Below are 226,593 nucleotides of genomic sequence, written 5' to 3' on the forward strand. Positions count from 1 at the left end.
ATGGCGCACTCCCACTCGAGCTCGCCGCCACCGCCATCGAGCGCGCGCACCGTGACGCGGCCGGGGTGACGTCGGCCGAGCCCGCGCAACGGCGCAGGCGCCCACTCCCGCCACCGCGCGGCGTCGGAGGCGAGGGAGAGCACGTCGCCGGGCTCGGCTGAGAAGCGTTCGACGACGGTGAAGGAGTGAACGGCCACTGCGCCAGCTCACCACAGAGCCAGCTCACCACAGCCCCAACTCACCACAAAGCCAGCTCACCACAGCGCCAACTCACCACAAAGCGGAAGGCCGTCCCCGCTTGCGCGGAAACGGCCTTGAGAACTCGTAGTCCTTGGGTGGAGCTAAGGGGAATCGAACCCCTGACCTTCTCGATGCGAACGAGACGCGCTACCAACTGCGCTATAGCCCCTCGCCGCCCTCGCGGGCGACGATGTCCCCCTCGCGGGTGACGGTGCCGCCCTCCCGAGCAGCGTGGAACACCTTACCAGGATGGTCGGCCCCCCGACCAAACGGGGCCGTCGATCACCCCACCGCGCGCCGCAGCGGTGCGTGCTGCCGACGCCGGTGATCGTGGTGCCCGGGGTCGGAGTCCAGGTGATCGTCGAACGTATCGAGGACGTCGAACGCCGGGTCCTCGTCGTCGATCTCCAGCACGACCGCACCGGGACGCCGCAGGCGGGGCGGCACGACGGACAGCTCGTCGTCCTCGCGGGACTCCACACCGAGCCGGGCGCGACGCATCCTCTCGATGCGGCGCCGGCGCAGGCTCTCCTCGAGCTTGACCTGGCGGCGCAGGTAGGTCAGGTAGGCGGCGAGCAGCAGGACGGAGCCTCCGGCGAACCACCAAACGGCGGGCACGGTGAGCAGCGCGGCGATCACGGTGACGACGGACAACGCCACGAGGATGAGCGCGGTGCGCTGGCGCGCGTGGGCCCGCTGCTCGGCGGCCTCGCGGTCCGCCATCGGGTCGTAGGCCCCGCGCCCGCGACGCCGCTCGGCGAAGCTCAGATCGGCGTCGGTGAGCTCGACCTCGGGCTCGGCCGGGCGTCGGCGCCCACGATGGGTGAGCACGGCCTCCTCGTCGATGCCCGCGGCGTCCTCGGCGTGATCGGTCCGAGCCGCGGTCCGCTCCCCCGCCGTGCCCTCGACGAGCTCGCCGTCGACGACCACCGGTCGCCGGGTCTCGTCGTCCGCCTCCGCGCCCGACACGTCCGAGTCCGCGGCCGCCGCGCCCACGCCATTCGAACCCACGCCGTTCGAGCGGAGGTCGCCGACCCGGGCGCCCACGGCCGAGGCGGACCGCTCGTCCACCCCTGCGACCGCCCTGGCCGGGTCGTGCTCGTCGACAACGGGGACAGCCGGGATCTCGGAGGTGACCTCCTCGGCGGCCGGGTCCCCTGCCACCGCGGCGCGCCGCTCCTCCATCGCCCGGCGGACGGCCTCGCCCCGGCGGCCGGCGGCCTCACGGCGCAGGGTCTGCTCGAGCAGGTGCTCCCACGTCTCGGTGTCGAGCAACTCGGCGTCCGTCGCGCCCGCCCCGGAGGGTAGACCGAAGAGGGAGTCCTCGTCCTCGGCCTGGACCGGGTCGGCGGCGGCACGGCCACGACTCGGTACCAGACGGCCGGAACCGCCGGAGTAGAGCGTGCGCGTCTGGGCCAGTGCGTCACCGGTGCGGCGGATGGGATTCCGCGACCGGATGAGCATCGGCGCGAGGACGAACAGCCAGACCACCACCAGCAGGATGATCAGCAGCGAGCTCGACATCGATCAGGCCTCCTCGAGCGTCTACCCCGACACGGGACGTCGTGGTGAGGTCCCAACCGTATCGGGGCCCGAGCCCCGTCCAGTGACGGCGCGCCGCAGGTCACGATGCTCAGGACATACTCAGACGCGCGGTCACACGCGTCGCGCCAGACCCGCCTCCACGAGAGCCGCGACGGCGCCCCGCCCGTGCTCCTCGCGGGTCCTCGCCACGAGGAGGTGATCGCGCCACGCACCGTCGACGTGGAGGTAGCGTCGGAGCAGTCCCTCCTCGCGGAAACCGCACCGGTCCAGCACCACGCGGCTGGCGGTGTTCTCCGGCCGGACGGTGGCATCGACCCGGTGTAGCGCTCCCGGGCCCAATGCGTGGTCGACCCCCAGCGCCAGGGCGGCGGTGGCCACCCCGCCACCGAGGAAGGGTCGCCCCACCCAGTAGCCGATCCAGCCGGAGTGCAGCGCGCCGCGGACGATCCCGCCCACGGTGAGCTGCCCGCAGAAGCGGCCGTCCAACTCGATGGCGGCGGGCAGGCTCGCGCCGGCGCGGGCGTAACGCTTGAGCTGGGCGTGGATGGGGGGCCAGGCGCGCGCGGAGTTGTTCTCGTGCCAGCGCCCCTCGACGGTGGGCTCCCACGGTTCGAGGTGGTCCCGCTCGAACAACCGCAGCGCCGCCCAGTCCCGGGCGTCGCGACGGCGGACCGGGCGGAGGGTCACGACCCCTGCGCGCACCCGCACCGGCCCGGCCTCGATCGGCCACCCGGGGCGGGTCACCGTGTCGGCGGCGAACGCGCTCCACGGTCCGCTCACGTCGCCGGCCCGGTCACCCGCGCTGGGCGAGGAACATCACGTCGACCTCGTCACCCGTACGCACCGCGGTGACGCCGGGGTCTATCACGACGAGGCAGTTCGCCTCCGCCAGCGAGGCCAGCAGGTGGGTGGACGACCCCTGGGCGCCGCCGAGGGCGCGGACGAGGTATTCGCCGGTGTCGGTGTCGCGCATCAGTTGTCCGCGCAGGTAGCCGCGCCGACCCTCGACCGACGAGATCGGCGCGACGGTCCGTGCGCGGACGGTGCGGCGCATGGGCTGGCGCTTGCCGAGGGCGATCCGGATGAGTGGGCGGACCATGATCTCGAAGACCACCAGGGCGCTCACCGGGTTGGACGGCAGGAGGAAGGTGGGGACCTCGTCGCGTCCGAGCCGCCCGAACCCCTGGACCGACCCGGGATGCATCGCCACCCGGTTGACCTCGATCTGGCCGAGCTCGGCCATGACCTGGCGGATGCGGGTGGTCGCCTCACCGCCGGCGGCGCCGGAGACCACGACGAGCTCGCTGCGCACGAGTTGACCCTCGAGGACCTCGCGCAGGCGGGACGGTTCGGTACTGGCGATGCCCACGCGGTGGACGTCGGCGCCGGCGTCCCGGCCGGCCGCGGTGAGGGCGTAGGAGTTGACGTCGTAGACCTGTCCGGTGCCGGGCCGGCCGTCGACGTCGACGAGTTCGTCGCCGACGGAGATGACCGCCATCCGCGGCTTGGGGTGCACCAATACCTTCGCGCGCCCGACCGAGGCGAGCAGGCCGACCTGCGCCGGTCCGATGATGCTGCCCGCGCGCACCGCCACGTCCCCGGGCTGCACGTCGTCGCCGACCCGTCGGACGTAGTCCCCGGTGCGGACGGCGCGGGAGGGGGTGATGTGACGCCCGTCGGCGGTGGCCCATCCGATCGGCAGGACCGCGTCCGCGAGCGTGGGCAGCGGCGCGCCGGTGTCCACCCGGACGGTCTGGCCGGGCTGGAGGCGGGTCGGCTGGCGGGATCCGGCGGTGATCTGACCGACCACGGGCAGTGTCGCCGGTCCGGCCGGACCGTCCCCGCCCTGGGCGGTGGACCCGCCGGCGCGCACGTCGACGCTGCGCACCGCGTACCCGTCGATGGCGGCCTGGTCGAACGCCGGCAGCGGCCGTTCCGCCACGACCTCCTCGGCGCACAACAAGCCTTGCGCCTCGGAGATCGCCACACGGACCGGGCGCGGGGCGACCGCGGCCGCCGTCACCAGCGCCAGCTGTTCCTCGACGGAGCGCACCCAGTGTCCCCTTCCCGTACCAGTCACCGCCCGCCGAGCGGGCCCGCCTCACCTACGGTGCTCGTCAGGAACCCAGTCGGTCCGAGAGCCACTCGCGGAGATCGTCCGCGTACGCCGGGTTGTCCAGCGCGAAGTCCACGCAGGCCTTGATGTAGCCGCCCGGGTTGCCCAGGTCGTGCCGCGTACCGTCGTGGACCACCACGTGCACGGGGTGTCCCTCGCCGATGAGCAGGTCGATCGCGTCGGTGAGCTGGAGCTCGCCTCCGGCACCCGGCTCGATCCGGCGCAGCGCGTCGAAGATGGCCCGGTCGAGCACGTACCGCCCGGCCGCGGCGAGGTTGGACGGAGCGTCCTCGGCGGCGGGCTTCTCGACCATGCCGAGCACCTTCTTCACCGACGGGTCATCGGTGTCCTCGACCCGGAACACGCCGTAGGACGACACGTCCTCCGGATCCACCTCGAACGCGCACAGCACGCTGCCGCCGCGCGCCGCGCGGACCGCCGACATCCGGCCGAGGATCCCGAACGGCAGGACGAGGTCGTCCGGCAGCAGCACGGCCACCGCCTGCTCCTCGTCGCCGAGCACCGACTCCACCTGTGCGACCGCGTGACCGAGCCCCAGCGGCTCGTCCTGGCGCACGTCCACGACCTCGATGAGCCCGGGGGCGCGCTGGACCTTGTGCAGCAGGACGTCCTTGCCGCGGTCGGACAGCGTGTCCTCGAGGACCTGGTCCTCGGAGAAGTGCGCCATCACGCCGACCTTGCGCTCGGAGGTGACGATCGCGAGCCGCCCGGCGCCGGCCTCGGTCGCCTCCTCGGCGATGAGCTCGATGCCCGGGGTGTCCACGACCGGAAGCAGTTCCTTGGGCACCGTCTTGGTGGCGGGCAGGAACCTGGTCCCCAGGCCGGCCGCCGGCACGACGGCGGTCCGGAACTGCGGGTCGACAGAGGTACTGGACGTCATGGCGACCACCTTAGACCTCGCACCCGCCCGCTCGGGGTGGCGCCACGCGCGGCAGACTGGGGTCATGCAGTCCGACCGGCCCGATCGCACCGACGAGACCGTCGCGCTCCCGGTCGCCAAGACGCGGTTGCGCCGCGAGGTCCTCGATCGTCGGGCCGCGGTACCGGCGCCGGTGCGCGCCGAGCGCGACCGGAGGATCCTCGGGCGCCTGGGGGGCGTCGTCACCGCCGGGATGGTGGTCTGCGCGTACGTCCCCGACGACGACGAGGCCGGCGGACGGGGTCTGGCCGAGGAAATCACCCGGTGCGGTGCGCGGGTGTTCCTGCCTGTCTCGCCGGTGGTCGGCCCGTTGGAATGGGCGGCGTACGCGGGGCCGGCGGACCTGGTGCCGGGACGTTTCGGTATCCCCGTCCCGTCGGCACCGCCCGCCGGGCCGGAGTTCATCTCGGGTGCCGATCTCGTCCTCGTCCCCGCCGTCGCCGTGGACCGGTCCGGGAACCGGCTCGGCCGGGGCGGTGGCTACTACGACCGGTCCCTCGCGTTGACCGGCCCGCACACGAGGATGCTCGCGCTGCTGGACGCCGAGAACGTCGTCGACCACGTCCCCGCAGAGCCTCACGACCGGCCGGTCGACGGCGTCATCACCCCGGAGGCGGTTCTCGACTTCGGAACTTGGCACTCGCCAGAGTAGAGTGCCAAATCGTTGTCCGATACTCCTCGGGAGGCCAGATGCCCACCTACTCCTACCGGTGCCGCGACTGCGAGGTCGCCTTCGACATCCAGCAGTCCTTCGACGAGGACTCGCTGACGGTCTGCCCCCGGTGCGACGGCACCCTGCGCAAGCTCTTCAACACGGTCGGCGTCGTCTTCAAGGGCTCCGGCTTCTACCGCACCGACAGCCGGGCCTCCGGCGACAGCGGCTCGGCCGGCAAGGGATCGGGCGGCAGTTCGTCCGGCAGCAGCTCCTCGGGCTCCGGCTCGTCGGACAGCGGCTCCTCGACGTCCGGCTCCTCGGGATCCGGCTCTTCGGGATCCGGCTCGGCCTCCGGCTCCGGCGCATCCACCGGTTCGGGCTCCTCCTCGGGGTCGTCGACCTCGTCGTCGTCGTAACCGGCACCGTCGTCACCGGCACCGTCGTCACCGTCACCGCCGTCGTCACCGGCCGCGTCACCGCCGCCCCCGGCCGGGGTACCGCCCGCCGGCTTTCCCCGCGCGGTTATCCACACCCCCGGCCGTCTCCACAAGCGCCGCACCTCCGCGCGCCCGGGGCGGCATGGCCGACCCACCGCGCCGCTACGGTCTGATCGACACGGCACCGGCCCGCCCGGCGCCCACCGATCCGGCGCTCGAGTCGAGCGCACCGACCGACGGGGGACCCCATGCGCCGCACCATCGCCTCGGTGACCACACCCGGGCGGTGGCGGCGGCGCCGCGCGGTTCGGATCGGGCTCGCGGCCGCGCTCGTCGTGGCCGCCCCGTTCGTGGACCGATCCGGCGCCCCGGACCCGGCGGACCCCACCGCCCCGGCCGCCGCCGCGGGACCCGGCGACGATCCCGCGCGCGGACCGGTCCGGGTGGTGCCCGTCCCGCTCGCCGACCCGACCGTGGCCGATCTGCTCCGGCCCGGCGACCTGGTCGATCTCGTCGGCACCACCGAACTCGCCCCGGGGCAGACACCCGCGCTCGTCGCCCACGCCGCCCGGGTACGGGACGCCCCCGTGGGACGGTCGGGCGCGCGATCCCTCCTCGTCGAGGTCCCCGCGGCCGACGCCGCCCGCCTCGCCGCGACGGCCGCCGGGACCCCGCTGGCCGTCGTGGTCCACGGTTGAGATGCCCTGAAACGGCACGGCCGGCTGGTATCGTCACCGGATCCGGTAAGAAGACCCGTCCAGGAAAGGGGCGCCACGAATGCTCAAGGGCTTCAAGGAATTCATCATGCAGGGCAACGTGATCGATCTGGCGGTCGCCGTCGTGATCGGCACCGCGTTCGCCTCCATCGTCGACGCGTTCACCAGCGCGATCATCAACCCGCTGATCGCGCTGCTCGGTGGGGACCGCGAGATCGGGTTCGCCGTCCAGCTCCTGGACGGCAATCCCGAGACGGTCATGGACTTCGGGATGCTCATCACCGCGATCATCAACTTCCTGCTGATCGCGGCCATCATCTACTTCGTCCTGGTCGGGCCGATGAACAAGATGAAGGAGGCCGCCGCCAAGCGCAAGGGCATCGAGGCCCCCGCCTCGGACAACGACCTCCTCGTGGAGATCCGCGACCTGCTCGCCGGCCGCCCGCTCACGCACCCGTCCGAGCCGGACAGCCCGTCGAGCAACGCCTGATCAACCCCGGTCCACGTCCCACGTCCCGTCGGCGCCGTCATGGCCGACGGGGCGTCGGCGTCTGCCGGCAGTGGCGCTGCATCGCCGTGGAGTCAGCCGTGATGCGGCGGACGCTGATCGCGCCACCAGTCGTCGTCGATCCGACTGTCCGCGGTGCGCGCCTCATCAGAGGTCGTCTCGGGCAGGATCTCCCCGAACACCTCGTCGAGGCGCGCCCGGTCCACCGGCCGCGGATCCGTCACAGTTCGTCGAAGGCGGACAACTGCGCCACCACGTACGAGACCAGCGGACACAGGGTCGCCATCCCGTCGCGGATGGCCGCGCGGCTCGGCGCGAGGTTGGCGACCACCGTGCTGCCGGACACCCCCACCAGGCCGCGCGAGACGATCGAGTCGACCGCGCCGGCCGTGAGACCCGACGACCGGATGGCCTCGGCGATGCCGGGCAGGCGCTGGTCGAGGATCTCCTCGGTGACCTCGGGCGTGATGTCCCGGGGACCGACCCCGGTGCCCCCCACCGTCACGACGAAGTCGAATCCACCGACCACCGCCGTCTCGAGGGCCTTGCGGACCTCCACCTCGTCGGCCGCCACGCCCACGACACCACCGACGAGGAACCCCTCCTCCTCGAGGAGCTCCGTGACCAGCGGACCGATGGAGTCCTCCCGCTCGTTCAGGCGGTCGGTCACCACCACGACCATGGCGCGGCCGGCGATCTGCGGCTCGACCGGCTCGACGGCCGCGGGGTCGAAGTCCATACCGGTGGGGAGCTTGCGGCCCCCGGGCAGAGCCCGCGGGTCAAATCTGGTGCTCATCTGGCCTCTCCCAGCATCACGTCTACGGTGTTCGGCGAATCGCCCTCACGAGAAGCATAGGTGACGGTCACAGTGTCCCCCGGCGCCTGGGACCGGATGGCCGCGACGAGCGCGTCGCCGCCCTCGATGAGCCGATCCCCCACCCCGGTGATGACCGCGCCCTGCTCGATCCCCGCGCGCTCGGCGGGCCCACCCGGCTCGACGGCACGCACCAGCGCGCCGTCGCCCTCCGGCGAGTCGCTGACCGAGACCCCGAGCACCGCGCGGGTCGCGTACTGCTGCTTGATCAGCTGGTCAGCGATCCGCCTGGCCTGGTCCACCGGGATGGCGAAGCCCAGGCCGATCGATCCCGAATTGCCCGATCCCAACGACGCGATGGCCGAGTTGATACCGACCAGTTCGCCGTTCATGTTGACCAGCGCGCCGCCCGAGTTGCCCGGGTTCACGGCGGCGTCGGTCTGGATGGCGTCGATCACCGTGCTCTGGTCCGACTGGGCGCCGCCGGCCCGCACCGGGCGGTTCAGCGCGGAGACGATGCCGGTCGTGACGGTGCCCGACAACCCCAGTGGCGACCCCACCGCGGCCACGGCCTGTCCCTCGGTCAACGTCGCCGAGGTGCCCAGGGCGATGGGGGTGAGCGGGCGGGAGGTCTCCGCCTTGATGACCGCGATGTCGGTGGCCGGGTCCGTGCCGACGACGCTCGCGGGAGCCTTGGAGCCGTCGTCGAAACGCACCTGGATCTGGCCCCCGGCCTGAGCCGCGCCGATGACGTGGCTGTTGGTGATGATGAGGCCGTCGGCGGTCAACACCACCCCGGACCCCTCGCCGCGGCCCGTCTGGGAACGCACGTCGATCGACACGACGCTCGGCAGCACCTTGTCCGCCACCGCCTCGACGGTGCCGTCGGGCGCCGTCCCCTCCGGTTGGGTCGCGCTGATGGGCGAGGACAACCCCACCGCGGACCCACCGGCGACCGTCGCACCGATCCACCCACCGAGCCCACCGGAGACGAGCATGGCGGCCACGATGCCGGCCGCGAGCAGGCCCCGGCCCGACTTCCGTTGCCCCAGCTCCGTTCCGGGATCGACACCCGGCCCGACACCGGGGTGGGGCGGCGGGCCCGAGGGGGGCATGGCGTCGGAGGGGGGTATGGCGTCCGTGGGTCGCCACGGTCCGGCCTGCCCCTGCCCCTGTGCGGGGTGCTGTGCGGGGTGCTGAGCGGGGAAGGCCGTGGTGGGCCGATCGGTTCCACCCCACCCCTGGGCCATGCCGTAGGGATTCTCGGCGGCGTAGGGGTTCTGGCCGGAGGGTCCGTGTGCGGGTCCTTCGAGACCTGCACCCGATCTGCCGGCCCACTCGTCCGGGGACCCGGGTTCGCCCCTGCCCCGGCCGTTCTCGTTCTCGTTCTCCATGAGTCCCATGGTTCCCGATGGCGCTGTGTGCCCGCTGAGACGGTGCGCGCCACCCCGGGACTCACCCGGGCGGCTGCTCGCTCCCGGGGATGGTCACCCGCACCAGTGCGCCGCCGCCCTCGGCGTCGCTGATCTCGACGGTTCCGCCGTGTCGGGTCGTGACCTGTCGGACGATGGCCAGCCCCAGACCCGACCCCGGCATCGCGCGCGCCTCGTGCGAGCGGTGGAAGCGTTCGAAGACCAGCTCGCGGTCCTGTTCGGGGATGCCGGGCCCCTGGTCGGCGACAGTCAGTTCCATCACCGCGTCGGAGATGGGCCGCATCCGCACCGTCACCGTCCCGCCGGTGGGACTCCACTTGGCCGCGTTGTCGCACACGTTCAGTACCGCACGCTCGATCCCGGCCGAGTCGCCGAAGGAGTACCAGGGCATCAACTCGACGTCGAAGTCCACGTCGTGCCGGCGACGCCGGACCCGCTCGAGGGCCCGTTCGACCGCGTCGGAGACGGCCACCGGCTCCAGCTCGACCTCCCCGGAGTCCTCGCGGGCGAGCTCGACCAGATCCCCGACGAGCTGACTGAGTTCCGAGATCTGGCCCACGACGTCTGCCTCGAGTTCGTTCCGGTCGGCGTCGGGGATCGTCCGCGCGCCGGGGCGACTGGCCGCGATGAGCAACTCGACGTTCGTCCGCAGACTCGTCAGTGGCGTCTTGAGTTCGTGCCCGGCGTCCGCGACGAGCCGCGCCTGTCTCTCCCGGCTCTCCCCCAGCGCGACGAGCATCTGGTTGAAACTGCTCGTCAGGCGGGCGATCTCGTCGTCACCGGCCACGGGGATCGGCCGCAGATCATCGGTGCGGGCGATGCGTTCCACGGCTCTGGTCAGCCGGGCCACCGGCGCCAACCCGGTGCGGCCGACGGCCGTCCCGGCCACCGCGGCCAGGGCGATGCCCGCTGCCCCGACGAGCGTGAGCACGATCGCCAGACGGTTCAACGCAGCACGGGTGGGGCTGAGGTCCTGGGCCAGGATGAGGGTCGAGCCGTCTCGGACCCCGACCGCGTAGATCTGCTTGCCCCCGGAGGTACGCAGGCTCGACTCGGCCTCGCCGCGCACGACCGCGATCTCCGGGCCACCGATCTGGAAGGGCTCCCCGGTCGCGGTGCGCACCCCGGAGGGAGCGACGATCTGCGCGTCCAGGTTCGGGTTGAACGCCCGCAGGGCGATCAGCGTGCTGCGCGACTGCAGGGCGAACTCGGAGGCGAGTTGGCTGTTGACCAGCTGGTCGGCCTGCTGCTGCAGGCGGTTGTTGACATCGCTGTACATCGACCCCGACACGACGAAGTACGCCGCGACGGCCATGAGGGCCACCGCGACACCCACCGAGCTCGCCGCCAGCAGCGTCACCCGCTGGTGCAGGGAGATCGGTGCGGACCCCGTCCGCATCGTGCGGGCGGGCACTACGGCGTCTCGCGCAGCACGTAACCCACACCGCGCACGGTGTGGATCAACCGGCTCTCACCCTCCCCTTCCGTCTTACGCCGTAGGTAGCCGATGTAGACCTCGAGAGCGTTACCCGAGGTCGGGAAGTCGTAGCCCCACACCTCCTCGAGGATGTGGCTCCGGGTGAGGACCCGGCGTGGGTGGTGCATGAGGAGCTCGAGCAGGGAGAACTCGGTGCGGGTCAGCTGGATCCGGCGCTCGCCGCGGGTGACCTCGCGGGTCGCGATATCCATCCGCAGGTCCTCGAACTCCAGCACCTCGTCGACCTCCTCGGCGTCCGTGCCGCGACGACGCAGCAGAGCCCGCAGGCGGGCGAGGAGTTCCTCCAACGCGAAGGGTTTGGGCAGGTAGTCGTCGGCCCCCGCGTCCAGACCAGCGACCCGCTCGGAGACGGCGTCCCTCGCGGTGAGCATGAGCACCGGCAGGTCGTCCCCCCTGCTGCGCAGGATCCGGCACACCTCGAGCCCGTCCCGACGGGGCATCATCACGTCGAGGATGACCGCGTCGGGCCGGTTGGTGTCGACCCTCTCGATCGCCTCGATGCCATCGCCGGCGAGCTCCACGTCGTAGCCGTTGAAAGTCAGGGAGCGCCGGAGCGATTCGCGCACGGCCTGGTCGTCGTCGACAACGAGAATCTTCATGACGGGATTCTCGCCCACCCGACTGAAGCGCGGCTGAGGATCCGCCCCGGACGGCCGCCGCCACGCGCGCCACAGACGCCGACGAGCCCGACGGGTCCGTGTGGACCCGCCGGGCTCGTGACCGGGCGTGTGCGTGCGGCGCCCGCGGCGCCGCCGTGCTCAGCTGCGCCCCGGGGGCGGCAGCCGACGCGGCTCAGCGGTCGAGGTTGACCAGGCCGAGCTGAGCGGCCTTGACCAGACGACGCGGCAGCGCCACGGGGCGGCCGTCGATCTTGGTCTCCTGGAGGGCGACGTTGTCGGCCTTCCACTGGGACCGGCGGGAGTGGGTGTTGGCACGCGAGAGGCGGCGCTTCGGAACTGCCATGATTATCGTCCTCGGGGTCTAGGAGGGTGGTCGGGGCGCGGACGCCCCGCTGCTCACTTGCGGCGGGTGCGGTTGCCGTAGCGACGCTGGAACTTCTCGACGCGGCCGGCGGTGTCCATGACGCGCTGCGCGCCGGTCCAGAACGGGTGCGACTCGCTGGTCACGTCCACGACGATGAGCGGGTACGTCTGACCGTCCTCCCACTCGACCGTGCGGCTGCTGGTCGCGGTGGAACGGGTGAGGAACTTGGTGCCCGTGCCCGAGTCCTGGAAGACCACCGGGTGGTAGTCGGGGTGAATGTCGTTCTTCATACTGGATCCCTCTAGCTCGGTAGAAGTCTGTGGGTCTGGCGCTCGCTCCTGCAAGAGCGCGCAACTGCCAGTGGCCGAACCGGGGATCCCGGTGTCAGCACACGCATCGGTAGATCGTACCCGTAGGATGGCCGGGCACCCAATTCGTGCGGCGCGGACCTCCGGCCGCCGGAGCCGGTCCGGCCGCCTTTATGCCCACTGACGTGCCGATTACCGTTTCACGCGGTCGGGCCGTAAACTAGACCATCGCTGTTGTCTGCACGTTTGCTATCGCCTCTCACGGTGCTCGCGACGTGGCGGTAAGCCCCTCGTACGGCCCAGGCCGACCGAGGGTGTCCCCTCCGCCGCGCGCCACCGCAGGACGGGGCGGAAGGAGAACCACGCCATGTCGGCGCATTGCCAGGTAACGGGACGGAAGCCGGGTTTCGGCAAGTCCGTCTCGCACTCACACCGCAGGACCAACCGTCGCTGGAACCCGAACATCCAGCGCCGTAGCTACTTCGTGCCCTCCGAGGGTCGTCGCGTCACGCTGACGGTCTCGACCAAGGGCATCAAGACCATCGACCGCGATGGCATCGAGGCCGTCGTGGCCCGCATCCGCGCCCGTGGGGAGAAGATCTGAGATGGCCCGTAACGACATCCGCCCCATCATCAAGCTGAAGTCCACGGCCGGTACCGGGTTCACGTACGTGACCCGCAAGAACCGTCGCAACAATCCGGACCGCATCGTCCTCAAGAAGTTCGACCCGGTCGTCCGTAAGCACGTCGAATTCCGAGAGGAGCGCTGACTCGTGGCCAAGAAGTCCAAGATCGCGCGCAACGAGCAGCGCAAGGCCAAGGTCGCCCGGTTCGCCGAGCGTCGCGCCGAGCTCAAGGCAATCATCAAGAACCCCGAGAGCACGGACGAGGCACGTATGGATGCCCAGACCGCTCTCAACAAGATGCCGCGTGACGCCTCGCCCGTGCGGGTGCGTAACCGCGACGTCGCCGACGGTCGCCCCCGCGGCTACCTCCGCAAGTTCGGCCTCTCCCGCGTCCGCATGCGCGAGATGGCCCACCGTGGCGAGCTGCCCGGTGTCACGAAGTCGAGTTGGTGAGTAGGTAACCATGGCTAAAGCCCGTAGCACCCCGTCCAAGAAGATCCGCGCCCAGGAGGGCCGTCGACCCAAGAAGAACCCGTTGAAGGTGGCGGGTATCGAGACGGTCGACTACAAGGACGTCAACACCCTCCGTACGTTCATCTCCGATCGCGGCAAGATCCGTTCGCGTCGGGTCACCGGCCTCACGCCGCAGCAGCAGCGTCAGGTCGCCGTCGCGGTCAAGAACGCCCGCGAGATGGCCCTGCTGCCGTTCACCAGCCGCTGAGTCACCACTCGGCGCGGGTGAACCGGACCGCCCGTCCCGCCTGCGGCCTCTAGCCGCCGACTCAGGCAACAGCAACCCGATCGGGGTCGTGCCTCCTCACGCAGGAGTGCGCGACCCCGATCGGCGTTACCGCGTCTACCTCTCCCCCTCCCCTCCCCGACACCAGGAGTCCACCCGTGGCCGGCGTTCTCAACGGCTTCGCCGTCATCGTCGCGCTGGTCGCACTGGGCTGGATACTCGCCCGCACCCTGGTCCTCGGCACGGACGCGCACCTGGTGCTCAACCGGCTCGTCTTCTACGTCGCCACCCCGGCACTGCTGTTCGACTCCCTCGCCCGCACCACCCTCGACCAGGTCTTCACCGGCGTGTTCGTGGTGTCCGCGGTGTCGGCGATCATCGTCGCGGTCCTGTACGTGGCGATCGCCCGGCTGTGGCTCAAGCGCCCGGCGGCGGACCTCGTGGTGGGTGCCCTGTCCGCCGGCTACGTCAACTCCGCCAACCTCGGCATCCCCATCGCGCTGTACGTCCTCGGGGACCTCGGGTTCGTCATGCCGCTGCTGCTCTTCCAGGTGGTGGTCCTCCAACCGGTCGCCATCGCCGTGCTGGAGCGGGCCGCGCGGGCCGAGGGGTCGGACGGCGGCGGGGACGGGGGCGCTCTCGGCGCGTTGTTGCAGTCGGTCCGCACCCCGATCGTCCTCGCTGCGCTCGCGGGCGTCGTCGTCGCGGCCCTGCCCTGGACACCGCCCGAGAATCTCCTCGAGCCCGTGCACCTGGTCGGCCAGATCTCCGTCCCCGGCGCCCTGCTGGTGTTCGGCATGTCGCTCTACGGAGTCAAGGTGCTCGAGGCCGGCGCCTCGCCCCGCCGGGAGATCTTCCTCGCGAGCGCACTCAAGCTCGTCGCCCACCCCGTGCTCGCGTACGCCATCGGCGCCGGGCTGATGGGCATGCAGGGTCACGAGCTTCTCACGGTGGTGGTCGCCGCCGCGTTGCCCACCGCGCAGAACGTCCTCGTGGTCGCGACCCGGTACGGACACGGGACACTGCTGGCCCGGGACTCCGCCGTCCTCACGACCCTCGGCGCGCTGCCGGTCCTCTTGCTGGTCTCGGCGCTACTGGCCTGACCCGGCGGCGATCACGCCGGTGAACACGATCGCGTTGTTGACGCCGTGGAGCACGATGCCGGGCACGATTGACCGGTACCACTCGGCCATCGCGCACAGTGAGATCCCCACCACCAGCAGGTACGGCAACGCCGGGGGCAGCAGGTGCACGGCGGCGAACACCGCTCCCGCGAGCGTGATTCCCGCGACGGCCCGCAGCCGCGCCCGCAGGGCCGGTAGCACGATGCCGCGGAACACGACCTCTTCCGCCACCGGGATGAGCACGGCGACGGTCAGCAGCCCGAGGGCGGCGAACACCGGCCCGCCGGCCGCCAGGTCCGCGATCGCCGCATCGGCCTCATCCCCCGTCGACTCGGCGCCCGCCCCCAGGGGGATGAGCACGATCATCGAGGCGGTGACGCCGGCCGCCATCACCGCGGGGATCTGCCACGCCAGGTGCCAGGGTGAGCGGTCCGGTGGCCGGAGGCCGACGTCCGCCCACCCGAGACCGCGCCGGCGCAGGAGGTGGATCCGCACCGCGAGCAGCGCGGCCACGGCGGTGCCGGCGAGGACGACCAGGGCGAGGAGCGCGGTGTCGGGGCGGCCGGCCCCGAGGGTCCGTGCCGTGACCAGGCCGAGGAGGACGACGACGACGAGGGAGGCCCCGTACGCGAGGACCCACGCCAACGCCGACAGCGCCGCCCGGCCCCGGACCGGTGTGGTCCAAAGGCCGGGCGGCGCCGGCGGCGGCGGGGTCACCTGAGGTGCTCGGCCACCCGGAACGGCGCGTCGGTGGCCGCCTCGATCTGCTCGAGGGTCACCCCGTCGACGATCTCGATGAGGGTCAGCCCGTCGGCGTCCCGGTCGAACACGCCCAGCTCGGTGATGATCCGGTCGACGCAGCCCAGGCCGGTCAGCGGCAGGGAGATCTCGGAGACGATCTTGGAGGAACCGTCCTTGGCGACCTGGTCCATGACCACGACGATCCGGCGGGCGCCCACCACGAGGTCCATGGCCCCGCCCATGCCCTTGACCATCGCGCCGGGGACCATCCAGTTGGCGATGTCACCGGCCGGGTTAACCTCCATCGCGCCGAGGATCGCCACGTCGATCTTGCCCGAGCGGATCATGCCGAAGCTCATCGCCGAGTCGAAGATCGCCGACCCCGGCAGGGTCGTGACGGTCTCCTTGCCGGCGTTGATGAGGTCCGGGTCGACGTCGTCGGGGTGCGGGTACGGCCCGATGCCCAGCAGCCCGTTCTCGGACTGCAGAGTCACGTTGACGCCCTCGGGGACGTAGTTCGGCACCAGGGTCGGCAGGCCGATCCCGAGGTTGACGTACTGGCCGTCCTCCAGTTCCAGGGCCGCGCGGGCGGCCATGGCCTTGCGGTCGCGTCCGATCCTGCTCATCAGCGCTGTCCTTCCGAGGGCGGGTTGGTGGTGATCTTCTCGATCCACTTGGTTTGGGCGACCTGCTCCGGGGTCAGTTCCACCAGGCGGTGGACGAAGATGCCCGGGAGGTGGATGTCGTCGGGGGCGAGCTCTCCGACCTCGACGATCTTCTCGGCCTCGACGATGCACACCCGACCGGCCATCGCCGCGAGCGGTGAGAAGTTGCGGGCCGTGAGGTTGAACCGGAGATTGCCGTTGCGGTCGGCCACGGCGGCGCGCACCAGCGAGTAGTCGGCCTCGATGGCCTGCTCGAGCACGTAGGTCTCGCCGCGGATCTCGCGGGTCTCCTTGGGCGGGGAGGCCACCGCGATCCCGCCGGCCGAGTCGTACTTCCACGGCATGCCGCCGTCGGCGACGAACGTGCCGACGCCGGTGCGGGTGAAGAACGCCCCGATGCCGGACCCGCCCGCACGCATCCGCTCGGCGAGCGTGCCCTGCGGGGTGAGCTCCACCTCGAGCTCACCGGACAGGTACTGGCGGGCGAACTCCTTGTTCTCCCCGACGTAGGAGGAGACGATGCGCCGGAGCTTGCCGCTCTCCAGCAGGATGCCGAGGCCCTTGCCGTCGACGCCGGCGTTGTTGGAGAACACCTCGAAGTCCCCGACGTCGCGGGCGGCGAGGGCCTCGATGACGATCTGCGGGATCCCGCTCAGGCCGAACCCGCCGGCGGCGATGGACGCCCCGTCGGGGATGTCCGCGACGGCCTCCGCCGCGGTCATGATCTTGCTGGACATACACGCACTCCTTGGGTGTGGGGGCGGTCAGGCGATGCCGAGGATCTCGATCGCGCTCTTGCGCATGTCGACCTTGCGGACCTTGCCGGTGACGGTCATGGGGAACTCGTCGACCACGTGGACGTACTTCGGGATCTTGTGGCGGGCGAGCTTGCCGGTGGCGAACTCGCGGACCTCCTCGGCCGTGAGATCGTCGCGTCCCGGCTTGAGCCGGACCCAGGCCATGAGCTCCTCGCCGTACTTGGGGTCGGGCACGCCGATCACCTGGGCGTCGAGGATGTCCGGGTGGGTGTAGAGGAACTCCTCGACCTCCCGCGGGTAGATGTTCTCGCCACCGCGGATGACCATGTCCTTGATGCGGCCGGTGATGCGGACGTAACCGGCGTCGTCCATCTCCCCGATGTCGCCGGTGTGCATCCAGCCCTCGGGGTCGATCGCCTCGGCGGTCTTGTCCGGCTGGTCCCAGTAGCCCAGCATGACGCTGTAGCCCTTCGTGCAGAACTCGCCGGCCTCGCCGCGCGGCAGGGTGGCACCGGTCGACGGGTCGACGATCTTAATCTCGAGGTGCGGCCCGACCCGGCCGACCGTGGACACGCGCCGGTCCAGCGAATCGTCCCGACGGGTCTGGGTGGACACCGGCGAGGTCTCCGTCATGCCGTAGCAGATGGAGACCTCCTCCATGTTCATCCTGTCGATCACCTGACGCATGGTGGATTCGGGGCACGGCGAGCCGGCCATGATCCCGGTGCGCAGCGTGGACAGGTCGTAGGAGTCGAAATCCTCCAGCGCGAGCTCGGCGATGAACATCGTGGGCACGCCGTAGAGACTCGTGCACTTCTCCTGCTCCACCGCGCGCAGCGAGGCCGCGGGGTCGAACGCGGGCGCCGGGATGACCATTGCCGATCCGTGGCTGGTGCACGCGAGGTTGCCCATCACCATGCCGAAGCAGTGGTAGAAGGGCACCGGGATGCACACCCGGTCGACCTCCGTGTAGTTGACGAGCTCGCCGACGAAGTACCCGTTGTTGAGGATGTTCGAGTGCGAGAGCGTGGCGCCCTTGGGGAAGCCCGTGGTGCCGGAGGTGTACTGGATGTTGATCGGGTCGCCCGGCTGCAGTGCGGCGCGGATCGACGCCAGTTCCTCGGCGTGGGTGGGGCCCGAGACCAGCGACTCCCACTCCTCGTCGCCGAAGAGCACGACCAGTTCGAGGTCGGGGCAGTTCGGCTGGACCTGCGCGAGCATCCCGGTGTAGTCGGAATCCTTGAACTGGGGGGCGGCGACGACGGCCTTGATCCCCGCCTGCTTGAGCACGTACTCCAGCTCGTGGACCCGGTAGGACGGGTTGATGTTGACCAGCACCGCGCCGATCTCGGCGGTGGCGTACTGGACCATCACCCACTCCCACCGGTTGGGCGACCAGATCCCCACCCGGTCGCCCGCACGGATGCCGAGGCGGTGCAGTCCGGAGGCGAGGCGGCGGACGTCGGCGAGGAACTCGGCGTAGGTCCACCGCCGGTCGGCCTGCACGTCGACGAGCGCGTCGCGGTCGCCGAACCTCTCGACGGTCGCCGCGAGGTTCTCGGGGATCGTCTGGGTGAGCAGGGGGACGTCGGTCTCCCCGCGCGTGTGGGACCCGGCGGGGTCGAGGGGTGTGGAATCGAGATCGGTGGTGGTCATCTCGGTACTCCTTGGGGGTGGGGCCGGACGGCCCGCGACAGGGGGGCGCGACACGGGGATTGCGGTATCAGGTGGCGGCGGCCGCGGCGCGACGCATCGTCGCCTCGGCCTGACGGAAGACGGGACCGTCGACCATGCGACCGTCCAGCCGGAACACGCCCTGGTTGTGTTCCGCGGCGGCGAGGACCTTCCGGGCCCAGGCCACCTCGTCGTCGTCGGGGGCGTAGGCCTCGCGGACCACCGCCACCTGGGACGGGTGGATACACGCGGTGGCCACGAACCCCAGCGCGACGGCGTCGAGCGCCTCGGCGCGCTGACCGGAGGAGTCGACGATGTCCAGGTGCACGGAGTCGACCGCCCACCGACCGAACGCGGCCGCGGCGAGCGCGACCCGCGCACGGGCGTGACGGGGCACGTCGCGGTACTCCCCCGCCTCGCGGGGGCCACCGGCCTCGGCGGAGGAGAACCGGCTGGTCGATCCGCCCATCGCGGCCAGGAGGTCCTCGGCGCCCCACATCATCCCGGCGCACCCGGGCGCGGCGGCGATCTCCTCCGCGCGGACGACCCCGAGCGGGGTCTCGACCAACGCCAGCACCGCGGCGCCGGTCGACGAGTGCAGATCCGTGACCTGCGCGGCGGACTCGGTCTTGGCCAGCATCACGCAGCGGTACTCCGTGTCGGCCAGGGCCTCGAGGTCGGCCACGTGGTCATCGGTGCCGGTCGGGTTGACCCGCACGATCGTCCTGTCCGGATCGAGTGTCGAGGCCCGCAGCGCGTCACGGGCCGCGGGGCGGTCCGCCGGTGCGACGGCGTCCTCGAGGTCGACGATCACGACGTCCGCGCGGTCGGCGGCCTTGCCGTAGCGCTCCGGCCGGTCGGCCGGGCAGAACAGCAGTGCCGGGCCGGGCGGGATCCAGGCGGGTGCGGGGGTCATGCCGTGGCCTCCCCGCCCGGGCCCGACTCCGTCGGCCGCTTGCGGACGAGCGTCTTGCGGACCGCCTTGGCCACGATGTCGCCGTGCTGGTTGCGGCCGATGTGCTCGAGGGTCACGATGCCCTCGCCCGGCCGCGACTTCGACTCGCGCTTGTCGGTGCACACGGTCTCCGCGTACAGCGTGTCACCGTGCAGGACCGGCTTGGGGAAGCTGACCTCGGAGAAGCCGAGGTTCGCCACGATCGTGCCCTGGGTGAGCTGGGCGACCGACAGTCCCACGAGCGTCGACAGCGTGTGCATCGAGTTCATGAGTCGCTCGCCGCCGAAGCCCGGCTGCTCGGCCGACCACGCCGCGTCCAGGTGCAGGGCCTGCGTGTTCATCGTCAGCGTGGTGAACAGGACGTTGTCCGTCTCGGTCATCGTGCGCCCGGGGCGGTGGAGGTAGGCGGTCCCCACCTCGTACTCCTCGAACCACAGGCCACGCTGGACGACCTCTCTGCGCTGCTCGGACATCGTCACAGCCTGATCACTCATAATCCGAGACCACGTGCGATGAGCATGAGCTGCACCTCGGTGGTGCCCTCGCCGATCTCGAGGATCTTGGAGTCGCGGTAGTGCCGCGCAACCGGGTACTCGTTCATGAAGCCGTAGCCACCGTGGATCTGGGTGGCGTCGCGGGCGTTGTCCATGGCCGCCTCGGAGGCGATCATCTTGGCGATGGCGGCCTCCTTCTTGAACTCCTTGCCGGCCAGCATGAGGCGCGCGGCCTCGTAGTAGGCGCAACGCGCCATGTGGGCGCGGGCCTCCATGCGGGCGATCTTGAACGCGATGGCCTGGAACTCGCCGATCTTTCGGCCCATGGACTCGCGCTCACGGGCGTACTTCACGGACTCGTCGACGCACCCCTGCGCGGCACCGGTGGCCACGGCGGCGATCGCGATGCGTCCCTCGTCGAGGATCGACAGGAAGTTCGCGTAGCCGCGCCCCTCCTCGCCGAGGAGGTTCTCCGCCGGCACGCGGGCGTCGGCGAAGGTCAGCGGGTGGGTGTCGGAGGAATTCCATCCGACCTTGTCGTACGCCGGCTCCGCCGTGAACCCGGGGGTGTCGGCGGGGACGATGATCGTCGAGATGGCCTTCTTGCCGTTCTCACGGACACCGGTCACCGCGGTCACGGTGACCAGCGAGGTGATGTCGGTGCCGGAGTTGGTGATGAACTGCTTGTTGCCGTTGACCACCCACTCGTCGCCGTCACGCTTCGCGGTGGTCTTGGTGGCGCCGGCGTCCGAGCCCGCACCGGGCTCGGTCAGGCCGAAGCCGGCGAGCGTGCGGCCGGCGGCCAGGTCCGGGAGCCACTTGGCGCGCTGCTCGTCGTTGCCGAAGTGGTAGATGGGCATGGCGCCCAGGCCCACGCCGGCCTCGAGGGTCATGGCGGTCGACTGGTCGACGCGGCCGAGCTCCTCCAGGGCGAGCGACAGCGCGAAGTAGTCGCCGCCCATCCCGCCGAACTCCTCGGGGAACGGCAGACCGAACAGGCCCATGTCGCCCATCTGGGCGACGACCTCGTAGGGGAAGGTGTGGTTGCGATCGTGCTCGGCCGAGGCCGGGGCGACCACCTTGTCGGCGAAGTCCGCGACCGTCGACTTGAGGTCGGCGTAGTGCTCTTCCAACTCAGGCATTGCCTTCTCCTTCGGATTCCTCGGTGGAGGGGTGGGGCTCGACGGTCGCGAGCAGGTGGTCGGCGGGCACCTGCTCGCCGGTGGTGACGTGCACGCGGACCACACCGTCGATCGGCGCGGGCAGTGCGTGTTCCATCTTCATGGCCTCGACGGCCAGGATGTTCTGTCCGGCGGTGACCTCGTCGCCGTCGGCGACGAAGCACGCGATCACCGAACCGGGCATGGGGCTGACGATCTGGCCGTCCGACATCCCGGCGTCGTGGATCCGGGAGTCGATGAGCGGGAGCATCCGCAGGTCCCAGGTCCCGCCGTCGCCGGCCACCCAGAAGGTGTCGGCGGCCTTGGGGTCCGCCGAGCGCACGACGGTCCAGCGCTGCTGGGTGCCGTCGACGGTCAGCCGGAGGGAGGCGCCGTCCCGGGCGACCCGCGCACGATGTCGGGAGGAGACCTCGGGCGCCTCGGTGGATCCGATCGTGGCGTCGGTGATGGTCACCTCGGCGTCGTCGGGGGTCCCCCGCAGTCCCACGGTGACCGCGTCGGACCCGGCGCCGGCGTCCAGGCGGGTCCACACCTCGGCGCGCCCGCCGATCCGCCACCCGTTGGGAACGTCCCACGGGCCCCGGCGTTGCGCGGGCACCCGGGCCCAGCGCTCCTCGGTGCGGTGCATGGCCACGGCGATCAGTCCGCCCTCGGGGGCGGGCGTCGCGGTGTAGTCGTCGACGGACCGGTCGAGCAGGCCCGTGTCCAGCTCGCCGGAGACGACCTCCGGCCGCGAGAGCAGGAACCGGCAGAAGTCGACGTTCGTGCGCAGACCCAGCACGTGGGTGCCGGCGAGCGCGGCGTCGAGCCGGGCCAGTGCCTCGGCGCGGTCGGCGCCGTGCGCGATGACCTTGCCGAGCATCGGGTCGTAGTCGCTGCCGACGACCGTGCCCACACGGAGGCCGGAGTCCACGCGGATGCCGTCGCCGGAGGGCTCCTTTAGCCCGACCACGGTGCCGCCGGTGGGCAGGAAGCCCTTGGCCGGGTCCTCGGCGTAGACGCGGGCCTCGATCGCGTGGCCGGTGAGGGTGATGTCCTCCTGGCGCAGGGTGAGCTCCTGGCCCGCGGCGATGCGGACCTGCCAGTCGACCAGGTCGACGCCGGTGACCATCTCGGTGACCGGGTGCTCGACCTGCAGGCGGGTGTTCATCTCCATGAAGAAGAACTCGTCCGGGGCGTGCGCGGAGACGATGAACTCCACCGTTCCGGCGCCCACATAGCCCACCGAGCGGGCCGCGTCGCAGGCCGCCTGACCGATGCGCTGGCGGGTGACCTCGTCGAGCAGTGCGCTGGGCGCCTCCTCGATGACCTTCTGGTGACGGCGCTGCAGTGAGCACTCCCGCTCACCCAGGTGGATGACGTTGCCGTGGGTGTCGGCCAGGACCTGTACCTCGATGTGCCGCGGGGTGTCGACGAACCGCTCGAGGAACAGGGTGTCGTCGCCGAAGGCGCCTGCCGACTCCCGTCGCGAGGACTCCAGTGCCGCCGGCAGATCGGCGGGATCGGTGACGCGGCGCATGCCCTTACCGCCACCACCGGCGGAGGGCTTGACGAGGACCGGGTAGCCGACCTCGGCGGCACCGGCGATCAGTTCGTCGTCGGTCAGTCCCGGACGCGAGATCCCGGGCACGGTGGGGACGTCACGTGCGGACACCGCCGCCTTGGCGGTGATCTTGTCGCCCATGGTCTCGATCGCCGAGGCCGGCGGTCCGACGAAGATCAGGCCGGCCTCGTCGAGTGCCCGCGCGAACCGCGGGTTCTCGGACAGGAAACCGTAACCCGGGTGCACGGCCTGCGCGCCGGTCTGGCGGCAAGCATCGATCACCTTGTCGATGTCGAGGTACGACTGCGAGGCCTGGGCCGGGCCGAGACGGACGGCGGCGTCGGCCATGCGCACGTGCAGCGCGTCGGCGTCCGCGTCCGAGTAGACGGCGACCGAGCGGATACCCGCTGCCCGCAGCGAACGGATCACGCGGCACGCGATCTCCCCGCGGTTGGCCACCAGGACGGTGTGGAGTTTCTGTGACAGTTGTTCTGACATGGAGCTGCTCACATCCTGAAGACGCCGTTGTTGACCGGCTCGAGGGGGGCGTTGGCCGCGGCCGCCAGGGCCAGACCGAGGACAGTGCGGGTGTCTGCGGGATCGATGATCCCGTCGTCCCACAGGCGGGCCGTGGAGTAGTACGCGGTGGACTGCTCCTCGAACTGCTCACGGATCGGCGCGGTGAACTCGGCCTGCTGCTCGTCGGTCCACTCCCCGCCCGACTTGGTGACCTGCGCGGCACGGACCGAGGCGAGGGTGTCGGCCGCCTGGGGCCCGCCCATCACGGCGATCTTGGCATTGGGCCACATCCACAGGAACCGCGGGGAGTACGCACGGCCACACATGGAGTAGTTGCCGGCGCCGAACGAGCCGCCCACGACGACGGTGAACTTGGGGACCCGGGCGCACGCGACGGCGGTGACCATCTTGGCGCCGTTCTTGGCGATGCCGCCCGCCTCGTACTGCCGGCCCACCATGAAGCCGGTGATGTTCTGCAGGAAGACCAGCGGGATCTTGCGGCGGTCGCACAGTTCGATGAAGTGCGCGCCCTTGAGCGCGGACTCGGAGAAGATGACGCCGTTGTTGCCGATGATGCCCACCGGGTGCCCGTGGATATGGGCGAACGCGGTCACCATCGAGGAGCCGTAGTTCTCCTTGAACTCGGTGTACTCGCCGCCGTCGACGATCGTGCCGATGATGTCACGCACGTCGTAGGGCTGGCGCGAGTCGACCGGGACGAGGTCGTACAGGTCGGCCTGCGGGCGGACGGGCTCGCGGGGCTCGAGCACCTCCCAATCCGGCTCGGGCGCCGGCGGGCAGGTCGCCACGATCCGGCGGACCTTCATCAGCGCGTCATAGTCGTCGTCGGCCAGGTGGTCCACCACACCGGAGGTCTTGGCGTGCAGGTCGCCGCCACCGAGCTCCTCGGCCGTGACCTCCTCGCCCGTCGCGGCCTTCACCAGCGGCGGGCCGGCGAGGAAGATCGTGCCCTGGTTCCGGACGATCACGGCCTCGTCGCTCATCGCGGGGACGTACGCGCCACCGGCGGTGCACGAGCCCATGACCGCGGCGATCTGCGGGATGCCCTTGGCGGACATGTTCGCCTGGTTGTAGAAGATCCGGCCGAAGTGGTCGCGGTCCGGGAAGACCTCGTCCTGCTGCAGCAGCATCGCGCCGCCGGAGTCCACGAGGTAGATGCACGGCAGGTGGTTGGCCAGCGCCACCTCCTGACCGCGCAGGTGCTTCTTCACCGTCATCGGGTAGTAGGTGCCGCCGGAGACGGTCGCGTCGTTGGCGATGATCAGGCACTCGCGGCCCGACACCCGGCCGATCCCGGCGACGACGCCGGCGGCGGGGGCCTTGCCCCCGTACATCTCCTCCGCGGCGAGCGGCGAGAGTTCGAGGAATGGGCTGCCCGGGTCGAGCAGCACGTCCACGCGCTGGCGGGCGAGCAGCTTGCCGCGCTCGAGGTGGCGCGCACGGGCCTTCTCACCGCCGCCCAGCGCGGCCCGCTCGAGGCGCTCGCGGAGGTCGGCGAGAAGTTCCTCGTGGGCCTGGCGATTGGTGGTCGCGGAAGTCATCGGTGCCGCTCCCTTTCAGTTAAGTCGGATTAACTGAAATCGACGATAGTGCTGCGCCTCACAAATGTCCAGAGCGGATCCGGGATCACCCACCCGGACCCGGACCCGGACCCGCGCTCCCACGCTCAGCGGACCCGACGAGGCGCACGGGCCGGCGACCCGACGGGGGATTGCAAGTCCCGGGCGTCGCGCAGCCGATCTGGCCGAGAAACCCGCGCGGGGACGCCGCCATTCCCGCCATCCGTGCAGGTAGGCAGCTTAGGCTGGCCTGAATTGGCACAGGCTCAACTTGCTTGCAAGCCGGGGGGATCCGGTGTTGACTCTGGGGCACACCACCACGCGACAGCCCTACGAGGAGCGATCACCATGGCCACTCTCACCGGAATCAGCGCCTGCACCGTCACCGCGTGCTCGTTCAACAGCGAGGAGAGCTGCAACGCGGGCGCCATCACCGTCGCCGGAACCCCGGATCACGCCGAGTGCGGCACCTTCATCTCGCTGGACGTCCGCGGCGGACTGCCCACCGCCAGCGCACATGTGGGCGCCTGCCAACGGGTGGAGTGCACCCACAACAAGGACCTGCTCTGCTCGGCGGACTCCGTCGAGATCGGCTCCGGCGCCGATACCGCCGACTGCCTCACCTACAGCCCGGCCTGATCGGCCCGGTCCGCGCCATCGCGGGAGTCTAGCTGGCGCGGGCCACGTACTGACCCATCTCACGGACGACGTCATTGACGCACTCCGCGCGGGTCAGGAACGGCAGGTGGATGACATCGGCGTGGGTACCGAGCGCCGTCAGCAGATGCAGGCCGTCGGGATCGACGCCCAGGACATACGGCGGCTGCGCCGGGTCGGCGGACCCGGCCAGCATGGCCAGGTCAGAGCCGAAGCGCGCCCGGATCTCGTCCGCGAGGCCGGGCGCCGCGCATGCCAGGGGGTCAGACGGGACCGCGTCCAGGCAGCCCGCGTGGACGGTGCCCTCGTGCCCCAGTCGGCGGATGTCGAGGTCGCCGAGCTCGATCTCGATCTCGACCACCCAGCCCTCACCCTGCCGGGCCGCACGCGCCACGCCGAAGCCGTACAGGCTCGCGACGTGGACCTTGGCCTCGACGATCGGGGCGAACTCGTCGATCATGACGACCACCTCGACCGACTCTCCCGGGGCGACCATCAGCGCGGACCAGGGGGCCGGGGTCCCGGTGACGATGATCGCCCCCTCCCCGACCCAGCGATGGCCGGCGGAGACCATGACGTCCGAACGGTTCTTGGTTCCGCGTACGGCGACAGTTGCGATGCCGGCGCCGTCGAGCAGGCGGCGCGCGCCGGTGGCGATCGGATCCGACACGACCGGGTGCGCTGCCATCGATTGCCTCCAGAGATCGGCCCCGCCCGCCGATGCGTTAGGTGACCCTCGCCTTACTTAGGTACCCCTAAAGTGCCCGACGGTGCGGAGCCTGTCAAGAGGGCCACCGATTTTCGCACCCCCTCGCCCTACAGTGGGGGGGGTGACCGACGCCACAACCGATGCCACAACCGACGCCGCAGCCCCTTTCCGGCCCCATCCCGACACGGCGCGGGTCCACGCCTTCCGTGACGACGCGCTCGGGTACGACGACGCCACCGCCGTCGCGGCGCGGGTCCGCGGCGGCGAGGTGTCGCCGGTCGAGCTCGTCGAGGCCGCCATCGAACGATGCGCGCAGGTCGACCCGGCGCTCGGCGCCCTGGTCTTCACCGACTTCGACAGGGCCCGCGAGCACGCGCGCCGGACCGCGGACTCGCATCTGTCCTCGCCTTTCGCCGGCGTGCCGTCGGCCTTCAAGGACGCGGTGCAGGTCGAGGGCGCCCCGATGCGGCTCGGCTCGCCCGCCGTCCCCGACTCCCCCGCGTTGCACGACGGCGAGTACGCGCGGGCGTTCCGCGCCACCGGCCTGATCCCGTTGGGCATCACCGCCATGCCCCCGTTCGGCTGGACCGCCGCAACCGAACGGCAGGGTGGCCTGGTGACCCGCAACCCGTGGAACACCGGCCGCACCAGTGGCGGTTCCTCGGGTGGTTCCGCGGCCCTCGTGGCCGCGGGGGCGTTGCCGATCGCGCACGCCAACGACGGCGGGGGGTCGATCCGGATCCCCGCGGCGGTCACCGGGCTGGTCGGGTTCAAGCCGAGCCGGGGTAGGCACACCGACGAGAAGTTCTCCCGGGGCATGCCGATCCCCATCGTGTCGCAGTCGGTGGTCTCCCGGTCCGTCCGGGACACCGCCACGTTCCTCACCGCGTTCGAGGCGAGCCACCTCCCGGTCGGCGTCCCCCCGGTGGGCCCCGTCGCCCCCGTCCCGGCACGGCGCCTGCGCATCGGGCTCGTGGAGCAGAGCCCGGCGGGCGGTGCGACCGATGCCGCGACCCTGGCGGTCCTCCGCGAGACCGCCGCGCGGCTGGCCGAACTAGGCCACGAGGTGGTGCCGACCGAGGCTCCCGTCCCGACGGGGTTCCGGGACGATTTCATCGCCTACTGGGGGCTGCTCGCGCTGAGCACCTCATCATCCGGGCGCAGGCTCTTCGACCCCGCCTTCGACCCCGCCGAGCTCGACCCCTTCACGGTCGGGCTCGCTCGGATGGCCCGACGGAACATCGCCTCGCTTCCCCTGCACCTACTGCGGTTGGCGAGGACCCGGCGGCAGTTCGACGCCCGGTTCGGCGACATCGACGTGTACATCAACCCGGTGGTCGCCCACGAGACCCCGGAAGTCGGGTACCTGGACGCGGACCTGCCGTTCGAGACCCACCTCGAGCGGGTCTCCAACTGGGTCACCTTCACCCCGCTGCAGAACATCGCGGGGTCCCCGGCCGTCTCGCTACCCACCGGACACGCGCCGGACGGGATGCCCGTCGGCGTGCACTTCTCCGCCCGCAGGGGGCAGGACCGGCTCCTGCTGGAGCTGGCCTCGGAGTACGAGGCCGCCCATCCGTTCGCCCGGATCTGGGAGTGAGGCTCACTCCCCCAGCAACTGGGTGACGCGCGGCCCGACCCGCTGACGCAGGATCACCTCGGTGCGGGTGCGCAGGACGCCGGGCGTGGAGATGATGGCGCTGAACACCTCCTCGAGGTGGGCGTGGTCCCGCGCGACGACCCGGCAGACGACGTCGAACTCGCCGGCGATGCTCACCACCTCGAGCACCTCACGCACCTGTGCCAGCCCCGCACACGTCTCGTCGAGCCTGGCCTGCGCCACCTGGATGTGCACGAGCGCGCCCAGCGGGTACCCGAGGGCGGCGGGGTCGAGCCTCGGCGCCCACGAGGCGAGCACACCGCGCGCCTCCAACTTGTCGAGCCGGGCCTGGGCGGTGCCCCTGGCCACCCCGAGTCGCCGCGAGAACTCGCGGACCCCGACGCGCGGGTCGGACAGGACGATGTCGAGGAGCCGCCGGTCAGTGTCGTCCAGGTTGGGTGAAGGGTCCATGTGTCCACGGTAGACGACGACGAGGTGGGCAGCTGGTCCAGTTGTGACGCGCACACGGGGCCCCGAATGTGCAGAATGTTCTCTCGCCGACTGGCCGCGTGACGTGCCTCACAGTTCGTCCTAGCCTGGGGGGACATCGTTCGTATCGCGAAGGCCAGGTGTTGATCATGACCTCTCTCCTCCACCCCACGGACGGCGCGCATGACGACCTGCCGCGGACCGGGCAATCGGACGCCGGATCGTTCTCCCTCTCCGATCGCTACACGCGCGAGAGCGGCACGGTCTTCCTCTCCGGGATCCAGGCACTGGTCCGGACGGTCCGCGACCGGGCACGGCTCGACCGCAGGCAGAATCTGCTCACCGCGAGCCTGGTCAGCGGCTACGAGGGATCGCCGCTCGCGGGCTACGACCTCGAACTGGCCAGGCGTCACGAGTTCCTCGAGCCGTTCGACGTCGTGCACCGCCCCGCCCTCAACGAGGAGGCGGGCGCCACGGCGGTGATGGGGTCCCAGCTCGCCCGGCGCACGGGCACCCTGCGCTCCACCGCCAACACCGGCGGCGCCGCCCTCCAGGGGGTCGTGGGGTACTGGTACGGCAAGGCGCCCGGCCTGGACCGTGCCACCGACGCGTTGCGGCACGCCAACCTGATCGGTACCGATCCCACCGGCGGCGCGGTGGTGCTGGTCGGCGACGATCCCGGCGCCAAGTCCTCCACCGTGCCGTGCGCGTCCGAGTTGGCGCTCGCGGACCTGTACATGCCGACGCTCTACCCTGCGGACCCGCAGGACGTCCTCGACTTCGGCGTCCACGCGGCGATCCTGTCCCGGGTCTCCGGTCTTTGGTCCGCGATGAAGATCTCGGCGCACGTCGCGGACGCCTCGGCGACCGCCCTCGTCGATCCCGACCGGATCCTGCCCGTGTACGGCGACCTCGGGACGAGCCCGCACGTGCCGTCCGGTCGGCTCCTGGGGGCCAGCCTCATGGAGCTCGAGCAGAACCAGCTCACCATCCGCCTCCCCCGTGCGCTGGAGTACGCCCGCCTCAACCGTCTCAACCGGATCGTGCAGTCGACCCCGGACGACCGGATCGGCGTTGTCGCGGCCGGCAAGACCTACCTGGACGTCCGCGAGTCGCTGCGCCGCCTCGGGATCGGCGACGACGAGCTTGGCCGCCGCGGGATCCGCATCCTCAAGCTGGGCATGATCTACCCCCTGGAGCGCACGATCCTCGACGAGTTCATGTCCGGTCTCGACGAGGTGATCGTGGTGGAGGAGAAGCGAGACTTCATCGAGACCATGATCCGGGACATCCAGTTCCGCAAGCCCGGGGTGGCGAACGTGGTCGGCAAGGCGCACGAGGACGGGTCCACCCTGTTCAGCCGGTTCGGCGAGCTCGACGTCGATTCCGTCACCCGCGGCCTGGCGCAGCGTCTCGGCCCGGTCCACGGAATCGAATCGGCTCGGGCCTGGCTCGACGGCCCGGGACGCGGACGTTCCCGGATCGCGCTGCCGCTCGCCACGAGCCGCACCCCGTACTTCTGCTCGGGGTGCCCCCACAACAGCTCGACCAAGGTCGCCGACGGCACGCTCGTCGGCGGGGGCATCGGCTGTCACGCGATGGTGCTCATGATGGACGAGGAACAGGTCGGCCACGTCACCGGAGTCACCCAGATGGGCGGCGAGGGGATCCAGTGGACCGGGATGGCGCCGTTCCTCACCGAGCGGCACATGGTGCAGAACGTCGGCGACGGCACCTTCATGCACTCGGCCTCCCTGGCACTCCGGGCCGCCGTGGCCTCCGGCGACAACATCACCTACAAGCTCCTCTTCAACGGGACGGTGGCGATGACCGGCGGTCAGGACCCGGTCGGCGAGATGACCCTGCCCGAGATCCTCCGGCTCCTGCAGGCCGAGAAGGTCGCGAGGATCGTCGTCACCACCGACGACGTCAGGGCGACCCGGTCCCGGGGCCTGCCGAGGGGAGTGGAGGTCCGCGACCGGGTGGACACCCTCGAGGTGCAGCGGGAACTCGCGGCCGTCCCGGGGGTCACGGTTCTCGTGCACGACCAGTACTGCGCGGCCGAGAAGCGCCGCCACCGCAAGCGTGGCACCTATCCCACGCCGGACGAGCGGGTGGTGATCAACGAGCGAATCTGCGAGGGATGCGGGGACTGCGGCCGGAAGTCCAACTGCCTGTCGGTCCATCCGGTGGAGACCGATTTCGGTCGGAAGACGCAGATCGACCAGTCCACCTGCAACTTCGACTTCTCGTGCCTGGAGGGCGACTGCCCCGCGTTCGTCACCGTCGCCCCCGGTGAGAAGTCCCGGCGGGTGACGTCCGCGCCTGCCCTGGCGGCCGACGCGATCCCGGAACCGGCCCGCGCCGGGGTCGCGCCCGACCGCGGTTTCTCCCTGCGGCTGACCGGGATCGGCGGGACCGGCATCGTCACCGTCTCGGCGATCCTCGCCACCGCGGCCGTCCTCGACGGCCACTCGGCGCGCACCCTGGACATGACCGGGCTCGCCCAGAAGGGCGGCGCGGTGGTCTCCGACGTCCGCGTGACCCGCACGCCGACCGAACAGCCCCCGAAGATCGGGGCCGGCGACTGCGACCTCTACCTGTGCTGTGACGGCCTGGTCGGCGCGGACAGCACCCACCTGAAGGTGGCCGCTCCCGATCGCACCACGGCGGTGGTCTCCACCACTCAGATACCCACCGGGAAGATGGTGATCGACACCTCCGAGCACTACCCGACCACCTCGGACATCCAGGCGATCATCGACCCGACCACCTCGCGCGGGCTGTACCTCGACCCGGGGGCGCTCACCGAGCAGATCTTCGGGTCCACCCAGACCGCCAACATGCTCATGGTCGGGGCGGCGTACCAGAGCGGGGCCCTGCCGATCTCGGCGCAGTCGATCGAGCGGGCGATCGAGCTCAACGGGGTGGCCGTCGACGCGAACCTGCAGGCCTTCCGTCGCGGCCGGCAGGCGGTCGCCGAGCCGAACGCCCTGGCGGCGTTGGCGGCCGGGTTGCACCGCCCGGCCGGAACGGCCACGGCGGGCCGGCACGTGCCCTCCCCCGCGGCGGAGCGACTGCTGACCCACCTCGACGCCGACGCCTCCGACGAGCTCCGCGACGTGGTCGCGCTCCGGGTCGACGAACTGATCGGCTACCAGGACGAGGCGTACGCGGCCGACTACGTCCGGCGCGTGGAGGAGGTCCGCGCCGCCGGGTCCCTCGAGGACGGCGACCCGGCTGGGCCGACCTCCGAGCAGCTCAGCCTCGCCGTGGCCCGCAACCTGTTCAAGGTGATGGCCTACAAGGACGAGTACGAGGTCGCCCGCCTGGCCGTGGATCCACAGTTCGCGGCGCAGCTCGACGAGGACTGGGGCGAAGGGGCGGTGGCCAGACTGAAGTTGCATCCCCCGGTGCTGCGCGCGATGGGAATGAAGAAGAAGATCTCGATCGGCCCGCGGGCCATGCCGGCGATGAAAGGGTTGGCCCGGATGAAGCGACTGCGCGGCACGCGGATGGACCTCTTCGGCTACGCGGAGGTCCGCCGCGTCGAGCGTGAGCTGCTGGCCGGGTACCGGGATCTCGTCGCCGACTTGGCCTCGGAGTTGCGGCGCGCGGGCCCGGTGGGCAAGGACGCCACCTGGCGGGCGACCGCGGTGGCGCTCGCGGAGCTGCCGGACATGGTCCGCGGCTACGAGCACGTCAAGCTCGCGAACGTCGAGCGCTACCGGGAGGAGATGGCCCGCCTCCGGTCCGCCCTCACCTGATCGGCACACACCCGGGCAGGCGCTCAGGACCGCAGCGCCGCCGAGGCCATCGCCGTGAGCACGCGCCGAAGGTCGGCCTCGGCCATGGCCGGCAGCCGGGGGCTCGAGTTGAGGAGCCCGAACACCGCGTGGACGTGGGCCCGCGCCTCGATCGACGAGAGCTCGGGACGCACCCGCACCAGGGCGTCCACCCACAACTGCGCGTACTCCCGCTGCAGGGTGCGCACCTCGTGCCGGGGAGCGGCCGGCAGGGAACCGAGGTCACGGAACTGCACGCTGATGAGATCGGGCTCCGTGGCGACGAAGTCCACGTGCACCCCGAGCAGGGCATCGAGCACGTCCGCCGGCTCGCCGGCCCGCTCGACCGCCGCCCGCCCGCCGTCTCGCAGGCGCCGGGAGATGTCGAGCAGCATCTCGGCCAGTACGTCCTCCTTGGAGGTGAAGTACCGGTACATTCCCGGCCCGGAGATCCCGACCTCGGCACCGATGTCGTCCAGCCGCACGGCGTGGAATCCGCGCCGGGCCATGAGGCGGGCGGCGGCCACGAGGATCTCGTCGCGGCGCCGGGCCTTGGCCCGGGCGCGCGGGGTCAGCGGGGCCGCGGCGTCCTGCCGCTCGCCCACGCCGCTGCCCCCGGCCCCGGTCTCCGTCATCTCAGTGCCATCTCGGAAGCGCCGTCTCAGTGGAAGAAGTGCCGGGCGCCGGTGAAGTACATGGTGATCCCCGCCTTCTCCGCGGCCTCGATCACCTCGGCGTCCCGCACGGACCCGCCGGGCTGGACCACGGCGCGCACGCCGGCCTCGGCGAGCACCTCGAGACCGTCCGCGAAGGGGAAGAACGCGTCCGACGCGGCGACCGACCCGGTGACCCGCTCCCCCGCGCGCTGCACGGCGAGCCGGGCGGAGTCGACGCGGTTGACCTGGCCCATGCCCACGCCCACGGTGGTCCCGGACTGCGCGAGCAGGATGGCGTTGGACTTGACCGCGCGGCACGCGCGCCACGCGAACAGCAGGTCGCGCAGGGTCTGCTCGTCGGCGTCGTCGCCGCACGCCTTGGTCCAGCCGGCGACCACGTCGCCGTCCGCGTCGAGCGAGTCACGTTGCTGGACCAGCACGCCGCCGGAGATCTGCTTGCGCTCGAACTCGCCCTCGGCGGGCGCCTGCGCGGAGAGGATGCGGATGTTCTTCTTGCGCTGCAGGATCTCCACGGCACCGTCCGCGTAGGACGGGGCGATGATCACCTCGGTGAAGATCTCGGCGACCTGCTCCGCCATCTCCACCGTGACCTCGCGGTTCGCGGCGATCACGCCACCGAACGCACTGACCGGGTCGCACTCGTGCGCGGCGCGGTGGGCGGCCGCGATGTCGGCGTCGATCGCGATGCCGCACGGGTTGGCGTGCTTGATGATCGCGACGCACGGCTCGGCGTGGTCGAAAGCGGAGCGCCACGCGGCGTCGCCGTCGACGTAGTTGTTGTAGCTCATCTCCTTGCCGTGCACCTGGGTGGCCTGGGCGAGGCCGGGCGCGGCGGCCGCGTCGGTGTAGAGAGCGGCGCTCTGGTGCGGGTTCTCGCCGTAGCGCAGGGTGGCGGCGAGGTCGAGGCTCTGCCCCTGCCAGACCGGGAACTCGCCGGAGCCGCCCGCTGCCCCGTCGCCCGCGCCGTCCGCGGTCTGTGCGGTCATCCACGTGGCCACGGCGACGTCGTAGGCGCCGGTGTGGCGGAACGCGGCGGCGGCCAGGCTGCGGCGCTTCTCGAGGGTGAAGCCACCGGCCGCAACGGCCTCGAGCGCCTCGCCGTATCCGGCGGGGTCGACGAGCACAGCCACCGACGGGTGGTTCTTCGCGGCCGCGCGGACCATCGACGGTCCGCCGATGTCGATCTGCTCGACGCAGGCGTCGTAATCGGCGCCGGAGGCGACGGTGTCGGTGAAGGGATAGAGGTTGACGACGACGAGCTCGAACGGTTGCACACCGAGGTCGGCGATCTGCTCGAGGTGCTCGGGCTTGCGGGTGTCGGCGAGGATGCCGGCGTGAACCCGCGGGTGCAGGGTCTTGACGCGGCCTTCGAGGCATTCCGGGAACCCGGTCAGCGCGTCGACGGGCGTCACGGCGACCCCGGCGTCGGCGATACGCTGCGCGGTCGAGCCGGTGGAGACGATCTCGACCCCGGCGTCGGCGAGCCCCCGGGCGAGCTCGGTGAGCCCGGTCTTGTCGTAGACGCTGATGAGTGCGCGGCGGACGGGCCTGCGGGAATCGGTCACGTTAGGTGCACCTTTCGACCTTCGATGTGGAGTCGGCCACGGGCGGCGGCCGCGAGGACGTCGACGAGCATCTCGCGCTCGACGACCTTGATGCGTTCATGGAGGGTGGCCTCGGTGTCGTCCGGGTGGACGTCGACGGCACGCTGGGCGATCACGGGTCCGGTGTCGACGCCGGCGTCGACCAGGTGGACGGTGCTGCCGGTGACGGTCACCCCGTAGGCGAGCGCGTCGCGCACCGCATGGGCGCCGGGGAACGACGGCAGCAACGCCGGGTGGGTGTTGAGCACGCGACCATCGAACCGTCCGAGGAACACGGCGCCGAGGATGCGCATGAAGCCCGCCGAGACCACCCAGTCGGGATCGAACCCGCTCACCACGTCGGCGAGGGCGCGGTCCCAGTCGGCGCGGTCGGCGTGGTCGCCGGGCCGGACGACGGCCGTCGGGAGGTCGGCGCGGCCGGCCCTGGCGACGGCCTCGCAGTCGCGGTCGGAGACCAGCGCGACGATGCGGTACGGGCAGCCGGGGGCGTCGGCGGCGTCGAGCACGCTCTGCGCGAGGGTCCCGGAACCGGACGCCATCACCACGACGCGGCGGGCACCGGCAGGGTCGGCATCAGGGGAGCCGGCGCTGGGTGGAGAGGCGCTGGGTGGAGAGGCGCTGGGGGTCTCGCTACCGACCACGTCCGGCTCTCCTACCCGTCGATCCTCAGACCCACCGGGAGCGCGGGCCACGGCTGGGAGTCTAGTCGGCCGCCCCTCTGCCCTCGGCAGGCAGACCGGTCGGATCGTCGGAGTCGGACTGTGCATCGCCGGGTTCGGCATCGTCGGCGACCGTGTCCCCACGCCGGGTGTCCTCGGGCTCGCCCTCGTCGAGCCGGACCTCCTCGAACTGATCCTCGGCGGGCTGACCCTCCGCGGGCTGCTCCTCCGCCGGCCGTGGGTCCTCGACCACCGCCGGTGATGGCGGACCCCCGGCAACCGTCGCGTCCTCGTCGGCAGCCGGGTCGAGGTCTGGCTGCGCGTCCACCTCGGCTTCCGCGGCGGTGTCGGAAGCGGCGACCTCGTCGTCGACCCCGGCGCTGTCGACCCCGGCGTCCTCGACACCAGCGTCCTCGACACCTGACGTGCTGGCCTCGCCGACCTCGCCCACCCCGCTCCCGGTCGCGTCCTCGACCGGATACTCCGCCGGGTTCTCGACCGGGTCCTCGACCACCCGGGCGGTCCCGGCGCGGCGACGACGCCGCTCGAGTTCGCTCTCGGCCCGCTCGCGGCGCCGAGTCAGGCCCGCCAACGACAAGGCGATCGTCGCCGACCCGATGATGCCGAACAGCACCAGGGCCATCGACGCCGCGATGAGCGAGCCCGTCCCGACCATGCCGAGCATCCCCAGCCGGCCGCCCGCGATGACCGGGCTCACCGCGACCACCAGAGCCACGATCCCGGCGGCCAACCAGGTCGCCTTGACGGCGTCCCCCGTCGTGCGGAACCAGTGCGCGACCGACCTCGCGAGCCCGGCCGCCACGAACACCGTCACGAGCAACAGGCCCTGCACGACCCAGTGCGGGTTCGTGGTGGGCAGGACGGCCGCCAACGGCACCTCCGGCATCGGCCCCCGGGACACCGCGAACACGCTGTAGGAGGCCTCGCCCAGGTGCGCCTCCCCGCCCACCATGAGCGCGGCCCCCGTCATCACCACGTTGGGCAGGTACGCCACCGAGATGCCCGCGAGCGCGGCCGCGCCCACGACGCCCTTGCCGATCTCCAGGACCGACCCCACCGGCTCCCACGCCATCACCAGGCCGACCAGCACCAGCAGTGTCGCGACGGCCCACGTCGCGGCGACGAACGCGGCGCCCAGGTGGATCCCCCCGCGCACCCACAGCGGCAGTATCTCGCGCAGGTCGCGACGGAAGTACAGCCACACCCCCAGCCCCGAACCCACGATCCCCACACCCGCGGTCCACAGCAACGCCGTCGGCAGGGCCGACTCGCGCACCGCGAAATCCGAGGCGGCCGACCCGACCAGCAGCGTCGCCAGCCCGGTCAGCAACAGCCCCGCCAGCGTCACACCGGCCATCGCCGCACCCGCCTCGCGCGGGCCCGGCTGCTCGACGTCCGCCAGCACCGCACGGGTCTGCCGGGCCAGGACCGCCACATAGATCAGCGCGGGCAACAACGGGAGGAACCCCAGCTCGACCCGGTCCACGGTCAACGGCACCCGGTTGACCACCAGCCACTCCACCGCGACCACCGCGAACAGCGAGTCGAACCCGTCGGCGGCGAACAGCAGCACCGCCAGGGTGAGCGCCGCCAGCACCAGTACGGAGACGATGACGGGCAGCGCCGCGGCGGCCGCCGTCCACAACAACGAGCGGGCACCCGCGGGCGACCGTCTCGCAGCGGGCCGGATGACGCGTGGGGGACTCACTCTGACAACCGTAGATACCCACCGGCGCGGGGCACCCCCGGCACGCCGCGACCCCCGCCATCCGGGGATGACGGGGGTCGCTGGGTAGTGCGCACTCGCGGTCGCCGGGAGGGCCACCGCGGGTGGATCACATGGCGTCGAGAAGATCCTTGGCCAGCTGCGCGGTCTCGGACGGCGTCTTGCCGACCTTGACGCCCGCGGCCTCGAGGGCCTCCTTCTTGGCCTGCGCGGTGCCCGCGGAGCCGGAGACGATGGCGCCGGCGTGGCCCATCGTCTTGCCCTCGGGGGCGGTGAAGCCGGCCACGTAGCCGACGACCGGCTTGGTGACGTTGGCCTTGATGTAATCGGCCGCGCGCTCCTCGGCGTCGCCGCCGATCTCGCCGATCATGACGATGACCTTGGTCTCCGGGTCGTTCTCGAAGGCCTCGATGCAGTCGATGTGCGTGGTGCCGACGATCGGGTCGCCACCGATGCCGATGGCGGTCGAGAAACCGTAGTCGGCCAGCTCGTACATCATCTGGTAGGTCAGGGTGCCCGACTTGGACACCAGACCGACCGGCCCCTTGCCCGCGATGTTGGCCGGGGTGATACCGACCAGCGACTCGCCCGGCGTGATGATGCCCGGGCAGTTGGGGCCGATGATGCGGGTCTTGCCGCCCTTGGCGACGTTGTAGTTCCACGCGGTGGCGGTGTCCAGCACCGGGGCACCCTCGGTGATGACCACGGCGAGCCCGATCTCCGCGTCCACGGCCTCGATGATCGCGTCCTTGGTGAACGGCGGCGGGACGAACAGAATCGTCGTGTCGGCGCCGGTGGCCTCCATGGCCTCCTTCACGGAACCGAACACGGGCAGCTCGACGTCGTTACCGTCGGCGTCCTTGTGGGACACCGTCGTGCCGGCCTTGCGGGCGTTGACGCCGCCGACGATCTGGGTACCGGCCGCGAGCATGCGGGCGGTGTGCTTGCTGCCCTCGCCGCCGGTGATGCCCTGGACGATGACCTTGTTGTCCTTGTTGAGGAAAATCGACATGTGTGTAAGGTCCTTTAGCTTCTTACTTGGCGGCCAGCTCGGCGGCCTTGTCGGCGCCGGAGTCCATGTTGTCGGCCAGGGTCACGAGCGGGTGGTTCGCCTCGGCGAGGATCTTGCGACCCTCCTCGACGTTGTTGCCGTCGAGCCGGACCACGAGGGGCTTGTTGGCCTCGTCGCCCAGGATCTCGAGGGCCTTGACGATGCCGTTCGCGACCGCGTCACACGCGGTGATGCCGCCGAAGACGTTGACGAACACGCTCTTGACCTGCTCGTCATTGAGGATGACGTCGAGACCGTTGGCCATGACCTCGGCAGAGGCACCGCCGCCGATGTCGAGGAAGTTGGCGGGCTTGACGCCGCCGTGGTTCTCGCCCGCGTAGGCGACGACGTCGAGGGTCGACATGACCAGACCGGCGCCGTTGCCGATGATGCCGACCTGTCCGTCCAGCTTGACGTAGTTGAGGTCGTTCTCCGCGGCCTTCTGCTCGAGCGGATCCGTGGTGCCCGCGTCGGCGAAGTCGGCGAAGGTCTCCTTGTGACGGAACTCGGCGTTCTCGTCCAGGGTGACCTTGCCGTCGAGGGCGAGGATCTCGTCATTCGGCGTACGGACGAGCGGGTTCACCTCGACCAGCGTGGCGTCCTCCTTGATGAAGACGTCGTACAGCTTGGCGATGGTCACCGCAGCGGCGTCCAGCACCTCCTCCGGCAGGTGGCCGGCCTTCGCGATCTCGCGGGCCTTGGCCTCGTCGACACCGACCGTGGGGTCGATGTTGATCCGGGCGAGGCGGTCCGGGGACTCCTCGGCGACCTGCTCGATCTCGACGCCGCCCTCGACCGAGCACATGGCCAGGTAGTTGCGGTTCGACCGATCGACCAGGAAGGAGATGTAGTACTCCTCCGCGATGTCGCTGGCCTCGGCGACCAGCAGGTTCTTGACGATGTGGCCCTTGATGTCCAGGCCCAGGATGTCCTCGGCCCGGGCGCGGGCCTCCTTGGCATCCTCCGCCAGCTTCACGCCGCCGGCCTTGCCACGGCCTCCGACCTTGACCTGCGCCTTGACGACGACAGGCTTGCCGATCTCGGCCGCAACCTTCTCGGCCTCTTCCGCGGTGTCCGCGACGCGCCCCGGGGTGGTGGGCACGTCATGCTTCGCGAAAAGAGCCTTTGCCTGGTATTCAAAGAGATCCATCAGCTCACCATCTTGACGTGGGTAGATTCGCCCGGCCCTGTTGAAAGCCGAGTCCTGCCTCATCCTAGGCGCGTGGTGTGTCCCCCGTCGCACACTGGGGGTAGATGTGTGTAGTGGATCACACCGGACGGCAGTCCGAACCGTCACACCCCACACATGGGCACCCCGGAGCCCCTCGGGCACCACGAGTCACACCGGTGTGACGCACCCCTCCCTCACGCGCCGCCGACAACCTTGCGGCACCGTTGCCGATCCGTTACGTTGGACGACGTTCATCACGAAAAGATCACGGCGCGAACGCAGAGGGGAAACGACACGGTGCAGAAGTCGCAATTCGAGGAAGCCGCGACTCCCGTCGTCATCCCCCCTGCCGGTGCGCACCGGGTCGGCCGTCACCGGATGCCCGCGCCGCCGCACGCACTGCGCGGTCGCGCAGCCGTCCTGGCCGTCGCGGCCGGCGCCGCGGTGACCGCGGCTTCGGCCGGCTCCGCCATGAGCGACACGAGCACCCACTCGGCCGAGGCCGGGGACATCGCCCTGCTCGCCAACGGGGAGCCCGCCCCCGCCACCTCCGCGCCCGGTGCACCGTCGACCTCGGCGCCGGCGACGCCCTCGGCCCCGGCGCCGGTCGTCGTGCCGGCCGCTGCCGACGGCTCGTCCACCGATGACATCAGCTCGACGATGCTGTACGCGGGCACCGAGATCAACGCCCAGCGCGAGATCGCCGAGGAGCAGGCGCGACGGCCGAAGGTCGTCATCCCCGCGATCGGCGCGTTCACCTCCCCCTATGCGATGCGGTGGGGCGTGATGCACTCGGGCATCGACATCGCCAACGTCAACGGCACGCCCATCCTGGCTGCCACGGACGGCGTCGTGGTCGACGCGGGCCCCGCCCAGGGCTACGGCAACTGGGTTCGGATCATGTCCGACGACGGCACCATGACGGTCTACGGCCACATGGAGACCGTCGACGTCCAGAAGGGCCAGCGCGTCTACGCCGGTCAGAAGATCGCCGGTATGGGCAACCTCGGTTTCTCGACCGGCACCCACCTGCACTTCGAGGTGCTCGTCAACGACGGCCAGCAGCACGTCGATCCCGTCATCTGGCTGGCCGAGCACGGTCTCGACGTGCTCGCGGGTAGCGTCGCCTCCGCCTTCGGTAGCTGACAGTTCGACCTGTTCCGGCCGGGCCCACTCGATAGTTCGAGAGGCCCGGCCCCGGCGGCGCCATGACGCCTCTGCTCTAGAGCTTCTGCATGGGGACGCCCCCGATGAGCATCAGCCGGACCTTGCCCGACGCACCGAAGTCGATCGTCGCAGTGGCCCGCGGCCCACTGCCGTCGCAGGACAGCACCTTGCCGAGTCCGTACTTGTCATGGGTGACCCGGTCCCCCGGCGCCAGCTCGAGGGCGGGGGCGGACGCCTTCGCGCGGGGGATCCCGGACGACCGTCCACTCGCGGACCCGGCTCCACCTGAGCCGTACCCGCCCGAACCGTAGCCGCCCGAGCCGCCTCCGAAGCGGCGGCGCGGGACATACGAGTCGTCATCCCCGACACCGCCACCACCGGCCGGCTCCTCGCGCTGCCATTCGATCGCCTCGGTGGGGATCTCCTCCAGGAACCGCGACCCGGGATTGGTCATGGGTTGCCCCCAGGACGAGCGCATCATCGCGCGGGTCAGATACAGGCGCTTGCGGGCGCGCGTGATCCCCACGTAGGCGAGCCTGCGCTCCTCGGACAGCTCCGCCGGGTCCCCCAGCGCCCGCATGTGCGGGAAGAGTCCGTCCTCCATGCCGATGAGGAACACCACCGGGAACTCCAGCCCCTTGGCGGTGTGCAGGGTCATCAGAGTGACCTGTCCCTGATCCTCGTCCGGGATCTGGTCGGCGTCGGCGACCAACGAGACCCGCTCGAGGAACGCCGCCAGCGACCCGGGCTCCGCCAGACCCTCGTCCAACTGGGCATCCGTCTGGTCGGGCACCGCACCCGCGGCGTCCCCGGCGTCCTCGATCCCGAAGCCCTGTTCCCGCGCGGAGCGCTGCAGTGCGGCCTCCGAGGAGAACTCCCGGCCCACGCCGACGAGCTCGTTGAGGTTGTCCAGCCGGGCGGCGTCCTGCGGATCGTTGGACGCCTCCAGCTCGGCGCGGTAGCCGGTGCTCTCCAGCACGGCCTCCACCAGGGCCCCGACATCGGGCGCCGAGTCCTCCCCGGCGGCGTGGCCGCTGCCGTCCAGCCGCCCCCGCAGGTCGTCGAGCATCTGCACGAACCCGGTGACCGCCTTGACCGACCTCGTCGGCAGCAGCGACACTTTCCCCTCGGCCGCGTCCCGCAGCGCGCGGCCGAACCCGATCCCCCGCTGCTCGGCGTGGACCACTACGCACGCCTCGGCGCGGTCCCCGATCCCTCGTCGGGGGGTGTTGAGGATGCGCCGGATCGCCACCGCGTCGTCCGGGTTATTCAGCACCTTGAGGTAGGCGACGATGTCGCGCACCTCCTTGCGCTCGTAGAACCGGGTGCCGCCCACGACCTTGTAGGGCAGGCCCAGGCGGACGAACACGTCCTCGATCACGCGGGAGGAGTTGTTGGTCCGGTAGAACACGGCCACGTCGGAGTAGGAGGCCTCGCCCGAGTCGACCAGCCTGTCGATCTCCCCGGCGATGAACCTCGCCTCGTCGTGCTCGTTGTCCGCCACGTAGCCGACCAGCAGCTCGCCGGCGCCCTCGGAGGTCCACAGGTTCTTCTCCCGGCGGCCCGGGTTGCGCGAGATCACGGCGTTGGCGGCCGTGAGGATGGTCTGCGTGGAACGGTAGTTCTGCTCCAACAGGATGGAACGGGCATCGGGGTAGTCGTGCTCGAAGTCCTCGATGTTCCTGATCGTGGCCCCGCGGAACGCGTAGATCGACTGGTCGGCGTCACCGACAACGCAGAGTTCGGCCGGGGGGACGCCCACCTCGTCGTCGTCGTCGTTCCCGGCCGCCCCGCCGACGAGCGTGCGCACCAGGACGTACTGGGCGTGGTTGGTGTCCTGGTACTCGTCGACCATGACGTGGCGGAACCGCCGCCGGTAGTACGCCGAGACCTCGGGGTGGGCACGCAGCAGCGCGACCGTCTCCCCGATCAGATCGTCGAAATCGAAGGCGTTGGCCGCCTGCAACCTCGACTGGTACTCCGTGTAGACGGCCGCGACGGTCTGCCCGGTGCGGTCGGAGTCCTCCATCGCCCGGTCCATCGCCTCGGACGGCTCGCGCAACTCGTTCTTGTGGTTGGAGATGGCCGTGGCCAGCATCCGGGGGGTGAACTTCTTGACCTCGAGCTGCTGCTCCTTGGCGATCATCCCCAGCAGCCGCCGGGAGTCGTCCGAGTCGTAGATCGTGAAGTTCGAGTTCCGCGTCCCGAGCAGCGCGGACTGGGCGCGGAGGATCCGCACACAGATCGAGTGGAACGTCGCCACCCACATCCGCTCGGCGTGCGGGCCGACCAGTGTGGCGACCCTCTCGCGCATCTCGGCGGCGGCCTTGTTGGTGAACGTGATGGCCAGGATCTGCCCCGGGTGCGCGCCACCCTCGGCCAGCAGGTAAGCGATCCGCCGCGTGAGCACGCTGGTCTTGCCCGAGCCCGCGCCGGCCACGATCAACAACGGGCCGCCGCGGTGTGTGACCGCGGCGGCCTGCTGTGGGTTGAGCCCGTCCAGGAGGGGCGAGTGGGGCGTGGTCGGTCGGGCGGAAGCGTGTGCGGTGTCGGTCATCGTGGGTCCAATCTACCCACTCGGTCCGACACCCCGGGCTCAGCGTTGACCGGCCCCCGTGAACTCCTTCACCTGGGACGCCGTGGCGGTCAGGCCGGGGTCGTTGTCCAGGTAGTGGCGCGTCTCACGGACGATGAGGCCGGAGAGGACCAGGAGGCCGATGAGGTTGGGGATGGCCATGAGGCCGTTCATGACGTCGGCGAAGTTCCACACCACCTCGAGCTCGGTGACCGCCCCCACGAACACCACGCAGGTGAACACCATGCGGTACGGGATGACGCCGCGCGCGCCCACGAGCCGTTCCATGCAGCGCTCGCCGTAGTACGACCAACCGAGGATGGTGGAGAAGGCGAAGAACGCGATGGACACCGCGACCAGCTTGTCGCCCTCGGGGATCGCGGAGCCGAAGGCGTCTGCGGTCATCGTCCCGGCGCTGTCGCTGCCCTCCTGCCACACACCCGTGGTCACCAGCACCAGACCGGTGAACGTCACGACGATGATGGTGTCGATGAACGTCTGGGTCATCGACACCAGGCCCTGCCGGGTGGGGTGGGTGGTCTTGGCCGCCGCCGCCGCGATGGCGGCGGATCCCATACCGGACTCGTTGGAGAAGATGCCGCGGGCGACACCCATCTGGATGGCGTAGAGGATCGCCGAGCCGACGAAGCCGCCGACCGCCGAGGTGCCGGTGAAGGCATCCGAGAAGATCTGACCGAACGCCGACGGGATCTGGCCGGCGTTGACCACGAGCACGACGGTCCCGCCGACGAGGTAGAGCACGATCATCAGCGGCACGAACCCGGCGGTGACGCGGCCGATCGCCTTGATTCCGCCGAGGAGGACCGCGCCGGTGAGGACGAACATCACGATGCCGGTGGTGACGGGCGGGACGCCGAACGAGTTGTCCAGCTGGGTGGCCACCGCGTTGCCCTGGGTCATGTTGCCGATGCCGAAGCTGGCCAGGACGGCGAACACCGCGAACACGATGGACAGGACGAGGCCGATCCTGCCGCCGGTGCGCCCGAAGAGTTCCGCGAACCCCCGGTGCAGGTAGTACTGCGGGCCGCCGGACTGCTCGCCGCGGGCGTCGGTGACGCGGAAGCGCACACCGAGGAACGCCTCGGAGTACTTGGACGCCATGCCGACGAGCGCGGTGATCCACATCCAGAAGAGGGCACCCGGTCCGCCCAGCGCGATGGCCGTGGCGACACCGACGATGTTGCCCACACCGACGGTCGCGGCCAGGGCGGTGGTCAACGCCTGGTACTGCGAGATGTCACCCTCGCCGCCGTCGTCCTTCCGTTTCAGCAGCCCCAGCCTGAGGGCGGGGACCAACTTGCGGAACTGCAGCATCCGCAGCCGGATCGTCAGGAACAGGCCAGTGCCCAGCAGCAGCGGGATGAGGACGAACGGTCCCCAGATCACCGATCCGATGTCGGCGAGAAACGTGTTGATATCTTCCACGGGCGGAAACATTAGACGGTCATTCGTCCGGTTCGGGGCGCAGTGGGATAATTCGGTCATGAGCATCGATCCCGCCGGCACCGACGACCCGCTGTCAGAGTCCGAAATCCAGGAACTGCGATTGGAGATCGACCGCCTGGACGCCGAGATCCTCGATGCGATCGTCCGCCGCAGCGAGATCTCCAAGCGAATCGGCCGCACCCGCATGAAGTCGGGCGGCACGAAGCTCGTCCACACCCGGGAGCTCAAGGTGTACGAGCGGTTCTCCTCGCTCGGCGAGGAAGGGCAGACCCTCGCCGGCATGCTGCTGCGTCTCGGCCGGGGCCGCCTGGGCTACTAGCTGTACTGACAACCAGGGCCCCGGCTACTCTTCCGGCCCGACCCTGCCCGCCGTGGACGCGAAGCCCAGCCAGGTGTGGTGATTGTTCGCCCAGCACCATCCCACCTTGGGCGCGCCCTTGTTCTGCTTGCCGTCGCGGCCCGTCCCGCCACTGATCCACAGTGCGGGCGTCCGCGAGTCCAGCCCGCCGCCCTTCTTGGGTTTGCGTGAGCCGATGCACATGAAGCACTTCCCGGGCTCCAGTAGGTCGGGGCGCTGAAGCAGCCAGCTGATCCCCTCGGAAACGGTGAGCGGGGTACGACCCCGGACGCCCATCTCGGTGTGGGCGTCGGTGGGCGTCCAGTCCAGCATGTCGTCGTCGCGTGTCACGTCCCCCACCAGGTATAACGGGGCGTCCGGGACGTGGACGTCGTCGGTGGGCACGAACTCGGCCAGGTCGGTCATGTCGACGACGACGAAGCCCGCCTTACCGTGGCGGCGCATGAGGGTGGCCAGTCGCGCGGTGGGCACCAGGGACGGGTGGACGGCCAGCACGGACCCGCCACCGCCTTCGCTGTCGCCGGGTCCGGCAGGCAGTGCGCGGGCGTGGGCCCGCAGTTGATCGGCCGTGATTCCGGCGAGCTCGGGCACCCCGAGCTCGACGAGGCGCTCGACCTGGCGGGCGATGGGGGCTTCGGGCGGAACTCCGGGGGTCACATCGCTGGAACGGCCCGCGGCCCGCGCTTATTCCCGGTTAGCCTCGAAGCCATGACCGACATCAGCACGACGAAGCAGTGGGCAGCGGTGGAGAACCTGGTTCCGTCGATCGGCGAGGTGTCGCTGCGGGACTTGTTCGACGTCGACCCGGAGCGCGGCCGCCGGATGTCGGTCACCGCGGGCGATCTGCACGTGGACCTGTCCAAACATCTGGTCACCGACGAGATCCTGTCCGCCCTGCTCGAACTCGCCCACGCCGCCCGGCTGCCGGCGCAGCGGGCCGCGATGTTCCGGGGCGACCGCATCAACACGACCGAGGATCGCGCGGTTCTCCACACTGCGCTCCGTCTTCCGCCCGATGCCGAACTCGTCGTCGACGACCGGAACGTGGTGGCCGACGTCCACGCGGTACTCACACGCATGGCCGACTTCTCCGACCGCGTCCGCTCCGGCGAGTGGACCGGACACACGGGCGAGCGGATCGACACGGTGCTCAACATCGGCATCGGGGGCTCCGACCTTGGCCCGGTGATGGTCGACAGCGCCCTGCGGCAGTTCCGGACGGCCGGCATCAGCGCCAGGTACGTCTCCAACGTCGACCCCGCCGACCTCTCGGCCACCCTCGCGGAGATCAACCCGGCAACGACCCTGGTGGTGGTGGCGTCCAAGACGTTCACCACCCAGGAGACCATGGCCAACGCGCACGCGGCGCGCCGCCACTTCGTGGAGGCCCTCGGCTCCGAGGACGCGATCGCCTCGCACTTCGTCGCCGTCTCCACCGCCGCCGAGAAGGTCGCCGACTTCGGTATCGCGGCGGCCAACATGTTCGAGTTCTGGGACTGGGTCGGTGGACGATATTCCGTCTCCTCCGCCATCGGGCTGTCGGTGATGATCACGGTGGGGCCACCGGCGTTCATCGAACTGCTCGAGGGCTTCCACACGATGGACGAGCACTTCGCCACCGAGGCGCCCGAGCACAACGCACCGGTCCTCATGGCGCTGCTGGGGATCTGGTACACGTGCTTCCTCGGGTCGCAGTCCAAGGCCGTGATCCCCTACGCCCAGGACCTCCGACGGTTCCCGGCCTACCTGCAGCAGCTGACCATGGAGTCGCTCGGCAAGTCGGTCCGGCTTGACGGCTCCGATGTCACCTACCCCACCGGCGAGGTCTACTGGGGCGAGCCCGGCACCAACGGCCAGCACGCGTTCTTCCAGCTCCTCCACCAGGGCACCCAGCTGGTTCCCGTCGATTTCATCGGGATCGCCCGCCCGGGCACGGACCTGGACGCCCACCCCACCGACGGGTCGGACGCGGTGTCCATGCACGACCTGCTCATGGCCAACCTGTTCGCGCAGTCGCGGGTCCTGGCGTTCGGCAAGACCGAAGAGGAGGTCCTCGCCGACGGCGTCGACCCGACCCTCGCACCGCACAAGGTCATGCCCGGGAACCGGCCGTCCACCACGATCCTCGCGCCGTCCCTCTCGCCGGGCGTCCTCGGCCAGCTCATCGCCCTGTACGAGCACATCGTGTTCACCCAGGCCGCGATCCTCGGCATCAACGCGTTCGACCAGTGGGGCGTCGAGCTGGGCAAGGCCCAGGCCGGCGAGTTGCTGGGCGCCCTCACCGCCGACACCCACCCGGGCCCCACCTTCGATTCCTCCACGGACTCCCTGGTCGAGATCTACCGCGAGGCACGCGGCCGGCGCTGACGCCCGCACCGGCGCCGTCTCCCGCGCCGGCTCGTGCGCCCGGCCCGCTCAGCGGGGTGCGCCGTCCCCCTCGCGCGGGGCGCGCCACCGTGCGATTCTTGAGCATGGCCACGATCTACTGCACCGCGACGAGCCTCGACGGGTACATCGCCGACGACGACGAAAGCCTCTCCTGGCTGTTCGCCACTCCCGGAGGCGCCGCGCCGGGGTCGACTGCCGGGGCCGATGACGAGTCGGTGCCCGAGCTCCACTTCGACCGGTTCTTCGCCGGCGTCGGCTCGATCGTCTGCGGTGCGAACACCTTCGAGTGGGTCCGCCGGGATCTCACCAAGGACGGCCAGCCGTTCGTCTGGCCGTACTCCCAGCCCACCTGGGTCGTCACCCACCGGGACCTCGACCCCGTCGACGGCGTGGAATACTTCGCCGGCGGTATCGCCGACCTGCACCCCCGCCTCGTCGAGGCCGCGGAGCGGCGGGACGTCTGGGTGGTCGGCGGCGGCGACCTCGCCGGGCAGTTCGCCGACCTCGGTCTGCTCGACCGGGTGTGGATCCACCAGTGCGCGGTGGTCCTCGGCTCCGGCCGCCCCCTGCTCCCCCGTCGGCTCCGCCTCCACCGTCGTCAACTCGACACCGACGGGCAGTTCACCGCCATGCTCTTCGACGTCGTCAGCCCGGAACCGCGCGATTCGGCCTAGCTGCTCGACCCCCGGCGCGTCTCCTGTGCTCCTCCGGTGCTCCCCCGGTGCGTCGGGGGAAAACCCTTGCCTAGTCGAATGTGTGTGCGTATCATAGAACACAGATTCGACACCGGGTAGGCGGCGCACGGTCAGGGGGTGGGGCACATGGGCGGTAACGCAGACCGTTCGTCCGGCGGCTCGTTCCCGTCCGGTGGTTCGTCGTCGCCGGGCGGCAGTGCGGCCGGCGCCTCCTCGTCTTCCGCCTCGCCCTCTTCACTGTCGGGGTTGCGGGCGGCGGCGCGGGAGGGGTGGATGGGCGAGAATCGTGCGGCGGCGCGCCGGTTCGTGGCCTGCTACGAGCTGTTTGTCGAATGCCAACGCCGGGAGGAGTCCGGGGCGGGCGGCGGTGAGTGTCGGCCCGGTCATGCCGTGCTCGATCCGATCGATGTCGCGGCGGGGTACGTGGTGTCGGCGATGGCGATCTCGACGGGCCGGGCCGAACGGATGATCACCTTCGCCCTCGATCTGCACCTGCGGTATCCGGCGATCCTGTCCGCGATGGCGCAGGGGCGGCTGGATCTGCAGGCCGCGAAGATACTGGCCTCGCAGATGGCCACCGTCCACGTCGATGTGCTCGAGGCGGTGCAGCGGCAGGTCGTCGAGGAGTACCTCGCCGCGATCGAGGGCGGGGTGCGCATGGGTGAGAAAGCCATCCGCGGCAACGTCGATGCGATCATCTCCCGCTACGACGCCAACGGCATCCGCCTGCGCCGTCAGGAAGCGGCCCGCACCCGCGGGGTGCGACTGCACAAGGGCGTCGACGGCATGTCCAGCGTCTCGGCGATCCTGGCCACCGAGGAAGCCGCCGTCCTAGCCGAGGCCCTCGACCAACGCGTGAAAGACCACAAGTACGCCGACGCCCAAGCCGCCGCCAACACCCAAGCCGACACCGCCAACCCCGACACCGGCACCGGCGGCTCTGGCGAGGTCGAGGACTACTCGATCGCCGAGCGTCGCGCCGACGCCCTGATGTCCCTGGTGTGCGGCGACGCCGCCCCGGCCGGCACCCCTGCCCGCCCCGGCCGGCCGGGCGCGCCGGGTGCCGGGGTGGCGTTGCGGCCGAAGGTCACCGTCATCGCCACCGGCAACCACGCCCGCGACGCCGGCGGCGCCCGAGTGGAGTTCACCCGCACCGGCCAGGCCGCCCTGCAGGCCCTGCTGGACATGCTCGCCACCAGCGACGGAGCCACCTTCGAACCCATCGACCCGCGCATCGGCGCCGCCGATGACGCCCGCGCCGCCCTGAAATACCGGCCCGGTGCCCAGTTGGCCCGCCGGATCCGGCTACGGGACGGCACCTGCCGCCACCCCGGCTGCGCGATCCCGGCCGAGGCCTGTGATCTGGATCATGTGGTGCCGTTCGATCACGCCGACCCCCAGCGGGGCGGGCACACCATCGAGGCCAACCTCGCGGCGATGTGCCGGCGTCATCACCGGTTCAAGACCTTCTCCGACTGGATCTACGAACTGCAGCCCGACGGCACCCTGCTGGTGCGCACCTCGGACGGTTCGACCATGCTCACCCGACCCTCCGGCCCGCTGGCCGAGTACCGGCGTGAACAGGCGCGCGCCGAGACCGAGGCGTGGACCCGGCAGCCACGCCGCAGCCCCGGGCCCACCGGTGAGGAGCAGGCCGACGCGGAGCCGACGTTCTGGTCGCGCCGCGCCGCGCGCCACCGCACCGAACGCCGCAACGCCGAACGCCGCAAGGCCGAACGCGCCCGCACCTTTGACCCCGCCCCGCCCGCTCCTGGGACCGGCACGGCCGCCGGGAACGGCACAGGCACGGACGCCGCCGGCGCTACCGCCAGCGCCACCACCAGCGCCACGACCGGCGCGGCCACCGACACCACGCCCGAGAAAGCCACCCCCGCCAGCGCCACCCCCGAGAGCGCCAGCCGCTGGTGGGCCCGCAACAAACCCCACCACAGCGACATCGAAAAAGGCATCCGCGCCCTACTCCACGAACGCCTCGACGAACTCATCGACCCGCCACCCTTCTGACACCACGAGGGCCGCGCCGGGCATGACCGGCGCGGCCCTCGTCGGGGCCCGGGTGGGGCCACCAGTGGGTCAGACGAAGCGGCGGCTGACCTTCTCGGGCAGGAGCGTCAGCAGCGGGCCGATCGCCTTCCACGGCTTGGCGGGAACCAGCGCGCGGGTGGGCTCGGCGTCGATCGTCTTGACCAGCGCGTCGACGCCCTCATCGAACTCGGTCATCAACGCGGTCTTCACCGACCGGTTGATGTCCGTGCGGATATACCCCGGGAGAATGTCCGTCACCTTGATCCGGCTACCGGCACTGTCGAGCTCGGCGTACAGGCCCTGCGCCAGGGCCGAGACGAACGCCTTGGTCGCGCCGTAGGTGTTCTGCGCCTTCGGCATGCCGCGCAACGAGCTCACGGACGAGATGAACACCAGGTGCCCCTCACCTCGAGTGAAGAGCCGCTCCATCGCCGCCTCTGCCTGGTTCAGCGTGCCCACCACGTTCACCATCGCGGTCTCCCGGTTGGCGTGCGCCTTCCCCGTGCCGATCGAGGCGCCCTTGCCCAACCCGGCGTTGAGTACGAACCGGTCGATGCCGCCGAGCTCGGCGTCCAGCTCGCCGAACACCCGCTCCACGGCGTCGCCGTCAGCCACGTCGAGCTCGCGAACCGCCACCGTGATCGAGGGATTCGCCGCCAGCAGTTCGGCACGGAGCTCCTCCAGGCGGTCCAGGCGCCGCGCGCACAGCGCGAGATTCTTCCCCTGCGCGGCCCAGCGGCGGGCCATTCCCTCCCCAAGGCCAGAGCTGGCACCGGTGATCAGAATCGTCTTGCGGTCGGTCACGAGTTCTCCTCCGTTGGCGATGCGCCCAGTGTGGCACGACGCGGCTGGCAGGACGGGCAACGGTAGGCGATGCGATCCAGCGAGTCGCTCGGCTCGTCCGGGTCCGCGCGCCCGCCGAGGCGGAACGTCTCCACCTCGGTCCCGCACCGGCGGCACGCCTTGCCGTCGCGGCCGTACACCCACAGCTCGCGACCGCGCCGGGTGTCGCCGGTGGTCACCCGGACGGTGCGGTCGGCGTTGGCCACCAGCATCCGCCGCGCCAGCGTGACCATCGCACGAAGGTCCGGCACGACCTCGACGGGATCCCGCGGGTCCACCCCGCGTAGGAAACACAGTTCCGCCCGGTAGACGGTCCCTATCCCGGCCAGATTGCGCTGGTCGAGCAACGCCTCGCCGATCGTACGGGCGGGCCGCTCGCCGATCCGCCGCACGACCTCGTCAGTGCTCGTCACCGGGTCCCAGTCCGCGCCGAGGAGATCGGGCCCGAGGTGGCTGACGGCGCGGTCGGCCTCCGCGGGGGTCAGTGCGCGGAGCAGTCCGAGTTCCGTGCCCACCACCTCGACGTCGCCGGCACGCAGGAGCAGCCGGACGGTGTGTGCGGGGAACCGCCACCGGTCCCCCGCACGCAGGACGTGGATGCGGCCCTCCATTTTGAGGTGGATGTGGAGGGTGACGGGGTCACGGCCCTCATCGTCGGGGCCGACGACGACGAAGAGGTGCTTCCCCCGGGACCGGGCCGTCACCACCGACCTGCCCGTGAGATCGACGGCGGCGAACCTCGGCACACGGAGCTCGCTCCTGTCCAGGGTGCGGCCGGCGAGGGCCTCGCGGACCCGCGCCGCAGCCCGGTGCACCGAATCACCCTCGGGCACGGTTCACCACCCCAGTTCGCGGCAACCGACGACCCCGGCGGTCTCGATCTGCACCGTCACGTGCTCGATCCCGTGCTCCTCCAGGAGGACGCGCCGAGCCTCGCCGAGCACCTCTGAGTGATCTGCGACCGGGTCGACCACCAGGTGCACGGTACCCACGTCCATTCCCGAGGTCAGTGTCCACAGGTGCAGGTCATGGACCTCCTCGACGTCACGCAGGGCTCCGAGCTGGGCCTCCACCTCCACCGGATCGACGCCGACGGGTGCGTGCTGGGCGAGAACCGCGACCACCTGCCGTCCGAGCACCACCGCGCGGACCACGATGAACACGGCGATCGCCACCGCGACCACCAGGTCCCACACCGTCGACCCGGTCGCCCGCATGAGCAGCGCCGCCACGATCACCCCGACGGACCCTGCCGCATCGGCGAGCACCTCGAGGTACGCGCCACGCACTGCCAGACTCTCGTCGGACCCGCTGCGCAGCAACAGCAGCGAGATGACGTTGATGACGAGTCCCAGCGCGCCGACGACGAGCATCGTCCCGGTGGCGACGGAGGCGTCGGAGCCGAGCCGACCGACGGCCTCGATCAGGACGTACACGCCCATGCCGAGCATGATGAGCACCGCCAGGCCGGAGGCGAAGATCTCCACGCGGTAGTGGCCGAACGTCCGGCGGCCTGATGCGTCGGGCCGGGTGGCGACCACCGTGGCCAGGAGGGCCGCGCCGAGTGCCACCACGTCCGCGCCCATGTGGCCGGCGTCGGAGAGGAGGGCGAGGGAGCCGGAGACCAGGCCGGCGACCAGTTCGACCCCGAAGAACGCCGCCGTCAGGGCGAACGCACCCCCGAGGCGCGCCCGGTATCGCCCACCGGCGTGGCCGGAGGGACGACCATGGGAATGGCCCGCACCCATTCGACAACACCCCTTCCGACACATGCACTAATGCGCATACTCTAACTATTCGCCGTGGCCGACTCAAGATGTGGATGTTCAGCGGCGGATCCGCAGCCCCTTGGGAGTGATGCCGAAACCGGCGGCTTCGAACGCCGCGGCATGGGGCGAGGTGTGGACGGGCTCGCCCCCGAGCGTGGTGACGGTGAGCGCGCCGACCGCGCCGGACTTCACGGTTCCGGCGAGCGCCGTCGCAGCGGCCGGGACGGCACCGGCGCGGTTGTCGAGGACCAGGACGGTTCGCCCGCCACGTTCGACGAACAGCACACACACGCCGTCGACCAGCACCACCAGAGCTCCCGCCTTGCGGCCGGGGCGGTGTCCGGACCCGTTCCCCGTCCCCTCGCCGCCCATGTCCCCGTCGCTGCGGGCGCGTGCGGCGGGCCAGGGCAGGGCCGCCCCGTAGGGGTTGGCGGGGTCGGTCGCGGCGAGGACCCGAACGGCGGGCTCGTCCGCACCGGATGGCCAGTGGGCGTCGTCGGCGGTGTCGTCGAAGGTCCGCAGCCGATCGATGGTGTTGCCGGCGGCGAACTGGGCGGCACCGAGGCCGTCGACGAAATACCCGCGCCGACAGCGGCCCGAGTCCTCCATCTGCGCCAGTACCTTGTACACGGCCGCGAACCCGCCGGGGATCTCCTCGGCCTCCACCGCGCCCCGCGTGACCACACCATGACGCAGTAGCAGAGTCTCGGCCCAGGCGTGGGCCCGCAGCGTCGCGTCGGTGACCGGCTCCGGCACCAGCGACCAGCGGCCGGCGAGCAGGGGCGGCGTCCTCGTACCCGCGGCGACGGCGCCGTTCAGTTGGGCCATGGTCGTCCTGCCCAGCCGGGCACGGCGCGGTCGGGCGGAGGACCTGGGCGAACGATGCGCGGTCCCCGACCCCGAGGATCCGCCGCCGGCCAGCACTGCGCGCAGCGGCGCGAAGGTGTCATTGGTGACCGCTCCGTCCCACACCAGATCCCACAGTGCGTCGCGGACCGCGGCCTCGGTGATGGTGAGCACGGGGTCGGTGGGCACGGGGTCTGTAGGCGCGGTGTCGGTGGGCACGGTGTCGGCCGCGTCTTTCACCTTGGCGACGATGTCGCGGAAGAACAGGGCGCCGCCGCGCAGGGAATCGACGACGGCGAGGTGGACCGGCCCCTCCGGCTGCGGTCGATCGAGGGGCAGGGTCGCACCGGCCGAATCCGCCGGGTGCAGGGAGACCCAGCCGTCGCGTGAGCCCGCCCGACCGCGCCCGCTCCAGATGACCTCTCCCCCGGCCAGGAGTTCGTCGAGCATCGTCGGCGAGTAGTCCCGCACCCGGGGCTCCAGGATCAGCGGTTCGAGAGCGGAGGCGGGCAGCGCGAGGCCGTCGAGTTGCTCGATCACGGCGAGAACCCCGTCCACGCCTGACTCGGCGCCTGACTCGGCGCCGGCCGCTGTGCCCGCACCTGCTCCGCTGCCGAGGCTCTGCCAGCCGGGCAGGAAGCGACCCAGCGCGGAGTGCGAGACCGGCTCGATCTGCGAGCGCAGTGCGGCCAGCGAGCGGCGGCGGATGTGCCGCAGGACCTCGGCGTCGCACCACTCGGGGCCCGTCGCGCCCGGACGGAACTCACCGGCCAACAGCACCCCGGAGGAGGTGAGCCGATCGAGAACGCCGCGGGCGACGGCCACCCCGAGCCCGAAACGCTCGGCGACCGCGTCGACGGTGAACGGGCCGTGGGTGCGCGCATAGCGCCGGATGAGCTCACCGAGCGGGTCGGGGACATCGCCGAGGAACGCCGACGGCACCCCGGGCGGCGGCGGGACACCCAGTCCATCGCGGAGCCTGGACACGTCTTCGACGCCGGCCCACCACGTCCGGCCGGAATGCTCGACGGTGACCACGCGCCACGCATCGGCCAGGGAGGCGAGCCAGGCGGGAGCGGCGTCGGGGTCGGTGGACCGGGCCGCGACCTCCTCGGCCGTGAGCGGGCCCAGCAGGCGCAGGAGATCGACCACGGCCTCGGCGTCGCGGGCGGCGCGATCGGGCTCGAGGTGCTGCAGCCGCCGTTCGATCGAGTCCAGGACCTCGATGTCGAGCAGCTCGCGCAACTCGACGCGACCGAGGAGCTGCCCGAGCAGCGACGGGTCGATCGCGAGCGCCGCCGCCCGCTTCTCCGCCAACGGCGAGTCGCCCTCGTAGAGGAACGCCCCGACGTAGTCGAACAGCAGCGACTGCGCGAACGGCGAGGCACTGGGTGTGTCCACCTCGACGATCCGCACAGTGCGCGACTCGATCTCGGTCAGGATCCGCTCGAGCGCCGGGACGTCGTAGACGTCCTGCAGACACTCGCGCACCGCCTCGAGGATCATCGGGAAGTCCGGGTAGCGGCGCGCGACGTCGAGCAGCTGCGCCGACTTCTGCCGCTGCTGCCACAATGGCGCCCGCCGGCCGGGGTCGAGCCGGGGGAACAGCAGGGCGCGCGCCGAACACTCACGGAAGCGGGAGGCGAACAGTGCGGACCCGCCCACGTGCCGGGTGACCAGGTCCACCGCCTCCTCGGCCCCGATGGCGAACGTCTCGGCTCCCGGGCGTGCGCCCACCTCGCCGTCGTCGCCCATGTCCGGTACCCGGAGGATGATGCCGTCGTCGGACACCACCGGCACCGCGTCGAATCCGTGCGCGGCGGCGAGCCGGGCGCGCACGGCCTCCGCCCACGGCCAGTGCACCCGCGCCCCGAACGGCGAGTGGAGAACCACCCGCCAGTCGCCGACCTCGTCGCGGAAACGCTCCACGACGAGCGTGGTGTCGCTGGGTACATGACCGGTGGCCTCGCGCTGTTCGGACAGGAAGCGCCGGAGATTGGTGGCGGAGTTGGCATCGAGGCCGGCGGCGTCCAGCCGGGCGGTGGCCTCCGCGTCCGTGCCGCCCGCGACCTCCCGCAGGAAGCCGCCCAGCGCGCGGCCGAGCTCGGCGGGCCGACCCTGGTCGTCACCGAGCCAGAACGGCAGCCGACCGGTGCCGCCGGGCGCGGGGGTGACCAGCACCCGGTCATGGGTGATCTCCTCGACGCGCCAGCTCGAGGCCCCGAGCGCGAACACGTCACCGACGCGGGACTCGTAGACCATCTCCTCGTCCAGCTCCCCGACACGGGTGGCCTTCTCCCCCACCATGAACACGCCGAACAGTCCGCGGTCCGGGATCGTGCCGCCCGAGGTGACGGCCAGCCGCTGGGCGCCGGGGCGGCCGGTGAGCGTCCCCGCGTCGCGGTCCCAGACCAACCGTGGCCGCAATTCCGCGAAGTCCGCCGACGGGTACTTACCGGCGAGCATGTCGAGCGTGGCCTCGAACGCCGACCGCGGCAGCCCCTGGTACGGGGCCGTGCGCCGGACGGCCGAGAACCACTCCTCCACGTCGATCGGCTCCAGCGCACACGCCGCCACCGTCTGCTGGGCCAGGACGTCGAGAGGGTTGGCGACAACCGACAACTCCTCGATCGCACCGGCGAGCATCCGCTCCACGGTCACCGCGCTGTGGACCAGGTCCGCACGGTGCTTGGGGAACACCACCGCCCGGGAGACCTCACCGACCTGGTGACCGGCACGGCCGACGCGCTGCAGCCCCGACGCCACCGACGGCGGTGACTCGACCTGCACCACCAGGTCCACCGACCCCATGTCGATGCCCAACTCGAGGGACGAGGTGGCCACCACCGCCCGGAGCCGGCCCGACTTCAACGCGTCCTCGATGAGCGCCCGGCGCTCCTTGGACACCGACCCGTGGTGCGCCATCGCCAACTCCGGCGGTGCGCCCCGCGTGACCTCCGAGGGCACCATCACCTGCGCTGGCGGTCGGGCCGGGGGCTCGGGCAGGGACCCGGGGTCGGTGTCCTCGGCGTAGATCTCGTTGAGGCGGGCGGTGAGCCGTTCGGCCAGGCGACGGGAGTTGACGAAGACGATCGTCGAGCGGTGCGCGGTGACCAGGTCCACCACCTGCCGCTCGACGTGCGGCCAGATCGACCCCTGCCCCGGCGTGCCCGGTGGCGCGGAGACATCCGGGGCGGCCGAGGACAGGTCGGTCATGTCCTCCACCGGGACCCGGACGGACAGCTCGAAGCTCTTGTCCGACCGCGGTGCCACCACGGTGACCGGGCGCTCACCCGCCAGGAAGCGGGCCACCTCGGAGTGCGGCCGGACCGTCGCCGACAACCCCACCCGCTGCGCGGGCGCGTCGAGCAGCTCGTCCAGACGCTCGAGGCTCAGCGCGAGGTGCGCGCCGCGCTTGCTGCCGGCGACCGCGTGGATCTCGTCGATGATGACCGTGTCCACGTCCGTCAGGGTCTCGCGGGCGGCCGAGGTCAGCAGCAGGAACAATGACTCGGGCGTGGTGACCAGGATGTGCGGTGGCCTGGCCCGCTGGCGGCGTCGCTCGTCCGGCGGGGTGTCACCGGTCCGGATCCCCACGGTCACCTCCGGCGTCTCCGTGCCCAGCGCCGCGGCCTCCCGGGCGATCCCCGCGAGTGGCGCCCGGAGATTGCGCTCGACGTCCACGGCCAGCGCCTTGAGGGGGGAGATGTAGAGGACACGGGTGCCGTGGCCGGACGCGCGGGCACTCCCGGCGGCACTGCCCGGGTCGGGTTCGGCCGGCCCCAGGAGCAGTCCGTCGAGCGCGGCGAGGAACGCCGACAGCGTCTTGCCCGAGCCCGTCGGCGCGACGACCAGGGTGTGGGCGCCGCCCGCGAGGGCCGCCCACGCGCCGGACTGCGCGGCGGTGGGCGCGCCGAACGCACCACGGAACCAGGAGGCGGTGGCCGGGTGGAACCGGTCCAGGGCGACGGACATGAACACATGATGTCGTACGGCTACGACACACGCCGTGACACGGACGTGGCTCCGTAGAGTGTGCCCATGCGCGATCTCGACGACCACGACCTGGCTTCCCACCTCGCCACCGGCATCGGGGACATCGTCCGGGGCACCCGCGCGGGCGGCCTGCTGCACGGACGTTCGCTCGCGCGTGTGGCGAACGACGTCGCCGAGGACTGGACCGGCGAGGTACTCGCCGTGCACCGACCGGACGACGGGATCCTCTCGGAGGGGGTCGCCGACGATCGCAGCCGCCTCGCCAAGTCACGGGTGTGGATCATCGACGTGATCGACGGCACCAAGGAGTTCTCCACCGGCCGGTCGGACTGGTCGGTGCACGTCGCGCTCGTCGTCGACGGCCGGCCCACCGTCGCCGCGGTCGGGCTCCCGGACGCGGGCCGGGTGTTCCGGTCGGACCAGGTCGACTACGTCGACGGCCCGAGTTCGGGGGCCATGGTGATCAGTCGCAACAACCCGCCCGCCGGGATCCACGAGGTCGCCGACGAGCTCGGGTTGCACGTGCGGCCGATGGGGTCGGCCGGCGCCAAGATGCTCTCCGTCCTACTCGGCGACGCCGACGTCTACCTCCACGCCGGCGGGCAGAACGAGTGGGACCAGGCGGCGCCCGTCGGCGTGGCGCTCGCCGCCGGGCTGCACGCCTCCCGGATCGACGGGTCGCCCCTCGAGTTCAACAAGTCCGACACCTACTCCCCGGACATCCTCGTGTGCCGCCCCGACCTCACGGAGAAGGTGCTCGCCGTCACGGCGGGGCACCCGGTCTGGACGGCGTGACCGGCCCGCCTGAGTAGACTTGAGCCCCATGACCGTCCCCACCCCGTACGAGGACCTGCTCCGGTTGGTCTCGGAGCAGGGCACCCCCAAGGCGGACCGCACCGGCACGGGCACACGCAGCCTGTTCGGCCACCAGCTGCGCTACGACCTGGCGCAGGGGTTTCCGCTGATCACCACCAAGCGCGTGCACTTCAAGTCAGTGGCCTACGAGCTGCTGTGGTTCCTGCGCGGCGACTCGAACATCGGGTGGCTGCGCGAGAACGGTGTGACGATCTGGGACGAGTGGGCGGACTCCGACGGCGAGCTGGGGCCCGTCTACGGGGTGCAGTGGCGCTCGTGGCCGACCCCCGACGGCGCTCACATCGACCAGATCGCCGCGGCGGTGGAGTTGCTGAGGACCGACCCGGACTCGCGGCGCAACATCGTCTCCGCGTGGAATGTCAGCGAGTTGTCGGCGATGGCCCTGCCGCCCTGCCACCTGCTGTTCCAGTTCTACGTGGCCGACGGCAAGCTCAGCTGTCAGCTGTACCAGCGCAGCGCCGACCTCTTCCTGGGCGTGCCGTTCAACATCGCCTCCTATTCCTTGCTCACCCACATGGTGGCGCAGCAGGTGGGGCTCGAGGTGGGCGAGTTCATCTGGACCGGCGGCGACTGCCACATCTACGACAACCACGTCGAGCAGGTCCGCACACAGCTCTCGCGGGAGCCGTACCCCTACCCCGAGCTGCGACTGAACCGCGCCCCGTCGATCTTCGACTACACCTTCGAGGACTTCGAGGTCAGCGGCTACGAGCACCACCCGGGCATCAAGGCCCCGGTCGCGGTCTGATCCGGCGGACGACTGCGGTGACCGTGCGGATGGTGTGGGCGCAGGCCCGCGGCGGGGTGATCGGTGACGGCCGAGACATGCCGTGGCACATCCCCGAGGACCTCGCGTTCTTCAAGCAGGCCACCGTCGGGCGTCCCGTGGTGATGGGCCGCGCGACGTGGGAGTCGATCCCGGAGCGGTTCCGCCCCCTGCCCGGCCGTCGCAACGTCGTGTGCACGCGGGACGCCGACTGGTCGGCCGACGGCGCCGAACGCGCCGGGTCCGTGGAGCGCGCCCTGGAACTCGCGGGCCCGGAGGCCGCGGTGATGGGCGGCGGCCAGATCTACGCCGCGGCGCTGTCCGCCGCCGACGAGTGCCTGGTCACCGAGATCGACGCCGACGCGCCGGGCACCGTGCTGGCGCCCGAACTGGACGATGCCTGGGAACTGGTCGAGGTCGGTGACTGGATCACCGATCCCCGGAGTCGGGTGGAGGGGTACGACGACGAGGTGCGGCACCGGCACACCGTGTGGCGTCGCCGGAGAATCTCCTAGAACCACTTCCAGGTCTTGGGGATCTTCTCCCCCGCGGCGAGGATCTTGATCTTCGCGCCCGCCATGAACCCGTTGATCTCGATGTCCAGGTGGGGACCGCCGTGGACGTCGTAGCGCCCCTCGTCGATCTTCAGCTCGCTCATGGTCCGGTTGCCGGTGATCGACACCGAGACCCCGGGCGGGAGAAGGATCTTGGCGTTGGCGCCCCACAGATCCAGTTGGAGGTGGGTGCGCGGGCGGTCGACGACGGCCTCTCGGGCGTCGAGGTAGATCTCACCCAGCCACGACGTCAGTCGGTAGTCGTCCGGCAGCATCCAGCGGCCCTCGCGCTTGAGGGTGTCGAAGACGGAGGTCCTCTTCTGGCTCTCGTCCACGGTGATCGCGCTGCCGGGACGGGTGGCCGGCGGCGCGGAATGCACCGGGCCGACCGGCGCCGGTCGGGCGTGCTGTGCCGGGCCGGGCCGGTCGGCGGGGAGACCGCTCAGCGCCACCTCGAGTTCGGCGGGGCAGGTCGCGGCCCAGATCTTGGCCGCGCGGTCCGAGAACTCGGCGAGCGACAACTCACCTCGCCCCACCATCGCCTCGAGGCGCCGCTGGGCAAGGGTCCGTGGGTCGTTGTCCTGCTCCGGGTTCATGCCCCCAGGTTACTCAGCGCGTGAGGTCCTTCATCATCGAGCGCATGTCGGTGGTCAGTTCGTCGGCGAGGTCCTGCAGGCCACCGGAGATGACCTGCGAGAGGAGATCCGGGTTCTGGGCCTCGATCACGCAGCCGCCGCCGGACTCGCGGATCACCACATTGCACGGGATCATCAGGGCGACGTCCTTGCTCACGTCGAACGCTTTACCCGCGAACCCGGGATTGCAGGCGCCGAGGATGAGGACACGCTCGATGTCCTTGTCGATCTTGTTCTTCAGGGTGGCCGTGAGGTCGATCTCGTGGAGGATCCCGAACCCGCGGTCGGCGAGCGCGGCCCGGGTCGCCTCCACCGCCTCGTCGAACTCCATCTCGGTGAACGTGCCGATTCCGATGTCCATGTCGACTACCTCCGGTGTTGTCGGTTCTGGTGTTGTCGGTTCTGGTCTCCGGTGTCGTCACCCAGCCTGCCACGGGGCCGGCCGGTGGTCAGGCGAGCGAGAGGAACAGCTTCTCGAGCTCGGGCAGGTCGACCCCGTCCGCGCCGGGTTCGCCGTCGCGGGTGATGCACTCCTGGATGTTCTCGCTGATGATCTTGAACCCCGCACGGTCCAGTGCCTTGGACACCGCCGCGAGTTGGGTGACGATCTCCTTGCACGAGCGTTCCTGCTCGACCATGTCGATCACCGCGTTGAGCTGGCCGCGCGCGCGGCGCAGCCGGTTGAGGACCTGCTGCCTGGGCTCGGACACGGCTTTTGGGGACACGGTTTTTACGGACACAGCTTTGTCGGACACTGCTTTGTCGGACACAGCCCGCTCGGTTGCTGACATCGTCGCCCCTCTCGTGGGTCACTGATGGTCTCGGATGGTGAAGGCGGACTGACGCGAGACCCCCGTGGGTCCACCGGATGTCTCCAGTGTACCCGCGGGGGTATATTTTCGCGAGTGCCGGTTTCTGCCGGCCCAGCTGACGGTCAGTCGTCGTGGACGATAATGCCGCGGACCATGCCCTCGCCGCCGCGCTCCATGATCTCGTAGCCCTCGTTCACCTGGTCGAGGGTGAACCGGTGGGTGATGAGCTCGTCCAGCTTGAGCTGCTTCTCGTCCCACAGGCGCAGGATGTTGGGGATGTCGTGGAAGGCGTTGGCGGAGCCGAAGAGCGAGCCCTTGATGACCTTCTCGTACTGCGAGACGAACAGGCCGGGCAGGGAGATCGACTGGTTGTCGAGGCCGCCCATCGAGGTGAGCACGACGACGCCGCGCTTGCCGACCATGTCGGTCGCGTCGGCGGTGACCTTCGCGTCGGCCACGCCGATGGTGATGATGGCCTTCTCCGCCATCGTGCCCCAGGTCAGGCCCGGCAGCTCGGCCTTGGCCTCGTCGACGTCCGTGTAGACGTGGGTGGCGCCGAACTCCTTGGCCTTGGCCAGCTTCGACTCGTCGGTGTCGATGGCGAGGATGAACCGGGCGCCCGCGCGCTTGGCACCCTGGATGGCGTTGATGCCGATGCCACCGATGCCGAAGACGACGACGGTGTCGCCGGCCCGGACGTCGGCGGAGTAGACGGCGGAACCCCAGCCGGTGGTGACTCCGCAGCCCACCAGGGCCGCGACCTCAAAGGGGATCCAGTCCTGGACCTTGACCACCGAGTTCATGTTGGCCACGGTGTACTGCGAGAACGTACCCAGGGTGCACATGGCACCGGCGGTCTCGCCGTTGTCCAGCTTGAACGGGTAGCGGCCGTCGGCCATCTCACCGATGGTGCCGTTGAGGCCGCCGTCGCAGAGGTTGGTCATCCCGCGCGCGCAGGCCGAACACTTGCCACAGGCGGGGATGAACGACCCCACCACGTGGTCGCCGGGCTGGACGTGGGTGACGCCGTCACCGACCGCCTCGACGACGCCCGCACCCTCGTGGCCACCGACGATCGGCAGGCGACCCGGCAGGTCACCGCTGGTGATGTGCAGGTCCGAGTGGCAGAGGCCGGCGACCTTCCACTTGACGAGCACCTCGCCGAAGTTGGGTCCGTCGAGCTCGGCCTCGACGATCTCGAACGGCTTGCCGAGCTCTCGGGCGATCGCGGCCTTGGTCTTCATTGAACTCCCTCCGGGCGCGACGGGGCGAAGCCCGCCACTGGAACGTGTTCTAGCAACGTTAGCCCCATGGGTGAAACCTGTGGGGTGGTTACCCGAACGCGTTCTGGTGGGACCTCGCCGCCGCCGTCGTCCCGTCAGGAGAGTGGGCCGGCCCGCCGATCAGGGCTGCGCGTCGCCCTGCTGCGCCTGCGCGTCCTCGACGGCCTTGCGGACCTCGTCCATGTCGAGCCCCTTGATCTGCTCGACCAGGTCGTCCAGAGCCTGCTCCGGGATGGCACCCGAGTGGCGGAACACCGCGATGCCCTCGCGGAACGCCATGAGCGTCGGGATGGACTGGATCTGCAGCATCGCTCCGAGCTGCTGCTCGGCGTCGGTATCCACCTTGGCGAAGGTCAGCTCGGGGTTCTTGCCCGAGACCTTCTCGTAGACCGGACCGAACGCCTTGCACGGGCCACACCACTCGGCCCAGAAGTCCACCAGGACGATGTCGTTCTCGGTGACGGTCTTCTCGAACTCGGCGGTCGTGATGTCGACGGTGCTCATACGAATGCCCTCCTAGCGCGGACGGGGCGGCTCTCGTCCCGTCTCGTTACGCCGCCAGCCTACGGACAGCCCGCGCCGGCGACGACCTCCCGCGACGATCCATACCTCCGGGGGTATGGATGCCGCGCGTAGTCAGTGACAACATCGCCGGAGGCAGGTTATTCCCCGCTCCCCCCTGGCCTCACGCCTCCCGGGACGTCTCCCGGCGGGGCGGAGAGTCGAGGACCTCGGCGAGGAACTTCTCGAGCTGGTCGAGGAAGACCGCGTTGTCGTCGCCCGCGACCATGTGCCCGGCGTCGGGCACCTCCATCGTGTACGCGTGCGGGAGCAGCCCCCGCAGGTGCCGCACCGACTCGTCACTGACGATGTCCGACGCCGAGCCCCGGATGAGCAGGGTCGGTTGCGTGATGTGCGGGACGAGCTCCTCGAAGAAGGCGTTGCCGAGTTCCGCGTTGTCGGCCGAGGCGCCACCGGCGAAGCGGGGGTCCCAGTGCCAGTGCCACCGTCCGTCCTCGCGCAGCCGGAGGTTCTTGCGCAGGCCCTCGGGATTAGGCGGTCGCTTGCGCTGCGGCTGGTAGGCGGCGATCGCGTCGGCGGCCTCCTCGAGACTGGCGAACCCGTCGAACCCGGAGCGCATGAACTCCCCGACCCGCTCGACCCCCTTGGCTTCGAGCTTCGGGGTGACGTCCACCAGGACGAGCGCACGGGCGACGTCCTTGCCGGTGCCCAGCGAGAGCATCGCGGTCATCCCGCCGAGGGACGCGCCGACGATCACCGGGCGTCGGGAGGGGAACCGCTCGGCGACGATCGCCTCGAGGTCCGCGGCCAGCCGGTGGATGTCGTAGTCACCCTCCGGATCCCAGTCGCTGTCCCCGTGACCGCGGGCGTCCATCGCGGTGACCCTGTACCCCTCCCCCGACAGCCGGCGGGCGGCGCGGCTCCACGCGTGGCGGGTCTGGGCACCCCCGTGCAGCATGAGGATCTCCTCGACCGGGTCGAGCGAGTCGCCCGCCGGATCCACCGGATCCCACACCTCGCCGACCAGCGTGACACCGCCGTCGCGTTCCACCGTGAACTGCCGCGGTTCGCAGATCGTCTCGGTACTCGACATGTACGGGCCTCCCGGGATGGCGCCCACCCCATCGGTGGAACGTGTTCTCGTGCCGTTCTACCACGCCCGCTCGGCGATCACCCGCGTAGCGAGGTCCTCGGCCACCGCCAGGACCGTGTAGTAGGGGCCGCACCGCGGCAGCGAGGGCAGCGCCGACGCATCGGCCACCCGCAGCCCCTGCACCCCCAGGACACGTCCGGAGTCGTCGAGCACCTCCCCGACCCGCGCGGTGCCGGACAGGTGCTGCGAGGTCGAGACCGTGACGTCCCCGTCCAGGCCCATCCGCTCCGTCACCATCGCGGCGGCCCCGGCGAGGACGGCCGCGTCGTGCGGGTCCTCGGACAGGTGCACGGTCCCGTCGTCGCCGATCCGTCCACGACCGACCGGGTTCATCAGTGCCACCCCGATCCGGTGCGGCGCCGGCTCGAGGCCCGGGATGACGTGGTGCAGGGGGACGGCGTAGGGGCGGATCTCGACCTCGGCCTCCGCGGCAAGCTGCAGCCGGACGACATGGGAGAGCAGGGGCGGCAGCCCCGCCGGTGCGGCCGGGCCGCCACCCGGGTACCGGTCCCGCTCCGACAGGACGTCCGCGGGCAGGTCCAGCAGCAGCTCCGGATGCTCCTGCACCCCGCGGCCGACCGGGTGTCCGGTGGACGGTCCGATCCCGGACCCCATCAGCAGGGCGGCCGTCCCGATCGCCCCCGCACACAGCACCACCTGTCGGGCACCGATCTCCTCGTCGTCGTCGAGCACCACGCCGTCACACCGTCCGGCGACGCGCCCGCCCTCCCACCGGAGCGACCGAACCTGCGCCCCGGTGCGCACCCGGGCCCCCGCGCCGGACGGGTCCCAGGCGTCGAACGCGGTCACGCGCCGCGGGCCCCGGCGCGCCTGGCCGATCGCGGACACGCGGCCGGGGAACGCGGCGGCCACCCGCGCGGCGACCGACCCCATCGGCGCCAGGCCGGGTCGGAGGCGCTCGGCGGCGCGGGCCAGTCCCGCCGCGTACCGCCGCGGCCAGTCCGGACCCCACTCCGCGAGGTCCGCCGGTCGCGCCGGGGCGCAGTAGCCCCCGTTGACCGCTCCGGACCCGCCGAGGGTGCGGCCGCGGGGCAGGTCGAGAGTCGCCTCGCCGAGAGTGGCGCGATGGCGGGCGACGACCTGCGACCCTGGTCCCACGTCGAGCAGGCCCGCGCGCGGCGAGGCGCTCGCGGTGCCGGACTCAAGCAGGAGGACGTCGGCACCGGCCTCGGCGAGGCGGCGGGCCATCACGCAGCCGGCCGGGCCCGCACCGACCACCACCACGTCGGCCCGCGCGCCGCCGCTCACCGCGTGACGTCCGGTCGCAGTGCGTCGAGCGAGCGCGCGGCCCACGCCGACCGCCACACGCCGACACCGTAGGCCAGGTCGTCGAGGCGATGGAGCAGGACGTGCCCGAGGGGCTCGTCGATCGGCAGCCGTCCGGGTTCCCGGGCGGTCCACCAGTGCCAGAGGCCCTCGGCCACCGCCGCGGTGAGGAGACGGTGGCGCAGCCCGCGTGCCACCTGGGAACGGGACATGGCGGTGGCGGCGAGCGCGGCCGCCGTGACCGGCCAATACGGGCGAAGTAGTGCCTGCGGGAGCTGACGGACCGACGCCCCGGCGCCCCGGGCGACCAACCCGGCGGCCGCGCGACCGTCCCCGGTGAGGCCGCGGGTCCGCCACCACGACCTCCCGATCGCACCGGCCGCGAGCAGCGACCCCACCGGCGTGGCGCTCCACACCCCGATCGCCACGGCGAGGGACCACGGTGCGGCCACCGCGGGCGCCACGGCGGCCCCGTGGCGGTCGGCGAGCGGCGCCGCTCCACGCCCGTAGAACGCGCGCCGCGCCACCACCGCGCCGAGCGAGGTGCGATGCCGGTGGGCCACGCGGGCGGCCGGCTCGTAGCGGAGATGGATTCCCGCGGCATCGGTGCGCCAGCACAGGTCCACGTCCTCGGCGACGTGCATGCGTTCGTCGAACGGGCCGATTCCCCCGCCCTCGGGAGGGGGCGGCAACCGGTCGGGTCGTACCGCGAGCGCCGCGCTGGGGACGTACGCCACCCGTGTGCGGGGTCGGACCCTCGCCGGCTCGGGGCCCATGTCCAACGCGGAGCGGGCCGTCTCGTACCCGCGTACCCAGAACCGCCCCGGTTCGGCGGCCACGATGCGGGGCGCGACCGCGGCGACCCGGGGGTCGTCGAGGCGGGCGAGCAGGACGTCGAGCCACCCGGGCAGCGGGATCACATCGGCGTCGAGGTAGACCACCACCTGCGCCCCGGCCCCGACGGCCGCGGCGGTGCCCGCGTTGCGGGCGGCGGCGGGTCCCCTCGACTCATCGTGGCGCAGGACCGTGGTGGCGGCCGGGGTGACGGAGGTGGTCAGGGAGGCGGAGGTGGTCAGAGAGTCGGAGGTGGTCAGGGGCGGCGTGGAGCCGTCGTCGACGACGACGAGGTGCAGTCCGCGGGCGAGTTCCGGCTCGAGCGCCTTCGAGAGCGCGGCGACCCCGGCGGCGTCGTCACGGACGGGGACCACCACCGCGACGGCCGCCAGCGGACGGGTGCCCGTCGCGGTGCCGGCGGGGTGGGCCATCCCCCGGTCGGTGAGGGCACGCGCGAGGGCCGCACCCGCGGGAGTGTCGGTGGCGACCGTCTCGCCGCCGTCCAGGAGAGCCGACACGGCCGGCGACGGCGTGATCAGGGTGACCGGGTCGCCACCCAGCACCCGCACGACGTCGCCACGGCGCAACACCCGGGTGCGACGATCGAGCAGAACGTGGGGGACCTCGCTCATCGCAGCATCCCGTCCTCCCCCGGCCGCCAGCGTCCGAGGCGGCCGCGGGCGTCGGCGAGCAGCGCCTCCCACAGGCGCCGGCCCTCGTCGGCGGAGGCGGTGGTGGGGTCGCCCAGCACCCCGTTCGGGCTCACCGCCGCGACGCCACCCTCGCGGAGGGCGGGCAGGATCCGCGGCAACGGTTCGACACAGCCGGGCGCGGCGAGGTCGACCCGGACGAGGTCGGGGTGCAGATGCAGCAGGAGCGAGGTCTCGGCGTGACCGGCGTGGGTGTCCGTGGGGTCCTCGCTGGTGCGGCAGGGCAGCCAGGCGGCGTCGCGGCCCTCGTAGCGGAGCCGGGGTACCGCGAGGCGCAGTGCGTCGATGTTGCCTCCGTGCCCGTTGACCACGACGAGCCGGTCCGCCCAGGCGCTCACCGACCGGCCGAGCTCGATGATCGTCCCGGCGAGGGCCTCGGTGCCGATCGACACGGTCCAGTCAAACGCCTGGTGCTCCCCGCTCGCACCGTAGGCGAGGCCGGGGAGCACACGGACGTCACCGGGGGCGAGGGCGCGGGCGGTCGCGGTGGCCAGGAGGGTGTCCGTCTCCGGCGGCAGGTGCGGGCCGTGTTGCTCGGTCGCCCCGAGAGGCAGCACCGCGACCACTCCCGCACCGGCCCGGCCGGTCGCGCCGATCGCGCCCGTCACGTCGGGTCAGACCTTGATCGCGCCCATGTCGACGGTGAAGGTCGAGGCGGTGATGGTCCGCGAGGCGTCCGAGGCGAGGAACATCACCGAGTCCGAGATGTCGTCGGTGGTGGCCATGCCCATCCCCAGGATCGGCGTGAAGTGCGGCAGGAACTGCGGCATGGTGTTGAACACCTCGAGCGCGTCGGGGTCCTCCGCGCCCATCGGCGTCTGGACACCGTAGGGGTGGATCGTGTTGACCCGGATACCGTGCTCGCCGAGCTCCTTCGCCGCGGTCTGGGCCAGGCCCACCACGCCGTACTTGGACGCCGAGTAGGGCGACTGCACCGGCATGGCCTTGAGACCGGCCACCGAGCTCACCAGGATGATCGACCCGCCGTTACCGGCGGAGAGCATGTGCGGGATCGCCGCACGCAGCGTCTTCCAGTACCCCGTGAGGTTGATGTCGAGGGTGTCCTGCCACTGCTGCTCGTCGAGCTCCCAGACCTTGCCCCAGTTGCAGATGCCCGCGTTGGCGATCACCACGTCCAGGCGGCCACCGAAGCGCTCCACGCCGCGGGCCACGAGGGCCTGCTGGAACGCCAGGTCGCGGACGTCACCGACCTCGGCGAGGATCTCCCCTCCCTCGGCCTCCACGCGCTCGATGGTGGTGGCCAGGTCGTCCTCGGTGGCGGCCCGGTACTTCACGTACTCGGACGGCGAGTCACACAGGTCCAGGCCGATGATCCTGGCGCCCTCGCGCGCGAAGCGGATCGCGTGCTTGCGGCCCTGGCCGCGGGCCACACCGGTGATGTAGACGACCTTGCCGTCGAAATCTCCCATTACAGGGGGGGTCCTTCTCTTCCGTGGTGGTGGGTCAGACGCCGAGACGGCGCATGAAGTCGTCGGGGATGACGTAGTCGTCGCGGTTCAGCTCGGAGATCGAGGACTTGCTCAGCCCGATGAGGCTCGAGTCGAGTCCGGAACGCATGATGTCGAGGACGTTCTCCACTCCCGCCTGGCCGTTGGCCCCGAGCCCCCACAGGTACGCGCGACCGATCATCACGGCCCGGGCACCGAGCGCGAGTGCCTTGGCCACGTCCGAACCGCGACGGATGCCGCCGTCGAGCAGGACCTCTACCTGATCGCCCACCTCGTCGGCGATCGGCGCGAGGCACCGGATGGACGCCGGGGTGGCGTCGAGGTTGTTGCCGCCGTGGTTGGAGACGGAGATCGCGGTGACCCCGGCGTCGACGGCCCGCTTGGCGTCGTCGACCCGGGTGATGCCCTTGAGCATGACCGGTCCGTCGTAGTTCTCCACGACCCAGGCGATGTCCTCCCACGTGGCCGGCGGGGTGCCCATCCACTCGCCGTAGGCACCGAAGAACGTCGGGCCCATCTCGCCCTTGCCCACCAGGTTGGGGGTCGTCAGATCGGGGAACCGCTTGTTGACCACCACGTCGCGGGCCCATTCGGCGGCCCAGCGGGGACGCACGGCGATCTGCGGGGCGAGGGTGATCATGGCCCTGGCGTCGAGCTTCTCCGGGATGGCCGGGCTGCCCCAGTCACGGCCCATCGAGAACGACCAGTCGGTGGTGAGGATGACGCCCGCCGCCCCGGCGGCCTTGGCGCGCTCCAGCCGCTCCAGCACCTTCTCCTTGCCGCCGAGCCAGTACACCTGGAAGAAGGTCTGCGGGTTGGCCGCGATGACCTCCTCGATCGGCTTGGACGCGAACGAGCTCAGTCCCATCGCCGTGCCGCGGGCGGCCGCGGCGCGGGCCACGTCCACCTCGCCGTCCGGCGTGACGGCCTGGACGCCGGTCGGCGAGATCATCACCGGCAGGCTGATGGGCTGGCCCATCACCGTGGTGGCCATCTCGCGGTCCTGCTTGGCGCCGATCACGTGGGGCTTGGGCTCGAGCTCGGTGAAGGCGTCCATGTTGTCGCGGATGGTCACCCCCGCTTCGCTTCCGCCGACGAGCGCCATGTACACGCTCTTGGGCAGCTTCTTCTTCGCGCGGCGCTGGGCCTCCGCGACCGACTCGAACCACGGGTTCTGGCGCCAGGGGTTGGCCTCGGCGATCTTCGACAGGCGGGACACGGTGGTGGCTGCTCCTTCTAGGGGGTTCGTCCGGGCTAGCGGGGTTGGTCCGGGCCAGCGGGGTTCGTCCGGGCGGGCCGGCTCAGATCGGGGACTCGTCGCACAGGCTGGTGGGCCGGCGCGGTGGTGTCGTGACGAGGGTCAGCGGCACCGGGCCGGTGGGCTGCTTACGCGCCGCGAGTCCCATGGGCCGGGTGTGGTCCTGCGACGGGTCGGGGATGCTGCGCTCAGCCGCGAGCAGTCCCTCTCCGTACCCCTGGACGCACTCGGGGTCCGGGCCGTCCATCGGCAGCCCGGTGAAGAACTTGGCCGCCATGCAGCCACCCCGGCAACTGTCATAGAAGTCGCAGGACGCACACGCCCCGGCCGACTGCGGCTCGCGCAGCTCACGGAACAACTCCGAGGTCTGCCACACCGTCTCGAAGCCGCCGTCGGCGACGACGTTGCCGGCGAGGAACTCCTCGTGGATGGCGAACGGACAGGCGTAGACGTCGCCGATCGGGTCGATCAGGCACACCACACGGCCGGCACCGCACAGGTTGAGCCCGGGAAGCGAGCCCTGGCCTTCACCGAACGCCGACAGGTGGAAGAAGCTGTCACCCGTGAGCACGTCGGAGCCGTTCGCGACCAGCCAGTCGTACAGGTCCCTCTGCTGCTCGGGCAGCGGGTGCAGGTCGTCCCACACGTCGGCGCCGCGGCCCGACGGGCGCAGGCGGGTGATGCGCAGGGTCGCGTCGTACTTGTCGGCCAGCGCCTTGAACTCGTCCAGCTGGGTGACGTTCTCGCGCGTCACCACCACCGAGATCTTGGCGTCGGTGAAGCCGGCGTCCTTGAGGTTCTGCAGCGCACGGCAGGCCATGTCGAAGGACCCCGGGCCGCGGACCGCGTCGTTGACCTCCGCGGTCGCACCGTCGATGGAGATCTGGACGTCCACGTAGTCGCTCGCGGCCAGGCGCCTGGCGACCTTCTCGTCGATACGGACACCGTTGGTGGAGAACTTCACGCCCACCTGGTGGCTGGTGGCGTAGTCGACCAGCTCCCAGAAATCGGAGCGGACCGTCGGCTCGCCTCCGCCGATGTTGACGTAGAAGACCTGCATCTTCTGCAGCTCGTCGATGATCGCCTTGCACTGCTCGGTGCTGAGCTCGCGCGGGTCACGGCGACCGGAGGAGCTCAGGCAGTGCACGCAGGCGAGGTTGCAGGCGTAGGTGAGTTCCCAGGTCAGGCAGATCGGCGCGTCGAGCCCGCGCTCGAACTGGTCGACGAGGCGGCCGACGGGCGCCGGAGCAGTGGTGGTCGCGGTGGACGCCGTTGCGGGACGGTCGAGCATGCTGGTCATGAGGTCTCCTCGATCATGCGCGAGGCGGCGAGCTGGCCGAGCGCGTGCAGGTACAGCCGCGCTGTCGCCGGATCATCGATCGACACCCCGGCGGCGGCACAGGCGGCGCGCGCAGTGGGGTGGTCGGCGAGGGTGCGGACCACCTCGACGATGGTCGGCGACTTGAGGAAGCTGAGCTTGCGGGTGTGGAAGTGGTAGAGCAGTGCCCCGAACGGCTCGGGCCGGAGCGCCACCCCGGGGTGCAGGCGCCAGCCGGCGTCGAGGTCGAATTCCGCCGGGGCGGCTGACTGCTCGGCGTCGGCCGGCGCTGCTGCGGAGGTCATCTCAGTAGACCCCACACATGCCGTCGATGGAGACCTCCTCGATGAGGGCCTCCTCCAGCACGACCTCGGTGTTCTGCGTGTTCTCCATGACGTGTCCTCTCGTCTGGCACTCCGGCGACATCCCACCGGTTTCCGGTGAGATCTGCATCATATTGGCACTTAGTGCCAGTGGCAAGGGTCACTCATCTAGGCTCTCGTGTCATGGGAATGCCGGAACTGCCCGGAACCGGGACACGGCCCCCGGGACGTCGGCCGTCGACCACGCGCGCCTCCATCGTCGACGTGGCCCTCGACCTGTTCGCCCGGCAGGGCTACGACGCGACCAGCGTCGACCAGATCGCCGAGGCCGCGCACATCTCCCGCCGCACGCTGTTCCGCTATTTCCCCGGCAAGGCCGCCATCGCCTGGGGCGAGTTCGACGAGCAGATCGACCTCATGCTGGAGTACCTCGCCGACGTGCCCGAGCAGACGCCACTGCGCGACGCCCTCGCCGACGCACTCATCGCGTTCAACACGTTCCCCCGCGAGCAGACGGAGGCGCACCGACTACGGATGCGCCTCCTGCTCGGCGTGGACGAACTGCAGGCGCACTCGACCCTCGTGTACGCCGACTGGCGCCGGGCCGTGGCCGGGTTCGTGGCCGCCAGGCTCGGCCAGGCGGTGGACGATCTCGTGCCCGCCGCGACCGCGCACGCCGCGCTGGGGATCGGGCTGTCGGCCTACCGCCTGTGGGTGGCCGAGCCCGGAGCCGACCAGGATCGCCTCCACGAGCTCCTGCGTCACGGGACACAGATCCTCGCCCGAGAGGACGCGTTCGAGCCCGGTGGGCGACCGCGCTGAACTTACCGGCGGGTAACCTCGTCGTCGTGACCGACTCCGACACCTCCCCCACCCACCACGCCGACACCTCCACCTACCGGCTGTGGAAGACCGCCACCCGGCTCCCGTTCGGCTCCCGCCTGTTCAGCGCGGCGGTGAGCCTCAAGGCCCCGTACTTCCGCACGGCGTACCCGCACGTCGTCGAACTCCGACCGGGCCGCTGCGTCGTCCGCGGACCCGGCTGGTGGGGCAACCGCAACCACATCGGAACCTTCCACGTGATCGCGGCGTGCAACCTCGCCGAGATGGCCATGGGCATGCTCGCCGAGGCCACGGTTCCCACCACCCACCGATGGATCCCCGTCGGGATGAACGTGCGCTACCCCGCCAAGTCGACTGGCGACATGACCGTCACCGCCGAATGGACGGAGCTGCCGGACTTCTCGGCCTTCACCAGCGGTCAGGACGTCGAGGTGCCACTTCGGTTCGTCGACGACGCCGGGGTCGAACCCATCACCGGCTCGATCACCATCCGCGTCTCGCCCAGGAAGAAGCGCTGACAACGACGCCGGTTCTGATTTTCCGTTGCGGAAACGGAGAATAGCTCCTACTGTTTCCGTCATGGAAAACACCGGCTCCCCCCCCGCGTCACGACTCGCACGACGCCGGCCCGTACGACCCCGCCGCCGCGCTCGCGGACGTCGACGCGGCCCGCCGGTCGGTGGCGGACAGGCTCATCACCCCATGGTGGTACCACCCTGCCCTCGGCGTGATCCTCGCGGCGATCATGCTGGTGGCCGCGCTCGACCTCCACAACCTCGTACGACTTCCGGTGGCGCTCGCCGGCGCCGTGGGCATCGGACTGCTGATCGGCGCGTACCAACGCACGACCGGCCTGTGGGTGGACATGCGCAACCTCGGCCCCACGTCGCGCAGATGGTGGCTGGCCTACGCGGTGGTCGTCGCGGTGGCCACCGGCGCCTCGCTCATCCCCACCGCCACCGACCGCGCGCTACCCGCCTGGCTGGCCGTCCTGCTGGCCGCCGTGGCCGTGATCGCGACGATCGTCCTGGGCCGCTGGGTCGACGACGCCATGCGCGCGGAAATCCGTTCCGGCGCCGCCGCGATCCCTTCTCGCCGATGAGGGCCGGACGTCCCGCAGCGCGGTTCGACGAGATCATCCACGCCCCACACCGCCTGCGCATCTGCGCCCTGCTCTCCCCCGTGGAGTCGATGGAGTTCGGTACCGTCCGCGACGAACTCGGGGTGGCGGACTCGGTACTGTCCAAGCAGTTCAAGGTCCTCGCGGACGCCGGATACGCCACCACATCCAAGGCCGCCGGCGCCACCGGGCGCGCCCGGACCTGGCTGGCCCTCACCCGGGCCGGCCGCAACGCGTTCGGCGGGCACGTCGAGGCGCTGCGCGACCTGGCCGCCGCTGCGGAGGGCGAACCGCTCGCCCCGAGCGAATCAGTCGCGGGTGCGGGCGTCGAAGGCCTTGATCGCGATCGGGGCGATCACCACCGTCAGGCCGACGATCCACAACAGTGACGCCAGCACCGGGTGCTGCAGCGGGAGGGCGGCGTCCGGACCGACGGCCGGGGCGTTGCCCCAGAGTTCCCGCATCGCCTGCACCACCGAGGAGAGCGGGTTCCACTCCGCGATCGCCCGCAACCACACGGGCATCGACTCCGGCGGGGCGAAGGTGTTGGCGACGAACGTGATGGGGAACGTCGTGGTGAACATGACGCCGTTCACCGCCTCGATCGTCTTGAGCCTCGAACCCACCACGATGCCGATCCAGATCATGACGAAGCCGAAGCCCAGCAGGATGAGGTATCCGAGCAGCGCGTCGATGATCCCGCTGCGGATCCGCCACCCCACGATCAGGCCGGTCAACGACATGACCACCACGCCGATCGAGGAGTGGATGAGACTGGACGCGCTGCGCGCGATGAGGATCGACGACCGCCTGATGGGCAGCGTCCGGAAGCGGTCGATGATCCCCTTGTTGAGGTCGTTGCACAGTCCGGAGGCCACGACGAACGACGAGAACGCCATGGTCTGCGCCATGATCCCCGGCAGCAGCCACTCGCGGTAGTTCCCGCTCCCCGCCACGGCGATCGCACCGCCGAAGACGAACGCGAACAGCAGGACGAACATCACCGGCTGGATGGTGACGTCGGCGAGGTTCTCCGGCTGGCGCCGGATGTGGAAGAGGTTGCGGCGCACCAACGCGGAGATCTGCCGGCCGAACGAGGGCCCGTCGGGACGGACCGGCACGGAGAAGCGTTCCCGCTCCGGGGACGTGGTGGCGGGGTCGGCGACAGTGCTCATACCCGGGACTCCTGATCGGTCGTGTCGGTCTGCGGGTCCTCCGCCTTGCGGCCCGTGAGGGAGAGGAAGACGTCGTCGAGACTCGGCCGTTGCAGGCCGATGTCGTCGAGTTCGATACCCGCCTCGGTGAAGTCCGCCGCGATCGCGGCCAGGGCCGAGACCCCCTCCGACGGCGCGGTGAGACGGCGCGCGTCCCGGTCGACGTGCAGATCCTCGATGCGCCCCGCCAGGACGCGGGCGGCCTCGTCCACGTCGTCCGGGCGGGACACCGTGACCACCAGGCTCGCCGCGCCCGAACGATCCTTGAGTTGCAGCGGCGTCCCGTCGGCGATGACGCTGCCGTGGTCGATGACGATGACCCGGTCGGCCAGCTGGTCGGCCTCGTCGAGGTACTGGGTGGTCAGCAGCAACGTCGTGCCGTCCCGCACCAGACCCCGCAGGACGTCCCACAGTTCGTTGCGCGACCGCGGGTCGAGCCCCGTGGTCGGCTCGTCCAGGAACAACACGGGCGGGGCGGCGACGAGGCTCGCCGCGAGGTCGAGCCGACGCCGCATTCCGCCGGAGTAGCTCTTCGCGACCCTGGTGGCGGCGTCGGTCAGGGAGAACTTCTCGAGCAGTTCGTCCGCGCGCGCCTTGACCGCCCTCTTGGGCAGTCCGTAGAGGTCGCCGATGAGGCGGAGGTTCTCGCGTCCGGTGAGCAACTCGTCCACCGTGGCCGACTGCGCCGTCAGGCCCATGGCCTTGCGGACCTGCGCCGGCTCACGCAGCACATCGTGCCCGGCGACCCGGGCGGTTCCCGAGGTCGGCGGGCTCAGCGTGGTCATCATCCGGATGGTGGTCGTCTTGCCGGAGCCGTTGGGGCCGAGCAGCCCGAGGACGGTTCCGGTGGGGACCGCGAACGAGATGTCGTCCACGGCGGTGAAATCACCGAAGCGCTTCACGAGGTGCTCTGCTTCTATCGCCGGCGCGGAGGAGGATCGGGTGCTCACCTAGAAAGGGTGTCCCCCGCCCGCGTCCCAGTCAACACTCACCGGTCGCTTTGCGGACAGTTCCTGTCAGCAATGGGCTCCGGCGGCCCCGGAGCGGATGCCGACGGACGCCCACCGACCTACCGTGGGGAGTATGCCGCGCATCACAGTGACCTCCGTCCACGTCGACGACCAGACCCGCGCACTGGCCTTCTACACCGAGGTCCTGGGCTTCGTGATCAAGCACGATCTCCCGGCCGGGGACTTCCGCTGGCTGACGGTGGTGGACCCGGGCGACCCGGGTGGCACGCAGCTGCTGCTCGAGCCCGACCAGCACCCCGCGGCACGCGCGTACGCCACCGCCCTGCACGCCGACGGCATCCCGGCCGCGCAGTTCGAGGTGGACGACATCCACCGGGTGCACGACGAACTGAAGGAGCGGGGTGCCCGGATCGTGCAGCCCCCCACCGAGATGGGCCCGGTGTGGGCACTGGTCCTCGACGACACCTGCGGCAACCTGATCCAGCTGGTCACCGCCCCCGAGATGTGAGAGTCGTTCCCGTATGGGCCCGCCGGGGGCGCCCGGCGTATCGTGGGGAGGTTGCCAGCGCGATCGTCGCCGCCTCACGACCAAAGGATGACCGGTACCCATGAGCCCCATGTCGACCATCCCACCGACCATCGCCCGTTCGTGGCTGCTGCTGCCCGCGGACAAATCCGAGCGCTTCGACGCCGCCGTCAACTCGGAGATGGACGTGGTGGTCCTCGACGTGGAGGACGGGTGTCGGCAGTCCGAGAAGGAACGGGCCCGGCGCGAGGTCCGTCAGTGGCTCGAGGCCGGGAACCACGCGTGGATCCGCATCAACGACGTCCGGTCCCCCGAGTGGGAGAAGGACCTCATGGCGCTCGGGCACTGCCCCGGACTGGACGGCGTGATGCTGGCCAAGACCGAGAACGCCGAGCACGTCTCCCTCACGGCCGCTCGTCTGGCCGAGAACACCCCGATCGTCGCGCTGGTGGAGTCGGCCGACGGTCTCGCCCAGGCCGCCGAGATCGCCAAGTCCGAGCAGGTGGTGCGGCTGGCGTTCGGCGTCGGCGACTTCCGTCGCGACACGGGAATCGGGTCGTCGCAGATCGCCCTGGCGTACACGCGCTCGCAGTTCGTGGTGGCCAGCCGGATCGCGCGCGTGGCCCCGCCCATCGACGGGCCGACCATCTCCAACGACACGCAGGTCCTCAAGGACGCCGCCGAGCACGCCGTCGAGATGGGCATGACCGGCAAGCTGTGCCTCCGCGTGGACCAGGCGCCCTACATCAACGAGGTCCTCTCCCCCTCCGCGGCCGACGTCTCGTGGGCCGAGTCCGTGATCGATGAGCTCGGTCCCGGCGGCGAACGTGCCCGCGACGGCGCCGACCTGCCGCGGTTGGCCCGGGCCCAGAAGATCGCGCGCCTCGCGCAGGCGTACGCCGGGGCTCGCTGACGCGACCTCGCGCGCGAACAGGGCCCCGGCTGCGTTGTGCAGCCGGGGCCCTGTCGTCGTTCGCGACTGCGGGTTGTCGTTCGCAAGTCCGCGTGCCCGGGGTGTGTGGCCGGGGCGTGTTGCCGGGTCAGTGCACCCGCTGGAGCCGGACGTTGGCGAACTCGGTCAGTCCCCAGCGGCCGAGCTCGCGGCCGTAGCCCGAACGCTTGACGCCGCCGAACGGCAGTCCGGGCATGGTCGTGCCGTGTTCGTTGACGTAGGCCATCCCCACCTCGAGCCGCTCGGCCACCTCGGAGGCGCGGTCGACGTCAGTCCCCCACACGGAGCCGGACAGGCCGAACGGGGTGTCGTTGGCGATCCGCACGGCCTCGTCGACGGAGTCGTAGCCGTAGACCATGGCGACGGGACCGAAGATCTCCTCCCGGTAGGCGTCCATCTCTGGGGTGATGTCGGTGAGGACGGCGGGCTGCATGAAGGCGCCGGGCCGGTCGATCGCCGCGCCGCCCGTGACGAGCGTCGCGCCCTGCTCTGCGGCGCGCTGGACCTGCTCGACCACGCCGTCGCGCGCGTCCTCGGAGGACAGCGGGCCCAGCTCGGTGCCCTCGTCGGCGGCGGGCCCGACGGCCAGTTCCTCGTAGAGGTTCTTCAGTCGCCCGACGAAGTCGTCCTTCATCTGCGCGGGGACGAAGATCCGCTTGGGCGAGTTGCACGCCTGCCCGCAGTTCGACAGCCGCGCCCGGCCCACGGTCTCGACCAGTTCGTCGAGGTCGTCGGCGTCCAGGACGACGAGCGGGTCCGAGCCGCCGAGCTCCAGGACGCTGGGCTTGAGGTTCTTCGCGGCGACGGTGGCCACCGCGGCGCCGGCGCCCTCGCTGCCGGTCAGGGAGACGCCCTTGATCCTGGGGTCGGCGATCATCTCGGCCACCGTGTCACTGGAGGCGTACACGTTGACGTAGGCGTCCTCGGGGAGGCCGGCTCCGCGCTGGACCTTCTCGATCGCCGCCGACGAGCGGGCGCAGATGCTCGCGTGCTTGAGCACGATGGTGTTGCCCAGCAGCAGATTGGGCGCCGCGAACCGGGCCACCTGGTAGTAGGGGTAGTTCCACGGCATGATGCCGACCAGCGGGCCGACCGGCTCGTAGGTCACCCGGTTGAGGCGGGCGTCCGGCACATCGAGGGTGTCGGACTCGAGCAGCGCGGGACCGTGCTCGCCGTACCAGCGGTAGATCGACGCCGCGAGGGCCACCTCGCCGCGGGCCTGCGCGGGGAGCTTGCCCATCTCGGTGGTGATCGCCTTGCCGAGCTCCTCTTGGTGCTCCTCGAAGGCGTCGGCGATCGCCAGCAGGATCCGCGCCCGCTCGGACACCTCCGTCGCGCGCCAGGTGGCGAACCCCTCGGTGACAGTGCTCAGGATGGCGTCGACGTCCTCGGTCTGCTCGTACTCGCGGTCGGTCCGGCCGGTCGATGGATCGTGCGTGACGTACATGCGGTTCTCCTTCGCGTTGCGTTCTGTTCGAGCCTCGCCGGGATCCTTTCCGGCTCGTGCCGCGACGGTAGGACGCCGGCGGGCCGGACGCATCCGGTCGACACGCCACGACCCCGCCGTCGTCGCGGGACGTCGGCGGGGTCGGGGTGCCCGTCGAGCCGGTTCAGCCCCAGCCCTGGGCAGCGCGACGATCGGCGTCGGCCATGCCCTGGTTGCCCTGGCTCGCGGCGCGCGAGATCTCGGCGAGCATCGACTGGAGCGCGGCCGCGGCCTGATCCCAGTCGTTCTGGTGCGCCTGGTAGGCGACGGCGGCGTCGCCCTCCCACTCGGCGACCAGCGGTGCGAGGTAGGCCTTGAGATCGTCGAGAGTGGTGCGCAGGTTGACCGAGGCCTGCGTGACCTGGCCGACGAGTGCCTCGATCGGGCCGTGGTTGTAGGTGATCTGTCCTGAGGTCATGGGGGTACCCTTCCGGTGCTGGCGGTGCTGGCGGTGCTGGCGGTCAGAGGTTGAGAGGCCCGGCGGCGCCGGCGCGGTTGATGAGCGAGGCCGAATCCTGGTCCGCTGCGTCGAACGATGTGCTGTTGGTGCGCATCGTCTCCGAGATCCCCGCCAGCGCGGTGTTGAGCTTGGTGCTCTGCTGCTGCCATCCGGTCATGATCTGGGTGAAGCGGGCCTGCGCGGCGCCCCTCCACACCGAGCCGCCGAGTTGGGACACCGAGTCCCGCACGGTGCCGAGCAGGCGGTCGATCTCCAGGTTCACGTCGTCGACCCTCCTGGCCGCGGTGTCCATGGTCCCGATGTGGGTGTTGAACCCGGTCATCTCGTCCTCCACTGTGGTCGGTGCGGAATCCCCTTCTGGGTCCGTCACAGTGTTCGACGCGCCCGCGGGGCGGTTCGGTTCCGCAGGATCGGGAAAATCGCGTCCGTCCCGCTCGTGTCCGAGCCGCCCGCGCGGTCCGGTCACGCGACCCGGTCACGCGGTCGCGTACAGGCGCCACGCCGCCTCGACCGGTGAGATCGCGGGGACCACGAAGGACAGCAGTCGGGCCCGGTCGCAGGCGTCCACGACGCGCTCGGCGAGGCGACCGCGCACCAGCACCTCGGTCGACCCGGTGCCCGCCTCACGCCGGCGACGGCGCACCTCGGCGACGGCGTCGAGGACCCGCGGCACCTCATCGTCGACCGCGGTGTCGCGACAGGGGTCCCGCCGGTGCACCACGGCCCGGTCGACGAGTACGAGTCCGCCACGGGTCCGCTCGACGAGTCCCACGGTGGTCCGCGTGTGGCAGGACTCCACACAGAGCGCCCACCGTGCGGAGGACGACGGCAGGGCCTCGGCGGTGACCAGCGCGGACCTGACCACGTGGGCGGTGACCCCCGCGCCGTGGGCGGCGCCGACGAGCCGCGTGGTGCGGCTGGTCCCCCAGTCGGTGGGTACGACCAGCACCACGGCGTCGCCCTCGCGGGCCCCTCCCCACCGCAGTGCCCGGGTCACGGGGGCACCGAGGAGTTCTGAGACCGGGACCGACAGGCCCGCGACCTCGACGCGGTCACGGTGGGCGTGCGCGACCGGATCGGCCAGGCAGCGGTCCGGGAAGCGGCCGGCGGCGACCTCCACGCGGGCGGAGCACTCGAGGCGATCGCCCCCCGGCGGGAGCGCCGAGCCGTCCAACCCGGCGAGCACCGATGCCGGAGCGACCACCGGGGACAGCACCGCGGAGGCGGACGCCGCCGCCACCGTCAGCCCCGAGCAGGACAGGTCGACGGCCAGGGTCGCCGCCCGCGTGTCGGTCACACCTCGCCGCCCTGTCCCGGCTCGGACAGGGCGGTCTGCACCAGCCGGACGCCGCCGTCGCGCGTGATGAGTCGGCCCCGGCCCGCCGGCAGCGGCCCCGGCCGGATACCGCCGAGCAGTGGGCCCTCCTCCCGACTGCCGGACATGAGGAACCCGGCCCCGCCGAGATCCCGGATGCGGGCGACGAACGGGTCGAACATCGCCCGCGACGCCCCGGCGCTGCGCCGTGCCAGGACCACCGTCAGACCGATGTCGCGGGCGTGGGGCAGGAACCGGGTGAGCGGTTGCAGCGGGTTGCCCCCGCCGGTGATGACCAGATCGAGGTCGTCGACGAGCAGGTGGATCCGCGGGCCGCTCCACCACGACCGCGCCCGCAGTTCCTCCGGGGTGACGTCGGCGCCCGGCATGCGCTCGTCGAGGACGCGGACGAGATGCTCGACCATCGGGGCCAGGGCGGTCTCGGTGGGCGCGTACCCCGCGAGGTGGTATCCCTTGATCTCGCCGAGCATGGTGCGTCGGTAGTCGACCACGATGAGTCTGGCGTGCTCGGGGCCGTTTCCGGCTACCAGTCCGCGAGCCAGCGAGCGCAGCAGCGAGGTCTTGCCGCATTCTGAGTCACCGAGTACCAGCATCAGCGGGTCGCCCTCGAGGTCGGCGTAGACCGCCGTGAGGTCGGCCTCGTCCACCCCGAGCGGGACCCGGGTGCGGCGTCCGTCCGGGCCGGGGCGCGACAGACTCGCCAGCTGCGAGTACGGGAGCACCTCCGGCAGCATCCGGACCGGCGCCGCGGCGACGTCGCCGACCCGCGCCCGCCACCTGCGCGCGAGATGGCGGGACGCCTCGGCGGTCGCGTCGGCCATGCCGTCCGCGTCGACCCGCCCGTCGAGGCGGGGCTGGTGGACGAGCATGTGGTGACGGTCCGGCGTGAGCCCGCGGCCCGGGGCGGCGGGCACGGTCATCGCGGCCCGCCGATCGATCATCGAGTCGGTGGGATCCCCCAGTCGCAGTTCGACCCGGGTGCCGAGGGCGTCACGCAACGCCGGTCGGAGGTCCGCCCACCTGGACGCGGACAGCACCACGTGGATCCCGTAGGACAGCCCGTCCGCGGTCAGCCCCAGCACGGTCTGCTCGAGATCCTCGAACTCGGTGCGCAGGGCCTGCCAGCCGTCGATCACCAGGAGCACGTCGGGGTACTCCGCCACAGGGCGGCCGTCCCGGTCGACCACCCGGCGACGCGCCTGGTCGACGGAGGCCACGCCGTCCTCGCGGAACGCGGTCTCGCGGCGACGGCGCTCGGCGTCCACCTCGGCGATCGTGCGGCGGATCTTCTCGTCCTCACCACGACGGGCGACCCCGCCGACGTGGGGCAGGTCCGCGACCGACTGCAGCGCCCCGCCACCCAGGTCCACGACGTACACCGACAGGCGGCCGGGGTCGTTCGTGGCCGCCGCGGACAGCACGAGCGTGCACAGCGCGGTCGACTTGCCGGATCGCGTCCCGCCCACCACGGCGACGTTGCCGTCCGCCCCGGAGAGGTCCGCGTGCCAGATGGCGCGGCGCTGTTCGAACGGCAGGTCCACCTCGGCCAGCGGGAACCTCAGGCGGGCCGGCCGACCGGCCGTCGGGGTCCCTCCGGAGCCCTCGGGTCCGGCCCCGGCGCGCTCGTCCGTCGGTTCGGTACCTACCGCGACGTCGAGCGGCGCCCCCTCCCCGAGCGGCGCCAGCCACACCTCGTGCGCGGGCCTGCCGTGCCCGGCGAGTCGCCCCACCAGGACCTCGAGGAGGCTCGCGGACCCGTCGGCGGGCCCCTCGTCCGCGGCGCCGGAGGACGGGCGGGCCTCGTCGTCGTCGACCCCGGACGCCGCCGGAGTAGGGGCCGGCACGGGCATGTACCAGGACGTGAACGGGCGGACCGCCGCGCGGGCGACCGGTGCGGCCACCGACGACCCGTCGAGTCGACGGTCCTTCCGGTACGGCCCGGAGACGTAGGCGGCGTCGAAGCGCACCGGGTCGCCGGCGTCCACTTTGAGGTACCCGGCGCCCGGGGTGGCGGGGAGGTGGTAGGCATCGGTGACCCCGAGAACCGTGCGCGACTCGGTGGCGGAGAACGTCTTGAGCGCGATCCGGTAGGACAGGTGGCTGTCCAACCCGCGCAGCCGCCCCTCCTCGAGCCGCTGCGACGCGAGCAGCAGGTGGATGTGCAGGCTGCGGCCCAGGCGACCGATGGTGAGGAACAGTTCCGCGAACTCGGGTTTGGACGACAGGAGTTCCGAGAACTCGTCGACCACGATCACCAGCGCCGGGAGCGGTTCGAGCGGGGCTCCTTTGGCACGGGCGGCCTCGTACTGGCCGACGCCTCCGTAGTTGCCCGCGGCACGCAGCACCTCCTGGCGGCGGGTGAGCTCGCCCTCGAGCGCGTCGCGCATCCGGTCGACCATGGTGATCTCGGCCTGGAGGTTGGTGATGACGGCGGCGACGTGCGCCAGCGACTCCAGCCCGAGGAACGTGGCACCGCCCTTGAAGTCCACCAGGACGAGGTTGAGCGAGTCCGGGTCGTGGGTGGCGACCAGGCCCAGCACGAGGGTGCGCAGGAACTCGGACTTCCCCGAACCCGTCGCGCCGATGCACAGACCGTGCGGTCCCATGCCTCCGTGCGCGGCCTCCTTGAGGTCCAACTCGACGGGGGCACCGTCCGGGCTGACCCCCACCGGCACGCGCAGCCGGTCGCGTTCGCCGCGCCGCCGCCACGCCACCGCGGGATCGACCTGAGTGGCCACGCCGATGCCCAGCAGGTCCGGAAGCCCGGGCGCGCGGCGGGTCGTGGTGGAGCCGTCGGCGTGGGTCACCGTGTCGGCGGGTCGGTACCGGGACAGGGCCATGGCCAACCGCTCGGCCTCCGGCGGGCTCATCGCGTCGACCCGGGCGATGTCCTCGTCCCCGGCCTCGCTGCGCACGCGGGCCACGCGGTCGTCGTCGACCCGGATGCACAGGCCGCGGCGCAGCGCGAGGTCGCGCAGTTGCCCCGCGCGGCTGCCGGAGACCTCGAGCACCGTGACCCCGTCCAGTCCGTCCTCCGCCAGGAGACGTTCCGCGCCGGTGACGCCCACACCGTCGACGACGACGACGAGGTGCGCCCGTCCCGGCACGACCGGGGCACTCGGTGAGAACGCCGAACGGTCGGAGATGCCCGTTCCCAGCATCGACTCCGCCCCGGCGAGAGAGAACTCGGTGAGCCGGACCCGACCACCGCCGTCGGTGTAGTCGGGGTGTTCGTGGTGCGGGAGCCATTTGAGCCACTCCCAGGCCTGACGGGCGTCGCCCTCGCTCGCGGCCACCGCGACCCGGACCCTGTCGGGCCCGTGGGCCACGACGAGCCCGGCGATCATCGCGCGTACCGCGGAACGCACCACCTCCACCTCACCGTCGAGCGACAGCGCGGCGAACGCGCGCAGCTCCAGCGCCACGGGCAGGTCGTCGACCACCGAGTGCACGCGGACGAAGCGGCGCATGCTCACCACCGAGACCGGCTCCAGGTCGTCGACCGGGCCGGTGTCGGGCGCGTCCAGCCGGGTCGCCAGTGCCTGACGGCCCGGGCCCACCCGGATGGTGAGGTCCTCGGGATCCGACTCGTCGCGTTCCCACATCCGGGGCGTGCCCACCAACGCGGGCAGCTCCACCGGATCCGGGTGACGCCACAGGGCGGCGGCGCGCTGGGCGGATGCGGTCGCGCGCACGGTGTCGCGGGTCTGGCCGAGATAGCGCAGGTAGTCCTTCCGCAGTTCGTCGGTCTCGGCGGTCTTGTTACCGCCGCTCAGAGTCCCCGCGAGCATGCCGACGGCGGAGACCGCCATCATCACCGGGAAGAGCATGAACATGGGATTGCGCATCATGCCGGTCCGCATCATCACCACGACCATCCCGCCCACGGCCACCACCAGCACGATCGGCAGGATGATCTGGACGAGGGGCCGGGGCGTGGGCCGGGGCAGGGCGGGCGGTGCCTGCAGCGCCAGCTCCCCACCGGGCATCGGCGGCGCGTCGAGCTTCTCCGCGCGGGTGAACACCACATCACCCATGAACGTCACCCGTGCACGTCACCAGTGATCGATCCCTTCGCTCCCGCCGGGTGTGACCCCGCCGCCGGGAGATGGCGTCCCCACGAGCGCCCGTCCGACCCGACAATATCGGCGTATCGGAAGGCGATGTTAGGGCAGTACACGTCCTGGCGGGGACACCATCCGGGCGGGATCGGGAGGATCTGGAGTGTCGCAACGTAGTGGGATCCGGGAGGTCGCGGCGGGCGTCGATCCCCTGGACCAGCGTCGGGTGTCGATCGTGTGCCGTTCCACCCGGGTGGACCTGAGTCTGCCCGCCCACCTCGCATTGGTCGCGGTGATCCCGGAGGTCGTGGACCTGATCCGGGAGCACATCCGCGCGGTCGCCGGTCCGGCCTCCGGCGTCGATGTCGACGCCCGGATGGGCGGTGACACCGGCGGGTCCTGGCAGCTCTCCCGACTCGCCGGCGGGCCCCTGGCGGTCTCGGAGACGCTCGCGCAGCAGCGGGTGCACGACGGGGAGATCCTCGTCCTCGACCACCGCCCCGTCCCCACGCCGGCGCCGCTCTTCGACGACGTCCTGCAGGGTCTCACCGAACCGGACGTGGCTCGCTCCCCCACCTGGGACCGGCGCGACGCGGTCACCACCGCGACCGCGACGGCGGCGGTGGCGGCGGCTGCGGCCACGGTGGCGTTGGTGCGCCAGTGGACGACCGGAGGCGGGCCCGCGGTCCCCCTGGTCGCGCTCCTGGCCGCCCTGCTCGGCCTGGCGGCCGTGGTGGCTCTGCGCCGCACCCCGGCGCCCGGCGCGGCCCACGCGGTCGCGGGGGCGTGCGCGGTCGGGTTCACCGTGCTGGCCGGCGCCACCGTCGGGGGCCCGCCCGGCGGGGCCGGCCACCTCGTGGGCGGGCTGACCGCCGGAGCGGTCCTCGCGGGCGTCCTCCGGTGGACCGTGTTCCGCCCGGGTCCGCACACGTACGCCACGGGCGCCGGTTACCTGGCCGCGGCCGTCTCACTGGCGGCCGGGGCGGTCGGCTCGACGGTGGTCGCCACGACCCGCGTCCCGGCCGCGGCGGCGGGAGCCGGGGCCGTCCTCGTCGCGCTCGTGCTGCTCACCGCCGCGCCGCGGATCGCGGTCTGGGCCGCCCGGATCCCCATCCCTCCCGTGCCCGCCCCCGGCGAGGACGTCGAGGCCGGGGACCTCGAGGAGATCGACCACGACGTGCGGGGCCGGGCCGGCGGGCCCCTGCCGACCCCGGACGTGCTGCGGCACCGGTTCCACACCTCGCGCTCATGGCTCACCGGCCTGCTGGCGGCGGCGGGGGCGGTCTGCACCATCGGGTCGCTCACGTCCCTGACCGGGAACGCCGGTGCGACCCGCTGGGCGGCACCGCTCGCATTGGTCCTCATCGTCGTCCTGGTGCTGCGCGGCCTCGGCTACGCCGACCGCGTACACACCGCCGTGCTGCTCGCGTCCGCGCTCGTCCTCACCGCCGGGGTACTGGTGGGCGCGGGGATCACCGTCGCGTCCCCGGTGGGCGTGGTGGTGCCGGCGGCCGTCGCGGTGGCGGCGGCGGTCGTGGTGGCCGCCTCGGTGGTACCCCACGTCGACCTCTCGCCCGCCGCCCTGCGGGCCGTGGGCGTGATCGAGGCGATCGGGATCTGCGTGGTCGTCCCCCTCGCCGTGGGCGCGATGGAGGTCTACTCGCTCGTCCGGCAGCGATGAGGATCCGACGCACCTCCCACACGAGCGGGGGCGGGCCCGGGTCCCGCGCCGCGCACAGTGCAGCCGCGCCCGGGGCCGCCGCCGTACTGCTGGTCACCGTCCTCGCCGGGCAGCTCTCCGGGGCGCCCGTCGCGGCCGCACTGGAGCCCCCGGCGATCGATGGACCGGTCCCGGCGGCCACCGGGCTCGACGCCGGCCACCTGCGACTGGACGGCCCCTGCCGGACCACCGCGGCCTTCCTCGATCCCGGGGTGTCGCCCCCGTCCGCCACGGCGGCCGAGCTGGGCGGGGCCTGGATCCACGGCCGCGGCGAGGGGCAGGTCGTGGCCGTGATCGACACCGGCGTCAACCCCGGTCCACGCCTGCCCCGGGTACGGGGCGCCGGCGACGTGGTCCCCGGTCGCGACGGCACCGAAGACTGCGACGCACACGGCACCCTGGTGGCGGGAGTGCTCGCCGCCACCGAGGACGAGACCGGACACTCGGGGGTCGCGCCCGGGGTCGAGATCGTCTCCATCCGCCAGTCCAGCAGCGTTCTGCGCCCCGAGGCCCGTGACCGGAGCCGCGGACCGGACGGCCCGACCGTCGGTGCCGGGGTCGGCACGCTGTCCTCCCTGGCCCGCGCGATCCGGGCCGCCGTCGATGCGGGCGCGGACGTCATCAACATCTCCGAGGTGGCGTGCGTGCCGGCCGGCACGGTGCTCGCCGACGCGACCCTCGGCGGCGCGATCCGCTATGCCGCCGTGGACCACGACGTGGTGCTGGTCGCCGCCGCCGGCAACGTCGGCGACGCGTGCGGGGACCAGAACCCCGGTGCCGCCGACCCCTCGGTTCCGGGCGACGACGGCTGGGGCGACGTGGTCACCGTCGCCTCCCCCGCCTGGTACGACGAGCACGTCCTCACCGTCGCCGGCGTCGACGCCAACGGCGCCCCCGCCGACTTCTCCCTGCGCGGCCCGTGGGTGGACGTCGCCGCGCCGGCAGTGGGCCTGCGGTCCGTCGGTGCGGACGGGGCCGGGGTGTCCGACGTCGTGCTGGCCGGGGACGGGTCGCGCACGCCCGTCACCGGGACCAGCTTCGCCGCGCCGTTCGTCGCCGGCACCGCCGCGTTGGTCCGGCAGGCCCACCCCGGGCTCACGGCACGCCAGGTGATCGCGCGGATCGAGAACACCGCGATCCCCGCCGCCGGCGGGCACGACTTCGCGGTGGGGCACGGAGTGGTCGACCCCGTGGCGGCGGTGACGGGGGTTCGCAGGATCGGACGCCCCGCGCCCGCGACCACCGCGATCGCCGCACCCCCGGCCGAGCCGGGCCCTCCGGGTGCCGGCGTCGGCGCGGCCGTGGCGGCGGGTTCTCTCGCTCTGGGAACGATCGCCCTCGTCGTCGTCCTCCTCCGGCCCCGCGACGACCGGGACACCCGGGCCTGACCCCGCGGGTCACCCGGCCGCGGTGGCCTGTCCCACGACCTCCGCGTCGACACCGTCGCGAGCGACCAGCGCCGCCCCGCGATCCAGGCGCGGCCCGGCCGGGAGCCGGTCGAGGACACCCCCGTCCACCGGCACCGGCGTCCCGCCCAGTCCCAGCATGGCGGCGGTCGGGGCGTCGGGGACGTCGAACCTCACGCCGGTGTCGGAGACGATGGTCGTCACGGCACTGCGTGTGGTCGTGCCGCGGCCCGTCGCCGCCACCAGTAGCCCTCCACCCGGGATTCCCACCGCGTCCACCGCGGGCCCGCCCCCGTCGGCCCCGGCCACCTCCCGCACGTCGCCCGGGCCCGGGGCGGTCGCCCCCGCCACGAGCGTGACGCGACGCGTGGCGGAGTCCCTGCTACCCCCGTCGCGGACGCACAGCACCGGCGAGCCGGCGGTGTCCAACACCGACGGGCGCCGGCCCGGGAACGCCTCGGTGTCCAGCGCGACCGACCTCGGCACACCCATCCGGTCCGGCGGCACCCTGACGACCGACCCGACCGTCGACGTCGACCGGATGACGTCCGCCAGCACGGGCCCCACCTCCTGTACCCCGTCCGCCAGTGCCACGTGGGTGCGCGTGCCGGTGGCCGTGTCGACGGTGAACACCTGCCCGATCCGGAGTCCGTCCAGGCCATAGTCCACCGGCTCACCTGCCATGTCGATCACCGGGCGACGCACCGGGTCGACCTCGGGCAGCGGATCCACCAGCGCCGCAGTGACCGGGCGCGGGTCGACCCCGGCCAGGCCGAGGATCGACAGCAGGTCCCCGTCCTCCAGATCGATCCGCGCGCGGGTGCCGTCGCGCAACAGCCACCCCGTCCCGTCCTGCACGGCCAACACGACCTCGTCGGCACCCGTGTCCCGGCCCGGCCCGGCATCCTCGCGGGCGACGATGCTCGTGGCCGTGACGCGCGGGCGACCGCGCTCGGCGTCGGCCACCTCGTCACACACCGTCCACGACACGGCGGCCGCCGCACCGGCGTCGCGGTGGGTGGGCAACGCGGACGGTGCCCCGGGGATGCCGAGCAGTCCGCCCCGCAGCGTTCTGGCGACGTCGGCGTCGCGCACGGTACGGGGCTCCGCGGGCTCACCCAGAACGAGCCGCGCCGACGCGAGGTTGTGGACGGGGTGGACGGTCTCGCCGGCGCGGACGTACATCTGCCCGGAGTCCCGCCCCACCATGATCGTCGTGGCGTCGACGTCCGGGGCGGGGTCGAGCAGCGCCAGAACGGCGGCCCCGGCGACCCCGATCACGGCGCCGACCACACCCACCGTCAGCCCGGTGGTCTGGCGTTTGAGGGGGTCGTGCAGCATCCGGACATCGCGGGCGACCACGGCGTGTCGTGCCCGGCGGGTGAGGAAACGATGCCCGTCCACCTGCGCCCTTGTCGTCGGCTTGAGCGGCACGGCCCCGGCTCCCTCCCCTGATGTGACACCACCGCGACCGGGGGCACCGGGGGTAGGGTACGCCACGATCCGGCCCCCGTGGCCGGTCTTCCGAGGCCGCCGACCGGGCGCGGCCGGGGTGTCGCGGGCGTCGCGGAGGGGCGGGGATATGACGGCGGTTCCGACCTTCGCGGGACTGTCGGCCGTCCTCCTCACGACACTCGTGCTCACCGTGGTGTGTCCGCCGTCCTGGCAACCATGGGTGCAGTTCCTCGTGGCCGCGCTGGTGGCCGCCGTGATCACCGCGCGGCGCGCTGGGCGGCCACTGGTGGCGCGCGAGCGGGCCCCGCGGCGGCGGTCCGTGGACGTGGTGGACCTCGTCGCCCCCGACCGATCGACCGTTGGGTGCGTCGAGGGTGACCGGGTCGTCACCACGGCCGTCGAGATCTCGGCTGGCGCGCTCGTGGCCACCGAGGTTGGGCACGACGACCCGGCCGACCACCGCGGCGTCCGCCTGCCCCTGGCCGTCGTGGCGCGACAACTCGACCAGGGTGGGGTGGTCCTGGAGGGGATCGACGTGGTGGTCGACGGTCGCCGTGCGGCGGACGGCGACGACGGCGAGGTCTACGACTCCCTGGTCGGGCCGCTGGCTCTGATCTCGCACCGGCGCGTGCACCTCCTGGTGCGGTTCGATCTGGCCCGGCTGGCGACGGGGACGGGTTCTGCCTCGTGGACCGCGGGAGCGGGCGCCTCGCTGGAGCAGGTGGTCGCGGTGGCCACGGAGCGGCTGCGGCGCGCACTGGTCCACCACGGGGTGCCGTGCCGCGTCCTCGACGCCGCCGAGCTCGCCGAGGTCTATCTCGACGCCGAGGCCGACCCGGGGCCCGGGACGGGGCTGGTGGTCCGGCCGTCGGCGGACCCGCGGGCCGTGATCGACGGGCTCACCGCCGTCCGGGCGGCCCGCCTCACCGAGGTCGTCCGGCTGCGGCGGGTGGAGGGGCGCGACGACGTGGTGGACATGATCACCACGGTGGGCCTGGCCGGGGTATCGGAGCGGGAGGTGGCGGGTGGGATCCCGCCGACCACCACCGCCGCCTGCCACCCGCTCCCGTCGGGGCGGGTGTCGCCCGTACCCGGCGAGACCCTGCCCGACGCGATCGCCGCATCCCTCGCCCGGCGGGCGGTCGACGACCTCGCCGACCTCGCCCCGCCCGCCCACGGCTGCGGCCAGATCCTCGGCGCGACCCGCACCGGCGCCGCAGCCGCCATCCAGCTCGCCGGCCCCCACCTGCGGTCGGTCCTGCTCGCCGCCCGGCCCGCCGTCTGCCGGCAGGTCGCGTTCCGCGCGGTCGCGGCCGGGTACCGGGTGGCCGTGGTGACCGATGTCCCCGACCGGTGGAGCCCCCTGACGGCGATCGGCGACGAGTCCCGCTACCGGATCGTCGACCCCGATTCCTCCGACGTGGGTGCCCCCGTCGACGCCGTGATGTGGGACGTCGACGGCCCGCTGACGGAGGGCAGGATCGACGCGCTCGCCGGGCCGGGCGGCCCGGATGTCACCCCGCCCACCGTCATCCGGGTGGACGCCGACTGGGAGCTGCGCGGCACCAGCCGCCTGTCCTCAGCCGCCGCGACACCCGATCTCGTCCTGGACGGTCGGATCGACGGGTGGATCTCCGTGGAACCACGGGCCGGCGAACCCCGCCGCGTCTCGGTCGTGGCTGGGCCGGGCGAGGACCCGTTCGTCGGGCCGCTCGCGTCACCGGACGGTCTCGCGACGGACGGTCTCACACCCTCAGGTGCTGCACCTTCCGCCACCCCGGATCATCGGTGACGGTGACGGACACCTCGCCCTGGTCCCACCCGGACGCGGCCACCCGCAGCTGCTCGTGCGCCGGGGTGGTGGAGTCCACGTAGAAGTGCAGGAGGCGACGGCCGTCGCAGCTCTCCGCCCCGACGCATTCCCCGTTGCCCTCGAGGCGCTCGACCAGGTGGTCCTCCAGGTCCCGTAGGCCCGGCAGGGACAGGGACCCGGGCAACCCGCCGTCCTCTACATCCGTATACGGGACGTGGACCGCGACGTGACGGTCGAACTCCGGCGCCGACAGCGCGACCAGAGGGACCCGGACCACGGCCACGAGCGGACCGCGGCCCGTCTCCCCGTGGAGGATCTGCCACGCCGGGTCGCCCAGCTCATCGGTGTTGTCCGCCGCGAGCTCGCAGAGGATCTCCGGCAGTTCCCAGAGCGGGACCGCCTCGATGCCGGGCGCGGTGGCGTTGGCCCGGATCAGGCCGACCCAGGTCTCCACCTGCTCCTCCCCGCACAGCGCGTCCAGCAGCAGGTATGCGGCGATCCCCAGGTCCGCGCCGGACAGCCCGGTGAACGCCGGGTGGTGCACGGTGACGTCGGCGCGGGACAGGCCCAGGTCCACCACGACCTCCGCCTGGTCGAAATCCAGCCGGCGGTCCCGGAAGTACATCGCGCAGCCCCGGACCGGCTCGCGCAGGTCGGCGAATGACCACGACTCATCGGCGTCCGGCGCCGCCGCCAGCCACCGGCGCGCGGCACCACGCAGTTCGGGCACCCCCGCGGCGGTGACGGTGAGGCGGTGCGGCCCGCCCTCGCGTGCCGGGACGAACTCCCACGACAGTCGCGGGTCGATGGCCTCGATGAGCGAGGTGATCTCCGGGACCACCCGGCGGGCGTCGCCCGAGTCGAGCGCTGCCGTCGCGCGGCGCCTGCCGCCCTCCGCCCACCATCGCCAGAAGGTGGTCACGGCCCTGTCCGACCGCAGCCGGGCCGTCTCGACACGGACGCCGGAGAAGTCCAGCGACCGCGAGAGCTGCCGGGGTCGCGCCGCTCGAATCGCCATCTGTTCTCCTCCCGTCACCGCGGTCCTCGTGAACATGTCTCCACCCCAGTATCCGGATAACCCGACGATCGTGCCCGCGCCGACACACCCGCCAGGTGCCGAGCGGGCACTCCCGGGGCCTGAAGCGGGTGCGCCTGCGCGCCCACGCTGGCAGTGTCGTGGGTATGACCTCCCCACATGATCTGGCCCGGCTCTCCTCCGGTACGCCCGAGGGCACGGAGCCGACGCGGCGGCCCGGCCCGCAGCCCCGCCCCGGCCACGACGGCCGGAGCGGCCCGCGGGTGCTCGTGATTGGCGCGACCGGGTACATCGGGTCGCGTCTCGTTCCCCGGCTACTGGCCGACGGCGCCGAGGTGTCCGTGCTGGCCCGGACGCCGAAGCGCCTCGACGACGTGCCGTGGCGCGACGAGGTGACCATCCACTCCGGCGGCCTCGGGGACGCCGACGCGCTGCGCTCCGCCCTGCGCGACATCGACGTCGCATGTCACCTCGTGCACTCGATGGGTGACTCCAAGGACTTCGAGCGGGAGGAGCGCGAGACCACCGAGGCGTTCGTCCGGGCCGCCGAGGAGGCGGGCATCGAGCGCATCGTCCACCTGTCGGGCCTCCACCCGGAGGACGAGACGGACCTCTCCCCGCACCTGCGCTCCCGAGCCGACGTCGCCCGGATCATGCTGGAGTCCACCGTTCCCGCGCTCGTGATCCAGGCCGGGGTGGTGATCGGGTCGGGCTCCGCCTCGTTCGAGATGATCCGCCACCTCACCACCCGGCTGCCGGGGATGGTCACGCCCAAGTGGGTGAGCAACCGGATCCAACCCATCGCCGTGCGCGACGTGGTGCACTACCTCGCCGCGGCCACCAGGGTGCCCCTGGAGGGCGACCTCGCCCGCGGACGGGCCATCGACGTGGGCGGCCCGGACGTGCTGACGTACGGCCAGATGATGCAGATCTACGCCGAGGAGGCCGGCCTGCGTCGCCGCCTCATGGTCCCGGTCCCCGTCCTCACGCCCAAGCTGTCCTCCCTGTGGATGGGACTGGTCACCCCGCTCGAACCCGGCCTGGCCAAGCCCCTGGTGGAGTCGCTGCGCTGCGAGGCCGTGGTGCTGGTCGACGACGCCGACGAGGTGCTCGGCCCCCCGCCCGGCGGACGGACCAGCTACCGGGATGCGCTGCGCGAGGCCCTGCGGGTCCCCCACGGCCCGGCTCGCCCACCGCTGTGGGACGGGGCCGACCCGCTGGACGATCCCGCGCGCCTCCTGCCCTCGGACGCCGACTGGGCCGGCGTCCGCCCGCCCACCATCGGGCGTGTGCGCGGCGGGCGATGAGCGACCAGCGAGAGGCGCCCGCCTCGCCCACCCACCGGTACCTGCGGGCGCTGCGATCGGGCGAGATGGACACCGCGCCCTCGCGGCCGGGCCGGAGGCGTGTCCTCGTCGTCGTCGTCACCCTCGTCGTCGGCGCGGCGGTGAACGCGTGGGCGCTACGGATACCCGCCGGCGACGCCATGTTCTACCCCGCCACCGCACTGCTGGCCGCGGTGTGGCTCGGCGGGGCGTTCGCCTCCGGGCCGATCCGGGTGGGCTGCGAGCCGTACCGGCCCCGTCGGCCCGTCCTGTCGTCGGTGCTCACCGCCGCCGCGCTCGCCGTCGTGTTCTGCCTCGGCGGGCTCGTGGTGGCGAGGATCGAGCCGCTGCGCGACCCCGTCGACGCCCTGCTCGACCACGCCACCGTGGGCAACCTCGTCCTGGTGGCGCTCCTCACCGCGGTCAACGGCATCGCCGAGGAGTGCTTCCACCGCGGCGCCGTGTACTCGGCCGTCGCCAACCTGCGGCCGATCCTCACGACGACGGTGATCTACGCGACCGTCACGGCCACCGCGGGGATCCCACTTCTCGTCCTCGCGGCCGTCATCCTGGGACTGGTCACCGCCGTCCAGCGGCGGGCCACCGGCGGAGTGCTGGGCCCGGCGATCACCCACGTGGCGTGGTCGATGGTCATGCTGTTCGCCCTGGGCCCGATCCTCGACGCGGCGCCGGTCTAGTCCCCACAGCAGCCCGCGCCGGACCCCGTCCCGGACGCCGCGCTCGGCCCGGCTCCGTCATCGGCGCCCGCCGCCCCGCCCGGCCCGGGCCCCGGTCGAACCTCGCGGGTGACGAGGTTGCGCGCCGCCAGGTCGGAGTCGGCCGGGTAGTCCACCCCCACCAGGGCCAGTCCGCACGCCGGTGCGACCGGAACCGCGGACGACCGCTCGGTCTCGGTGAGCAGCCCGCTGATCCAGTCGGGGCTGCGCCGGCCCTCCCCCACCGCCATCACGGCGCCCACGAGGCTGCGCACCATCGACCAGCAGAACGCGTCCGCGCTCACCGACGCCGTCCACACCTCGGCGGCCCCCGGCGCGTGCTCGCCGCGCGGGTCCGGCTCGGCACGCCAGTCGAAGCGTTGCAGCTCACGGATGGTGGTGGCGCCCTCCCGACGACGGCAGAACGCGGCGAAGTCGTGTAGCCCCAGCAGCCGTTCGGACGCGTCGCGGATCGCGTCGAGGTCGGCGCCGCGCTGCCAGGCGGCGGTGTCGCGGGCGCGGGTCGGCTCGGGTCCCCACGGTGCCGTGGTGAGGCGGTACTCGTAGTGCCGGCGCAGCGCGGAGAACCGGGCGTCGAACGCGTCCGGGACCCACCGGGCGGCCATCACCGCGATGTCCGCCGGCAGCAGCCGCGCGAGCCGACGCACGAGCGCCTCCGGGCGTCCCTCCAGCGAGCGCTGGTCCAACCACTGCGGGTCCACGTCGAGATGGCACACCTGCGCTCGCGCGTGCACCCCGGCGTCGGTGCGACCGGCGACCGTGAGGACGACGGGATTGCGCAGGATCCTCGCGAGTTCGGTCTCGAGCACCCCGCACACGGTCCTCAGTCCGGGCTGGCGCGCCCAGCCGGAGAAGTCGGTGCCGTCGTAGGCGACGTCCAGGCGGATCCGGCGGGTGCTCACGGCCTACAGACGCTAGACCACCGCCGCGCGTGCCCGCCACACCGCCCGCCGTCGCCCCGTCCGGCACCATGGGGACCATGTCCACGTCCCCGTCCCCTTACCGCGCCGCGCTCCTCGCCGTCGGTGCGGCCGTCGCCCTCGCCCTGTCCTCCTGTGCCCCCGGCGACGACGACGAGGCCCCGCCCGCCGCGGCCGGTGCCGCCGCCACCGGCACCACCACCACCGGAACCACCTCCACCGACACCGCCAGCGAGGCCGGGCCGGCGATCCGGCGATACGTGGCGCTGGGCGACTCGTTCGCCGCCCTGGGCCCGACCGGAGCCCCCACGAGCGGGCCGGCGGGGTGCCTGCGATCGTCGCTCAACTACCCGTCGGTGCTCGCCGGGCAGCTGGACGTCGCCGAGTTCGTGGACGTCACGTGTGGCGGCGCGAGGACCGTGGACATGACGGCGCCCCAGATCGCGCAGACACCGCCGCAGTTCAACGCCCTCACCGCGGACACCGACCTGGTGACGCTCTCCATCGGCGGCAACGACATCGGGTTCGGCGCGATCGCCGGGTGCGTGGTGCAGACGCCCAGGGCCACCGACGGGGCGCCGTGTCGCGAGCGGTTGGACGCGGGGGTCTCGTCGTCACTCGAGGGGCTCGGGGCCCGCCTCGACGCGGTCCACGCCGGGATCCGGGAGCGGTCCCCCGCGGCCCGCATCGTGGTGACCGCGTACATGCCACTCGTGCCGCCGGACGGCGGCTGCGACTTCCTGGACCGCGTCAGCCCCGGCGACGTCACCTGGACGCGGGACGTCACCGACCGGGTCAACAGCGCGGTGACCGACGCGGCCGTCCGGGCCGGCGCCGAGATCGTCGTCCCCGACGACGCCGGGGAACGCCACGCCTGCGCCCCGGCGGACGAACGGTACACCGACTTCACCGGTGCGGAGACCGGCTCGCATCCGATGCACCCGACCGCGGCCGGCCAGCGCGCGATGGCCGCGGCGGTGGCCGACAGACTCTGACCCCACCGCGCCTGCACTCCCGCTCCCACGCGTCGCTCCCACGCGGCCACCCCGGATCGACGACGAGGGCCCCGCCACCGCGTGATGCGGTGGCGGGGCCCTGACGGCGTGATCCGATGCTGGCGATCAGGCCTTGTCGGCGTCCTCGCCCTCGGCGTGCGTGGTGTCCTCGGACACGGCCTCGGCGGTCTCTTCCGCGGCGTCGACCTGTGCGTCGTCGGCGGCCTCGACCTGATCGGCGATCGGGCTGTTGGCCTCGGCCTCGGCCGTGACGTCGTCGGTGGACTCCGCGGGGGCCGCGGCCGGCGCGGTGGCCGCCTTGGACGCCGCGGCGCGGGTGGCGCGCGAGGCCTCGGCGGAGGCGAGCTCCTCGGTGACGAGCGCGATCATCGCCATGGGCGCGTTGTCGCCCTTGCGGTTCTCGAGCTTGACGATCCGGGTGTAGCCACCGTCGCGGTTCGCGACCCGGGGGCCGATCTCGGCGAACAGCTTGTGCAGGACGTCCTTGTCGCGGATGACCTTGGCGGCCTCACGACGGTCGGCCAGCGTGCCACGACGCGCCTTGGTGATGAGCTTCTCCGCGTAGGGGCGCAGCAGCTTCGCCTTGGTCTCCGTGGTGCGGATCGCGTCGTGCTCGAACAGCTGGGTGGCCAGGTTCGAGAGGATGAGCCGCTGGTGGGCGGCGGATCCGCCGAGGCGGGCGCCCTTCTTGGGCTTGGGCATCAGATTCTCCTAGGAATGGTGTTCCGGGCGCTCGTCAGAGCTGCTCGGTCTCGGCGTAATCCTCGCCGCCCTCGTCGGTCCACGTGCCGGTCTCGGCGTCGTAGCCGGCGACCGAGGCGGGATCGAATCCGGGGGGCGCGTCCTTGAGGGACAGGCCGAGCTCCACGAGCTTGACCTTGACCTCGTCGATCGACTTCTGTCCGAAGTTCCGGATGTCGAGCAGGTCCGACTCACTGCGGGCCACGAGCTCGCCCACGGTGTGGACGCCCTCGCGCTTGAGGCAGTTGTAGGACCGGACCGACAGGTCCAGGTCGTCGATCGGCATACCGTAGGCGGCGATGTGGTCGGCCTCGGCCGGGCTCGGCCCGATCTCGATGCCCTCCGCCTCGTCGTTGAGCTCACGGGCGAGGCCGAAGAGCTCGACGAGGGTCTTGCCGGCGGACGCCAGGGCGTCCCGGGCGGTCATCGAGTTCTTGGTCTCGACGTCCAGGACCAGACGGTCGAAGTCGGTGCGCTGGTGCACACGGGTGGCCTCGACCTTGTAGGTCACCTTGAGCACGGGCGAGTAGATCGAGTCGACCGGGATCCGGCCGATCTCGTGGCCCGCGTCCTTGTTGAGCCCGGCGGGAACGTAGCCGCGGCCACGCTCGACGACCAGCTCGATCTCCAGCCGACCCTTCTCGTTGAGGGTGGCGATGTGCAGGTCCGGGTTGTGCACCTCGACGCCGGAGGGCGGGACGATGTCACCGGCGGTGACGGCTCCCGGACCCTGCTTCTTGAGGTACATGGTGACCGGCTCGTCCTCGACGGACGAGACGACCAGGCCCTTGAGGTTGAGGATGATGTCGGTGACATCCTCCTTCACGCCAGGCACGGTGGTGAACTCGTGCAGGACGCCCTCGATGCGGATGCTGGTCACGGCCGCGCCCGGGATGGACGACAGCAGCGTGCGCCGCAGCGAGTTGCCGATGGTGTAGCCGAAACCGGGCTCGAGGGGCTCGAGCACGAACCGCGAGCGGTTCTCGGAGACGACCTCCTCGGTGAGGGTGGGCCGCTGGGAGATGAGCATGTGCTACCTCTTTCGATTCTCGACGCCCGCTATTTGACGCCGTGGGAACCCACCGTCGCCGGGCGGGCCGCGGTGTGCGGCCCGCCCGGCGACGAGGGGGGACAGATCACTTCGAGTAGAGCTCGACGATCAACTGCTCCTGCAGCGGCACATCGATCTGCGCGCGCTCGGGGAGCTGGTGGACGAGGACCCGCAGGGTCGTCGGGACGACCTGCAGCCACGCCGGGACGGGACGCTCGCCGAGGGTCTCCTGGGCGATCTCGAACCAGTCCATCTTGGTGGACTTGGGACGGACGTCGACGATGTCGTACTGCGAGACCCGGTAGCTCGGGATGGTGACCTTCTGGTCGTTGACCAGGAAGTGACCGTGGGCCACGAGCTGACGGGCCTGGCGACGCGTCCGCGCGAGACCCGCGCGGTACACGACGTTGTCCAGTCGCGACTCGAGGATCTGCAGGAGGTTCTCACCGGTCTTGCCGGCGCGGCGGTTCGCCTCCTCGTAGTAACGACGGAACTGCTTCTCCATCACGCCGTAGGTGAAGCGGGCCTTCTGCTTCTCCTGCAGCTGGGTGCGGTACTCGGACTCCTTGATCCGCGCGCGGCCGTGGTGACCGGGCGGGAAGGGCCGACGCTCGAATGCGGTGTCTCCACCCACGAGGTCCACGCCCAGACGGCGGGACTTGCGGGTGACGGGGCCGGTGTAACGTGCCATGATTTAGTGCGTTCCTTCCGGCTCAGACTCGACGCCGCTTGGGCGGACGACAGCCGTTGTGGGGCTGGGGGGTGACATCGGAGATCGTGCCCACCTCGAGGCCGGCGGCCTGGAGCGAGCGGATCGCGGTCTCACGTCCCGAGCCGGGGCCCTTGACGAACACGTCGACCTTCTTGACGCCGTGCTCCTGCGCCTTGCGGGCCGCGTTCTCGGCGGCGAGCTGGGCGGCGAAGGGCGTCGACTTGCGCGAGCCCTTGAAGCCGACGTGGCCGGAGGACGCCCATGCGAGGACGCCACCGGACGGGTCGGTGATCGAGACGATCGTGTTGTTGAACGTGCTCTTGATGTGGGCCTGGCCCAGGGGCACGTTCTTCTTTTCCTTGCGACGGCCCGTCTTCTTGGGGCCCGCAGCGCGTGACTTGGGGGGCATTACTTCTTCTTTCCGGCGACGGTCTTCTTCGGACCCTTACGGGTACGGGCGTTGGTCTTGGTGCGCTGTCCACGGACCGGCAGGCCACGGCGGTGGCGCAGGCCCTGGTAGCTACCGATCTCGATCTTCCGGCGGATGTCGCCCTGGACCTCGCGGCGGAGGTCACCCTCCACCTTGTAGTTGCCCTCGATGTCGTCACGAAGGACGGTCAACTGCTCGTCGGTGAGGTCCTTGGTGCGCAGATCCGGGCTGATGCCCGTACGCCCCAGGATCTCCAGCGACCGGGTGCGACCGATGCCGAAAATGTAGGTGAGCGCGATCTCCATGCGCTTGTCGCGCGGGAGATCAACGCCGGCTAGACGTGCCATGTGGCGTTTCTCTTTCGTCGTGCGGTAGGTCTGCTCCCCGACCGTCCCCGTTGTCGGATGGTCATCTCACGATGAGCAACCGTCCGGGGCCCCGGCCTCCGCTTCCGAGGGTGTGATCCCGCCGGCCCCTGTGGGGCTCGGCGGCTGGTGCGGGGAGTTGAGCGTCTTACTTGTACCGGTAGACGATCCGGCCGCGGGTCAGGTCGTAGGGCGAGAGCTCCACGACCACGCGGTCCTCGGGGAGGATGCGGATGTAGTGCTGCCGCATCTTCCCACTGATGTGTGCGAGGACCTTGTGCCCGTTCTCGAGTTCGATGCGGAACATTGCGTTCGGCAACGGCTCAACGACACGGCCCTCGACCTCGATGGCTCCGTCTTTCTTTGCCATGCTGGTTACGGTCCTCCACGATTCCCCGGGTGACGTCTACCGGATTGTCGGTGCACTGGTGGGCACACCGACGTATAAGCCTACGTCAGGTGATGGATCTGCGCCAATCGGGCATCGACAGGGCCCTCGCCGCGCGCTCGGCGTCCCCTCGGCGGTCCCGGTGACCGACGGTCAGACGTAGCAGGCCCGCCCCGCGGGCACCCCGTCGAAGCGCTGCTGGAGCCAGTTCATCGCCGCGGGCAGCTTCTCCACCGCGCCCATGAGGTGCTCCGGCGCGAGTCCCGGCTCCCAGGTCAGCGGCGCGCCCTCTCGGCAGTACCGCTTGGCGGTCTCCTCCGCGTCCCAGAACGGCACGAGCGGGTCGGTCCCGGAATGCCACATGAACACCGGGACCCGGGGCACGTCCGGGCTCTGACGGATGCTGTTCTCCGCGAACGCCCGCATCAGCCCCTCCTCTGCCAGGAGGTCGCCTCCCCGGAGGACCATCGGGACGGACCGGAACGCCCCGACCGCCAACAGGGTCGCAGTGCAGCGCCCCTTCAGCTGGCTGTAGAGCGCCCACCCGTCCGGCGTGAGCTTCTCCTCGAGCCGAATCGCCTCCGGGTACTCCCGTGCCATGCCGACAGCCGCGGCGAACGCCAGGCCGAACGCCGGGTGCGGCCAGTTGCCGACCATCCGCGCCATCGTGGTCATGTCGGTCGGGACACCGCCCTGCGCCACCCCGACGAGATTCACGTCCGGGGCGTAGTCGTCGTGCAGGAGCGACACCCACGCGCTCGCGATGCCACCCCCGGAGTAGCCGAGGGCACCGAACCGGCTGTGCCTGGAATCGAAGCGGGGGTCGTCCCGCACCGCACGCATCCCGTCCAACACGATCCGGCCCGACAACTGACCGCCGGGATAGGCGACCTTCGGACCGAGGTGGTCCGGGATGATGACCGTCCATCCCTGGTCCAGACGCGTCCGCAGGAACACCATCGCGTTGTCCTGCACGGTCTCCAGCGTCGGGTGGACGAGGGTCTCGGTGGGCGCGCATCGCTGTCCGAGCGCATTGAGGTAGTGCTGGTAGCTCAACACCGGGCCGTCGGGGCGGGCGTGGTGCGGCCGGACGACCGTCGCGGTGGCCAGTAGCGGCCGATCGCGGGAGTCGGTCGACCGGTAGGCGATCTCGGTGACCCGGTATCCGAGGAACGCCGGCATGGTCACGTCCCGGGAGTTGATCACCTCACCGAGAGGGGCGTCCGCGAGGTGTTGCGGATCCGCGTGGTAGAACGGCCCCGGCTGGGGATCCGCCTCGATCGACCCCGCGCCCCCCTCCATCACCGACTGGGCGGTGGAGGGGGCGACGCCCGGGCCCGAGATGTGGACGAGGGCGACAGCGAGCGTCACGACCAGCGCGACGGCTCCCCGCACGACTGATCGACGCGCGACGGACTCCTGCTCAGCGAGCATGCCGGGACCTTTCGAAGCATATGTTCACTACCGGCACACACTGTAACCCGGTGTGGGCGACCGTCAGCGGTCGACCCGCTCCGATCCCCCGGAGTGGCGACCCCGGTCGCGGTGCGTCCTCAGCTGCGCGGGCGGGGCGTGAGGATCCGGGGGCCGTCCGCCGTCACGGCGACCGTGTGTTCCCAGTGCGCCGCCGGCGACCCGTCGACGGTGACGACCGTCCAGTCATCGGACAGGGTCCGGGTATCGGTCTCACCGCCCAGCACGAGCATCGGCTCGACCGCCAGGACCGAACCCTCCTGTAGCCGGGGGCCGCGTCCGGGCTTGCCCTCGTTGGCGAGGAACGGCCATTCGTGCATCTCGCGGCCGATCCCGTGGCCCCCGAAACCGTCGACGATGCCCAGGCTGACGCCGTGACGCTCCTCCGCCCTCTGCGTCGCCACCTCGAGAGCGTGCGAGACGTCGGTGAGCTTGTTCCCGGGCAGCATCGCCAGGATGCCCTCCTCGAGGACCTCCCGCGTGGCGTCGTTGAGGGTCGCGACCTCCGGGGCGAGAGTCCCCACCCCGAATGACCACGCGGAGTCCCCGTGCCACCCGTCGAGGATGGCGCCGCAGTCGACGGAGACGAGGTCCCCCTCCCCCAGGACGGTGTCGGGCCCGGGGATCCCGTGCACCACGACGTCGTTGACCGAGGAGCAGATCGATCCCGGGAACCCCTCGTACCCCTTGAAGGACGGCACGGCCCCGGCGTCCCGGATCAGTTGCTCGACGACCTCGTCGAGGTCACCGGTGGTGGCACCCGGGACAGCGGCCTCACGGGCGGCGATCAACGCCCGTCCGACGATACGACCGGCCGCCTCCATGGCGTCCAACTCACCCGGGGTACGCGCGGTGACCACGCCCTTGCGGGACCGTCCGAACACGGCGGGCGTCAGCGACCCAGCGCGGCGAGCGCGCGTGCGTTGATCTCGTCGACCTCACCGACGGCGTCGATGCTCTTGACCTCACCGGCGTAGTACTCGAGCAGCGGGGCCGTCTCCGACCGGTAGACCGACATGCGGTTCCGGATGACGTCCTCGGTGTCGTCCTCGCGCCCACGGGCGAGCATGCGCTTGACCACGGTGTCGTCGTCGACCTTGAACTCCAGGACCGCGTCGAGGGTGTGGCCGGCCTCGCCGAGCATCTCCTTGAGCGCGTCCGCCTGCGCTGCACTGCGGGGGTATCCGTCCAGGAGGAAGCCCTCGGTGGCGTCGGGCTCGGCGATGCGCGCGGCGACCATGCGGTTCGTCACCTCGGCGGGGACGAGGTTGCCGGCGTCGATGTAGCTCTTGGCCTCCTTCCCGAGGTCGGTGCCCTGGGAGATGTTGGCGCGGAACAGATCACCGGTCGAGATGTGTGGGACGCCGAGCTTCTCCGAGAGCAGAGCAGCCTGGGTGCCCTTGCCGGCTCCGGGAGGGCCGAGGAGGACGAGACGCATGGTGGGGACCAGCCTTTCTACAGTTGGTGTGCTCGGACGAGGCCGCGCCTACTTGAGGAAGCCCTCATAGTTGCGCTGCATCAGCTGCGCCTCGACCTGCTTCACGGTATCGAGGCCCACGGAGACCATGATGAGCACAGCGGTGCCGCCGAACGGCATGTTCTGCAGATCTCCACCCCCGCTGCCCATGTCGAGGAAGACGTTGGGGAGTACCGCGATCAGACCGAGGTACAGCGAACCGAACAGCAGGATCCGGTTGAGGACATAGCCTAGGTATTCGGCCGTCGGGCGGCCCGGGCGGATGCCCGGGATGAACCCGCCGTACTTCTTCATGTTCTCGGCCTGCTCCATCGGGTCGAACTGGATGGCCACGTAGAAGTACGCGAAGAAGATGATGAGGGCGAAGTACAGGAGGATGTAGCCCCAGCTGGAGGGGTTCTGCAGGTACTGCATGACGTACCGCTGCCAGAACCCGTCGCTCGACGGCTCGGGCCCCTGGATCAGCTGGGTGATGAGGATCGGCACGTACATCAGCGACGACGCGAAGATCACCGGGATGACGCCGGCCTGGTTGACCTTGAGCGGCAGGTAGGTCGAGGTGCCGCCGTACTGGCGACGGCCGACCATGCGCTTGGCGTACTGGACGGGGATCCGGCGCTGACCCTGCTCGACGAAAACGACGGCGACGACGATGAGGACGACCGCGAACATGACGGCCGCGAACTTCATGGTCGACGAGTTTTGGTAGATGTTCACGCCCTCGGCCGGGATGCGGGACGCGATACCGGCGAAGATGAGCAGCGACATGCCGTTACCGACGCCACGGTCGGTGATCAGTTCACCGAACCACATGACGAGTGCGGCGCCCGCGGTCATGACGATGACGATGGTGAGCAGCGTGAGGATGTTGTCGTCCATCAGGACGGACTGGCCGTTGCCGAGGAGCTGCCCCCGGTCGGCCAGCGCGACGATGCCGGCGGACTGCAGGACGGCGAGCGCGATGGTGAGATAACGCGTGTACTGCGTCATCTTCGCCTGGCCGGACTGCCCCTCCTTCTTCAACTGCTCGAAGTACGGGATCACCACCGTGAGCAGCTGGACGATGATGCTCGCGGTGATGAAGGGCATGATGCCGATCGCGAAGACCGACAACTGCAGCAGGGCGCCACCGGAGAAGAGGTTCACCAGGGAGAACAACTGTGCGTTGTCCCCGGTCATCGCCGTGTCGAGCAGACCCCGGAGCTTGGGGTAGTCGACGCCGGGCGACGGGATCTGCGCGCCGATCCGGTAGAGGATGATGATCCCCAGGGTGAAGAAGATCTTCTTCCTCAGGTCCCGGTCCTTGATCGCGGACGCGAGTGCGGAGAGCACATGTCCTCCTGGTCGTGGTCGGCCGTCGGGCCGCCGGTCGTCGAAAGCAGATGCGCCGGGGGAAGTCGGGCCGACCTTCCGGCGGGCGCCGACCCCGAAACGCACAACGGGAAAACTCTATCAAGACGAGCGCAGGGGCCGGATCCGAGACTCTCGGACCCGACCCCTGCACCCGTCATCGACCCGTGAACGGGCCGGGCGGGGTATCAGGCCCCGGCCTCCGACACGCTTCCGCCGGCGGCCTCGATCTTGCTCTTGGCCGAGGCGGAGACCTTGTCGGCGGTCACGGTGACGGCCACGGAGATGTCCCCGTCGCCCAGCACCTTGACCGGCTGGTTCTTCCGGACCGCGCCCGCGGCCACGAGCTCGGACACGCCGACCTCGCCGCCCTGCGGGAACAGCCGCTGGATGTCGGACACGTTGACGACCTGGAAGACGACCTTGTTGCGGTTCTTGAAGCCCTTGAGCTTCGGGAGCCGCATGTGGATCGGCATCTGGCCGCCCTCGAACGCCGCTGGGACGTTCTTACGCGCCTTGGTGCCCTTGGTACCGCGGCCGGCGGTCTTGCCGCGCTTGCCGCCCTCGCCGCGACCCACACGGATCTTCTCGGCGTGCGACCCGGGAGCCGGGCGCAGGTGATGCAACTTGATAGTCATTCTCACTCCGTCTCTTCGACCACGACGAGGTGGTTCACGACGTTGATGAGACCCCGGGTCTGCGCGTTGTCCTCACGCACGACCGTCTTCCGGATGCCCTTGAGGCCGAGCGTACGCAGGGAGTCCCGCTGGTTCTTCTTGGTCCCCACGGTCCCGCGGACCTGGGTGATCTTGAGGCTAGCCATGATCAGGCCCCCTGTCCGGCACGCGCACGGAGCATGCCCGCGGGCGCGACGTCCTCGATCGGCAGGCCGCGACGAGCCGCGACCTCCTCGGGACGATGCAGACCCTTGAGCGCCGCCACGGTCGCGTGGACCACGTTGATGGCGTTGTCCGACCCCAGAGACTTGCACAGGATGTCGTTGACTCCGGCACACTCGAGCACCGCGCGAGCGGCGCCACCGGCGATGACACCGGTACCCGGCGAGGCGGGGCGGAGCATGACGACGCCGGCAGCAGCCTCACCCTGGATCGGGTGGGGGATGGTGGAGGCGATGAGCGGAACGCGGAAGAAGTTCTTCCGTGCCTCCTCCGATCCCTTCTGGATCGCCGCCGGCACCTCCTTGGCCTTGCCGTACCCGACGCCGACCATGCCGTTGCCGTCACCCAGGATCACCAGGGCGGTGAAGCTGAAGCGCCGACCACCCTTGACGACCTTGGAGACACGGTTGATGGTGACGACGCGCTCGATGTACTGCGACTTCTCCTCGTCGCGGCCGCGACGATCGTCGCGACCCCGGCCACGACCGCGGTCTCCGCCGCGGCCCTGGGCGTTGTCGGTGGTGGTCTTGTTGTCTGCGGCGGGGCCGTTGCTTCCGCCGTCACGACGCTGACGTCCCGGCATCAGACGGTCCTTCCGTTAGCGAACAGTGCAGTGGTGTTGGTCATCAGAACTCCAGCCCACCCTCGCGGGCGGCGTCGGCGAGGGACGCGATCCGGCCGTGGTACTTGTTGCCACCACGGTCGAACACGACGGCGTCGATGCCGGCGGCCTTGGCGCGCTCGGCCAGGAGCTGGCCGACCTTCGCGCTGCGGGCCTTCTTGTCGCCCTCGAGGGAGCGCACATCCGCCTCGATGGTGGAGGCTGCGGCCAGCGTGTGGCCGGCCAGATCGTCGATGATCTGGGCGTGGATGTGACGCGAGGACCGGTTGACGACCAACCGCGGACGCTCCGGCGTACCGGAGACCTTCTTGCGGAGTCGGTAATGGCGCCGGGCGCGACCCTCGCGACGTGCGGTGGAGACATCGGTGCCCAGCGGTGAACGCTTCTTGGTGCTGCTCATGATCACTTACCCGTCTTTCCGACCTTGCGACGGACCTGTTCGCCGGCGTAGCGGATGCCCTTGCCCTTGTACGGGTCGTGCTTCCGCAGTCGCTTGATGTTGGCGGCGATCTGGCCCACCTGCTGCTTGTCGATCCCGGAGATCGAGAACTTGGTCGCACCGTCGACGGCGAACGTGATGCCGTCGGGAGCGGTGACCGGAACCGGATGCGAGTAGCCCAGGGCGAATTCGAGATCCTGGCCCTTGGCCACGACGCGGTAACCGACGCCGAAGATCTCCATGTCCTGCTTGTAGCCCTCGGTGACGCCGACGATCATGTTGTTGACCAGCGAGCGGGACAGGCCGTGCAGTGACCGGTTGTCGCGGTGGTCGTCGGGACGGTTCACCGTGACGGTGCCGTCCTCGATCGAGACCGAGATCGCCCCGGGCAGAACCTGTGAGAGCTCGCCCTTGGGACCCTTGACGGTGACGGTCTGGCCGTCGACCCTGATGTCGACACCGGACGGGACGGTGATCGGAGCCTTGCCGATACGTGACATTTCTCGCCCCCCTTACCAGACGTGGGCGAGGACTTCCCCGCCCACCTTCTTGTTGTTCGCCTGGCGGTCCGTGAGCAGACCCTGGGACGTCGAGATGATCGCGACGCCCAGGCCACCGAGGACCTTGGGCAGTTCGGTGGACTTGGCGTACACGCGCAGACCCGGCTTCGAGATGCGCTTGATGCCCTGGATGCTGCGCTGGCGCGAGGGGCCGTACTTGAGGTCGATGGTGAGCTTCTTGCCCACCTCTGCGTCCTCGACGTTGTAGCCCGCGATGTAACCCTCCTGCTGGAGGATGGCAGCGATGTTGCCCTTGAGCTTCGAATGCGGCATCGACACGGTGTCGTGGTACGCCGAATTGGCGTTACGCACACGCGTCAGCATGTCCGCGATGGGATCGGTCATCGACATGGATGGACCATGTTCCTTTCTCGTAACGGTTCCCATGCAACACGTCCCGTACGGCGACCTGTGGGCCGCCCACGTGACGTCGTGGGCCTATCACGAAGAGTGCGAATGTTCTCTTGTATGGGATCCGGCGCCCCTCGGGGCATCCCGGTGTTCCCGCCGCGGCCGGTGCTCTTCTCACCGGGGCGCGACCAGACGACTGGGCCGTCTGCCCGCCGCCGGGGAACCGCGATGCGGTGCCCCGGCGGGGACGGCCGGTCCGGCCGGTGGAGGAGGTCAGTCCTCCTTGAAGGGGAATCCGAGCTGCTTGAGCAGTGCCCGGCCCTCTTCGTCGTTCGTTGCGGTCGTGACGACCGTGATGTCCATGCCCCGGGGGCGGTCGACCTTGTCGACATCGATCTCGTAGAACATCGTCTGCTCGTTGAGACCGAACGTGTAGTTGCCGTGGCCGTCGAACTGCTTGCCCGAGAGTCCGCGGAAGTCACGGATACGCGGGAGCGCGACGGTCGTCAGGCGATCGAGGAACTCCCACATGCGGTCGCCGCGCAGGGTGACGCGCGCGCCGATCGGCATGCCCTCGCGCAGCTTGAACTGTGCGATGGACTTGCGGGCCCGACGGACCTCCGGCTTCTGGCCGGTGATCAGCGTGAGGTCGTTGATGGCGCCGTTGATGAGCTTGGCGTCGCGGGCGGCGTCACCGACACCCATGTTGACGACGACCTTCGCGACGCCCGGGATCTGCATGACGTTGGCGTACTCGAACGTCTCGTTGAGTGCCGGCCGGATCTCGCTGCGGTACTTGTCCTTGAGGCGAGGGGTGTACCCGGAGGGAAGAGCGGTCTCAGTCATGGTCACAGGTCCTTCCCGGTCTTGCGCGAGACACGGACGCGCTTGCCGTTCTCGTCGGTGCGGATTCCGACCCGGGTCGGGGTGCCGTCGGCGTCCACGACCATCACGTTGGACACGTGGATCGGGGCCTCCTGGGTGACGATGCCGCCCGAGGAGGCGCCGCGCTCGGCAGCCGAGTTGGAGGTGTGCTTCTTGATGCGGTTGACGCCCTCGACGAGGACCTTCTCCTGAGCCGGGAAAGCCTGGATGACCTTGCCCTTGGCGCCCTTGTCCTTACCGGAGATCACCAGCACCGTGTCGCCCTTGTGAACCTTCATGTCAGAGCACCTCCGGAGCCAGCGAGACGATCCGCATGAACTTCTTGTCGCGCAGTTCGCGGCCGACGGGCCCGAAGATGCGCGTTCCGCGCGGATCGTTGTCGTTCTTGATGATGACGGCGGCGTTCTCGTCGAACTTGATGTACGAGCCGTCCGGGCGACGGCGCTCCTTGGCGGTGCGCACGATGACGGCCTTGACGACCTCACCCTTCTTGACGTTGCCACCGGGGATGGCGTCCTTGACGGTGGCGACGATGATGTCGCCCACGCCTGCGTAGCGGCGCTTGGAACCGCCGAGAACGCGGATGCAGAGAATCTCCTTGGCACCCGTGTTGTCGGCGACCTTCAGCCGCGACTCCTGCTGGATCATGGTTCTCCTGACCAGGTCTGTTCAATGTGTGCCGGATACCGACCCGACACACGCGGTCATGCCACCCGTCGACACGTCGAGACGTGCCAGGTCGGGCAACTGGTCCAGTGTAGGGTGCGCATGCACCGGGACCCAAATCCCGGTCAGCTACCGCTCGAACCGGCCGATCCGGATCCACGCAGGGAACCCGTCGAACCGCTCGATCCCGATGAGCCGGCAGGGCTCGCCCCGGAGTCCGCCACTCCCCCCGTCGTCCTCCGCCCGTTGGGCGCGGCTTCGGGCAGTCCGGAGAGGACGTGATCCATCCCCGGCCGCATCTCGGTGACGAAGACCGGCCAGTTGTGAATCCCGGAGGGGATGTAGTTCATCCTCAGGTCAACCCCGGGAACTGAGGCGAGCGCGGCCTCGAGTGCACGGGTGCTCTCGTAGGAGCCCTTCTCGAGGACATGTCCGTCGATGAGCACGAGTTCGTTGCTGCCGAAGCGGCCGAGCTCGCTGGAACCCACGAGACCGGTCGCGGCGCTGAGGTAGACCGCCTTGCCCTCGAGCCCGGAGGGGTCCGCCACGGTGTCGTGCTCCACCCACTCCTGGGACCCGCGCGGCCCCCACATGTTGGTGACGTCCCCGTGGCGAGCGGCCACGGTGAGTCGCGCGTACTGGTAGCCGAGCTCGTCGGTGGTCGAATAGGCGCCGCTGATACCGGCGGCGCCTCCGAACATCTCGTTCCTGTTGGCCAGATGAAGCGCCGCGGACGCCCCCATCGACACGCCCATGACCCCCCAGCTCCCGTTGTGGGCGAGCGGCCCCGCGGTCCCGGGTAAACCGGCCTCGAGCAGCGGCGGCAGCTCCTCGGTGAGGAACGTCTCCCAGTTGTTGGGGCCCAGGACGGGATCGTCCGCCTGCCAGTCGGACCACATCGACGCCGGGCCGCCCGTCGGAACGATCACGTTCACCGCGCGGTCGCGCAGCGCGGGATCGCCCCAGCCCATACCCGTGCTCCACCCGGACGGGACCTCGGAACCGACGCCGTCGAGGAAGTACACGTTGGGCGCGTCGACGCCCGCCGGGGCGCGGTAGACCTCGACGCGGACCGTCCGTTGCATGGATTCAGACGTCACCGTCCACACCTCGGCGCGACGATCGACCGCCTCCGTCGACGCCGGGAAGAGAGGCTCGATCCGCTGCACGGTGGAGGACACGATGGACCCGTCCCGTGTCGCGCGGGGCCCGGCCGGGGGTTGGGAGCTTCCCGGACGGGGGAAATCGCTGGAACCGATGGCGCCGACGGATCCGAGGACGGACGTGACCGGGATCGGGGCACCGAGCTGGGTCGACGCGGCGATACTGAGCGATGGTGCGCCCAACAGGCTCCCGGGCGCCACGCTGGGAACGAGGGATCCCGGATCGACTGACCCCGGGCCCGTGCTCTGGGCGCCGGCGACGGGAAGCCCCGTGGCCGTCGTCGTGATCACGACCGCGCCGATCGCGAGCGCACTCAGACCACGACGGCGATCGCCCCGCCCACTCCCCCGTCGGCCGAAATGTGGTTCGTTCCCCATATGACGATCCTGTCCTCCCGGCCAGCGTCGGACGCTGACACACTACTCAAAATTCGTTACACCACGGTGATCCGTTACATTCGGCCGTCCCGTGCGCCCCCGCAACGCGAAACGGCCCGGCCCCAAAGTCCCGGGGCCGAGCCGTTCGCATATATCGAGTGGGGGCTTACTTGGCCCGCTCGAGCACCTCGACGAGGCGATACCGCTTGGAGGCGGACAGCGGGCGGGTCTCCATGATCCGCACGCGGTCGCCGACTCCGGCGGTGTTGGTCTCGTCGTGGGCCTTGACCCGCTCGGTACGGCGCATGATCTTGCCGTACAGCGGGTGCTTCACGCGGTCCTCGAGCTCGACGATGATGGTCTTCTCCATCTTGTCGGACACGACGTACCCGATGCGCACCTTGCGGCTGTTGCGCTCGGTGTTCTCGTTGGACTCAGTCACAACTGCTTCCTTGTCACTCACTTGGCATCACCCGGCGCCGCCGACAGACCGAGCTCGCGCTCGCGAATGACGGTGTAGATGCGAGCGATGTCGTGGCGGACGACACGCAGGCGACGGTTGTTGGTCAGCTGACCGGTGGCCATCTGGAAGCGCAGGTTGAACAGCTCTTCCTTGGCCTCACGCAGACGCGCGGTCAGCGCATCCGCATCGAGCTCACGCAGCTCGGGGGCGGTGGTTCCACTAGCCATCAGAACTGCTCCTCCCGGGTCACGATGCGGGTCTTGCACGGGAGCTTGTGCTGCGCGCGGCGAAGGGCCTCGCGAGCGGTCTCCTCGTTCGGGTACGACATCTCGAACAGGATGCGGCCCGGCTTGACATTGGCCACCCACCACTCGACCGAGCCCTTACCGGAACCCATCCGCACCTCGGCGGGCTTCTTGGTCAGGGGACGATCCGGATAGATGTTGATCCACACCTTGCCACCACGCTTGATGTGGCGGTTGATGGCGATACGTGCGGACTCGATCTGACGGTTGGTGACGTAGGCCGGCTCGAGAGCCTGGATGCCGTAGTCACCGAAGGTCACCTTGGTACCACCCTTTGCCCCGCCCTTACGGCCGGGGTGGTGCTGCTTGCGGTGCTTGACGCGCTTGGGGATAAGCACTGTCACGCCTCCCTGGTCTGGTTCTGCGGTGCCTCGGCAGGAGCCTCGGCGGCCGAGCCGGAACCGGCGCGGCCGGTCTCGGTGCTGGTCGCAGTGGTGCCCTGGGCCCCGGAGCGACGCGGACGACCGGCGCCACGCTCGCGGCGGGGACCGCGGTCGGCACCGCCACGGTTGCTGGACTGGGCGTACTGGTCGGACTCGCGACGGCCGCCGACCACGTCACCCTTGTAGATCCACACCTTGACACCGATACGACCGAAGGTCGTCTTGGCCTCGTAGGTGCCGTAGTCGATCTCGGCACGCAGGGTGTGCAGGGGGACGCGCCCCTCGTGGTAGCGCTCCGAACGGGACATCTCGGCACCGCCGAGACGACCCGAACAGACCACCTTGATGCCCTTGACCTGGGGCTGACGCATGGCCGACTGGATGCCCTTGCGCATCGCGCGACGGAACGCCACACGATTCGAGAGCTGCTCGGCGATCCCCTGGGCGACGAGCTGGGCGTCGGCCTCGGTGTTCTTGATCTCGAGGATGTTGAGGTGGACCTGCTTGGCGGTGAGCTTCTCGAGCTCCCCGCGAAGACGGTCCGCCTCGGCGCCCCGACGGCCGATCACGATGCCCGGGCGGGCCGTGTGAATGTCCACGTGGACCCGGTCACGGGTCCGCGAGATGTCGACCCCGGAGATACCGGCCCGCTCCATGCCCTTCGACAGGAGCTGACGGATCTTGATGTCCTCGGCGACGTAGTCGGCGTACTGCTTGTCGGCGAACCACTTGGACGTCCAGTCCGAGGTGATGCCGAGACGGAAGCCGTGCGGCTGGATCTTCTGTCCCATTTAGCGGGCACCTCCCTGGTTGCGACGTGCCCGACCGGAGCCGGTCTTCTCGGGCACGCTGGTCACCTCGATGGTGATGTGGCTCGTACGCTTACGCACGCGGAACGCACGACCCTGGGCACGCGGGCGGAAACGCTTGAGGGTCGGCCCCTCGTCGGCGTAGGCCGCCGTGACCACGAGGGTCCGGGGGTCCAGGTCGAGGTTGTTCTCGGCGTTGGCCATCGCGGAGGCGAGGACCTTGGCGACCGGCTCGCTGGCGGCCTGCGGGGCGAACCGCAGCGTGTTCAGCGCGTCGGCGGCGTCCTTGCCGCGGATGAGGTCGATCACACGACGCGCCTTCATGGGCGTGACGCGGACGAACTTGGCGGTGGCACGCGCGGAGAGCTTCTGCTCGGCCGTCGCCGTGCCGTCGTCGGTCTTCTTCGTATCAGTGCTCATCGACGCTTACTCTTCCGATCGTCCTTGATGTGCCCCTTGAACGTGCGCGTCGGCGCGAACTCGCCGAGCTTGTGACCCACCATCGAGTCGGACACGAACACGGGCACATGCTTGCGGCCGTCATGGACGGCGAACGTGTGGCCGATGAAATCGGGCAGGATCGTCGAGCGCCGCGACCAGGTCTTGATGACCTGATGCGTGCCCTTGTCGTTCTGCACGTCCACCTTCGCGAGGAGGTGTTCGTCGACGAACGGACCCTTCTTGAGACTACGAGGCATCCTAGTTTCCCTCCTTAACGCTTCTTACCGGTGCGACGGCGACGGACGATCATGCTGTCACTCGCCTTGTTGGGCTTGCGGGTCCGGCCCTCGGGCTGGCCCCACGGGCTGACGGGGTGACGTCCACCGGACGTCTTACCCTCGCCACCACCATGCGGGTGGTCGACAGGGTTCATGACCACGCCACGGACGGTCGGGCGAACGCCCTTCCACCGCATGCGGCCGGCCTTACCCCAGTTGATGTTGGCCTGCTCGGCGTTGCCGACCTCGCCGATCGTGGCGCGGCACCGCACGTCGACCCGGCGGATCTCACCGGAGGGCATGCGGAGGGAGGCGTAGGTCCCCTCCTTACCGAGCAGCTGGATGCCGGCGCCGGCGGCGCGGGCCATCTTGGCGCCGCCGCCCGGACGGAGCTCCACCGCGTGCACCACGGTGCCTGCGGGGATGTTCCGGAGCGGGAGGTTGTTGCCGGTCTTGATGTCGGCGCCTGCACCCGACTCGACCTTCATGCCCTGCTTCAGGTTGCGCGGGGCGAGGATGTACCGCTTCTCGCCGTCCGCGTAGTGCAGGAGGGCGATGTTGGCGGTGCGGTTCGGGTCGTACTCGATGTGCGCGACGGTGGCGAGCACGCCGTCCTTGTCATTACGACGGAAGTCGATGACGCGGTACTGGCGCTTGTGGCCACCGCCCTTGTGGCGGCTGGTGATACGGCCGTGACCGTTGCGGCCGCCGGTCTTGCTCAGCGGGCGCAGCAGCGACTTCTCGGGCGTCGAGCGGGTGATCTCGGCGAAGTCCGAGACGCTCGAGCCGCGACGACCGGGGGTCGTGGGCTTGTACTTGCGGATAGCCATGAGGTTCTCTCGTCCTTAACTCTTCCCGCCGTCAGGCGGTCAGACCCGGGATCTCGATGGGCTTGCTGTCGGCCGCGAGGGTCACGATGGCGCGCTTGGTGCTCTTGCGCTGTCCGTACCCGGTGCGGGTGCGCTTGCGCTTGCCCTGACGGTTGGCGGTGTTCACGGACTCAACGGTGACGCCGAAGATCTCCTGGATGGCGATCTTGATCTGCGTCTTGTTGGCGCCCGGGGCGACCTGGAACGTGTACACGCCCTGCTCGAGCAGGCCGTAGGCCTTCTCGGAGACGACCGGGGCGAGGATCACGTCCCGGGGATCGGCGACGGTGCTCACTTGTCGGCCTCCTTCGCTGCCTTGCCGGCGAACGCACGGCTCGCCTGCGTGACGAACGCGTCCAGAGCCTCGACCGAGAACACGACGTCGTCAGCGTGGAGCACGTCGTAGGTGTTGAGCTGATCCGGAGCGATCGGATGGACGTGATCGAGGTTGGCCACGGAACGCCATGCGGCGACGTCCTCACGACCGACGACGATCAGGATCTTCTTGCGGTCGGACAGGGTGCCCAGGAAGTCGCGGACACCGGCCGTCGACGGCTTCTGTCCCTCGACGAACTCGGTCACCACGTGGAGGCGATCGGCCGAGACCCGGTCGGAGAGGGCACCGCGGAGCGCGGCGGCCTTCATCTTCTTGGGGGTGCGCTGCGAGTAGTCACGCGGCTTCGGGCCGTGGACGGTGCCGCCGCCGGTGTAGGCGGGGGCGCGGGTCGAACCCTGACGGGCGCGGCCGGTGCCCTTCTGGCGGAACGGCTTGCGGCCGCCGCCGCGGACCTCGCCACGGGTCTTGGTCGAGTGCGTGCCCTGACGCGCCGCGGCGAGCTGAGCCACCACGACCTGGTGCATCAGGGGCAGGTTGGGCTCGACGCCGAAGATCTCGGCGGGGAGCTCGACCGAACCGTCGGTCTTGCCCGCCGGGGTACGGACGTCCAGCTTGAGGTTCACGGTGTTCTCCGTGGTGGTCATGCGCGCGCACCGCCCTTCACTGCGGAACGGACCATCACGAGGCCGCCGTTACGACCCGGGATGGCTCCCTTGATGAGGAGGACGCCGGCCTCGGCGTCCACCTTGTGGACCTTGAGGTTCATGGTGGTCACGCGATCGTTGCCCATGCGGCCGGCCATCGACTTGCCTTTGAAGACGCGGCCCGGGGTCGATGCCCCGCCGATGGAACCCGGCTTGCGGTGTACGGCCTGCGTACCGTGCGAGGCACCCTGGCCGGCGAAGCCGTGGCGCTTCATGGTACCGGCGAAGCCCTTGCCCTTGGAGGTGCCGGTGACGTCGACGAACGCGCCGTCCTCGAACACGTCGGCGCCGATCTCCTGGCCGATCTCGAACCCGGCGGCCTGCTCGGCGTTGTCGAGTCGGATCTCGGCGAGGTGACGACGGGGGGTGACCCCGGCCTTATCGAACTGGCCGGCCACCGGCTTGGTGACCTTGCGGGGGTCGATCGCGCCGAACGCGATCTGGACGGCGTCGTAGCCGTCGGTCTCTTGGGTACGGATCCCGGTCACGACGCACGGCCCGGCCTTGACGACGGTAACCGGAACCACCCGGTTGTTCTCGTCGAAGACCTGGGTCATGCCGAGCTTGGCGCCCAGGATTCCCTTGATCTCGGTGTTAGTCATCTGTTCACTGTCTCCGCTGCACGTTGCTTGCTGACCGCTACGCGGTCGGAGGTCACTGGATGTTGACGTCGACGCTGGCAGGCAGGTCGATACGCATGAGAGCGTCCACGGTCTTCGGCGTGGGGTCGAGAATGTCGATCAACCGCTTGTGGGTACGCATCTCGAAGTGCTCACGCGAATCCTTGTACTTGTGCGGCGAGCGGATGACGCAGTAGACGTTCTTCTCGGTGGGCAGCGGCACGGGACCGACGACACGAGCACCCGTACGGGTCACCGTCTCGACGATCTTGCGGGCCGAGGCGTCGATAGCTTCATGGTCGTAGGCCTTGAGCCGGATGCGGATCTTTTGTCCCGCCACTTCGTCCTCTTCTCCTCCCGCCCGTGAGGGCGGCTGTCGTAAGCGCCCTCGCTGCGCGGGGACACTGTGTGTTCGCTTGTCATGTGTGACACCGTCAGACCGTCTACCACCCGGTCCCGTGCATCGGTGCTCCATCGTGGAGGACCCCGCCGCGCGCCCACGGGCATGACACGACTACGAGACCTCCAGAGGACGGAGTGCCACATCGCTCGCGCGAGGCGAGGATGACGGCGGACCGATCCGCTGCCGCTGTTGACGTGTCACGACGCGTCCACGCGGTCGGGCGTGTCGCCCTCCCGCTTTTCCGGCGGGTGATCACTCACCCGCCCCGGTCGTGCTCGCCCGACCAACCCGACTCTCCCCGGGGCCCATCGGGCCCATACGGGATCGCCGCCTTGTCCGGGCAACTTGACCAGTATGCAGTACATCGGCCGGAAGGGCAAAATCCCGGACGTCCCGGCGTCCTCGGGTGCGTCACGGACCCCGGCACGACGACCGGGTACTTCGGTAGCGTCGGGACGACCAGAGTCCACACTCGGAGGAGACCACATCGTGAACAGCAGACGCGAGCCGCGGGACCCCGCCGCCTACAAACGGGACAGGCGGCAGGCGGTCCTGCGCCACCATCCGGACGCGGGCGGCGATCCCGATGAACTCTTCCGGGCACTCGCGGAAGTCGACCGCCGGCACGGGGTATCCGGTCCCGGGTACGACGCGCACGGCGCGAGTGCCGAACAGGTCGCCGCCGTCGCCGCGGCCGCGCTCGCCGGGGTCGCCGCGGTGGGGTTGTCGATCGCGATGACCATCCTCGGTCGTCGCGGGTAGTTCGGTCGCCGCAGGTAGCTCGCTCGTCGCACGAAACTCGGTCGCCTCAGATAAACCGGTCGTCCACTCCCCCGGGCACGCGTGAACCACCGCGAAATGCGGGAAGGGCGCCCCACCTGACGGTGGGGCGCCCTTCCTCGATCGACCCGGGGATTCACCCGGACCGAGCGGTCAGTGGATCACTTGATGATCTTGGTGACCTGTCCGGCGCCGACGGTGCGGCCACCCTCGCGGATCGCGAAGCGCAGGCCCTCATCCATGGCGACCGGCTGGATGAGCTCGACGCTCATCTCGGTGTTGTCGCCCGGCATGACCATCTCGGTGCCCTCGGGGAGGGTCACGACGCCGGTCACGTCCGTGGTACGGAAGTAGAACTGCGGGCGGTAGTTGTTGAAGAACGGCGTGTGACGGCCGCCCTCGTCCTTGGACAGGATGTACGCCTGGCCCTCGAACGTGGTGTGCGGGGTGTAGGCGCCCGGCTTGATGACGACCTGGCCACGCTCGACGTCCTCGCGCTTGAGACCACGGACGAGCAGACCGACGTTGTCGCCGGCCTCGCCGTAGTCGAGCAGCTTACGGAACATCTCGATGCCCGTGATGGTGGTCTTGGTGGCCTTCTCCTTGATGCCGATGAGCTCGACATCCTCGTTCACGTTGATCTGGCCACGCTCGATACGACCGGTGACGACGGTGCCACGACCGGTGATCGTGAAGACATCCTCGACGGGCATGAGGAACGGCTTGTCGGTCTCACGCTCGGGATCCGGGACGGAGTCGTCGCAGGCCTGCATGAGGTCGACGATGGCCTGGACCCACTTCGGGTCACCCTCGAGCGCCTTGAGCGCCGAGATGTGGACGACCGGAGCGTCCTCGTCGAAGTCCTGCGACGCCAGCAGCTCGCGGACCTCCATCTCGACGAGCTCGAGGATCTCCTCGTCGTCGACCATGTCGCACTTGTTCAGGGCGACGAGGATGTAGGGCACACCGACCTGACGGGCGAGCAGCACGTGCTCACGGGTCTGCGGCATGGGGCCGTCGGTGGCCGCCACGACGAGGATCGCGCCGTCCATCTGGGCGGCACCGGTGATCATGTTCTTGATGTAGTCGGCGTGACCGGGGGCGTCGACGTGCGCGTAGTGGCGCTTCTCGGTCTGGTACTCGACGTGGGAGATGTTGATCGTGATACCACGAGCCTTCTCCTCCGGCGCCTTGTCGATCTCGTCGAACGCGAACGCGTCGTTGAGGTCGGGGTAGGTGTCCGCCAGAACCTTGGTGATGGCCGCGGTGGTGGTGGTCTTGCCGTGGTCGACGTGACCGATGGTGCCGATGTTTACGTGCGGTTTGGTCCGCTCGAACTTCGCCTTCGCCACTTGGTGTCCTCCTGGACTGGTCTGTCCCCACCTGGAGGTGGGCACTGCTTTGTGTGGGATCTGATCTTACTCATCGTGCCGTGTTGAGCACGAACCGGCGGCCACCCGGAGGTTCGACCGTGCGCCGCCGGCATCGGCCCCACCCCGCCTGACGGCGGAGCGGGACCAGTACCGGTTACTCGCCGGTCGCCTTGGCGATGATCTCCTTGGCCACGCCCGCCGGAACCTCGGCGTAGTGGGAGAAGACCATCGAGTAGTTGGCCCGGCCCTGCGTCTTCGACCGGAGGTCGCCGACGTAGCCGAACATCTCGGACAGCGGCACGTGGGCCTTGACGACGCGGGCGCCGGAGCGCTCCTCCATCGCCTGGATCTGGCCGCGGCGGGAGTTGATGTCGCCGATGACGTCACCCATGTAGTCCTCGGGCGTGACGACCTCCACGGCCATCAGCGGCTCCAGGATCACGGGCTGGCACTTACGGGCGGCCTCCTTGAAGGCCATGGAGCCCGCGACCTTGAACGCCATCTCGGACGAGTCGACCTCGTGGTACGCGCCGTCGACGAGCGTCGCCTTGACGTTGACCATCGGGTAGCCGGCGAGGATGCCGTACTGCATGGCGTCCTTGATGCCGGCGTCCACGGAGGGGATGTACTCCTTGGGCACGCGGCCACCGGTGACCTTGTCGCTGAACTCGTAGGTCTCGCCGGCTTCGACGGCCTCCTGGTCCAGCGGGCCGAGCGCGATCTGCACCTTCGCGAACTGACCGGAACCACCGGTCTGCTTCTTGTGGGTGTAGTCGAACTTGTCGATCGAGCCCTTGATGGTCTCGCGGTACGCGACCTGCGGCTTGCCGACGTTGGCCTCGACCTTGAACTCGCGCTTCATCCGGTCGACGAGCACGTCCAGGTGGAGCTCGCCCATTCCGCCGATGACGGTCTGTCCGGTCTCCTCGTCCAGCCGCACGGAGAACGTCGGATCCTCACGGGCCAGCTTCTGGATGGCCGTGCCGAGCTTCTCCTGGTCGGCCTTGGTCTTGGGCTCGATGGAGACGTCGATGACCGGGTCCGGGAAGGTCATGGACTCGAGGATGACCTGGTTGTTCAGGTCACACAGTGTGTCACCCGTCGTGGTGTCCTTCAGCCCGATGAACGCGTAGATGTGGCCGGCGACGGCCTCCTCCACGGGCATCTCCTTGTTGGCGTGCATCTGGAAGAGCTTGCCGACGCGCTCCTTCTTCCCCTTGGTCGCGTTCTGCACCTGGGTGCTCGGGTCGATGCGGCCCGAGTAGACACGGACGAAGGTCAGCTCACCGAAGAACGGGTGCACGGCGATCTTGAACGCGAGCGCCGCGAACGGCTCGTCCTTGGACGGCTTGCGGAGGATCTCCGTCTCCTCGTCCCCGACCTTGTGGCCGTGGACCTCGCCGACGTCCAGCGGGTTGGGGAGGTAGGCGATGACGGCGTCGAGCAGCGGCTGGATGCCCTTGTTCTTGTACGCCGAACCACACAGCACCGGGTAGATCTCGGCGTTGACGACCATCTTGCGGATCGCCGCCTGGATCTCGTCCTTCGTCAGCTCCTCGCCACCGAAGTACTTCTCCATCAGCGCCTCGTCGCTCTCGGCGACGGTCTCGAGGAGCTTCTCGCGGTACTCCTCGGCCTTCTCCTGCAGGTCGGCCGGGATGTCCTGCACCTGCGCCTCGGTGCCGATGTCGGTCTTGCCTGGCCAGACGAGCGCCTTCATCTCGACGAGGTCGACGACACCGTCGAACTCGTCCTCGGCGCCGATCGGGAGCTGCAGGACCAGCGGCTTCGCGCCGAGACGGTCGACGATGGTCTGGACCGTGTAGAAGAAGTCCGCGCCCATCTTGTCCATCTTGTTGACGAAGCAGATGCGGGGCACGTCGTACTTCTCGGCCTGACGCCAGACCTGCTCGGACTGGGGCTCGACGCCCTCCTTGCCGTCGAAGACGGCGACGGCGCCGTCCAGGACGCGCAGGGACCGCTCCACCTCGACGGTGAAGTCGACGTGGCCCGGGGTGTCGATGATGTTGATCTGGTTGTTGGACCAGAAACAGGTGACGGCGGCGGACGTGATCGTGATGCCGCGCTCTTTCTCCTGCTCCATCCAGTCGGTGGTCGACGCACCGTCGTGCGTCTCGCCTGCCTTGCGGTTGACACCCGTGTAGAACAGGATGCGCTCGGTGACGGTGGTCTTACCGGCGTCGATGTGCGCCATGATGCCGATGTTGCGGACCTTGTTGAGGTCGGTCAGCACGTCCTGTGCCACGGATTCTCCCGAATGTGAGTCGTCGGTGGCCCGTGCGGTCGCTGTCGACCGTCCGAACCGGGTCGGTAGTGCTGCCGGTACCTGCACGCGGGGCGTGAGGTACGGGCCTTGATCAATGATGCCACCCGGCGGGTGACAACGGGACCCTGGCCGGGGGGACGTGGATACCCACGCCCCGGCCCGGGTCCCGACGCGTCACCAGCGGTAGTGAGCGAACGCCCGGTTTGCCTCGGCCATCTTGTGGGTGTCCTCGCGGCGCTTGACCGCGGCACCCAGACCGTTGGAGGCGTCCAGGATCTCGTTGGCCAGACGCTCGACCATCGTGTTCTCACGACGCTGCCGGGAGAACGTCACCAGCCAGCGCATCGCCAGGGTCGTCGAACGACCGGGGCGGACCTCGACGGGCACCTGGTAGGTGGCGCCGCCGACACGACGGGAGCGGACCTCGAGAGCCGGCTTGACGTTGTCGAGCGCCTTCTTGAGGGTGATGACCGGATCGGTTCCGGTCTTCTCGCGGCAGATCTCCAGCGCGGAGTAGACGATGCGCTCGGCGGTCGTCTTCTTGCCGTCGAGGAGGATCTTGTTCACGAGCTGGGTGACCAGCGGCGACCCGTAGACCGGGTCGTTGATCAGCTGGCGCTTGGGGGCGGGACCCTTACGAGGCATTACTTCTCCTTCTTGGCGCCGTAGCGGGAGCGGGCCTGCTTGCGGTCCTTCACACCCTGGGTGTCGAGCGAGCCGCGGATGATCTTGTAGCGCACACCCGGGAGGTCCTTCACACGACCGCCACGCACGAGCACCATGGAGTGCTCCTGCAGGTTGTGGCCCTCACCGGGGATGTAGGCGGAGACCTCGATACCGGTGGTCAGGCGCACACGGGCGACCTTACGGAGCGCGGAGTTCGGCTTCTTGGGGGTCGTGGTGTACACGCGGGTGCACACGCCGCGACGCTGAGGCGAACCCTTGAGGGCAGCCGTCGACGTCGCCGACTTCTTGTCCTGGCGGCCCTTGCGGACCAGCTGGTTGATGGTTGGCATGAACCGACTTTCTCTAGCTGGCGGCCTCCACTGGGGGCGACCACCGGTCACTGGGACGTTGTTCGTATCCGGACTCTCGCGCGCCTGTCGCCGCGCACAGCCGACCACGTCAGCCGCTCTCGCTGGCCTACCGGGCACGATCCTCCAGCTCGCGTACTGCGAGCACGATGGTCAAGCCTAACCGCCGGGGGATGCAGTGGTCAAAATGGGCCGTTCGCGGCGTCGCGCGCGGGCGGCGCGCCGGCCTCGTCGAGGACCATGTCCAACGTGTGGGCCCAGAATCGCACGATCTTGTCACGCCGCGCCGAGTCGTCGGACAGGACGTCCGCGAGCCCCAGGCCCCGGGCGAGGTCCAGGGTGGTCTGGAGTGCGCGCCGGATCCGGACGTCACCTGGGTCGCGCCCCAGGGCGGCGGCGGCGATGGACAGGACCTCACGCGACATGTGGTTCTCGAGCGGGAGCACGCGGTCCCTGAGGGCGGGATCGGAGGCCGCCGCGGTCCAGACGTGGAGCGCGGCCTTGAACAGGTCGGACGTGTAGTGCCCGACTATGAGCCGGACCACGGCGACCGTCCGCTCGGGTCCGGGCTCGGGCAGGTCGAGACCCACGCTCCGGACGTCCTCGAGTCGCTGTTCGATCATGTGCCCGAGCGCGGCGGTGATGAGGTCCTCGCGCGTCGGGAAGTGGTGCTGGGCGGCGCCCCGTGAGACGCCGGCGGCGGCGGCCACCGCACCCACGGTGGTCGCCGCCCAGCCCTGCGTCGCGAGGAGGTCGATCGAGGCACCGAGCAGACGCTCCCGCGTGATACGGCTTCTGTCCTGCTTGGGGGCGCGCTGCTCGGGTGCCGTCATGTGTCCTCCTGTTACCAGTCCTGCTCGTCGTAGATGATCACTCCGCGGATGTTGTTGCCGTCGCGCATGTCCTGGTACCCCTGATTGATCTCCTCGAGGCGGTACGTCTTGGTGACGAGCTCGTCGAGCTTGAGGTTCCCGGCGCGGTACTGGTGGAGCAGGTGCGGGATCTGCTTGCGCGGGCCGGTGCCCCCGAAGATGGCGCCCTGGAGGGTCTTCTGCTGCATCGCCAGGTCGAGGATGGAGATCTGGGCGTCGACGGCCATCATGTCCCCGAGCCCCACGACCACACACCGCCGCCCCTTGCCCGTCAAGGTGAGACCGGGCAGGAGATCGTTACCGTTGACGACGCCCATGGTGAGGATGACCAGATCGGCCATCCGACCCCAGCTGATCTCCCCGACCAGTGCCATCGCCTCGTCCATGGATGCGCAGGTGTGGGTGGCCCCGAACTCCATGGCCTTCTCGCGCTTGAACTCGACCGGGTCGACGGCGACGATCGCGCGCGCTCCTGCGGCTGCGGCGCCCTGGACCGAGTTGATACCGATCCCGCCGATGCCCACGACGACGACGACGTCGCCCTCCTTGGCGCCGCCGATCTCGGTCGCCGATCCCCAGCCCGTGGCGACGCCGCAGCCCAGCAGGGCCGCCTTGTCGAGCGGGATGTCCTTCTCGATCTTGACGACGGAGGACTGGTGGACGGTCACGTACGGCGAGAACGTCCCGAGGACACACATCGAGGCGACCGGCTCACCTGCGGCGGTGTGGACCCGGTAGGTGTCGTCGCTGATCGCGCGGCCGGTCAGCAGGCCGGCACCGTTGTCACAGAGGTTCTGGAGCCCCTCCGCGCAGGGCGGGCAGGTGCCGCAGGCGGGGATGAACGCCAGGACGACGTGGTCACCCTCCTCGATTCCGGTGACGCCCTCCCCGACCTTGGTGACGACACCGGCACCCTCGTGCCCGCCGATGATGGGGTAGGTCTCGAACTGCAGGTCACCGGTGAGCAGGTGCTCGTCCGAGTGGCAGAGGCCGGAGGCGGCCAGCTTGACCTGGACCTCACCGACCCGGGGATCGCCCAGATCGATCTCGACGACCTCCCAGCCGTCCTGCTTGGGCTCCCTGATGATGGCGGCCTTGGTGCGCATGCGCGTGCTCCTCGTGCGAAGGGGGTGATGTGGCACTGGTCACGTGACCAGTGCCACATCACACGCTACTCGGTGGCGGTCGCCCAGGAGGGCTGTCTGCGTTCCAGGAACGCGGTCATCCCCTCGGCGACCTCGGGGGTGGTGAACAGGCGGGCGGTGACCCCCGCCAGCTCCTCTCCGCGCGCGTCGAGTTCGGCGAGCACAGGCGCTGCGAGCAGCGCCTTGTTCTCCCTGAGTCCCTGGGGTGAGCAGGGCCGGAACGCGGCCACGAGCTCGTCGACCGCGCCGCGGACGTCCTCGACCGCCTCGGAGAGCAGCCCGATCCGCAGCGCGTGCGCGGAGTCGAACTTCTCCCCCGTCAGCAGGGCTCGCGCGAGGTCCCTCGAACCCACGCGCGCGGCCAGCGGCACGGAGATCATCGCCGCCGCCAGCCCGAGGCGCACCTCGGTCAGCGCGAAGGACGAGGCCGGGCCGGCGATCGCGAAATCGCACGCCGACACCAGGCCCATTCCGCCCGCGCGCACATGGCCGTCGACCGCGGCGATCACCGGCTTCGGGTGGGAGAGGATCGCCCGGAGCAGGCCCAGGAAGATCCGGGTCCGCTCGGCGGCCTGCTCCTCGGGGCTCCCCTGGGTGGCGGAGGCCTCCGACAGATCCGCCCCGGCGCAGAACGTGCCGCCGGCGTGCCCGAGGACGACGACGCGGGCGGCGTCGTCCCCGGCGGCCCGGTCGAGCGCCGCATGGAGCTGCTCGACCAGGGCGGTCGAGATGGCGTTGCGGTTGTGCTGCGAGTCCAGGGTGAGGTGCGCGGCACCTCTGCGGACCTCGTAGTGCACCAGGGTCTGGTCGCCTACCGTCTGATCACTCACCGCGGCCACCTCAGTAGCTCTTCGGCAGCCCGAGCGAGTGCTGGGCCACGTAGTTGAGGATCATCTCCCGGCTGACCGGGGCGATGCGGGGCAGACGCGACGCGGCGAGCATTCCGGCCAGTCCGTACTCGACCGACAGCCCGTTGCCACCGAGCGTCTGGATGGCCTGGTCCACTGTGCGGGCCGAGACCTCACCGGAGGCGTACTTCGCCATGTTGGCGGCCTCGCCGGCCAGGTCGTCCCTGCCGGCGTCCACGAGGGCCGCGGCCTTGCGCATCATCAACCGCGCCAGCTCGAGTTCGATCTTGCACTGCGCCAGCGGGTGTGACACGCCCTGGTGGGCGCCGATCGGGGTCTTCCACACCTGCCGCTCGTTGGCGTACTTTGTCGCCCGGTCCATGGCGAAGCGGGCGGTGCCCACGGCCATGCCCGAGGCCATGATGCGCTCGGGGTTGAGGCCGGCGAACAGCATGAGCAGCGCCGTGTCGCCGTCGCCGATGAGCGCCTCGGCAGGCAGCCGGACGTCGTCGAAGTACAACTGGAACTGCCGCTCGGGGGTCCGCACCTCGGTGGGGATGTGCGTCTTGGCGAGGCCCGGGGCGTCGGTGGGGACCATGAACAGGGCCGGCTGGAGCTTGCCGCTGGTGGCGCCCTCGAGACGTGCGACGACGAGGATCGCATCGGCCTGGTCGACACCGGAGATATACGTCTTCTGCCCACTGAGCAGGAAGTCGGAGCCGTCGCGCCGCGCCGTGGTGGTGATGGCGTGCGAGTTGGACCCGGCGTCGGGCTCGGTGATCGCGAAAGAGGTGATGGTCTCACCGGAGGCGATGCCCGGCAGCCACCGCTTCTTCTGCTCCTCGGTGCCGAATCGCGAGATGATCGTGCCGTTGATGGCCGGCGAGACGACCATCATGAGCAGGCCGGCGCCCGCGGCGGAGAGTTCCTCCTCCACGATCGCGAGCTCGGTCATCCCGGCCCCGCCGCCGCCGTACTCCTCGGGCAGGTTCACGCCCAGCAGTCCCAGCTGGCCCGCTTCCTTCCACAGCTCGTCGGTGGTCTCCCCGGCGTCGGACTTGGACCGCATGTACTCGATGCCGTAGCGCGAGCCCAGGTCGAACGCGACCTTGCGCAGCGCCGTCTGCTCCTCCGTGTCGATGACGGGGTTGGGGATCTGTGAGATGTCGGTCATCGTGGTCACTCCTGGACGCTGGTGGTGTCGGTGCTGTCGGTGTCGGTGTCGGAATCGGAGACGACGGCGAGGATCGTCCCCGACTCGACCTGTGTGCCGACCTCCACGGGGAGCTCGGTGACGATGCCGTCGACGGCGGCTGAGATGGTGTGTTCCATCTTCATGGCCTCCATCCACAGCAGCGGCTGGCCGGCGGTGACGGTGTCACCGACGGAGACCGCGACGCGGATGACCGCACCGGGCATGGGCGCGAGCAGCGATCCGGCGGCGACCTCTGCGGCGGGATCCGTGTAGCGGGGCGGCTCGATGAGCGAGACGGGGCCGAGCGGCGAGTCGACCTCGACCACGGTGTCCGCGCCCGGGGTCTCGTAGCGGGCCACGGTGAAGACGCGGCGCACTCCCCTGACCTCGAGCACGGCGGAGTCGGGGCCCACCTCCTCGACGGTGACGACATCGGCCAGGTCCCCGTCGGGGCGGGCGCCGGAGCGCTCGCGAATGTAGGCCACCTCGAGCTCGTCCTCGCCGTGACGGAACGTCCGCTTCTGCAGGGTGCGTCCGACGTTGCGGAACCCGGCCTGGGCCAGTGCCACCGGTCCGGCGAGGTGGTCGGCGGTGCCGGAGACCACTGCCGCGGCCAGCGCCGAGATGGCGACGGCCTCGTCGTCCGCGAGCGGCGCGGCGAGCGACTCGGCACCGTGGTCGTCGAGGAACGCCGTCGACAGGTTCCCGGCGATGAACTCCGGGTGCCGCAGCACGCGGACGAGCTGGGCCCGGTTGGTGGTCAGCCCGTGGACCTGTGCCCGGGCCAGGGCGCCGGCGAGCGAGGCGCAGGCCTCCGCGCGGGTGCGGCCGTAAGAGATGACCTTGGCGAGCATCGGGTCGTAGTGGACGCCGATGAGGGCGCCGTCGGGGCCCGGCTCGACACCGCTGTCCACCCGGATGCCCGGGCGGTGGGGCCCTTCGAAGCTCGAGGAGACCCCGGGGACGTCGAGCGCCCAGAGGGTCCCCGACCCAGGCGTGTAGTCGTTCGCCGGGTCCTCGGCGTACAGGCGGGCCTCCAGCGACCAACCGTGGGCGGCCGGCGGCTCGGCGGACGGCAGCGGCAGTCCGGCGGCCACGTCGAGTTGCAGGGCGACCAGGTCGAGACCGGTGGTGGCCTCGGTGACCGGGTGCTCCACCTGGAGGCGGGTGTTCATCTCGAGGAAGAAGAACTCGCCGTCGTCGGTGGCGAGGAACTCGACCGTTCCGGCGCCGGTGTACCCGATCGCGGAGGCGGCGTCGCGGGCCGCGGTGTAGAGCGCCTCCCGCATCCCCGGGGTCCGCTCGACGAGGGGACTGGGGGCCTCCTCGATGACCTTCTGGTGGCGGCGCTGGATGGAGCACTCGCGCTCCCCCACCGCCCAGACGGTGCCGTTCGAGTCGGCCACGATCTGGACCTCGATGTGGCGGCCACGCTCGAGGTAGCGCTCGCAGAACACGGCGTCGTCGCCGAACGCGGACTTGGCCTCGCGCTGCGCGCCTACGATCTCATCGTGCAGGGAGTCGAGGGTGCGGACGATCCGCATGCCGCGACCGCCGCCACCGGCGGAGGCCTTGACCAGCACCGGGAGCATGTCCTCGGTGACGTCGGCGGGCTCGAGGTCGCTGAGCATCGGCACGCCGGCCTCGCCCATCATCTTCTTGGCCTCGATCTTGGAACCCATGGCCTCGATGGCGGCGACCGGCGGGCCGACCCAGATCAGGCCGGCGTCGATCACGTCGCGGGCGAACCCGGCGTTCTCGGACAGGAAGCCGTATCCCGGGTGGATCGCGTCGGCGCCGGCCGCCTTGGCGGCGGCGATGACCAGGTCACCGCGCAGGTAGGTCTCGGCCGGGGTGTTCCCGGGGAGGCGGACTGCGGCGTCGGCCTCACGGGTGTGGGGCGCCTCGGCATCGGCGTCGGAGAACACGGCGACCGTGGTCATGCCGAGTGCGCGGGCGGTGCGGTGGACGCGTCGGGCGATCTCGCCGCGGTTGGCCACCAGGACTGACGTGATTGGAGTCGGGGTCGGTGAATTCTGCATGGTTTCGTTCCTCACATCCGGAAGACGCCGAAGCGGTCGGTTCCGGCGACTTCTCCGGAGTGGATCGCGGACAGGCTGAGGCCCAGCACCGTCCGGGTGTCGCGGGGGTCGATGACGCCGTCGTCGTAGAGCATCCCGGACAGGAACGCCGGCAGAGACTCCTTCTCGATCTGGTCGGCGATCGCGGTCTTGAGACCGTCGATGGTCTCCTGGTCCATCTCCTGACCACGGGCGGCGGACGCGGCCGCGGCGACGGAGGTGACCACGTCGGCGAGCTGCTGCCCGCCCATGACCGCGGACTTGGCGCTGGGCCAGGTGTAGAGGAACCGCGGATCGAACGCGCGGCCGCACATGCCGTAGTGGCCGGCGCCGTACGAGGCGGCCGTGATGAGTGACAGGTGCGGCACCTCGGAGTTGGAGACCGCGTTGATCATCATCGCGCCGTGCTTGATGATGCCGCCGCGCTCGTACTCGGAGCCGACCATGTACCCGGTGGTGTTGTGCATGAACAGCAGCGGGGTGTCGTAGCGGTTGGCCAGCTCGATGAACTGGGTGGCCTTCTGGGCCTCCTCGCTGAACAGGACGCCGCGGGCGTTGGCGATGATGCCCACCGGGTAGCCGTGGATCTCCGCCCAGCCGGTCACGAGACTCGCGCCGTACATCGGCTTGAACTCGTCGAAGTCACTGCCGTCCACGACCCGGGCGATGATCTCACGCGGGTCGAACGGGATCTTGAGGTCCTCGGGGACGATCCCGAGCAGGTCCTCGCCGCTGTAGAGCGGCTCGATGACCTCCGCGCGCGGGGTGCGTCCCTGCTTGGACCAGTTGAGCCGGCGCACGATGCCCCGCGTGATGCGGGCGGCGTCGGCCTCATCGTGGGCGAAGTGGTCCGCGAGACCGGAGACGCGGGCGTGCATCTCGGCGCCACCGAGGGTCTCCTCGTCGGCGATCTCACCGGTCGCGGCTTTGACCAGCGGCGGGCCGGCGAGGAAGACCTTGGAGCGCTCCTCGATCATCACGACGTGGTCGCTCATGCCCGGCACGTACGCGCCGCCGGCGGTGGAGTTGCCGTAGACCACGGCGATGGTGGGGATGCCGGCCTTGGACAGTCGCGTGAGGTCGCGGAAGAGGGCGCCACCGGGGACGAACACCTCTTTCTGCGTGGGCAGGTCGGCGCCGCCGGACTCGACGAGGCTGATGACCGGGAGTCGGTTCTTCTGCGCGACGTCGTTGAGGCGGAGGATCTTGCGCAGCGTCCAGGGGTTGGACGTGCCGCCCTTGACCGTGGGGTCGTTGGCGATGAGGAGGCACTCGACGCCCTCGACCACGCCGATCCCGGCCACCACGGAGGCGCCGGTCTGGAAGTCGGAGCCCCACGCCGCGAGCGCGCACAGTTCGAGGAACGGGGACTCCCGGTCGAGGATCATGTCGATCCGCTCGCGGGCGGTGAACTTGCCGCGCTCGCGGTGGCGGGCGACCTTGCGCTCGCCACCGCCGGCCAGCGCGGGTTCGAGGTCGGTGGCGAGCTGGTCGAGCTTGCCCTCCATGGCCTGCCTCGCGGCGCCGAACTCGGCGCTGGTGGTGTCCAGTGTGGAACGGAGGATTGTCATGCCGTGTACCCCAAACGTCGTCCGGCGAGGGTGGTGAGGATTTCGGTGGTGCCTCCGCCGATGCCGAGGAGTCGGACATCGCGGTACTGGCGGCTCACCTCGGACTCGGACATGAATCCGAGTCCTCCGAAGAGCTGCACCGCCTGGCCCGCGACCCATTCGGCGCACTCGACGGCGGTGTTCTTGGCGAAGCAGACCTCGGCCACGGCGTCGTGACCCGAGACCGCGAGGTTCACGCAGTGGTGGGTGTAGGTGCGGGCGAGGTCGATGCGGCGGGCCATCTCGGTGACGGTGTTCTGCACGGCCTGCCGGGACAGCAGCGGTCGACCGAAGGTCTCCCGCTCGCGGACCCAGTCCAGGGTCAGGTCGAGGCACCGCTGCGCCTGCGAGTATCCCTGGCAGGCCAGGGCCGCGCGCTCACTGACGAAGCCGATCGCGATCTGGGCGAAGCCGTCGTTCTCCGCGCCCACGAGATTGGCCACCGGTACGCGGCAGTCGGTGAACGTGAGTTCGGCGGTGTCCGAGGCGCGCCAGCCGAGCTTGTCGAGCGGCGCCGAGACGTGGAATCCCGGGGTGTCCGTCGGGATCACCAGCAGGCTCACCCCGGCGGCGCCCGCGAGTTCCTCGCCTCCGGTGCGGACGGCGGTGACGACGAAGTCGGCACGCGTGGCGGAGGTGATGTAGGTCTTGGCGCCGTTGACGACATAGTCGTCACCCTCCCGTCGCGCGGTGGTGGTGAGGTGGCCGACGTCGGAGCCGCCGCCGGGCTCGGTGATGGCCAGGGAGCCGATCAGCTCGCCGGCCAGCGTGGGCGTCACCCACCGTTCGATCTGGTCGGGCCGTCCGGACTGGGCCAGGTGCGGCACCGCGATGCCGCAGGTGAACAGGGAGGCGAACACGCCACCGGAGACGCCAGCCTCGTGGAGCGCCTCGCACACCACGAGGGAGTCGATTGCGTCGCCGCCACCACCGCCCACCTCCTCGGGGAAGGAGACCCCGAGCAGGCCCAGCTCGCCGGCCGCGCGGTGCAGGTCGCGGGGGATCGCTCCAGCGGCCTCCCACTCATCCTGATGCAGCAGGATCTCACGCTCGGCGAAGCGGGTCGTGGTCTCGCGCAGGGCGAGACGTTCGTCGGTGTACCAGGGGTCCCCGGGGACGTGCGGTGGGATGGTCATACGTCCTCCTCGTGGGTCGGCACGGCGGGCGGGCTCGGCAGGGGGGTTCCGGGTGGGTACATCGCCCAGGCGTAGTCAGGCCCCGTTCCGTCCCCCGGCTCGCCCTCTCTCGGTGCCGTTTTCACGAGGTCCGCAGGAAGGTCGACATGCCGCGACCGGAGCCATTCGGCCAGCCCCTTGGCCTGCGGATCCCACCGGGCACCGTGCGCGACGCCTTTCCCGAGGAATCCGGTTATCACGAAGTTCACCGCTCTGATCCGGGGGAATGCGTATCGCTCCACCGGCAGGTGCTCCGTTTCCGGGAGCAGGCGGCGCAGGTTCTCGACCGTCAGGTTCTCTCGCAGCCAGCGGTAGCCGGTGTCGGTCGTGGCCCAGACACCGACATTGGCGTCGCCCCCCTTGTCGCCGGAGCGCGCGCCGAAGACCGTTCCGAGCGGAACACGCCGCGTCTGCGTCTCGTGAGTGGCCGTCACCTCGTCGTCGACGTCAGTGACGTCCCACACGTGTCCCTCCCCCATCTCTTCGGTCCGTGACGGGGGCTCGATATCGACGCGTGTGCCGTCGGGCAGCACGGCTATGTGCGGCACGGAGGCCTGGGGGACGTAGGCGGGGAAGTACACGCCGTAGGGCGTGCCGCGTCCCGGCGGCGCGGTGAGGGTCGCGCCGGGGAAGCTACCCAAGGTGATACCCACGGCGGCGTCGGAGAACGCGCGTCCCACCACCTCGGGGTCACGGTCCCACACCACGACCTCTGCCAACGAGGTCGCGCCCGCCTGCGTGTCTGCGTCCTCGCCCCCGGTCCGGTGCATGCGGTGTTCGATGGACTCGGGACTACGGTCCATGGCGTCGTACAGCTGTGCGCGTAACACCGCCGCCTTCGTTTCCGGCACGAGGCCGGTCAGGAGGAAGGTCACGGCGTTGCGGAAACCGCCGAGGCACGTCACAGCGACCTTCGTGGTGGGCGGGGCGGGCTCGCCGAGGACTCCGGAGATGCGGACGCGGTCGGTGCCCTCCTGCTCCACCACGGCGGTGTCCAGGCGGGTGACGACGTCGGGGCCGCCGTACCGCGCGCCGGTGACCTCGTACAGCAGCTGGGAGGTGACGGTGCCGACGGTCACGGCGCCGCCCGTGTCGGCGTGCTTGGTGATGATCGAAGTGCCGTCGGCGGAGATCTCGGCGATCGGGAACCCTGGTCGGGTGAGGTCGGCGATCTCGCCGCGGTCGAAGAACGCGTAGTTGCCGCCGGTGGCCTGGGTGCCGCACTCGATGACGTGACCGGCGGCCGTGGCGCCGGCGAGCGCGTCGAGGTCGTCGCGGCCCCAGCCGAAGTGGCTGATGGCCGGCCCGACGATGACAGAGGCGTCGGTGACGCGACCGGTGACGACGATGTCCGCGCCCGCGTCCAGGCAGCGCGCGATGCCGAACGCACCGAGGTAGGCGTTGGCGGTGACGGGGACGCCGGCGTCGGCCGGGATGTCGAGCTCGGAGACCCTGGACATGAGATCGTCGCCCTCGACGTGCGCGACGACCGGCGACAGTCCGAGGCGCGTACCCAGCTCCCGGATCGCGTCGGCCAGTCCGGCCGGATTGAGGCCGCCCGCGTTGGCGACGATCTTCACCTTCTTCTCGAGCGCGAGCCCGAGGCAGTCCTCGAGCTGGCGGAGGAACGTCTTGGCGTAGCCGAGCTCGGCGCTCTTCAGCCGGTCCCGGCCCAGGATGAGCATGGTCAGCTCGGCCAGGTAATCGCCGGTGAGGACGTCGAGCTCGCCGCCCTCGAGCATCTCGCGCATCGCGGAGATGCGGTCGCCGTAGAACCCGGACATGTTTCCGACGCGGAGCGGCGCCGGTGGAGTGGACCCGGTCATGCCCTCGCTCCCTTCTCGCGGCCGCCGCCGGGGAGGCCGGCGAAGGCCTGGGCGATGCGCAGCCACTCCTCGGCCTCGGCGCCGACCGCCTCGAGAGCGGTGTCCCCGCGGTGGACGCGCTGGGTGACCAGCAGGCAGAAGTCGAGGATCGGCCCGGTGACGCACTGCTCGGCGTCGGCCGGGCCGAACTCGACGACGGTGCCGTCGGCCTGCGTGAGCGCGACGTGCACCTCGGAGGCCGGGGCCTCGAGGCCGTTCATCAGGTACGCGAAAGCGCGGGTCTTCCATCCCAACCGGGCGACGTGTGGGAGGGCTGCCACGAACGCCGGGTCGGAGTCGACCGGGACGCCGAGCGCGTCGGCCACATCGACAGCGTGGGCCCAGGTCTCCATGATCCGCGCCGTGGTCATCGATCTGGGACGCATAGGCGGCCCGAACCACGGGATCTTCTCCCCCGGGTCCGCCGCCTTGAGGGCGTCGGCGAGTTCACCGCGGGCCAGGCGCCAGCGCGCGAGGACCTCGTCGCGGCCGGTGGCGGCGATCTCGGCGGCGCCGACGTCGACGAACCCGGTCGGGTCGGCCTCGGCCTTCTCGACGACCGACCGGAAGGCGTCCGCGTCGCGGATGGCGGTGACCGAGACCTCGTCGGTCCAGGCCAGGTGGGCGATCTGCATGCCGATGTCCCAGCCCGCGGCCGGGGTGTCGTTGGTCCAGCCGTCGGCGCCCGCGGACTCGACGAGCTCGTCGAGTCGGGTGTTGAGCGCGGCGAGGGCCGCGTGCGGGTCCTCTGTGACAGAAGTCTCGGGGTTCGTCATGTGATCACGATGACACCCCGCCGCAAAAAAAGCAAGCGTGATTGTTTGCTTTCACGCCGGGCCTCTGCGAGCCTATGCCTACGGTGATATGCATCACAAACACGCGTTCCCTCACCCCTCCCCCGAGCCCTGGAGACACTGTGCGACTCGACCCCACCGGCATCGACCCGACCGATCACGCCCTCGCCCGCCGCTGCTCCGTGGGGGACATCCCCACCCGCGCCGCCGCCACGTTCTCTCACCGCACCGCCCTCACCGACGACACCGATTCGTGGACGTACCTCGAGCTCGAGTCCGCCGCCAACCGGTTCGCCCACGGGCTGGCCGCCCACGGCATCCGCGAGTCCGAACCTGTCGCGATCCTCTCCACGAACTGCCGCGAGTTCGTCGCCACCTACTTCGGGACCGCCAAGGCCGGGATGGTCTCGTTGCCCGTCAACCTGCTTTCCGGGCTCGAGAACATCGCACACGCCCTGACCGACTCGGGGACGCGCATCGTCGTCGTCCACGGCTCACTCGTGGAACTCGTTCTCGGAGCGACCGCCGCCATTCCCGGCGTCGAGACCCTCGTCGTCGTCGGCGGGGTCCCGGACGGACTCGAGGCCACGACCGACGGACCCGCACTGATCGGGTGGGACGACCTCCTGGCCGACGACGACACCAGTCCCGACACGGTGATCGGCGACCGTCAGGTCGTGCAGTGCCTCTACTCCTCCGGTACCACCTCACGCCCCAAGGGCGTCCTCACCTCGCACCTCGCGGTGACCATGGCCGCGCTCGGCAACGGGGCCCTCTTCGGTCTGAACTGGGGCGCCGAGGGCTCGGTCACCGTGTGCCCGCTCCCCCTCTTCCACACCGCCGGCCTCAACGGGGTCTTGCTGTCCGCCGTCACCATGGGCGCAACCGTCCACCTCCTGCCGGGCTTCGACCCGGTCCAGTACGCCGACACCGTCGCCCGGGTCCGCGCCACCCACCTGGTGGGCCTGCCCCTCATGCTCGAGGCCCTAGCCGACGGCACCGACCGCGGCCTCGACCTCTCCTCGATCCGGTTCCTGCTCTACGCCATGGCCCCGATGTCGGAGGAGATGCGCCGACGCCTGGAGTCCGCGCTCCCGGACGCCAGGATGGTGCTGGCCTCGGGGATGAGCGAGTGCACCCCGGCCACCGTCATGCAGTGGCCCGAGCTCAACCCGGACAAGTCCGACTCCTGGGGCTACCCCACCCCGATCGCGGAGAACCGGATCAGCGAACCGGGCGGTGCCGAGCTCATGCCCGTCGGCGAGGACGGCGAGATCGTCTACCGCGGCCCGACCGTCATGGAGGGGTACTGGAACAACCCCGAGGCCAACGCCGCGGCGTTCGTGGGCGGCCGCCTGCACTCCGGTGACCTGGGACGCATCGACTCCGAGGGGGTCGTGTGGTTCGCCGACCGCGTCAAGGACATCGTCAAGTCCGGCGGCGAGAACGTCTCCTCGCTGCACGTGGAGCGGGTCCTCATGGACCACCCGCACGTCGCGGAGGTCGCCTGCGTCGGTCGCCCGGACCCCAAGTGGGGCGAGCTCGTGATCGCGGTCGTGGTGCCCGCCGAGGGCACGCCGGCCGAGGCCGATCTCAAGGCCTCGGTCATGGAGTTCGGCGCGGAGCGGCTCTCCCCCTCGCACCGGCCGCGCGACGTCGTGGTGGTCGACGCCATCCCCCGCACGGCGACCGGAAAGATCCGGAAGGTGGAACTGCGCACCGCGCGCTGACAGGGCCGAGTCGGCCCCCGATCACCTCGGTCAGGGGTCGACACCGGGTCAGGGGCCGACCTCCAGGAGCTCGCCGGGGATCTCCAGGCGGGCGGCGGCGAGGTCGGCTCCGAGCCCCGGCCGCAGTACCTCGCCCCGTGGCGGGCGGGCGACGAGATTGACCGCCCGGAGATTGGGCAGCAGGTAGCGCCGGATGTCCATACCGTCGAGCCCCGGGATGAGCTCACGGATCCGCTCGACGGTGAGTTCCCCGGCCAGCCAGGCGAACGCGGAGTCGTCCCAGGTCCACACCGCGATGTTGACCCCGCGGCCGACCACGCCACGGCGCACGCTCGCGACCGAGCCCAGGACGGCGGAGACGGGTTCCCCGCCCGGGACGGCGCCCGGGGACCACTGGGTCGGCAACTCCCCGGGCCCGATGGGCGCGGTCTCGGCCGGCACCGGGACCGCGACACGGGCGCCGTCGGGCAGGACGACCGAGTGCCCCGACTCCCCCTGCGCCAGTGGGCGGGCGATCCGCACGGGCCGCCGGTCCTCCCGGGCCCCGCGGGTCATGGCGACCACCGCCACGACCTCCGCGGCCGGCTCCCCGCGCGCCCCGCTGATACGGACCCGGTCCGTGCCCTCCTGCGCCAGGCGGAGCGAATCGAGCCGCAACACCACGTCGGGAGCCGCGTAGCGGGCCCCGGCCACGCCGTCGAGGAGCTGGTCGGTGACGGTCCCGACGGTGACCGACCCGAAGGCCGAGGGATGGCGCGTGACGACCGCGCAGCCGTCGTCGGCGATCTCGGCGATGGGATACCCACCGGTGACCGGATCGGTGGTGCGGGTGACGTCGGTGGTGGAGTCGACGACCCCGGTCGCGCCGGGGCCACCGGAGAGCACGTGCCCGACCGCGACCGATCCGGCCAGGGCGTCCAGGGCGGACGGGGTCCAGCCGTGGTGGGCCGCCGCGGCGCCGACGACGAGCGCCTCGCGACTGACGCGCCCGGTGACGACGACGACGGCACCGGCGGCGAGCGCCCTCGAGATGCCGAACGCCCCATGGCGCACCGTCGCGACGTCGACCTGACCGAGACCCAGATCGACCGCCCGGTCCGTCACGTCCCCGGAGTCGACGCTGGCCACAGCGAGCTCGACCCCCGCCTCGCGGGCCAGGTCACGCAGCGCGGATGCGAGCCCCTCCGGGTCCAGAGCGCCGGCGTTGGTGACGATCCGCACTCCCCCGGCTCCGAGCCGCTCGAGACACTCGCCGATCTGGACCAGCGCCGCCGCCTCGTAACCCGGGCCGCCCGTCGCGCGCTGCCCGGCGAGTTCGAGCATCGCCTCGTCCGAGAGCATGTCGAGCGCGAGGACGTCCAGGGTCGCGGCCGTGAGGAACTCGGCCGTCGCCGTGGCGCGATCGGCCCGCGACGCCGAGACGTTGCCGATGCGCAGGGGACTTCGGGTACTCGTCATCGATCCTCGGACTCCTTGTCGATCAGCGGTGGGCGCCTACCCCAGCATGCTCCCCGTGGCGGCGAGGCGGGCGTGGAACGAGAAGGCGTCCTCGAGGATATGCGGCGTGTTGCCCGCGTCGGGACGGGCCTCGGCCCGATCGAGGTACTCGTGCAGGAGGGGCCGGAAGGCCGGGTCGGCGCACCGGTCCACGACGAGGCGCGACCGCTTGCGCGGGCTCAGCGCCCGCAGGTCGGCGAGACCGTGCTCGGTGACGATCACCTGGACGTCATGCTCCGTGTGGTCGACGTGCGGGACCATCGGGACGATCGCCGACACGGCCCCGTTCTTGGCCGTGGACGGGCTCAGGAACATCGACACGTACCCGTTGCGGGTGAAGTCGCCGGACCCGCCGATTCCGTTCATGATGCGGGTCCCGCCCACATGGGTGGAGTTGACGTTGCCGTAGACGTCGGCCTCGAGCATGCCGTTCATCCCGACGATCCCCAGTCGCCGGACGATCTCCGGGTGGTTGCTGATCTCCTGCGGCCGCAGCGTGATGTGGTCGCGGTACAGCTCGAAGTTGTCCACCAACTCGGTCAGCCCGTCCTCGGACAGGGCCAACGCGGTCGCCGAGGCGTGGGCGACCGTGCCCTGCCGGATGAGCTGGAGCATCGAGTCCTGGATGACCTCCGAGTAGCAGGTCAGATCGGAGAACGACCCCGCCGCCAGCCCGGCGAGGACGGCGTTGGCCACGTTGCCGATCCCCGCCTGCAGCGGGAGGAGACTGCCCGCCGGCATCCGGCCGCCGGCGACCTCGTGGTGGAAGAACTCCAGGACGTGGCCCGCGATGGCCTCGCTCACCGCGTCCGGCTTGGTCAGGGCGCTCGCGGAGTCCCGCTGGTCGGTGGGCACCACGGCGACGACCTTGGCCGGGTCCACCTCGAGCAGCGGCTGGCCGATCCGGTCGTCGGCCCGCGACAGCATGATCGGCCTGCGCTGCGGCGGGAGCGCCGTGCCGTAGTAGATGTCGTGCATGCCCTCGACGCCGTCCGGGATCCACGAGTTCACCTCGAGGATCACCTTGTCCGCCACGTCGAGCCAGGTCTTGTTGTTGCCCACCGACATCGCGGGGACGAGCTTGCCGTCCTCGGTGATCGCGGCGACCTCCACCACCGCGACGTCCACGTCACCGTAGTGGCCCTGCCACACCTGCTGTGCCACGTGCGACAGATGGACGTCCACGTAGTCCATCTCGCCCGAGTTGATCTTGCCGCGGGCCGTGGGCTCGCTCTGATACGGCATCCGCAGCGCGATCCCGTCGACCTCGGCGAGCATCGCCTCGGCCTCGCTGGCCACCGATGCACCGGTGAGCAGGTTGACGGAGAGCCTGCCACCTGCCGCCCGTACCGAACGGATGCGCTCGGCCAGGGCCGGCGCGAAGGCCTTGGGCGTGCCCGCGCTGGCGAACCCGCTGATCGCCACCGTGTCACCATCGGCGATCTGATCCACAGCGGAGGCCGCGTCGGTGACCAGTCCCCGGAAGTGGGGATGGCGGATGCGTGAGGGGTCGTACGCGGTGCCCCGCTGCTGGACGGAGGTGCTCATACGCGGAGCCTATCGCCGGTGTCGGAAATTCCATTTTCTACGAAGACGTGATCACCCCCACTCGGTGCCGCTCCGATCTCCGCAGGTCTCCGGTCGGACGGGGTCCGGGCGGATAGACTCGGCCGTTCAACCCCGCCGCGTCCGCCAGGAGTGAACCCTTGTCCCCCAGGACCGCACCGATCCCCGACCGCATCGACCAGGCGCGCGCCAACTGGGAGCGCGAGGGGTGGGCGGACGCTGCCCAGGGGATGACGGTCGTGACCTCGGTGATGCGGGCCCACCAGATCCTGTTGGCCCGGGTCGAAGACACCCTGCGTCCGTGGAACCTGTCGTTCCCCCGCTACGAACTCCTCCGACTGCTGGCCTTCTCCCGCTCCGGGGCGCTGCCCATCACCAAGGCCTCAGAGCGCCTCCAGGTGCACGTCACCAGCGTCACCAGCGCCATGAAGCGCCTCCTCGACGCGGGCCTCGTGGAGCGACGGCCGCATCCGACGGACGGGCGGACGACCCTCGTGGAGATCACGGCCGAGGGCAGACAGGTGGTGGCCGAGGCGACCGCGGCGCTGAACTCCGGCGTGTTCGCCGACCCGGGGATGGACGAGGACGATCAGGTGGCGCTCATCGAGGCCATCGCCGCGCTGCGCCGGTCCGCCGGCGACTTCTGACCGACCCGGCCCGGCCGGGAGGGCCGCTCCCCGCCACCGCCGGTCGGTGTGCCCGTGGCGATCGCCGGACCCCGGACACGACACCGCGCCCGGCCCCTCTCGGGTGGGGCCGGGCGCGGCTGTTCGTGGGACGGATCCGCTCGGGGCTGTGAGCCCCCGGTCCCGTCAGGTGCGGGTCAGGGCACCTCGGTGGCGAGGACGCGGTCCTCGGTGATCTCGGAATCCGCGTGCATCTCATTCTTGCTTGACTCGGTCATGGCCACCACGCAGAGCATGGACATGGCGGACAGCAGCGAGAGCATGATTCCGACACCGAGCGTGTTGCCCGCGGCGACCATGGCGGCGGCAGCCAGCGGGGGCAGTGCGCCACCGAGGATGCCGGCGAGGTTGTACCCGAGGCCGGCACCGGTGTAGCGGTAGCGGGCCTGGAACAACTCGGGCAGGAGCGCGCCGGCCGGACCGTAGGCGATACCGAAGATGATCAGCGTGACGAAGAGGACCACTGCGAACGCGATCGGCGACCCGGTGTCGAGGATGGGGAAGACGAACAGCGTCCAGACCACGGCCAGCGCCACCGAGGTGCCGATGACCTTCTTGCGGCCGATCCGGTCCGAGTACATGGCGGACAGTGCGATGGCGGCACCGAAGATCAGGGCGGCGAGCATGCCCATGCCGAGGACGAAGGGCCGCGTGTGCTCGAGGTTCTTGGTGGCGTAGTTCGTGAGGAACGAGGTGCCCATGTAGAAGAGGGAGAACAGCGAGGTGAGCGCGCCACCGGCGATGAGGATCTCCTTCCACTGGTGGCGGATCGCGTCGGCGAACGGCAGCGTCTTGGGGGCCGGGGCCCGGTTCGCGGCCTTGTCGGCGGCCTCGGTCGCGGCGGCCTCCCTGGCCTGACGCTCCTGCGTCTGACGGAAGACCGGGGTCTCCTCGATCGAGATGCGGATCCACAGCCCGATCAGGACGAGGACGGCGGAGAGCAGGAACGGGATGCGCCAGCCGTACTGCATGAACGGGCTGTCGACGTCGGCGCCGTCGCCGGCGATCAGGGAGAAGAGGAGGAACGTCCCCGAAGAGAGGAAGAACGCGAAGGCCACACCGAGCTGGGGCCACATGCCCATCATCCCGCGCTTGCCCTGGGGTGCGTACTCCGCGGTGAGCAACGTCGCGCCCGCCCACTCGCCGCCGACCGCGAAGCCCTGGAAGAACCGGCAGACCACGAGGAGGGTCGGGGCCCAGATGCCGATACCGCCCTCGAACATTCCGAACGCGCCGGTGCCGTACCCGGGCAGCAGCCCGATGAACACGGTGGCGACGCCCATGATCATCAGCGTCCACACCAGCGTGCGCTTACGACCGATGCGGTCGCCGAAGTGGCCGAAGAGCGCGGCGCCGACCGGGCGCGCGAAGAAGGCGACCGCGAAGGTCGCGAACGACGAGAGCGTCGCCGCCGCCGCATCCTGGCCTGGGAAGAACAGAGTCGGGAAGACCAGCGCCGCGGCGGTGCCGTAGATGAAGAAGTCGTACCACTCGATCGTCGTTCCGATCGAGGAGGCCGCCGCCACCTTCGTGAGCGAGGTCTTCTTGGGCTCCGCTGACGGGTTCGGCGACTGTGGCGCCGTACCCCCAGCGGGGAGGTTCGTGACTGTCAAGACAACTCCAAGTCTCGTGGGGCGCCGGGTGGGGGGCCCTGGCGCGGGACGTGTTCCCCGACGAGTGAACGTCGATTGAGGAAAAGGTATGTGACTGGCGCCACACCCGATACACCCGAAAGTGGATGGTCGGTGATCCGGATCACGTAGTGGCCGGGCGACCCAGGCACCGCGGGACCGGAAGCGCACCGCCGCGAATGTCCCTCGGAAGACGAGCGAGACGCCGACAACCAGCCCGAAGAAGCGCGCCCGATGCTCCGGCCCCCTCCCCCCACGAGTGCTCAGCGACCAGCCCTCGACTTCCCACCAGTCCGTATAGCTCTCCGCCTCGCGGGTACGACAACGAGCGGGGTCTCCCTCGGTTCGTAGGCCCCGGTCCGACTGCGGCTCGTGGGATGCCGCGGACCTGCTGCGGGGTGCGGAGGGCTCTCGAGCTTCTACAACGGCTACAAGGTCGAGCGCGACGGCGCCATGCCCGGGTTCATCCGGTTCCCCCTCTTCGGACCAGGCGCCGTCCACGGACTCGACGGCCGCGCGCACGAGGTACGCAAGAACGCACTCGCCGACTTGGCCTACGACGACGAGCGCGCCGCACGGTTCTCCGAGCTGGTCGCCGATGAGCTCGAGGGGATGCTCGGCGACTGGGCGCGCAGCGGGACCGGCACGGTGTACGGCGACACCTCGACGGCGTTCGGCCGGGCGGCGTTCCGCTGGGCGGGCCTGCCGCTCACGCCGTCGGAAGCCGATCGCCGGGCCCGACAGATGAGCAGGCTGCTCGACACGTTCGGGAAGGTCGCTACCAACCCGGTCGCCGAGTTCGAGCGCCTCCGACTGGACCGCTGGGCCACCGGCCTCATCCGCGCCGTACGGTCCGGCCGGGTGCGCGCCGAGCCCGGCTCCGTGCTGGCGGCCATGGCCGACCTACGGGGCACCGACGGAGCTCTGGTCGACGACCGCACCGCCGCCGTCGAGCTGCAGAACCTCACCCGCCCGACGGTGGCGGTGGCGCGGTTCGCCGCGTTCGCGGCTGTGGCACTGACGGAGAACCCGGGGTGGGCCGACCGGATCCGCGAGGCCTCGTCGGCCGCGGGTCGCCTCTCCGACATCCCGGAGGCCGTCGCGTTCGCCCATGAGGTCCGGCGAGTCTACCCGTTCGTACCGATGCTGCCGGCGATGGCCACCTCGGACTTCGAAGTGCACGGATGCCCGGTGCACAGAGGCGAACGGGTCCTGTTGGACCTCCTCGGCACCGATACCGACCCCCATCACTGGGACGACCCCACGACGTTCGACCCCGGCAGGTTCATGGGGGTCGATGACGTCGAGCAACTCGAGGCGTTCGTTCCGCAGGGCGGGGCGGGGGTACGCACCGGGCACCGGTGCCCTGGTGAGAAGATCGCGGTGGCCGCCCTGTCCGCCGCGGTTGCCGCGCTGTGGCATCCGGAGGTGCGCATCAGCCGGGATCCCGACGACCTCACCTTCCCGTGGACGCAGATGCTCACCCGTCCCGCGACAGGGGTACGGGTGACGTGGCAGGACCCGGAGTCCGCGACAGGGTGACCTACCGGTGTGGACCACCGTTCCGGGCTGCCGGCCCGCCGGGGCGCCTTAGGGCAGAACGCCGAGGAGCCGGGCGCGCGCGACGGACTCCATCCGCGACCGCGTGCCGAGCTTGGTACCGATGTTGCGCAGGTAGGCCTTGATGGTCTCCGGGGAGAGCGACAATCGGGCGCCCACCTCGGCATTCGAGCAGCCGAGCGCCACCTGGGCCAGCACGTCGATCTCGCGAGGCGAGAGCACGGACTTGGCGGGCACCGGGATGTCCCCGGCATCGGGCGTCCGTCCCACGCCCGCGAGGGCGGAGCCGGCTGCCAGGAGCCGGTCGCGCAGTGCGGGGTCGCCCAGCTCCGCGGCGATCGCCCGCAGCTCGCCGTGCAGGATCCGCAGTTGTTCGCGGTCCGTGGTCTCCAGGCCGACAGAGTGCTCGGCGGCGGCGAGGTCCGCCATCCGCAGCCGGCGGTCGACCTCGTCCCTGATCTGGAATTCCGAGGCCAGCTCGGAGGCGACCGAGTTGAACGTCCTGGCGACCTGATCGCCGAGTTGCGTGGCCACCCGCGCCGACCCGTACAGGATCGTCCGCGCGACACCGGAGACCATCACCGGCACCGAGATGATGGCCCGCAGGCCCTCCTGCTCCACTGCATCGGCGTAGTCACGGGTGATGCTGGAGCAGTCCTCGTAGTCGCGGACCGTCGCGGGTCGTCCGGACGCCATGACGTGCCCCCCGAGCCCCCGGCCCTTGGCCACGGCCAGACCCTGCATGGAGTTCGTGCGGACCCCGATGAAGCGGGTGAGCTTCGCGGTCTCGCCGTCGGCCTGCCCGGCGAACACGATCGGCAGACCGGACTCCTGCCGCGCGCGGCGCAGGGCGCCGAGCACGGCGTCCGAATCACTGGGTCGAAGGGTGGTCATGGTCAGCTCCCGAGAGTGGAGGCGGTCAGCTCCGCGCGGAATCGCGGATGCTGGTGATGATGGCACTGAAGTCCTTGCCACCGTTGTCCTGTGCGAACTCGTCGTACAGGGCCGCGGCCGCCGCGCCGAGCGGCGCGACCGTACCGGTGCTCTCCAACGCCGCCAGGGCCAGTCCCAGGTCCTTGTTCATCAGGGCCGTGGCGAAGCCGGGCGTGAAGTCGTTGTTCGCCGGGGAGGTCGGCACCGGGCCGGGCACGGGGCAGTTGGTGTGCAGCGCCCAGCTGTTGCCGGTCGCCCCCGTGACGACGTCGTACAGGGCCTGGTGCTCGAGCCCCAACCGCTCGGCGAGCACGAACGCCTCGCCGATCGCGATCTGGTGCACGGCCAGCACCATGTTGTTGCAGACCTTGGCGGCCTGACCGGCCCCCGCCGCGCCGCAGTGGATGACCTTGCCCGCCATGGGCTCGAGCACCGGCTGCGCGGCGGCGAACGCCTCGTCCTCGCCGCCCACCATGAACGCCAGCGTCCCCGCGGTCGCGCCCTTGACACCGCCGGAGACCGGGGCGTCCACCTGGAGCATCCCCGCCTCGACGGCCTTGGCGTGCACCGCCCGGGCGTCGTCGACCGAGATGGTGGACGAGTCGATGAACAGGGTTCCCCGCTCCGCCTCCCCCAGGACGTCCTCGTAGGTGGAGGTGACCAGCGCGCCGTTGGGGAGCATCGTGATGACGACCCCGGCCCCGCGGACCGCCTCGGCCGGCGTCTCGCAGACGGTCACACCGGCCGAACGCGCGGCCTCCTGCGCCGCGGAGACCGGGTCGAAACCGCGGACCTCGTGGCCGGCGCCTGCCAGGTTGGCGGCCATGGGACCGCCCATGTTGCCCAGTCCGAGAAAGGCGACGGTCGGCAGTTCGTTGGACATTCCTACGCTCCCAGTCCGCGTGCGGCGACGGCCCGGCCGACGACGACACGCATGATCTCGTTCGTGCCCTCAAGGATGCGGTGCACCCGCAGATCCCGCACGATCTTCTCGATTCCGTATTCGGATAGATACCCGTAGCCGCCGAACAACTGCAGCGACCGGTCCGCGATGTCGAAGCACCTGTCGGTGACGAAGAGTTTCGCCATGGCGCACAGCTCGACGTGGTCGGGCTCCTTGGCGTCCAGCGCCGCGGCGGCGCGCCACAGCAGGAGCCGACTGGCCTCCAGCTCGGTGGCCAGCTCGGCCAGGGTGAACCGGATGGTCGGCTCGTCGATGAGCGCACCCCCGAACGCCTCGCGGTCCCGCACGTGGGCCACGGCCCGCGAGTACGCCTCCTGGGCTCCACCCAGCGAGCAGGCGGCGATGTTGATGCGCCCACCGTTAAGTCCGCGCATCGCGATGGTGAAGCCGAGCCCCTCCCCGCCGGAGTCCGCGCCGCCGATGAGGTTCGCGGCCGGAACCCGGACGCCCTCCATGATCACCTGCGCCGTCGGCTGGGCGTTCCAGCCCATCTTCCGCTCGTCGGGGCCGAAGCTCAGCCCGTCCGAGTCGGCCGGGACCAGGAACGCCGAGATGCCCTTGGCCCCGGCGTCCCCGGTCCGCGCCATCACCAGGTAGACGTCCGACTGGCCGCCGCCGGAGATGAACTGCTTGGTGCCGGTGAGCACGTAGTGGTCACCGTCGCGGACCGCCTTGGTGCGCAGCGCCGCCGCGTCCGACCCGGCGCCCGGCTCGGTGAGGCAGTAGCTGGCGAACTTCTCGAGCGAGGCCAGCTCGGGGATCCACTGCCGGCGCTGTTCGTCGGTGCCGAACTCGTCGACCATCCACACGCACATGTTGTGGATGGACAGGTACGCCGCCACCGACGGGCACCCGCGCGCGAGCTGCTCGAAGATCCGCACGCCGTCCAGTCGACGCATCCCGCTGCCCCCGACCTCCTCGGAGACATAGATCGCGCCCATGCCCATCCCGGCGGCCTCGCGGAGGACGTCCTTGGGGAAGTGGTGGGTCTCGTCCCACTCCTGCGCCTTGGGACCGATCCGCTTGTCCGAGAAGTCGCGTGCGGCGTCGACGATGACCTTGTCGTCGTCATCAAGGGTGAACATGGGTGTTCCTCTCCTGGGGCGAGCCGGTCAGTCCATCGTGGGGATGTTGAAGTCGGCCCCGTCCTTGATGCCCGACGGCCAGCGCTGCGTGACGGTCTTGACCTTGGAGTAGAACTTGATCGACTCCGGGCCGTGCTGGTTGAGGTCGCCGAATCCGGACTTCTTCCAGCCACCGAAGGTGTGGTACGCGATCGGGACCGGGATCGGCACGTTGACGCCGACCATGCCGACCTCGACGCGGGAGACGAACTCACGGGCGGCGTCGCCGTCGCGGGTGAAGATCGCCACGCCGTTGCCGTACTCGTGGTCGTTGGGCAGGGCGAGGGCCTCCTCGAAGTCCTTGGCGTGGACCACCACGAGGACGGGGCCGAAGATCTCGTCGGTGTAGACGCTCATGTCCGGGGTCACCTTGTCCATGAGCGTCGGGCCGACGTAGTAGCCCTCGGAGATGTCCTCACCGTTGAACTCGCCGGTGTAGGCACCCACACCGCGACCGTCGACGAGGAGCTCGGCGCCGGCCTTCTCGCCCTGATCGATGTAGTCGAGGACCCGGGCCTTGGACTCGGGGGTCACCAGCGGGCCGTAGTCGGACTGCGGATCGTGGCTGTGGCCGACCTTGAGGTCCTTGACCTTGGGCAGCAGCTTCTCGAGGAGCGCCTCGGCCGTGCCCTCGCCGACGGGGACGGCCACGGAGATGGCCATGCAGCGCTCGCCGGCCGAACCGAAACCGGCTCCGACCAGGGCGTCCGCGACCTGGTCCATGTCGGCGTCCGGCATGATGATCGCGTGGTTCTTGGCGCCGCCGAAGCACTGGGCGCGCTTGCCGGTGCGGGCGGCGCTGGAGTAGATGTACTGCGCGATCGGGGTGGAGCCGACGAAGCCGACCGCCTGGATCGTGTCGTTGTTGAGGATCGCGTCCACGGCCTCCTTGTCGCCGTGCACGACCTGGAAGATGCCGTCCGGCAGGCCCGCCTCGGTGAACAGCTCGGCCAGGCGCACCGGCACGGAGGGATCCCGCTCGGAGGGCTTGAGGACGAACGCGTTGCCACAGGCGATGGCCGGGCCGGCCTTCCACAGCGGGATCATGGCCGGAAAGTTGAACGGGGTGATGCCGGCGACGACGCCCAGCGGCTGGCGCATGGAGTAGACGTCCACGCCGGTGCCCGCGTTCTCGGTGAACTCGCCCTTGAGCAGGTGCGGGATGCCGATCGCGAACTCGACGACCTCGAGGCCGCGCTGAATGTCGCCCTTGGCGTCCGGCGTGGTCTTGCCGTGCTCGATCGCGAGCAGCTCGGCGAGCTCGTCCATGTTCTGGTTGACCAGGTCCACGAACCGCATGAGCACGCGGGCGCGCTTCTGCGGGTTCTGCGCGGCCCACGCCTTCTGCGCGGCGGCTGCCTTGGCGATGACGTCGTCGACCTCGGCCGTGGTGGCCAGTGGTACGACCGCCTGCGCCTTGCCCGTGCTGGGGTTGAGCACCTCCTGGCTCCGCCCCCCGGTGGCCGCGACCCGCGCGCCGTTGATGTAGTGCTCGACCTGCCTGAGATCCGACATGGACGTCCCTTCCTCAGTGGGGCGGCGCGCTGTTCTCGCCCGCTCACCCCTGTCCCGTGATGCCCATCACCATATACTTGCAACTCCTAGTAATCCATAGCCGGGCCCCGGTCGACCCCGGACCCTCCCCTTTCGGGTGTACCGCCAGCCCTCGCGGCAGCCCTACTGTGAGCTGACTCACTCATACGTTCCGTCGACAGGAGCATCCATGCCCCCGCTGCCCACCGAGGCCACCGTCCGGTTCCGCGCCGCCCGCGACTTCCTCCAGGCACACGCGCTGGACTACGACGCCGCGCGGGACGGATTCGCCTGGCCCGAGCTCGACGAGTGGAACTGGGCACTGAACTGGTTCGACGTCCAGGCCGAGGGGAACGACGACCCCGCCCTGTGGATCGTCGAGGAGAACGACGGCGGCGGCGCCCCCACCGAGGCCAAGTACTCGTTCGAGGAGATGCGGGTCCGGTCCGACCGGACGGCCAACTGGCTGCGTGAGCGGGGCGTCGAGCCCGGCGACCGCATCCTGCTCATGCTGGCCAACCAGGTGGAGCTGTGGGACGTCATGCTGGCGGTGATCAAGCTCGGTGCCGTGGTCATCCCCGCCACCACGCTGCTCGCCGAGGGCGACCTGCGGGACCGCATCGCGCGCGGCGGCATCAAGCACGTCATCGCGCGCGGCGAGCTGGCCGAGCGCTTCGCCGACATCTCCGGTGACTACCAGCGCATCTCCGTCGGCGGGGACGAGCGGGGTGGCGCGCCGGAGGGCTGGACCGACCTGGCCGGAGCGATGGACGCCTCCCCCGACTTCGAACCGACCCACACCACCCACGCCGACGACACCCTGCTGCTGTACTTCACCTCCGGCACCACCAGCAAGCCCAAGCTCGTCGAGCACACGCACGCCTCCTACCCGGCGGGCCACCTGTCGACCATGTACTGGATCGGCCTCCAGCCCGGCGACGTCCACCTCAACGTCTCCTCCCCCGGCTGGGCCAAGCACGCCTGGTCGAACGTCTTCACCCCGTGGATCGCCGGGTCGTGCGTGTTCATCTACAACTACTCGCGCTTCGACGCCGCGGCGATGATGCGCGAGATGGACCGCTGCGGCGTGACGAGCCTGTGCTGCCCCCCGACCGTGTGGCGAATGCTCATCCAGGCCGACCTGACCCAGCTGCAGGTCCCGCCCCGCCTGGCGGTGGGCGCCGGCGAGCCGCTCAACCCCGAGGTCATCGGTCGGGTCCGGGACGCGTGGGGGGTGACGATCCGCGACGGGTTCGGCCAGACCGAGACCACCGTGCAGATCGCCAACACCCCGGGCCAGCCCATCAAGGACGGCTCGATGGGCCGCCCGTGCCCCGGCTTCGACGTGGTGCTGGTCGACCCGGCCACCGGTCGGGAGCTCGCCGGCGACGGCGCGGAGGGCGAGATCTGCCTGCGCCTCGATCCCCGCCCGCTTGGACTGATGGTCGGTTACCACGGTGATGCCGAGCGCACCGACGCCGCCTACGCGGACGGCTTCTACCACACCGGCGACGTGGGGTCCCGCGACGCGGAGGGCTACATCACCTACGTCGGGCGCACCGACGACGTGTTCAAGTCCTCCGACTACCGGATCTCGCCGTTCGAGCTGGAATCGGTGCTGCTCGAGCACCCGGCCGTCGCCGAGGCCGCCGTCGTCCCCTCCCCTGACCCGGTGCGGCTGAGCGTGCCCAAGGCCTTCGTCGTCCTGGCCGGCGGCTGGGAGCCCACCGAGGCCACGGCGCGCGAGATCTTCGAGTACTCGCGCACCCACCTGGCCGGCTACAAGCGGGTCCGGCGCCTGCAGTTCACCGACCTGCCCAAGACAATCTCCGGCAAGATCAGGCGGGTGGAGCTGCGCCGCGGCGAGGTCGACAACGGTCCGTCGGTGGACTTCCCCGGTGAGTTCCGCGAGGACGCACTGCGCTGACGGTGGACGCCGTCCGGGGCGTGCGAGGACGGGCGACGACGACGAGGTGGTCGTCCCCGTCCGGTGCGCGGTCCGCGGGCGGCCGCCACGCGACGCGGGTCCCGAGGCGGCTCACGTCCGGAGGAGGCCGTCGATCTCCTCGGGCGTCCACGGCGCATGCGAGTGGAAATCGCGGTACGCCAGGATCTGCGCCTCCGGCGTGGGGAATCGTCCGACGAAGCCGCCCGATCCGGCGAAGACGCCCCCGGTGATCCCCGCGGAGAGGTCGGAGACGAGATAGGTGTAGAGGGGTGCGACGTACTCCGGGCCCGCCGGGTCCAGTGCCCCGGCCACACTCAGCTCGTCGAGCATTCCCCGGCGCCCCAGGTCCCGGATCTGCTCCTCGTAGGCCTCACCACTGGACAGACGGGTGCGCGCGCCGGGGCACACGACGTTCGCCCGGACCCCGTGCTCGGCCAGTTCCGCCGCGATCGCCATGGTGAGTGAGGTGACGGCGCCCTTGCCCGCCGGGTAGCCGGTCCCTCCGTAGTCGCCCTTCCAGGCGAACGACGACGTGGTGACGATCGCACCAGTTCCCGCCTCCACCAGGTGTGGCGCGAAGACGCGACAGGGGGCGAACACCGTGCCCAGGTGGGCGTCGATGAGGTCGGCGAAGTCGGCGTGGGACACCCTGAGGATCGACGACCCCGCCGGTTCGGGCACCCCGGCGCACGTGATGAGCCCGCCCACGACCGAGTCCCCCTCCCTCGCCCGGGCGAGCAGCTCCTCGGCGACGGCGGGCTCGTGCGCCGACCCGGCGACGCCGCGGATCCGGCCGGCCGACCGTGCCGCGAGGTCGTCGACCTGCTCGGCCAGCGCCCGTGGATCCCGGCCGTTGAGCACGACGTCCGCACCCCGGGCCGCCAGGTCCTCGGCCACCGCGGCCCCGATCCCGCGAGAGGATCCGGTGACGGCGTACGCCCGCCCGCCCAGGTGGAGCGCGGTCACTGCCGGCGGTCGTGGTCGGGTCCACGGGCGGCGAGGGTCCGCTTGGCCCACCCGTAGTCCGTCTTGCTGCTGGGGTGCCGCTCCACCTTGTCGACGACCCAGAACGCGACCGGGATCTTGAACCCTGCCAGGGTCGCGCGCAGCGCCTCCTCCAGGGCTGCGAAGTCCCCGGTGTGGCCGTCATCCCACTGGAGCACCGCCCCGACCCGGTGGCCGAACCGCTCGTCGGGCACGCCCAGCGCCACGGCGTCCTGCACGCCCTCGGCGGCCTTGAGCGCCGACTCGACCTCCTCGGCGAAGATCTTCTCGCCACCGGAGTTGATCACCTGGCTGCCCCGGCCGAGCATGATGATCGTGTCCGGGCCGTCGTACCTGCCGCGGTCGCCGGTGAACACCCGCCGGGTCCCTGCGATCTCGCGGAACGTCTCGGCCGACTTGGCGGCGTCCTTGTAGTAGCCACTGGGCTGGTAACCCGCCTTGACGATCCAGCCGATCTCGGTGGAGTCGTCGGGCAGCGGCTCGTCGAAGTCGTCGACCAGTTGCAGGCCGCTACCGCGTGGGATGCGGGGGCCGTGGTCGGTGAACAGCGATCCGTCGTCGACGTTCGCCTTCGTCACGACCCCCAGTCCGCCGAAGCCGCTCTCGGAGGACCCGAACGCGTCCATGATCATGAGATCGGGGCGCAGCTCGAAGAGCTCGGCCTTGACCGCCGGCGAGAACAGGGCGGCGCCGGAGCTGACCATGAACACGCTCGAGGTGTCCGCACCGGTGCCGCGCATCCGTTCGAGCATCGGCCGCACCATGGCGTCGCCGGCGAGGACGACGATCTGGATCTTCTCGCTCTCGATCTCCTCGAGCACGTCGTCCGCCCGGAAGTGCGGCAGGTAGTGGCACGTACCCCCGGAGAACAGCGCGGTGAACGAGGGCATGAGCCCGGAGGTGTGGATGAGAGGGAGCAGCACGAGGTAGCGCGCGGGGTCCCCGCCCAGGCCGGCACGGGATTGGTGGTACTCGTCGGGCACCGGCTCCCCGGTGTAGTAGTCGCTGCCCCCGCCGAGACTGCGCCACAGGTCCTCCTGGCGCCACATCACGCCCTTCGGCTTGCCGGTGGTACCGCCCGTGAAGACGAGGAAGAGGTCGTCCGCGCTGCGTTCCACCGGCGCCCGGTCCGGCGAGGCCGCGGCGAGGAGCTCCCGGGCGTCGAGCGTGCCGGCCGGCAGCTCCCCCGCCCCGGATCCGTCCTCGAGCACGATGAGGTGACGCAGCCGCTCCGCGTCCCCGACCGCACCCGCCACAGCCGGGGTGAACTCGCGGTGGAAGACCAGGGCGCAGGAGTCGGAGTAGTCGTACAGGTACCCCAGCTCGGATCCCGCGTAGCGGTAGTTGATGCTGACGGGCACGGCGCGGAGTTTGAGGACGCCGAGGAACAGCGCGATGCAGTCCACCCCGTTGCGCAGGTGGATCGCCACGTGATCGCCGGGACCCACCCCCCGGGAGGCCAGCCCGTCCGCCCACCGATTGGCCTCGGCCTCCAGGTCCGCGTACGTGAGCCGGCGGTCGTCCTCCACCACCGCGAGCCGGTCGCGTCCGTACGCGTCGACCGCGTGCTCGAAGAGATCTGCCAGGGTGTGTGCCATTGCGGGGTCCTCCGGGGCGGGCTACTCGGGTGGAGCGGACTCGTCGGGTGGGGTCGGTTCAGACGGGGGTGATGGGGAGCGGGGTGCGGGTGGGTCCGAAGGTGAACGCCGCGCCGGTGCTGATGCGGGTGACGGCGACCTCCTCGCCCTCCGTGGCCGGCTCGTCGCCCAACCGCAGGACCGCCTCCACGTGCGAGCCGTCCGTCGGGACTCGCTCCACGGTCCAGTGCGGGTCGACCGCCTGCGCGGCGGCGGCGAGGGGCCGGAGCCCGTCCCGGGCGAGCAGCGGGAGCCAGGTGTCGTCGGCGAACCCGTCGGCGGCGGTGTCCCAGCGGACCGTCAGCTCGGTACCGTCCGCGGACACCTCCGACGAGAAGCCGGTGTAAGCGGTGGGCCCGGCGAGAGGGTGCACGTCGAGTACCGCGGCGAGGCCGAGCGCGTCGGGGCCCACGCCCAGGACCTCGCGGATCCGTCCCGCCGCGACACCGGCGATGCCGGTGGCCTGGTAGGCGAGGAGCCGGTCCGCCGTCTCGGTGTCCGACCGACGCCGCACCGACTGGTGGAAACCGACGGCGAGCAGGTGCATCTGGAGATAGACCTCGCGGGTGATCCGGACGAGCGCGGCCGAGGTGAACCCGGAGAAGACCAGGTCGGTCAGGAGCGGCCCGGCGTAGTCGTCGAGGTCTCCCTGACCGGTGGTGTCCCGCGGCGCCGGGGCGGGGAAGGTGAAGTCGATCAGCCGGCTGGAGGCCGCCTCGACCGCCGGCTCAGGCAGCGTGGCCGGCTCCGCGTCCGGGTCGATCCGCACCGTCCAGTGGCAGTGCGGGCTACGGCCTTCGGGGCTGCGCGGCGGGCGGTGGATCGGTTCGACCACGGCGCGCGGGTTGGTGGCCAGCGCCGTGGCCGGGAACGTGGGGTCCTCGATGTCGTGACACATCGTGGTCACCAGCCGGTCCCCCATCGGCTCGACGTCCATGAGGGCGCCGCAGTGGTCCAGCCAGAACTCGCCGTGGTCGTGATCGGCCACCGAGTAGCGGAAGTCCATGAACTCCGGCGGGGCGCCCACGTCCAGCTGGAAGCCCTTGAAGATCTCGGCGACGCCGTCGCCCTCGATCGCCAGGGCCGCCTTCATGCGGCGGGTGTAGTGCGGGCTGGCGGCCTGCCACTCCTCGATCGCCACGTCGCGCATCCCGTCGACGCCGAACTCGCCGAGGAGCGCGGGCATCCCCGCGCGGTCGATGAGCTGACCGATGAGCAGCAGGTCGGGGAGCAGCCGGGCCAGGGTGGCGTGGTCGCGGGCCTCGAGGGGATCGCGCGGCGAGGAGTTGCTCACGGGACTCAGACCTCGTCCGGGGAGGAGACGGGCCACAGCGGTGCCGGGCTGTCCTCGATGCGGTACCAGCCCGCCGGCTTGTCTCCGGCCGCCTCGAACCGCTGCTTCATGGAGTCGGTCAAGGCGTCCGCCTCGTACATGCGCATGAACAGGTCGACGACGTTGCCGAAGTCGAAGAAGTCGCGGTGCCACGCCCACTGCTGGTTCCCGTTGTAGAGGAACCAGGATCCGCCCAACCCGTGGACCTCGTACGGCTCGCCCGTCTTCGGGTCCACCGTGTCGCGCGCGATCTGCTTCCACAGGCACAACACGTCCCCGGTCTCCGGGTCGATGATCGTGCGGATGTACGGGTACTCCCAACCGTCGAGTCCGGCCATCTCCTGCCCGAGCGCGATGTCGCGGATCTCGTCGCGGCCGACCGCCATGAAGTCGTCCTTGGTGCCGTAGTTCCACCCGTAGGTGGCGTCCTCGGCGTAGAAGTCGGCCAGCGGCGTCCAGTCCTTGTTGCGCTCACACACCGCGTTGGCCTCGATCCAGCGCTGTACGAACTCGGCGATCTCGGCGCGGTCGTATCGGGTCACGTCACTCACTCCTGGGGCTTTCCTGCGTCGGGGCTGGGGTGTCGACCAGGCGCAGTGCCTGTGTCGGGCAGTACTTGACGGCGGCCTTGACGGCCTCGAGTTGATCGTCGGGGATCCGGCCCCGCTTCGCCCGTACCTTCGCCTCGGGCCCCTTGGGCACCGTGAACCACTCGGGCGCCTCGGCCTGGCACTCGGCGTGGGCCTGGCACAGGTCGAAGTCGACCTCGACCCGCATCGGCGACTCCCCGCTCATCAGCGCCGCCTCCTCCGGTAGCGGACGGTGCACGGCTGGGCCAGCTGGACGACCATCTTCGAGTGGTCGTTGTGGTAGCTCTCCGCCGGCTGGGCGAGCTCGAACTCGAACTCCCGCAACAGGACCGAGAAGATGGCCTTGATCTGCAGCTGGGCGAACGCCGCGCCCACGCAGCGGTGCCGGCCGGCGCCGAAGGGGATCCAGGTCCAGCGGTTGACGATGTCCTCCTGCCGCGGTTCCGCGTACCGGTCCGGGTCGAACGCATCCGCGTCGGGGAAGTCCACCGGCAGCCGGTTGGACACCGCCGGCGAGGCGGCGACGGTCTGGCCGGCGTGGACGACGTAGTCCCCGATCCGCACGTCCTCCTGGGCGACACGCATGAGGATGATGAGCGGCGGGTGCAGCCGCAGCGTCTCCTTGAGGGCGTTCTCCACCTTGGGCATCTGCCGCAGCGCGCCGAAGCTGTACTCGGCACCGTCCGCGTAGACCTCGTCGAGTTCCGCCACGACCTGCGAGAGGTACTCGGGATGCTTGAGCAGTTCGATGAGCAGCCAGGCGCTCGTCCCCGAGGTCGTGTGGTGCCCGGCGAACATCATCGAGATGAAGATGCCGGTGACCTCGTCCGGGGTGAACCGGTGCGTGCCGTCGTCGTTCTTCACCGAGACCAGCACGTCGAGCAGGTCCCGGTCCTCCTTGTCGGCGGGCGGGTTGGCGACGCGGTCGTCCATGATCGCTGAGACGAGCTCGACCAGCCCGGCGCGGGCCTCGTCACGCTTGCGGAACGCGGGGATGTCGGCGTAGGCGTCGATGTAGGCGTGGGGGTCGGTCCCCTGTTCCAGGTCGTGGTACAGGTGGGCGAACCGGGAATCGAGCTGCTCGCGGAACTTGGGGCCGATGAGGCACGCCGACGAGGTGTAGATGGTGAGTTCGGAGAACCACTCGAGCAGGTCGATCTCGCCCTCGTCGCCCCACTCGGCCACCATGCGCTGGACCTCGTGCGGGATGGTGACGGCGTGCTGGCGCATGTGGTCACCGCGCAGGGCGGTGTTGTGCAGCATCTCCGAGCGGCGCTCGGGGCTGGCGTCGAAGACGACGCCCTCACCGAACACCGGGGTCATGAACGGGTAGGCGGCCGCCTGGTCCAGCGCCTCGTCGGGCGCCCGGAAGAACGCCTCGTTCGCGGCCGCGCCGGAGGCCAGGCAGATGTCGCGGTCGGCGATCCGGAACACGCCCAGGTCGCCGCACTCCTCCCGGACCCGCCAGAACAGGCTGATCGGGTCGGTGCGCAACTCGTCCATGTGGCCGAGTCCGCCCTCTCCGCCGGACACGCACTGCGGCTCGTTTAGCCCCGAGAAGTCGGTGGGCTCGTCGGTGGAACTGTCGATGCTGGTCACGAGTAGTCCTCCTCGATGGGGGCCTCCGGCTGGATCTCCAGCTCGGTGATCTGGGCGCCGCGGGGCATGGACACCATGGCGGTGACCCCGCGCGCGAGGTCGGCAGGTTTGCACATCCGGGGATGACGACCGAATCCGTGCCTGACCCATTCGTTGATGACGGCCTCGGCCGTGTCCTGGTCGAAGTCCGTACCCATCTCGGTCATCACCGGACCGGGCCGGACCACGCCGAGCCGCACTCCTGTGCCCTCGAGCTCCCGGCGGGCCTGCTTGGCCATGGTCTCCAGTCCGGCCTTGGCCGCCACGTACGCGCCAGAGCGCGGCCGGGCCGTGTAGGCCACGTCGGAGCCGATGAGCACGACGTCCCCGCGGCGGCGGTCGATCATGCCGGGCAGAACCGCGTGCAACAGGCGGTGGACGGCGAGCAGGTGGATGTCGAGCTGGGCGGCGAAGTCGTCCGGGTCCATTTCCCAGACCCGCGCCATCTTCAGGCTCCCCGCGCTGGAGATGAGCACCTCTGCGGGGCCGTATGCATCGGCGGCCGCGGCGACGAACCCGGCGACGGAGTCGGCGTCGGTGACGTCGACCGCCCGGGCCGTGGCCTCGCCTCCGGACTCGCGGATGGTGCGCACCAGGTCGTCGAGCCGATCCGCGCGGCGCGCGCCCACGACGACCGGGTGCCCGAGTGCCGCGAGCGACTCGGCACTCGCGCGGCCGATGCCCGAGGAGGCGCCGGTGACCAGGGCGGGACGTTCGGAGGCGTCCGGGTGGGACGGGAACCGCAGGCTCATCAGCGCGCCACCTCGACCCGCATGGGCAGATGGGCGAAGCCGCGGACGTTGGAGGAATGGACGCGCTCGGTCCCGGGGAGCAGTTCGTAGCCGGTGATCGTGCGGGCGATCATGTCCAGCGCGATGCGGCCCTCGAGCCGGGCGAGGTGCGCGCCGAGGCAGAAGTGGGGTCCCTGACCGAAACTCAGGCTCGCCGTGGTGTCCCGCGCGAGATCGAACGTGTCCCCGTTGTCGAAGACCTCCGCGTCGCGGTTCGCGGACCCGATGAGCAACAGGACCTTCTGGTCGGCGGGGATGGTGACGCCCCGGACCGTGGCGGCCTGCGTGGTGGTGCGCAGGACCATCTGGCTGGAGGTGTCGAAACGCAGCGTCTCCTCCACCCATGCCGGCGCCAGGGCGGGATCGTCGAGCACGGCCCGCGACTGCCCGGGGTACTCGTGGCCCCAGAACAGGGCGTTGGCCAGCAGCTTGGTCGTGGTCTCGTTGCCGGCCACCACCATGAGGAACAGGAAGGACAGGATCTCGTCGTCGTCCAGCTTCTCACCGTCGATCTCGGCGTCGAGTAGTGCGGAGGTGAGGTCCCCGGTCCGGGCGGTGCGACGCTCGGCGACCATCCCCTGGTAGTAGGTGATGAGGTCGAGCGCGGCCACCATGGAGTCCTCCGGCACGTCCTGCACGCCCTCCTCGCGGTGCATGACGAGGTCGGCCAGCCGACGCAGTTCGGCCCGGTCGACCTCCGGTACGCCCATGAGATCCGAGATGACGTCCATGGGCAGCTTGCCCGCGTAGTCGTCGACGAAGTCGACGGTCTCCCCGTCGCGGGACCGGGCCAGGCACTCGTCCCAGTACTGCCGCGAGATCCTCGAGATCCCCTCGGACAGGGCGTCCACGCGCCTGGAGGTGAACCCCTTGCTCACCAGCTTGCGCAGGCGGGCGTGGCGGGGATCGTCCATCGCGAGGAAGGACATCGTCTTGTAGGCGTGCGGACCGTACGCGGCGGGGTCCAGCGAGACCCCCATGGCGTTGGAGAACACGTCCGGCGCGCGGAACGCCTCGCGGACGTCCGCGTGCCTGCTCAGCGCCCAGAAGTCGAGGTCCGGGTTGTGGTAGACGGGCGCCTCCGCGCGGAGACGGGCGTAGAACGGGTAGGGATCCTCGTGCACCGCGTAGTCGTACGGGCTGAACACGAGCGGAGCGGGCGTCGCGGTGGTCATCTCGGGTGTCACCTCAGGATCAGTCGTGCCGCGGATTCGATCGCGTCTGCCATGTCCGAGTAGGAGCCGTAGCCCATGCCCGCCCGGACGAGTGCCCCGGCGTAGACCATCTCCAGCGCCTGGACCACCTCGTCGTCGTTCCGCTCCCCCAACGCCGCCACGAGGCGACGTCGGATGTCGGCGCCGATCCGGACCCGGAGGTGGGATACCTCGGGGTCGTCACCCAACAGGGCGGCGGTGACGGCCGACGACAGTTCGGGCTCGTCGGCGAGGAGGAGCGCGACGTCGCGCAACACGGCGACCACCCGGTCGGCGGTGGAGCCACCGTCGGCGGCCTCGGTCACGTGGTCGTCCAGACGCCGCCAGAACACCTCCGCGATGAGGTGGCCCTTGGAGGAGAAGTACGTGTAGGCGGTCGCCGGTGCGACGCCGGCCCTGGCGGCCACGGCACGGACGGCCAGGCCTCCCGGACCCTTCTCCCGCAGCACCTCGACCGCCGCGCTGGTCAGGCGGTCGACGGTCTCGGCCTGCTGGCCGTTGAGCCTGCGCCGCGTCGATTCGAACCGAAGATCACTGGACATGTGTCTGGACAGTACACCACCGCCCGGACTATCGTCTAGACAGCTGTCCGCCCACTCTGGATCGATCCACCTCTGTATCGATCCACCCCTGAATCGACCCACCACGACGGAAGGCTCCGAAGTGACGACGAGCATCACCGACACCGCCCCCCTGCTGATCGGCGGTGAGCTGCGACCCGCCACCGGGGGCGCCACGTTCGACGTCCTCAACCCCGCCACCGAGGAGGTCATCGGCCGGGCCGCCGACGCCGGGCGCGAGGACATGGACGCGGCCATCGCCGCCGCGCGCACCGCGTTCGACACCACCGACTGGTCCTGGGACCACGCGTTCCGTGCGCGGTGCCTGCGCCAGCTCCGCGACGCACTGCAGGGACACATCGAGGAGCTGCGGGCACTGACCATCGCCGAGGTCGGCGCGCCCCACATGTTCACGACCGGCCCCCAGCTGGAGGGGCCCGTCGCGGACCTGGGCTGGCTCGCCGACCTGGTGGAGGCCTACGAGTGGGTCACCGAGCTCGGGGAGTCCGAGATCATGGGCGTGCGCTCCAACCGCTCGACCCGGCGCGAGGCGATCGGCGTCGTCGGGGCCATCACCCCGTGGAACTTCCCCAACCAGATCAACTTCGCCAAGATCGGCCCCGCGCTGGCCGCCGGCTGCACAGTGGTGCTCAAGCCCGCCCCCGACACCCCGCTCATCGCCGCGGCCGTGGCCCGGATCGCCGCCGAGGAGACGGACATCCCCGCCGGCGTACTCAACGTGGTGTCGTCGTCCGACCACGGCCTCGGCGAACAGCTGACCACCGATCCTCGCGTCGACCTGGTCTCCTTCACCGGATCCACCGCGACCGGCAAGAAGATCATGGCCGCCGCCGCCGAGACGCTGAAGAAGGTCTTCCTCGAGCTCGGCGGCAAGTCCGCCGCGGTCGTGCTGGACGACGCCGACCTGAACTCGGCGTGCTTCATGACCGCCCTCAACGCGTGTACGCACGCCGGCCAGGGTTGTGCGCTGACCACCCGCCTCGTCGTGCCCCGCGAGAGGTACGACGAGGCGGTCGAGTCGGCCAAGGGCGCCATGGCGGCGTTCGCCCCGAAAGACCCCAACGACCCGGGTGCCTTCTGCGGCCCGGTGATCTCCGCCGTCCAGCGCGAGCGCATCGAGGGCTACATCGCCCTGGCGCGCCAGGAGGGCGGGACCATCGAGATCGGCGGCGGTCGCCCCACCGGCGAGGGCATGGAGCGCGGGTTCTGGGTGGAACCGACCCTCATCTCCGGTCTCGACAACTCGGCACGGGTCGCGCAGGAGGAGATCTTCGGCCCCGTGCTCGTGGTGATCCCCCACGACGGGGACGACGATGCGATCCGGATCGCCAACGACTCCCCGTACGGCCTGTCCGGAGCCGTGTGGGGCACCGACCCCGAGCGGATCGAGAAGGTCGTGGCCGGCATTCGCACCGGCACCCTCGGCGTCAACGGCGGCCAGTGGTACGGCGCCGACGTGCCCTTCGGCGGGTACAAGCAGTCCGGCATCGGCCGCGAGATGGGCCGCGAGGGCTTCGAGGAGTACCTCGAGATCAAGTCCGTGGCCACCCCGGCCTGAGGCCCCGGACAACCCCGGACAGCACCGGAGAGCCCGGGCACCCGGCACCACTGGCCCGGCACCTGGCCCCACACCACTCACCAGCACCACTCACCAGCACCACCCCATCCAGCATCACCACGCCGACAGGAAGAGACACACGACATGGGACGTTTCGACGGTAGGACCGCCATCGTGACCGGAGCCGCCGGCGGCATCGGCGAGGAGTACGCCAAGGCCCTCGCGGCCGAGGGCGCGAACGTGGTGGTCGCCGACGTGTCGACCGAGAACGGGGAGCGCGTCGCCGCGGACATCGTCGCCGCGGGCGGCCGGGCGGTCTTCCAGCACACGGACGTCTCCGACCCCGACTCGGCCAACGCCTGCGCCGAGGCCGCGGTCGAGGAGTTCGGCCGCCTGGACATCCTGGTCAACAACGCCGCGATCTTCGGCGGCATGAAGCTCGACTTCCTCATCACCGTGCCGTGGGACTACTACGAGAAGTTCATGTCGGTGAACCTCAACGGTCAGCTGCTCATGGTCCGCGCCTGCTGGGAGAAGATGGCCGCCGCCGGCGGTGGCGCGATCGTCAACCAGTCCTCCACCGCGGCGTGGCTGTACTCGGGCTTCTACGGCCTGGCCAAGGTCGGCGTCAACGGCCTCACCCAGCAGCTCGCCACCGAGCTGGGCGGCTCGAACATCCGCATCAACGCCATCGCTCCCGGGCCGATCGACACCGAGGCCAACCGCTCCTCGACCCCGCAGTCGATCGTCAAGGAGATGGTCGACAAGCTGCCCATCAAGCGCATGGGTCAGCCGGAGGACCTGGTGGGGATGCTGCTGTTCCTGCTGTCGGACGAGGCGTCGTGGGTCACCGGGCAGATCTTCAACGTCGACGGCGGACAGATCATCCGGTCATGAGCGGGCATCCGATCACGAGCGACCCGGCCCCGGCCCCCGAACGGGACCCCGCACCCGGGATCGGCCCCGGCGGTCCCGGCGACTCCCCCGCGCCGGTCGGGTTCATCGGCCTGGGCAACATGGGTGCGCCGATCGCGAATCGCCTCCTGGCCTGGCCGGGCGGGCTCGTGGTGTGCGACGTGCGCCCGGAGGCGACCGAGCCGTTCGTCGCCGAGGGCGCCACCGCCGCCGCCACCGGTGCCGAGGTCGCCCGCACGGCGCGCCTGGTGTCGGTGACGGTGCTGGACGACGCCCAGGTGCGTGACGTCGTCGACGGACCCGAGGGGATCCTGCGCACCGCCGCACCGGGGACCGTGATCGCGGTCCACTCCACCATCGCCGACTCGACGGCTGTTGAGCTGGCCGAGGTGTGTGCGGCGGCCGGCGTCCACCTGGTGGACGCGCCGGTGTCGGGTGGCGCCCAGGGGGCGGAATCGGGTCAGCTCGCCGTGATGGTCGGTGCGCCGCGCGAGGTCTACGAGGCGTGCAAGCCGGTGTTCGCGCTGTGGGCGGGCATGCCCGTGCACGCCGGGGAGGTGGGTGCGGGCACGCGGATGAAGCTGGCCCGCAACCTCCTGCACTTCATCTCGTTCACCGCCACCGCCGAGGCCTCCCGGCTGGCCGAGGCCGCGGGCATCGACATCGCGAAACTGGGCCGGGTGGTCCGCCACACCGACGCCATCACCGGCGGCGCCGGGGCCGTGATGCTGCGGGACACCACCGCGCCGATCGCCACCGACGACTTCTGGCACGGCGTGTTCACCCACGTCCGCGGCCTGGGCGAGAAGGACCTGTCCCTCGCCCTGGGCCTGGCCGACCGGCTGGGCGTGGACCTGCCCCTGGGCACCATCGCGCTGCGCGACCTGGGCACCGGGTTCGGTGTCGGGCCGGGTGACCTGGCCCGCCGCGCGGACGTCCGCGCGTCCGACGGCGTGTCCGGCGATGCGGGCGGGACCGGACGAGACCACGACGACGAGGAGAACCGATGAGCGACGCCGCGGACGCCGGGATGAGCCCGGAGCGCGAGCACGGTCTGGCCATGATGACCGAGGTGTACGGCTTCGAGATGTCCGACGGGCCGGGTGATTATTTCGCCGAGACCGCAGACCACCTGTTCGGCAGGATCTGGTCCCGCCCGGGCCTGAGTCACCGCGATCGCCGGTTGCTGCTCCTGGGGGCGCTGACGGCCCAGGGCAACACCGACATCGCGGACATCCAGGTGGGGGCGGCGTTGGGGAATGACGAGCTGACGCCCGAGGAACTGGAGGAGATCGTGGTGTTCCTCTGCTACTACGCGGGCTGGCCCAACGGGACCAAACTCGGCAACGTGGTGGGCCCGCACGTGGCGCGTGCCCGCAAGGCCGCCCGCCGCGCCAAGAGCTGAGGGGCGGGCGCTAGGTTGAAACCCATGACCGCACCCGAGATCGAACCCGCGCTGCTCGCCGTAGCGCTCGCCGCCCCCGGCTTCATGCCGCTGGAGGAGGGCATTACCTTGTACGACATCGCCTGCGAGTTCCTGGGCGACGGTGTGGGAGTGGAGATCGGCACCTACTGTGGCCGCTCTACAGTGTTCCTCGGCGCGGCCGCCCGCGTGACCGGCGGCAGCATCGTCACCGTCGACCACCATCGGGGCTCCGAGGAGCACCAGCCCGGCTGGGAATACCACGACACCTCGCTGGTGGACCCGCACACCGGCCGCCTGGAGACCCTCGGCGCGTTCCGCCACACCATGTGGGACGCCCGACTCGATGACGTGGTGACCGCCGCGGTGGGCACGTCGACCCAGGTGGCCCGCGTCTGGGGCAAGCCCGCGTCGTTCGTCTTCATCGACGGAGGCCACTCCTCCGAGGCGGCGCAGGCCGACTATGAGGGCTGGGCACCATGGGTCGAGATCGGCGGGGCGCTGCTGATCCACGACGTGTTCCCGAACCCGGAGGACGGCGGCCGTCCCCCGTACGAGATCTACTGCCGCGCGCTCGAGTCGGGCCAGTTCACCGAGGTCCGGGCCGTGGACTCGCTGCGCGTGCTGCGCCGCGACTCCGGCGAGGTCGGCGCGCCGATGCCCTGAGCCCCGCACGCCCCTTGACCCGCACCTCCAAGGATCCGCTACCCGGAATCCGGATCCGCTACCCCGATTCGAGTAGCGGATCCGGATTCGGAGTAGCGGATCTCGCGGTTGCGGGGTGCCCGAGTCTGGCGGTCGGGGCAGCGGCGGGGTGGGTCACACCGCCCAGCGACCGCCGGCGCTCCACGGGTCGCCGGGCGAGGGTCGGCCGCGCCGCGAGTGCAGGAACCGCCCGACCACGGCCGCGCCCAGGTCGTCGACGTCCGGCGCCACCACCGTGCCGTGGACCCTCCGGGCCAGCGCGTCGAGGAACCGGGACAGACCCGGGTCGTCGCCCAGCCGGAAGAAGGTCGTCTGAGCCCCGGTGCGGGCGACCCGGTCCAACTCGTCGACAGTGATCCGGATGGTGTCGGGGTCCGGCGGGTAGGCGAACCACGGCTCCCCTCCGCTGAGCAGGTGGGCGGTGGGTTCGCCGTCGGTGACGATGAGCAACACCGGCTGCATCGTCGGGTGCTCACGGAAGTACCGCCCGGCGAGCAGGAGCGCATGATGCAGGTTCGTGCCGGCCTCGTACTGCGCGTCCAGGGAGAGCAGGTCCTCCACGGTCCGGGTCTGGGCGAAGCGGCCGAACGAGATGAGCTGCAGCCGGTCCTGCCGGAAACGGGTGCTCACCAGGTGGTGGAGGGCCAGGGCCGTACGCTTCATCGGGACCCACCGCCCCTCCATGGCCATGGAGAACGACGTGTCCACCAGCAGCGCCACTGCGGCCTGGGTCCGCGCCTCGGTCTCCCTGACCTCGATGTCCTCGGGCAGGAGCCGGATCCCCGCACCCGTCTCGCCCCCCTCCGCGGCGATCCGGGAGATCGCATTGCCCACGGTCCTCGGCACGTCCCAGGACTCGACGTCACCGAACTCCCAGACCCGGCTCGACCCCGTCTGCTCCCCCGCGGCCCCCGACAGCCTGGTCTCGCGCGCGCCGGTCCGGCCGGACAACCGCTGCGCGGCGTCGCGGAGCAGTGACCTCCCGAGTTTGCGCAGCGCGGCCGGGGAGAGTCGGAGGTCCCCGTCCGGTCGGCGACTGAGGTAACCGGACTCGCGCATCTGCTGTTCGAGCCGCGACAGCGTCTGCACGGACACCGCCGCCTCGCGACCGAGATGGCGGGCCACCGCCTCCAGGTCGAGTTCGGACAGCGGGGACCTGTCGCTCCGGGAGAGCTGTTCGGCCAGCCGGTCGAGGTCCCCGAGTTCGGCCATGGCCGCGGTCCCCTCGGACATCCCCAACCCCTCGGAGCCCTCGAAGTCCTCCGAGCCGTCCCAGTCCTCGCCCGGACGCAGGGACTGCAGCAGCCCGTCCAACCGGCCCAGCTGCTCCATCAACTCGGGCGAACCGAACGCCTGCTGCGACAGGGCCATGAGCTCCTCCCGCTGCTCCGGCGTCATCGAGCGCATCATCCGCTGGGCCGCGGCCGCCCGCGCGGCGAGGGTGTCGATCAACTCCTCGACGTCCTTCGGCTGCTCCGGGAACGCGTCGGAGTGCTTGTCCATGAACTCACGGAAGTCCTCGGGGGTGTCCTCTCCGCGGGCGTGCTTGTCGAGCAGTTCGGTCAGGTCCGACAGCATCTCCGACACCGCCGCCCGGTCGGCGTCGGTCGCGTTCTCCAGCGCCTGTTTCATCCCGGCGAATCGGGCGTCGAGCACCTCGGTGCCCATGAGGTCCTGGATGCGGCGGTACGCCTCGCGGGCGTCGGTCGAGGCCCAGTCGTAGTCCTTGAGTTCCCCGACCGCGGCGGCCGGCGAGTCGGGCAGGTTCTCGATGGTCATCTCCCGCAGGGTGCGGTCCATCGGATCCATGGCGGTGTCGCGGGCGAGCTGTCCCCGCTCGGCGAGCAGCGCCTCGTCGAGCAGCCGGGAGACCTCCTCGAGGGTGCCGCCCAGGTGGTTCCGTTGCAGCAGTTCGCGGCGTCGACGCTGGATGCGTCCGGCCAGCTCGTCGAGGCCTGTCTGGTCGCGGCCGCCGGTGCGGAGGAACTCCCGCATGGACTGCTCCGGGGAGTACCCGGCCATGACGCCCTCGGAGACCGCGTCGAGCGCCTCGGACAGGTCGAGCGGGGGCGCGAGGGGGTCCGGCCCGCCGATGTAGCGCCCGTAGCGGGCGCGGGGCTCTGGTCGCGACATCGCGCACCTCCTGCTCCGGCGGCGCACGGCAGCCGCCGATGGTGTCAGCCGTAGACGGCGGCGCCGTCCCCGGTCTCCTTGGACAGACGCCGTGAGAGGTAGAGCCCCTCCAGCGCCAGTTCGATCCCGCCGGCCCGCTGGCCGACGTTGGACGCCCCGACCCTGTCGGCGATCTCGTCGTAGAGCCCCGGTTCGGACAGCTCGGGCAGGGCTGCGAGGAATTCGGCGGCGGTGACGCTCGCGCCGGTCGTGAGGGTCACCGACCCGTCGAACGCGTCGACCAGCGGGGTCATGTCGATCCCCCGGAACAGTCCGCGGACGACGTCCACCGTGGCGATGCGCAGCAGGTACCGCAGGATCTCGGTCTCGCGCCCCTCCTCGCCGGGCTCGAACTCGATCTTGCCGCGCAGGACTTCGACGGCGGCGTCCACGTCGACGAGCCGTGCCACGGACTCACCCGGGTCGTCGGCGCCCCGCACGGCCGCCCGCCGACGGGCCGCCGCCGCGACGGTCTCCGCGCCGGCGATGGCGAAGCGGGCGGAGACGCCGGAGGCCTGGTTGATCGAGTCGGAGGTGCGCAGCTCCCGCGTGAACCGGGCGAGCAGTTCCATCAGCGGGTCCGGCACCTCGGCGGTCAGCTCGGCTTCCTGCCGCACGACCTCGATCTCGTCGGCCAGGTCGAGCGGGTAGTGGGTCCGGATCTCGGCGCCGAACCGGTCCTTGAGCGGAGTGATGATCCGACCGCGGTTGGTGTAGTCCTCCGGGTTGGCCGAGGCCACCACCAGCACGTCCAGAGGGAGGCGCAGGACATAGCCGCGGATCTGGACGTCCCGCTCCTCCATGACGTTGAGCAGCGCCACCTGGATCCGCTCGGCCAGGTCGGGCAGCTCGTTGAGGGCCACGATCCCGCGGTTCGCGCGCGGCACCAACCCGTAGTGGATGGTCTCCGGGTCACCCAGTCGGCGGCCCTCGGCCACCCTCATGGGATCCACGTCGCCGATCATGTCGGCGACGGAGGTGTCCGGGGTGGACAGCTTCTCCACGTAGCGCTCGTCACGGTGGCGCCACTGCACGGGCAGCGCATCGCCCTCACGGGCGATCCGCTCGCGCGTGGGTCCGGTGATCGGCGCGAACGGGTCCTCGCCCAGCTCGGACCCGGCCACGACGGGCGACCACTCGTCCAGCAACCCGACGAGCGTGCGAAGCAGACGGGTCTTGCCCTGCCCCCGTTCGCCGAGGAGGACGATGTCGTGGCCGGCGATGATCGCCCGCTCGACCTGAGGGATCACCGTCGTGTCGAAGCCGTGCATGCCGGGCCACGGATCGCGTCCGGCGGCCAGGGCCGCGAGCAGGTTCTCGCGCAGCTCCTCCCGGAGAGTGCGGCTGGTGTATCCGGCGGCGCGCAGCTCGCCGAGAGTCTTGACGTTCGGCTTATCGCTCACACCGCCCACCGTAGCCCTGCGATGCCACTTCCGCTTCCGGCATAGGGTGGGCACCATGCGTGCAGTGCTGACCCTCGTCCTCAACATCATCTGGCTGTTGACCGCGGGCATCTGGCTGTTCCTCGGCTACGTGCTGGCCGGGATCCTCGCCTGCATCCTCATCATCACGATCCCGTTCGGGGTCGCGAGTTTCCGGATCGCCGCCTACGTGCTGTGGCCGTTCGGCCGGGAGGTCGTCGACCGGGGCCGTCCCGGCGGGGTGAGCACGGTCGCCAACGTCATCTGGTTCCTGGTGGCCGGACTGTGGCTGGCGATCGGCCACGTCGCCACCGCCGTAGCGCAGGCGGTGACGATCATCGGCCTGCCCCTGGCGTGGGCCAATCTCAAGCTCATCCCGGTCACGTGCTTCCCGTTCGGCAAGGAGATCGTCCGCTCCGACCGGGCGGCGATGGTGCCGGTCGCCACCCGCTGACCGCCCGGTCGCCACCAGCTGAGCACGCACCCCCGCACCGCGGCCGGGCCGGGTCAGTCCTCGAGCGTCGGCTGGTGGTGGCTGGCGATCGACACCCGGTTGAAGGCGTTGATCAGCACGATCGTCCACTCGAGCGCCGAGAGCTGCTCGTCGGAGAAGTGGTCGGCGGCGGCTGCGATCGCGGCGGCACGTTCCTCGGCGTCGTCCAGCCGGGTCAGTGCCTCGGCCAGTCGTAGTGCCGCCCTCTCCGGGTCACCGAAGGCGTCGATCTCCCGCCACGCGGGCAGCAGGTCGAGCCGATCCTGGGAGACCCCGGCCTTGCGGGCCGCCGGCACGTGAGTGGCCAGGCAGGCCGCGCAGCCGTTGAGCTGCGAGACGCGCACGTTGACCAGTTCGAGCAGCGACTCCTCCAGCCCGGCCTCGCCGGAGGCCTCCCGCGAGGCGACGGCGGTGCGGACGAACCGCTTGTAGACCTCGCGTTGGGCACGGTCCAACTGCGGGACCCCCATGTCAGCCGTCCTCCCCGCCGAATCGCGCCCGGTCGGCGTCCGTGGCCTCCCGGTACGCGCCGGCGAACTCGTCCGCGTTCTTGCCGAGGAAACCCTCCACCATCGAACACACCGGCACGATGGTGATCCCCTCCTCGCGCGTGGCCTCCACCGCGCCGCGCACGAGTGCGGTGCCGATGCCCCGGCCACCGAACTGCTCGTCGACCACGGTGTGGTGGAAGACGCGCTCGCCGGCGTGGTCGCGGAAATCGGCGTGGCCGGCGACCTCGCCGGAGGCGTCCCGGACCTCGAACGCCTCGGTGGAGTCGGCTCGGTCCACGGTCACGGTCGCGCCGGTCTTGTCGGTGTACTCGGTCATCTGCGGTGTCCTCTCACATCGGGGTCGACTGCGCGCGCGGGTCCGGGTTGACCCGCGGTTTGAGGGCGGTGGTGGGCAGGGTGGGCGCGGGGAGCCGGGTCAGCCCCCGCGGGTCGTGGCCGATGTACCCGTCCACGCGTCCGAAGCGCTCCGATCCGGCCTCCCACTGCTCGCGGTAGCCCGCGATCTCGTCGTGGGTCCGGCCGATGAAGTTCCACCACATGATGATGTCCTCCTCGAACGGGGTGCCACCGATGAGGACCGCCCGCCCGGCGGTGGTGCCGGTGTTGCGGATCGTCAGGGTGGTCTCGCCGACGCCGGTGTACGCGAGGTGGCTGACCTCCACGTCGACGCCCTCGAGGGTCAGATCACCGGAGTCGACGAGAAGCCCGTGCTCGAAGGCCGGGTCGACGTCCAGTCGCAGTTCGGCGCCGGGGTCGAGCCGGATCTCCGCGGCGACGAGGGGGGTGTAGGTGGTGACCGACGACGACGAGCCCAGCAGCGACCCCATGAAGACCCGCGCCGATCCCCCGGCGAATCCGACGGGGTCGGGCACGTGGTGGTCGAACCTGCGGCCGCTGCTCTCGCGGTGTTCCTCGGGTAGCACGGTCCACAGCTGCACGCCGTGCAGGACGGTGGTGTCCTGGGTCGAGACCTCGGTGTGGCAGATGCCGGCGCCGGAGGTCATGAGGTTGACCTCCCCCGGGCGCACCACCGCATGGTTGTCCCCGGAGTCGTGATGGGTGACGCTGCCCTCGAAGAGCCAGCTCACGGTCTGCAGGCCGGTGTGCGGATGCGAGGGCACGTCCATGCCGCCGGTGGCCGAGACGTCATCCGGTCCGTAGTGGTCGACAAAGCAGAAGGCGCCGATGAGCGAGCGCTGGCGCTGCGGCAGCGTCCGGCGGACCGTCATCGCCCGCGGCCCGCCCAGGGGCACCTCGCGGGAGGTGATGATCTCCACGACGGCCCCGCCGGGCTGCGCCTCTGCCGAACGGGGCCCGCCCGGCGCACCGCCGGCCTCGCACTCGATCTCGGGCGGGTCGGGGTCGAGGTTGCTCATTCGACGACCTCGCTCATCTCGGCGCGGGCGTCGACGGCCTCGCGGCGCAGCTCCAGCTTCTTGGCGTTGATCTTCCCGCCCAGCGCCAGGACGAGCGCCTTGTCCACGACCGCCACCGGCAGGTGGTCGAGGAGACGTCGGCCGAGGTCCCATCGCACGGCGTAGCGGCGGCGGGGGCGCGCGGTGGTACCGGCGGTCCACACCGCCTCGGCGAGGACGGACGGGTCGGTGGCCTTGTCGTCCTCACCGGCGGCCATCTCCCCCATCACCGCGGCCATCGCGGCGAACGGCGAACCGGAGGCGGTCGATTCCTGGAAGCGTCGCCGGATCGAGGCGGTCATCCCGGTGCGGAACGGACCCGGTTGGACGAGCACGACGTCCAGGCCGAGGAACATCAGCTCGCGCCGCAGCGCGTCACCGTAGGCCTCGATCGCGTGCTTGCTCATGGCGTAGGCGCCGTTCATCGGCATGCCGTGCTGGGGGCCGGTCTCGGAGCTGATGAGCACCACCCTCCCGCGGGTCTCCCGGAGGAGGTCCCACAGGGCGTGGACGGTGCGCACGGTGCCCATGACGTTGACGTCCAGGACCTGCTGCACCCGGTCCGGATCGGTCTCGGCCAGCGGCCCGATCCCGAGGACGCCCGCGAACGTGACGAGCGCGTCGAGGCGGCCGTGCTCGCGTCGGACCCGGTCGGCCAGGGCGGTGAGCGAGGCGGAGTCGGTGACGTCGGCGGCGAGGGGCGTGATTCGGTCACCGCCGGGCGGCGCCTGGAGGTCGACGGCCACGACGTGCCAGCCCCGGGAGGCGTAGAGCGCGGTGGTGGCGGCCCCGAGGCCGCCCCCGGCTCCGGTGACGACGACGACGGGGGCGGCGGGCGCGCTGGTGTCCATACCCTGACGGTACCGGCGTGCGGAGTCCCGGTGGGGCTGTCCAGGTGGCCCCGCCCGCCTCAGACCAGGGCGTCGAGACCGAGTTTGCCGGCGAGGCGGTCGATGTAGGCCAGGACCTCGTCCTCGGTCCGATCCGGGGTGCCGTAGACGAGCTCGTGGACGCCGAGCTCGCGGTAGGCGTCGATCTTCTCGTGATCCGGTTTCCCGTCGAGGACCACGATGTAGGGCTCGCCCTCCCGTCCGGCCTCCGCCCACAGTTCCCGCAGCGTCCGTACGCTGCCGGCGATGTCCTGGGAGATCGGGGTGGTCATCCAGCCGTCGGCGCTGCGGCAGATCCACTTGAGGTTCTTCTCCGTGCCGGCCGCTCCCACGAGGGTGAGCGGGCCGGGCGTGCGGGCGGTCTTGGGCCAGGCCCAGCTGGGACCGAAGTCGACGAACTCTCCGTGGTACTCGGCCTCGTCGTGCGTCCACAGCTCCCGCATGGCCTCGAGGTACTCGCGGAGCATGGTGCGCCGACGCTGCGGCGGCACGTTGTGGTCGGCCATCTCGTCCAGATTCCAGCCGTACCCCACGCCGAGCACGGTGCGCCCGTCGGAGAGGTGGTCGACCGAGGCGATGGTCTTGGCCAGCGTGAGGGGGTCGCTCTCCACCGGGATGGACACGGCGGTCCCGAGACGGATGGTCGACGTGACCGCCGCGGCGGCGCCGAGGGCGACCCACGGGTCCAGGGTGCGGCTGTACCGCTCGTCGGGGAGCTCGGCGCCGCCGGTACCCGGGTGCGCGGCCTCGCGCCGCACCGGGATGTGCGTGTGCTCGGGAACGTAGAACGCGGAGAACCCGGCGCGCTCGGCGGCCACGGCGGCCGTGGTCGGCCGGATGCCCCGGTCACTGGTGAACAGGGTCAGTCCGAATTCCATGCGTTCTCCCTCGTGCGCTGCGTCGACCCGCCGCCCGACACCTGATCAGACAGGTGTCCAGCGGCGGTGTCGCCACAGACTAGCGCACGACGGCGGCGGGTGGGCAGACCTCGCCCGCCACGCAATCGGCCGGATCGCCCGGCTGGGACTGCAGACGCTGCATGGTGTGGTGCGAGACAGAGCGGAAGATCTCGTTGCCCGGGGTGGTGCGCGAGAGGGCGTCCGCCGCCAGCAGCATGACGGCCGCTGTCCATGTGCTCAGCTCGACCGGCCACCGCTTGCCGTCGGCGAAGACGAGTCCGGTCCAGTAGGAACCGTCGGTGTCCCGCAGGTGCTGCATGTTGGTGAACTGCGCGAGCGCCTCATCGTGTCGCCCGGCCGCCTCCAGGGCGAGCACCAGCTCGCACGTCTCGGCCCCGGTGACCCACGGCCGGTGGTCGACGCAGCGGATGCCCAGTCCGTCCACCACGAAGTCGTCCCACCGGGAGTCGAGCCGCGCCTGCGCCTGCTCCCCCACCATCACGCCGGCCAGGACCGGGTAGTACCAGTCCATGGAGAACTCGTCCTTGGGCGTGAAGAGCTCGGGGTGGGCGCGCAGCGCATGGCCCAACCGGTCGGCGGCGGCGTCCCAGTCCGGCGCGCTCCCGCCGAGCTCCTCGGCGATCGCGACGCCGCAGCGCAGCGCGTGGTGGATGCTGGACGAGCCGGTGACCAGCGCCTCCTCGCAGAAGCCCTCGGGACCGGCGCCCCACCACATCTGCCCCTCGGGCCCCTGGAACGTCAACACCAGGTCGAGTGCCCGGCGCACCGTCGGCCACATCGACTCGAGGAAGCCGGGCCTGCCGCTCACCAGGTGGTGGTGCCACACGCCCACCGCGACGTACGCGCAGAAGTTGGAGTCGACGTCGCCGTCGGCGACGTGGTCGTCCTGCCACTTCATCGGCCACGACCCGTCGCCCCGCTGGGTGTCCCGGAGGAACCCGTACGCCCTCTCGGCGGCCTCCCACTGGCCGGCGACGGACAGGCCCATCGCCGACTCCACATGATCCCAGGGGTCGGTGTGACCGCCGGTGAACCACGGGATCTCACCGCTGGGCTTCTGGACGGAGGCGAGCCACTCGCCGGTGGCGCGGACCGCGTCGGCGTCGAGGACCCCGGGCACGGTGGGGACCGGACGATGGCTGGTGACTCCGGTGTTGGGCGTCTGCACGGACGATCAGGCCTCCACGGGCTTACGCAGGTAGAACACGATGGACTTGCCCATCACCGGGTTGAGCACCTTCTCGGCGGTGCGGGTGATCCAGGGCCCCTTCATCAGGTCCCATACGAGCAGCTTGTGGTACGCCTTCGGCAACGGGTGGTCGTCGTTCTCCGTGCCCACCGCGCACTTGAGCCACCAGTACGGGGCGTGCAGCGCGTGGGCGAACCCGGTGCCGGTGACCTCCAGGCCCGCCGCGCGGAGCTTGAACCCCAACTCCTCGGTGGTGTAGATCCGGCAGTGCCCACCCGGGTTGGAGTGGTAGGCGTCGGACAGCTTCCAGCAGAGCTTCTCCGGCCACTCACGCGGCACGGTCACCGCGGCGACGCCGCCCGGCTTGAGGATCCGCACCAGTTCGGCGATGGCCTTGGTGTCCTCCGGGACGTGCTCGAGCACCTCGGAGATGAGCACCAGATCGAAGGTCGCGTCCTCGTACGGCATGTTGAGCGCGTCCCCGGTGACGGCCTCCCCCTTCGAGGTGGGCAGCCCCTCGCCCTCGGCCTCCATGGCGGCGAGCATGTCGGAGACCTGCTGCATCTCGTCGGCGTTCTGGTCGAACGCCGTGACGTCCGCGCCACGCCGGTAGAGCTCGAAGGTGTGACGACCGAGGCCGGCCCCCACGTCGATGGCTCGCATACCGGGGGTGACCCCGAGACGGTCGAAATCAGCGGTCAGCATGCGGCGTCCTCCTGCTCACGGATGGTGTACTCACCGGACTCCGGGAGCACCTCGGGCACGTCATCGGTGACGTGCTCGTCGATCTCGGTCTGATCCGGCCCGAGGACCGGCCCGGCCGTCAGGTCCGGCAGCGCGTCGCCGCGGACCCGGGCGATAGCGGCCTCGTAGACCTCGACGGTCCGGCGGGCGACGGCGGCCCAGCTGTAACGCTCCATGACCCGTGCACGGCCGCCCTGAGAGAGGCGTTGCCGCTCGGCCGGGTCGGACAGCAGCGCACTGATCTCACGGGCCAACGCGTCGACGTCGCCCGGCTCGACCAGTCGGGCCGCCGAGTCGTCCGTGCCGACGACCTCCGGCAGCGCGCCGGCACGCGTCGCGACGAGAGCGCAGCCGCTGGACATGGCCTCCACCGCCGGCAGGGAGAAACCCTCGTACATGCTCGGAACGACCGCGATCTCGGCCGACCCGACGAGATCGGCGAGCTCGTCGTCGTCGACCCCGGACACCAGGTCCACCGCGTCCCGCAGGCCCAGCTTGTCGAGCAGCCTCGCGGCCTCACCCTTGCGCTTGAGCTTGGACACCAGCGTCAGGCGCACGCCCGGGTGCTCCTCGCGGACCCTGGCCAGCGCGCGCAACAGGACCGGCACGCCCTTGAGCGGCTGATCGGCACTGGCCACGCAGACCAGGCGGCCGGGCTCGCGCACGCGACGATGGTGGAACCGGTCGGTGTCCACGCCCAGCGGGATCGTGACGATGCGGTCCGGGTCCACGCCGAAGTCGGTGGCGATGTCATCGGCGGAGTTGCTGGAGACCGTGATGATCTCCTGCAGCTTGCGGGAGACCCGCATCTGCATGCCCAGGAACCCGAACCAGCGCCACGTGGTGATCTTCTTGCGCAGCGGGGCCTCCTTCATGGCCAGCGCGCGATCCCGCGTGATGGGGTGGTGCACCGTGGCCACGACGGGGAAACCCGCCTTCTCCAGGTCCAGCAGGCCGGATCCCAGGCACTGGTTGTCGTGCACCACGTCGAAGTCGTCCAGACGCTCCCGGAGTGTGCGCGCGGCCCGCATGCTGAACGTCCGCGGCTCCGGGAACCCGGCGGTCCACATGGTGACCACCTCGAGCACGTCGATGAGGTCGCGGATCTCCCGCGGGTGCGGGGTACGGAACGGGTTCGCGTCGTTGTAGAGGTCCAGACTCGGGACCTCGGTGAGCGTGGGGCCCGGGTCGAGTTCCGGGTAGGGCTGACCGGAGAACACCTCGACCGTGTGTCCGAGTGCCGCCAACTCGCGGCTGAGGTGACGGACGTAGACGCCCTGGCCCCCGCCGTGCGGCTTGCTCCGGTACGAGAGCAGCGCGATCCGCACCGTCGATCGCCTCCTTCATGGTCGTCGGCCCGCCGTCGGCGAGTGTCGCGGGCCGCGACGGGCACATCGGGAAAGTCTAGAACACGTTCGCCCCGGTCCCACACACGGCCGGACGAACGCACCGGACCCCCGGCGCGAGAGGCGCTCGGGGGTCCGGTGTCGGTGTCACTCCACGGTCGGTTCGTCGCCGTGGGGCCTGCTCAGTAGCCCAGGTCGTCCAGGCGGACCGAGGCGCCGGTGGCGTCCCCGAACCCGTCCTCGGGACCGTAGAAACCATCGCCGTAGTCCGGGATGGAGTACGCGGCGGCGCGGGCCTCCTCGGTGGGCTCGACCGTCGAGTTCCGGTAGCGGTTGATACCGGTACCCGCCGGGATGAGCTTACCGATGATGACGTTCTCCTTGAGGCCCACGAGCTTGTCCGACCGCTTGTTGATGGCGGCGTCGGTGAGCACGCGGGTGGTCTCCTGGAAGGAGGCAGCCGAGAGCCACGAGTCCGTGGCCAGCGAGGCCTTGGTGATGCCCATGAGGACCGGACGCGCCGAGGCCGGCGAGCCGCCCTCGGTGAGCACGCGGCGGTTCTCCGCCGTGAGCTCGACACGCTCCACGAGCGCACCGGGCAGGAACTCGGTGCTGTTCGAGTCGTTGATCGCGACTCGACGCATCATCTGACGGACGATGACCTCGAGGTGCTTGTCGTGGATCGACACACCCTGCGCACGGTAGACCTTCTGCACCTCGTCGACGAGGAACTTCTGGACACCGTTGGGGCCGAGGATGGCCAGCACCTCGTGCGGATCGGCCGGGCCCTCGAGGAGGGCCTGCCCGCGCTCGAGGTGATCGCCGTCCGCGATCGGGCGGGAGGAGCCGTCCTCCAGCTCGATATGGGCCAGGCCTTGGCGCTTCGACAGCTTCTCGTAGACGATCTCGTCCGCACCGTTGTCCGGCACGATCGTGATCGTGTAGAAGCGCTCCTCCTCCTCGAGACGGATCCGGCCCGCCTCCTCGGCGATCGGCGCCTTGCCCTTCGGAACACGAGCCTCGAAGAGCTCCTGCACGCGCGGGAGACCGCCGGTGATGTCGTCACCGACGCCACCCTGGTGGAAGGTACGCATCGTCAGCTGGGTGCCCGGCTCACCGATCGACTGGGCGGCGACGATGCCGACGGCCTCGCCGATGTCCACCAGGAGACCGGTGGCCATCGAGCGGCCGTAGCAGGTCGCACAGACGCCGGTACCGGTGGTGCAGGTGAGGACCGACCGGACCTTGACCTTCTCGATACCGGCGACGATCAGCGCCTCGATGTTCGGGTCACCGAGGTCGGTGCCCGCGGCGACGATCACGTTGCCGTCGGCGTCGAGCGCGTCCTCCGCGAGCGTCCGGGCGAACGTCGAGGTCTCGACGTGCTCGTCGCGCTCGAGGGACCCGGTCGGGCTGCCGTGGACGTCCATCACCGGGCGGGCGATGGTCGTCTCGACACCCTTCGACGTCCCACAGTCGGTCTCGCGCACGATGACGTCCTGCGAGACGTCGACGAGACGACGGGTGAGGTAACCCGAGTCGGCGGTACGCAGGGCGGTGTCGGCCAGACCCTTACGGGCGCCGTGCGTGTTCATGAAGTACTCGAGCACGGTCAGGCCCTCGCGGAACGAGGACTTGATCGGCTGCGGGATGAACTCGCCGTTCGGACGCGTCACCAGACCCTTCATGCCCGCGAGCGAGCGGATCTGGGTCATGTTGCCCGCCGCGCCCGACTTCACGATCGTCGGGATCGGGTTGGAGTCCGGGTAGTTCTCCTCCATGGCCTGACCGATCTCGTCGGTGGCCTCCTGCCAGAGCTTGACCAGGTCCGACTTGCGCTCCTCGTCGGTGATCTTGCCGAGGTCGTACTGCGACTCCAGGCGCGCGGCCTTCGCGTCGTACGAGGCGAGGATCTCCTTTTTGGCCGGCGGGACCAGCACGTCGGACATGGCGATGGTGACACCCGAGCGGGTGGCCCAGTAGAAACCGGTGTCCTTGAGCTTGTCCACCGTCTGCGCCACGACGATCATCGGGTAGCGCTCGGCCAGGTCGTTGATGATGACGGCCTGACGCTTCTTGGGCATCTGCTCGTTGACGAACGGGTAGTCCGCCGGGAGCAGTTCGTTGAACATCACGCGACCGAGGGTGGTCACGGTCAGCCACTCCTGGCCCTGCGTCCAGCCCTCGGGGAACTGCTCGGCCTCGACGTCGGCCGACGGACGCTGGTGCGTCAGTCGGACCTGGATCGGGGCGTGGATGTCCAGCACGCCGAGGTCGACGGCCATGATGGCCTCCGACGGCGTCGAGTACACGCCCACGGCGGGGGTGTCCTCGGAGGCCGGGACGTACGAGCCGGTCGCACCCTCGTCGAGACGGGTGAGGTAGTACAGGCCGGTCACCATGTCCAGACGCGGCATGGCGAGCGGACGACCCGACGCCGGCGACAGGATGTTGTTCGAGGCGAGCATGAGGATGCGAGCCTCGGCCTGCGCCTCCGCGGACAGCGGGAGGTGCACGGCCATCTGGTCACCGTCGAAGTCGGCGTTGAAGGCCTCACACACGAGCGGGTGCAGCTGGATGGCCTTGCCCTCGACGAGCTGCGGCTCGAACGCCTGGATGCCGAGGCGGTGCAGCGTGGGCGCACGGTTGAGCATCACCGGGTGTTCGGCGATGACCTCTTCGAGCACGTCCCACACCTGGTCGCGCTGACGCTCGACCATGCGCTTGGCGGACTTGATGTTCTGCGCGTGGTTGAGGTCCACCAGACGCTTCATGACGAAGGGCTTGAACAGCTCGAGCGCCATCAGCTTGGGCAGACCACACTGGTGCAGCTGCAGCTGTGGGCCCACGACGATCACGGAACGACCGGAGTAGTCGACGCGCTTGCCGAGCAGGTTCTGACGGAACCGGCCCTGCTTGCCCTTGAGCAGATCCGAGAGCGACTTGAGCGGGCGGTTGCCCGGGCCCGTGACGGGCCGGCCACGCCGGCCGTTGTCGAACAGCGCGTCGACGGACTCCTGCAGCATCCGCTTCTCGTTGTTGACGATGATCTCGGGGGCGCCGAGATCCATCAGCCGCTTGAGGCGGTTGTTGCGGTTGATCACACGACGGTAGAGGTCGTTGAGGTCCGAGGTGGCGAAGCGGCCACCGTCGAGCTGGACCATCGGACGCAGCTCCGGTGGGATCACCGGGACAGCCCCGAGGACCATCGCGGCCGGGTGGTTGCCCGACTGCAGGAACGCGGAGACGACCTTGAGGCGCTTCAGGGCGCGGATCTTCTTCTGACCCTTGCCGTTGCGGATGATCTCCCGCAGCGACTCGGCCTCGGCGGCCAGGTCGAAGTTCAGCAGCAGCGCCTGGATCGCCTCGGCGCCCATGCCGCCCTCGAAGTACTCGCCGAAGCGGTCCTCGAGCTCGCGGTAGATGCCCTCGTCGACGATGATCTGGTTGACGTCGAGCTTGGTGAAGGTGGTCCAGATCTCGTCGAGACGGTCCAGCTCGCGCTGGGCCGACTCGCGGATCTTCTTCATCTCCTTCTCGCCGCCGTCCTTCACCTTGCGGCGCTGGTCGGCCTTGGCACCCTCGGCCTCGAGCTCGGCGAGATCGGCTTCGAGCTTCCGCGCGCGGGCCTCGATGTCGGAGTCCCGCTCGTCCTCGATGATCTTGCGCTCCTCGAGGACCTGGGCCTCGAGGGTGCTGAGCTCGTTGTGACGCAGCTCGGTGTCGACGCCGGTGATGACGTAGGCGGCGAAGTAGATGATCTTGTCGAGGTCCTTGGGCGCCAGGTCCAGCAGGTAACCCAGGCGCGACGGGACGCCCTTGAAGTACCAGATGTGGGTGACGGGCGCGGCCAGCTCGATGTGGCCCATGCGCTCGCGGCGGACCTTGGCACGGGTCACCTCGACGCCGCAGCGCTCACAGATGATCCCCTTGAAGCGCACGCGCTTGTACTTGCCGCAGTAGCACTCCCAGTCCCGGGTGGGGCCGAAGATCTTCTCGCAGAACAGGCCCTCCTTCTCCGGCTTGAGGGTGCGGTAGTTGATGGTCTCCGGCTTCTTGACCTCGCCGTAGGACCAGTTACGGATGTCCTCGGCCGTCGCGAGGCTGATGACCAGCTCGTCGAAGTAGTTGACGTCCTGCACGTAGGCGTCCTTTCCCGGGTGGGATGATGGCGGGCCCTCGCGGGGTGGGGCCGGGGGCCCGCCGTGGTGGAACTGAATTCTTCGGGTGCGGGGCGGGCGACAGGGCTGCCGCCCGCCCGCCTACTTACTGCGCCAGCTCGTCGGCCGCCGAGGACTCGTCGCGCGAGAGGTTGATCCCCAGGTTCGCGGCGGTGCGGTCGAGATCGTCGTCGTCGCCCTCACCCAGGGAGACGGCCTGGCCGTCGCTGGAGAGCACCTCCACGTTGAGGCACAGCGACTGCAGCTCCTTGAGAAGCACCTTGAAGGACTCCGGGATACCCGGCTCCGGGATGTTCTCGCCCTTGACGATCGCCTCGTAGACCTTCACGCGGCCCACGACGTCGTCGGACTTGATCGTCAGCAGCTCCTGCAGCGTGTACGCCGCGCCGTAGGCCTGCATCGCCCAGCACTCCATCTCACCGAATCGCTGGCCACCGAACTGGGCCTTACCGCCGAGCGGCTGCTGGGTGATCATCGAGTACGGACCGGTCGAACGCGCGTGGATCTTGTCATCCACGAGGTGGTGCAACTTGAGGATGTACATGTAGCCCACGGACACCGGGTACGGGAAGGGCTCGCCGGAGCGACCATCGAAGAGGGTCGCCTTGCCGTCGGCCTGCACCATGCGCTCGCCGTCACGGTTCGGCAGGGTGCAGCCGAGCAGACCGGTGATCTCCGTGTCCGCCGCGCCGTCGAAGACGGGCGTGGCCGTGTTGGTGCCGGCCTCGACGCTGTGGATCTCCTCCGGCAGCTTGGTCGCCCAGTCGGGCAGGGAGCCGTCCGCCTCACGCGGGACCTCCCAGCCGGCCTTGGCCAGCCAGCCGAGGTGGGTCTCCATGATCTGACCGATGTTCATACGACGCGGGACGCCGTGTGTGTTGAGGATGATGTCCACCGGCGTGCCGTCGGGCATGAACGGCATGTCCTCGGCGGGGAGGATCTTACCGATGACGCCCTTGTTGCCGTGGCGGCCGGCGAGCTTGTCGCCGTCCTGGATCTTGCGCTTCTGCGCGACGTAGACGCGCACCAGCTCGTTGACACCGGGGGGCAGATCGTCGTCGTCGTCCCGCGAGAAGACGCGGACGCCGATGACCTTGCCGGACTCACCGTGGGGCACCTTGAGCGAGGTGTCGCGCACCTCGCGCGCCTTCTCACCGAAGATGGCGCGCAGCAGGCGCTCCTCCGGGGTCAGCTCGGTCTCACCCTTCGGCGTGACCTTGCCGACGAGGACGTCACCGTCACGGACCTCGGCGCCGATGCGCACGATGCCGCGGTCGTCGAGGTCCGCCAGGACCTCGTCGGAGACGTTGGGGATGTCCCGCGTGATCTCCTCGGCGCCCAGCTTGGTGTCGCGGGCGTCGATCTCGTGCTCCTCGATGTGGATGGACGTGAGCACGTCCTCCTCCACCAGGCGCTGCGAGAGGATGATCGCGTCCTCGTAGTTGTGGCCCTCCCACGGCATGATCGCGACGAGCAGGTTCTTGCCCAGCGCCATCTCGCCGTTCTCGGTGCAGGGGCCGTCGGCCAGGACCTGGCCGACCTCGACGCGGTCACCCTCGTCGACGATCGGACGCTGGTTGGAGCAGGTGCCCTGGTTCGAGCGCGCGAACTTCGACAGGCGGTAGGTCTGACGCCCGCCGTCGTCGTCCATCACGGTGATGAAGTCGGCCGAGACCTCCTCCACCATGCCCGGGGCGGTGTTGACGACCACGTCGCCGGCGTCCACGGCCGCGCGCAGCTCCATGCCGGTGCCGACGAGCGGCGCCTCGGAACGCACGAGCGGCACGGACTGCCGCTGCATGTTCGCGCCCATCAGCGCACGGTTGGCGTCGTCGTGCTCGAGGAACGGGATCATCGCGGTGGCCACGGAGACCATCTGCCGCGGCGAGACGTCCATGTAGTCGACGTCGCCCGGCTCGACCATCTCGACATCACCGTGCTTCTTGCGCACGAGGATGCGGTCCTCGACGAAGCGGCCGTCGGCGTCGATCTCCGAGTTGGCCTGCGCGACGACGTAGCGGTCCTCCTCGTCGGCGGTGAGGTAGTCCACCTGATCGGTGACGACGCCCTCGTAGACGCGGCGGTACGGGGTCTCGATGAAGCCGAACGGGTTGACCCGCGCGTACACCGAGAGCGAACCGATCAGACCGATGTTCGGACCCTCGGGGGTCTCGATCGGGCACATGCGGCCGTAGTGCGAGGCGTGCACGTCACGGACCTCGAGCCCGGCGCGCTCACGCGACAGACCACCGGGGCCCAGCGCGGACAGACGACGCTTGTGGGTCAGACCCGACAACGGGTTGTTCTGGTCCATGAACTGCGACATCTGGGAGGTTCCGAAGAACTCCTTGAGCGCCGCCGTGATGGGCCGGATGTTGATCAGCGACTGCGGGGTGATCGCCTCGGAGTCCTGCGTGGTCATGCGCTCGCGGACGACACGCTCCATGCGGGACAGGCCGACGCGGACCTGGTTCTGGATGAGCTCACCGACGGTACGCAGACGACGGTTGCCGAAGTGGTCGATGTCGTCGACCTCGACCGGCACCTCGCGGCCACCCTCCACCTGCATCGAGTCGTCGCCCGCGTGGAGGCGCACGAGGTACTCGATGGTGGCGGCGATGTCCTCGCGGGTGAGCGTCGTGGTGGCGTCACCCTCGGGGTCGGGCAGACCGAGCTTGCGGTTGACCTTGTAACGACCGACGCGGGCCAGGTCGTAACGCTTCTCCTTGAAGAACAGGTTCTCCAGGAGCGCCTCCGCGGACTCGCGGGTCGGCGGCTCGCCCGGGCGCAGCTTGCGGTAGATCTCGAGCAGGGCCTGGTCGGTGTCCTCGACCGTGTCCTTCTCGAGCGTGGACATCATGATCTCGGAGAAGCCGTAACGCTCCTTGATCTCGGTGGTCGTCCACCCGAGGGCCTTGAGCAGGACGGTGACCGACTGGCGACGCTTGCGGTCGATGCGGACGCCGACGGTGTCGCGCTTGTCGACGTCGAACTCGAGCCACGCGCCACGCGACGGGATGACCTTGACGGAGTGGACGTCCCTCTCCGTGGACTTGTCTCGCGAGCGATCGAAGTACACGCCCGGCGACCGGACGAGCTGGGAGACGACGACCCGCTCGGTGCCGTTGATGATGAACGTGCCCTTGTCGGTCATCATGGGGAAATCACCCATGAAGACCGTCTGGGACTTGATCTCACCGGTCTCGGTGTTCTCGAACTCGGCCGTGACGAACAGGGGCGCCTCGTAGGTGCGATCCTTTTCGCGGCAGTCCTCGAGGGACGCCTTGACCTCTTCGAAGTAGGGCTCCGAGAACGAGAGCGACATCGATCCGGAGAAGTCCTCGATCGGGGAGATCTCCTTGAGGATGGACTCCAGGCCTCCCTCGAGGTTCGTGGTACCGCGCGAGGCGGCCCTCTCTTGCCACTCCTCCGAGCCGATGAACCACTCGAACGACTCCGTCTGGAGGTCGAGCAGCCCCGGGACCGGCAACGGCTCGGAGAGTTTCGCGAACGAAACCCTCCGGGGCGCACCGGGAACGGTGGAGACTGACGTGGTCTGGCGGGAGACTGCCAAGATGGGTCCTTCCAGCACCTCACGTGATCACCACGGGCGGTGACCACAGATGTATCTGCGAGCGGTCCGCCGACGGGTATCCACCCAGGTCCGCCGCTATATCGAGGGCTCGGAAAGCACCCGGCGGAACCGGGAGTGAGCCGTCACGGACGGACGGGAGGGTAAATAGCAGCCAGCGCAACGACCTAATCTAGCGGAAGGCGGCGACAAAGTCCAGCCTTCAACGGAGTGTCCCCCGGAGGCTGGTCACATGCGTGGTGCGGCGTCCGTCTCTGCGCTGGTTGCCCTCGTGGCTCTCGCCTCATCGGCCCCCGGTCGGGACGTCGCACCCGGACCGTGTCGCACTCGACCTCTACGGCACTCGCCCGATGCCCCTAAAGGGTGACGGGTGAAAGCACTTTCGTCAAGGATCTGGCACGGTCGGTTGCCGGATCGGTTCCCGACCAGTCCTCGTCAGGAGGGCAGATCCGGGATCCTCGACAGTTTCCACACGCCGTCGATCCTGTCCAGACCGACGAGATAGGTGCCGCTGGTACTTCCCGCAGCCGCGCCGTCCCTGGTCATCGACACATCCTGGACCAGCAACACCTCGGCCTTGTCGCCCTGCAGGTAGGCGAGACCGGCCTCGCGGACCTCTGCGTCGACGCTCGTCGCGGACTGCTCGTAGCTGTCACGCAACGCGGGCCAGTTCTCGTCCAACTCGTTGACGAGCTTCGGGGTGAGGAATTCCCCCAGGGAGTCGTGATACTCGTCGAGGGTCTCGTGATCGATCGCCACGAGCCGCTGGACGTTGGTCGTCGCTGCCGAGAGGACCTCCTCGGTGGCCCCTCGGTCGACGAACGCCCGGTTGTCCACGTCGACGCCGGGTTCCGTCGCAAGGAACACGCCGACGGCTCCGGCGACCAGCCCCACCGCGATGGCGGAGTACGCGATCGTCCGACCACCGGGCCGACGGCCGGCGCGCCGCTCCCCGCGACCCGCCCCGGTTCCGGTGCCGCCCACCTCGTCGTCGTCGTCTCGTTCGTCCCACGTCGTGGGGCCCGCGGCGTTCCCGCCCTCGGGTCGGGTCTGCCCGGCGTGGCCGGCCAGCCGTCGACGCGGCGCCGGAGTGACCGACTTCTGTGTCCTCTTGATCGGTGGCATCAGCGACTGTCGTCCTTCGTCATCGTCCGGCGGAGGTGGTCGGCGCGGGGGTCGACTCCTCCTCGGTGGCCGGGGCGTCCTGCTCCTCCGGCGTGTTGAGCTCCTGCACGGACCGGCTGGACCCGCCCACCGGGACCGTCACGCCCACCTGGTTGACCGCATCGGCCTTCCAGGTGCCGTCCTCTCGCGTCAGGTCCACGCGCATCGCCTGACGGCCGGTGATGTCATCCTGGCCCTCCCGCTCGGAGTGGGCGGTGAACACCACCAGGACGGCGGCGTCGCCGGCCTCGAGGTCCAGGGTCTCGACAGCGGTGTGCGAGACCGTGGCCGTGGTGACCGCCTTCTGCTCCACCACGCGCGTCCGCACATCGTCGGCCCATTGCTCCTGCTCGGTGAGGAACTCGCCGGTCGAGGCCTCTGCCAGCTGCTCCAGCGAATCGTCGACGTTCCGGTGGTCGAAGCTGAACGCGTTGATGATCACCTGGGCGGCGACGTCGGCGGCCGCCTCGCGCTCGGACGCCACCTCCTGTGCCGACCGCGCCTGGGCGTACCGCACCCCGAACACCCCCAACATCGCCAGCCCCGCCACGAGGATGATCGCCGCGAGGACCACCAGCCATCTCGGCACGGTCCCAGTCCCCGCGGGGCGGCGCGCGCCCCCCTCCGTTCCCTGCGAACTCATGGCGGCGACGCTACCGGACCCGCCGTCCGCCGGGTCGCCGCCCGGCCGCGCGGTCACCGGGGAATCAGTCCCTGCAGGACCGCGAGCTGCTCCGCAGCCACCGACAGGTTGAGCCTGTCGGGGTCGATCTTGGGCTTGGTGTCCCACGGCTGCGGCACGTCCGGGTGCGCGTACTCCACCCTGTCCGCACCACGGACCGCGGTGGGGCTACCGAAGGGCACGGTGCACTGCGCATCGTAGTTCGGCGGGAAGTTCTGCTCCTGCCAGTCGAAGGACGGGTCCTGCTCCTTCATCTGGTCGATGATCGCCCAGGTGCCTTCGTATCCCTGTGTACAGGGGGTGGGGTTGTCCATCTCGAGCACGAGCCCGAAGTGGATGGTGCCGTCGCCCGGCGCCACGGACAGGCCGCCGGCGGCCAGCGCCGGCAGCAACTGCAGCAGCACCTTGAACGACGGGGCCAACGGATCGACCGTCTTCATCGTGGTCGACAGGTTTCCGACGGCCCGCGAGAGCGGCTCGCCGGAGTTCTCCACGAGGTGACGGGTCTCGTCCGCGAACTCGGGAGCCGTGGTGATCAGACGCTCCAGGTCCGAGTCGGAGTCCCGCAACGCCTCCGTGACCGTGCGCAGATCGCGGGAGAAGCTGACGATCTCACCGGACTGGTCGGCCTGGGTGTCGAGGACCGTCGCACCGTCCCGGATCAGTGCCTGCAGCTGCGGCATGGTGCGGATCCCGGACTCGGAGATCCGGATGAGGGAGTCCGACAGCTGCTGCAGCTGGGGCCCCCTGCCCTCGACGGCCTTGCCGAGCTCGTCGACCGTCACCTCGAGATCGTCCAACGGGACGGAGCGGGACAGGTCGTCGACGGAGGCCAGGAGGTTCTCCACGGGGACCGGGAGCGCCTCGCGGCTCGCGGAGATCACGTCCCCGTCCTCGAGGTACGGCTCGGAGTTGCTGTTGGGCCGCAGGTCCACGTACTGCTCGCCGATGGCCGAGCGGTTGGCGACCACGGCCTCGGTGTCCGCGGGGATCTCCGGCGCGCTCGAGTCGAGGTCGAGTTCGACCCGCACACCGTCGTCGGTGAGCGAGAGCTCCCCCACCCGTCCGATCGCCGTGCCCCGGTAGCTGACGGCCGCGTTGGTGAACACCCCGCCGGTCTCGGGCAGGTCCAGATAGACCTGGTACTGGCCGATGCCGAACAGGGACGGCAGGCGCACGTAGTTGCCGCCCACGTAGGTGATCCCGACAGCCGCGATCACACAGAAGGCGATGAGCTGGGTCTTCAGTGTCTTGCTCATCGGTATCCGGGCTCCCCTGGTTCGGGCAGGTACGTCTCGGAGAATTCCGAGGTACCCGGTGCGGGCTTGGGCACCACTGCCCGGTCCATGATCGGCGGGACGGGCAGGAGCGGCAGCACTATCGTCGTCCGCCTGTCGGGGCCGTTGTCGCCGACCCACGGGTTCTCCGGGTCCACGACGTAGGGCCCGCTCGTGGTGTTCGGGATGGGGACCACCGGGTCGCCCTGGTTGGCGCCGAGGTTCCGGAGCGTCTCGGAGATCGTCGCGTCCACGGAGAGGAACACGTTGGCCGAGCCACCGATCGTGGACTGGATGGACGAGTCGGGGAACGGGAACGTGGGGACGAATCCGGTCAGCTCGATCAGGTCCGGCGTCGACTGCCCCAGGTACTGGAGAACCGGACGCAGTGCCCGGAGGTCGGCGATGAGGTCCTCGCGGCTGGTGAGCAGGATGTCCGATCCGACCTGGCCCAGTGCGTCCACCCGGCGCAGCATCTCCACGAACTGGGGCCGCTGCTCCTCGAGTACCGCCACACCGGCGGGCAGCTCGTCGAGCGCCGCCTGGATCTGCTCGCGCTGGTCGTTCGCGCGGGTCGTCATCAGGTTGACGCCCTCGAGGGCGTCGGTGATGCTGTCGCGCTGCCGGTTGAGTCCCCCGATGAGCTCGTCCGCCGATCGCAGGGTCTGGGTGAGCTCCTCCTCGCGACCGTCGGTCACCTTGCGCAGTTCGGCGACGATCGGCTGCAGCTGGTCCACGCCCCCTCCGTTGAGCAGGAGCGACAGTGCCCCGAGGACCTGTTCGATGTCGGTGGCCGTGCGCGAGTTCGAGGTCGTTATTACGTCACCATCGGACAATTCGCCGGTGGGGGGCTCGTCATCCGGCGGGGTCAGCTGGACGAACTTCTCGCCCAGGAGGTTGGTCTGCTGGATCGACGCCTCGACGTTCTCGGGCAGACCCAGGTCGTCACGCAGGACGATGTCGACCTCCGCGGTCCACCCGTCATCCGCCAGGGAGATGCCGGCCACGCGGCCGGCGTCCAGTCCGTTGACCTTGACCGAGGACTGCAGGACCAGATCCAGGACATCGTCGAACCGGACGGCCACCTGCATGGGGTCCTCCCCCACGTCGGCGCCGCCGGGCAGGGTGTAGTCCTCCAGGTTCAGCGAACACCCGGCCGCGAGGGCGGCCACCAGTGCGCTGGCGCCGACCGCGCGGGCGGTGCGACCCAGCGCGGGTATTGTCGGCCGGCTCATCCCCGCCCCCCTTCCGAGGCGGGCGTCATCGGCCACCCGCGGTTGCCCTGGACCGTCCCGGGAACCGGGATGGACTGCTTCATCTCGCCCGCGAGGATGCCCAACGGCAGGTCCGGGTTGGAGGCGCGGAGTTCGGCGTTTCGCTGCGGGGCGAGCGCCTCACAGGCCTCGATGTCCGCGCGCCGCAGGTTGTCGAGCTCGGCGAGCATCTGGTCTCCGGGGTTGAGTCGGCCCAATGTCATGAGCTGGCACAGGATGCCGGCGGGATCCTGCTTCTCCGGGATGTTCGGACGCATCGACAGCGTCCCGGATTCCGCGTCGTAGGCACCGATGAGGTTGGACAGGGCCAGTGGAGCCGTCTTGAGGATCTCCTCGACGTCGTCGCGCTGGTCGGCGGTGATCTGACTCAGGGTGACGAGACGATCCGCGTTGCTGCGGATGACGTCCTGGTTGTCCCGCACCAGGCGCGCCACGTCAGCCAGCGCGTAGCTCAGTTCGGCCAGAGCTCCCTGGAGGTTCTCGCGCTGTCCGGCGACGGTCTGGTTGAAGGTCGCCATCTGGGAGTTGAACTGCCGCACCTGGGCGTCGTTCTGCGCGAGCATCGTGACGAACGACTGCAGGTTGACCACGGTCTCGCTGATGTCCTGGCTGGAGTCCGCCAACGTCGTGGCGGCCTGGGACAGCTCGTCGATCGACCGTCCCAGCGCCGCGCCGTTGCCACCGAGGGTCTCGGCGGAGGTGGTGACGAACCGGTCGAGCGCGCCGTCCTTGTTGGCGCCCTCCGGACCGAGGGCCTCGGTGAGGTCCCTGACCGATTCGTAGAGTTCGTCGACCTCGACGGGGGTCGCGGTCCGCTCCAGTGGGATGTGTGCGCCCGACTCCATCTTGGGTCCGCCCGAGTAGGCCGGGAGCAGCTGGACGTTGCGGTCGGGGATGACCGACGGCGTCACCTGGACCGCCCTCGCATCTGCCGGGACGTCCACGCCCCGCTGGACGTGGAGCCTGACCTCCACGGTCTCCCCCATCGGGGTCACCTCGTCCACGGAACCCACCGTCACGCCCAGGATCCGCACGTCGGAACCCTCGGAGATGCCGACGGCCGTCGGGAACGTCGCGGTGATGGTGGTGCGCCCGAGCCTGGTGTAGGCGAGGTAGACCACTGCCACTATCGCCACGACGACGACGAGGAGCAGCGCCACCAACCAGTACGGCAGCTTCTTGTGCATCAGTTGATCCCACTCTGTCGGGCGGGTGCGCGGGCACCGGGGTAGAAGGGCGGTTCCGGGATACCCGGCGGGATCAGGTTGGTGACCACCGAGTCGAACCATCTGCCCGTTCCCAGCATGTTGGCGTAGAGCCGGTAGAAGGGCGCGAGGTTGTGGATGGACTTCTTCAGCTGCTCTTCGTGGTCGGTCAGTACCGCCAACGCGGAGTCGAGGCTGTCCAGGGTCGGCTTGAACTCCGCCTCGTTCTCTGCGACGAACCGCCGGAGTTCGACGGACAGACCGCGGGTGGACGCCAGGACCAGCTCGAGGCTCTGTGAGCGCTCGTTGAGTTCACCCAGCAGCTGCCCGGAACCGATGATCAGGCGACGGAAGTCGTCGTTACGCTCGGCCAGGATTCTCGAACTCGTGCGCGTCGCCTCGAGCAGTTCGCGGAGTTCCGCGTCCCGGCTGGAGATCGTCTGTGACAGACGGGCCATACCGTCGACCGCCCCGCGGAATTCCTCGGGTGACGCCTGCATGGCGGCGGTGAGGGTATTCAGGCTCTCTGCGAGTTTGCCGTCGTCCACCTCCCCGAGCGTCTCGGCGGCCGAGGAGAACGCCTCGACCACGTCGTACGGCGCCGCGGTGCGCTCCAGCGGAATCGGCTGCGAGGGTTCGAGATCCCCTGTCCCCGCCGGGCTCAGCGCGAGGTACTTCTGCCCGAGCACTGTCTTGAGCTGGATGCTCGCCCGGGTGTCGTCGCCGAGCCAGGCGTCCTTGGCCCGGAAGCCCACGGACACCTTGTCTCCGTCGAGCGCCACATCGGTCACGACGCCCACCTTGACGCCGGCCACGCGGACCTCGCTGCCGTTGGTCAGCCCGGCCGCCTCGGAGAAGTAGGCGGTGTACTTGGGCCCCGCCCCCACGATCGGCAGCGCGTCGAGCCTGAACGAGATGGCGGTGAGGGCGAGGATCACGACGACCCCGATCACCCCGATGGTGGCGTTGCTGAACCGCGGCTCGTTCGGCTTGCGCTTGCTCATGGGATCCCCCCTGCGTGGCACCGGGGCGCGACGTTGGTGTACACCGGATGATTGACCGTGGGCCCGCCGCTCGGGAGCAGGTTGGGCACATCGGTGCCCGGTCCGTGCACCACGTCGAGGCCACAGAGATAGAACTGGAACCAGGACCCGAACGACCCCATCCGGATCAGGTTGTCGCTGTTGCGCGGGAGGTTGTTGAGGACCTCGCTCATGGTGTCGCGGTTGGCGGTGAGGTCGTCGGTGACCAGCTTGAGGTGGTCGAGGGATTCGGTGACGCTGGGTCGGGTGGCGCTGACGACGTTCTCGGCCGACGACGTGAGGTCGGCGAGGGAGTCCAACGAACTGCCGATCGCGTCACGCTCCTGGTCCAACCCCTCCACCAGTTGACGGGTGGTCACCACCAGTTGCTGGAACTGCACGTCCCGTTCGTTGATGGTCTGCAGGACGCCGGTGAGATTGTCGATCACCTCTCCGATCACCTGGTCCCGGTCGGCCAGGTGGTTGGTCAGCTGGCCCGTCTGACGGACGAGACTGGCGACGGTTCCACCCTCCCCCTGCAGGACACGGACCAGCGAGTCCGCGAGCGCGTTGACGTCCTCGGGCCGCAGCGTGGTGAACAGCGGACGGAAGCCGTTGAACAGTGCGGTGAGATCGACCGCGGGAGAGGTCTTCTCGATACCTATCGTCGTACCCTCCGGCAGGGTCGGCTGGACCGGCCCCGGCTCGCGGGAGATGTTCAGGTACCGCTGGCCGATCATGTTGCGGAATCGCAGGGCCAGATGCACGTTCGCGGGCAGCGTGCGGTCCCCGGAGAGCGTGAAGTCCACCTTGGCCCGGTCCCGCTCGTGGATCTCCATCCCGGTGATGTTCCCCACCACGACGCCGGCGATCCGGACATCGTCGCCCTCCTCCAGCATCGTCACGTCGGAGAAGATCGCCGAGTACTCCGTGCCCTCGGCCCGGGTTCCGCCGCGGATGGTGACGGCGAGGATCGTGCTGACGATCGCCGTGACGACGATGAAGATCGCCAGCTTGACGAACGAGCCCAGTAGGCCGCCGCGGAAGAGAGCCTTGACCTTGGCGTTCATCGGAAGCTCACCTCCGTTCCACGCAGTGCGGGTGCGCCGATCCCGCCGATCCAGGCCGGGATCTCCTCGGAGTCACGCGAGGTGGCCACCCCCAGCACCGTGCGGACGGTATCCGTCTCCAACGGTGAGCCCGCGTAGGCCATCGCCATGACCTCGGCGTCCCGGCCCGCGGTGACGGTCGAGGGGAACGGCATGTTCGGCTGCTCGGGCACCGCCCGACCCGGGGCCGGGGGAACGGAACCGCGGGTGCGCATCGTCGGAACCGGTCCGTCCTCGAGAAGCGGGTTCGGCAGGGTCGGGATGTACTCCGGCCCCGGATTGCGGGTGGGGGGTTGGTAGGCCCCGTCCGCGATCGCCCCACCGGGCGCACCGCCGAAGATGAACGGCTCCTCTGTCGGCTCGTAACAACGGGGGCCGCGGGTGTCGAAGAGTCGCGGCTCGTCCTGATTGGGCACGTAACGCCCCTTGGGATTGACGACTTCGATGGTCACCCGGATGCCGGGGTGTTCGCTCCCCACACCGAGGATCGCGTCCGAGCGGTCCAGCGCGGTCATGAAATGCTCCACCGTGCACGGTAGCGCCGGTGAGTACTCCGCCAGGTACTCCAGCGACGTGCGGGAGTCCGCCGCCAGAGCGATGAGGTCATCGCGGTTGTTCGCGAGGAAGCCTGTGAGGACCTCGGACGACTCGCTGATCCGACGCAACCCGTCCGCGATGTCGGGGCGGCGCTGGACCACCGTGTCCCCGGTCGTGCGGAGGGCGTCGAGTGCGTGGATGAGATCCGGGAGGGCCTCGGAGTAGGTCTGCGAGAAGGTCGCCAGATCCTCGATTCCGGCTTCCAGCGCGGGAAGCTCCTGGTTGATCCCCTCGAAGACCCTTCCGATCTCCACGAGGCTGGCACCGAGCTCGTCGCCCCTACCCGACAGCGCCTGGTTCAGGGCGCCGAGAGTGCCCGCCAGCTTCTCCGGCGGGACCGCCTCGAGTACGGGGAGCAGTCCGTCCAGGACACGGCCGAGCTCGATCGCGTTGCCACGGGTGTCCTGCTGGATGCTCGCGCCGGGCTCCAGGGTGCCCACGGGCTGGTCGGGGAAACCCAGGTCGACGAACCGCTCACCGAAGAGCGTCTTGGGGAGCAGTCGACCGCTGACGTTGGCCGGCAACTGGTCCATGTAGGCCGGGTCGAACTCCATGTTCACCCGCACCCGGTCCCCGTCGGGCTCGACCCCGGAGACCCGGCCGACGAGCACGCCCCGGGCCTTGACGTCGGCGTCGTTCGGCAGCGCGTAGGCCAGCTGGTCGGTGTTCAGGGTGACGGTGTCCGACGCGGTGAACGCGCGGTTGTAGATCGCGATGGTCGTGCCGACGAAGGCCAGCACGATGACGATGAACAGGGCGGCCAGCAGCCGCTTCGAGAGCGCCGAGAGTTCGTTCATCCCGCCACCCGCACAGTCGTGGTCGTGCCCCAGAGGGCGAGTCCGACGAAGAAGTTGAGGATCGCCACCACGACGATCGTGGTGCGGACGGCCCGCCCCACAGCCACGCCGACGCCGGCCGGACCGCCGGTGGCGGTGAAGCCGTAGAAGCAGTGGATCATCACCAGCACGAACGCGAAGATGATCACCTTGACGAACGAGTAGATCACGTCTTCCGGTGGCAGGAACAGGTGGAAGTAGTGGTCGAACGAGCCGGTGGACTGGCCCTGCACGATGGTGTTGACGCCCCTCGTGGCGAGGTACGAGGACAGCAGGCCGACGACGTACAGCGGGATGACCGCGATGAATCCGGCGATCACCCGGGTGGTGACCAGATAGGGCACGCTCGGGATCGCCATGACCTCCAGGGCGTCGATCTCCTCGGAGATCCGCATCGCGCCGAGTTGGGCCGTGAAGCCGCAACCGACGGTGGCGGACAGGGCGAGTGACGCCACGATGGGGGCGACCTCGCGGGTGTTGACGTAGGCGGACAGGAACCCGGTGAGGACCGAGCTACCGATCTGGTCGAGGGCTGCGTACCCCTGCAGGCCGACGACGACCCCGGTGAACCCGCTCATCATGACGATGACGCCGATGGTTCCACCGAGCACCGCCAGGGTGCCGACGCCGAAGGTCACTTCCGCGATCAGACGCAACACCTCGTGCCGGTAGTGGACGATCGTCTGGGGAATCCAGCGGATAGCCCTCAGGTGGAAGGCGAGCTGGTCACCCAGGGAGTCGAACGAGTTGACCGGGCCACGGACGAGGGCCCTCAGCCGGGCCCGCGTGGGTCCGACATCGGTATGGATCGCCATTACGACCCCTTCGGGGGAACGATCTGCAGGTACATCGCCGTGAGGATGAGGTTGGCGAAGAACAGCAGGAGGAATGTGAGGACCACGCCCAGGTTGACGGCGTCGCCGACCCCCTTGGGTCCGCCCTTGGGGTTCATCCCGCAGTACGAGGCGACCACGCCGGCGATGAGTCCGAAGATCAGGGCCTTGATCGAGGACATGATGAAGTCGGGCAGCTGGGCGAGGGCACCGAACGACATCAGGTAGGCGCCCGGTGTGCCGCCCTGCAGCATGATGTTGAACACGTAACCGCCGGAGATCCCGACGATGGAGACGAGTCCGTTCAGGAGCACCGCGACGAGCATCATGCCGAGCACCCGGGGGACGACGAGCCTCTGGATGGGGTCGATCCCCAGGACGCGCATCGCGTCGAGCTCCTCGCGGATGGTCCGGGCACCGAGGTCGGCGGCCACCGCCGAACCGGCGGCGCCCGCGATCAGCAGTGAGGTCACCAGCGGCGCACCCTGTTGGACGACGGCGAGGACGCCGGTGGCCCCCGTGTAGGCCTCGGCGCCGAGCTGCTGGACGAGCGACCCGGTCTGCATCGCCACGACGGCCCCGAACGGGATCGCCACCAGTGCCGACGGGAGGATCGTCACCGAGGCGATGAACCAGGACTGCTCTATGAACTCACGGAACTGGAACGGTCGCCTGAAGACCCCTCGTAGCACGTCGAGGAACAGTCGGAATACCTCGCCGGCCCCGCCCACCGCGGTCCGGAAGCCTCCTCCGACATCGGCCGGTGACATACCGGCCCGTCCTTCTGGATGCTGGGTCGTACCCTCCGCCATCAAATCCCCCCGGCTCGGTCGACGCGTCAGTTCTCGTCGGACCCGTAGTGCTCGTCCACTCCGGACGAGTTGGAGCCCGCGTCCGACTGCGACGAGGTGGCCCCTGCAGGCGCCGACGCGGCGACCTTACCGTTGCCGTGGCCGCGAGAGGCCCATTCCTCGCGGATGGCCTGCTGCGCACCCTCCGGCAGCGTGTCGAGCATCTCTGCCACCCTCTCCTCACGCCGGATCTCACCCTTGCGCTCGGGGGCGCCCGGGGTCGGCTGCATCTGCGGCGGCACCCCCTTGAGCTCGTCCTCGCCCGGGGATCCGTCGTTGTGCCCCTCCTCCGCCTGCTTCATCTCCTCGCGCATCTGCGCGTCGTCCTTCTCCTCGGACATACCGATGGGACCGAGCTTGGAGCCGCGCAGGAACTGGCGGACGGACGGTTCCTCGCTGGTGAGCAGCACCTCGCGGGGACCGAACATCACCAGCTTCTTGCGGTAGAGCATTCCGAGGTTGTCCGGCACTGTGCGGGCCAGATTGATGTTGTGCGTGACGATGAGGATCGTCGCGTCGATCTGGGCGTTGATGTCGATGAGCAGCTGAGCCAGGTAGGTGGTGCGGACCGGGTCGAGGCCCGAGTCGGGCTCGTCGACGAGGATGATCTCCGGGTCCAGCACCAGGGCGCGGGCCAGGCCTGCGCGCTTACGCATACCGCCGGAGATCTCGCCGGGCAGTTTGCCCTCCGCCCCGGTGAGGCCGGTGAGCTCGAGCTTCTCCATGACGATGTCACGGATCTCACTCTCCGACTTCTTCGTGTGCTCCCGCAGCGGGAACGCGACGTTGTCGTAGAGGTCCATGGACCCGAACAGTGCACCGTCCTGGAACAGGACGCCGAACAGCTTGCGGATCTCGTAGAGCTCCTTGGCTGTGCACTGCAGGATGTCAGTGCCGTCGATGATGATCTTGCCGCGCTCCGGGCGCAGCAGCCCGATCAGGGACTTGAGGAACACCGACTTACCGGTACCCGACGGACCGAGCAGCGCACTGACCTCGCCCTCGGGAAGGGTGAACGTGACGTCCTCCCAGATCTTCTGCGAACCGAAGGACTTGGTCAGACCCTCGACGGAAACCTCGACACCCACGTCAACCACTCCTCACTTCGGCCCTGATCTGTGGCCACGGTCACTGTAAACTACCGCTCCGGAGGCGTGCTTTGTTACATCCCGACCAAAAGTGTTCCGTTACCGCAGCCGGAGAGCAGGCGGGCGTGGGGAAATTGCGCGAGTGGAACGCAAATGGGACAGGGACGGCCCGGCGATATCGCCGGGCCGTCCCTGGTGAAGCGGTGGTGCGTCAGATCACTTGAGGGTGACCGTCGCGCCGGCCTCCTCGAGCTTGGTCTTGGCGGCCTCGGCGGCCTCCTTGTCGACCTTCTCGACGATCGCCTTGGGGGCGGACTCGACGAGATCCTTGGCCTCCTTGAGGCCCAGGCCCGACACGAGCTCGCGCACGACCTTGATGACGCCGATCTTCTTGTCGCCGGCCGACTCGAGGACGACATCGAACTCGTCCTGCTCGGCGGCGGCCTCGCCACCGGCAGCCGGGGCGCCGGCAGCGGCGACGGCGACCGGAGCGGCCGCGGTGACCTCGAAGGTGTCCTCGAAGAGCTTCACGAACTCGGAGAGCTCCAGAAGAGTCATCTCCTTGAAGGCCTCGAGCAGCTCGTCGTTGCTGAGCTTCGCCATGGTGGCGTCCTTTCTGTTGGTCCCGGTGCCGTCAGACGGCCCGGAAGCATGTGGGGTTATCAGTTCTTCTTGTCCTCGAGCGCCGCGAACAGACGTGCCAGCTGCGAAGCGGGCGCGTTGAACAGGCCGGCGGCCTTGGTCTGGTTACCCTTGAGGGCACCGGCCATCTTCGCGAGCAGGACCTCGCGGGACTCGAGATCGGCGATCTTGTCGAGTTCGGTGGCGGACAGCGGTGAGCCGTCCATGACACCGCCCTTGATGACGAGCGCCTTGTTGTCCTTGGCGAAGTTCTTGAGCGCCTTGGCGGCGTCCACGACCTCACCGGTGACGAACGCGATGGCGGTGGGACCGGACAGGAGGTCATCGAGACCCTCGACTCCGGCTTCCTCAGCCGCACGCTTGACCAGGGTGTTCTTGGCCACGGTGTACGTGGCCGCGTCACCCAGCGTCTTGCGCAGTTCGGTGACCTGCGGGACGGAGAGTCCGCGGTACTCGGTGACCACGGCGGTCGTGGAGTTCTGGAAGTGCTGCTTGATCTCCTCGACGGCCTGGACCTTTGCGGGCTTTGCCATGTTTCGCCTCCTTTCTGCATCATCTCGCCCGAGAAAACACGAACGCCCCGTGCGCAGGTGGCACGGGGCGTGGAGGAGCTGGCACGGGCCCCTGGGGACCCACGGCACATCCGACGCTGACCGGTGTTCTCCTGCGCGGGCCGTCCGGGCGCTCCCGGACCCTTCGACCACCCCCGGCGGGAGCGGCGACCTGCGGTCTTCGGTGAAACTTGATCAGGTGCCCGAGAGCAGAGCTCCCAGGCGTTCAAACTTCGGACCCAAGGATATAGGCGGCCGCCGTCGCATACCAAATCCGCCCGGGGTCGACGAATGGCGGGCCGGTCGGCTTTCTGACACATTGGTGCGGTGTCCCCAGCCCCGTCTCGCCTCGCCGTCGTCTACAACCCCACCAAGGTCGGAATCGACGAGGTCCGCCGCCTCGCCGAGGAGCGGGCGTCCAGGCACGGGTGGACGGATCCCGTCTTCTACGAGACCACCGAGGAGGACCCGGGCACCGGTCAGGCGGCACGGGCGGCCGCCGACGGTGTCGGACTGGTGATCGCGTGCGGCGGCGACGGCACCGTACGGTCGGTGGCGCAGGGCCTGCTCGGCACCTCGGTGCCGATGGGAGTCGTCCCCCTGGGAACCGGGAACCTGCTCGCCCGCAACCTCGACGTCCCGTTGGACGATGTCGACCGTGCGTTGCGTGTCGCCATGAGCGGTCGGAGCCGCGCGATCGACCTCGGCGAGGTCCACTACTCCGACGGCGACGGCGTGTCCCACGATGACGTGTTCCTCGTGATGCTCGGCGCCGGGATGGACGCCGACATGATCGCGGGCACCGACGACAAACTGAAGGCACGGGTGGGCTGGCTCGCGTACGTCGGCGCGTTCGCCAACACGCTGTTGCGCGGCCACCGGATCCGGGTCGAGTACGCCCTCGACGACGGATCGCCGATCCAGACCCGCGCGCGCACCCTCCTGGTGGCCAACTGCGGGATGCTGCAGGCGGGGATGGTGCTGTTGCCCGACGCCGTCATCGACGACGGGCTCCTGGACGTTCTCGCTCTGCGCGCCAAGGGCCCTCTCGGGTGGGCGCAGGCGGGTGCGGTGCTGGCCCATCACACGTTCCAGCACCGGCTCAAGCCGATACTGCGGAGGAACTCCACCCCGGAGAGCGGGAAAGAAGAGCATCGGACCCGGCCACTGGATTTCCGCCAGGGCGTGGGGATCACCGCCCGCGTGTTGGAGAAACCGGCCGCGTTCCAGATCGACGGCGAGGACTGCGGCACCGTGACCGAGTTCTCGGCGCGGATCAAGCGGAGGGGGCTCACGGTCCGGGTGGCGGTCTGACCCGCGCTCCCCGACCTGGCCCCGGAGGTCAGGTCTCGGGCTTCACCAGCAGCGCCAGCACGTCGTGGATCTCCTCCACGGTGGGCACGGGCAGCGCTGAGCGCCCGTAGACGAACCCGATGCCGGCGTACACCAAGACGCCGGCGCGGATCCTCGCCCCCCGTTCGGAGAACCCGAGTTCGACGAACGCGTCGTGGACCACCCGCAGGATGCGTTGGTCCAGTTCGGCAACCGCCGCGGCGACGGTCTCGTCCGCCCTGGCCCATTCGCGGATCGCGGCCTCCCCCTCCCAGGCGCGGGATTCCACGAGCATCGCGCTCATGGTCTCCAGCCGTGCGTCGGGTGGCATCTCCTCCATGGTGACCAGACCACGGGCGGCGTCCATCTCCTGCGAGAAGTAGAGCCTGGCGATGGCGGCCATGAGCGCGTCGAAGTCGGCGAAATGCCAGTAGAAGCTGCCCTTCGTGACGCCGAAGTCGGCGCAGAGTCTGCTGATCTTGACCGCGGACCTGCCCTCGGTCATGAGCAGGTCCAGCCCGGCGCGGGCCCAGTCCTCCGCCGAGAGGCGCCCCGTGCGCGGACCGCTCGGCCGGGCGGACCATGTCGACCCCCGGGTCATCGGCCCGCGGCACCGTGTCGTGTCGTCATCGTCGTCACCCTACGTCGGACCGAGGGCCTCCATGACCAGAGCGCGCGAGTCCGGGTCGCGCCCGGGTTCGCAGTGCCACACGGGCCGGCCGCCCGCGAACGGCCGGACGACCCGCACCTCCGTGCCGGGCGGGGACTGTTCCAGCGGTGGGTGCACACGCCGCGGACATCGACACGAGCCTGCACGGACTGTCGGAGTCGGTGCGTACCCGGGTACCCACGTCGCTACACCTGCACGGCGGGGTCACCGAGCCCGCCAGCGATGGCCACCCGGAGCAGTCGTCCTTCCCCGGGCAGGGCCACGTCCACCACTTCGACAACCGGCAGGAGGCGGCCGGGCTCTGGTACCACGACCACGCCATGGCCATCACCCGCCTCAACGTCTACGGCGGTCTCGCGGGCGGCTACCTCCTACGCGACCAGTTCGACACCGGACGTCCCGACAATCCGTTGGGACTGCCCGCCGGCGAGTTCGAGATCCCGCTAGTCCTGCAGGAGAAGGTCGTCCGCCCCGACGGCGCGGCGTCCATGCGCTCCACCCCGATCGTCCCGGAAGGCCATTGGGAAGGCGGGGCGGTGGGCGACGTCGGACTGGTCAACGGGGTGGGGCGGGTACGCCCAGGATGGTGTCGAGCAACGCCAGCGACCCCTCGAACGGTGTGCCGATGAGCAGCGCGGTGTCCAGGACCGGCAGCCGAAGGTCGAGGATGACCGTGCCGTTGGCGTAGTCCCCGCGCACCGCGTTGCGGTAGGTGTCCAGCGGGAACGGGAAGGTGGCCAGGTAGCGCAGTGACTCGGTGAGCGAGCCCCCGAATCCGCCAGTCCCTGCAGGACGGGGTCGAGGGACTCCAGACCGGCACGGAGGCCACCGCCGGAGGCCTCGACGACACGGCCCGCGGTCGCGGTGACGGTGTCCACCGCGCGGGTGGCCTCGACGAGCCGCTGCCGCCGCTGCGGCGGTGAAGGCCTCGGGGTTGCGGACGGTGGCGAAGAGGTCGTCGCCGCCGTCGGAGACGGTCTGCAGCGCCGCGCTGAGCTGACGGACCGTGTCGCGGACGTCGTCACCGCGATCGTCGAACACCTCGTCCGCGGCGGCCACCGCGGGTGGTCCGGTCGACCCCGATCGTGGCCCCCTCCGGTAGCGGGGCGGGCGTGCCGACGGCGACCGCGTGACCCAACCATACCCAGGGGTATTGTCGTGCGGGTGGGATAGGTCACAGTGTGCTCCGGGCTGCCGTACCGCGCGTGCGAACGCGAGGGAATCCGTGCCCGCGGCCGCTCGTTGCGATGGCGTCTCGCCCTCGCCGCAGCCCCATCTCCCCCACAGCCGCGCCCGAACATGGCGTCTCGCACGCCCCGAAGCGACGGCGAGACGCCATCGCGAGGAGCGGCTGCGTGGGGGCGGGCATGCCGGCACGCGAGACGCCATCGGGAGAAGCGGCTGCGGACCGGTCGGCCGGCGGCCGGCCGCTCACGGCATGCCGGGAAATGCGGGAAGGCCCCGCGTCCGGATAACCGGTCGCGGGGCCTTCAGCCGAGCTGGTGGCGTCTCAGCCGAGCAGATCAGCTCGCTTCGGAGTCGGAACCCGCCTCGAGGAGCTTGGAGATCGCCGACGGATCGACCGGGATGCCGGGACCGGTCGTCGTGGAGATGGTGACCTTCTGCATGTAGCGGCCCTTGGAGGAGGACGGCTTGAGGCGCATGACCTCGTCGACCGCGGCCTGGTAGTTCTCCGTGAGCTGCTCCGTGGAGAAGGAGGCCTTGCCCACGATGAAGTGCAGGTTGTTGGCCTTGTCGGTGCGGAAGGTGATCTTGCCGCCCTTGATGTCGCCCACGGCCTTGGTCACGTCCATCGTGACGGTGCCCGTCTTGGGGTTGGGCATGAGGCCACGCGGACCGAGCACGCGGGCCACACGGCCGACCTTGGCCATCTGGTCCGGGGTGGCGATCGCGGCGTCGAAGTCGAGCCAGCCGCCCTGGATGCGCTCGATGAGGTCGTCGGAGCCAACGACGTCGGCGCCGGCGGCCTCGGCCTCGGTGGCCTTCTCGCCCGCGGCGAAGACGATGACGCGGGCGGTCTTACCGGTACCGTGCGGAAGGTTCACGGTGCCACGGACCATCTGGTCCGCCTTGCGGGAGTCGACGCCAAGTCGCATGGCGACCTCGACGGTGGCATCCATCTTCGTCGAGCCGGTCTCCTTGGCCAGGGCCAGGGCGTCCAGAGGCGAGTACAGCTTGGTGCGGTCGACCTTTTCAGCGGCGGCCTTGAAGGCCTTGCTGTTCTTGCTCATGTCAGTTCCATTCCTGCCGCGTCATCCACGCGGCGGTCGGGTGTGGTCCGGGCCTGAGCTGCCCTCCCACAGGTGTTTCTGGGAAGTGGAGGTCAGCCCTCGACCGTGATGCCCATGGAACGGGCGGTGCCGGCGATGATCTTCGCGGCCTGGTCGATGTCGCCGGCGTTGAGGTCCTCCATCTTGGTCTGCGCGATCTCGCGGACCTGGTCCATGGAGACCTTGCCGACCTTGGCGGAGTGCGGGGTGCCGGAGCCCTTCTGCAGGCCGGCGGCCTTGAGCAGGAGCTTGGCGGCCGGCGGCGTCTTCAGCTTGAAGTCGAACGACCGGTCCTCGTAGACCGTGATCTCGACCGGCACGACGTTCCCGCGCTGGTTCTCGGTGGCGGCGTTGTAGGCCTTGCAGAACTCCATGATGTTGACACCATGGGCACCCAGAGCCGGACCGACCGGCGGGGCCGGGTTGGCAGCGCCGGCCTGGATCTGGAGCTTGATGAGCCCTGAGACCTTCTTCTTCTTCGGAGGCATCGTCTTCCTCAGTCTTCCTGGTTCGACTGGATCTCGGCTCCGCGCTGTACACGCGGGGGGCCGACTGTCGTGTGCACCCGCCTCCCGACGCGACCCCTGGAGGGCAGGCGGGAACACAGGCGCAACCTTGCAGAGTCTACGCGCGCGGCCGGTCGGAACCCTAATCGCGGACGCGGGCCCCACCCACAGACGAGCGACCCGCCCCACGCCGGGCGCGGGACGGGTCGTCGTGGGAGTTTCTCGGGTCAGTCGATCTTCTCGACCTGCGTGAAGCCGAGCTCGACCGGGGTCTCACGACCGAAGATCGACACGAGGACCTTGAGCTTCTGCGCGGCCGGATCGACCTCGGAGATGGACGCGGGGAGCGTCGCGAACGGGCCGTCCATGACGGTGACCGACTCGCCGACCTCGAACTCCACCTCGACGGCCTGCGGGGCGAAGCCCTGGTCGTCGGCGGTGCCCGCGGCGGCGGACTTCTTCTCCGGCTTGGGGGCCAGGAACTTGGCCACGTCGCTCAGCGAGAGCGGGGTGGGCTTGCCGGCGGCGCCACCGGTCGCGCTGACGAACCCGGTCACGCCCGGGGTGTTGCGCACGACGCCCCACGACTCGTCGTCGAGTTCCATCCGCACCAGCACGTAGCCGGGCAGGACCTTGCGGTTGGCGACCTTCTTCTGGCCGTTCTTGACCTCGGTGAACTCCTCGACCGGGACCTCGACCTGGAAGATCTTGTCCTCGGCGCCGAGGGTCACGGCGCGGGTCTCGAGGTTGGCCTTCACCTTGTTCTCGTACCCGGCGTAGGAGTGGATGACGAACCAGTCGCCGGGAAGCTTGCGCAGCTGACGCTTGAAGGCGATGATCGGGTCGATCGCGGGCGCGGCCGCCTCCTCGGCCGGAGCCCCGTCGGCCGGAGCCCCCTCGGGCGCCTCGCCGGAAGTCTCGAGCGCCGACTCGGCGAGCTCGTCCTCCGCAACGGTCTCGTCGCCCTCGGGGACGGTCTCACCCTCGACATCCTCGTCGAGCTCGGTCTCGACCGCGTCGGTGGCGGCGTCCTGGTCCAGCTCGGCGCCAGCCGCGACGGTGTCGGCGGCGTCAGCCTCGGCGTCGGCGTCGATGGTGTCGGCGTCGATGGTGTCGGCGGGATCCGCAGCCGTGTCACCGAGCACCGCGTCCGCCTCGGTCGCGGCCTGCTCGGCGCCCTCGGCCTCGGGGCTCTGATCGATGTCGCTCACGGAAATGCGGTCCTCTCGAAGTTCGGCGGTCCGGATCTCGCCCCGGACCCCAGCGGCAGGTCTCTAGCGGTCGAAGACGAGCTCGACGAGCTTGCCCGCGCCGAAGTCGACGCCCGAGACCAGCGCGGTCATGAAGATGAGGAACAGGAACACCACGATGGTGTAGGTGACCATCTGGTTGCGCGTGGGCCAGATGACCTTGCGCAGCTCCTCGACGACCTGCCCGATGTACTGGAACGGATTCGTGCGGGCGCTCCGCGTGTCCTCCGGCTTGTCCGCGTCCGTACGGACCCGTCCGGCCACGGCGGTGTCGCCGCGCCCCGCCTTGCCGGTGGGGACGGCGGCAGCGGCGTCGGAATCGCGGACGCCGTTGACGTCGACGTCGTCGTCGCGATCCTGGCTCACGCGGCTACCTCCGGGTCGTCTGGTGTGCGGTAAGTGCAGGGGCGACAGGACTTGAACCTGCAACCTGCGGTTTTGGAGACCGCTGCTCTGCCAATTGAGCTACGCCCCTTCGGCCGGTCTCCCGGCCACCCGTGCCCTCCCGCGCCTGCGGGCCGCACGAACGCCTCGACTCTACAGTGTCGGCGACTGCCTGGCGGCAGCGCGGTCCGCGACCGCGTTCGGTCGGGCGTCCCAGTGTACGACAGGCGGCCGGTGGCCCGAAATCGCGCGGCGTCACCCCGCGAGCGAGACCGTGACGATCGCCTTGCCGAACACCTTCGCCCCGTCGCAGGTCACCGCGAGGGCGACGTCGGCGGTCGACCCGTCGTCGGCCACCTTCTTCACCGTCCCCCCCACCTCGAGCCGCGCCGGCGCACCGACCGGGACGACCACGGGCCCGGCGAACCGGAACGAGGTCGCCAGCACGCGGTCGGCGCCCCCGGCCCACTCGGCCACGACCCCGATCGCCAGCGCGGAGGTGAGCATCCCGTGCGCCACCACCCCGGGCAGCCCGAGCGCCTGCGCCGCGTCATCGTCCAGGTGGATGGGGTTGTGGTCCCCCGACGCCTCGGCGTAGCGGCGCAGGTCGTCCCGCGAGATCGGCAGGGTCCGCGACGGCAGGACCTCCCCGGCGACCGCGGTCCTCGTCGTCGTCCCCCGCACGTCGTCGCCCCGGTCGGTCATGCCTCCACCTCCGCGGTGAGCAACGCACTGGTCAGAGTCTGGACGGGCTCGCCGGCGGCGTCGCGCAGCACGGTGTCGAACCCGATCATCCGCCCGCCGCGCGCCGACCGCACCCCGGTGACCGTGGCGGTGGCGGTGAGGACGTCGCCGACACGGATCGGCCGGTGGTGCTCGCTGGACTGCGCGGTGTGGAGGGTCCGCGCCAGGTCGATGCGCAGGGCGGGGTGCTCCATCACCGCGCGTTGGACCGGGGCGGTCAGCGCGGCCGCGAGGGTGGCGGGGACCTGGCCGGTCGGCGCGCCCACCGCCTCGGCGAAGCGCGCCACCACCGCGTCGGTGACCGTGACCGGATCCCTGACGACGACGACGAGGTCATCAGCGTTGTCTGTGCTCACAGGCGCCGACGCTACCCGAGGGCGAGTCCGCCGAACCGCTGATACGACCCGTCCGCGCCTCCTACGGTGGGGGCAGTCGAGCAGGGAGTGCGATGTGAGCCACGACGAGCCGGCCCCGCGGGCCGGGCACGAGAAAGCTGGGCGATCGCCGGGCGGGCCCGGCGGAGACGCCCCCACACCGGTGGAGGGGCACGGCGGATCCCACGCCACGGCCGTCGCCGCCGCGCACGGCGTGCGGACGATGTTCACCCTCTCCGGGGCGCACGTGTTCCCCATGTACGACGCCGCGGAGAAGGAGGACCACGGCGTGGCACTGCTCGACGTGCGGCACGAGCAGACGGCCGCGTTCGCCGCCGAGGCCACCGGCAAGCTCACCCGCTCGCCCGGCCTGGCCGTCCTCACCGCCGGCCCGGGCGTGACCAACGGCGTGTCCGCGCTGGCGCAGGCCTCGTTCTCCGGCGCCCCGATGGTGGTCCTCGGCGGGCGCGCGCCGGCCGGCCGCTGGGGCACCGGCAGCCTGCAGGAGTTCGACCACGTCCCGATGGTGCGGTCGGTGACCGTGTCCGCCGAGACCGCCCGCGACACGGCCGATATCGCCGCCGCCACCCACCGCGCGTTCACCGCCGCCCGCACCGCGCACCGCGGGCCGGCGTTCCTCGACGTGCACATGGACCACTTCTTCGACCGGTGCGACTCCGTCCGGCCCGGACCGGGGCGGGCCGGCGACGGCTCCCCCGCCGCCGCGCCGGACCGCTCCCCCGACACCGACGCCGTCGACCGGATCGCCGACCTGCTCGTCGGCGCCGAGCGTCCCGTCCTGGTCCTGGGCTCCGACGTGTGGGCCGACCGGGGCGAGGACGCGGCGCTGCGGTGCGTCGAGTCGCTGGGCCTGCCCGTCATCCTCAACGGCATGGGCCGCGGGATCGTCCCGGCCGGGCACCGCCTACTGGTGACCAAGGCGCGCGGGACGGCGTTCGGCGCGGCCGACGTGGTGCTCGTCGTGGGCACGCCCCTGGACTTCCGGCTCGGCTACGGGGTGTTCGGCGGCAAGGAGGGCGCGACGCCGGCGAAAGTGGTGCACATCGCGGACTCCCCCGGGCAACTCGGCCACCACGCGTCACCGGCCGTGGCCACCGCGGGCGACCTGGGGCTCGTGCTGGACGCGGTCGTCGAGGCCGTACAGCGCCGATCGGGGGCGGCGCGCCCGGACTGGTCGACCTGGGCGACCACGCTGCGGGAGAAGGCCGACGCCACCCATGCCGCCGATCTGCAGCTCCTGGGCGCCTCGGCCGACCCCGTCCATCCCGCCCGGATCTACGGCGAGCTCCTTCCACGGCTGGCCGAGGACGCCGTGGTGATCGGCGACGGCGGCGACTTCGTGTCCTACGCCGGCAAATTCATCGAACCCGCCCGGCCGGGCAACTGGCTGGACCCCGGTCCGTTCGGGTGCCTGGGTGCGGGGCTGGGCGCGGCGATCGCGGCCCGCATCGCCCGGCCGTCCAGCCAGGTGGTGCTGCTGCTGGGCGACGGCGCCGCGGGGTTCTCCCTCATCGACGTGGACACCCTCGTGCGGCACAAGCTGCCCGTGGTGATGGTGATGGGCAACAACGGGGCGTGGGGCCTGGAGAAGGGGCCCATGCAGATGCTCTACGGCTACGACGTGATCGCCGACCTCGCGCCGCGGACCCACTACGACGAGGTGGTGAAGGCCCTCGGCGGGGCCGGCGAGATGGTCACCGATCCCGCGCAGATCGGCCCGGCGCTGGACCGGGCGTTCGCCAGCGGCGTGCCGTACCTGGTGAACGTGATAACCGATGTAGAGGCCATGTATCCCCGCTCGACATTTGGAGTCTGAACTGACGTGATCAACCCTGATTTCCCGCTGTGGCTACGGGCCTCCCACCTGATCAACTTCATCCTGATCGGCATGTTGCTCCGCTCGGGCTGGGAGATCCTGTCCTCGATGCCGCGACTGTGGTGGCGCAACGACTGCAAGCCCGGGACCGAGTGGTTGCGCTTCACCCGCCGGAAACTGCCACGGGAGGAGGGCGTGTACACCTCCCTGATGGACGAGAAATCCCTGTCACCGTTGATCGGCCTACCGGGTCGGGAGAACATCGGGCTGGGCCGGCACTGGCACGGGATCTCGGTGATGCTGTGGGTGCTCAACGGCCTGGTGTACGTGGTGCTGCTGTTCGCGACCGGACTGTGGCGCCGCATCATCCCCACCTCGTGGAGCGTGTTCGGCGAGGCGTGGGAGTCGATCCGGATGTACCTCGGGTTCCGGGCTCCGGCGATCGAACACTTCGACCCGTATGACGCCGCACAGATGCTGGCCTACACCGCCGTCATCTTCGTCCTCGCTCCGCTGCTCATCCTCACCGGCGTGGCCATGGCGCCGGCGGTGCGCTCGCGGTTCCCCTGGTACGTCAAGCTCTGGGGCGGCCACCAGGGCGCCCGGTCGCTGCACTTCATCCTCATGGTGCTCATCTCCGCGTTCATCGTCATGCATGTCGGGCTGGTGTTCCTGGTGCACGCCGAGCACAACGTCGTGCACATGGTGTTCGGCACCACCGACACGGCACGATCCGCCCAGGCCTTCACCATCACGATCGCCACCGTCGTGGCCGTGGTCCTGTTCTGGATCGCCCTGAGTTACTGGTCGCTGGCCGACCGCGCCCGGGCGCAGCGGTTCACCGCCGGGGTGTCCGAGATCGGCCGCCGCCTCTTCCTCAACCGGATGCGACCGCGGATGGGGCGGCAGAACACCTACACCGACGACGACATCTCCGAGTTCCACTGGACCAACGGCCTGCCGCCCACCGAGGACGAGTCGCCGGAGTGGGTCGAGGCTCGCGACGATGCCTGGCGCGGCTATTCCTTGACCATCGGCGACGACCTCTCGGGCGCCGAGAAGACCCTGGCCCTGGACGAGCTCACGGAGCTGCCGCGCACCTCTTATGTAGCGGTGCACACCTGCATGCAGGGCTGGTCCGCCACGTCCCGGTGGACCGGCGTACGACTGCGGGATCTGCTCGAGGTCCTCGGCCCCCAGCCGGAGGGAGCCCACTACGTGCTGATCGACTCCTACGGTCTGGCCCAGAAGATGTATGACAACCGGCCGCGGGAGCCGTTCTACGCGGTACTCGACCTCGACACGGTCTACGAGGACGACACGATTCTGGCCTACGAGCGCAACGGAACCCCTCTCGAGACGCACCTCGGCGCCCCCGCCCGCCTGCGGGTGGAGTCAAACCACGGCTACAAGCACGTCAAGTGGGTCCGCTCGATCCGGTGGATAGCCGACTACGCGGAGTACGGTGACGGCCGAGGCGGGACCCGCGAGGATTCCGCGCTGCAGGCGTTCAACGGAAGGATCTGACGTGTCCCACATCGTCTCGTGCCGCTTCGAGGTCAGCGGCGTCCGGAACGACAGGGACGTCAAGAAGGCCCTCCAGGCGCTCTACGACATCTTCGCCGAGCACGGACTGGGCCAGGCGACCTTCGAACTCACCGGGGCCGAACACGCGCAGCTGTACGTCAAACACCCGGACACGGTCCGCCCGGACCCGGCGATCATCGAGAAGGCCCTCGCCCGCGCGGGAGACTTCCGGGTGGTCTCTACCCATCTGCACTCCTCGAACTGAATCGCTGCACCGATGTCCCGAAACCCGGTCCGGCGCAACTGCGCACACCCGCACTCCTGCTCGGACGAGACCCGGCTGCGGGTACTAGCCGATGCCCCACTGACCCGGGAGCTCTCACCTGATGACCGGCGCGACCTCAACGGGCACCTGACCGCCTGGTCCTGGGCCGAGGGCGATCCGATGGTGCTCGCCGGGGATGAAATCCCCGGTTCGTATCTCGTCGTCTCCGGCCGTGCGCGGGTTACCCGGGACACCGCCGATGGCCGGGAGCTCACCGTGGACATCGCCGCCCCCGGAGACACCCTGGGGCCGTTGCACACGGAGGCTGCCGTCGCGACCGAGTCCGCCTGGGCGATGGAGACGACCTGTGCGCTCTTCCTGCCCGCTCACGCGCTGGCGGAGGTGGTCGGCGACCACCCGAGCCTCGCCCTGGGCCTGATCCGAATGCAACAGGATCGGCTCGCGCAGGCCCGGGAACAGGAGATCGGGCACACCACGCAGTCGGTGGAGCAGCGGGTCGGCTCGACGCTGCGGCACCTCGACCGCAAGCTCGGAAGCCTCCAGCGGGACGGCTCGAGTCTCCTCCAGGTCCGACTGCGCCGCGACGACATTGCGGGGATGGCCGGCACCACAGTGGAATCCGCCTCGCGCGCGATGGCGCGGATGAAGAAGGCGGGCGTCATCGACTCCGGCCGCGAATGGGTCTCGGTCCTCGACCGCGCCGCACTCGAGAGGCTGATCGCGGGCGATTAACTGGTCGGCGCCGCTTTCCCGTTGATTGATTGGCGTCAAGGAAGTCTTCTCCGGTTGCTCCTAGGTTCGGAGATGCACGTAAGGAACGTGCACCGTTCCCCCGAGGAACAGCAACCGTAGAGGAGCTGGGATCACCATGAGTGTCCGCGAACAGGTCAAGAGCATCGTTCTGCGTTCGGATGAATTCTCGTGCCCGTCGTGCATCGCGAAGATCGAGAACAAGTTGAACGGTCTGGACGGTGTCGAGTCCGCGGAGGTCAAGTTCGCCTCCGGACGAGTACTGGTCGACTACGACCCCGCGAAGGTCTCGGTACGTGATCTCGTCGCAGCGGTCGCCGAGGTCGGCTACGCGGTCAAGCCGTCGGCGTTCTGACGCGACGACACCGACCGCACGACGGCGACCGAAGGAGACAGGACAATGCTGAAATCATGGAAGACCTGGGGCGTGGTGGCGGCCTCCGGCCTGCTCATCGTCGCCTCGTGGCTCGTCGGCCGACTCACCTCGGCCGACGCGGCGGCGGACGGCCTCATGGTCGCCGCCGCCCTGGTGGCCGGCTACCGGATCGCCGTCTCGGCGGTCCAGGCCCTGCGGATCCGGATGATCTCGATCGACCTGTTGGTCGTGGTCGCCGCGGTCGGGGCCATGTTCATCGACAACTACTGGGAGTCTGCGGCGGTCACTTTCCTCTTCGCCCTCGGCAAGGCCCTGGAGAAGGCGACTCTCAACCGCACTCGCCGGGCCCTGTCCGACCTCGTCGACTCGGCGCCCGAGACCGCCACCATCCTTCGTGACGGCGAGCCGGAGACCGTCGAGGTCTGGGAACTCGAACCCGGCGACCTCGTGCTGGTGCGCAACGGGGAGCAGGTCCCCGTCGACGGCCGGGTGCTCTCCGGCAACGGCGGCGTGGACGAGGCCACCATCACCGGCGAGTCCGTCCCGGCCGAGAAGTCCGAGGGCTCCGAGGTGTTCGCCGGCACCTGGCTACGGTCGGGAGTCCTGCGTATCGAGGCCGTCGGCATCGGTGCCGACACCACCCTCGCCCGGATCGTCCACCGGGTGGAGGACGCCCAGGACGACAAGGCCCGCACCCAGACCTTCATGGAACGGTTCTCGACCTGGTACACCCCCGCCGTGATGATCTCGGCGCTGGTGGTGGCCCTGATCCCCTGGTCGTTGGTCGCCACCATGGGCAACATCGAGCTCGCGCTCACCCTCCTGGTGATCGGCTGCCCCGGCGCCCTGGTGATCTCGATCCCCGTGTCGATCGTCGCCGGGATCGGCCGCTCCGCCAAGGACGGTGTTCTCATCAAGGGCGGCGAGTACCTCGAGAGTGCGGCCCGGGTCGACGCGGTCGTCGTCGACAAGACCGGCACCCTCACCAACGGTCGGCCGGTCCTGACCGACGTGGACGTGCTCGACGACGACTATTCGCGTGAGGACGTCCTGAGGCTGGCCGCCCTAGCCGAGACCGCGTCCGAGCATCCGCTCGCCGAGGCGATCATCTCGGGTGCCCGGGAGGCGGGACTGGAGATCGACCTGGTCGAAGCGGCCGAGCCCGTCGCCGGCAAGGGCATCCGCGCCGAGGTGGATGGCCGAGTGGTCGCGGTGGGCTCCGCGGATCTACTCGACCACCGGCCTGACAACGCACGGATCCTCGAACTCAACGACCAGGGCAGGACCGCGATGTTCGTCGGGGTCGACGGACGGGCGGTCGGGATCGTCGCCGTCGCCGACACCATCCGTGACGACGCCCCGGCAGCGGTCAGGGCACTGCACGACGCTGGGATCAGGGTCGTCATGGCGACCGGCGATGCCCAGCGGGTGGCCCGCAATGTCGGCGCCGAACTCGGGGTCGACGAGATCCGTGCCGAGCTCATGCCGGAGGACAAGGTCGAGATCGTGCGCGAGCTGCAGTCCCGCGGCCACACCGTGGCCATGGTCGGTGACGGGGTCAACGACACCCCTGCGTTGGCACTGGCCGACATCGGGGTGGCGATGGGAGCCGCCGGCTCGCCGGCCGCGATCGAAACCGCCGACATCGCGTTGATGGCGGACAGGCTCCCGCGGCTGCCGTACGCGCTCTCCCTGGCCAAGCGGACCGTCCGCACCATGCGACTCAACATCGCCATCGCCCTGGTGACCGTTGCCGCGCTTCTTGCCGGGCTGTTCCTCGGGGGCGTGACCATGTCGATCGGGATGCTGGTCCACGAGGTGTCCGTTCTCGCGGTGATCGCGATCGCGATGCTCCTCCTGCGGCCGACCCTCGAGAAGGATGGAACCGGGATCCCGGGACACGCGGGGGACCTCGTCCTCGGGACCGGAGCACGGGACGTGAGCCGGGTGTGATCAGACCCTGATGCCGTAGGAGTCGAGAAGACGACGAAGGCCGCCCGCGGCGAGCGGGCGGCCTTCGTGTTGAGAGTACCGGTGGGGGGACTCGATCCCCCGACCTCACGATTATGAGTCGTGCGCTCTAACCAGCTGAGCTACACCGGCATGCCCTGCCAGTCGGACGATCGAGCCGCCCCGCACAGTGCGAGCCCCCTGTCGGAATCGAACCGACGACCTTTTCCTTACCATGGAAACGCTCTGCCGACTGAGCTAAGGGGGCGGGCCGCGCTTCGCTGTTGGTCACCCAACCGCTTGGCGCGTAAGCCTTTAGCAGATTACACACACGGCCGAACGCGGCACAAATCGCCCGGTGGGGCGCTGTCCCGCCGGGCCCGCTGGCAGGATGGCCGGGTGCGCATCTCCGTGGTGATCCCCGTCCTCGACGACGCCCGCGAACTCGAGGGCGCCCTGGCCTCCCTCGCCACACAGACGCGGTCGCCCGACGAGGTCGTGGTGGTGGACAACGGGTGCTCGGACGCCAGCGTCGCGGTGGCGTTGGCGGCGGACGCGCGGATCGGGGTCCGGGTGGTCGTCGAGCCCGTGCGGGGCATCCCCGCAGCGGCCGCGGCAGGCTACGACTCCGCGACGGGCGACATCATCGCCCGACTCGACGCCGACTCCCGGCCCGGACCCGAGTGGCTCGCGCGGATCGAGGTTGCGTTCACCGCCGATCCCGAACTCGTGGCCGTCTCCGGCCCGGGCGAGTTCATCGGACTCGAGGGGTGGCGGGCCCGCGCCGCGAAGCTGCTCTACATGGACGCGTTCTTCGTCTCCGTCGGCGCCGCCATGGCCCACCCCGTCCTGTTCGGCTCGAACCTGGCGATGCGCCGCAGCGCCTGGGAGCGGGTGCGCGACGGGGTCAACCGCACCGACCCGGAACTGCACGACGACATCGACCTGTCGTTCCAGTTCGGCGCCGACGACCGCCTGTTGGTCGACCGTTCCCTGACCGTGGGGATCTCGGCCCGACCCTTCGACGACCCTGCGGCCATGCGGCGACGCTTCTCGCGGGCGTTCCGGACGATCTTCCGCAACTGGCGGTCGAGCCCGCCGTCGCGGCGCTGGATGGAGCGCGTCCAGCGCTGACCCCGGCATCTGCGAGCCCCAATGCCCGCCTCCCCGGCACCCAACGGGCCTCCACATCGGCTAGCGCGCCCTCTTCGACCTACGCGTCCGGAATGCACGCTCAGCGTTGGGCTGCGCGCCCGCCCGGGACCAAAGAGGACGCACAAGTCCTGAGGTGGGGCGAGGCGGCGCCGGCTCACGCCCAGACGAGCACCGACCAGAGGATGAGCTGCGTGACGCAGAAGCCGGCCAGCATGTTGAGCACCAGGAAGCGCTTCCAGCCCTCGTTGGTCGCCTCGGCGGTGGCGTCGGTGACCCGCGTGTAGGCGGCCACCGTGGCGAGGTACGGCAGGATCGCGAACGCCGCCCCCGACGCCGGCCACGGCGCGGCGATCAGCAGTACCAGGACCGCCGCGGCGTAGCAGGCCAGCGCGAACCACACGGCTGCCCGGGCTCCGAGCACGGTGGCGACCGATTTCAGGCCGGCCTCGCGGTCGAAGCGCACGTCCTGCACGGCGCCGAACGCCTGGGACGCCGCGCCCCACAGCATGAACGCGATGAGACACGCCCACACCCCGCCGCCGAGGCCCGCGCCGGCGATGGTCCACCCGACGATCGCCGGTGAGACGAAGTGGAACGCCGAGGTGACGGAGTCCAGGAACGGGGTCTCCTTGAACCGCAGCCCCTTGGCGCTGTAGGCGATCACCGCGAACGCACTGGCCGCCAGCCACAGCGACGACTCGAGCGTCCCGACCACCACGAGGTAGACCAGGAACGGCACGGTCGTCACGGCCGAGGCCACGAGCGTCGCCGTGTGGCGCGACCGCTCGAGGACCGAGCCCTCCACGCCGCCCTTGCGGGGGTTGCGCAGGTCCGACTCGTAGTCGAAGACGTCGTTGATCCCGTACATCGCGAGGTTGTACGGCACCAGGAAGAAGAGCGTGCCGATCACGCCCAGCAGGTCGAACCCGCCCGTGGCCAGGAAGTACGCCAGCGCGAACGGGGCGGCGGTGTTCACCCACGAGACCGGGCGGGACGACCAGAAGAGGGTGGTGAGTAGACCCGGTGTCGCCGGCCGCTCGGGGGTGCGGACCTTGTCGTCGTCGTCCTCCCCCGGTTCCGGGGTGCCCGCCAGCGCGACGTCCCCCCGACCCGACACCGTCGGGCTGCCCACCACGGCACCGGCCCGCGGCCGGGCGGTGAGCACGAACCACACCGAGGGCATGAACACGGCCACGGCCACGGCGTAGGCGAAGTCCTCGATGGGGGCCACGCCCAGGCGGATGCCGCTGGTCAGCGCGTCGTCGTAGGCCACGAGTCCGGCGGAGATCATGATGTTGTCGAAGATCGCCGTGAGGACGAGCAGTACCACGAGCGAGCCGCCGACCCCGATCAACCATCGTCGGCGGTCGGCCCCCCGCAGGCGCCACAGCGCGATGAGGGCGGCCGCGATGACGGGGATGGCCATGGTGGCGTTGATGGTCGAGTAGATGCTCACGGCCGCGCCCCCGCCCCGTCGTTCTGGGCGCCGCCGTTCTGGGCCCCGCCGTTCTGCGCGCCGTCGTTCTGGGCCCCGCCGTTCTGCGCGCCGTCGTTCTGGGCGCCGCCGTTCTGTGCGCCGCCGGACCGTGCGCCGGACCGCGCGCCACGCCGCTTCGAGACGTGCTCGACGGCCGTGACCACGCCCGTCGCGCACACCAGTGCGAGGTGCGACAGGAACGCGAGGAACACGACCTCCTCGAGCGGGATCTCCGGCGCGACCTGCAGGCCGGTCATGAAGTCGGTCTGGCCGCGGAAGAACACCCCGCTGCGCACCCCGAGGACGTCCCACGTGAGCAGCAGCGCCACCGCCGCGGTCACGGAGAGTGCAGTCGCGGCCGGGGCGCGGAACGCCGCGAGCTTCCAGCGGTGGTCGATGACGAGGATGCCGGCGAACGAGATGACCTGGACCGCCAGGTAAGCCAGCCCGATCACCTCGCCGACACCGGGTCGCCGCCGGCGGGTCCGCCGGACGCGGGCCTGTCGAACACCGTGCCCCCGCCGGGCTCGGCCACGGGCGCGGTACCCGTGTCGCCGCGCACGTGCTTGAGGATCAGCTCGGCGCTGATGAGGCACATCGGCAGCCCGATCCCGGGGATGGTCGAGGCGCCGGCGTAGTACAACCCGTCGACGTGCGTGCTGACGTTGCGGGTGCGGAAGAACGCGCTCTGCGCCAGGGTGTGCGCGGGCCCGAGGGCGGTGCCGCGCCACGCGCCGAGGTCGTCCTGGAGGTCGGCGGGAGCGATGGTGCGCCGCACGACGATCCGGTCGGCCAGGTCGTCGATCCCGGTCCAGTCGGCGATCTGGGCGATGGCCTGGTCGGCGGCCGCCTCGATCGTGGCGTCCCCCGCACCGTCGACGCCGCCGTGGCCCAGCGAGGGGTCGGCGGGGATGGGCACCAGGACGAAGAGGTTCTCGTGCCCCTCCGGCGCGATGCCCGCGTCCGGGTCGGTATCGGTGGCACTGGGGCGACAGACGTAGAGCGACGCCGGGTCGGGGATGTGCGGCTGCTCGCCGAAGATGGCGTCGAACCCCTCCTCCCACCGGTCGGTGAACAGCAGCGTGTGATGGGCCAGCTGCGGCAGCTCACCACGCACCCCGAGCAGCATGAGCAGTGCTCCGGGCCCGGGGGTCTTGGAGTCCCAGTAGGACTGCGGGTAGGTGCGGAGCCGCTCGGGGAGCCACCGGGTCTCGAGGTGGTGGAGGTCCGCGGCCCCGACGACGAGGCCGGCCGGCAGCGTCCGCTCCGCCCCGGCCCGGTCGCGCACCCGGACGCCCCTGAGCTGCGCCTTCGACCGGCGGGACCCGCGCGCGCGGGCGCCCTCGGATGTGGTGACAAGTTCGATCGCCTCGGTGCCCGTGTGGATGACCACACCCTGCTGCTCGGCGACCCTGCGGACCGCGGCGATCACCTCGGTGAACCCTCCGCGCGGGTAGAGGACACCGTCAGTGAGGTCGAGGTGGCTCATGAGGTGGTAGATCGACGGCGCCAGGTACGGCGAGGACCCGAGGAACACCGCGGGGTAGCCGAGGATCTGCTGGATGCGGCGGTCGCTGAACCGGCGGGCCACGAACGAGTGCAGCGGCTGGACGAGGCGGGCCACCAGCGAACCGGCCCGGGCCACCACGTCGGGGCGCACTAGGGCCGGGTACGAGGTGAAGTTGGTGTAGAGGAACCGCTTGAGCGCGAGGTCGTAGGTGGTCCGCGCCGAATCGAGGTACCTGCCCAGCACGCGACCGGCGCCCGGCTCGAGTGACTCGAACAAGGCGGTCGAGGCCGCGCGATCCGAGCGGATGTCGACCGACTCGGGGCGGTTCTCGAAGTACACGCGGTACCCGGGGTCCAGGCGCACCAGGTCCAGCTGCTCGTCGGCGGAGGTACCGCAGAGGCGGAAGAAGTGGTCGAACACTTCCGGCATGAGGTACCAGGAGGGGCCGGTGTCGAAGCGGAACCCGCCCGCCGACCAGCTGCCCGCGCGCCCGCCGACGGAGTCGGTGGCCTCGACGAGCGTGACGTCGCGCCCCTCGTGGGCCAAGAGCGCGGCGGTCGCCAGGCCGGCGATGCCGCCGCCCACCACGACGACGGGCCCGTCCGGTGCGTGCCGGCGGCTCATCGGGCCACCGCCCCACCGCGCGCGGCACTGGGGCGGGCACCGGACCGGCCGCGCCCGGCTGCAGCGCGGCCGATCACCGCGAGCTTCACCGGATCGGGCACCCGCACCCGGCCCGCGCTCACCCCGGATGCCCCGGCCACCCGTAGGCGATCGTTGAGTTCGGCGAACAGGTCGTGGGCTGCGGCCACCGCCAGGCGGTCGCGGCCCGGGATCCGGTTGATCGCCGCCCGCGCGATGCGCAGGTCCGCGTCCACGTCATCGGCCAACTCGCGTACGTCCTTCTCCGTCAGTGCCCGCGGGTCACGGCCCGGCAGGTAGTTGCGACCGAGGTCCGTGAAGTCCTCCCGGATGTCCCGGAGGAAATTCACCTTCTGGAACGCCGCTCCGAGTGCGCGCGCTCCGGCGGCCATCTCGTCGTCGTCACCCAGTCCCCCACCGGCGAACGTCCGCAGACACATCTCCCCGATGACCTCCGCCGACCCGTGGATGTACCGGCGCAGCGACTCCTCGGTGTGCTCGGTGACGTCGATATCGGCCTCCATCGAGTCGTAGAACGGATCCACCAGGCGCGCGTCGATCCCGAACCGACGCGCGGTGTCGGCGAAGGCGTGCGTCACCGGATCGGGGTCCAGGCCACGCTCGATCGCGCGGTGTGTCCGGCGGCGCGCCTCGGCGATGAGCTCGCGCGCGGCGACCGGGTCGTCCATCGCGCCGTCGACGACCTCGTCCCCGACCCGCGCCCACGCGTAGATCGCGGCGACGTGCGGGCGGGTGGCGGGCGCGAGCACTCGGCAGGCCAGTGCGAACGACGTGGAGTACCGGCGCAGGATCACCTCGCTGCACCGGCGGGCGGCGTCGGTGAACTCCGCGTGGGGGCTCTGCTGGGTCATCGGGTCCTCTCCAGGGCGGTGGCCAGGTGGGGGCCGAGCGCGGCCCGGACGTCGTGCGGCACGGCCGGGAAGTCCAGCGCGGCGCGGGCGGCGGTGATGAGGTCCCCGGCGATGCCCACCGCGTGCTCGCGCGCGCCGCACTCCCGCAGCAGCTCGCGCGCGGTGTCGGGGTCGGGCGAGTGGCCGTTCCTCGTCGCGGGGTCGGCGGCCGGGCGCCCGAGGGCGGCGTCGATCCGCGGCCAGGCCTCGGTGGTGGCGGCGTGGGCCAGCAGGACGGTCGGCGCGCGCCGGAGCAGGTCGCCCTCGTTGGACTTGCCGGTCACGGCCGGATCCCCGAACACGCCCAGCACGTCGTCGATCACCTGGTAGGCGGTCCCCAGGTGGCGGCCGGCCTCACGCAGCGGGGGGATGACCTCGTCGGGCGCGCCGCCGAGCATCGCGCCCAGCACGAGGGGCAGGCACACGGAGTAGGCGGCGGTCTTGGCCGCGCCGATCGCCAGCGCGCGCTCCCGGTCGGCGGGCTCGCGCTCGACACAGCCGTGGACGTCCGCGTACTCCCCGGCGATCGAGGCCACGACCGCGCTCTGCACCTCGTCGAGCACACGGTGCAGCAGTGGCGCCGGCACGGGCAGGCGGGCGAAGTCGGCCATCGCGGCCACGAGCAGCAGGTCGCCGCCGAGCAGCCCGCCGACCTGTCCGAGGTGCCCGGCGGCCTCGGTCCCGATCCCCCCGGCGGTGGCCCGCGCGGTGGTGCGGCCCTGCAGGTTGGGCTGGCCGCGGCGCTGGTCGTCCCCGTCCGCCAGGTCGTCGTGGACGAGAAACGCCTCGTGCAGCAACTCCAGTGCCTGGCCCGCGGCGGCCCGCACGGCCTCGTCGGTGCCCCCGGAGGTGGTGTACACGGCGTCGAAGAGCGCGGAGCGCATCCCCTTGCCGGAGCGGGTGGTCCGCCCGAGGTCATCGGCCCACTCGTCCACTGCGGAACCCAGGCCCGCCGGCAGATCGCCGGTCGTCATCCGATGTGCGGCGGTCATCGAAAGAAGTGTCATGTCCGGTGGTTCGGAGCCGGGGCCGTCGTGGATACGTCTCACCTCGATTCTTCTCGACGAGATGCGGCGTGACAGGTCGTGAGGCCGTGACACTGGAGACCGCGCGTATTCACATTTTCACGGATTCCCGGGCGACAGGTCCCGAAATGCACGAAGACCCCCGCTTGTGGCAGGGGTCTCGCGTGCCAGATGATGGATTCGAACCAACGTAGGCTAAGCCGACGGATTTACAATCCGCTCCCTTTGGCCGCTCGGGCAATCTGGCGTGCACCTCAAGGGCGCTACGACACGATACAACGGCTGTGACCCCTGGTGCCAAATCGGGGCACTCAGGGGTGGTGCGGCGGCGACTCCCGGCCCCGCCCGTGGCGGCCTCGGGCCCTGGCCGTGGCGGCCTCGGGCCCTGGCCGTGGCGGGTAGCCTGACCGGGACATCCCCCAACGACAGGAGTACGTCCATGGCCTCGGAGTCCTCGTTCGACATCGTCTCGGAGTTCGACCGCCAGGAGGTGGACAACGCCCTGAACCAGGCCGCCAAGGAGCTGGGCACCCGCTACGACTTCCGCGGGACCGATGCGAGCATCGAGTGGAAGGGCGAGGACGCGGTGGAGATCGTCGCGAACTCCGAGGACCGGGTGCTGGCCGCCAAGGACGTCTTCGTGGAGAAGTTGGTGCGCCGCGGGCTGAGCATGAAGGCGCTCGAGGTGGGCGACCCGATGCCGTCGGGCAAGTCGTTCCGCCTGGTCGGCTCGCTCAAGCAGGGCATCGACAAGGAGAACGCCAAGAAGATCACCAAGCTGCTGCGCGACGAGGGCCCCAAGGGCGTCAAGGCGCAGATCCAGGGCGAGGAGATCCGTGTGTCGTCCAAGAAGCGCGACGACCTGCAGGAGTGCATTTCGCTGCTCAAGGGTGCCGACTTCGAGGTCGCGCTGCAGTTCACCAACTACCGCTGACCCGCCGACAGTGCCGTTCCGCATAGGCGGGGGTGGGCGTCGGCTCCGCGCCGCCGCGCTGGTCGCCGCCGTGGGCCTGTCCTCGCTGGTGGGGTGTGCGTCCGGGGGCGACGACGACGAGGTCGCGCAGCAGCTGACCGTCTTCGCCGCCGCGTCGCTCAGCGGGGCGTTCACCGAGATCGCCGAGGACTTCGAGGCGACGCATCCCGGGGTGTCGATCCGGCTGGGTTTCGACGGCTCCTCCGGTCTGGTGGACCAGCTGGTCGGCGGTGCCCCGGCGGACGTGTTCGCCTCCGCCGACGTCCGGACGATGGACCGCGCCGTCGCCGAGGGGCTGGTCGCCGGCGAGCCGACGCCGCTGGCCACCAACGTGCTCACCCTCATCACCCCGCCCGGCAATCCGGCGGGGATCACCGGTCTCGACGACTCGCTGGACGGCGCACGACTCGTGGTGTGCGCGTCCGTCGTGCCGTGTGGTGCGGCGGCCCGCACGCTGGCGGACGCCGCCGGGATCGACCTGGCCCCGGTGAGCGAGGAATCCACCGTCACCGACGTCCGCGGCAAGGTCACCTCCGGCGAGGCCGACGCCGGGATCGTCTACGCGACCGACGCCCGCGCCGTCGCCGACCGGGTCGAGCAGGTGCCGATCGCCGGTGCCGACGCGGTGCCGAACGTCTACCCGGTGGCCGTCCTCGAGCGCGCCGCGGACTCCGAGATGGCCCGCCGCTTCGTCGACACCGTCACCGGCCCCGAGGGGCGTGCGATCCTCGCCGAGCACGGTTTCGGCCCGCCGTGACCCGGCCCCCGCTCCCCCGCTGGCTGCTCGCGGCCGCGGTGCTCGCCGTCCTGCTGGCGGCCCTGCCCCTGGCGGGCATGGCCGCGCGTGTCCCGTGGGCGCGGGTTCCCGAACTCCTCGCCTCGGAGGCCGCCCGCGACGCCCTGCTGCTGAGCCTGCGCACGTGCGCGCTCTCCACGGTCCTGTGCATCCTGCTCGGCACCCCGCTGGCGGTGGTGCTGTCCCGCAGCAGTGGGCCGCTGGCGGCACTGGCCCGGACGGTCACCGCGCTACCGATGGTCCTGCCCCCGGTCGTGGCCGGCCTGGCCCTGCTCATCACGCTCGGGCGCACCGGCGTTGTGGGACAGCACCTGTCCGTGCTGGGCATCGAGATCGGGTTCACGACCGCGGCCGTGGTGATCGCGCAGACGTTCGTGGCGATGCCGTTCCTGGTGGTGGCGCTCGAGGGTGCGCTGCGCTCGGTGGACTCCGGCCTCGAGCGGACCGCCGCCTCGCTGGGCGCCTCCCCGACCCGGGTCCTCACGACCGTGACGCTGCCGCTCGTCCTGCCGGCCCTCGTCGCCGGCGCGACCATGTCGTTCGCCCGCGCTCTCGGGGAGTTCGGCGCCACCCTGACCTTCGCCGGCTCCCTGCAGGGCACCACGCGCACCCTGCCGCTGGAGATCTACCTCAGCCGGGAGGCGGACACCGAGACCGCCCTCGCCCTGGCCGTGGTGCTCATCGCGGTGGCCGCCGCGCTCATGGCGGTCTCCGCGCTCGTCGCCCGCAGGGCGGTGGTGGGCCGTGGCTGACCACCCCGACGCGTCGCGTCCCGCCGCGTCGCATCCCGCAGCGTCGCGTCCCGCCGCCGAGCTGGACTGCCGGGTCGCCGCCCGCGACGTCGACCTCCACGTCAGCGTCCCCGCGGGCCGACGACTCGCGATCGTCGGACCCAACGGCGCGGGCAAGTCCACGGCGCTGTCGCTGCTCGCCGGGCACCTGCGGCCCGACTCGGGCGAGGTCCGGCTCCACGGCCGCGTCGTCGGCTCGCCCCGCACCCACCTGCCCGCCCACCGCCGCCGCGTGGTGTCGCTCGAGCAGCGTCCCGGGCTGCTGCCCCACCTGTCGGCCGTGGACAACGTCGCGTACGGCCCACGCGCCCGCGGCGTCCGCAGGCGGGCCGCGCTCGACCGCGCCCGCACCGAGCTCGAGGCCGTGGGGTGCGGCGACCTCGCCGACCGCAGGCCGCACGAGTTGTCCGGCGGACAGGCGCAGCGCGTCGCCCTGGCCCGGGCCCTCGCCGTGGATCCGGAGCTCGTCCTGCTCGATGAGCCCCTGGCCGCCCTCGACGTGGAGGTCGCCCCCGCGATCCGGCGTCTCCTCGCTGATCGGCTCACCGGACGGGCCGTGGTCCTGGTGACCCATGATCCGCTGGACCTGTGGGCGCTGGCCGACGATGTCGTCGTCGTCGCCTCCGGCCGCGTCACCCAGTCCGGCACGGTCGAGGAGGTCCTGGCCCGCCCCGCGTCCGACTTCGCCGCGCGCCTGGCCGGCGTCTCACTGGTCGAGGGGATCGTCGACGACGACGACGACCTGCGCACCCCCGGCGGCGACCTCGTCTCGGGGGTCCGCACGAGCGCGGCGGCGGGATGGCGGCCGGGGGCGCGGGCGGTGGCGACCGTCGACCCGCGGGCGGTGGCCGTCCACACCGACCCCGCACCCACCGGCTCCACTCAGGCCCCGACTTCGGCTCCGGCTCCCACGAGCCCCACGCAGCCATCCGCGCACGCGCCTGCGACGAGCCCGCGGAACTCCTGGCCCGCGCGGGTGGTCTCGCTCGTCCCCGCGGGGGCGTTGACGCGGGTGACGGCCGAGCTACGGGACGGTCAGCGCGTCGATGCCGAGATCACCAGCCGCTCGGTCGCCGAACTCGCGCTGGCCCCGGGTTCGCCCGTGACCCTCGTGGTCAAGGCTGCGCAGGTCGCGCTGTACCCGCGCCGCTGACCCCGGCGTCACTGAATCCCGCGCCGCTGACCCGCTGTCTGCCCTCGGCCACAGCCGCCCCTCGGCCACAGCCGCTCCTCGCGACGGCGTCTCGCCGTCACCGAAGAGCACGCCAGACGCCATGGCAGCGAGCGGCTGTGATGGGGACTGGCAGGCGCGGGAGCGAGAGGCCAGGCCCGGGGGCGGCTGCCGGGCCGTTGGGGGAAGGTCAGCCGACGCGGTCGACGGTGAAGCGCACGAGCCGACGCAGCGCCTCGTTCGCCGGGCCGGCGGGCAGCACGTCGAGCTCGGTCATGGCGTCATCGACGTACTTCTCGAGCGTGGCCCGCGCGCGCCGCATACCGTCGGACGCGCGCAGCAACTCGAGGGCTTCCGCCACCTCGGCGTCGTCGGTCAGCGGCTCGGCGAGCAGGTCGCGCAGCCGCGCGCTGTCCGACGAACCCGCCTCCATGGCGTAGATCATCGGCAGGGTGTGGACGCCCTCGCGCAAGTCCGTACCGGGCGTCTTGCCCGACTCGGTGGACGGCGAGGCGATGTCGATGATGTCGTCGGCGATCTGGAACGCGATCCCCACGGCGTCACCGAGGCGGCGCAGGCTCCCGATCTGCTCGGCGGTCGCCCCCGAGTACTCGCCGCCGAACTGGGCGGCCGCGGCGATGAGTGAGCCGGTCTTCTCCCAGATCACCCGCAGGTAGTGCTCGGCGGCACCCTCGTCACGACTGCCGACGCCCGGGCCGACGGTCTCGCGCATCTGCCCGGTGACCAGTTCGGCGAACGTCTGGGCGATGAGCTGCACGGCCTCGGGTCCGAGGTCGGCCAGGAGCATCGAGGAGTGCGCGAAGAGGAAGTCTCCGGCGAGTATCGCGGTGGAGTTGTCCCAGCGGCTGTTGGCCGACTCGACACCGCGGCGCATGGCGGCCTCGTCCATGACGTCGTCGTGGTACAGCGTGGCCAGGTGGATCATCTCGCACACCACCGCGGCCTTGACCAGCCGCTCGCGGTCGGGCGCGGGGCCCAGCGAGCCCGAGAGCAGGGTGACGACGGGCCGGAACCGTTTGCCGCCGGCGGTGACGAGGTGCAGGGCGACCTCGGAGAGGAAGTCCTCGCCGGTCTGGAGTCGGCTGACGAGCAGCTTCTCGACCTCGTCGAGCCGTTCGCGCAGGTCGGCTGCGAGGTCGGCGTCGCCGACGTCCACGCCCGCCACCGTGTGGTCGGTCGCCGTCTCCGCGGTGCCGGTCACTGAATCGCTCGACATCCCCACTCGTCCTCGTCGCCTGGTGAAGGGTCGGCGTGGCCCGCCCTTCCCGACAGACTACGGTCCCGCGTCGCGGGCGGTGGCACCCCACCCCGCCCGAGGTCCCGGCGACCGCCGCACCCGCCGACCTGCCACCATGGAGCGCATGGAGTCAGGTATGGGTCTGCCCGCGTCGACGGACGTCCTCGTGGTGGGCTGCGGCCCGGCCGGTTCGGCGACCGCGACGTGGTTGGCGCGTGCCGGTCGCGAGGTCACCGTGCTCGACGCGGCGCGGTTCCCGCGCGACAAGACCTGCGGCGACGGGCTCACGCCGCGGGCGATGTTGGAGGTCGACCGGCTGGGTCTCGGCGGGTGGGCGCGGGACCGCATCACCATCCGCGGGCTCGAGCTGCGGGGCTTCGGCCACTCCCGGCGGGTGCCGTGGCCAGCCGGTGAGCACGGTGGGACCGGGTCGGCGGTGCGACGGACGGTGTTCGATGACCGGCTACGGCAGGCGGCCGTGGAGGCGGGCGCCGTGGTGCATGACGGCGTGCGCGTGACCGACGTGGAGAGAGGCGACGACGGCGAGGTGACCGCCGTCCGGACCGAGGGCGGCCGCGTGGAGTGCCGAACCCTCGTGGTGGCCGATGGCGTGCGGTCGCCGGTGGGTCGTCTGCTCGGCCGGACCTGGCATCGCGACACGGTGTACGCCGTGGCGGCGCGATCCTATGTCCGGTCCGGGCGTCATGATCATCCGTGGATCGGCTCCGATCTCGAGCTCCGCGACGAGGCGGGCGCCATCCAGCCCGGCTACGGCTGGGTGTTCCCGCTCGGCGACGGCGAGGTCAACCTCGGGGTGGGTGCGCTGGCGACCTCGGCGCGGCCGGCGAACGTCGCGGTCAAGGAGCTACTGCAGCACTACGCCCATAGCGTCCGCGGCGACTGGGGCCTGGCCGGCGAGCCGAGGGCGGTGACGTCCGCGTTGTTGCCGATGGGCGGGGCGGTCTCGACGGTGGCCGGTCCCAACTGGGCGGCGGTCGGCGACGCCGCGGCGTGCGTGAACCCGCTCAACGGCGAGGGGATCGACTACGCGCTCGAGGGCGGCCGCCTGCTCGCGGAGTTGATCCTGGCGGGAGCGGGTGTCGGCCGAGGAGGCCCGGGCTCGAGAGTGGGCGCGGCCGGTTCGCACTCGCGCACCACTGCCGGTGACCTGACGCATGCGTGGCCCGCGGTGCTCCGCGAGACCTACGGCGAGTCGTTCGCGATCGCCCGGGACGCCGCGCGCCTGCTCACCTATCCGAAGTTCCTGCCGCTGGCGGGACCGGTCGGGATGCGTTCGCAGGCGCTGATGACCGCGGCGGTGCGGTGCATGTCCAACACGGTCGCCGATTCGGACCGCGATGTGGTGGCACGCGGCTGGCGGGCGGCGGGGTCGATCGCCCGCAGGCTGGACCGCCGGCCCCTCTTCGCCGACTGACGCGCCGGGCCTCCGCCCCGGGCCTCCGTCCCGCCCGGATTACGCGTAGGGCCTCCGCCCCGCCCGGGTTACGCGTCGGGAATGGACCAGAGCGGCAGCGCAAGCGGCCGGAAAACGTAAAAAGACGGCGCGCACCCCGGGAGGACGGCGCAGCGCGCCCGGGGTGGCGCCGCGCCGGTGTCAGGCGGAGCCGGGGTCAGGCGGGGCGGCGCGCCAGGTGGATGGCCGCGATGCCGCCGGTGAGGTTGGTGACGCTGCCGCGCTCCCAGCCGCTGGCCTCGATGATCTGGAGCAGTGCCTGCTGGTTCGGCCAGTCGCGGATGGACTCGGCCAGGTAGACGTACGCGTCCGGGTTGGACGAGACGCTGGTGGCGATCTTCGGCAGCGCCCGCATGAGGTAGTTCATGTACAGGGCGCGGAAGGGCGGGAACACGGGCGTCGAGAACTCCACCACGGCCAGCCTCCCTCCGGGCCTGACGACGCGGGCCATCTCCCGCAGTCCGGCGGCGGTGTCCTGCACGTTGCGCAGCCCGAAACTGATGGTGGCGGCGTCGAAGGAGTCGTCGGCGAACGGCAGCTTCATGGCGTCGCCCGCGACCTTGGGCACGTCCCGGCCGGAGCCCGCCCGCAGCATCCCCAGCGAGAAGTCCGCGGCCACGCACCACGCGCCGGACTTGGCGAGCTCGACGGTCGACACGGCGGTGCCGGCGGCCAGGTCGAGGATCCGCTCCCCGGGCCGCGGCGCGAGCAGCGAGCGGGCCCGCCGCCGCCACACGTGGTCCATTCCCCCGGAGAGGATGGTGTTGGTCAGGTCGTAGCGCTTGGCGACACCGTCGAACATCGACGCGACGTCACGGGGCTGCTTGTCGAGATTGGCGCGGGACACGCCGTCGACGCTACCCGCCCCCGGGGCGCGTGGCCGATCAGGCCACCACACGTGGGGCCCGGCTCCCGCCCACACCACGCGCGTTGGTCCGGTCGACCCCGATCGTGCGCGCGCCACTCCTGCCCACGCCGACCTTGCCACCCCTGCCCATGCCACCCCTGCCCACGCCGACCCTGCCCGAATCGGACCGGGCGCCCGCCGCCGCGTAGTGGTCGAAGAGCTGGGCGCAGATCGCGTCCCAGGTCCGACCGAGGACGGTGGCGCGGGCGCCGGCGGCCAGTCGCTCGTGGTCGGCGAGCACCGCGTCCACGGCCCCCGACACCTCGGCGGCGTACCGGCGCGGGTCGAGCAGGACGCCGTTGACCCCGGTCTGCACGAGGTCGCGGGGCCCGCCCTGGTCCGGGCCGACGACGGGCACGCCGGACGCCTGCGCCTCCTGGATGGACTGGCAGAACGTCTCGAACTCACCGGGGTGGCAGAACACGTCCATCGTGGCGTAGGCCTGCCCGAGCCGGTCGCCGTGGAGTTCGCCGGTGAAGATCGCGTGGGGCATGGCGGCCTGGAGTGCGGGGCGGTCGGGGCCGTCTCCGACGACGACGAGGTGGAGGTCTCCCCCCGGGCCCGACCGGTCGGCCAGCGACTGAAGGCGCTCGACGTGCTTTTCCGGGGCGAGCCTGCCGACGAATCCCACGACGGGCCGCCCCTGCGGGGACCACAGCGCGTGCAGGGCCGCACTGCGCCGGGAGGGCGAGAAGCGCTCGGTGTCGACGCCCCGCCCCCACCGGTACAGGCGCGGGATCCCGTGGGCCGCGAGATCCTCCATCGCGGCGGTCGACGGGGCGAGGGTGCGGTCGCAGCTCGCGTGGATGGCCCGGGTCCAGGTCCAGGCCGCATCGGCGACGACACCGATCCCGTAGGCGTCGGCGAACCCGGCCACGTCGGTCTGGTAAACGGCCACCGAGGGCACGTCCAGGGCGCGGGCCGCGGCGGCACCGGCGGCACCGAGCACGAACGGCGACGCCAGGTGCACCACGTCGGGGCCGAAGTCGCGCAGGGCGCCGAACACGCTCGGGCTGGGTGCGCCGACCGGCAGGGAGGACACCACCGGCACCCTCACCGCGGTGACCCGGTGGACGGGATAGCCCAGGTGGTGGTCGGGGCCGCTCGCGTCTGCCCCGTACCCGCCGAGCAGTGGTGCGACCGCACTGACCAGCGGGTGCGCCCGGACGGCACCGGCGGCGCCCTGCCAGAAGCCGACCTGCCCGGAGGGTGCCACCACCAGACAGTCGTGCCCGTGCCGACGCGCGTACTCCAGCACGCGCAGGACGGAATTGGTGACGCCGTTGACGTTCGGCAGGAACGATTCGGTGACGATGGCTACGCGCACGACCCCACTGTCGCCGGGCCGGGACACGGGCCGGTGATCAGCGAGAAACGGTGCGTCGAACTCGTGGTGCCGCCCGGTGAACCCTCGGTGACGCGGCGGCGTAGGCGAGCGCCGCCAACGGGACGACCACCGCGGGCACGGACAGGGCGGGCACGACGGCGACGGTCCAGCTGCGTCCCGAGACCCGCACCAGATCGGGGTTCGCGCGCCGGAACTCGACCTGCACCCGCTGCCCCTCGACGAGCCCGGTCGGGTAGAACACGCCGGTCACCGGTCGGACGGTCCGGCCGCCACCGGCATCGAACTCCACGGCGGCCCGCCGATCGGTGACCTCGGTGACGAACGCGGTGGCGCTGCCCATGTCCCGGTCGATCCGCTGGTCGTTGATGAAGCACGCCAGCACGAGGAGCACGGCTGTGAGCAGTGAGAACACTCCCGCGGTCACGGCCACCACCCGCACGCCCCACCGGATACGGCGAGCGCGACGGATCTGCCGGGCAGAGACCGGGGCCGTCGCGGTCACCCGTCCGCCACGGCTTCCGAGCGCAGGGCCGCGTGGAGGTCGCGCAATCCCTGCCGGTCGGTCGCGACGCGCACCACCCGAAGGCCCTCGGGCACGATGTCGCGGTGCCCGTTCGGGAACGCGGGCTGCGCGAGCAGGGCCTCGAGTCCGGCCGGGTCGGTGTCGGTGAAGGGCACCCCGGCGCCCGCACACAGGGCGCCCAGGTCAGCGCCGTGCGGGGTGCCGAAGACGCGCTCGAAGTCGGCGGCCAGGCGGGGGTCCCCCTGTTCGAGCAGGGAGAAGATGCCACCACCGTCGTCGTCGGCCACGACGATCGTCAGGTCGTCGGGGTGCCGCTCCCGCGGGCCGAGCAGCAAGCCGGACACGTCGTGCAGGAAGGTCAGGTCACCCAGCAGCGCGACGGTCCGCCCCGGCGCCGACAACGCGACCCCGATCGCAGTGGAGACCGTGCCGTCGATCCCCGACGCCCCGCGGTTGGCGAACATCGCCACATCCGGATCGAGCGGGCCCACGAACGACAGGTCCCGCACCGCATTGGAGGCGCCCACCACGAGGTTGTCCCCGGCCCGGACGCCGCGGGCCACGGCACGCGCCACGTGCAGTCCCGTCGGCGCACCGGTCTCGAGATGCCGGTCCAGCAGCCGGTCCACGGCGGCGCGGGCACGGGCGTCGGCGCGGGCCGTGGTCTCGGTCCACTCGGGGTCCACGCCCCACCCGGTGAGGACGGAGTCGGCGAGCTCGGCGGCGCTACCGGTCGGGTTGGGCGAGCGCGGGCCGGCGTCGAGGATCACGAGGTCGACGTCCGGGTCCGCCAGCAGGCGCGTGACGGCGCGGTGCAGCGTCGGCCGCCCGGTGACCACCACCTGCTCGGGCCGCAGCGCCGGGATCGCCAGCGGGTGCACCGGGTGCAGCGGGACGGGGGCGCCGGGCTCGGCCACCGTCGGCACCGCCGCCAGCCCCGACACCGGTGCCGCCCCGACCCCCGAGACGACCAACGTGGGGCGCGTGAGATCCACCGCCACGGCCGAATCGGCGGGCGCCGAGTCGACCCCCGCCCCCGCCCGCTGCACCCACGGACGACCGTCCGCACGCCCCTCCGGCAGACGACATGCCTCCGGGCCGCCGCCGACCTCGTCGTCGTCGTACTCCGGTGAGTCTCCCCCGAGGGCGAAATCCTCGTCACCCTCGCCCGGCACGAGCGGCTCGCGGAACGCGATGTCGACCTGCACCGGACCCGGGTCGGCCGCCGCGGTGGCGGTGAGGATGGCCCGGCCGATCGCGCTGCGCCAGTGCCGGTGCTCGGACTCGGGGTCCCCGGCCGCGCCGAGCTCGACGACCGCGCGCGCGTGCGGGCCGAACAATCCCACCTGGTCGATGGTCTGATTGGCGCCGGTACCGCGCAGCTCGGGCGGCCGGTTGGCCGTGAGCGCGAGGATCGGTACGCCCGAGTGGGCCGCCTCCACCATCGCCGGGTGGAGGTTGGCCACCGCGGTGCCGGAGGTGACGACGACGGGGACCGGCCGCCTCGAGCCCAGCGCGAGCCCCAGCGCGGTGAACCCGGCGCCGCGCTCGTCGATCCGCACGTGCAGGGCGAGCCGGCCGGACCGCTCGGCGGCGGCCAACGCCAGGGCCAACGGGGCGCTACGCGATCCCGGGCACAGGACCACGTCGGTGATCCCGTGGCGGATCAACTCGTCGACGAGGACACGGGCCTGTGCGGTGCTCGGGTTGCTCACGGTGGGGTTCATCGCCCCCCAGCCTAGTCGGGGGAGGTGCCCGGGTCGGCCGCATGCGCGAGCCGCCCGGCCAACCCCGCCAGCCGCTCCCGCAGCCCGTCCGGCGACTCCACGGCGAACGGGCCCGGTAACCGCGCGAGGTACCAGGCCAGCACGTCGAGGTCGGCGGCCCCGGTCTCTAGCCGGCAGGCCGGGCCGTCCGGATGGTCCTCGGCGCGCAGCTCGGTGACCGTCCCGTAGGTGGGCGGGAACTGCTCGACCACCTCCGCAGCGGGTGCGAACACCACCACCCGCGCCAGGTGTTGGTACGGCGCCGCGGTCACCGCGTGCTGCACGTGCGCGGCCGGATCGGGCACGTCGGGGCGGGGGGTGAAGCGCCAGCGGCTGCGGTGGACGGCCCGGATGCGATCGAGCCGGAAGGTGCGCCAGTCCGCGCGGTCCAGGTCGTAGGACAGCAGGTACCAGCGCCGGCCCAGCACGACGATCCGGTACGGCTCCACCCGACGCTCGGTGTCGCGGCCCGCGCGGTCGCGGTACTCCAGTCGCACCTGCTCGGTGCCGCGGACCGCGTGGCCCAGGTCGATGAGCAGCTCCGGCTCCACCGGGGTGTCCGAGCCGGGGACCGCGACCATCGACTCGGTGACGTCGGCGACCCGCTCGCGCAACCGGCCGGGCATGACCTGGTCCAGTTTGGTCAGGGCGCGCAGCGCGTGTTCGCCGACGCCCGCCACGGCGCCGCCCGCGGCCAGCCGCAGGGCGATCGCCACCGCCACGGCCTCGCGGTCGTCGAGCAACAGCGGCGGCAGTCGTCGGCCCGAGCCCAACCTGTACCCGCCACCCGCGCCCCGCTCGGATTCCACCGGGTACCCCAGGTCACGGAGCCGGTCGACATCACGGCGGATGGACCGCGTGGTCACCCCCAGCTCGGCCGCCAGCTCGTCGCCCGTCCACACCGATCGCCGCTGCAGCAGGTCGAGCAGGCCCAGCACGCGCTGGGTGGTGGGCATCCTGTCCTCGGTCATGCCAGCAGTGTCCCACCCTCAGCGGACCGATCCTGTCCGGATGGGCTGACACGCTGGGCGGACACCACCACCGTCAGGAGACCACCGTGACCACCACGACCCGCCCCATCGACTGGACAGCCCAGCTCGTCGACCAACTCGACTTCCACTGGAACGGCCAACTGCGGCCTCGCCTGGAGGGCATGACCGACGACGAATACCACTTCTCTCCCGCCGCCGACGAGCGCACCTGGGACGTCCGACCCCGCGGGACCGGCACCGCGCCCATGCAGGGCGGCGAGGGCGAGCACACCATCGACTTCGAGTTCCCGGAGCCGGTGCCCGCCCCGCTGACGACCATCGCGTGGCGGATCGGCCACGTCGTCGTCGGCGTCCTCGGCGCCCGGTGGCACTCCCACTTCGGCGGACCGCCCCACGACTACATGACCCACACCTACGCCGGCGATGCCGCGGGCGGACTCGCCCAACTCGATCGCACCTACGCGGGCTGGATGGAGGGCGTGCGGGCGCTCGACGCCGAGGCCCTGGCCGCCCCCGTGGGCGAGGCCGAGGGCCCGTGGACCGAGTACTCCATGGCCGCCCTGGTCCTGCACATCAACCGTGAGGTCATCCACCACGGCGCCGAGATGTGCCTGCTCCGCGACTTGTACGCCCACACCCACTGACACGGCGGCGCCGCCGTCGTCCCCGACCGACGCCGTCGTCCTGCTGCCCGCCACGAACACCCGACACACGAGGAGTCGTCATGCCCCTGTTCCCCGCCACCCGCGACACCGAGCGAGAGAACCTGCTCGAATGGATCGACGCCGAACTGGTCAACGCCCGGTCGATCGTCCACGGCCTCACCGGCGACCAGCTGCGCGTCTGCCCCCTGCCCACCAGCGAGCTGACGCTGGGCTGGCTCATCCTGCACATCGGCGAGGTCGCCGAGAGCTGGACGGCCCGCGCCGCCGCCGCGCCCGACGCGCCCGCGACCGGGCGGTCGCTGCCGGAGGCGTTCGCCTGGGCCGAGACCGTCAACCGGGTCGACCCCGACGCCACCGCCGAGGAGATCCTCGCCGAATTCGACCGGCGGCACTCCGCCGCCCTCGACAACCTCCGGACGTGCGACCTCGACGCCCCGGTGCCGGTACCCGCCGA

General features: G+C 70.7%; 221 protein-coding genes, 5 tRNA genes and 2 pseudogenes (2 of these 228 running past the window's edge). 59 read left to right on the plus strand and 169 right to left on the minus strand.

Going from position 1 to position 226,593, the window contains the following annotated elements; all coding sequences use genetic code 11:
• The 6 genes from AB5G72_RS12045 to AB5G72_RS12070 form a co-directional block, all read right to left on the minus strand.
• Positions 1-197 carry the start of an alpha/beta hydrolase fold domain-containing protein gene (locus AB5G72_RS12045; protein WP_440219963.1) on the minus strand. The gene continues 1,051 nt to the left of window position 1, outside the view, so the window shows 197 of its 1,248 coding nt (coding positions 1-197); it begins with the start codon at positions 195-197; its stop codon lies beyond the left edge, outside the window.
• A gap of 139 nt (positions 198-336) precedes the next feature.
• A tRNA-Ala gene (locus AB5G72_RS12050) sits at positions 337-409 on the minus strand.
• 113 nt (positions 410-522) lie between these two features.
• Positions 523-1,764: a divisome protein SepX/GlpR gene (gene sepX / locus AB5G72_RS12055; RefSeq protein ID WP_132061604.1), complete on the minus strand. Its 1,242-nt coding sequence runs from the start codon at positions 1,762-1,764 to the stop codon at positions 523-525.
• Between the two features lie 132 nt (positions 1,765-1,896).
• Positions 1,897-2,565, minus strand: a complete 669-nt coding sequence (locus AB5G72_RS12060) for a GNAT family N-acetyltransferase (RefSeq protein WP_154828326.1) — start codon at positions 2,563-2,565, stop codon at positions 1,897-1,899.
• Positions 2,566-2,578: 13 nt separating this feature from the next.
• A complete protein-coding gene (glp, locus tag AB5G72_RS12065; protein ID WP_067713280.1) occupies positions 2,579-3,838 on the minus strand; it encodes a molybdotransferase-like divisome protein Glp in 1,260 nt (419 codons plus the stop codon).
• Positions 3,839-3,902: 64 nt separating this feature from the next.
• Positions 3,903-4,802: a UTP--glucose-1-phosphate uridylyltransferase gene (locus tag AB5G72_RS12070; RefSeq protein ID WP_256820590.1), complete on the minus strand. Its 900-nt coding sequence runs from the start codon at positions 4,800-4,802 to the stop codon at positions 3,903-3,905.
• Positions 4,803-4,866: 64 nt separating this feature from the next.
• On the opposite strand from AB5G72_RS12070, the gene AB5G72_RS12075 reads away from it, so the two are divergent.
• The 4 genes from AB5G72_RS12075 (at position 4,867) to mscL (ending at position 7,139) form a co-directional block, all read left to right on the plus strand.
• Positions 4,867-5,493 carry a 5-formyltetrahydrofolate cyclo-ligase gene (locus AB5G72_RS12075; protein WP_440219964.1) on the plus strand — a complete coding sequence of 209 codons (627 nt, stop codon included), beginning with the start codon at positions 4,867-4,869 and terminating at the stop codon, positions 5,491-5,493.
• 38 nt (positions 5,494-5,531) lie between these two features.
• Positions 5,532-5,912 (plus strand): FmdB family zinc ribbon protein, encoded by a 381-nt coding sequence (locus tag AB5G72_RS12080; protein WP_440219965.1) that lies wholly within the window; start codon positions 5,532-5,534, stop codon positions 5,910-5,912.
• A 269-nt stretch (positions 5,913-6,181) separates the two neighbouring features.
• Entirely contained in the window at positions 6,182-6,631 is a 450-nt protein-coding gene (locus tag AB5G72_RS12085; protein ID WP_440219966.1) for a hypothetical protein, read from the plus strand.
• Between the two features lie 79 nt (positions 6,632-6,710).
• Positions 6,711-7,139, plus strand: coding sequence for a large conductance mechanosensitive channel protein MscL (gene mscL / locus AB5G72_RS12090; protein WP_067713269.1), 429 nt, complete (start codon positions 6,711-6,713; stop codon positions 7,137-7,139).
• A gap of 92 nt (positions 7,140-7,231) precedes the next feature.
• Here the strand turns inward: mscL and AB5G72_RS12095 are convergent, their stop codons facing one another.
• The 7 genes from AB5G72_RS12095 to AB5G72_RS12125 form a co-directional block, all read right to left on the minus strand.
• Positions 7,232-7,381 (minus strand): hypothetical protein, encoded by a 150-nt coding sequence (locus tag AB5G72_RS12095; RefSeq protein ID WP_172812104.1) that lies wholly within the window; start codon positions 7,379-7,381, stop codon positions 7,232-7,234.
• Positions 7,378-7,896, minus strand: coding sequence for a MogA/MoaB family molybdenum cofactor biosynthesis protein (locus tag AB5G72_RS12100; protein WP_325768002.1), 519 nt, complete (start codon positions 7,894-7,896; stop codon positions 7,378-7,380). The genes AB5G72_RS12095 and AB5G72_RS12100 overlap by 4 nt, the downstream gene beginning before the upstream one ends.
• 53 nt (positions 7,897-7,949) lie before the next feature.
• Positions 7,950-9,365: a S1C family serine protease gene (locus tag AB5G72_RS12105; protein WP_440219967.1), complete on the minus strand. Its 1,416-nt coding sequence runs from the start codon at positions 9,363-9,365 to the stop codon at positions 7,950-7,952.
• Between the two features lie 61 nt (positions 9,366-9,426).
• Positions 9,427-10,818 carry a HAMP domain-containing sensor histidine kinase gene (locus AB5G72_RS12110; RefSeq protein ID WP_154828342.1) on the minus strand — a complete coding sequence of 464 codons (1,392 nt, stop codon included), beginning with the start codon at positions 10,816-10,818 and terminating at the stop codon, positions 9,427-9,429.
• Entirely contained in the window at positions 10,818-11,501 is a 684-nt protein-coding gene (locus AB5G72_RS12115; protein WP_069388691.1) for a response regulator transcription factor, read from the minus strand. The genes AB5G72_RS12110 and AB5G72_RS12115 overlap by 1 nt, the downstream gene beginning before the upstream one ends.
• Before the next feature lie 193 nt (positions 11,502-11,694).
• Positions 11,695-11,865 (minus strand): 50S ribosomal protein L32, encoded by a 171-nt coding sequence (gene rpmF, locus AB5G72_RS12120; RefSeq protein ID WP_067713249.1) that lies wholly within the window; start codon positions 11,863-11,865, stop codon positions 11,695-11,697.
• Between the two features lie 53 nt (positions 11,866-11,918).
• On the minus strand, positions 11,919-12,176 hold the full coding sequence (locus tag AB5G72_RS12125) for a type B 50S ribosomal protein L31 (RefSeq protein WP_067713246.1): 258 nt from the start codon (positions 12,174-12,176) through the stop codon (positions 11,919-11,921).
• Between the two features lie 385 nt (positions 12,177-12,561).
• On the opposite strand from AB5G72_RS12125, the gene rpmB reads away from it, so the two are divergent.
• From rpmB to AB5G72_RS12150, 5 genes are all read left to right on the plus strand, one after another.
• Positions 12,562-12,798: a 50S ribosomal protein L28 gene (gene rpmB / locus AB5G72_RS12130; RefSeq protein ID WP_010542299.1), complete on the plus strand. Its 237-nt coding sequence runs from the start codon at positions 12,562-12,564 to the stop codon at positions 12,796-12,798.
• A gap of 1 nt (position 12,799) precedes the next feature.
• Entirely contained in the window at positions 12,800-12,964 is a 165-nt protein-coding gene (rpmG, locus tag AB5G72_RS12135) for a 50S ribosomal protein L33 (RefSeq protein WP_010542298.1), read from the plus strand.
• Positions 12,965-12,967: 3 nt separating this feature from the next.
• A complete protein-coding gene (rpsN, locus tag AB5G72_RS12140; RefSeq protein ID WP_017836289.1) occupies positions 12,968-13,273 on the plus strand; it encodes a 30S ribosomal protein S14 in 306 nt (101 codons plus the stop codon).
• A 10-nt stretch (positions 13,274-13,283) separates the two neighbouring features.
• Complete coding sequence (rpsR, locus tag AB5G72_RS12145) at positions 13,284-13,541, plus strand: 30S ribosomal protein S18 (RefSeq protein ID WP_007632792.1); 258 nt, start codon at positions 13,284-13,286, stop codon at positions 13,539-13,541.
• A gap of 176 nt (positions 13,542-13,717) precedes the next feature.
• A complete protein-coding gene (locus AB5G72_RS12150) occupies positions 13,718-14,662 on the plus strand; it encodes an AEC family transporter (protein WP_154828345.1) in 945 nt (314 codons plus the stop codon).
• On the opposite strand, the gene AB5G72_RS12155 is transcribed toward AB5G72_RS12150, so the two are convergent.
• The 9 genes from AB5G72_RS12155 to AB5G72_RS12195 all read right to left on the minus strand — a co-directional run bounded on the left by AB5G72_RS12155 (position 14,651) and on the right by AB5G72_RS12195 (position 24,775).
• Entirely contained in the window at positions 14,651-15,400 is a 750-nt protein-coding gene (locus tag AB5G72_RS12155) for a lysostaphin resistance A-like protein (protein WP_440219968.1), read from the minus strand. The genes AB5G72_RS12150 and AB5G72_RS12155 overlap by 12 nt on opposite strands.
• Positions 15,397-16,050 carry a 3-oxoacid CoA-transferase subunit B gene (locus tag AB5G72_RS12160; protein ID WP_067713237.1) on the minus strand — a complete coding sequence of 218 codons (654 nt, stop codon included), beginning with the start codon at positions 16,048-16,050 and terminating at the stop codon, positions 15,397-15,399. The genes AB5G72_RS12155 and AB5G72_RS12160 overlap by 4 nt, the downstream gene beginning before the upstream one ends.
• On the minus strand, positions 16,050-16,826 hold the full coding sequence (locus AB5G72_RS12165; RefSeq protein WP_120283963.1) for a CoA transferase subunit A: 777 nt from the start codon (positions 16,824-16,826) through the stop codon (positions 16,050-16,052). Before AB5G72_RS12165 ends, AB5G72_RS12160 begins: the two co-directional genes overlap by 1 nt.
• Positions 16,827-16,853: 27 nt before the next feature.
• Positions 16,854-18,503 carry an AMP-binding protein gene (locus tag AB5G72_RS12170; RefSeq protein ID WP_132061588.1) on the minus strand — a complete coding sequence of 550 codons (1,650 nt, stop codon included), beginning with the start codon at positions 18,501-18,503 and terminating at the stop codon, positions 16,854-16,856.
• A gap of 67 nt (positions 18,504-18,570) precedes the next feature.
• The gene (locus AB5G72_RS12175; protein WP_440219970.1) at positions 18,571-19,437 is read right to left on the minus strand and encodes an HpcH/HpaI aldolase/citrate lyase family protein; all 867 of its coding nucleotides are present in this window, start codon (positions 19,435-19,437) and stop codon (positions 18,571-18,573) included.
• On the minus strand, positions 19,434-19,949 hold the full coding sequence (locus AB5G72_RS12180) for a MaoC family dehydratase (protein WP_154828353.1): 516 nt from the start codon (positions 19,947-19,949) through the stop codon (positions 19,434-19,436). The genes AB5G72_RS12175 and AB5G72_RS12180 overlap by 4 nt, the downstream gene beginning before the upstream one ends.
• A 17-nt stretch (positions 19,950-19,966) precedes the next feature.
• Positions 19,967-21,112 carry an acyl-CoA dehydrogenase family protein gene (locus AB5G72_RS12185; protein WP_440219971.1) on the minus strand — a complete coding sequence of 382 codons (1,146 nt, stop codon included), beginning with the start codon at positions 21,110-21,112 and terminating at the stop codon, positions 19,967-19,969.
• Positions 21,105-23,192, minus strand: a complete 2,088-nt coding sequence (locus AB5G72_RS12190; protein ID WP_440219972.1) for an acetyl/propionyl/methylcrotonyl-CoA carboxylase subunit alpha — start codon at positions 23,190-23,192, stop codon at positions 21,105-21,107. Before AB5G72_RS12190 ends, AB5G72_RS12185 begins: the two co-directional genes overlap by 8 nt.
• A gap of 8 nt (positions 23,193-23,200) precedes the next feature.
• Positions 23,201-24,775, minus strand: coding sequence for a carboxyl transferase domain-containing protein (locus AB5G72_RS12195; RefSeq protein WP_440219973.1), 1,575 nt, complete (start codon positions 24,773-24,775; stop codon positions 23,201-23,203).
• Between the two features lie 366 nt (positions 24,776-25,141).
• Here AB5G72_RS12195 and AB5G72_RS12200 point away from each other — a divergent pair, with 366 nt between their 5' ends.
• On the plus strand, positions 25,142-25,432 hold the full coding sequence (locus AB5G72_RS12200; RefSeq protein ID WP_154828363.1) for a DUF1540 domain-containing protein: 291 nt from the start codon (positions 25,142-25,144) through the stop codon (positions 25,430-25,432).
• A 28-nt stretch (positions 25,433-25,460) separates the two neighbouring features.
• On the opposite strand, the gene AB5G72_RS12205 is transcribed toward AB5G72_RS12200, so the two are convergent.
• Positions 25,461-26,138 carry a hypothetical protein gene (locus AB5G72_RS12205; protein WP_154828365.1) on the minus strand — a complete coding sequence of 226 codons (678 nt, stop codon included), beginning with the start codon at positions 26,136-26,138 and terminating at the stop codon, positions 25,461-25,463.
• Positions 26,139-26,280: 142 nt separating this feature from the next.
• Here AB5G72_RS12205 and AB5G72_RS12210 point away from each other — a divergent pair, with 142 nt between their 5' ends.
• Positions 26,281-27,759 (plus strand): amidase, encoded by a 1,479-nt coding sequence (locus tag AB5G72_RS12210; protein ID WP_440219974.1) that lies wholly within the window; start codon positions 26,281-26,283, stop codon positions 27,757-27,759.
• Between the two features lie 3 nt (positions 27,760-27,762).
• On the opposite strand, the gene AB5G72_RS12215 is transcribed toward AB5G72_RS12210, so the two are convergent.
• Complete coding sequence (locus AB5G72_RS12215) at positions 27,763-28,230, minus strand: Lrp/AsnC family transcriptional regulator (protein ID WP_067717341.1); 468 nt, start codon at positions 28,228-28,230, stop codon at positions 27,763-27,765.
• Between the two features lie 167 nt (positions 28,231-28,397).
• On the opposite strand from AB5G72_RS12215, the gene AB5G72_RS12220 reads away from it, so the two are divergent.
• Positions 28,398-32,015: an indolepyruvate ferredoxin oxidoreductase family protein gene (locus AB5G72_RS12220; protein ID WP_440219975.1), complete on the plus strand. Its 3,618-nt coding sequence runs from the start codon at positions 28,398-28,400 to the stop codon at positions 32,013-32,015.
• A gap of 23 nt (positions 32,016-32,038) precedes the next feature.
• Here the strand turns inward: AB5G72_RS12220 and AB5G72_RS12225 are convergent, their stop codons facing one another.
• From AB5G72_RS12225 to sucC, 6 genes are all read right to left on the minus strand, one after another.
• Positions 32,039-32,668: a TetR/AcrR family transcriptional regulator gene (locus AB5G72_RS12225; protein ID WP_096907087.1), complete on the minus strand. Its 630-nt coding sequence runs from the start codon at positions 32,666-32,668 to the stop codon at positions 32,039-32,041.
• 26 nt (positions 32,669-32,694) lie between these two features.
• Positions 32,695-34,275, minus strand: coding sequence for a bifunctional phosphoribosylaminoimidazolecarboxamide formyltransferase/IMP cyclohydrolase (purH, locus tag AB5G72_RS12230; RefSeq protein ID WP_440219976.1), 1,581 nt, complete (start codon positions 34,273-34,275; stop codon positions 32,695-32,697).
• On the minus strand, positions 34,272-34,853 hold the full coding sequence (purN, locus tag AB5G72_RS12235) for a phosphoribosylglycinamide formyltransferase (RefSeq protein WP_440221494.1): 582 nt from the start codon (positions 34,851-34,853) through the stop codon (positions 34,272-34,274). The genes purH and purN overlap by 4 nt, the downstream gene beginning before the upstream one ends.
• A 163-nt stretch (positions 34,854-35,016) precedes the next feature.
• Positions 35,017-36,702 carry a cell division protein PerM gene (locus tag AB5G72_RS12240; RefSeq protein WP_440219977.1) on the minus strand — a complete coding sequence of 562 codons (1,686 nt, stop codon included), beginning with the start codon at positions 36,700-36,702 and terminating at the stop codon, positions 35,017-35,019.
• A gap of 127 nt (positions 36,703-36,829) precedes the next feature.
• Positions 36,830-37,732: a succinate--CoA ligase subunit alpha gene (gene sucD, locus AB5G72_RS12245; RefSeq protein ID WP_067717326.1), complete on the minus strand. Its 903-nt coding sequence runs from the start codon at positions 37,730-37,732 to the stop codon at positions 36,830-36,832.
• Positions 37,733-37,754: 22 nt separating this feature from the next.
• The gene (sucC, locus tag AB5G72_RS12250) at positions 37,755-38,921 is read right to left on the minus strand and encodes an ADP-forming succinate--CoA ligase subunit beta (protein WP_067717323.1); all 1,167 of its coding nucleotides are present in this window, start codon (positions 38,919-38,921) and stop codon (positions 37,755-37,757) included.
• Positions 38,922-39,239: 318 nt separating this feature from the next.
• On the opposite strand from sucC, the gene AB5G72_RS12255 reads away from it, so the two are divergent.
• Entirely contained in the window at positions 39,240-40,088 is an 849-nt protein-coding gene (locus AB5G72_RS12255) for a M23 family metallopeptidase (RefSeq protein ID WP_244200753.1), read from the plus strand.
• Between the two features lie 76 nt (positions 40,089-40,164).
• On the opposite strand, the gene AB5G72_RS12260 is transcribed toward AB5G72_RS12255, so the two are convergent.
• Both AB5G72_RS12260 and AB5G72_RS12265 read right to left on the minus strand, forming a co-directional pair.
• Entirely contained in the window at positions 40,165-42,666 is a 2,502-nt protein-coding gene (locus AB5G72_RS12260) for a UvrD-helicase domain-containing protein (protein WP_440219978.1), read from the minus strand.
• A 39-nt stretch (positions 42,667-42,705) separates the two neighbouring features.
• On the minus strand, positions 42,706-44,130 hold the full coding sequence (locus tag AB5G72_RS12265; protein ID WP_440219979.1) for an alanine/glycine:cation symporter family protein: 1,425 nt from the start codon (positions 44,128-44,130) through the stop codon (positions 42,706-42,708).
• Between the two features lie 58 nt (positions 44,131-44,188).
• Here AB5G72_RS12265 and AB5G72_RS12270 point away from each other — a divergent pair, with 58 nt between their 5' ends.
• Positions 44,189-44,470, plus strand: coding sequence for a chorismate mutase (locus tag AB5G72_RS12270; protein ID WP_069388780.1), 282 nt, complete (start codon positions 44,189-44,191; stop codon positions 44,468-44,470).
• A gap of 24 nt (positions 44,471-44,494) precedes the next feature.
• Here the strand turns inward: AB5G72_RS12270 and AB5G72_RS12275 are convergent, their stop codons facing one another.
• Complete coding sequence (locus tag AB5G72_RS12275; RefSeq protein ID WP_119192003.1) at positions 44,495-45,166, minus strand: DUF5701 family protein; 672 nt, start codon at positions 45,164-45,166, stop codon at positions 44,495-44,497.
• A gap of 51 nt (positions 45,167-45,217) precedes the next feature.
• Between AB5G72_RS12275 and pgi the strand changes: the two genes are divergently transcribed.
• From pgi to AB5G72_RS12290, 3 genes are all read left to right on the plus strand, one after another.
• A complete protein-coding gene (gene pgi / locus AB5G72_RS12280; protein ID WP_440219980.1) occupies positions 45,218-46,876 on the plus strand; it encodes a glucose-6-phosphate isomerase in 1,659 nt (552 codons plus the stop codon).
• A 104-nt stretch (positions 46,877-46,980) separates the two neighbouring features.
• On the plus strand, positions 46,981-47,571 hold the full coding sequence (locus AB5G72_RS12285; protein ID WP_440221495.1) for a dihydrofolate reductase family protein: 591 nt from the start codon (positions 46,981-46,983) through the stop codon (positions 47,569-47,571).
• Between the two features lie 294 nt (positions 47,572-47,865).
• The gene (locus AB5G72_RS12290; protein WP_440219982.1) at positions 47,866-49,617 is read left to right on the plus strand and encodes a DUF222 domain-containing protein; all 1,752 of its coding nucleotides are present in this window, start codon (positions 47,866-47,868) and stop codon (positions 49,615-49,617) included.
• Positions 49,618-49,686: 69 nt separating this feature from the next.
• Here AB5G72_RS12290 and AB5G72_RS12295 read toward each other — a convergent pair whose 3' ends face one another.
• The 4 genes from AB5G72_RS12295 to AB5G72_RS12310 form a co-directional block, all read right to left on the minus strand.
• Entirely contained in the window at positions 49,687-50,442 is a 756-nt protein-coding gene (locus AB5G72_RS12295; RefSeq protein WP_132061553.1) for an SDR family oxidoreductase, read from the minus strand.
• Entirely contained in the window at positions 50,439-51,314 is an 876-nt protein-coding gene (locus tag AB5G72_RS12300; RefSeq protein WP_185950199.1) for a DNA-formamidopyrimidine glycosylase family protein, read from the minus strand. The genes AB5G72_RS12295 and AB5G72_RS12300 overlap by 4 nt, the downstream gene beginning before the upstream one ends.
• Before the next feature lie 3 nt (positions 51,315-51,317).
• On the minus strand, positions 51,318-52,229 hold the full coding sequence (locus AB5G72_RS12305) for a cation diffusion facilitator family transporter (RefSeq protein WP_440219983.1): 912 nt from the start codon (positions 52,227-52,229) through the stop codon (positions 51,318-51,320).
• Positions 52,230-52,307: 78 nt separating this feature from the next.
• Positions 52,308-57,071 (minus strand): ATP-dependent helicase, encoded by a 4,764-nt coding sequence (locus tag AB5G72_RS12310; protein ID WP_440219984.1) that lies wholly within the window; start codon positions 57,069-57,071, stop codon positions 52,308-52,310.
• Positions 57,072-57,137: 66 nt separating this feature from the next.
• On the opposite strand from AB5G72_RS12310, the gene AB5G72_RS12315 reads away from it, so the two are divergent.
• Genes AB5G72_RS12315 through AB5G72_RS12325 form a run of 3 tightly spaced genes read left to right on the plus strand, consistent with a single transcriptional unit; the run spans position 57,138 to position 59,249 of the window.
• A complete protein-coding gene (locus AB5G72_RS12315; protein WP_366221725.1) occupies positions 57,138-57,887 on the plus strand; it encodes a 3'(2'),5'-bisphosphate nucleotidase CysQ in 750 nt (249 codons plus the stop codon).
• Between the two features lie 28 nt (positions 57,888-57,915).
• Positions 57,916-58,716 carry a thymidylate synthase gene (locus tag AB5G72_RS12320; protein WP_440219985.1) on the plus strand — a complete coding sequence of 267 codons (801 nt, stop codon included), beginning with the start codon at positions 57,916-57,918 and terminating at the stop codon, positions 58,714-58,716.
• 17 nt (positions 58,717-58,733) lie between these two features.
• Positions 58,734-59,249, plus strand: a complete 516-nt coding sequence (locus tag AB5G72_RS12325) for a dihydrofolate reductase (protein ID WP_440219986.1) — start codon at positions 58,734-58,736, stop codon at positions 59,247-59,249.
• Here the strand turns inward: AB5G72_RS12325 and AB5G72_RS12330 are convergent.
• From AB5G72_RS12330 to mftA, 14 genes are all read right to left on the minus strand, one after another.
• Positions 59,246-59,884, minus strand: coding sequence for a DUF1707 SHOCT-like domain-containing protein (locus AB5G72_RS12330; protein WP_182635276.1), 639 nt, complete (start codon positions 59,882-59,884; stop codon positions 59,246-59,248). The two genes, AB5G72_RS12325 and AB5G72_RS12330, sit on opposite strands and share 4 nt — an antisense overlap.
• A 13-nt stretch (positions 59,885-59,897) precedes the next feature.
• Entirely contained in the window at positions 59,898-60,284 is a 387-nt protein-coding gene (locus AB5G72_RS12335; protein ID WP_007631133.1) for a DUF302 domain-containing protein, read from the minus strand.
• 88 nt (positions 60,285-60,372) lie between these two features.
• Positions 60,373-60,633 (minus strand): metal-sensitive transcriptional regulator, encoded by a 261-nt coding sequence (locus AB5G72_RS12340; protein WP_007631132.1) that lies wholly within the window; start codon positions 60,631-60,633, stop codon positions 60,373-60,375.
• Between the two features lie 224 nt (positions 60,634-60,857).
• A complete protein-coding gene (locus tag AB5G72_RS12345) occupies positions 60,858-61,979 on the minus strand; it encodes an NDMA-dependent alcohol dehydrogenase (RefSeq protein WP_440219987.1) in 1,122 nt (373 codons plus the stop codon).
• 159 nt (positions 61,980-62,138) lie between these two features.
• Positions 62,139-62,522 carry a thioredoxin gene (gene trxA, locus AB5G72_RS12350; RefSeq protein WP_069388609.1) on the minus strand — a complete coding sequence of 128 codons (384 nt, stop codon included), beginning with the start codon at positions 62,520-62,522 and terminating at the stop codon, positions 62,139-62,141.
• Between the two features lie 181 nt (positions 62,523-62,703).
• Complete coding sequence (locus tag AB5G72_RS12355) at positions 62,704-63,633, minus strand: alpha/beta fold hydrolase (protein ID WP_253002155.1); 930 nt, start codon at positions 63,631-63,633, stop codon at positions 62,704-62,706.
• A gap of 57 nt (positions 63,634-63,690) precedes the next feature.
• Positions 63,691-64,962, minus strand: a complete 1,272-nt coding sequence (gene mftG / locus AB5G72_RS12360) for a mycofactocin system GMC family oxidoreductase MftG (RefSeq protein WP_440219988.1) — start codon at positions 64,960-64,962, stop codon at positions 63,691-63,693.
• Positions 64,959-66,446: a mycofactocin biosynthesis glycosyltransferase MftF gene (gene mftF / locus AB5G72_RS12365; RefSeq protein WP_163375614.1), complete on the minus strand. Its 1,488-nt coding sequence runs from the start codon at positions 66,444-66,446 to the stop codon at positions 64,959-64,961. Before mftF ends, mftG begins: the two co-directional genes overlap by 4 nt.
• On the minus strand, positions 66,443-67,132 hold the full coding sequence (gene mftE, locus AB5G72_RS12370; RefSeq protein ID WP_440219989.1) for a mycofactocin biosynthesis peptidyl-dipeptidase MftE: 690 nt from the start codon (positions 67,130-67,132) through the stop codon (positions 66,443-66,445). Before mftE ends, mftF begins: the two co-directional genes overlap by 4 nt.
• Before the next feature lie 6 nt (positions 67,133-67,138).
• On the minus strand, positions 67,139-67,954 hold the full coding sequence (locus tag AB5G72_RS12375; protein ID WP_067716570.1) for a mycofactocin-coupled SDR family oxidoreductase: 816 nt from the start codon (positions 67,952-67,954) through the stop codon (positions 67,139-67,141).
• A gap of 34 nt (positions 67,955-67,988) precedes the next feature.
• Positions 67,989-69,212: a pre-mycofactocin synthase MftD gene (gene mftD / locus AB5G72_RS12380; RefSeq protein ID WP_067716572.1), complete on the minus strand. Its 1,224-nt coding sequence runs from the start codon at positions 69,210-69,212 to the stop codon at positions 67,989-67,991.
• A gap of 82 nt (positions 69,213-69,294) precedes the next feature.
• Positions 69,295-70,551: a mycofactocin radical SAM maturase gene (gene mftC / locus AB5G72_RS12385; protein ID WP_119193248.1), complete on the minus strand. Its 1,257-nt coding sequence runs from the start codon at positions 70,549-70,551 to the stop codon at positions 69,295-69,297.
• Positions 70,548-70,874: a mycofactocin biosynthesis chaperone MftB gene (mftB, locus tag AB5G72_RS12390; protein WP_067716578.1), complete on the minus strand. Its 327-nt coding sequence runs from the start codon at positions 70,872-70,874 to the stop codon at positions 70,548-70,550. The genes mftC and mftB overlap by 4 nt, the downstream gene beginning before the upstream one ends.
• 1 nt (position 70,875) lies before the next feature.
• On the minus strand, positions 70,876-70,962 hold the full coding sequence (mftA, locus tag AB5G72_RS12395) for a mycofactocin precursor MftA (protein WP_067716580.1): 87 nt from the start codon (positions 70,960-70,962) through the stop codon (positions 70,876-70,878).
• Positions 70,963-71,075: 113 nt separating this feature from the next.
• Between mftA and mftR the strand changes: the two genes are divergently transcribed.
• The 4 genes from mftR (at position 71,076) to AB5G72_RS12415 (ending at position 73,244) form a co-directional block, all read left to right on the plus strand.
• Complete coding sequence (gene mftR, locus AB5G72_RS12400) at positions 71,076-71,714, plus strand: mycofactocin system transcriptional regulator (RefSeq protein WP_440219990.1); 639 nt, start codon at positions 71,076-71,078, stop codon at positions 71,712-71,714.
• Positions 71,715-71,740: 26 nt separating this feature from the next.
• Positions 71,741-72,253: a hotdog fold domain-containing protein gene (locus AB5G72_RS12405; RefSeq protein WP_413956513.1), complete on the plus strand. Its 513-nt coding sequence runs from the start codon at positions 71,741-71,743 to the stop codon at positions 72,251-72,253.
• A gap of 161 nt (positions 72,254-72,414) precedes the next feature.
• Positions 72,415-72,837 (plus strand): hypothetical protein, encoded by a 423-nt coding sequence (locus AB5G72_RS12410; RefSeq protein WP_440219991.1) that lies wholly within the window; start codon positions 72,415-72,417, stop codon positions 72,835-72,837.
• Positions 72,834-73,244 carry a transcriptional regulator gene (locus tag AB5G72_RS12415; protein WP_440219992.1) on the plus strand — a complete coding sequence of 137 codons (411 nt, stop codon included), beginning with the start codon at positions 72,834-72,836 and terminating at the stop codon, positions 73,242-73,244. Before AB5G72_RS12410 ends, AB5G72_RS12415 begins: the two co-directional genes overlap by 4 nt.
• Here AB5G72_RS12415 and AB5G72_RS12420 read toward each other — a convergent pair.
• Both AB5G72_RS12420 and AB5G72_RS12425 read right to left on the minus strand, forming a co-directional pair.
• Positions 73,164-74,030, minus strand: coding sequence for an ABC transporter permease (locus AB5G72_RS12420; protein ID WP_206474900.1), 867 nt, complete (start codon positions 74,028-74,030; stop codon positions 73,164-73,166). The genes AB5G72_RS12415 and AB5G72_RS12420 overlap by 81 nt on opposite strands.
• Positions 74,027-75,019, minus strand: a complete 993-nt coding sequence (locus AB5G72_RS12425) for an ATP-binding cassette domain-containing protein (RefSeq protein ID WP_154828429.1) — start codon at positions 75,017-75,019, stop codon at positions 74,027-74,029. The genes AB5G72_RS12420 and AB5G72_RS12425 overlap by 4 nt, the downstream gene beginning before the upstream one ends.
• Positions 75,020-75,152: 133 nt before the next feature.
• Between AB5G72_RS12425 and AB5G72_RS12430 the strand changes: the two genes are divergently transcribed.
• Both AB5G72_RS12430 and AB5G72_RS12435 read left to right on the plus strand, forming a co-directional pair.
• Entirely contained in the window at positions 75,153-75,548 is a 396-nt protein-coding gene (locus AB5G72_RS12430; protein WP_120284022.1) for a VOC family protein, read from the plus strand.
• Positions 75,549-75,657: 109 nt separating this feature from the next.
• Positions 75,658-76,479, plus strand: a complete 822-nt coding sequence (locus tag AB5G72_RS12435; protein WP_082923926.1) for an HpcH/HpaI aldolase/citrate lyase family protein — start codon at positions 75,658-75,660, stop codon at positions 76,477-76,479.
• A 127-nt stretch (positions 76,480-76,606) separates the two neighbouring features.
• Here the strand turns inward: AB5G72_RS12435 and AB5G72_RS12440 are convergent, their stop codons facing one another.
• The 5 genes from AB5G72_RS12440 to eccCa all read right to left on the minus strand — a co-directional run bounded on the left by AB5G72_RS12440 (position 76,607) and on the right by eccCa (position 83,837).
• Positions 76,607-77,965: an NAD-dependent succinate-semialdehyde dehydrogenase gene (locus AB5G72_RS12440; protein WP_253002164.1), complete on the minus strand. Its 1,359-nt coding sequence runs from the start codon at positions 77,963-77,965 to the stop codon at positions 76,607-76,609.
• A gap of 163 nt (positions 77,966-78,128) precedes the next feature.
• Positions 78,129-78,422, minus strand: a complete 294-nt coding sequence (locus AB5G72_RS12445) for a WXG100 family type VII secretion target (RefSeq protein ID WP_120284030.1) — start codon at positions 78,420-78,422, stop codon at positions 78,129-78,131.
• 43 nt (positions 78,423-78,465) lie between these two features.
• Positions 78,466-78,786, minus strand: coding sequence for a WXG100 family type VII secretion target (locus AB5G72_RS12450; protein WP_440219993.1), 321 nt, complete (start codon positions 78,784-78,786; stop codon positions 78,466-78,468).
• A gap of 153 nt (positions 78,787-78,939) precedes the next feature.
• A complete protein-coding gene (locus AB5G72_RS12455) occupies positions 78,940-79,761 on the minus strand; it encodes a hypothetical protein (protein ID WP_067716604.1) in 822 nt (273 codons plus the stop codon).
• The gene (gene eccCa, locus AB5G72_RS12460) at positions 79,758-83,837 is read right to left on the minus strand and encodes a type VII secretion protein EccCa (RefSeq protein WP_440221496.1); all 4,080 of its coding nucleotides are present in this window, start codon (positions 83,835-83,837) and stop codon (positions 79,758-79,760) included. The genes AB5G72_RS12455 and eccCa overlap by 4 nt, the downstream gene beginning before the upstream one ends.
• Before the next feature lie 187 nt (positions 83,838-84,024).
• On the opposite strand from eccCa, the gene eccD reads away from it, so the two are divergent.
• Both eccD and mycP read left to right on the plus strand, forming a co-directional pair.
• Positions 84,025-85,542 carry a type VII secretion integral membrane protein EccD gene (eccD, locus tag AB5G72_RS12465; RefSeq protein ID WP_067716606.1) on the plus strand — a complete coding sequence of 506 codons (1,518 nt, stop codon included), beginning with the start codon at positions 84,025-84,027 and terminating at the stop codon, positions 85,540-85,542.
• Positions 85,539-86,969 carry a type VII secretion-associated serine protease mycosin gene (mycP, locus tag AB5G72_RS12470; RefSeq protein WP_440219994.1) on the plus strand — a complete coding sequence of 477 codons (1,431 nt, stop codon included), beginning with the start codon at positions 85,539-85,541 and terminating at the stop codon, positions 86,967-86,969. The genes eccD and mycP overlap by 4 nt, the downstream gene beginning before the upstream one ends.
• Before the next feature lie 9 nt (positions 86,970-86,978).
• On the opposite strand, the gene eccB is transcribed toward mycP, so the two are convergent.
• A complete protein-coding gene (eccB, locus tag AB5G72_RS12475) occupies positions 86,979-88,421 on the minus strand; it encodes a type VII secretion protein EccB (RefSeq protein ID WP_440219995.1) in 1,443 nt (480 codons plus the stop codon).
• 148 nt (positions 88,422-88,569) lie between these two features.
• Here eccB and AB5G72_RS12480 point away from each other — a divergent pair, with 148 nt between their 5' ends.
• Positions 88,570-90,234, plus strand: a complete 1,665-nt coding sequence (locus AB5G72_RS12480; protein ID WP_440219996.1) for a type VII secretion protein EccE — start codon at positions 88,570-88,572, stop codon at positions 90,232-90,234.
• Here AB5G72_RS12480 and AB5G72_RS12485 read toward each other — a convergent pair.
• Positions 90,188-91,273 carry a DUF695 domain-containing protein gene (locus tag AB5G72_RS12485; protein WP_440219997.1) on the minus strand — a complete coding sequence of 362 codons (1,086 nt, stop codon included), beginning with the start codon at positions 91,271-91,273 and terminating at the stop codon, positions 90,188-90,190. The two genes, AB5G72_RS12480 and AB5G72_RS12485, sit on opposite strands and share 47 nt — an antisense overlap.
• Before the next feature lie 164 nt (positions 91,274-91,437).
• On the opposite strand from AB5G72_RS12485, the gene AB5G72_RS12490 reads away from it, so the two are divergent.
• Together AB5G72_RS12490 and AB5G72_RS12495 are read left to right on the plus strand one after the other, a co-directional pair.
• Entirely contained in the window at positions 91,438-92,598 is a 1,161-nt protein-coding gene (locus tag AB5G72_RS12490) for an NAD(P)H-binding protein (RefSeq protein WP_440219998.1), read from the plus strand.
• Entirely contained in the window at positions 92,595-93,314 is a 720-nt protein-coding gene (locus AB5G72_RS12495; protein ID WP_244200757.1) for a CPBP family intramembrane glutamic endopeptidase, read from the plus strand. The genes AB5G72_RS12490 and AB5G72_RS12495 overlap by 4 nt, the downstream gene beginning before the upstream one ends.
• Here AB5G72_RS12495 and truA read toward each other — a convergent pair.
• Positions 93,311-94,240 (minus strand): tRNA pseudouridine(38-40) synthase TruA, encoded by a 930-nt coding sequence (gene truA / locus AB5G72_RS12500; RefSeq protein WP_440221497.1) that lies wholly within the window; start codon positions 94,238-94,240, stop codon positions 93,311-93,313. The two genes, AB5G72_RS12495 and truA, sit on opposite strands and share 4 nt — an antisense overlap.
• Positions 94,241-94,332: 92 nt before the next feature.
• Here truA and AB5G72_RS12505 point away from each other — a divergent pair, with 92 nt between their 5' ends.
• The gene (locus AB5G72_RS12505) at positions 94,333-95,268 is read left to right on the plus strand and encodes an SGNH/GDSL hydrolase family protein (RefSeq protein WP_440219999.1); all 936 of its coding nucleotides are present in this window, start codon (positions 94,333-94,335) and stop codon (positions 95,266-95,268) included.
• A 126-nt stretch (positions 95,269-95,394) separates the two neighbouring features.
• On the opposite strand, the gene rplQ is transcribed toward AB5G72_RS12505, so the two are convergent.
• The 31 genes from rplQ to rpsJ form a co-directional block, all read right to left on the minus strand.
• On the minus strand, positions 95,395-95,991 hold the full coding sequence (gene rplQ, locus AB5G72_RS12510) for a 50S ribosomal protein L17 (protein WP_067716624.1): 597 nt from the start codon (positions 95,989-95,991) through the stop codon (positions 95,395-95,397).
• Positions 95,992-96,025: 34 nt separating this feature from the next.
• Positions 96,026-97,060, minus strand: coding sequence for a DNA-directed RNA polymerase subunit alpha (locus AB5G72_RS12515; RefSeq protein ID WP_067716627.1), 1,035 nt, complete (start codon positions 97,058-97,060; stop codon positions 96,026-96,028).
• Positions 97,061-97,166: 106 nt separating this feature from the next.
• Entirely contained in the window at positions 97,167-97,772 is a 606-nt protein-coding gene (rpsD, locus tag AB5G72_RS12520; RefSeq protein WP_067716630.1) for a 30S ribosomal protein S4, read from the minus strand.
• A gap of 22 nt (positions 97,773-97,794) precedes the next feature.
• Positions 97,795-98,202 carry a 30S ribosomal protein S11 gene (gene rpsK / locus AB5G72_RS12525; RefSeq protein ID WP_067716633.1) on the minus strand — a complete coding sequence of 136 codons (408 nt, stop codon included), beginning with the start codon at positions 98,200-98,202 and terminating at the stop codon, positions 97,795-97,797.
• Positions 98,202-98,570 (minus strand): 30S ribosomal protein S13, encoded by a 369-nt coding sequence (rpsM, locus tag AB5G72_RS12530; protein ID WP_067716635.1) that lies wholly within the window; start codon positions 98,568-98,570, stop codon positions 98,202-98,204. The genes rpsK and rpsM overlap by 1 nt, the downstream gene beginning before the upstream one ends.
• Before the next feature lie 166 nt (positions 98,571-98,736).
• On the minus strand, positions 98,737-98,958 hold the full coding sequence (gene infA, locus AB5G72_RS12535; protein ID WP_005140011.1) for a translation initiation factor IF-1: 222 nt from the start codon (positions 98,956-98,958) through the stop codon (positions 98,737-98,739).
• 171 nt (positions 98,959-99,129) lie between these two features.
• Complete coding sequence (locus tag AB5G72_RS12540) at positions 99,130-100,410, minus strand: lipase family protein (protein WP_396467700.1); 1,281 nt, start codon at positions 100,408-100,410, stop codon at positions 99,130-99,132.
• Between the two features lie 119 nt (positions 100,411-100,529).
• Positions 100,530-101,333: a type I methionyl aminopeptidase gene (gene map, locus AB5G72_RS12545; RefSeq protein ID WP_440220000.1), complete on the minus strand. Its 804-nt coding sequence runs from the start codon at positions 101,331-101,333 to the stop codon at positions 100,530-100,532.
• An 8-nt stretch (positions 101,334-101,341) separates the two neighbouring features.
• Positions 101,342-101,887 carry an adenylate kinase gene (locus AB5G72_RS12550; RefSeq protein WP_069388736.1) on the minus strand — a complete coding sequence of 182 codons (546 nt, stop codon included), beginning with the start codon at positions 101,885-101,887 and terminating at the stop codon, positions 101,342-101,344.
• Positions 101,888-101,935: 48 nt separating this feature from the next.
• Entirely contained in the window at positions 101,936-103,258 is a 1,323-nt protein-coding gene (secY, locus tag AB5G72_RS12555; RefSeq protein ID WP_067716644.1) for a preprotein translocase subunit SecY, read from the minus strand.
• A 206-nt stretch (positions 103,259-103,464) separates the two neighbouring features.
• Positions 103,465-103,914: a 50S ribosomal protein L15 gene (gene rplO / locus AB5G72_RS12560; protein WP_067716646.1), complete on the minus strand. Its 450-nt coding sequence runs from the start codon at positions 103,912-103,914 to the stop codon at positions 103,465-103,467.
• 2 nt (positions 103,915-103,916) lie between these two features.
• A complete protein-coding gene (gene rpmD / locus AB5G72_RS12565; RefSeq protein WP_067716649.1) occupies positions 103,917-104,099 on the minus strand; it encodes a 50S ribosomal protein L30 in 183 nt (60 codons plus the stop codon).
• Positions 104,100-104,101: 2 nt separating this feature from the next.
• Positions 104,102-104,758, minus strand: a complete 657-nt coding sequence (gene rpsE, locus AB5G72_RS12570; protein ID WP_067716652.1) for a 30S ribosomal protein S5 — start codon at positions 104,756-104,758, stop codon at positions 104,102-104,104.
• A 43-nt stretch (positions 104,759-104,801) separates the two neighbouring features.
• Positions 104,802-105,197, minus strand: a complete 396-nt coding sequence (gene rplR, locus AB5G72_RS12575) for a 50S ribosomal protein L18 (protein WP_067716997.1) — start codon at positions 105,195-105,197, stop codon at positions 104,802-104,804.
• Between the two features lie 2 nt (positions 105,198-105,199).
• Entirely contained in the window at positions 105,200-105,736 is a 537-nt protein-coding gene (rplF, locus tag AB5G72_RS12580; RefSeq protein ID WP_067716654.1) for a 50S ribosomal protein L6, read from the minus strand.
• Between the two features lie 12 nt (positions 105,737-105,748).
• Positions 105,749-106,147 (minus strand): 30S ribosomal protein S8, encoded by a 399-nt coding sequence (gene rpsH / locus AB5G72_RS12585; protein ID WP_067716657.1) that lies wholly within the window; start codon positions 106,145-106,147, stop codon positions 105,749-105,751.
• A gap of 273 nt (positions 106,148-106,420) precedes the next feature.
• Positions 106,421-106,993: a 50S ribosomal protein L5 gene (gene rplE, locus AB5G72_RS12590; protein WP_067716660.1), complete on the minus strand. Its 573-nt coding sequence runs from the start codon at positions 106,991-106,993 to the stop codon at positions 106,421-106,423.
• A gap of 2 nt (positions 106,994-106,995) precedes the next feature.
• A complete protein-coding gene (gene rplX / locus AB5G72_RS12595; RefSeq protein ID WP_007628110.1) occupies positions 106,996-107,310 on the minus strand; it encodes a 50S ribosomal protein L24 in 315 nt (104 codons plus the stop codon).
• Between the two features lies 1 nt (position 107,311).
• A complete protein-coding gene (rplN, locus tag AB5G72_RS12600) occupies positions 107,312-107,680 on the minus strand; it encodes a 50S ribosomal protein L14 (protein ID WP_007628112.1) in 369 nt (122 codons plus the stop codon).
• Between the two features lie 143 nt (positions 107,681-107,823).
• Positions 107,824-108,879, minus strand: a complete 1,056-nt coding sequence (locus AB5G72_RS12605; RefSeq protein ID WP_440220002.1) for an alpha/beta hydrolase — start codon at positions 108,877-108,879, stop codon at positions 107,824-107,826.
• 526 nt (positions 108,880-109,405) lie between these two features.
• A complete protein-coding gene (gene rpsQ, locus AB5G72_RS12610; RefSeq protein ID WP_172812145.1) occupies positions 109,406-109,702 on the minus strand; it encodes a 30S ribosomal protein S17 in 297 nt (98 codons plus the stop codon).
• Positions 109,699-109,929 (minus strand): 50S ribosomal protein L29, encoded by a 231-nt coding sequence (gene rpmC, locus AB5G72_RS12615; RefSeq protein WP_017838199.1) that lies wholly within the window; start codon positions 109,927-109,929, stop codon positions 109,699-109,701. Before rpmC ends, rpsQ begins: the two co-directional genes overlap by 4 nt.
• On the minus strand, positions 109,929-110,345 hold the full coding sequence (gene rplP, locus AB5G72_RS12620) for a 50S ribosomal protein L16 (RefSeq protein WP_010541175.1): 417 nt from the start codon (positions 110,343-110,345) through the stop codon (positions 109,929-109,931). The genes rpmC and rplP overlap by 1 nt, the downstream gene beginning before the upstream one ends.
• 2 nt (positions 110,346-110,347) lie before the next feature.
• Positions 110,348-111,181: a 30S ribosomal protein S3 gene (gene rpsC / locus AB5G72_RS12625; protein WP_067716670.1), complete on the minus strand. Its 834-nt coding sequence runs from the start codon at positions 111,179-111,181 to the stop codon at positions 110,348-110,350.
• Positions 111,182-111,619 carry a 50S ribosomal protein L22 gene (gene rplV / locus AB5G72_RS12630; protein WP_120284053.1) on the minus strand — a complete coding sequence of 146 codons (438 nt, stop codon included), beginning with the start codon at positions 111,617-111,619 and terminating at the stop codon, positions 111,182-111,184. It abuts the gene before it with no gap.
• Positions 111,616-111,897 (minus strand): 30S ribosomal protein S19, encoded by a 282-nt coding sequence (gene rpsS, locus AB5G72_RS12635; protein WP_007628126.1) that lies wholly within the window; start codon positions 111,895-111,897, stop codon positions 111,616-111,618. Before rpsS ends, rplV begins: the two co-directional genes overlap by 4 nt.
• Before the next feature lie 14 nt (positions 111,898-111,911).
• Positions 111,912-112,748: a 50S ribosomal protein L2 gene (rplB, locus tag AB5G72_RS12640; protein ID WP_067716676.1), complete on the minus strand. Its 837-nt coding sequence runs from the start codon at positions 112,746-112,748 to the stop codon at positions 111,912-111,914.
• A gap of 31 nt (positions 112,749-112,779) precedes the next feature.
• A complete protein-coding gene (rplW, locus tag AB5G72_RS12645) occupies positions 112,780-113,082 on the minus strand; it encodes a 50S ribosomal protein L23 (protein ID WP_067716678.1) in 303 nt (100 codons plus the stop codon).
• A complete protein-coding gene (rplD, locus tag AB5G72_RS12650; RefSeq protein WP_067716681.1) occupies positions 113,079-113,768 on the minus strand; it encodes a 50S ribosomal protein L4 in 690 nt (229 codons plus the stop codon). The genes rplW and rplD overlap by 4 nt, the downstream gene beginning before the upstream one ends.
• Positions 113,765-114,430 carry a 50S ribosomal protein L3 gene (gene rplC / locus AB5G72_RS12655; RefSeq protein ID WP_096907062.1) on the minus strand — a complete coding sequence of 222 codons (666 nt, stop codon included), beginning with the start codon at positions 114,428-114,430 and terminating at the stop codon, positions 113,765-113,767. Before rplC ends, rplD begins: the two co-directional genes overlap by 4 nt.
• Positions 114,431-114,482: 52 nt before the next feature.
• Complete coding sequence (gene rpsJ / locus AB5G72_RS12660) at positions 114,483-114,788, minus strand: 30S ribosomal protein S10 (RefSeq protein ID WP_003938093.1); 306 nt, start codon at positions 114,786-114,788, stop codon at positions 114,483-114,485.
• Between the two features lie 552 nt (positions 114,789-115,340).
• On the opposite strand from rpsJ, the gene AB5G72_RS12665 reads away from it, so the two are divergent.
• The gene (locus AB5G72_RS12665; protein WP_440220003.1) at positions 115,341-115,613 is read left to right on the plus strand and encodes a hypothetical protein; all 273 of its coding nucleotides are present in this window, start codon (positions 115,341-115,343) and stop codon (positions 115,611-115,613) included.
• A 179-nt stretch (positions 115,614-115,792) separates the two neighbouring features.
• On the opposite strand, the gene tuf is transcribed toward AB5G72_RS12665, so the two are convergent.
• From tuf to AB5G72_RS12730, 13 genes are all read right to left on the minus strand, one after another.
• Positions 115,793-116,983, minus strand: coding sequence for an elongation factor Tu (gene tuf, locus AB5G72_RS12670; protein ID WP_067716691.1), 1,191 nt, complete (start codon positions 116,981-116,983; stop codon positions 115,793-115,795).
• Positions 116,984-117,158: 175 nt separating this feature from the next.
• On the minus strand, positions 117,159-119,270 hold the full coding sequence (gene fusA, locus AB5G72_RS12675; RefSeq protein WP_067716694.1) for an elongation factor G: 2,112 nt from the start codon (positions 119,268-119,270) through the stop codon (positions 117,159-117,161).
• A gap of 195 nt (positions 119,271-119,465) precedes the next feature.
• The gene (rpsG, locus tag AB5G72_RS12680) at positions 119,466-119,936 is read right to left on the minus strand and encodes a 30S ribosomal protein S7 (protein ID WP_067716696.1); all 471 of its coding nucleotides are present in this window, start codon (positions 119,934-119,936) and stop codon (positions 119,466-119,468) included.
• Positions 119,936-120,307, minus strand: a complete 372-nt coding sequence (rpsL, locus tag AB5G72_RS12685; RefSeq protein WP_010541164.1) for a 30S ribosomal protein S12 — start codon at positions 120,305-120,307, stop codon at positions 119,936-119,938. The genes rpsG and rpsL overlap by 1 nt, the downstream gene beginning before the upstream one ends.
• 200 nt (positions 120,308-120,507) lie before the next feature.
• Positions 120,508-121,158 carry a TetR/AcrR family transcriptional regulator gene (locus AB5G72_RS12690; protein WP_120284057.1) on the minus strand — a complete coding sequence of 217 codons (651 nt, stop codon included), beginning with the start codon at positions 121,156-121,158 and terminating at the stop codon, positions 120,508-120,510.
• Between the two features lie 11 nt (positions 121,159-121,169).
• Positions 121,170-122,303, minus strand: a complete 1,134-nt coding sequence (locus AB5G72_RS12695) for an NDMA-dependent alcohol dehydrogenase (RefSeq protein ID WP_440220004.1) — start codon at positions 122,301-122,303, stop codon at positions 121,170-121,172.
• 65 nt (positions 122,304-122,368) lie between these two features.
• Positions 122,369-123,172 (minus strand): enoyl-CoA hydratase family protein, encoded by an 804-nt coding sequence (locus AB5G72_RS12700; RefSeq protein ID WP_440220005.1) that lies wholly within the window; start codon positions 123,170-123,172, stop codon positions 122,369-122,371.
• Positions 123,173-123,182: 10 nt separating this feature from the next.
• Complete coding sequence (locus AB5G72_RS12705; protein WP_067716704.1) at positions 123,183-124,364, minus strand: acyl-CoA dehydrogenase family protein; 1,182 nt, start codon at positions 124,362-124,364, stop codon at positions 123,183-123,185.
• Between the two features lie 5 nt (positions 124,365-124,369).
• The gene (locus AB5G72_RS12710; RefSeq protein WP_440220006.1) at positions 124,370-126,427 is read right to left on the minus strand and encodes an ATP-binding protein; all 2,058 of its coding nucleotides are present in this window, start codon (positions 126,425-126,427) and stop codon (positions 124,370-124,372) included.
• 11 nt (positions 126,428-126,438) lie between these two features.
• Positions 126,439-128,037, minus strand: coding sequence for an acyl-CoA carboxylase subunit beta (locus AB5G72_RS12715; RefSeq protein ID WP_120284065.1), 1,599 nt, complete (start codon positions 128,035-128,037; stop codon positions 126,439-126,441).
• Positions 128,034-129,212, minus strand: a complete 1,179-nt coding sequence (locus AB5G72_RS12720) for an acyl-CoA dehydrogenase family protein (RefSeq protein WP_440220007.1) — start codon at positions 129,210-129,212, stop codon at positions 128,034-128,036. The genes AB5G72_RS12715 and AB5G72_RS12720 overlap by 4 nt, the downstream gene beginning before the upstream one ends.
• The gene (locus AB5G72_RS12725) at positions 129,209-131,077 is read right to left on the minus strand and encodes an acyclic terpene utilization AtuA family protein (protein WP_440220008.1); all 1,869 of its coding nucleotides are present in this window, start codon (positions 131,075-131,077) and stop codon (positions 129,209-129,211) included. Before AB5G72_RS12725 ends, AB5G72_RS12720 begins: the two co-directional genes overlap by 4 nt.
• Positions 131,074-131,892 carry a TIGR03084 family metal-binding protein gene (locus AB5G72_RS12730; protein ID WP_440220009.1) on the minus strand — a complete coding sequence of 273 codons (819 nt, stop codon included), beginning with the start codon at positions 131,890-131,892 and terminating at the stop codon, positions 131,074-131,076. The genes AB5G72_RS12725 and AB5G72_RS12730 overlap by 4 nt, the downstream gene beginning before the upstream one ends.
• A 140-nt stretch (positions 131,893-132,032) precedes the next feature.
• Here AB5G72_RS12730 and AB5G72_RS12735 point away from each other — a divergent pair, with 140 nt between their 5' ends.
• Positions 132,033-133,640: a class I adenylate-forming enzyme family protein gene (locus AB5G72_RS12735; RefSeq protein ID WP_440220010.1), complete on the plus strand. Its 1,608-nt coding sequence runs from the start codon at positions 132,033-132,035 to the stop codon at positions 133,638-133,640.
• 48 nt (positions 133,641-133,688) lie between these two features.
• Here the strand turns inward: AB5G72_RS12735 and AB5G72_RS12740 are convergent, their stop codons facing one another.
• Together AB5G72_RS12740 and AB5G72_RS12745 are read right to left on the minus strand one after the other, a co-directional pair.
• Entirely contained in the window at positions 133,689-135,098 is a 1,410-nt protein-coding gene (locus AB5G72_RS12740) for an acyclic terpene utilization AtuA family protein (protein ID WP_440220011.1), read from the minus strand.
• Between the two features lie 36 nt (positions 135,099-135,134).
• Positions 135,135-136,685, minus strand: coding sequence for a succinate CoA transferase (locus AB5G72_RS12745; protein WP_154828553.1), 1,551 nt, complete (start codon positions 136,683-136,685; stop codon positions 135,135-135,137).
• Between the two features lie 158 nt (positions 136,686-136,843).
• Between AB5G72_RS12745 and AB5G72_RS12750 the strand changes: the two genes are divergently transcribed.
• The gene (locus AB5G72_RS12750; protein WP_440220012.1) at positions 136,844-137,350 is read left to right on the plus strand and encodes a MarR family winged helix-turn-helix transcriptional regulator; all 507 of its coding nucleotides are present in this window, start codon (positions 136,844-136,846) and stop codon (positions 137,348-137,350) included.
• 176 nt (positions 137,351-137,526) lie between these two features.
• On the opposite strand, the gene AB5G72_RS12755 is transcribed toward AB5G72_RS12750, so the two are convergent.
• Complete coding sequence (locus AB5G72_RS12755; RefSeq protein ID WP_120284079.1) at positions 137,527-139,002, minus strand: MFS transporter; 1,476 nt, start codon at positions 139,000-139,002, stop codon at positions 137,527-137,529.
• 390 nt (positions 139,003-139,392) lie between these two features.
• On the opposite strand from AB5G72_RS12755, the gene AB5G72_RS12760 reads away from it, so the two are divergent.
• Positions 139,393-140,562 (plus strand): cytochrome P450, encoded by a 1,170-nt coding sequence (locus tag AB5G72_RS12760; RefSeq protein WP_440220013.1) that lies wholly within the window; start codon positions 139,393-139,395, stop codon positions 140,560-140,562.
• Positions 140,563-140,610: 48 nt separating this feature from the next.
• Here the strand turns inward: AB5G72_RS12760 and AB5G72_RS12765 are convergent, their stop codons facing one another.
• From AB5G72_RS12765 to AB5G72_RS12780, 4 genes are read right to left on the minus strand one after another with little or no spacing between them, the layout of a single operon-like run.
• Positions 140,611-141,474 (minus strand): LuxR C-terminal-related transcriptional regulator, encoded by an 864-nt coding sequence (locus AB5G72_RS12765; RefSeq protein WP_256820776.1) that lies wholly within the window; start codon positions 141,472-141,474, stop codon positions 140,611-140,613.
• A gap of 25 nt (positions 141,475-141,499) precedes the next feature.
• Positions 141,500-142,396 carry a 3-hydroxyisobutyrate dehydrogenase gene (gene mmsB, locus AB5G72_RS12770; protein ID WP_396444299.1) on the minus strand — a complete coding sequence of 299 codons (897 nt, stop codon included), beginning with the start codon at positions 142,394-142,396 and terminating at the stop codon, positions 141,500-141,502.
• A gap of 2 nt (positions 142,397-142,398) precedes the next feature.
• Positions 142,399-143,562, minus strand: coding sequence for an acyl-CoA dehydrogenase family protein (locus AB5G72_RS12775; RefSeq protein WP_440220014.1), 1,164 nt, complete (start codon positions 143,560-143,562; stop codon positions 142,399-142,401).
• 27 nt (positions 143,563-143,589) lie between these two features.
• The gene (locus AB5G72_RS12780; RefSeq protein WP_096907056.1) at positions 143,590-145,116 is read right to left on the minus strand and encodes a CoA-acylating methylmalonate-semialdehyde dehydrogenase; all 1,527 of its coding nucleotides are present in this window, start codon (positions 145,114-145,116) and stop codon (positions 143,590-143,592) included.
• Positions 145,117-145,324: 208 nt separating this feature from the next.
• On the opposite strand from AB5G72_RS12780, the gene AB5G72_RS12785 reads away from it, so the two are divergent.
• On the plus strand, positions 145,325-147,061 hold the full coding sequence (locus AB5G72_RS12785) for an AMP-binding protein (RefSeq protein WP_317468681.1): 1,737 nt from the start codon (positions 145,325-145,327) through the stop codon (positions 147,059-147,061).
• Positions 147,062-147,172: 111 nt separating this feature from the next.
• On the opposite strand, the gene AB5G72_RS12790 is transcribed toward AB5G72_RS12785, so the two are convergent.
• The 9 genes from AB5G72_RS12790 to AB5G72_RS12830 all read right to left on the minus strand — a co-directional run bounded on the left by AB5G72_RS12790 (position 147,173) and on the right by AB5G72_RS12830 (position 155,832).
• Positions 147,173-148,048, minus strand: coding sequence for an SDR family NAD(P)-dependent oxidoreductase (locus AB5G72_RS12790; protein WP_440220015.1), 876 nt, complete (start codon positions 148,046-148,048; stop codon positions 147,173-147,175).
• Entirely contained in the window at positions 148,045-149,685 is a 1,641-nt protein-coding gene (locus tag AB5G72_RS12795) for an AMP-binding protein (RefSeq protein ID WP_317468683.1), read from the minus strand. The genes AB5G72_RS12790 and AB5G72_RS12795 overlap by 4 nt, the downstream gene beginning before the upstream one ends.
• 58 nt (positions 149,686-149,743) lie before the next feature.
• Complete coding sequence (locus AB5G72_RS12800) at positions 149,744-151,018, minus strand: hypothetical protein (protein ID WP_440220016.1); 1,275 nt, start codon at positions 151,016-151,018, stop codon at positions 149,744-149,746.
• Positions 151,019-151,023: 5 nt separating this feature from the next.
• On the minus strand, positions 151,024-151,599 hold the full coding sequence (locus tag AB5G72_RS12805; RefSeq protein ID WP_120284093.1) for a nuclear transport factor 2 family protein: 576 nt from the start codon (positions 151,597-151,599) through the stop codon (positions 151,024-151,026).
• Between the two features lies 1 nt (position 151,600).
• Complete coding sequence (locus tag AB5G72_RS12810; protein WP_394855078.1) at positions 151,601-151,852, minus strand: ferredoxin; 252 nt, start codon at positions 151,850-151,852, stop codon at positions 151,601-151,603.
• Positions 151,852-153,150 carry a cytochrome P450 gene (locus AB5G72_RS12815; protein WP_317469370.1) on the minus strand — a complete coding sequence of 433 codons (1,299 nt, stop codon included), beginning with the start codon at positions 153,148-153,150 and terminating at the stop codon, positions 151,852-151,854. The genes AB5G72_RS12810 and AB5G72_RS12815 overlap by 1 nt, the downstream gene beginning before the upstream one ends.
• 92 nt (positions 153,151-153,242) lie before the next feature.
• Entirely contained in the window at positions 153,243-154,037 is a 795-nt protein-coding gene (locus tag AB5G72_RS12820) for an SDR family oxidoreductase (protein ID WP_067716754.1), read from the minus strand.
• Complete coding sequence (locus AB5G72_RS12825; RefSeq protein WP_440220017.1) at positions 154,037-155,251, minus strand: cytochrome P450; 1,215 nt, start codon at positions 155,249-155,251, stop codon at positions 154,037-154,039. The genes AB5G72_RS12820 and AB5G72_RS12825 overlap by 1 nt, the downstream gene beginning before the upstream one ends.
• Before the next feature lie 8 nt (positions 155,252-155,259).
• Positions 155,260-155,832 (minus strand): TetR/AcrR family transcriptional regulator, encoded by a 573-nt coding sequence (locus tag AB5G72_RS12830; RefSeq protein WP_067716757.1) that lies wholly within the window; start codon positions 155,830-155,832, stop codon positions 155,260-155,262.
• A 121-nt stretch (positions 155,833-155,953) separates the two neighbouring features.
• Between AB5G72_RS12830 and AB5G72_RS12835 the strand changes: the two genes are divergently transcribed.
• The 5 genes from AB5G72_RS12835 to AB5G72_RS12855 all read left to right on the plus strand — a co-directional run bounded on the left by AB5G72_RS12835 (position 155,954) and on the right by AB5G72_RS12855 (position 160,433).
• Complete coding sequence (locus tag AB5G72_RS12835; protein ID WP_440220018.1) at positions 155,954-157,429, plus strand: aldehyde dehydrogenase; 1,476 nt, start codon at positions 155,954-155,956, stop codon at positions 157,427-157,429.
• A gap of 144 nt (positions 157,430-157,573) precedes the next feature.
• Positions 157,574-158,326, plus strand: coding sequence for an SDR family oxidoreductase (locus AB5G72_RS12840; RefSeq protein WP_407334795.1), 753 nt, complete (start codon positions 157,574-157,576; stop codon positions 158,324-158,326).
• Positions 158,323-159,354 (plus strand): NAD(P)-dependent oxidoreductase, encoded by a 1,032-nt coding sequence (locus tag AB5G72_RS12845; protein WP_440220019.1) that lies wholly within the window; start codon positions 158,323-158,325, stop codon positions 159,352-159,354. Before AB5G72_RS12840 ends, AB5G72_RS12845 begins: the two co-directional genes overlap by 4 nt.
• Positions 159,351-159,749, plus strand: coding sequence for a carboxymuconolactone decarboxylase family protein (locus AB5G72_RS12850; protein ID WP_241742107.1), 399 nt, complete (start codon positions 159,351-159,353; stop codon positions 159,747-159,749). The genes AB5G72_RS12845 and AB5G72_RS12850 overlap by 4 nt, the downstream gene beginning before the upstream one ends.
• Positions 159,750-159,773: 24 nt before the next feature.
• Complete coding sequence (locus tag AB5G72_RS12855; RefSeq protein ID WP_120284103.1) at positions 159,774-160,433, plus strand: class I SAM-dependent methyltransferase; 660 nt, start codon at positions 159,774-159,776, stop codon at positions 160,431-160,433.
• A 153-nt stretch (positions 160,434-160,586) separates the two neighbouring features.
• Here AB5G72_RS12855 and AB5G72_RS12860 read toward each other — a convergent pair whose 3' ends face one another.
• Both AB5G72_RS12860 and AB5G72_RS12865 read right to left on the minus strand, forming a co-directional pair.
• On the minus strand, positions 160,587-162,605 hold the full coding sequence (locus AB5G72_RS12860; RefSeq protein ID WP_440220020.1) for a vWA domain-containing protein: 2,019 nt from the start codon (positions 162,603-162,605) through the stop codon (positions 160,587-160,589).
• A gap of 44 nt (positions 162,606-162,649) precedes the next feature.
• Positions 162,650-164,056: a sigma 54-interacting transcriptional regulator gene (locus tag AB5G72_RS12865; RefSeq protein ID WP_440220021.1), complete on the minus strand. Its 1,407-nt coding sequence runs from the start codon at positions 164,054-164,056 to the stop codon at positions 162,650-162,652.
• A gap of 46 nt (positions 164,057-164,102) precedes the next feature.
• On the opposite strand from AB5G72_RS12865, the gene AB5G72_RS12870 reads away from it, so the two are divergent.
• Positions 164,103-164,519, plus strand: a complete 417-nt coding sequence (locus AB5G72_RS12870; protein ID WP_069389572.1) for a YccF domain-containing protein — start codon at positions 164,103-164,105, stop codon at positions 164,517-164,519.
• A 53-nt stretch (positions 164,520-164,572) separates the two neighbouring features.
• Here the strand turns inward: AB5G72_RS12870 and AB5G72_RS12875 are convergent, their stop codons facing one another.
• From AB5G72_RS12875 to rplJ, 23 genes are all read right to left on the minus strand, one after another.
• On the minus strand, positions 164,573-165,028 hold the full coding sequence (locus tag AB5G72_RS12875; RefSeq protein WP_396444289.1) for a carboxymuconolactone decarboxylase family protein: 456 nt from the start codon (positions 165,026-165,028) through the stop codon (positions 164,573-164,575).
• 1 nt (position 165,029) lies between these two features.
• A complete protein-coding gene (locus AB5G72_RS12880; protein WP_069389554.1) occupies positions 165,030-165,386 on the minus strand; it encodes a GNAT family N-acetyltransferase in 357 nt (118 codons plus the stop codon).
• Between the two features lie 13 nt (positions 165,387-165,399).
• Positions 165,400-166,446, minus strand: a complete 1,047-nt coding sequence (locus tag AB5G72_RS12885) for a pirin family protein (protein WP_440220022.1) — start codon at positions 166,444-166,446, stop codon at positions 165,400-165,402.
• Complete coding sequence (locus AB5G72_RS12890; RefSeq protein ID WP_440220023.1) at positions 166,443-167,336, minus strand: SDR family NAD(P)-dependent oxidoreductase; 894 nt, start codon at positions 167,334-167,336, stop codon at positions 166,443-166,445. The genes AB5G72_RS12885 and AB5G72_RS12890 overlap by 4 nt, the downstream gene beginning before the upstream one ends.
• 59 nt (positions 167,337-167,395) lie before the next feature.
• On the minus strand, positions 167,396-168,253 hold the full coding sequence (locus AB5G72_RS12895; RefSeq protein ID WP_067716785.1) for an LLM class F420-dependent oxidoreductase: 858 nt from the start codon (positions 168,251-168,253) through the stop codon (positions 167,396-167,398).
• 79 nt (positions 168,254-168,332) lie between these two features.
• Positions 168,333-169,463 (minus strand): prenyltransferase, encoded by a 1,131-nt coding sequence (locus tag AB5G72_RS12900; protein ID WP_440220024.1) that lies wholly within the window; start codon positions 169,461-169,463, stop codon positions 168,333-168,335.
• Between the two features lie 6 nt (positions 169,464-169,469).
• Positions 169,470-170,189, minus strand: a complete 720-nt coding sequence (locus AB5G72_RS12905) for a class I SAM-dependent methyltransferase (RefSeq protein ID WP_440220025.1) — start codon at positions 170,187-170,189, stop codon at positions 169,470-169,472.
• Positions 170,183-171,556 carry a glycosyltransferase family 4 protein gene (locus tag AB5G72_RS12910; RefSeq protein ID WP_067716793.1) on the minus strand — a complete coding sequence of 458 codons (1,374 nt, stop codon included), beginning with the start codon at positions 171,554-171,556 and terminating at the stop codon, positions 170,183-170,185. Before AB5G72_RS12910 ends, AB5G72_RS12905 begins: the two co-directional genes overlap by 7 nt.
• Positions 171,557-171,756: 200 nt before the next feature.
• Positions 171,757-175,716, minus strand: coding sequence for a DNA-directed RNA polymerase subunit beta' (locus AB5G72_RS12915; RefSeq protein ID WP_440220026.1), 3,960 nt, complete (start codon positions 175,714-175,716; stop codon positions 171,757-171,759).
• Between the two features lie 124 nt (positions 175,717-175,840).
• Positions 175,841-179,347 carry a DNA-directed RNA polymerase subunit beta gene (gene rpoB, locus AB5G72_RS12920; protein WP_120284122.1) on the minus strand — a complete coding sequence of 1,169 codons (3,507 nt, stop codon included), beginning with the start codon at positions 179,345-179,347 and terminating at the stop codon, positions 175,841-175,843.
• A 435-nt stretch (positions 179,348-179,782) separates the two neighbouring features.
• Complete coding sequence (locus AB5G72_RS12925; RefSeq protein ID WP_120284124.1) at positions 179,783-180,472, minus strand: hypothetical protein; 690 nt, start codon at positions 180,470-180,472, stop codon at positions 179,783-179,785.
• Positions 180,473-180,491: 19 nt separating this feature from the next.
• Positions 180,492-181,154 (minus strand): hypothetical protein, encoded by a 663-nt coding sequence (locus AB5G72_RS12930; protein ID WP_317468707.1) that lies wholly within the window; start codon positions 181,152-181,154, stop codon positions 180,492-180,494.
• A gap of 53 nt (positions 181,155-181,207) precedes the next feature.
• A complete protein-coding gene (locus AB5G72_RS12935; protein WP_154830616.1) occupies positions 181,208-182,452 on the minus strand; it encodes an MCE family protein in 1,245 nt (414 codons plus the stop codon).
• The gene (locus tag AB5G72_RS12940) at positions 182,449-183,705 is read right to left on the minus strand and encodes an MCE family protein (RefSeq protein WP_120284408.1); all 1,257 of its coding nucleotides are present in this window, start codon (positions 183,703-183,705) and stop codon (positions 182,449-182,451) included. Before AB5G72_RS12940 ends, AB5G72_RS12935 begins: the two co-directional genes overlap by 4 nt.
• Positions 183,702-184,931 carry an MCE family protein gene (locus tag AB5G72_RS12945; protein WP_154830612.1) on the minus strand — a complete coding sequence of 410 codons (1,230 nt, stop codon included), beginning with the start codon at positions 184,929-184,931 and terminating at the stop codon, positions 183,702-183,704. The genes AB5G72_RS12940 and AB5G72_RS12945 overlap by 4 nt, the downstream gene beginning before the upstream one ends.
• On the minus strand, positions 184,931-185,953 hold the full coding sequence (locus AB5G72_RS12950) for an MCE family protein (protein WP_154830611.1): 1,023 nt from the start codon (positions 185,951-185,953) through the stop codon (positions 184,931-184,933). The genes AB5G72_RS12945 and AB5G72_RS12950 overlap by 1 nt, the downstream gene beginning before the upstream one ends.
• The gene (locus AB5G72_RS12955; protein ID WP_440220027.1) at positions 185,950-187,041 is read right to left on the minus strand and encodes an MCE family protein; all 1,092 of its coding nucleotides are present in this window, start codon (positions 187,039-187,041) and stop codon (positions 185,950-185,952) included. The genes AB5G72_RS12950 and AB5G72_RS12955 overlap by 4 nt, the downstream gene beginning before the upstream one ends.
• Positions 187,038-188,474, minus strand: a complete 1,437-nt coding sequence (locus AB5G72_RS12960; RefSeq protein WP_440220028.1) for an MCE family protein — start codon at positions 188,472-188,474, stop codon at positions 187,038-187,040. Before AB5G72_RS12960 ends, AB5G72_RS12955 begins: the two co-directional genes overlap by 4 nt.
• Entirely contained in the window at positions 188,471-189,328 is an 858-nt protein-coding gene (locus tag AB5G72_RS12965) for an MlaE family ABC transporter permease (RefSeq protein ID WP_120284138.1), read from the minus strand. The genes AB5G72_RS12960 and AB5G72_RS12965 overlap by 4 nt, the downstream gene beginning before the upstream one ends.
• Entirely contained in the window at positions 189,328-190,116 is a 789-nt protein-coding gene (locus AB5G72_RS12970; protein ID WP_067716806.1) for an MlaE family ABC transporter permease, read from the minus strand. The genes AB5G72_RS12965 and AB5G72_RS12970 overlap by 1 nt, the downstream gene beginning before the upstream one ends.
• Before the next feature lie 68 nt (positions 190,117-190,184).
• On the minus strand, positions 190,185-191,285 hold the full coding sequence (locus tag AB5G72_RS12975) for an ABC transporter ATP-binding protein (RefSeq protein ID WP_154830607.1): 1,101 nt from the start codon (positions 191,283-191,285) through the stop codon (positions 190,185-190,187).
• Positions 191,286-191,501: 216 nt separating this feature from the next.
• Positions 191,502-191,888, minus strand: coding sequence for a 50S ribosomal protein L7/L12 (gene rplL, locus AB5G72_RS12980; protein ID WP_007631805.1), 387 nt, complete (start codon positions 191,886-191,888; stop codon positions 191,502-191,504).
• Positions 191,889-191,947: 59 nt separating this feature from the next.
• On the minus strand, positions 191,948-192,460 hold the full coding sequence (gene rplJ / locus AB5G72_RS12985; RefSeq protein WP_007631803.1) for a 50S ribosomal protein L10: 513 nt from the start codon (positions 192,458-192,460) through the stop codon (positions 191,948-191,950).
• Positions 192,461-192,805: 345 nt separating this feature from the next.
• Here rplJ and AB5G72_RS12990 point away from each other — a divergent pair, with 345 nt between their 5' ends.
• Positions 192,806-193,792 (plus strand): diacylglycerol/lipid kinase family protein, encoded by a 987-nt coding sequence (locus AB5G72_RS12990; protein ID WP_440220029.1) that lies wholly within the window; start codon positions 192,806-192,808, stop codon positions 193,790-193,792.
• A 28-nt stretch (positions 193,793-193,820) separates the two neighbouring features.
• Here AB5G72_RS12990 and AB5G72_RS12995 read toward each other — a convergent pair whose 3' ends face one another.
• Entirely contained in the window at positions 193,821-194,411 is a 591-nt protein-coding gene (locus AB5G72_RS12995) for a TetR/AcrR family transcriptional regulator (RefSeq protein WP_440220030.1), read from the minus strand.
• 188 nt (positions 194,412-194,599) lie between these two features.
• Here AB5G72_RS12995 and AB5G72_RS13000 point away from each other — a divergent pair.
• Positions 194,600-195,043, plus strand: a pseudogene (locus AB5G72_RS13000) (multicopper oxidase domain-containing protein); the annotation flags it as partial.
• On the opposite strand, the gene AB5G72_RS13005 reads toward AB5G72_RS13000, so the two are convergent.
• From AB5G72_RS13005 to hadA, 8 genes are all read right to left on the minus strand, one after another.
• The gene (locus AB5G72_RS13005; protein ID WP_440220031.1) at positions 195,036-195,539 is read right to left on the minus strand and encodes a hypothetical protein; all 504 of its coding nucleotides are present in this window, start codon (positions 195,537-195,539) and stop codon (positions 195,036-195,038) included. The pseudogene AB5G72_RS13000 and the gene AB5G72_RS13005 sit on opposite strands and share 8 nt — an antisense overlap.
• A 464-nt stretch (positions 195,540-196,003) precedes the next feature.
• Entirely contained in the window at positions 196,004-196,732 is a 729-nt protein-coding gene (gene rplA, locus AB5G72_RS13010; RefSeq protein WP_007631785.1) for a 50S ribosomal protein L1, read from the minus strand.
• A gap of 92 nt (positions 196,733-196,824) precedes the next feature.
• Complete coding sequence (rplK, locus tag AB5G72_RS13015; protein ID WP_440220032.1) at positions 196,825-197,259, minus strand: 50S ribosomal protein L11; 435 nt, start codon at positions 197,257-197,259, stop codon at positions 196,825-196,827.
• A gap of 245 nt (positions 197,260-197,504) precedes the next feature.
• Positions 197,505-198,488 (minus strand): transcription termination/antitermination protein NusG, encoded by a 984-nt coding sequence (gene nusG, locus AB5G72_RS13020; protein WP_440220033.1) that lies wholly within the window; start codon positions 198,486-198,488, stop codon positions 197,505-197,507.
• Positions 198,489-198,551: 63 nt separating this feature from the next.
• Positions 198,552-198,893, minus strand: coding sequence for a preprotein translocase subunit SecE (gene secE, locus AB5G72_RS13025; protein WP_096907013.1), 342 nt, complete (start codon positions 198,891-198,893; stop codon positions 198,552-198,554).
• A gap of 36 nt (positions 198,894-198,929) precedes the next feature.
• Positions 198,930-199,002, minus strand: a tRNA-Trp gene (locus AB5G72_RS13030).
• Between the two features lie 164 nt (positions 199,003-199,166).
• Positions 199,167-199,616, minus strand: a complete 450-nt coding sequence (locus tag AB5G72_RS13035; RefSeq protein ID WP_440220034.1) for a MaoC/PaaZ C-terminal domain-containing protein — start codon at positions 199,614-199,616, stop codon at positions 199,167-199,169.
• Positions 199,613-200,011, minus strand: a complete 399-nt coding sequence (gene hadA, locus AB5G72_RS13040; RefSeq protein WP_440220035.1) for a (3R)-hydroxyacyl-ACP dehydratase subunit HadA — start codon at positions 200,009-200,011, stop codon at positions 199,613-199,615. Before hadA ends, AB5G72_RS13035 begins: the two co-directional genes overlap by 4 nt.
• 181 nt (positions 200,012-200,192) lie before the next feature.
• On the opposite strand from hadA, the gene AB5G72_RS13045 reads away from it, so the two are divergent.
• The 6 genes from AB5G72_RS13045 (at position 200,193) to AB5G72_RS13070 (ending at position 206,758) form a co-directional block, all read left to right on the plus strand.
• Complete coding sequence (locus AB5G72_RS13045) at positions 200,193-201,866, plus strand: acetolactate synthase (RefSeq protein WP_440221498.1); 1,674 nt, start codon at positions 200,193-200,195, stop codon at positions 201,864-201,866.
• Positions 201,867-201,872: 6 nt separating this feature from the next.
• The gene (locus tag AB5G72_RS13050) at positions 201,873-203,393 is read left to right on the plus strand and encodes a molybdopterin-dependent oxidoreductase (protein ID WP_067716827.1); all 1,521 of its coding nucleotides are present in this window, start codon (positions 201,873-201,875) and stop codon (positions 203,391-203,393) included.
• A 1-nt stretch (position 203,394) separates the two neighbouring features.
• Entirely contained in the window at positions 203,395-203,658 is a 264-nt protein-coding gene (locus AB5G72_RS13055; protein ID WP_067716829.1) for a hypothetical protein, read from the plus strand.
• A gap of 12 nt (positions 203,659-203,670) precedes the next feature.
• Positions 203,671-204,411, plus strand: a complete 741-nt coding sequence (locus AB5G72_RS13060) for a Crp/Fnr family transcriptional regulator (RefSeq protein ID WP_440220036.1) — start codon at positions 203,671-203,673, stop codon at positions 204,409-204,411.
• 136 nt (positions 204,412-204,547) lie between these two features.
• Complete coding sequence (locus tag AB5G72_RS13065; RefSeq protein ID WP_067716832.1) at positions 204,548-204,784, plus strand: heavy-metal-associated domain-containing protein; 237 nt, start codon at positions 204,548-204,550, stop codon at positions 204,782-204,784.
• A 48-nt stretch (positions 204,785-204,832) separates the two neighbouring features.
• Complete coding sequence (locus AB5G72_RS13070; RefSeq protein WP_440221499.1) at positions 204,833-206,758, plus strand: heavy metal translocating P-type ATPase; 1,926 nt, start codon at positions 204,833-204,835, stop codon at positions 206,756-206,758.
• Positions 206,759-206,834: 76 nt separating this feature from the next.
• Here AB5G72_RS13070 and AB5G72_RS13075 read toward each other — a convergent pair.
• Together AB5G72_RS13075 and AB5G72_RS13080 are read right to left on the minus strand one after the other, a co-directional pair.
• A tRNA-Met gene (locus AB5G72_RS13075) sits at positions 206,835-206,908 on the minus strand.
• 42 nt (positions 206,909-206,950) lie between these two features.
• Positions 206,951-207,023, minus strand: a tRNA-Thr gene (locus tag AB5G72_RS13080).
• Between the two features lie 131 nt (positions 207,024-207,154).
• Here AB5G72_RS13080 and AB5G72_RS13085 point away from each other — a divergent pair.
• The gene (locus tag AB5G72_RS13085) at positions 207,155-207,889 is read left to right on the plus strand and encodes a glycosyltransferase family 2 protein (RefSeq protein ID WP_440220037.1); all 735 of its coding nucleotides are present in this window, start codon (positions 207,155-207,157) and stop codon (positions 207,887-207,889) included.
• Positions 207,890-208,064: 175 nt separating this feature from the next.
• Here AB5G72_RS13085 and AB5G72_RS13090 read toward each other — a convergent pair whose 3' ends face one another.
• The 6 genes from AB5G72_RS13090 to AB5G72_RS13115 form a co-directional block, all read right to left on the minus strand.
• Complete coding sequence (locus AB5G72_RS13090; protein ID WP_440220038.1) at positions 208,065-209,366, minus strand: prenyltransferase; 1,302 nt, start codon at positions 209,364-209,366, stop codon at positions 208,065-208,067.
• A complete protein-coding gene (locus tag AB5G72_RS13095; RefSeq protein WP_440220039.1) occupies positions 209,363-209,842 on the minus strand; it encodes a lycopene cyclase domain-containing protein in 480 nt (159 codons plus the stop codon). The genes AB5G72_RS13090 and AB5G72_RS13095 overlap by 4 nt, the downstream gene beginning before the upstream one ends.
• The gene (gene crtI, locus AB5G72_RS13100) at positions 209,839-211,521 is read right to left on the minus strand and encodes a phytoene desaturase family protein (protein ID WP_440220040.1); all 1,683 of its coding nucleotides are present in this window, start codon (positions 211,519-211,521) and stop codon (positions 209,839-209,841) included. Before crtI ends, AB5G72_RS13095 begins: the two co-directional genes overlap by 4 nt.
• On the minus strand, positions 211,518-212,411 hold the full coding sequence (locus AB5G72_RS13105; protein ID WP_440220041.1) for a phytoene/squalene synthase family protein: 894 nt from the start codon (positions 212,409-212,411) through the stop codon (positions 211,518-211,520). The genes crtI and AB5G72_RS13105 overlap by 4 nt, the downstream gene beginning before the upstream one ends.
• On the minus strand, positions 212,408-213,442 hold the full coding sequence (locus AB5G72_RS13110; RefSeq protein WP_440220042.1) for a polyprenyl synthetase family protein: 1,035 nt from the start codon (positions 213,440-213,442) through the stop codon (positions 212,408-212,410). Before AB5G72_RS13110 ends, AB5G72_RS13105 begins: the two co-directional genes overlap by 4 nt.
• Before the next feature lie 198 nt (positions 213,443-213,640).
• Positions 213,641-213,722, minus strand: a tRNA-Tyr gene (locus AB5G72_RS13115).
• Positions 213,723-213,914: 192 nt separating this feature from the next.
• On the opposite strand from AB5G72_RS13115, the gene AB5G72_RS13120 reads away from it, so the two are divergent.
• The 4 genes from AB5G72_RS13120 to AB5G72_RS13135 are packed head-to-tail and all read left to right on the plus strand — an operon-like array spanning position 213,915 to position 217,188.
• Positions 213,915-214,409: a YajQ family cyclic di-GMP-binding protein gene (locus tag AB5G72_RS13120; RefSeq protein ID WP_067716850.1), complete on the plus strand. Its 495-nt coding sequence runs from the start codon at positions 213,915-213,917 to the stop codon at positions 214,407-214,409.
• Positions 214,410-214,419: 10 nt separating this feature from the next.
• A complete protein-coding gene (gene modA / locus AB5G72_RS13125; protein ID WP_440220043.1) occupies positions 214,420-215,205 on the plus strand; it encodes a molybdate ABC transporter substrate-binding protein in 786 nt (261 codons plus the stop codon).
• On the plus strand, positions 215,202-215,996 hold the full coding sequence (locus AB5G72_RS13130; RefSeq protein WP_440220044.1) for an ABC transporter permease: 795 nt from the start codon (positions 215,202-215,204) through the stop codon (positions 215,994-215,996). Before modA ends, AB5G72_RS13130 begins: the two co-directional genes overlap by 4 nt.
• Positions 215,989-217,188 carry a sulfate/molybdate ABC transporter ATP-binding protein gene (locus AB5G72_RS13135; RefSeq protein WP_440220045.1) on the plus strand — a complete coding sequence of 400 codons (1,200 nt, stop codon included), beginning with the start codon at positions 215,989-215,991 and terminating at the stop codon, positions 217,186-217,188. The genes AB5G72_RS13130 and AB5G72_RS13135 overlap by 8 nt, the downstream gene beginning before the upstream one ends.
• 208 nt (positions 217,189-217,396) lie before the next feature.
• Here AB5G72_RS13135 and AB5G72_RS13140 read toward each other — a convergent pair whose 3' ends face one another.
• Positions 217,397-218,443 carry a polyprenyl synthetase family protein gene (locus AB5G72_RS13140; protein ID WP_067716856.1) on the minus strand — a complete coding sequence of 349 codons (1,047 nt, stop codon included), beginning with the start codon at positions 218,441-218,443 and terminating at the stop codon, positions 217,397-217,399.
• Positions 218,444-218,579: 136 nt separating this feature from the next.
• On the opposite strand from AB5G72_RS13140, the gene AB5G72_RS13145 reads away from it, so the two are divergent.
• Positions 218,580-219,899, plus strand: a complete 1,320-nt coding sequence (locus tag AB5G72_RS13145; protein WP_440220046.1) for a geranylgeranyl reductase family protein — start codon at positions 218,580-218,582, stop codon at positions 219,897-219,899.
• Positions 219,900-220,095: 196 nt separating this feature from the next.
• On the opposite strand, the gene AB5G72_RS13150 is transcribed toward AB5G72_RS13145, so the two are convergent.
• The 5 genes and pseudogenes from AB5G72_RS13150 to AB5G72_RS13170 all read right to left on the minus strand — a co-directional run bounded on the left by AB5G72_RS13150 (position 220,096) and on the right by AB5G72_RS13170 (position 225,453).
• On the minus strand, positions 220,096-220,785 hold the full coding sequence (locus AB5G72_RS13150; RefSeq protein WP_259822379.1) for a demethylmenaquinone methyltransferase: 690 nt from the start codon (positions 220,783-220,785) through the stop codon (positions 220,096-220,098).
• A gap of 154 nt (positions 220,786-220,939) precedes the next feature.
• Positions 220,940-222,172, minus strand: a pseudogene (locus AB5G72_RS13155) (glycosyltransferase family 4 protein); the annotation flags it as partial.
• 37 nt (positions 222,173-222,209) lie between these two features.
• Complete coding sequence (locus AB5G72_RS13160) at positions 222,210-222,695, minus strand: DUF3592 domain-containing protein (RefSeq protein WP_120284180.1); 486 nt, start codon at positions 222,693-222,695, stop codon at positions 222,210-222,212.
• Complete coding sequence (gene menD, locus AB5G72_RS13165) at positions 222,692-224,443, minus strand: 2-succinyl-5-enolpyruvyl-6-hydroxy-3-cyclohexene-1-carboxylic-acid synthase (protein WP_317468741.1); 1,752 nt, start codon at positions 224,441-224,443, stop codon at positions 222,692-222,694. The genes AB5G72_RS13160 and menD overlap by 4 nt, the downstream gene beginning before the upstream one ends.
• Positions 224,444-224,454: 11 nt before the next feature.
• Entirely contained in the window at positions 224,455-225,453 is a 999-nt protein-coding gene (locus AB5G72_RS13170) for a helix-turn-helix transcriptional regulator (protein WP_259822383.1), read from the minus strand.
• A 107-nt stretch (positions 225,454-225,560) separates the two neighbouring features.
• On the opposite strand from AB5G72_RS13170, the gene AB5G72_RS13175 reads away from it, so the two are divergent.
• On the plus strand, positions 225,561-226,118 hold the full coding sequence (locus AB5G72_RS13175) for a DinB family protein (RefSeq protein ID WP_317469372.1): 558 nt from the start codon (positions 225,561-225,563) through the stop codon (positions 226,116-226,118).
• Positions 226,119-226,198: 80 nt separating this feature from the next.
• A protein-coding gene (locus AB5G72_RS13180; RefSeq protein ID WP_120284186.1) for a mycothiol transferase crosses the window boundary here: on the plus strand, positions 226,199-226,593 show its 5' portion. Its footprint extends 223 nt past the window's final position; only the first 395 of its 618 coding nucleotides appear in the window; its start codon is at positions 226,199-226,201; the stop codon falls past the right edge of the window.

Source organism: Dietzia sp. MNB45 (assembly GCF_051994785.1).
GTDB lineage: Bacteria > Actinomycetota > Actinomycetes > Mycobacteriales > Mycobacteriaceae > Dietzia > Dietzia kunjamensis.

Coding starts and splice junctions, on each gene's coding strand:
- AB5G72_RS12740 (WP_440220011.1), bottom strand. CDS start 135,098: ATGACGAGTACCCGAAGTCCCCTGCGCATCGGCAACGTCTCGGCGTCG.
- rplF (WP_067716654.1), bottom strand. CDS start 105,736: ATGTCACGTATCGGCAAGGCTCCGATCACCGTCCCGTCCGGTGTCGAC.
- AB5G72_RS12225 (WP_096907087.1), bottom strand. CDS start 32,668: ATGACGGAGACCGGGGCCGGGGGCAGCGGCGTGGGCGAGCGGCAGGAC.
- AB5G72_RS12905 (WP_440220025.1), bottom strand. CDS start 170,189: ATGCTGACCGCTGATTTCGACCGTCTCGGGGTCACCCCCGGTATGCGA.
- rpsC (WP_067716670.1), bottom strand. CDS start 111,181: ATGGGACAGAAGATCCAGCCGCACGGCTTCCGTCTCGGCATCACCTCG.
- rpsM (WP_067716635.1), bottom strand. CDS start 98,570: ATGGCACGTCTAGCCGGCGTTGATCTCCCGCGCGACAAGCGCATGGAG.
- AB5G72_RS12715 (WP_120284065.1), bottom strand. CDS start 128,037: ATGACAATCCTCCGTTCCACACTGGACACCACCAGCGCCGAGTTCGGC.
- rplJ (WP_007631803.1), bottom strand. CDS start 192,460: ATGGCAAAGCCCGCAAAGGTCCAGGCCGTCGAGGAGATCAAGCAGCAC.
- AB5G72_RS12785 (WP_317468681.1), top strand. CDS start 145,325: ATGCCCCCGCTGCCCACCGAGGCCACCGTCCGGTTCCGCGCCGCCCGC.
- rplR (WP_067716997.1), bottom strand. CDS start 105,197: ATGAGCAGCACCAAGAAGCGTTCACCGCTGGGCACCGATGTCTCCACC.
- AB5G72_RS12215 (WP_067717341.1), bottom strand. CDS start 28,230: ATGGACCCTTCACCCAACCTGGACGACACTGACCGGCGGCTCCTCGAC.
- AB5G72_RS12820 (WP_067716754.1), bottom strand. CDS start 154,037: ATGAGCCTGCGGTTCCCGTCCCACCCGGACGCCTCCGAACGTCCCGCC.
- pgi (WP_440219980.1), top strand. CDS start 45,218: ATGACCGACATCAGCACGACGAAGCAGTGGGCAGCGGTGGAGAACCTG.
- AB5G72_RS12945 (WP_154830612.1), bottom strand. CDS start 184,931: ATGCACAAGAAGCTGCCGTACTGGTTGGTGGCGCTGCTCCTCGTCGTC.
- mftF (WP_163375614.1), bottom strand. CDS start 66,446: ATGAGCGAGGTCCCCCACGTTCTGCTCGATCGTCGCACCCGGGTGTTG.
- AB5G72_RS12935 (WP_154830616.1), bottom strand. CDS start 182,452: ATGAGCAAGACACTGAAGACCCAGCTCATCGCCTTCTGTGTGATCGCG.
- mmsB (WP_396444299.1), bottom strand. CDS start 142,396: ATGTCCAACGAACTGCCGACCGTCGCCTTTCTCGGACTGGGCAACATG.
- rplA (WP_007631785.1), bottom strand. CDS start 196,732: ATGAGCAAGAACAGCAAGGCCTTCAAGGCCGCCGCTGAAAAGGTCGAC.
- AB5G72_RS12860 (WP_440220020.1), bottom strand. CDS start 162,605: ATGTCGCGACCAGAGCCCCGCGCCCGCTACGGGCGCTACATCGGCGGG.
- AB5G72_RS12200 (WP_154828363.1), top strand. CDS start 25,142: ATGGCCACTCTCACCGGAATCAGCGCCTGCACCGTCACCGCGTGCTCG.
- AB5G72_RS12870 (WP_069389572.1), top strand. CDS start 164,103: ATGCGTGCAGTGCTGACCCTCGTCCTCAACATCATCTGGCTGTTGACC.
- AB5G72_RS13065 (WP_067716832.1), top strand. CDS start 204,548: ATGAGTGTCCGCGAACAGGTCAAGAGCATCGTTCTGCGTTCGGATGAA.
- AB5G72_RS12205 (WP_154828365.1), bottom strand. CDS start 26,138: ATGGCAGCGCACCCGGTCGTGTCGGATCCGATCGCCACCGGCGCGCGC.
- AB5G72_RS12330 (WP_182635276.1), bottom strand. CDS start 59,884: ATGAACCCGGAGCAGGACAACGACCCACGGACCCTTGCCCAGCGGCGC.
- AB5G72_RS12705 (WP_067716704.1), bottom strand. CDS start 124,364: ATGACCGACATCTCACAGATCCCCAACCCCGTCATCGACACGGAGGAG.
- AB5G72_RS12305 (WP_440219983.1), bottom strand. CDS start 52,229: ATGGGTGCGGGCCATTCCCATGGTCGTCCCTCCGGCCACGCCGGTGGG.
- AB5G72_RS12960 (WP_440220028.1), bottom strand. CDS start 188,474: ATGAACGAACTCTCGGCGCTCTCGAAGCGGCTGCTGGCCGCCCTGTTC.
- AB5G72_RS12950 (WP_154830611.1), bottom strand. CDS start 185,953: ATGAGCAAGCGCAAGCCGAACGAGCCGCGGTTCAGCAACGCCACCATC.
- rplD (WP_067716681.1), bottom strand. CDS start 113,768: ATGACCACCACGGAGAACACCGTGAACCTCAAGCTGGACGTCCGTACC.
- AB5G72_RS12540 (WP_396467700.1), bottom strand. CDS start 100,410: ATGCTCGCTGAGCAGGAGTCCGTCGCGCGTCGATCAGTCGTGCGGGGA.
- rplB (WP_067716676.1), bottom strand. CDS start 112,748: ATGGCTATCCGCAAGTACAAGCCCACGACCCCCGGTCGTCGCGGCTCG.
- AB5G72_RS12260 (WP_440219978.1), bottom strand. CDS start 42,666: ATGACCGACACCGCACACGCTTCCGCCCGACCGACCACGCCCCACTCG.
- AB5G72_RS12845 (WP_440220019.1), top strand. CDS start 158,323: ATGAGCGGGCATCCGATCACGAGCGACCCGGCCCCGGCCCCCGAACGG.
- AB5G72_RS12445 (WP_120284030.1), bottom strand. CDS start 78,422: ATGACCTCAGGACAGATCACCTACAACCACGGCCCGATCGAGGCACTC.
- trxA (WP_069388609.1), bottom strand. CDS start 62,522: ATGAGCACCGTCGACATCACGACCGCCGAGTTCGAGAAGACCGTCACC.
- AB5G72_RS12490 (WP_440219998.1), top strand. CDS start 91,438: ATGACCTCCCCACATGATCTGGCCCGGCTCTCCTCCGGTACGCCCGAG.
- AB5G72_RS12695 (WP_440220004.1), bottom strand. CDS start 122,303: ATGCGCACCAAGGCCGCCATCATCAGGGAGCCCAAGCAGGACGGCTGG.
- AB5G72_RS12925 (WP_120284124.1), bottom strand. CDS start 180,472: ATGCCACCGATCAAGAGGACACAGAAGTCGGTCACTCCGGCGCCGCGT.
- AB5G72_RS12170 (WP_132061588.1), bottom strand. CDS start 18,503: ATGACCACCACCGATCTCGATTCCACACCCCTCGACCCCGCCGGGTCC.
- AB5G72_RS12125 (WP_067713246.1), bottom strand. CDS start 12,176: ATGAAGAACGACATTCACCCCGACTACCACCCGGTGGTCTTCCAGGAC.
- AB5G72_RS12840 (WP_407334795.1), top strand. CDS start 157,574: ATGGGACGTTTCGACGGTAGGACCGCCATCGTGACCGGAGCCGCCGGC.
- AB5G72_RS12795 (WP_317468683.1), bottom strand. CDS start 149,685: ATGGCACACACCCTGGCAGATCTCTTCGAGCACGCGGTCGACGCGTAC.
- AB5G72_RS12270 (WP_069388780.1), top strand. CDS start 44,189: ATGAGCATCGATCCCGCCGGCACCGACGACCCGCTGTCAGAGTCCGAA.
- AB5G72_RS12085 (WP_440219966.1), top strand. CDS start 6,182: ATGCGCCGCACCATCGCCTCGGTGACCACACCCGGGCGGTGGCGGCGG.
- rpsR (WP_007632792.1), top strand. CDS start 13,284: ATGGCTAAAGCCCGTAGCACCCCGTCCAAGAAGATCCGCGCCCAGGAG.
- AB5G72_RS12995 (WP_440220030.1), bottom strand. CDS start 194,411: ATGACCCGGGGGTCGACATGGTCCGCCCGGCCGAGCGGTCCGCGCACG.
- AB5G72_RS12495 (WP_244200757.1), top strand. CDS start 92,595: ATGAGCGACCAGCGAGAGGCGCCCGCCTCGCCCACCCACCGGTACCTG.
- AB5G72_RS12355 (WP_253002155.1), bottom strand. CDS start 63,633: ATGTCGAGTACCGAGACGATCTGCGAACCGCGGCAGTTCACGGTGGAA.
- mftB (WP_067716578.1), bottom strand. CDS start 70,874: ATGACCTCCGCAGCAGCGCCGGCCGACGCCGAGCAGTCAGCCGCCCCG.
- rpsE (WP_067716652.1), bottom strand. CDS start 104,758: ATGCCGGGACGTCAGCGTCGTGACGGCGGAAGCAACGGCCCCGCCGCA.
- AB5G72_RS12930 (WP_317468707.1), bottom strand. CDS start 181,154: ATGAGTTCGCAGGGAACGGAGGGGGGCGCGCGCCGCCCCGCGGGGACT.
- mftR (WP_440219990.1), top strand. CDS start 71,076: ATGGGAATGCCGGAACTGCCCGGAACCGGGACACGGCCCCCGGGACGT.
- AB5G72_RS12430 (WP_120284022.1), top strand. CDS start 75,153: ATGCCGCGCATCACAGTGACCTCCGTCCACGTCGACGACCAGACCCGC.
- AB5G72_RS12940 (WP_120284408.1), bottom strand. CDS start 183,705: ATGAGCCGGCCGACAATACCCGCGCTGGGTCGCACCGCCCGCGCGGTC.
- AB5G72_RS12180 (WP_154828353.1), bottom strand. CDS start 19,949: ATGTCCGAGCAGCGCAGAGAGGTCGTCCAGCGTGGCCTGTGGTTCGAG.
- rplL (WP_007631805.1), bottom strand. CDS start 191,888: ATGGCGAAGCTCAGCAACGACGAGCTGCTCGAGGCCTTCAAGGAGATG.
- AB5G72_RS12480 (WP_440219996.1), top strand. CDS start 88,570: ATGACGGCGGTTCCGACCTTCGCGGGACTGTCGGCCGTCCTCCTCACG.
- AB5G72_RS12765 (WP_256820776.1), bottom strand. CDS start 141,474: ATGACCACCCTTCGACCCAGTGATTCGGACGCCGTGCTCGGCGCCCTG.
- rplQ (WP_067716624.1), bottom strand. CDS start 95,991: ATGCCCAAGCCCAAGAAGGGCGCCCGCCTCGGCGGATCCGCCGCCCAC.
- AB5G72_RS12880 (WP_069389554.1), bottom strand. CDS start 165,386: ATGACCGAGTACACCGACAAGACCGGCGCGACCGTGACCGTGGACCGA.
- menD (WP_317468741.1), bottom strand. CDS start 224,443: ATGAACCCCACCGTGAGCAACCCGAGCACCGCACAGGCCCGTGTCCTC.
- rpmD (WP_067716649.1), bottom strand. CDS start 104,099: ATGGCTAGCCTCAAGATCACCCAGGTCCGCGGGACCGTGGGGACCAAG.
- AB5G72_RS12435 (WP_082923926.1), top strand. CDS start 75,658: ATGTCGACCATCCCACCGACCATCGCCCGTTCGTGGCTGCTGCTGCCC.
- AB5G72_RS12375 (WP_067716570.1), bottom strand. CDS start 67,954: ATGGGAGATTTCGACGGCAAGGTCGTCTACATCACCGGTGTGGCCCGC.
- rplN (WP_007628112.1), bottom strand. CDS start 107,680: ATGATCCAGCAGGAGTCGCGGCTGAAGGTCGCCGACAACACGGGTGCC.
- sucD (WP_067717326.1), bottom strand. CDS start 37,732: ATGTCGATTTTCCTCAACAAGGACAACAAGGTCATCGTCCAGGGCATC.
- AB5G72_RS12190 (WP_440219972.1), bottom strand. CDS start 23,192: ATGTCAGAACAACTGTCACAGAAACTCCACACCGTCCTGGTGGCCAAC.
- mycP (WP_440219994.1), top strand. CDS start 85,539: ATGAGGATCCGACGCACCTCCCACACGAGCGGGGGCGGGCCCGGGTCC.
- AB5G72_RS12970 (WP_067716806.1), bottom strand. CDS start 190,116: ATGTCACCGGCCGATGTCGGAGGAGGCTTCCGGACCGCGGTGGGCGGG.
- rpsD (WP_067716630.1), bottom strand. CDS start 97,772: ATGGCACGTTACACCGGCCCCGTCACCCGCAAGTCCCGCCGTCTGGGC.
- AB5G72_RS12115 (WP_069388691.1), bottom strand. CDS start 11,501: ATGAAGATTCTCGTTGTCGACGACGACCAGGCCGTGCGCGAATCGCTC.
- rpsH (WP_067716657.1), bottom strand. CDS start 106,147: ATGTCGATGACCGATCCCATCGCGGACATGCTGACGCGTGTGCGTAAC.
- AB5G72_RS12850 (WP_241742107.1), top strand. CDS start 159,351: ATGAGCGACGCCGCGGACGCCGGGATGAGCCCGGAGCGCGAGCACGGT.
- AB5G72_RS12550 (WP_069388736.1), bottom strand. CDS start 101,887: ATGCGTCTCGTCCTCCTCGGCCCTCCCGGAGCCGGCAAGGGCACCCAG.
- AB5G72_RS12825 (WP_440220017.1), bottom strand. CDS start 155,251: ATGACCACCGCGACGCCCGCTCCGCTCGTGTTCAGCCCGTACGACTAC.
- AB5G72_RS12070 (WP_256820590.1), bottom strand. CDS start 4,802: ATGACGTCCAGTACCTCTGTCGACCCGCAGTTCCGGACCGCCGTCGTG.
- rplV (WP_120284053.1), bottom strand. CDS start 111,619: ATGAGCACTGATACGAAGAAGACCGACGACGGCACGGCGACGGCCGAG.
- AB5G72_RS12105 (WP_440219967.1), bottom strand. CDS start 9,365: ATGGAGAACGAGAACGAGAACGGCCGGGGCAGGGGCGAACCCGGGTCC.
- rplO (WP_067716646.1), bottom strand. CDS start 103,914: ATGACTATCAAGTTGCATCACCTGCGCCCGGCTCCCGGGTCGCACGCC.
- AB5G72_RS12810 (WP_394855078.1), bottom strand. CDS start 151,852: ATGAGCGGGGAGTCGCCGATGCGGGTCGAGGTCGACTTCGACCTGTGC.
- rpsG (WP_067716696.1), bottom strand. CDS start 119,936: ATGCCTCGTAAGGGTCCCGCCCCCAAGCGCCAGCTGATCAACGACCCG.
- AB5G72_RS12420 (WP_206474900.1), bottom strand. CDS start 74,030: ATGAGCACTGTCGCCGACCCCGCCACCACGTCCCCGGAGCGGGAACGC.
- AB5G72_RS12080 (WP_440219965.1), top strand. CDS start 5,532: ATGCCCACCTACTCCTACCGGTGCCGCGACTGCGAGGTCGCCTTCGAC.
- mftA (WP_067716580.1), bottom strand. CDS start 70,962: ATGGAGAACACGCAGAACACCGAGGTCGTGCTGGAGGAGGCCCTCATC.
- AB5G72_RS12690 (WP_120284057.1), bottom strand. CDS start 121,158: ATGACGGCACCCGAGCAGCGCGCCCCCAAGCAGGACAGAAGCCGTATC.
- AB5G72_RS13110 (WP_440220042.1), bottom strand. CDS start 213,442: ATGACCGCCGCACATCGGATGACGACCGGCGATCTGCCGGCGGGCCTG.
- AB5G72_RS12720 (WP_440220007.1), bottom strand. CDS start 129,212: ATGACCATCCCACCGCACGTCCCCGGGGACCCCTGGTACACCGACGAA.
- AB5G72_RS12285 (WP_440221495.1), top strand. CDS start 46,981: ATGGCCACGATCTACTGCACCGCGACGAGCCTCGACGGGTACATCGCC.
- AB5G72_RS12310 (WP_440219984.1), bottom strand. CDS start 57,071: ATGTCCGTCGCCCTGGACCGGTTCCACCCGGCCACCGCCTCCTGGTTC.
- AB5G72_RS12345 (WP_440219987.1), bottom strand. CDS start 61,979: ATGAAGACCAAGGCCGCGATCGCCCGAGAGCTCGGCAAGCCGTTCGAG.
- AB5G72_RS13145 (WP_440220046.1), top strand. CDS start 218,580: ATGGAGCGCATGGAGTCAGGTATGGGTCTGCCCGCGTCGACGGACGTC.
- AB5G72_RS12335 (WP_007631133.1), bottom strand. CDS start 60,284: ATGGACATCGGAATCGGCACGTTCACCGAGATGGAGTTCGACGAGGCG.
- AB5G72_RS12290 (WP_440219982.1), top strand. CDS start 47,866: ATGGGCGAGAATCGTGCGGCGGCGCGCCGGTTCGTGGCCTGCTACGAG.
- rpmG (WP_010542298.1), top strand. CDS start 12,800: ATGGCCCGTAACGACATCCGCCCCATCATCAAGCTGAAGTCCACGGCC.
- AB5G72_RS12185 (WP_440219971.1), bottom strand. CDS start 21,112: ATGCCTGAGTTGGAAGAGCACTACGCCGACCTCAAGTCGACGGTCGCG.
- AB5G72_RS12195 (WP_440219973.1), bottom strand. CDS start 24,775: ATGACTTCCGCGACCACCAATCGCCAGGCCCACGAGGAACTTCTCGCC.
- AB5G72_RS12440 (WP_253002164.1), bottom strand. CDS start 77,965: ATGTACGTCACGCACGATCCATCGACCGGCCGGACCGACCGCGAGTAC.
- infA (WP_005140011.1), bottom strand. CDS start 98,958: ATGGCAAAGAAAGACGGAGCCATCGAGGTCGAGGGCCGTGTCGTTGAG.
- AB5G72_RS12875 (WP_396444289.1), bottom strand. CDS start 165,028: ATGGGGGTCCCGCAGTTGGACCGTGCCCAACGCGAGGTCTACAAGCGG.
- AB5G72_RS12725 (WP_440220008.1), bottom strand. CDS start 131,077: ATGACCGGGTCCACTCCACCGGCGCCGCTCCGCGTCGGAAACATGTCC.
- AB5G72_RS13140 (WP_067716856.1), bottom strand. CDS start 218,443: ATGTCGAGCGATTCAGTGACCGGCACCGCGGAGACGGCGACCGACCAC.
- AB5G72_RS12515 (WP_067716627.1), bottom strand. CDS start 97,060: ATGCTCATCTCCCAGCGGCCCACCCTCACCGAGGAGGTCGTCTCCGAG.
- AB5G72_RS12955 (WP_440220027.1), bottom strand. CDS start 187,041: ATGAACGCCAAGGTCAAGGCTCTCTTCCGCGGCGGCCTACTGGGCTCG.
- AB5G72_RS12965 (WP_120284138.1), bottom strand. CDS start 189,328: ATGGCGATCCATACCGATGTCGGACCCACGCGGGCCCGGCTGAGGGCC.
- AB5G72_RS12320 (WP_440219985.1), top strand. CDS start 57,916: ATGACCGTCCCCACCCCGTACGAGGACCTGCTCCGGTTGGTCTCGGAG.
- sepX (WP_132061604.1), bottom strand. CDS start 1,764: ATGTCGAGCTCGCTGCTGATCATCCTGCTGGTGGTGGTCTGGCTGTTC.
- AB5G72_RS12175 (WP_440219970.1), bottom strand. CDS start 19,437: ATGACCCCCGCACCCGCCTGGATCCCGCCCGGCCCGGCACTGCTGTTC.
- mscL (WP_067713269.1), top strand. CDS start 6,711: ATGCTCAAGGGCTTCAAGGAATTCATCATGCAGGGCAACGTGATCGAT.
- eccCa (WP_440221496.1), bottom strand. CDS start 83,837: ATGGGTGATGTGGTGTTCACCCGCGCGGAGAAGCTCGACGCGCCGCCG.
- rpsK (WP_067716633.1), bottom strand. CDS start 98,202: ATGCCCCCCAAGTCACGCGCTGCGGGCCCCAAGAAGACGGGCCGTCGC.
- AB5G72_RS13035 (WP_440220034.1), bottom strand. CDS start 199,616: ATGACCGACCGGGGCGACGACGTGCGGGGGACGACGACGAGGACCGCG.
- AB5G72_RS12890 (WP_440220023.1), bottom strand. CDS start 167,336: ATGGACACCAGCGCGCCCGCCGCCCCCGTCGTCGTCGTCACCGGAGCC.
- purN (WP_440221494.1), bottom strand. CDS start 34,853: ATGGCGTCCGGTTCCGGGACCCTCGCGCAGAGCGTGCTCGACGCCGCC.
- AB5G72_RS12855 (WP_120284103.1), top strand. CDS start 159,774: ATGACCGCACCCGAGATCGAACCCGCGCTGCTCGCCGTAGCGCTCGCC.
- rpsS (WP_007628126.1), bottom strand. CDS start 111,897: ATGCCTCGTAGTCTCAAGAAGGGTCCGTTCGTCGACGAACACCTCCTC.
- AB5G72_RS12710 (WP_440220006.1), bottom strand. CDS start 126,427: ATGCAGAATTCACCGACCCCGACTCCAATCACGTCAGTCCTGGTGGCC.
- rpmF (WP_067713249.1), bottom strand. CDS start 11,865: ATGGCAGTTCCGAAGCGCCGCCTCTCGCGTGCCAACACCCACTCCCGC.
- AB5G72_RS13105 (WP_440220041.1), bottom strand. CDS start 212,411: ATGACCCAGCAGAGCCCCCACGCGGAGTTCACCGACGCCGCCCGCCGG.
- AB5G72_RS13170 (WP_259822383.1), bottom strand. CDS start 225,453: ATGACCGAGGACAGGATGCCCACCACCCAGCGCGTGCTGGGCCTGCTC.
- rpmB (WP_010542299.1), top strand. CDS start 12,562: ATGTCGGCGCATTGCCAGGTAACGGGACGGAAGCCGGGTTTCGGCAAG.
- sucC (WP_067717323.1), bottom strand. CDS start 38,921: ATGGATCTCTTTGAATACCAGGCAAAGGCTCTTTTCGCGAAGCATGAC.
- AB5G72_RS12830 (WP_067716757.1), bottom strand. CDS start 155,832: ATGTCCAGTGATCTTCGGTTCGAATCGACGCGGCGCAGGCTCAACGGC.
- AB5G72_RS12075 (WP_440219964.1), top strand. CDS start 4,867: ATGCAGTCCGACCGGCCCGATCGCACCGACGAGACCGTCGCGCTCCCG.
- AB5G72_RS12100 (WP_325768002.1), bottom strand. CDS start 7,896: ATGGACTTCGACCCCGCGGCCGTCGAGCCGGTCGAGCCGCAGATCGCC.
- rpsL (WP_010541164.1), bottom strand. CDS start 120,307: ATGCCAACCATCAACCAGCTGGTCCGCAAGGGCCGCCAGGACAAGAAG.
- AB5G72_RS12165 (WP_120283963.1), bottom strand. CDS start 16,826: ATGTCCAGCAAGATCATGACCGCGGCGGAGGCCGTCGCGGACATCCCC.
- rplK (WP_440220032.1), bottom strand. CDS start 197,259: ATGCCTCCGAAGAAGAAGAAGGTCTCAGGGCTCATCAAGCTCCAGATC.
- AB5G72_RS12895 (WP_067716785.1), bottom strand. CDS start 168,253: ATGGAATTCGGACTGACCCTGTTCACCAGTGACCGGGGCATCCGGCCG.
- rplX (WP_007628110.1), bottom strand. CDS start 107,310: ATGAAGGTTCACAAGGGCGACACGGTGCTGGTGATCTCCGGTAAGGAC.
- AB5G72_RS12220 (WP_440219975.1), top strand. CDS start 28,398: ATGACCTCTCTCCTCCACCCCACGGACGGCGCGCATGACGACCTGCCG.
- mftC (WP_119193248.1), bottom strand. CDS start 70,551: ATGACCAGCATGCTCGACCGTCCCGCAACGGCGTCCACCGCGACCACC.
- AB5G72_RS12160 (WP_067713237.1), bottom strand. CDS start 16,050: ATGAGCAGGATCGGACGCGACCGCAAGGCCATGGCCGCCCGCGCGGCC.
- AB5G72_RS12505 (WP_440219999.1), top strand. CDS start 94,333: ATGTCCACGTCCCCGTCCCCTTACCGCGCCGCGCTCCTCGCCGTCGGT.
- AB5G72_RS12885 (WP_440220022.1), bottom strand. CDS start 166,446: ATGAGCAACCTCGACCCCGACCCGCCCGAGATCGAGTGCGAGGCCGGC.
- AB5G72_RS13120 (WP_067716850.1), top strand. CDS start 213,915: ATGGCCTCGGAGTCCTCGTTCGACATCGTCTCGGAGTTCGACCGCCAG.
- AB5G72_RS13060 (WP_440220036.1), top strand. CDS start 203,671: ATGTCCCGAAACCCGGTCCGGCGCAACTGCGCACACCCGCACTCCTGC.
- AB5G72_RS12485 (WP_440219997.1), bottom strand. CDS start 91,273: ATGGCGATTCGAGCGGCGCGACCCCGGCAGCTCTCGCGGTCGCTGGAC.
- AB5G72_RS12745 (WP_154828553.1), bottom strand. CDS start 136,685: ATGAGCACCTCCGTCCAGCAGCGGGGCACCGCGTACGACCCCTCACGC.
- AB5G72_RS12775 (WP_440220014.1), bottom strand. CDS start 143,562: ATGTTCACCCTTGATGACGACGACAAGGTCATCGTCGACGCCGCACGC.
- AB5G72_RS12780 (WP_096907056.1), bottom strand. CDS start 145,116: ATGTCGGATCTCAGGCAGGTCGAGCACTACATCAACGGCGCGCGGGTC.
- rplC (WP_096907062.1), bottom strand. CDS start 114,430: ATGACTAACACCGAGATCAAGGGAATCCTGGGCGCCAAGCTCGGCATG.
- AB5G72_RS12415 (WP_440219992.1), top strand. CDS start 72,834: ATGAGGGCCGGACGTCCCGCAGCGCGGTTCGACGAGATCATCCACGCC.
- AB5G72_RS12730 (WP_440220009.1), bottom strand. CDS start 131,892: ATGACGAACCCCGAGACTTCTGTCACAGAGGACCCGCACGCGGCCCTC.
- AB5G72_RS12315 (WP_366221725.1), top strand. CDS start 57,138: ATGCGCGATCTCGACGACCACGACCTGGCTTCCCACCTCGCCACCGGC.
- crtI (WP_440220040.1), bottom strand. CDS start 211,521: ATGAGCCGCCGGCACGCACCGGACGGGCCCGTCGTCGTGGTGGGCGGC.
- AB5G72_RS12450 (WP_440219993.1), bottom strand. CDS start 78,786: ATGACCGGGTTCAACACCCACATCGGGACCATGGACACCGCGGCCAGG.
- rplE (WP_067716660.1), bottom strand. CDS start 106,993: ATGACTGAGACCGCTCTTCCCTCCGGGTACACCCCTCGCCTCAAGGAC.
- rpmC (WP_017838199.1), bottom strand. CDS start 109,929: ATGGCTAGTGGAACCACCGCCCCCGAGCTGCGTGAGCTCGATGCGGAT.
- AB5G72_RS12815 (WP_317469370.1), bottom strand. CDS start 153,150: ATGGACGAGTTGCGCACCGACCCGATCAGCCTGTTCTGGCGGGTCCGG.